Annotated in this window: 202 protein-coding genes, 1 tRNA gene, 3 rRNA genes, 1 pseudogene and 1 riboswitch (2 of these 208 only partly in view); of the genes and pseudogenes, 127 read left to right on the top strand and 80 right to left on the bottom strand. The window is 67.8% G+C overall.

The annotated features are described in order from the left end of the window. From ACQPYM_RS40950 to ACQPYM_RS40940, 3 genes are all read left to right on the top strand, one after another. Positions 1-448: the final stretch of a phosphotriesterase family protein gene (locus ACQPYM_RS40950; protein ID WP_433012424.1), read on the top strand. It extends 470 nt beyond the left edge of the window; the window shows 448 of its 918 coding nt (coding positions 471-918); its start codon lies beyond the left edge, outside the window; its stop codon occupies positions 446-448. Further along, positions 445-813 carry a DUF1304 domain-containing protein gene (locus ACQPYM_RS40945; RefSeq protein ID WP_433012421.1) on the top strand — a complete coding sequence of 123 codons (369 nt, stop codon included), beginning with the start codon at positions 445-447 and terminating at the stop codon, positions 811-813. The genes ACQPYM_RS40950 and ACQPYM_RS40945 overlap by 4 nt, the downstream gene beginning before the upstream one ends. A gap of 68 nt (positions 814-881) precedes the next feature. Next, entirely contained in the window at positions 882-2,285 is a 1,404-nt protein-coding gene (locus ACQPYM_RS40940; protein ID WP_433012419.1) for an MFS transporter, read from the top strand. Between the two features lie 69 nt (positions 2,286-2,354). Here the strand turns inward: ACQPYM_RS40940 and ACQPYM_RS40935 are convergent, their stop codons facing one another. Continuing rightward, entirely contained in the window at positions 2,355-2,993 is a 639-nt protein-coding gene (locus ACQPYM_RS40935) for a LysE family translocator (RefSeq protein ID WP_433012417.1), read from the bottom strand. A gap of 75 nt (positions 2,994-3,068) precedes the next feature. Next, a riboswitch (cobalamin riboswitch) is annotated at positions 3,069-3,198 on the top strand. 33 nt (positions 3,199-3,231) lie between these two features. Here ACQPYM_RS40935 and ACQPYM_RS40930 point away from each other — a divergent pair. From ACQPYM_RS40930 to ACQPYM_RS40920, 3 genes are read left to right on the top strand one after another with little or no spacing between them, the layout of a single operon-like run. Beyond that, a complete protein-coding gene (locus tag ACQPYM_RS40930) occupies positions 3,232-3,435 on the top strand; it encodes a CbtB domain-containing protein (protein WP_433012414.1) in 204 nt (67 codons plus the stop codon). Positions 3,436-3,440: 5 nt separating this feature from the next. Next, positions 3,441-4,208, top strand: a complete 768-nt coding sequence (locus tag ACQPYM_RS40925; RefSeq protein ID WP_433012412.1) for a CbtA family protein — start codon at positions 3,441-3,443, stop codon at positions 4,206-4,208. Beyond that, entirely contained in the window at positions 4,205-4,858 is a 654-nt protein-coding gene (locus tag ACQPYM_RS40920) for a histidine phosphatase family protein (RefSeq protein WP_433012409.1), read from the top strand. Before ACQPYM_RS40925 ends, ACQPYM_RS40920 begins: the two co-directional genes overlap by 4 nt. A 33-nt stretch (positions 4,859-4,891) precedes the next feature. On the opposite strand, the gene ACQPYM_RS40915 is transcribed toward ACQPYM_RS40920, so the two are convergent. Then, positions 4,892-5,269 carry a VOC family protein gene (locus ACQPYM_RS40915; RefSeq protein ID WP_433012407.1) on the bottom strand — a complete coding sequence of 126 codons (378 nt, stop codon included), beginning with the start codon at positions 5,267-5,269 and terminating at the stop codon, positions 4,892-4,894. A gap of 99 nt (positions 5,270-5,368) precedes the next feature. On the opposite strand from ACQPYM_RS40915, the gene ACQPYM_RS40910 reads away from it, so the two are divergent. Both ACQPYM_RS40910 and ACQPYM_RS40905 read left to right on the top strand, forming a co-directional pair. Then, entirely contained in the window at positions 5,369-6,055 is a 687-nt protein-coding gene (locus ACQPYM_RS40910; protein WP_433012404.1) for a HEAT repeat domain-containing protein, read from the top strand. Then, positions 6,049-7,065: a HEAT repeat domain-containing protein gene (locus tag ACQPYM_RS40905; protein WP_433012401.1), complete on the top strand. Its 1,017-nt coding sequence runs from the start codon at positions 6,049-6,051 to the stop codon at positions 7,063-7,065. The genes ACQPYM_RS40910 and ACQPYM_RS40905 overlap by 7 nt, the downstream gene beginning before the upstream one ends. Positions 7,066-7,126: 61 nt before the next feature. On the opposite strand, the gene ACQPYM_RS40900 is transcribed toward ACQPYM_RS40905, so the two are convergent. Both ACQPYM_RS40900 and ACQPYM_RS40895 read right to left on the bottom strand, forming a co-directional pair. Next, positions 7,127-7,978: a fumarylacetoacetate hydrolase family protein gene (locus ACQPYM_RS40900; protein WP_433012399.1), complete on the bottom strand. Its 852-nt coding sequence runs from the start codon at positions 7,976-7,978 to the stop codon at positions 7,127-7,129. A gap of 17 nt (positions 7,979-7,995) precedes the next feature. Further along, positions 7,996-8,691, bottom strand: a complete 696-nt coding sequence (locus tag ACQPYM_RS40895) for a GntR family transcriptional regulator (RefSeq protein ID WP_433012396.1) — start codon at positions 8,689-8,691, stop codon at positions 7,996-7,998. A gap of 139 nt (positions 8,692-8,830) precedes the next feature. On the opposite strand from ACQPYM_RS40895, the gene ACQPYM_RS40890 reads away from it, so the two are divergent. From ACQPYM_RS40890 to ACQPYM_RS40865, 6 genes are read left to right on the top strand one after another with little or no spacing between them, the layout of a single operon-like run. Further along, positions 8,831-9,922, top strand: coding sequence for a sugar ABC transporter substrate-binding protein (locus ACQPYM_RS40890; RefSeq protein ID WP_433012393.1), 1,092 nt, complete (start codon positions 8,831-8,833; stop codon positions 9,920-9,922). A gap of 20 nt (positions 9,923-9,942) precedes the next feature. Then, a complete protein-coding gene (locus ACQPYM_RS40885; protein ID WP_433012391.1) occupies positions 9,943-11,031 on the top strand; it encodes a mandelate racemase/muconate lactonizing enzyme family protein in 1,089 nt (362 codons plus the stop codon). Next, positions 11,028-12,113, top strand: coding sequence for an ABC transporter permease (locus ACQPYM_RS40880; protein WP_433012388.1), 1,086 nt, complete (start codon positions 11,028-11,030; stop codon positions 12,111-12,113). The genes ACQPYM_RS40885 and ACQPYM_RS40880 overlap by 4 nt, the downstream gene beginning before the upstream one ends. Next, a complete protein-coding gene (locus ACQPYM_RS40875) occupies positions 12,110-13,117 on the top strand; it encodes an ABC transporter permease (protein ID WP_433012385.1) in 1,008 nt (335 codons plus the stop codon). Before ACQPYM_RS40880 ends, ACQPYM_RS40875 begins: the two co-directional genes overlap by 4 nt. Beyond that, on the top strand, positions 13,114-14,646 hold the full coding sequence (locus ACQPYM_RS40870; protein ID WP_433012382.1) for a sugar ABC transporter ATP-binding protein: 1,533 nt from the start codon (positions 13,114-13,116) through the stop codon (positions 14,644-14,646). Before ACQPYM_RS40875 ends, ACQPYM_RS40870 begins: the two co-directional genes overlap by 4 nt. Positions 14,647-14,676: 30 nt before the next feature. Beyond that, complete coding sequence (locus ACQPYM_RS40865) at positions 14,677-15,522, top strand: amidohydrolase family protein (RefSeq protein WP_433012379.1); 846 nt, start codon at positions 14,677-14,679, stop codon at positions 15,520-15,522. Between the two features lie 4 nt (positions 15,523-15,526). Here the strand turns inward: ACQPYM_RS40865 and ACQPYM_RS40860 are convergent, their stop codons facing one another. Genes ACQPYM_RS40860 through ACQPYM_RS40850 form a run of 3 tightly spaced genes read right to left on the bottom strand, consistent with a single transcriptional unit; the run spans position 15,527 to position 17,817 of the window. Further along, complete coding sequence (locus ACQPYM_RS40860) at positions 15,527-16,204, bottom strand: hypothetical protein (protein WP_433012376.1); 678 nt, start codon at positions 16,202-16,204, stop codon at positions 15,527-15,529. A 49-nt stretch (positions 16,205-16,253) separates the two neighbouring features. Next, positions 16,254-17,318: a DNA polymerase IV gene (locus ACQPYM_RS40855; protein WP_433012373.1), complete on the bottom strand. Its 1,065-nt coding sequence runs from the start codon at positions 17,316-17,318 to the stop codon at positions 16,254-16,256. A gap of 22 nt (positions 17,319-17,340) precedes the next feature. Next, entirely contained in the window at positions 17,341-17,817 is a 477-nt protein-coding gene (locus ACQPYM_RS40850) for a GNAT family N-acetyltransferase (RefSeq protein ID WP_433012370.1), read from the bottom strand. 182 nt (positions 17,818-17,999) lie between these two features. Here ACQPYM_RS40850 and ACQPYM_RS40845 point away from each other — a divergent pair, with 182 nt between their 5' ends. The 3 genes from ACQPYM_RS40845 (at position 18,000) to ACQPYM_RS40835 (ending at position 21,310) form a co-directional block, all read left to right on the top strand. Further along, complete coding sequence (locus tag ACQPYM_RS40845; protein WP_433012368.1) at positions 18,000-20,393, top strand: immune inhibitor A domain-containing protein; 2,394 nt, start codon at positions 18,000-18,002, stop codon at positions 20,391-20,393. Positions 20,394-20,544: 151 nt separating this feature from the next. Continuing rightward, positions 20,545-20,856 (top strand): WhiB family transcriptional regulator, encoded by a 312-nt coding sequence (locus ACQPYM_RS40840; RefSeq protein ID WP_433012365.1) that lies wholly within the window; start codon positions 20,545-20,547, stop codon positions 20,854-20,856. 40 nt (positions 20,857-20,896) lie between these two features. Beyond that, positions 20,897-21,310, top strand: coding sequence for a PaaI family thioesterase (locus ACQPYM_RS40835; RefSeq protein ID WP_433012362.1), 414 nt, complete (start codon positions 20,897-20,899; stop codon positions 21,308-21,310). Between the two features lie 15 nt (positions 21,311-21,325). On the opposite strand, the gene ACQPYM_RS40830 is transcribed toward ACQPYM_RS40835, so the two are convergent. Further along, positions 21,326-21,655, bottom strand: a complete 330-nt coding sequence (locus ACQPYM_RS40830; RefSeq protein WP_433012359.1) for a zf-TFIIB domain-containing protein — start codon at positions 21,653-21,655, stop codon at positions 21,326-21,328. A 53-nt stretch (positions 21,656-21,708) separates the two neighbouring features. Next, positions 21,709-22,128 carry a nuclear transport factor 2 family protein gene (locus ACQPYM_RS40825; protein ID WP_433012356.1) on the bottom strand — a complete coding sequence of 140 codons (420 nt, stop codon included), beginning with the start codon at positions 22,126-22,128 and terminating at the stop codon, positions 21,709-21,711. A gap of 88 nt (positions 22,129-22,216) precedes the next feature. Between ACQPYM_RS40825 and ACQPYM_RS40820 the strand changes: the two genes are divergently transcribed. Next, the gene (locus ACQPYM_RS40820; RefSeq protein WP_433012353.1) at positions 22,217-23,935 is read left to right on the top strand and encodes an AAA family ATPase; all 1,719 of its coding nucleotides are present in this window, start codon (positions 22,217-22,219) and stop codon (positions 23,933-23,935) included. Here ACQPYM_RS40820 and ACQPYM_RS40815 read toward each other — a convergent pair. The 3 genes from ACQPYM_RS40815 to ACQPYM_RS40805 all read right to left on the bottom strand — a co-directional run bounded on the left by ACQPYM_RS40815 (position 23,925) and on the right by ACQPYM_RS40805 (position 27,778). Beyond that, positions 23,925-24,830, bottom strand: a complete 906-nt coding sequence (locus ACQPYM_RS40815; RefSeq protein WP_433012351.1) for an aminoglycoside phosphotransferase family protein — start codon at positions 24,828-24,830, stop codon at positions 23,925-23,927. The two genes, ACQPYM_RS40820 and ACQPYM_RS40815, sit on opposite strands and share 11 nt — an antisense overlap. A gap of 19 nt (positions 24,831-24,849) precedes the next feature. Then, a complete protein-coding gene (locus ACQPYM_RS40810; RefSeq protein ID WP_433012348.1) occupies positions 24,850-26,757 on the bottom strand; it encodes a penicillin-binding transpeptidase domain-containing protein in 1,908 nt (635 codons plus the stop codon). A gap of 253 nt (positions 26,758-27,010) precedes the next feature. Further along, positions 27,011-27,778 carry a VOC family protein gene (locus ACQPYM_RS40805; protein ID WP_433012345.1) on the bottom strand — a complete coding sequence of 256 codons (768 nt, stop codon included), beginning with the start codon at positions 27,776-27,778 and terminating at the stop codon, positions 27,011-27,013. A 136-nt stretch (positions 27,779-27,914) separates the two neighbouring features. On the opposite strand from ACQPYM_RS40805, the gene ACQPYM_RS40800 reads away from it, so the two are divergent. The 6 genes from ACQPYM_RS40800 to ACQPYM_RS40775 all read left to right on the top strand — a co-directional run bounded on the left by ACQPYM_RS40800 (position 27,915) and on the right by ACQPYM_RS40775 (position 31,818). After that, a complete protein-coding gene (locus tag ACQPYM_RS40800) occupies positions 27,915-28,244 on the top strand; it encodes an L-rhamnose mutarotase (protein ID WP_433012342.1) in 330 nt (109 codons plus the stop codon). 370 nt (positions 28,245-28,614) lie between these two features. Further along, entirely contained in the window at positions 28,615-29,151 is a 537-nt protein-coding gene (locus ACQPYM_RS40795; protein WP_433012339.1) for an RNA polymerase sigma factor, read from the top strand. Beyond that, positions 29,144-29,428, top strand: a complete 285-nt coding sequence (locus ACQPYM_RS40790; RefSeq protein WP_433012336.1) for a hypothetical protein — start codon at positions 29,144-29,146, stop codon at positions 29,426-29,428. The genes ACQPYM_RS40795 and ACQPYM_RS40790 overlap by 8 nt, the downstream gene beginning before the upstream one ends. A gap of 84 nt (positions 29,429-29,512) precedes the next feature. Continuing rightward, the gene (locus ACQPYM_RS40785; protein ID WP_433012333.1) at positions 29,513-30,124 is read left to right on the top strand and encodes a dihydrofolate reductase family protein; all 612 of its coding nucleotides are present in this window, start codon (positions 29,513-29,515) and stop codon (positions 30,122-30,124) included. A gap of 306 nt (positions 30,125-30,430) precedes the next feature. Beyond that, positions 30,431-31,081, top strand: a complete 651-nt coding sequence (locus ACQPYM_RS40780) for a DUF2797 domain-containing protein (protein ID WP_433012330.1) — start codon at positions 30,431-30,433, stop codon at positions 31,079-31,081. A gap of 23 nt (positions 31,082-31,104) precedes the next feature. Further along, positions 31,105-31,818, top strand: a complete 714-nt coding sequence (locus ACQPYM_RS40775; RefSeq protein ID WP_433012327.1) for a pirin family protein — start codon at positions 31,105-31,107, stop codon at positions 31,816-31,818. A gap of 51 nt (positions 31,819-31,869) precedes the next feature. Here the strand turns inward: ACQPYM_RS40775 and ACQPYM_RS40770 are convergent, their stop codons facing one another. The 3 genes from ACQPYM_RS40770 to ACQPYM_RS40760 are packed head-to-tail and all read right to left on the bottom strand — an operon-like array spanning position 31,870 to position 34,812. Further along, positions 31,870-32,673, bottom strand: coding sequence for an ATP-binding cassette domain-containing protein (locus ACQPYM_RS40770; RefSeq protein ID WP_433012324.1), 804 nt, complete (start codon positions 32,671-32,673; stop codon positions 31,870-31,872). Then, positions 32,670-33,701, bottom strand: a complete 1,032-nt coding sequence (locus ACQPYM_RS40765; protein WP_433012321.1) for an ABC transporter permease — start codon at positions 33,699-33,701, stop codon at positions 32,670-32,672. Before ACQPYM_RS40765 ends, ACQPYM_RS40770 begins: the two co-directional genes overlap by 4 nt. 31 nt (positions 33,702-33,732) lie before the next feature. After that, positions 33,733-34,812: a substrate-binding domain-containing protein gene (locus ACQPYM_RS40760; protein ID WP_433012318.1), complete on the bottom strand. Its 1,080-nt coding sequence runs from the start codon at positions 34,810-34,812 to the stop codon at positions 33,733-33,735. 109 nt (positions 34,813-34,921) lie between these two features. Here ACQPYM_RS40760 and ACQPYM_RS40755 point away from each other — a divergent pair, with 109 nt between their 5' ends. The 3 genes from ACQPYM_RS40755 (at position 34,922) to ACQPYM_RS40745 (ending at position 38,022) form a co-directional block, all read left to right on the top strand. Beyond that, positions 34,922-35,977, top strand: a complete 1,056-nt coding sequence (locus ACQPYM_RS40755; RefSeq protein ID WP_433012314.1) for a LacI family DNA-binding transcriptional regulator — start codon at positions 34,922-34,924, stop codon at positions 35,975-35,977. A gap of 88 nt (positions 35,978-36,065) precedes the next feature. Then, complete coding sequence (locus ACQPYM_RS40750) at positions 36,066-37,415, top strand: glycosyl hydrolase family 18 protein (RefSeq protein ID WP_433012311.1); 1,350 nt, start codon at positions 36,066-36,068, stop codon at positions 37,413-37,415. A gap of 220 nt (positions 37,416-37,635) precedes the next feature. Continuing rightward, entirely contained in the window at positions 37,636-38,022 is a 387-nt protein-coding gene (locus ACQPYM_RS40745) for a DoxX family protein (protein ID WP_433012308.1), read from the top strand. Here ACQPYM_RS40745 and ACQPYM_RS40740 read toward each other — a convergent pair. Further along, the gene (locus ACQPYM_RS40740) at positions 37,938-38,684 is read right to left on the bottom strand and encodes an alpha/beta fold hydrolase (RefSeq protein WP_433012305.1); all 747 of its coding nucleotides are present in this window, start codon (positions 38,682-38,684) and stop codon (positions 37,938-37,940) included. The two genes, ACQPYM_RS40745 and ACQPYM_RS40740, sit on opposite strands and share 85 nt — an antisense overlap. A 196-nt stretch (positions 38,685-38,880) precedes the next feature. Beyond that, positions 38,881-39,318 (bottom strand): hypothetical protein, encoded by a 438-nt coding sequence (locus tag ACQPYM_RS40735; protein WP_433012302.1) that lies wholly within the window; start codon positions 39,316-39,318, stop codon positions 38,881-38,883. A gap of 475 nt (positions 39,319-39,793) precedes the next feature. Between ACQPYM_RS40735 and ACQPYM_RS40730 the strand changes: the two genes are divergently transcribed. Further along, complete coding sequence (locus ACQPYM_RS40730) at positions 39,794-40,981, top strand: IS30 family transposase (RefSeq protein WP_433012299.1); 1,188 nt, start codon at positions 39,794-39,796, stop codon at positions 40,979-40,981. Positions 40,982-41,365: 384 nt separating this feature from the next. Here the strand turns inward: ACQPYM_RS40730 and ACQPYM_RS40725 are convergent, their stop codons facing one another. Then, the gene (locus ACQPYM_RS40725) at positions 41,366-42,919 is read right to left on the bottom strand and encodes a trypsin-like peptidase domain-containing protein (RefSeq protein WP_433012296.1); all 1,554 of its coding nucleotides are present in this window, start codon (positions 42,917-42,919) and stop codon (positions 41,366-41,368) included. A 191-nt stretch (positions 42,920-43,110) separates the two neighbouring features. Here ACQPYM_RS40725 and ACQPYM_RS40720 point away from each other — a divergent pair, with 191 nt between their 5' ends. Together ACQPYM_RS40720 and ACQPYM_RS40715 are read left to right on the top strand one after the other, a co-directional pair. After that, positions 43,111-44,316, top strand: coding sequence for an MFS transporter (locus tag ACQPYM_RS40720; protein WP_433012293.1), 1,206 nt, complete (start codon positions 43,111-43,113; stop codon positions 44,314-44,316). Between the two features lie 488 nt (positions 44,317-44,804). Beyond that, complete coding sequence (locus tag ACQPYM_RS40715) at positions 44,805-45,149, top strand: MerR family transcriptional regulator (RefSeq protein ID WP_433012290.1); 345 nt, start codon at positions 44,805-44,807, stop codon at positions 45,147-45,149. Positions 45,150-45,298: 149 nt separating this feature from the next. Here the strand turns inward: ACQPYM_RS40715 and ACQPYM_RS40710 are convergent, their stop codons facing one another. Both ACQPYM_RS40710 and ACQPYM_RS40705 read right to left on the bottom strand, forming a co-directional pair. Continuing rightward, a complete protein-coding gene (locus ACQPYM_RS40710; RefSeq protein WP_433012287.1) occupies positions 45,299-46,735 on the bottom strand; it encodes a sensor histidine kinase in 1,437 nt (478 codons plus the stop codon). A 446-nt stretch (positions 46,736-47,181) separates the two neighbouring features. Next, positions 47,182-47,874, bottom strand: coding sequence for a response regulator transcription factor (locus tag ACQPYM_RS40705; RefSeq protein WP_360287652.1), 693 nt, complete (start codon positions 47,872-47,874; stop codon positions 47,182-47,184). 152 nt (positions 47,875-48,026) lie between these two features. On the opposite strand from ACQPYM_RS40705, the gene ACQPYM_RS40700 reads away from it, so the two are divergent. Further along, a complete protein-coding gene (locus ACQPYM_RS40700) occupies positions 48,027-49,028 on the top strand; it encodes an acetamidase/formamidase family protein (protein WP_433012284.1) in 1,002 nt (333 codons plus the stop codon). On the opposite strand, the gene ACQPYM_RS40695 is transcribed toward ACQPYM_RS40700, so the two are convergent. Together ACQPYM_RS40695 and ACQPYM_RS40690 are read right to left on the bottom strand one after the other, a co-directional pair. Beyond that, positions 49,021-49,992: a TIGR03560 family F420-dependent LLM class oxidoreductase gene (locus tag ACQPYM_RS40695; RefSeq protein WP_433012281.1), complete on the bottom strand. Its 972-nt coding sequence runs from the start codon at positions 49,990-49,992 to the stop codon at positions 49,021-49,023. The two genes, ACQPYM_RS40700 and ACQPYM_RS40695, sit on opposite strands and share 8 nt — an antisense overlap. A 5-nt stretch (positions 49,993-49,997) precedes the next feature. Beyond that, a complete protein-coding gene (locus ACQPYM_RS40690; protein ID WP_433012278.1) occupies positions 49,998-50,897 on the bottom strand; it encodes a DMT family transporter in 900 nt (299 codons plus the stop codon). 62 nt (positions 50,898-50,959) lie between these two features. On the opposite strand from ACQPYM_RS40690, the gene ACQPYM_RS40685 reads away from it, so the two are divergent. Then, positions 50,960-51,457, top strand: coding sequence for an Lrp/AsnC family transcriptional regulator (locus ACQPYM_RS40685; protein ID WP_433012275.1), 498 nt, complete (start codon positions 50,960-50,962; stop codon positions 51,455-51,457). Between the two features lie 14 nt (positions 51,458-51,471). Here the strand turns inward: ACQPYM_RS40685 and ACQPYM_RS40680 are convergent, their stop codons facing one another. Further along, positions 51,472-52,431, bottom strand: coding sequence for a hypothetical protein (locus tag ACQPYM_RS40680; RefSeq protein ID WP_433012272.1), 960 nt, complete (start codon positions 52,429-52,431; stop codon positions 51,472-51,474). Between the two features lie 134 nt (positions 52,432-52,565). On the opposite strand from ACQPYM_RS40680, the gene ACQPYM_RS40675 reads away from it, so the two are divergent. Then, positions 52,566-53,780, top strand: a complete 1,215-nt coding sequence (locus tag ACQPYM_RS40675) for a pyrophosphate--fructose-6-phosphate 1-phosphotransferase (protein WP_433012269.1) — start codon at positions 52,566-52,568, stop codon at positions 53,778-53,780. Positions 53,781-53,795: 15 nt separating this feature from the next. Here ACQPYM_RS40675 and ACQPYM_RS40670 read toward each other — a convergent pair whose 3' ends face one another. Both ACQPYM_RS40670 and ACQPYM_RS40665 read right to left on the bottom strand, forming a co-directional pair. Next, positions 53,796-54,254, bottom strand: a complete 459-nt coding sequence (locus ACQPYM_RS40670; RefSeq protein WP_433012266.1) for a low molecular weight protein-tyrosine-phosphatase — start codon at positions 54,252-54,254, stop codon at positions 53,796-53,798. A gap of 8 nt (positions 54,255-54,262) precedes the next feature. Next, entirely contained in the window at positions 54,263-54,649 is a 387-nt protein-coding gene (locus ACQPYM_RS40665) for a phage holin family protein (RefSeq protein WP_433012263.1), read from the bottom strand. A gap of 123 nt (positions 54,650-54,772) precedes the next feature. Here ACQPYM_RS40665 and ACQPYM_RS40660 point away from each other — a divergent pair, with 123 nt between their 5' ends. Genes ACQPYM_RS40660 through ACQPYM_RS40625 form a run of 8 tightly spaced genes read left to right on the top strand, consistent with a single transcriptional unit; the run spans position 54,773 to position 64,058 of the window. Further along, the gene (locus tag ACQPYM_RS40660; RefSeq protein ID WP_433012260.1) at positions 54,773-56,038 is read left to right on the top strand and encodes a DUF4185 domain-containing protein; all 1,266 of its coding nucleotides are present in this window, start codon (positions 54,773-54,775) and stop codon (positions 56,036-56,038) included. After that, entirely contained in the window at positions 56,035-56,742 is a 708-nt protein-coding gene (locus ACQPYM_RS40655) for a FadR/GntR family transcriptional regulator (protein ID WP_433012257.1), read from the top strand. Before ACQPYM_RS40660 ends, ACQPYM_RS40655 begins: the two co-directional genes overlap by 4 nt. A gap of 46 nt (positions 56,743-56,788) precedes the next feature. Beyond that, entirely contained in the window at positions 56,789-58,090 is a 1,302-nt protein-coding gene (locus ACQPYM_RS40650) for an ABC transporter substrate-binding protein (RefSeq protein WP_433012254.1), read from the top strand. Then, positions 58,087-59,037, top strand: coding sequence for a carbohydrate ABC transporter permease (locus ACQPYM_RS40645; RefSeq protein ID WP_433012251.1), 951 nt, complete (start codon positions 58,087-58,089; stop codon positions 59,035-59,037). Before ACQPYM_RS40650 ends, ACQPYM_RS40645 begins: the two co-directional genes overlap by 4 nt. Continuing rightward, on the top strand, positions 59,034-59,858 hold the full coding sequence (locus tag ACQPYM_RS40640; protein ID WP_433012248.1) for a carbohydrate ABC transporter permease: 825 nt from the start codon (positions 59,034-59,036) through the stop codon (positions 59,856-59,858). Before ACQPYM_RS40645 ends, ACQPYM_RS40640 begins: the two co-directional genes overlap by 4 nt. An 11-nt stretch (positions 59,859-59,869) precedes the next feature. Next, the gene (locus ACQPYM_RS40635; RefSeq protein ID WP_433012245.1) at positions 59,870-60,712 is read left to right on the top strand and encodes an SDR family NAD(P)-dependent oxidoreductase; all 843 of its coding nucleotides are present in this window, start codon (positions 59,870-59,872) and stop codon (positions 60,710-60,712) included. Further along, a complete protein-coding gene (locus ACQPYM_RS40630; RefSeq protein WP_433012242.1) occupies positions 60,709-61,935 on the top strand; it encodes an enolase C-terminal domain-like protein in 1,227 nt (408 codons plus the stop codon). Before ACQPYM_RS40635 ends, ACQPYM_RS40630 begins: the two co-directional genes overlap by 4 nt. A 53-nt stretch (positions 61,936-61,988) precedes the next feature. Continuing rightward, positions 61,989-64,058, top strand: a complete 2,070-nt coding sequence (locus tag ACQPYM_RS40625) for a hypothetical protein (protein WP_433012239.1) — start codon at positions 61,989-61,991, stop codon at positions 64,056-64,058. 45 nt (positions 64,059-64,103) lie between these two features. Here ACQPYM_RS40625 and ACQPYM_RS40620 read toward each other — a convergent pair whose 3' ends face one another. Then, positions 64,104-64,772 (bottom strand): GntR family transcriptional regulator, encoded by a 669-nt coding sequence (locus ACQPYM_RS40620; RefSeq protein ID WP_433012236.1) that lies wholly within the window; start codon positions 64,770-64,772, stop codon positions 64,104-64,106. A 155-nt stretch (positions 64,773-64,927) separates the two neighbouring features. Between ACQPYM_RS40620 and ACQPYM_RS40615 the strand changes: the two genes are divergently transcribed. From ACQPYM_RS40615 to ACQPYM_RS40595, 5 genes are all read left to right on the top strand, one after another. Then, the gene (locus ACQPYM_RS40615; RefSeq protein ID WP_433012233.1) at positions 64,928-66,514 is read left to right on the top strand and encodes a phage tail tip lysozyme; all 1,587 of its coding nucleotides are present in this window, start codon (positions 64,928-64,930) and stop codon (positions 66,512-66,514) included. 9 nt (positions 66,515-66,523) lie between these two features. Further along, complete coding sequence (locus ACQPYM_RS40610; protein WP_433012230.1) at positions 66,524-67,138, top strand: PEGA domain-containing protein; 615 nt, start codon at positions 66,524-66,526, stop codon at positions 67,136-67,138. 155 nt (positions 67,139-67,293) lie between these two features. Continuing rightward, positions 67,294-68,166 (top strand): dimethylarginine dimethylaminohydrolase family protein, encoded by an 873-nt coding sequence (locus tag ACQPYM_RS40605; RefSeq protein WP_433012228.1) that lies wholly within the window; start codon positions 67,294-67,296, stop codon positions 68,164-68,166. 191 nt (positions 68,167-68,357) lie between these two features. Then, complete coding sequence (gene hisC, locus ACQPYM_RS40600; protein WP_433012225.1) at positions 68,358-69,437, top strand: histidinol-phosphate transaminase; 1,080 nt, start codon at positions 68,358-68,360, stop codon at positions 69,435-69,437. Next, positions 69,434-70,177, top strand: a complete 744-nt coding sequence (locus tag ACQPYM_RS40595) for an SDR family NAD(P)-dependent oxidoreductase (RefSeq protein ID WP_433012222.1) — start codon at positions 69,434-69,436, stop codon at positions 70,175-70,177. Before hisC ends, ACQPYM_RS40595 begins: the two co-directional genes overlap by 4 nt. A 146-nt stretch (positions 70,178-70,323) precedes the next feature. Here ACQPYM_RS40595 and ACQPYM_RS40590 read toward each other — a convergent pair whose 3' ends face one another. Both ACQPYM_RS40590 and ACQPYM_RS40585 read right to left on the bottom strand, forming a co-directional pair. Further along, positions 70,324-70,914, bottom strand: coding sequence for a hypothetical protein (locus ACQPYM_RS40590; RefSeq protein WP_433012219.1), 591 nt, complete (start codon positions 70,912-70,914; stop codon positions 70,324-70,326). A gap of 558 nt (positions 70,915-71,472) precedes the next feature. Continuing rightward, a complete protein-coding gene (locus tag ACQPYM_RS40585) occupies positions 71,473-72,417 on the bottom strand; it encodes an EamA family transporter (RefSeq protein WP_433012216.1) in 945 nt (314 codons plus the stop codon). 617 nt (positions 72,418-73,034) lie between these two features. On the opposite strand from ACQPYM_RS40585, the gene pdhA reads away from it, so the two are divergent. Genes pdhA through ACQPYM_RS40570 form a run of 3 tightly spaced genes read left to right on the top strand, consistent with a single transcriptional unit; the run spans position 73,035 to position 76,562 of the window. Then, positions 73,035-74,195 (top strand): pyruvate dehydrogenase (acetyl-transferring) E1 component subunit alpha, encoded by a 1,161-nt coding sequence (pdhA, locus tag ACQPYM_RS40580; RefSeq protein ID WP_433012213.1) that lies wholly within the window; start codon positions 73,035-73,037, stop codon positions 74,193-74,195. 1 nt (position 74,196) lies between these two features. After that, positions 74,197-75,174 (top strand): alpha-ketoacid dehydrogenase subunit beta, encoded by a 978-nt coding sequence (locus ACQPYM_RS40575; RefSeq protein ID WP_433012210.1) that lies wholly within the window; start codon positions 74,197-74,199, stop codon positions 75,172-75,174. Continuing rightward, entirely contained in the window at positions 75,174-76,562 is a 1,389-nt protein-coding gene (locus tag ACQPYM_RS40570) for a dihydrolipoamide acetyltransferase family protein (RefSeq protein WP_433012207.1), read from the top strand. The genes ACQPYM_RS40575 and ACQPYM_RS40570 overlap by 1 nt, the downstream gene beginning before the upstream one ends. 115 nt (positions 76,563-76,677) lie before the next feature. On the opposite strand, the gene ACQPYM_RS40565 is transcribed toward ACQPYM_RS40570, so the two are convergent. Further along, the gene (locus ACQPYM_RS40565) at positions 76,678-78,150 is read right to left on the bottom strand and encodes a S8 family peptidase (protein ID WP_433012204.1); all 1,473 of its coding nucleotides are present in this window, start codon (positions 78,148-78,150) and stop codon (positions 76,678-76,680) included. Positions 78,151-78,371: 221 nt separating this feature from the next. Between ACQPYM_RS40565 and ACQPYM_RS40560 the strand changes: the two genes are divergently transcribed. The 5 genes from ACQPYM_RS40560 (at position 78,372) to ACQPYM_RS40540 (ending at position 83,089) form a co-directional block, all read left to right on the top strand. Beyond that, complete coding sequence (locus tag ACQPYM_RS40560; RefSeq protein WP_433012202.1) at positions 78,372-79,106, top strand: GntR family transcriptional regulator; 735 nt, start codon at positions 78,372-78,374, stop codon at positions 79,104-79,106. Beyond that, on the top strand, positions 79,103-80,446 hold the full coding sequence (locus tag ACQPYM_RS40555) for an MFS transporter (protein ID WP_433012199.1): 1,344 nt from the start codon (positions 79,103-79,105) through the stop codon (positions 80,444-80,446). The genes ACQPYM_RS40560 and ACQPYM_RS40555 overlap by 4 nt, the downstream gene beginning before the upstream one ends. A gap of 140 nt (positions 80,447-80,586) precedes the next feature. After that, positions 80,587-81,573: an ATP-binding cassette domain-containing protein gene (locus ACQPYM_RS40550; RefSeq protein WP_433012196.1), complete on the top strand. Its 987-nt coding sequence runs from the start codon at positions 80,587-80,589 to the stop codon at positions 81,571-81,573. Beyond that, entirely contained in the window at positions 81,570-82,388 is an 819-nt protein-coding gene (locus ACQPYM_RS40545; protein ID WP_433012193.1) for an ABC transporter permease, read from the top strand. The genes ACQPYM_RS40550 and ACQPYM_RS40545 overlap by 4 nt, the downstream gene beginning before the upstream one ends. Positions 82,389-82,462: 74 nt before the next feature. Continuing rightward, complete coding sequence (locus tag ACQPYM_RS40540) at positions 82,463-83,089, top strand: TetR/AcrR family transcriptional regulator (protein ID WP_433012191.1); 627 nt, start codon at positions 82,463-82,465, stop codon at positions 83,087-83,089. 4 nt (positions 83,090-83,093) lie between these two features. Here ACQPYM_RS40540 and ACQPYM_RS40535 read toward each other — a convergent pair whose 3' ends face one another. Beyond that, positions 83,094-86,429, bottom strand: coding sequence for a BTAD domain-containing putative transcriptional regulator (locus ACQPYM_RS40535; RefSeq protein ID WP_433012188.1), 3,336 nt, complete (start codon positions 86,427-86,429; stop codon positions 83,094-83,096). A gap of 36 nt (positions 86,430-86,465) precedes the next feature. On the opposite strand from ACQPYM_RS40535, the gene ACQPYM_RS40530 reads away from it, so the two are divergent. Further along, on the top strand, positions 86,466-87,815 hold the full coding sequence (locus ACQPYM_RS40530; RefSeq protein ID WP_433012185.1) for a serine hydrolase domain-containing protein: 1,350 nt from the start codon (positions 86,466-86,468) through the stop codon (positions 87,813-87,815). Between the two features lie 30 nt (positions 87,816-87,845). Here ACQPYM_RS40530 and ACQPYM_RS40525 read toward each other — a convergent pair whose 3' ends face one another. The 7 genes from ACQPYM_RS40525 to ACQPYM_RS40495 form a co-directional block, all read right to left on the bottom strand. Then, positions 87,846-88,277 (bottom strand): MarR family winged helix-turn-helix transcriptional regulator, encoded by a 432-nt coding sequence (locus tag ACQPYM_RS40525; protein ID WP_433012182.1) that lies wholly within the window; start codon positions 88,275-88,277, stop codon positions 87,846-87,848. Positions 88,278-88,591: 314 nt separating this feature from the next. Beyond that, a complete protein-coding gene (locus tag ACQPYM_RS40520; RefSeq protein ID WP_433012179.1) occupies positions 88,592-89,107 on the bottom strand; it encodes a DinB family protein in 516 nt (171 codons plus the stop codon). After that, the gene (locus ACQPYM_RS40515; RefSeq protein WP_433012176.1) at positions 89,104-89,628 is read right to left on the bottom strand and encodes a DinB family protein; all 525 of its coding nucleotides are present in this window, start codon (positions 89,626-89,628) and stop codon (positions 89,104-89,106) included. The genes ACQPYM_RS40520 and ACQPYM_RS40515 overlap by 4 nt, the downstream gene beginning before the upstream one ends. A gap of 156 nt (positions 89,629-89,784) precedes the next feature. Next, complete coding sequence (locus ACQPYM_RS40510; RefSeq protein WP_433012173.1) at positions 89,785-90,012, bottom strand: RidA family protein; 228 nt, start codon at positions 90,010-90,012, stop codon at positions 89,785-89,787. A gap of 59 nt (positions 90,013-90,071) precedes the next feature. Continuing rightward, a complete protein-coding gene (locus tag ACQPYM_RS40505; protein WP_433012170.1) occupies positions 90,072-91,604 on the bottom strand; it encodes an AMP-binding protein in 1,533 nt (510 codons plus the stop codon). A 72-nt stretch (positions 91,605-91,676) separates the two neighbouring features. Next, a complete protein-coding gene (locus ACQPYM_RS40500) occupies positions 91,677-92,792 on the bottom strand; it encodes a DUF5938 domain-containing protein (RefSeq protein WP_433012168.1) in 1,116 nt (371 codons plus the stop codon). 1 nt (position 92,793) lies between these two features. Further along, positions 92,794-93,597, bottom strand: coding sequence for an SDR family NAD(P)-dependent oxidoreductase (locus tag ACQPYM_RS40495; protein ID WP_433012165.1), 804 nt, complete (start codon positions 93,595-93,597; stop codon positions 92,794-92,796). Positions 93,598-93,799: 202 nt separating this feature from the next. On the opposite strand from ACQPYM_RS40495, the gene ACQPYM_RS40490 reads away from it, so the two are divergent. Continuing rightward, positions 93,800-94,420, top strand: a complete 621-nt coding sequence (locus ACQPYM_RS40490; RefSeq protein ID WP_433012162.1) for a TetR/AcrR family transcriptional regulator — start codon at positions 93,800-93,802, stop codon at positions 94,418-94,420. A 7-nt stretch (positions 94,421-94,427) separates the two neighbouring features. Here ACQPYM_RS40490 and paaK read toward each other — a convergent pair whose 3' ends face one another. Beyond that, the gene (gene paaK, locus ACQPYM_RS40485; RefSeq protein WP_433012159.1) at positions 94,428-95,747 is read right to left on the bottom strand and encodes a phenylacetate--CoA ligase PaaK; all 1,320 of its coding nucleotides are present in this window, start codon (positions 95,745-95,747) and stop codon (positions 94,428-94,430) included. A 10-nt stretch (positions 95,748-95,757) separates the two neighbouring features. Next, positions 95,758-96,963 carry a 3-oxoadipyl-CoA thiolase gene (gene pcaF, locus ACQPYM_RS40480; RefSeq protein WP_433012156.1) on the bottom strand — a complete coding sequence of 402 codons (1,206 nt, stop codon included), beginning with the start codon at positions 96,961-96,963 and terminating at the stop codon, positions 95,758-95,760. 311 nt (positions 96,964-97,274) lie between these two features. Here pcaF and paaN point away from each other — a divergent pair, with 311 nt between their 5' ends. From paaN to ACQPYM_RS40465, 3 genes are read left to right on the top strand one after another with little or no spacing between them, the layout of a single operon-like run. After that, entirely contained in the window at positions 97,275-98,945 is a 1,671-nt protein-coding gene (paaN, locus tag ACQPYM_RS40475) for a phenylacetic acid degradation protein PaaN (RefSeq protein WP_433012153.1), read from the top strand. After that, positions 98,938-100,365, top strand: coding sequence for a serine hydrolase domain-containing protein (locus ACQPYM_RS40470; protein ID WP_433012150.1), 1,428 nt, complete (start codon positions 98,938-98,940; stop codon positions 100,363-100,365). Before paaN ends, ACQPYM_RS40470 begins: the two co-directional genes overlap by 8 nt. Further along, positions 100,362-100,880 (top strand): flavin reductase family protein, encoded by a 519-nt coding sequence (locus ACQPYM_RS40465; protein WP_433012147.1) that lies wholly within the window; start codon positions 100,362-100,364, stop codon positions 100,878-100,880. Before ACQPYM_RS40470 ends, ACQPYM_RS40465 begins: the two co-directional genes overlap by 4 nt. 9 nt (positions 100,881-100,889) lie before the next feature. Here ACQPYM_RS40465 and ACQPYM_RS40460 read toward each other — a convergent pair whose 3' ends face one another. After that, a complete protein-coding gene (locus ACQPYM_RS40460; RefSeq protein ID WP_433012144.1) occupies positions 100,890-101,366 on the bottom strand; it encodes a MarR family winged helix-turn-helix transcriptional regulator in 477 nt (158 codons plus the stop codon). A 61-nt stretch (positions 101,367-101,427) separates the two neighbouring features. On the opposite strand from ACQPYM_RS40460, the gene ACQPYM_RS40455 reads away from it, so the two are divergent. From ACQPYM_RS40455 to ACQPYM_RS40425, 7 genes are all read left to right on the top strand, one after another. Beyond that, a complete protein-coding gene (locus ACQPYM_RS40455) occupies positions 101,428-101,865 on the top strand; it encodes a nitroreductase/quinone reductase family protein (RefSeq protein ID WP_433012141.1) in 438 nt (145 codons plus the stop codon). A 318-nt stretch (positions 101,866-102,183) separates the two neighbouring features. Next, positions 102,184-103,461 carry an ABC transporter substrate-binding protein gene (locus ACQPYM_RS40450; protein WP_433012138.1) on the top strand — a complete coding sequence of 426 codons (1,278 nt, stop codon included), beginning with the start codon at positions 102,184-102,186 and terminating at the stop codon, positions 103,459-103,461. Between the two features lie 58 nt (positions 103,462-103,519). Then, positions 103,520-104,419, top strand: a complete 900-nt coding sequence (locus tag ACQPYM_RS40445) for a carbohydrate ABC transporter permease (RefSeq protein WP_433012134.1) — start codon at positions 103,520-103,522, stop codon at positions 104,417-104,419. Next, positions 104,416-105,324, top strand: coding sequence for a carbohydrate ABC transporter permease (locus tag ACQPYM_RS40440; RefSeq protein ID WP_433012132.1), 909 nt, complete (start codon positions 104,416-104,418; stop codon positions 105,322-105,324). The genes ACQPYM_RS40445 and ACQPYM_RS40440 overlap by 4 nt, the downstream gene beginning before the upstream one ends. 164 nt (positions 105,325-105,488) lie before the next feature. Beyond that, the gene (locus ACQPYM_RS40435; protein ID WP_433012129.1) at positions 105,489-107,132 is read left to right on the top strand and encodes a hypothetical protein; all 1,644 of its coding nucleotides are present in this window, start codon (positions 105,489-105,491) and stop codon (positions 107,130-107,132) included. 187 nt (positions 107,133-107,319) lie between these two features. Beyond that, the gene (locus ACQPYM_RS40430) at positions 107,320-108,882 is read left to right on the top strand and encodes a recombinase family protein (RefSeq protein ID WP_433012126.1); all 1,563 of its coding nucleotides are present in this window, start codon (positions 107,320-107,322) and stop codon (positions 108,880-108,882) included. A 33-nt stretch (positions 108,883-108,915) separates the two neighbouring features. Continuing rightward, positions 108,916-110,736, top strand: coding sequence for an NHL domain-containing thioredoxin family protein (locus ACQPYM_RS40425; RefSeq protein WP_433012123.1), 1,821 nt, complete (start codon positions 108,916-108,918; stop codon positions 110,734-110,736). A gap of 18 nt (positions 110,737-110,754) precedes the next feature. Here the strand turns inward: ACQPYM_RS40425 and ACQPYM_RS40420 are convergent, their stop codons facing one another. From ACQPYM_RS40420 to ACQPYM_RS40380, 9 genes are all read right to left on the bottom strand, one after another. After that, positions 110,755-111,003 carry a DUF6458 family protein gene (locus ACQPYM_RS40420; protein WP_360287538.1) on the bottom strand — a complete coding sequence of 83 codons (249 nt, stop codon included), beginning with the start codon at positions 111,001-111,003 and terminating at the stop codon, positions 110,755-110,757. A 150-nt stretch (positions 111,004-111,153) separates the two neighbouring features. After that, positions 111,154-111,924, bottom strand: coding sequence for a DUF4097 family beta strand repeat-containing protein (locus ACQPYM_RS40415; RefSeq protein ID WP_433012119.1), 771 nt, complete (start codon positions 111,922-111,924; stop codon positions 111,154-111,156). 142 nt (positions 111,925-112,066) lie between these two features. Then, on the bottom strand, positions 112,067-113,287 hold the full coding sequence (locus ACQPYM_RS40410; protein ID WP_433012116.1) for a hypothetical protein: 1,221 nt from the start codon (positions 113,285-113,287) through the stop codon (positions 112,067-112,069). After that, positions 113,284-113,949, bottom strand: a complete 666-nt coding sequence (locus tag ACQPYM_RS40405; RefSeq protein WP_433012113.1) for a hypothetical protein — start codon at positions 113,947-113,949, stop codon at positions 113,284-113,286. Before ACQPYM_RS40405 ends, ACQPYM_RS40410 begins: the two co-directional genes overlap by 4 nt. Continuing rightward, positions 113,946-115,241, bottom strand: coding sequence for a hypothetical protein (locus tag ACQPYM_RS40400; RefSeq protein WP_433012111.1), 1,296 nt, complete (start codon positions 115,239-115,241; stop codon positions 113,946-113,948). Before ACQPYM_RS40400 ends, ACQPYM_RS40405 begins: the two co-directional genes overlap by 4 nt. A gap of 185 nt (positions 115,242-115,426) precedes the next feature. Then, complete coding sequence (locus ACQPYM_RS40395; protein ID WP_433012108.1) at positions 115,427-117,286, bottom strand: acyl-CoA dehydrogenase; 1,860 nt, start codon at positions 117,284-117,286, stop codon at positions 115,427-115,429. A gap of 115 nt (positions 117,287-117,401) precedes the next feature. After that, positions 117,402-118,148, bottom strand: a complete 747-nt coding sequence (locus ACQPYM_RS40390; protein WP_433023488.1) for an endo-beta-N-acetylglucosaminidase H — start codon at positions 118,146-118,148, stop codon at positions 117,402-117,404. Between the two features lie 349 nt (positions 118,149-118,497). Further along, entirely contained in the window at positions 118,498-119,847 is a 1,350-nt protein-coding gene (locus tag ACQPYM_RS40385; protein WP_433012105.1) for a hypothetical protein, read from the bottom strand. Beyond that, the gene (locus ACQPYM_RS40380; protein ID WP_433012102.1) at positions 119,844-120,344 is read right to left on the bottom strand and encodes a SigE family RNA polymerase sigma factor; all 501 of its coding nucleotides are present in this window, start codon (positions 120,342-120,344) and stop codon (positions 119,844-119,846) included. Before ACQPYM_RS40380 ends, ACQPYM_RS40385 begins: the two co-directional genes overlap by 4 nt. 152 nt (positions 120,345-120,496) lie before the next feature. Here ACQPYM_RS40380 and ACQPYM_RS40375 point away from each other — a divergent pair, with 152 nt between their 5' ends. Both ACQPYM_RS40375 and ACQPYM_RS40370 read left to right on the top strand, forming a co-directional pair. Continuing rightward, the gene (locus ACQPYM_RS40375; RefSeq protein ID WP_433012099.1) at positions 120,497-121,795 is read left to right on the top strand and encodes an MFS transporter; all 1,299 of its coding nucleotides are present in this window, start codon (positions 120,497-120,499) and stop codon (positions 121,793-121,795) included. A gap of 165 nt (positions 121,796-121,960) precedes the next feature. After that, complete coding sequence (locus ACQPYM_RS40370; protein ID WP_433012096.1) at positions 121,961-123,127, top strand: anhydro-N-acetylmuramic acid kinase; 1,167 nt, start codon at positions 121,961-121,963, stop codon at positions 123,125-123,127. Positions 123,128-123,161: 34 nt separating this feature from the next. On the opposite strand, the gene ACQPYM_RS40365 is transcribed toward ACQPYM_RS40370, so the two are convergent. Continuing rightward, complete coding sequence (locus ACQPYM_RS40365) at positions 123,162-123,635, bottom strand: AAA family ATPase (RefSeq protein WP_433012093.1); 474 nt, start codon at positions 123,633-123,635, stop codon at positions 123,162-123,164. An 87-nt stretch (positions 123,636-123,722) separates the two neighbouring features. On the opposite strand from ACQPYM_RS40365, the gene ACQPYM_RS40360 reads away from it, so the two are divergent. The 4 genes from ACQPYM_RS40360 to ACQPYM_RS40345 all read left to right on the top strand — a co-directional run bounded on the left by ACQPYM_RS40360 (position 123,723) and on the right by ACQPYM_RS40345 (position 128,164). Then, positions 123,723-124,769 (top strand): MerR family transcriptional regulator, encoded by a 1,047-nt coding sequence (locus ACQPYM_RS40360; protein ID WP_433012090.1) that lies wholly within the window; start codon positions 123,723-123,725, stop codon positions 124,767-124,769. Then, complete coding sequence (locus tag ACQPYM_RS40355) at positions 124,766-125,953, top strand: MFS transporter (protein ID WP_433012087.1); 1,188 nt, start codon at positions 124,766-124,768, stop codon at positions 125,951-125,953. Before ACQPYM_RS40360 ends, ACQPYM_RS40355 begins: the two co-directional genes overlap by 4 nt. 72 nt (positions 125,954-126,025) lie before the next feature. Continuing rightward, positions 126,026-126,322, top strand: a complete 297-nt coding sequence (locus ACQPYM_RS40350) for a hypothetical protein (RefSeq protein WP_360287511.1) — start codon at positions 126,026-126,028, stop codon at positions 126,320-126,322. A 171-nt stretch (positions 126,323-126,493) separates the two neighbouring features. Then, entirely contained in the window at positions 126,494-128,164 is a 1,671-nt protein-coding gene (locus ACQPYM_RS40345) for a hypothetical protein (RefSeq protein WP_433012084.1), read from the top strand. On the opposite strand, the gene ACQPYM_RS40340 is transcribed toward ACQPYM_RS40345, so the two are convergent. After that, positions 128,161-130,680: a polysaccharide lyase family 8 super-sandwich domain-containing protein gene (locus ACQPYM_RS40340; RefSeq protein WP_433012081.1), complete on the bottom strand. Its 2,520-nt coding sequence runs from the start codon at positions 130,678-130,680 to the stop codon at positions 128,161-128,163. The two genes, ACQPYM_RS40345 and ACQPYM_RS40340, sit on opposite strands and share 4 nt — an antisense overlap. A 218-nt stretch (positions 130,681-130,898) precedes the next feature. On the opposite strand from ACQPYM_RS40340, the gene ACQPYM_RS40335 reads away from it, so the two are divergent. The 4 genes from ACQPYM_RS40335 (at position 130,899) to ACQPYM_RS40320 (ending at position 135,635) form a co-directional block, all read left to right on the top strand. After that, positions 130,899-133,052 carry a (Fe-S)-binding protein gene (locus ACQPYM_RS40335; RefSeq protein ID WP_433012078.1) on the top strand — a complete coding sequence of 718 codons (2,154 nt, stop codon included), beginning with the start codon at positions 130,899-130,901 and terminating at the stop codon, positions 133,050-133,052. A 65-nt stretch (positions 133,053-133,117) separates the two neighbouring features. Next, the gene (locus ACQPYM_RS40330; protein ID WP_433012075.1) at positions 133,118-133,942 is read left to right on the top strand and encodes a hypothetical protein; all 825 of its coding nucleotides are present in this window, start codon (positions 133,118-133,120) and stop codon (positions 133,940-133,942) included. 89 nt (positions 133,943-134,031) lie between these two features. Then, positions 134,032-134,844 carry a hypothetical protein gene (locus tag ACQPYM_RS40325; RefSeq protein ID WP_433012073.1) on the top strand — a complete coding sequence of 271 codons (813 nt, stop codon included), beginning with the start codon at positions 134,032-134,034 and terminating at the stop codon, positions 134,842-134,844. A gap of 23 nt (positions 134,845-134,867) precedes the next feature. Then, positions 134,868-135,635, top strand: a complete 768-nt coding sequence (locus tag ACQPYM_RS40320) for a hypothetical protein (RefSeq protein WP_433012070.1) — start codon at positions 134,868-134,870, stop codon at positions 135,633-135,635. A 5-nt stretch (positions 135,636-135,640) separates the two neighbouring features. Here the strand turns inward: ACQPYM_RS40320 and ACQPYM_RS40315 are convergent, their stop codons facing one another. After that, the gene (locus tag ACQPYM_RS40315; RefSeq protein WP_433012067.1) at positions 135,641-136,435 is read right to left on the bottom strand and encodes an SDR family NAD(P)-dependent oxidoreductase; all 795 of its coding nucleotides are present in this window, start codon (positions 136,433-136,435) and stop codon (positions 135,641-135,643) included. 109 nt (positions 136,436-136,544) lie between these two features. On the opposite strand from ACQPYM_RS40315, the gene ACQPYM_RS40310 reads away from it, so the two are divergent. The 4 genes from ACQPYM_RS40310 (at position 136,545) to ACQPYM_RS40295 (ending at position 140,086) form a co-directional block, all read left to right on the top strand. Beyond that, complete coding sequence (locus tag ACQPYM_RS40310; protein WP_433012064.1) at positions 136,545-137,288, top strand: hypothetical protein; 744 nt, start codon at positions 136,545-136,547, stop codon at positions 137,286-137,288. After that, positions 137,285-138,112 (top strand): DUF4097 family beta strand repeat-containing protein, encoded by an 828-nt coding sequence (locus tag ACQPYM_RS40305; RefSeq protein WP_433012061.1) that lies wholly within the window; start codon positions 137,285-137,287, stop codon positions 138,110-138,112. The genes ACQPYM_RS40310 and ACQPYM_RS40305 overlap by 4 nt, the downstream gene beginning before the upstream one ends. Before the next feature lie 74 nt (positions 138,113-138,186). After that, complete coding sequence (locus ACQPYM_RS40300) at positions 138,187-138,405, top strand: hypothetical protein (RefSeq protein WP_433012058.1); 219 nt, start codon at positions 138,187-138,189, stop codon at positions 138,403-138,405. A gap of 124 nt (positions 138,406-138,529) precedes the next feature. Next, positions 138,530-140,086, top strand: a complete 1,557-nt coding sequence (locus ACQPYM_RS40295) for a hypothetical protein (protein WP_433012055.1) — start codon at positions 138,530-138,532, stop codon at positions 140,084-140,086. Positions 140,087-140,153: 67 nt separating this feature from the next. Here ACQPYM_RS40295 and dcd read toward each other — a convergent pair whose 3' ends face one another. Together dcd and ACQPYM_RS40285 are read right to left on the bottom strand one after the other, a co-directional pair. Continuing rightward, positions 140,154-140,729 carry a dCTP deaminase gene (gene dcd, locus ACQPYM_RS40290; protein WP_433012052.1) on the bottom strand — a complete coding sequence of 192 codons (576 nt, stop codon included), beginning with the start codon at positions 140,727-140,729 and terminating at the stop codon, positions 140,154-140,156. A 159-nt stretch (positions 140,730-140,888) separates the two neighbouring features. Continuing rightward, on the bottom strand, positions 140,889-141,329 hold the full coding sequence (locus tag ACQPYM_RS40285; protein ID WP_433012049.1) for a MarR family winged helix-turn-helix transcriptional regulator: 441 nt from the start codon (positions 141,327-141,329) through the stop codon (positions 140,889-140,891). 236 nt (positions 141,330-141,565) lie between these two features. Between ACQPYM_RS40285 and ACQPYM_RS40280 the strand changes: the two genes are divergently transcribed. Beyond that, a tRNA-Gly gene (locus ACQPYM_RS40280) sits at positions 141,566-141,639 on the top strand. Between the two features lie 247 nt (positions 141,640-141,886). Here the strand turns inward: ACQPYM_RS40280 and ACQPYM_RS40275 are convergent. Next, a complete protein-coding gene (locus tag ACQPYM_RS40275; RefSeq protein WP_433012046.1) occupies positions 141,887-144,802 on the bottom strand; it encodes a M36 family metallopeptidase in 2,916 nt (971 codons plus the stop codon). 34 nt (positions 144,803-144,836) lie between these two features. Continuing rightward, positions 144,837-145,880 carry a hypothetical protein gene (locus tag ACQPYM_RS40270; RefSeq protein WP_433012043.1) on the bottom strand — a complete coding sequence of 348 codons (1,044 nt, stop codon included), beginning with the start codon at positions 145,878-145,880 and terminating at the stop codon, positions 144,837-144,839. A 138-nt stretch (positions 145,881-146,018) separates the two neighbouring features. Here ACQPYM_RS40270 and ACQPYM_RS40265 point away from each other — a divergent pair, with 138 nt between their 5' ends. Next, positions 146,019-147,023 (top strand): phosphotransferase enzyme family protein, encoded by a 1,005-nt coding sequence (locus ACQPYM_RS40265; RefSeq protein ID WP_433012040.1) that lies wholly within the window; start codon positions 146,019-146,021, stop codon positions 147,021-147,023. A 52-nt stretch (positions 147,024-147,075) separates the two neighbouring features. On the opposite strand, the gene ACQPYM_RS40260 is transcribed toward ACQPYM_RS40265, so the two are convergent. Together ACQPYM_RS40260 and adh are read right to left on the bottom strand one after the other, a co-directional pair. Continuing rightward, a complete protein-coding gene (locus tag ACQPYM_RS40260) occupies positions 147,076-147,453 on the bottom strand; it encodes a DUF779 domain-containing protein (protein WP_433012037.1) in 378 nt (125 codons plus the stop codon). 3 nt (positions 147,454-147,456) lie between these two features. Next, a complete protein-coding gene (adh, locus tag ACQPYM_RS40255; RefSeq protein ID WP_433012034.1) occupies positions 147,457-148,980 on the bottom strand; it encodes an aldehyde dehydrogenase in 1,524 nt (507 codons plus the stop codon). 121 nt (positions 148,981-149,101) lie between these two features. On the opposite strand from adh, the gene ACQPYM_RS40250 reads away from it, so the two are divergent. Beyond that, a complete protein-coding gene (locus tag ACQPYM_RS40250; protein WP_433012031.1) occupies positions 149,102-150,547 on the top strand; it encodes a GAF domain-containing protein in 1,446 nt (481 codons plus the stop codon). Here the strand turns inward: ACQPYM_RS40250 and ACQPYM_RS40245 are convergent, their stop codons facing one another. Then, complete coding sequence (locus ACQPYM_RS40245) at positions 150,548-150,943, bottom strand: winged helix-turn-helix transcriptional regulator (protein ID WP_433012028.1); 396 nt, start codon at positions 150,941-150,943, stop codon at positions 150,548-150,550. A 106-nt stretch (positions 150,944-151,049) separates the two neighbouring features. On the opposite strand from ACQPYM_RS40245, the gene ACQPYM_RS40240 reads away from it, so the two are divergent. Further along, positions 151,050-151,895: an NAD(P)H-binding protein gene (locus ACQPYM_RS40240; RefSeq protein ID WP_433012025.1), complete on the top strand. Its 846-nt coding sequence runs from the start codon at positions 151,050-151,052 to the stop codon at positions 151,893-151,895. Between the two features lie 141 nt (positions 151,896-152,036). Here the strand turns inward: ACQPYM_RS40240 and ACQPYM_RS40235 are convergent, their stop codons facing one another. Continuing rightward, positions 152,037-153,050, bottom strand: coding sequence for a LacI family DNA-binding transcriptional regulator (locus ACQPYM_RS40235; protein ID WP_433012022.1), 1,014 nt, complete (start codon positions 153,048-153,050; stop codon positions 152,037-152,039). Between the two features lie 148 nt (positions 153,051-153,198). On the opposite strand from ACQPYM_RS40235, the gene ACQPYM_RS40230 reads away from it, so the two are divergent. Then, entirely contained in the window at positions 153,199-154,104 is a 906-nt protein-coding gene (locus ACQPYM_RS40230) for an amidohydrolase family protein (RefSeq protein WP_433012019.1), read from the top strand. Then, positions 154,101-154,664: a cysteine dioxygenase gene (locus ACQPYM_RS40225; protein ID WP_360287462.1), complete on the top strand. Its 564-nt coding sequence runs from the start codon at positions 154,101-154,103 to the stop codon at positions 154,662-154,664. The genes ACQPYM_RS40230 and ACQPYM_RS40225 overlap by 4 nt, the downstream gene beginning before the upstream one ends. Positions 154,665-155,207: 543 nt before the next feature. Here the strand turns inward: ACQPYM_RS40225 and ACQPYM_RS40220 are convergent. Further along, complete coding sequence (locus ACQPYM_RS40220) at positions 155,208-156,725, bottom strand: DUF222 domain-containing protein (protein WP_433012015.1); 1,518 nt, start codon at positions 156,723-156,725, stop codon at positions 155,208-155,210. Between the two features lie 483 nt (positions 156,726-157,208). On the opposite strand from ACQPYM_RS40220, the gene ACQPYM_RS40215 reads away from it, so the two are divergent. The 5 genes from ACQPYM_RS40215 to ACQPYM_RS40195 all read left to right on the top strand — a co-directional run bounded on the left by ACQPYM_RS40215 (position 157,209) and on the right by ACQPYM_RS40195 (position 160,793). Then, positions 157,209-157,922 (top strand): class I SAM-dependent methyltransferase, encoded by a 714-nt coding sequence (locus ACQPYM_RS40215; protein WP_433012012.1) that lies wholly within the window; start codon positions 157,209-157,211, stop codon positions 157,920-157,922. Then, a complete protein-coding gene (locus ACQPYM_RS40210) occupies positions 157,915-158,535 on the top strand; it encodes a hypothetical protein (protein WP_433012009.1) in 621 nt (206 codons plus the stop codon). Before ACQPYM_RS40215 ends, ACQPYM_RS40210 begins: the two co-directional genes overlap by 8 nt. Next, on the top strand, positions 158,471-159,349 hold the full coding sequence (locus tag ACQPYM_RS40205; protein ID WP_433012006.1) for a GNAT family N-acetyltransferase: 879 nt from the start codon (positions 158,471-158,473) through the stop codon (positions 159,347-159,349). The genes ACQPYM_RS40210 and ACQPYM_RS40205 overlap by 65 nt, the downstream gene beginning before the upstream one ends. 91 nt (positions 159,350-159,440) lie before the next feature. Continuing rightward, the gene (locus ACQPYM_RS40200) at positions 159,441-159,836 is read left to right on the top strand and encodes a RidA family protein (protein ID WP_433012003.1); all 396 of its coding nucleotides are present in this window, start codon (positions 159,441-159,443) and stop codon (positions 159,834-159,836) included. A gap of 84 nt (positions 159,837-159,920) precedes the next feature. Beyond that, positions 159,921-160,793 (top strand): PhzF family phenazine biosynthesis protein, encoded by an 873-nt coding sequence (locus tag ACQPYM_RS40195; RefSeq protein ID WP_433012000.1) that lies wholly within the window; start codon positions 159,921-159,923, stop codon positions 160,791-160,793. A 4-nt stretch (positions 160,794-160,797) separates the two neighbouring features. On the opposite strand, the gene ACQPYM_RS40190 is transcribed toward ACQPYM_RS40195, so the two are convergent. Further along, on the bottom strand, positions 160,798-161,433 hold the full coding sequence (locus tag ACQPYM_RS40190) for a hypothetical protein (RefSeq protein WP_433011997.1): 636 nt from the start codon (positions 161,431-161,433) through the stop codon (positions 160,798-160,800). 178 nt (positions 161,434-161,611) lie between these two features. Between ACQPYM_RS40190 and ACQPYM_RS40185 the strand changes: the two genes are divergently transcribed. The 3 genes from ACQPYM_RS40185 to ACQPYM_RS40175 all read left to right on the top strand — a co-directional run bounded on the left by ACQPYM_RS40185 (position 161,612) and on the right by ACQPYM_RS40175 (position 165,888). Further along, positions 161,612-164,188, top strand: a complete 2,577-nt coding sequence (locus ACQPYM_RS40185; protein ID WP_433011994.1) for a DUF4118 domain-containing protein — start codon at positions 161,612-161,614, stop codon at positions 164,186-164,188. 115 nt (positions 164,189-164,303) lie between these two features. Beyond that, positions 164,304-164,981: a response regulator gene (locus tag ACQPYM_RS40180; protein ID WP_433011991.1), complete on the top strand. Its 678-nt coding sequence runs from the start codon at positions 164,304-164,306 to the stop codon at positions 164,979-164,981. A 55-nt stretch (positions 164,982-165,036) separates the two neighbouring features. Beyond that, complete coding sequence (locus tag ACQPYM_RS40175) at positions 165,037-165,888, top strand: hypothetical protein (RefSeq protein ID WP_433011988.1); 852 nt, start codon at positions 165,037-165,039, stop codon at positions 165,886-165,888. 16 nt (positions 165,889-165,904) lie between these two features. Here the strand turns inward: ACQPYM_RS40175 and ACQPYM_RS40170 are convergent, their stop codons facing one another. The 3 genes from ACQPYM_RS40170 to ACQPYM_RS40160 form a co-directional block, all read right to left on the bottom strand. After that, entirely contained in the window at positions 165,905-167,326 is a 1,422-nt protein-coding gene (locus ACQPYM_RS40170; RefSeq protein WP_433011985.1) for an aromatic amino acid ammonia-lyase, read from the bottom strand. Between the two features lie 198 nt (positions 167,327-167,524). After that, entirely contained in the window at positions 167,525-167,770 is a 246-nt protein-coding gene (locus tag ACQPYM_RS40165; RefSeq protein ID WP_360287430.1) for a type B 50S ribosomal protein L31, read from the bottom strand. Then, a complete protein-coding gene (locus tag ACQPYM_RS40160) occupies positions 167,767-168,900 on the bottom strand; it encodes a CobW family GTP-binding protein (protein ID WP_433011981.1) in 1,134 nt (377 codons plus the stop codon). Before ACQPYM_RS40160 ends, ACQPYM_RS40165 begins: the two co-directional genes overlap by 4 nt. A gap of 132 nt (positions 168,901-169,032) precedes the next feature. On the opposite strand from ACQPYM_RS40160, the gene rpmG reads away from it, so the two are divergent. The 5 genes from rpmG (at position 169,033) to rrf (ending at position 175,465) form a co-directional block, all read left to right on the top strand. After that, on the top strand, positions 169,033-169,200 hold the full coding sequence (gene rpmG, locus ACQPYM_RS40155) for a 50S ribosomal protein L33 (protein WP_433011978.1): 168 nt from the start codon (positions 169,033-169,035) through the stop codon (positions 169,198-169,200). 4 nt (positions 169,201-169,204) lie between these two features. Beyond that, on the top strand, positions 169,205-169,510 hold the full coding sequence (rpsN, locus tag ACQPYM_RS40150; RefSeq protein ID WP_433011975.1) for a 30S ribosomal protein S14: 306 nt from the start codon (positions 169,205-169,207) through the stop codon (positions 169,508-169,510). Between the two features lie 561 nt (positions 169,511-170,071). Continuing rightward, positions 170,072-171,589: ribosomal RNA gene (locus tag ACQPYM_RS40145) — 16S ribosomal RNA — on the top strand. Between the two features lie 486 nt (positions 171,590-172,075). Then, positions 172,076-175,199, top strand: a 23S ribosomal RNA gene (locus ACQPYM_RS40140). A gap of 148 nt (positions 175,200-175,347) precedes the next feature. Continuing rightward, positions 175,348-175,465 (top strand): 5S ribosomal RNA (rrf, locus tag ACQPYM_RS40135). Together the 16S, 23S and 5S rRNA genes form the textbook arrangement of a ribosomal RNA operon. 54 nt (positions 175,466-175,519) lie before the next feature. Here the strand turns inward: rrf and ACQPYM_RS40130 are convergent. The 4 genes from ACQPYM_RS40130 to ACQPYM_RS40115 form a co-directional block, all read right to left on the bottom strand. After that, the gene (locus ACQPYM_RS40130; RefSeq protein WP_433011972.1) at positions 175,520-177,085 is read right to left on the bottom strand and encodes a carboxylesterase/lipase family protein; all 1,566 of its coding nucleotides are present in this window, start codon (positions 177,083-177,085) and stop codon (positions 175,520-175,522) included. Positions 177,086-177,188: 103 nt separating this feature from the next. Next, complete coding sequence (locus ACQPYM_RS40125; RefSeq protein ID WP_433011968.1) at positions 177,189-177,947, bottom strand: IclR family transcriptional regulator; 759 nt, start codon at positions 177,945-177,947, stop codon at positions 177,189-177,191. Between the two features lie 24 nt (positions 177,948-177,971). Next, positions 177,972-178,163 (bottom strand): hypothetical protein, encoded by a 192-nt coding sequence (locus tag ACQPYM_RS40120; RefSeq protein WP_433011965.1) that lies wholly within the window; start codon positions 178,161-178,163, stop codon positions 177,972-177,974. Between the two features lie 3 nt (positions 178,164-178,166). Then, complete coding sequence (locus tag ACQPYM_RS40115; protein WP_433011962.1) at positions 178,167-179,063, bottom strand: GNAT family N-acetyltransferase; 897 nt, start codon at positions 179,061-179,063, stop codon at positions 178,167-178,169. 235 nt (positions 179,064-179,298) lie between these two features. On the opposite strand from ACQPYM_RS40115, the gene hutH reads away from it, so the two are divergent. The 9 genes from hutH (at position 179,299) to hutI (ending at position 189,763) form a co-directional block, all read left to right on the top strand. Then, the gene (gene hutH, locus ACQPYM_RS40110) at positions 179,299-180,852 is read left to right on the top strand and encodes a histidine ammonia-lyase (RefSeq protein WP_433011959.1); all 1,554 of its coding nucleotides are present in this window, start codon (positions 179,299-179,301) and stop codon (positions 180,850-180,852) included. Between the two features lie 15 nt (positions 180,853-180,867). Beyond that, positions 180,868-182,523, top strand: coding sequence for a urocanate hydratase (gene hutU, locus ACQPYM_RS40105; protein ID WP_433011956.1), 1,656 nt, complete (start codon positions 180,868-180,870; stop codon positions 182,521-182,523). Positions 182,524-182,664: 141 nt separating this feature from the next. Beyond that, a complete protein-coding gene (locus ACQPYM_RS40100) occupies positions 182,665-183,669 on the top strand; it encodes an ABC transporter ATP-binding protein (protein ID WP_433011953.1) in 1,005 nt (334 codons plus the stop codon). Between the two features lie 115 nt (positions 183,670-183,784). Further along, positions 183,785-184,438: an ABC transporter permease gene (locus tag ACQPYM_RS40095; protein ID WP_433011950.1), complete on the top strand. Its 654-nt coding sequence runs from the start codon at positions 183,785-183,787 to the stop codon at positions 184,436-184,438. Then, a complete protein-coding gene (locus tag ACQPYM_RS40090; RefSeq protein WP_433011947.1) occupies positions 184,438-185,145 on the top strand; it encodes an ABC transporter permease in 708 nt (235 codons plus the stop codon). Before ACQPYM_RS40095 ends, ACQPYM_RS40090 begins: the two co-directional genes overlap by 1 nt. Before the next feature lie 20 nt (positions 185,146-185,165). After that, positions 185,166-186,089, top strand: coding sequence for an ABC transporter substrate-binding protein (locus ACQPYM_RS40085; protein ID WP_433011943.1), 924 nt, complete (start codon positions 185,166-185,168; stop codon positions 186,087-186,089). Next, positions 186,082-187,287: an allantoate amidohydrolase gene (locus ACQPYM_RS40080; protein WP_433011940.1), complete on the top strand. Its 1,206-nt coding sequence runs from the start codon at positions 186,082-186,084 to the stop codon at positions 187,285-187,287. The genes ACQPYM_RS40085 and ACQPYM_RS40080 overlap by 8 nt, the downstream gene beginning before the upstream one ends. Next, positions 187,284-188,591, top strand: coding sequence for a formimidoylglutamate deiminase (locus ACQPYM_RS40075; protein WP_433011937.1), 1,308 nt, complete (start codon positions 187,284-187,286; stop codon positions 188,589-188,591). Before ACQPYM_RS40080 ends, ACQPYM_RS40075 begins: the two co-directional genes overlap by 4 nt. After that, positions 188,588-189,763, top strand: coding sequence for an imidazolonepropionase (hutI, locus tag ACQPYM_RS40070; RefSeq protein ID WP_433011934.1), 1,176 nt, complete (start codon positions 188,588-188,590; stop codon positions 189,761-189,763). Before ACQPYM_RS40075 ends, hutI begins: the two co-directional genes overlap by 4 nt. A gap of 32 nt (positions 189,764-189,795) precedes the next feature. Here the strand turns inward: hutI and ACQPYM_RS40065 are convergent, their stop codons facing one another. Further along, entirely contained in the window at positions 189,796-190,725 is a 930-nt protein-coding gene (locus tag ACQPYM_RS40065; RefSeq protein WP_433011931.1) for a type IV toxin-antitoxin system AbiEi family antitoxin domain-containing protein, read from the bottom strand. Between the two features lie 399 nt (positions 190,726-191,124). Here ACQPYM_RS40065 and ACQPYM_RS40060 point away from each other — a divergent pair. Then, positions 191,125-192,128, top strand: a pseudogene (locus ACQPYM_RS40060) (IS481 family transposase). A gap of 14 nt (positions 192,129-192,142) precedes the next feature. On the opposite strand, the gene ACQPYM_RS40055 reads toward ACQPYM_RS40060, so the two are convergent. After that, the gene (locus ACQPYM_RS40055) at positions 192,143-192,628 is read right to left on the bottom strand and encodes a GNAT family N-acetyltransferase (RefSeq protein WP_433011928.1); all 486 of its coding nucleotides are present in this window, start codon (positions 192,626-192,628) and stop codon (positions 192,143-192,145) included. A gap of 228 nt (positions 192,629-192,856) precedes the next feature. On the opposite strand from ACQPYM_RS40055, the gene dnaK reads away from it, so the two are divergent. The 4 genes from dnaK to ACQPYM_RS40035 are packed head-to-tail and all read left to right on the top strand — an operon-like array spanning position 192,857 to position 197,095. Next, entirely contained in the window at positions 192,857-194,722 is a 1,866-nt protein-coding gene (dnaK, locus tag ACQPYM_RS40050) for a molecular chaperone DnaK (protein WP_433023486.1), read from the top strand. Next, positions 194,719-195,435: a nucleotide exchange factor GrpE gene (gene grpE / locus ACQPYM_RS40045; protein ID WP_433011925.1), complete on the top strand. Its 717-nt coding sequence runs from the start codon at positions 194,719-194,721 to the stop codon at positions 195,433-195,435. The genes dnaK and grpE overlap by 4 nt, the downstream gene beginning before the upstream one ends. A 29-nt stretch (positions 195,436-195,464) precedes the next feature. Next, positions 195,465-196,637 carry a molecular chaperone DnaJ gene (dnaJ, locus tag ACQPYM_RS40040; RefSeq protein WP_433011922.1) on the top strand — a complete coding sequence of 391 codons (1,173 nt, stop codon included), beginning with the start codon at positions 195,465-195,467 and terminating at the stop codon, positions 196,635-196,637. Beyond that, entirely contained in the window at positions 196,637-197,095 is a 459-nt protein-coding gene (locus ACQPYM_RS40035; protein ID WP_433011918.1) for a heat shock protein transcriptional repressor HspR, read from the top strand. Before dnaJ ends, ACQPYM_RS40035 begins: the two co-directional genes overlap by 1 nt. A 51-nt stretch (positions 197,096-197,146) precedes the next feature. On the opposite strand, the gene ACQPYM_RS40030 is transcribed toward ACQPYM_RS40035, so the two are convergent. Next, a complete protein-coding gene (locus tag ACQPYM_RS40030; RefSeq protein WP_433011915.1) occupies positions 197,147-198,346 on the bottom strand; it encodes a glycosyltransferase 87 family protein in 1,200 nt (399 codons plus the stop codon). After that, positions 198,343-199,575, bottom strand: coding sequence for a glycosyltransferase 87 family protein (locus ACQPYM_RS40025; RefSeq protein WP_433011912.1), 1,233 nt, complete (start codon positions 199,573-199,575; stop codon positions 198,343-198,345). Before ACQPYM_RS40025 ends, ACQPYM_RS40030 begins: the two co-directional genes overlap by 4 nt. A gap of 143 nt (positions 199,576-199,718) precedes the next feature. On the opposite strand from ACQPYM_RS40025, the gene ACQPYM_RS40020 reads away from it, so the two are divergent. The 4 genes from ACQPYM_RS40020 to ACQPYM_RS40005 all read left to right on the top strand — a co-directional run bounded on the left by ACQPYM_RS40020 (position 199,719) and on the right by ACQPYM_RS40005 (position 205,502). Next, positions 199,719-201,572: an ATP-binding protein gene (locus ACQPYM_RS40020; protein WP_433011909.1), complete on the top strand. Its 1,854-nt coding sequence runs from the start codon at positions 199,719-199,721 to the stop codon at positions 201,570-201,572. Next, complete coding sequence (locus ACQPYM_RS40015; protein WP_433011906.1) at positions 201,569-203,440, top strand: sensor histidine kinase; 1,872 nt, start codon at positions 201,569-201,571, stop codon at positions 203,438-203,440. Before ACQPYM_RS40020 ends, ACQPYM_RS40015 begins: the two co-directional genes overlap by 4 nt. Continuing rightward, positions 203,437-204,144 carry a response regulator transcription factor gene (locus ACQPYM_RS40010; protein ID WP_433011904.1) on the top strand — a complete coding sequence of 236 codons (708 nt, stop codon included), beginning with the start codon at positions 203,437-203,439 and terminating at the stop codon, positions 204,142-204,144. The genes ACQPYM_RS40015 and ACQPYM_RS40010 overlap by 4 nt, the downstream gene beginning before the upstream one ends. A gap of 86 nt (positions 204,145-204,230) precedes the next feature. Then, the gene (locus tag ACQPYM_RS40005; RefSeq protein WP_433011901.1) at positions 204,231-205,502 is read left to right on the top strand and encodes a hypothetical protein; all 1,272 of its coding nucleotides are present in this window, start codon (positions 204,231-204,233) and stop codon (positions 205,500-205,502) included. A gap of 42 nt (positions 205,503-205,544) precedes the next feature. On the opposite strand, the gene ACQPYM_RS40000 is transcribed toward ACQPYM_RS40005, so the two are convergent. Beyond that, complete coding sequence (locus tag ACQPYM_RS40000; protein WP_433011897.1) at positions 205,545-209,264, bottom strand: S8 family peptidase; 3,720 nt, start codon at positions 209,262-209,264, stop codon at positions 205,545-205,547. Positions 209,265-209,520: 256 nt separating this feature from the next. On the opposite strand from ACQPYM_RS40000, the gene clpB reads away from it, so the two are divergent. The 3 genes from clpB to ACQPYM_RS39985 all read left to right on the top strand — a co-directional run bounded on the left by clpB (position 209,521) and on the right by ACQPYM_RS39985 (position 213,155). Continuing rightward, on the top strand, positions 209,521-212,103 hold the full coding sequence (gene clpB / locus ACQPYM_RS39995; RefSeq protein ID WP_433011894.1) for an ATP-dependent chaperone ClpB: 2,583 nt from the start codon (positions 209,521-209,523) through the stop codon (positions 212,101-212,103). Positions 212,104-212,256: 153 nt separating this feature from the next. Further along, the gene (locus ACQPYM_RS39990; protein ID WP_433011892.1) at positions 212,257-212,802 is read left to right on the top strand and encodes a hypothetical protein; all 546 of its coding nucleotides are present in this window, start codon (positions 212,257-212,259) and stop codon (positions 212,800-212,802) included. Continuing rightward, positions 212,802-213,155 (top strand): ArsC/Spx/MgsR family protein, encoded by a 354-nt coding sequence (locus tag ACQPYM_RS39985; protein ID WP_433011889.1) that lies wholly within the window; start codon positions 212,802-212,804, stop codon positions 213,153-213,155. The genes ACQPYM_RS39990 and ACQPYM_RS39985 overlap by 1 nt, the downstream gene beginning before the upstream one ends. Positions 213,156-213,195: 40 nt before the next feature. Here ACQPYM_RS39985 and ACQPYM_RS39980 read toward each other — a convergent pair whose 3' ends face one another. Both ACQPYM_RS39980 and ACQPYM_RS39975 read right to left on the bottom strand, forming a co-directional pair. Beyond that, positions 213,196-214,305, bottom strand: coding sequence for an ankyrin repeat domain-containing protein (locus ACQPYM_RS39980; protein WP_433011887.1), 1,110 nt, complete (start codon positions 214,303-214,305; stop codon positions 213,196-213,198). Between the two features lie 206 nt (positions 214,306-214,511). Further along, entirely contained in the window at positions 214,512-215,480 is a 969-nt protein-coding gene (locus tag ACQPYM_RS39975) for an SMP-30/gluconolactonase/LRE family protein (protein WP_433011884.1), read from the bottom strand. 146 nt (positions 215,481-215,626) lie between these two features. Between ACQPYM_RS39975 and ACQPYM_RS39970 the strand changes: the two genes are divergently transcribed. From ACQPYM_RS39970 to ACQPYM_RS39960, 3 genes are all read left to right on the top strand, one after another. Further along, a complete protein-coding gene (locus tag ACQPYM_RS39970) occupies positions 215,627-216,826 on the top strand; it encodes a sensor histidine kinase (RefSeq protein WP_433011881.1) in 1,200 nt (399 codons plus the stop codon). 44 nt (positions 216,827-216,870) lie between these two features. Further along, positions 216,871-217,455 (top strand): LuxR C-terminal-related transcriptional regulator, encoded by a 585-nt coding sequence (locus ACQPYM_RS39965; protein ID WP_433023484.1) that lies wholly within the window; start codon positions 216,871-216,873, stop codon positions 217,453-217,455. A gap of 1,146 nt (positions 217,456-218,601) precedes the next feature. After that, complete coding sequence (locus ACQPYM_RS39960) at positions 218,602-218,940, top strand: hypothetical protein (RefSeq protein ID WP_433011878.1); 339 nt, start codon at positions 218,602-218,604, stop codon at positions 218,938-218,940. A 129-nt stretch (positions 218,941-219,069) separates the two neighbouring features. Here the strand turns inward: ACQPYM_RS39960 and ACQPYM_RS39955 are convergent, their stop codons facing one another. Then, positions 219,070-220,221: a pyridoxal phosphate-dependent aminotransferase gene (locus tag ACQPYM_RS39955; RefSeq protein WP_433011876.1), complete on the bottom strand. Its 1,152-nt coding sequence runs from the start codon at positions 220,219-220,221 to the stop codon at positions 219,070-219,072. 84 nt (positions 220,222-220,305) lie between these two features. Here ACQPYM_RS39955 and ACQPYM_RS39950 point away from each other — a divergent pair, with 84 nt between their 5' ends. Continuing rightward, the gene (locus tag ACQPYM_RS39950) at positions 220,306-221,166 is read left to right on the top strand and encodes an EamA family transporter (protein ID WP_433011874.1); all 861 of its coding nucleotides are present in this window, start codon (positions 220,306-220,308) and stop codon (positions 221,164-221,166) included. 36 nt (positions 221,167-221,202) lie between these two features. Here the strand turns inward: ACQPYM_RS39950 and ACQPYM_RS39945 are convergent, their stop codons facing one another. Further along, positions 221,203-223,212, bottom strand: a complete 2,010-nt coding sequence (locus ACQPYM_RS39945) for a glycosyl hydrolase family 28-related protein (RefSeq protein WP_433011872.1) — start codon at positions 223,210-223,212, stop codon at positions 221,203-221,205. A gap of 140 nt (positions 223,213-223,352) precedes the next feature. Continuing rightward, positions 223,353-224,051, bottom strand: a complete 699-nt coding sequence (locus tag ACQPYM_RS39940) for a FadR/GntR family transcriptional regulator (protein ID WP_433011870.1) — start codon at positions 224,049-224,051, stop codon at positions 223,353-223,355. 212 nt (positions 224,052-224,263) lie between these two features. Here ACQPYM_RS39940 and ACQPYM_RS39935 point away from each other — a divergent pair, with 212 nt between their 5' ends. Genes ACQPYM_RS39935 through ACQPYM_RS39925 form a run of 3 tightly spaced genes read left to right on the top strand, consistent with a single transcriptional unit; the run spans position 224,264 to position 227,374 of the window. Continuing rightward, positions 224,264-225,580 (top strand): ABC transporter substrate-binding protein, encoded by a 1,317-nt coding sequence (locus tag ACQPYM_RS39935; protein ID WP_433011868.1) that lies wholly within the window; start codon positions 224,264-224,266, stop codon positions 225,578-225,580. 4 nt (positions 225,581-225,584) lie between these two features. Further along, a complete protein-coding gene (locus ACQPYM_RS39930) occupies positions 225,585-226,541 on the top strand; it encodes a carbohydrate ABC transporter permease (RefSeq protein WP_433011866.1) in 957 nt (318 codons plus the stop codon). Next, positions 226,538-227,374: a carbohydrate ABC transporter permease gene (locus ACQPYM_RS39925; protein ID WP_433011862.1), complete on the top strand. Its 837-nt coding sequence runs from the start codon at positions 226,538-226,540 to the stop codon at positions 227,372-227,374. The genes ACQPYM_RS39930 and ACQPYM_RS39925 overlap by 4 nt, the downstream gene beginning before the upstream one ends. Here ACQPYM_RS39925 and ACQPYM_RS39920 read toward each other — a convergent pair. Next, positions 227,332-227,967: the 3' portion of a pyrimidine 5'-nucleotidase gene (locus ACQPYM_RS39920; RefSeq protein ID WP_433011859.1), read on the bottom strand. It continues 78 nt past the right edge of the window; only the last 636 of its 714 coding nucleotides appear in the window; its start codon lies beyond the right edge, outside the window; the stop codon is at positions 227,332-227,334. The two genes, ACQPYM_RS39925 and ACQPYM_RS39920, sit on opposite strands and share 43 nt — an antisense overlap.

Raw genomic sequence — 227,967 nt, 5'->3', positions numbered from 1 at the left:
GGCGCCGATCGCGATCCACCACGAGCTCGGGACGGCCGCGGACGCAGTACTGGATCTGCTGGTCGACGAGTCCGGGGTTCCGCCGGAGAGCGTGATCCTCGGGCATCTGAACCGTTTCCCTGATCACCGGTTCCACCTCGACCTCGCCGCGCGGGGATCGTTCCTGGCCTTCGACGGGCCGTCGCGGGCGAACAACGCCACCGACCCGCGGTTGTTCGACTGCCTGGCCGCGCTCATCGACGCCGGGTACGCCGACCGCCTGCTGCTCGGTGGGGACACGACCACTGCGCGCGCCCGGGCGGCGACCGGCGAAGGGCCCGGCATCCCCTATCTCCTGACCGGACTGCGGCCGCGGCTGGTCCGGTACTTCGGCGACGAGATAGCGACACAGCTGTTTGTGGCCAATCCTGCTCGCGCATTCGTCCTGCACGGTACGGTGCGCGAGTGAACACGATCGCTCAGATCTTCGTCGTCCTGGCCGGTGTCTTCCACCTGGGCGTCTTCGCCATGGAGAGCCTGCTCTTCCTGAAGCCGAGCACCTACAAGCGCTTCGGGGTCCCGAACGAGGCCGAGGCGATGATCGCGAAGCCCTGGGCCTACAACCAGGGCTTCTACAACCTCTTCCTTGCCCTCGGCGCGCTCGGCGGACTAGTTGCCGGAGGCGACAAAGGGCACGCGATCTCGCTGTTCGCGTGTGCCTGCATGGCCGGCGCCGGAATTGTCCTGGTCGCGTCGAACCGCCGGATGGTGCAGGCGGCCGCGATGCAGGCGGGTCCGCCGATCCTCGCGATCGTGCTCGCCGCTGTCCTCTGACGGAATTCAACCGCGCTTGAACTCGGAAGGTTGACTTCAAGTGCGGTTCAACTCGCAAGCTACCGGGCATGACCACCACCGCTGAAGTCCCGACCGGCCCGGTACTCGCACCGAAACGAGTCGGCGTGCTCTCGCCGAAGTACCGGGCGTTGACGATCGGCATGGTCGCGCTGATCACTCTGATCGCGTTCGAGTCCCTGGCCGTCACGACCGCGATGCCGACCGCCGCGCAGGCGCTCGACGGGCTGGCGCTGTATGCGCTGGCCTTCGGCGGTCCGCTCGCGTCGAGTGTCGTCGCGATGGTTGTTTCCGGCACCTGGAGCGACCTGAAGGGGCCGGCCCGGCCGCTCTGGTACGGCACCGCGTGGTTCCTGGTCGGCCTGATCCTTGCCGGATCCGCACCGACGATGGAGTTGCTGGTCGCCGGTCGGTTCATCCAGGGGTTCGGCGGCGGTCTGGTCACCGTCGCGCTGTACGTCGTCGTCGGTCACCTCTACCCGCCGGAGTTGCGGCCGAGGATCTTCGCTGCCTTCGCGACCGGCTGGGTCGTTCCGTCGCTGGTCGGACCCGCGGTCGCCGGGCTGATCGTCGAGCACGCCCACTGGCGGATCGTGTTCCTCGCAGTACCGGTGCTCGCTGTCCCGGCCGTTCTGGTCATGCGGCCGGGGCTGGCACGGATGAACGCCGGCACCGTCGTGCAGGCCGACCGGTCGATGTGGGATCGGCGAGCGTTGTGGGCGGTCGCGGCGGCGGTCGGGGTCGGTCTGCTCAGCTACGGCGGTCAGCAGAGCGGGGTGCTCCAGCCGATTCTGGTGGTGCTCGGGTTGATCGGTCTGGTTGGCTTCGTGCCGAAGCTGTTGCCGGTGGGAACGTTCCGGCTGGGCTCGGGACTGCCTTCGGTTGTTGCCCTGCGTGGGTTCGTCGCGGCGTCGGGATTCGGGGCTGAAGTGTTCCTGCCGTTGATGCTGACTCGCGAGCGGGGACTGTCGCCGTCGTACGCCGGGCTGGTGCTGACGGTCAGCGCGCTGTCCTGGACTGCGGCCACCTGGTACCGGGGCCGCCCGAAGCAGCCGTTCTCGCATGCGGTGTTCCTGCAGGCCGGGATGATCTCGATCGTGCTCGGCATCGTGACCGCGGCGCTCACGCTCAACCCGCACGTGCCGGTCGTTGTCGGCATCCTCGGCTGGAGCCTTGCCGGGCTCGGAATGGGAACCGTGTTCCCGACGCTGTCGGTGCTGGTGCTGGAGTACTCCAGCCGCGAAGAGCAAGGCACAAACAGCTCCGCACTACAGCTCAGCGACGCCCTGGCCACTGCCACTGTGCTGGCGGTCGGCGGTTCACTCTTCGCCGTCATCGAGCCGCATGCGCCCACAACGGCCTACCTGATCGCCTTCGGCCTGCCGGCTCTGCTGGCCTTGATCGGAGTTGTCGCGGGTCGCCGGACCGCTGCCACTCACAAAGGCTCCGAATAGCCGGGTGCTCCGGCCAGGCTGAGCGTGGCCGGAGCTTGAGTTGCCGGCTTTGTGAGTGGGGGCGGTCCGCTACTCCTTGGCGCCGGTGACTGCGATGCTGGCGCCGAGGCCGATGATCATCAGGCCGCCGGTGCCGCCGACCAGTTCCAGGCGGCGGGGTGAGCGGGCGAACCACTGGCGAGCCGTGCCGGCGGCCAGTGCCCACAGGCTGTCCGAGCACAGGGCGATCAGCATGAAGACCAGGCCGAGCAGCAGGATCTGCAGCGTCGCCGGGCCGGCGTTCTTGTCCACGAACTGTGGCAGCACGGCCGCGAAGAACACCGCCGTCTTCGCGTTGGTCAGACCGACCAGGAAGCCCTGCCGCAGGGCCCGACGAGCGCTGCCCGGCTTCACCCCGCTCGTCATCGCCTCCGCCAGCGACTTGCGGCTGCGGAAGGCGTGCACCCCGAGATAGACCAGGTACGCCGCGCCGACGAGTTTCACGATCGTCAGCGCCATCGTGCTGGCCGCGATCAGGGCGCCGAGCCCGAACGCGACGGCGAGCAGCATCACCGCGGCACCGGCGGTGTTGCCCAGCATGGTCAGTACTGCCTCACGCCGGCCGACCGCGAGGGCCCGGCCGACGATGAACAGCACGCTCGGACCGGGGACGACGATGATGACGAGGGCGGTGATCGCGAACGCGACCAGGTGATGGGTGGACGGCATCCAGCCAGCGTAGGCCAGCGGACCGGAGTACGGGTGACTTATCTCATCGGGCGCTCGTCGTCCGTTGACCCCGGTGGAACGGGGCCGCTACCTTGCCAGAGACAACCTGCGGTGCCATGAGGGAAACCGGTGAGAGACCGGTACGGCCGCGCCACTGTGAGCGAGCTTGCTCGTGAGTCAGGACGCTCGGGTACCAGCAGCCTTTCGAAAGGGACGCGCACTTCCCTAGGAGGTCTTCATGTCTGTACCCACGCCTGCCCGCTCGGTCGCCGTACCGGCTGTCTCGCCGCGGCTGCTCGCCACCGCTCTGCTCACCACCGGCCTGGCGCTCACGCTGGCCTACCTGGTGGCTTTCGACCAGGGTGCGATCTCGCAGTCCGGGATGTACCTGCACGAGCTGATGCACGACGGCCGTCACCTCCTCGGCGTGCCCTGCCACTGACCTTCATGCGCACCTTCGGATCCCTCCTGGTGCGCGGCCTGATCGTCGGTCTCTTCGCCGGCCTGCTGGCCGGAACCTTCGCGTATGTGACGGGCGAACCGCACATCGACTCCGCGATCGCGATCGAAGAGGCGGCCGGTGCCGCGCACACCCATGACGCCAACGGCAAGGCCATCCCGGCCGACCCGGGCGAAGAACCTCTCGTGAGTCGCGACGGCCAGCGGTTCGGGCTGTTCCTCGCGACGTCTTTGTACGGCGTGGCGCTCGGCGGCATCTTCGCTGTCGGCTACACCCTGCTGCGCCGACGCCTGCGCACACCCGGCGACTCGTACGCCGCTCTGGGGCTGGCCGCGGCCGGGTACGTCGGGATCGTGCTGGTGCCGTTCCTCAAGTACCCGCCGAACCCGCCGGCCGTCGGGGACCCCGAGACGATCACGCAGCGGACTGTCACCTATCTGCTGACGCTCGTGCTCGGCCTGCTCGCGGTCTGGGCCGGCGTCGCCGCGTCGCGCTGGTCGGCCCGCTTCGGGTCGGCTCCCTGGATCCGGATCGGCGCCGGTGCCGCCGCGTTCCTCGTGACAGTCGTCGCCGCGTACTTGATTCTGCCCGCGATCAACGAGGTTCCGGGGTCGTTCCCCGCTACGCTGCTCTGGAAGTTCCGGCTGGCCTCGCTGGGCACCCAGACCACACTCTGGCTGCTCCTCGGGCTCGGCTACGCGGCGGCGACCGACCGTCGTACGGGGAAGGTCGAACCTGAGGTGGTAGCCGCTTGACGTCGCTGACGCTGGTCGCGCACGCGCTGACCCCCGCCCTGCGGGGACTCGTCCTCGGCGGCGACGCCGAACCCGACCCCGCCGGCGTCGACGCCGCCCGCGAACTCAAGATCGACGCCGACGAGGTCTACGCCGGCCCAGAAACGGCCGCATTGCGCACTGCCGCGGCGCTCGGGCTGACACCTGTCGTGGTGCCGGCGCTGAGAGACCGCCAGTACGGCGAATGGTCCGGCCGAGAACTGGAGGAGTTGCTAGCAGCTTCGCCAGAGGCTGTCGCCGCCTGGCTGGACCGCCCACACACCGCCCCACCCGGCGGCGAAACCGAGAACGACGTCATCACCCGAGTAGCCGACTGGCTACGCGACCTGACCCAGGCGGACTCGTCGGAGTCCGCAGGCTCCTTTGGCGAAGCGGGCCGAGCCGACTCGCGCGGCCAGGATGGCGAAGCGGATGCCGCGGGGCCGATCGGCTCCCGGGGCCAGACGGAGCGTCGTACGGTCGCCGCGGTGGTGCATCCGGCAGTTGTGCGAGCGGCCGTGCTTTATGTCCTCGACGCACCCGCCGAGTCCCTCCGCCACGTCGACGTCCGCCCACTGTCCATCGTCCGACTCTCAGCCCACACCGGAACCTGGTCCCTGACCTTCGGCTGAGTCAGAGGCGGCGCGCGGGAGGTTGTCCCGGGGTCAGCTGGTGGCGGCGCGTTCGGCTGTGCTGCGGAGTACGCAGAATTCGTTGCCTTCGGGGTCGTGCATGACGACCCAGCCGGCGCCGTCGGGTTCGCGGCGGTCTTGGTAGATGGTGGCGCCGAGGGTCAGGAGCCACTCGACCTCCTCGTCGCGCGGGCCGTCCGGCACGAGGTCGAGGTGGAGGCGGTTCTTGACGGCCTTCTCGTCGTTGTTCTGTTCGAAGAGCAACTTCACCTCGGGCGTGTTCACCGCGGCGTACGGGTCACCCGGCTCGTCGTCCTCCGGTCGCTCGGCGCGCAGTACCTTCAGCCAGAAGCCGGCCAGCTCGTACGGGTCCTTGGCATCGAACGTCACAGTCCGCACAACAGAGGTCATGGCCCGACCTTGCCGCAGATGCCCGCGGCGCCGCCACCCGGTTTCACGTCAGCGCGTTGGCCGGGGTTGACCTTGACACTGTGACAAGGTCTTGAGTGGGTGTTGGAGGTGGTTGTCATCTACTCGCCACAGGGGAATGCGCGGTTGATCGAGGCGTTGGAGACCGGCGACTCGTCGGCGCGGCTTCGGGCCGTGATGGCGGTTGGGACGGAGCCCGACCCGGCGCTGGTCGACGCGTTGGTGGAGCGGTGTGCGGTCGAGTCCGACTTCTTTGTGCGGGACATGCTGACGTGGGCGTTGACCCGTCTGCCGTCGGAGATCACGGTGCCGAGGCTGGTCGCGGAGCTTCGGTCGGAGCGGGCTCAGGCGCGGAGTCAGGCGTTGCACACGTTGTCCAAGATCGGCGATCGGGATGTCTGGCCGTCGATCACGTCGTCGTTGCTGCGGGATGCCGATGATGAGGTCGCTCGGAGTGCGTGGCGTGCTGCGGTCATCCTCGTACCGGCTGGTGAGCGGCAAGCGTTGGCCGCGGAGCTGGCCACGCAACTCGGTCGTGGTGACCGGAATGTGCAACTCAGCCTCAGCCGAGCGCTCGTCGTACTGGGAGATCTGATCGAGCCGGTACTGCGGAAGGCGCTGGCGAGCGAGGATCCGAAAGCGCGGGCGCATGCTCGTGCAACCGAGATCCTTCTCCGCGATCCGGAAGCCGGTTTCGACCCTGCCGTTCACGAGGCGAAGCGGATTGCCGCGCTCGGGCCGGAGCCGGTCGAGGTAGCTGAGTGCTGATCGGTGAGGTGGCGCGCCGCTCGGGGGTGAGTAGCCGGATGCTCCGGCACTACGACTCCCTCGGGCTGGTGCGCCCGACCGGCCGGACTGTGGGCGGTTATCGCGAGTACTCCGAGGAGGACATCCGCCGGATCTTCCACGTGGAAAGCCTGCGAACGCTTGGACTGTCGCTCCGCCAGATCGGCCGTGCTCTGGAGGATCCCGCCTTCACCCCGTCCGCGTTGGTTGCCGACCTCATCCGCCGGAGCGAGGACCGGCTGAAGCGGGAGCAGGAGTTGCTCGAGCGCCTCCGCGCAGTCGATGCCTCGACGCCTTCCGCCTGGCAAGACGTACTGCGCATCGTCGAGCTGCTCCATAGCCTCAACTCGCCCAGCGCCGCCCGCCGGCAACAGGCCGTCCTGGCGCCGGCGGACGACGTACCGGTCCCGACTGATCTGCTGGCGGCGGCGGTCCTCGCGGAATCCGATCCGAACGTGGCAGGCGCGCTCCGGTGGGCCTTGGCTCGGGCGGGTGGTGATGGGGTTGCGAGTGTGGTGGCGGGCGTCTATTCAGACGACGTCGCCGTACGACGTCGCGCAGTGCTGGCCGTCGCCGCAATGGCCGATGCGCCGGGCGCGACAGCGGCGCTCGCAGACGCCCTCGGCGACCCGGACCCGACGGTCCGCAGACATGCTGCCCTGGCGATGGGAAAGCTCGGCTCGCCCGCAGCCGTACCGACCCTCGTGGCCATGATCGTCGAGGGCACAAACGACATCGAGGCAGCCGAAATCCTCGGCAGTCTCTCGCTGGACCCAGGCCCGGCAAACCAGATCATGAACGCCTTGACCGCCGAGCTGACCACACACGCCGCCGACTCCGCCGTAAGAATCCGCCTGATCCAGGCCCTCGCCGAGCTACCGCCGCCCGTCGCGAAGGACACCCTTCAACAACTAACCCACGACGAGGACCGATCCGTCGCCCTCGTCGCCACCGCGCTTCTCGGCGTGCTTCAAGACCGCGCCAACGACTGACCCCGCTTGGGCGGAGGCTGCGTGGGGATCTGTATGACCCCACGCAGCGAGCCGAAGAAAATCAGGCCTTGCTGAGGGTTTGCTTTTGCTTTCCCAGACCCTGGATTTCGCATTCCATCGTGTCGCCGACCGCCAAATACGGGAAGCGGCCCGACAGTGCCACGCCTTCCGGGGTGCCTGTGTTCACCACGTCTCCCGGGTCCAGCGTCATGTACTGCGACAAATCGCGGATCAGCGCCGCCACGGAGAAGATCATGTCGCGGGTGTTCGACGCCTGGCGCACCTCGCCGTTGACCCAGGACTTCAGGTCGAGCGACTGCGGGTCGTCCACCTCATCGGCCGGTACCAGCGCCGGCCCGAGCGGGTTGAACGTCTCGCAGCACTTGCCCTTCGACCACTGGCCGCCCGACACCTCGAGCTGGAAAGCCCGCTCCGACACGTCGTTGGAGACCGTGTACCCCGCGACGCACGCCAGCGCCTCTTCATCAGTGGAGACATAGCGAGCCGTCTTGCCGATCACGACCGCGAGTTCCACCTCCCAGTCGGTCTTGGTCGACCCGCGGGGGATCAGCACCTCGTCGTACGGGCCGACGATGGTGTTGGGGTGCTTGAAGAAGACGATCGGGTTGGCGGGCGGTTCGGCGCCGGACTCGGCGGCGTGGGCCGCGTAGTTCTGGCCGATGCAGACGACGGCGGCCGGCTTGGCGATCGGGGCGCCGATGCGCAGGCCGTCGGTGGGGGCGACCGGCAGGGTGCCGGCTTCGAGTGCGGCCCGGGCGCGGGCGATGCCGTCGGAGGCGAGGAAGGCGCCGTCGATGTCGGCGGTGACGGAGGTCAGGTCATAGACGGTGCCGTCGGCCGAGCGCGCGTACGGGCGCTCTTCACCGACCGCGCCGAGGCGCAGCAGTTCCACAGAACTCTCCTAAGAATTCACAGTTGGTCGAACACGGGCCGCAGCCGGGCCCGGGACGCTTCGATGTGTGCGTGCATCGCGGCAGCCGCCTCCTGGGGATCGCCCTTGCGGACCGCGGCCACGATCGTCTTGTGTTCGCGCAGCGCCTTGGTCGCGATCCCGCCGCCGTAGTACAGGCGGAACAGGTGCAGGTGGCAGTGCGTGCGCGCGAAGGACTGCCGGGCGGTCTCGTTGCCGGACAGTTCCAAGACAAGATCATGGAACCGCTGGTCGTGCGCGGCCATCGCCTTGTAACTGTCGTAGTCGGGACGATCCGGTACGTCGGTGTAGCTGAGCATCTCGTTCTTGAGCCGGGTCATGTCGTCCGGGGCGGTCCGCTCGGCGGCGCGGCCGGCCGCCCAGGGCTCGATCAGCAACCGGTACTCGAAGAGGTCCTCGAACTCCTCGCGGGTCAGCCGGGAGGAGACCCGGTACCCGCGCAGCGGCTCCTTGATGACCAGGCCGTCGGACTCCAGTCGGGCGAGCGACTCACGGATCGGCGTCTGCGAGATGCCGAGTTCGCGGGTCAGCGCGTCGATGTTCAGCCGGGTGCCCGGCTCGACGACACTGTCCATGATCAGGCCTTTGACGGTCTCGTAGACGTCGTCGCTCAGTACCTGCCGCTGCGGCAGGCGAGCGAGCTGCCCCGCCAGCCCTATGTGCGCATCTGTCACTGTCGCTCCTCCCGAGCCCCATCATGCCCGACTTCCGCGAGGGTGCTCAGTCGTTACCCCGGCAAGTCTTGACGCCACCAGTGTGAGGCGGCAGCATCAGCTAAGCAATATCCTATAGGATCTTTGAGGAGTCAGCCCCATGAACGTGCAATCGCTTTCCCGGAAGACCGTCGTGGGGCTGGCACTCGTTGCGCTCGTCGCGACCGGCTGCAGCACCAAGGACTCCAACGACACCGCCGGAACCGCCAAGGACGACGCTTCCACCGGTACGTCGACCGGCCCGGTGGAACTCAAGGACGGTTCCAAGGTGAAGCTGGCCCTCATCCCGGGCGGTGCGCACCCGTACTTCCAGCCATGGAAGACGACTGCCGAGCTGGACAAGACCGATTTCAAGCTCGGTGACGCCACCTTCAACGAGACCGGCGAGTGGGATCAGGGCAAGCAGAACAACGTCATCAACTCCCTGGCGGCGCAGGGTTACAACGCGTTCGGCATCTTCGGGGTGTCACCGACCGACATCAACTCCACCTTCGAGGACCTGAAGGCCAAGGGTTTCGCGGTCGGTTCGCTCGCGTCCTGCCCGGCCGGTGACACGAACTCGGCTGACTTCTGCCTGTCGACCGACGTGGAAGCGGCGGCGTACAAGGCGGCGAAGGCAACGATCGAGGCGATCGGCGGGACCGGCACGATCGTCCACCTGACCGGCAACAACGTCGACTCGAACACCCAGCGCCGGATCGCGGGCGTGAAGAAGGCGGTCGCCGAGACGAACGGCAAGGTCACCCAGCTGCCGGAGATCACCGATATCGACAAGGACCTGCAGACCGCGCAGAAGGCGGTCGCCGACCTGCTTGCCTCGAAGGGCAAGGAGATCAAGGGCATCGTCACCACCGCCTACAACCCGGCCGTGGCCGCGGCCGACGGTGTTGCCAGCAGCAAGCTTCCGATCAAGGTGGTGGCGATCGACGACGACGCCAAGATCCTGGCCGGCATCAAGTCCGGCGGCGTCGCCGCGACGGTGACCCAGAACCCGGTCGGCCAGGCCTACGTCGGCGGCTGGCTGCTCGCCCTGCTCGGCTCCAAGCAGTGCACGATGAAGACGCCCGGCGTGATCGTCGACTCCGGCTCCTTCGTGGTCACCAAGACGAACGTGGACAGCTACGACACCGAGCGCAAGGCCAAGACCACCGAGCTGCAGAAGGAATTCGCCACTCAGCTGAGCTGCTCGTGACCGGAGCAAAGACCTTGCCCATGACAACCATCACCCGTGCCGAGGCGTTCCTCGTCGATCTCGAGGTGGAGACCGAGCGGAACGACGCGGTCCAGTCGTTCCTCAAGCAGGAAACGGTTTTCGTCGAGCTCGAGACCGCCGACGGGTACGCCGGACTCGGCTACTCCTACACGATCGGGACGGGCGGCACCGCAGTACTGGCGATGTTGCGGGATCACCTGTTGCCGAAGCTGATCGGCGCGGACGCCCGGAACGTGGAAGCGATCTGGTTCGACCTGTTCGCGTCCACCCGGGCGACCACGGTCGGCGCGATCACCTCGCTCGCGCTCGCCTCCGTCGACACCGCCCTGTGGGACCTGCGCTGCCGGCGGGTCGGTGAGCCGCTCTGGCGGCTCGCGGGTGGCTTCCGCCGGCGCGTACCGCTCTACGACACCGAGGGTGGTTGGTTGCACCTGACAACGGACCAGCTCGTCGCCGGAGCGCTCGCCTCGCAGAAGGCCGGCTGGCCGGGAGTCAAACTCAAGGTGGGCAAGCCGCGCGTCCACGAGGACCTCGAACGGCTCACCGCAGTACGGGATGCCGTCGGTCCGGCGCTGGACATCATGGTCGATGCCAACCAGTCGATGACGTACGCCGAGGCCAAGCGTCGGGCCCGGGCCTTCGAGCCGCTCGATCTGAGCTGGTTCGAGGAGCCGCTGCCGGCCGACGACCTGACCGGGCATGTCCGGTTGGCCGAGTCGACCTCGATCCCGATCGCGGTCGGTGAGTCGATGTACTCCATCTCGCAGTTCCGCGAGTACGTCGCCGCCGGGGCGGCCGGCATCATCCAGGTGGACGTCGCCCGGATCGGCGGCATCACCCCATGGCTGAAGGTGGCGCATCTCGCCGAGACCTTCAACCTCGAGGTCTGCCCGCACTTCCTGATGGAACTCCACGTGAGCCTGACTGCCGCAGTACCGAACGGCCGGTACGTCGAGCACATTCCGCAGTTGCGCGCGATCACTAAATCCGAGATGGAGATCGCCGATGGGCACGCCGTCGCGCCGGACGAGCCGGGGCTGGGCATCGACTGGGATCGCGACGCGATCGACGACCGGCGGGTGTCATGAGCGCGCCTGTCTCTGAGACCGCCACCGCCGCGCTGCAGGAGCCGGACGCGCCGGTCGAGCAGCCTCGCGGCGGCCGGACTCCGTGGTGGGCGAACCAGCGGATCGGCCTGCTGATCCTGGTGATTGCCCTCGGCACGCTCTTCGGCATCCTGCGGCCCGCGTTCTTCAACCAGGATCTCGTCGTCTTCCCGCTGCTGCGCGACATCGCGATGTTCACGGTCGTCGGGCTCGCGCAGATGTGCGTGCTGTCGATCGGCCACATGAACCTCGCCGTCGGCCGGATGGCGGCGTTCTCGATGATGATCACCGGCATCTCCTACGACCTGTGGGGCTTCAGCCTGTACGCCGGTCTGCTGGTCGGCCTCATCGCCGGTACTGCGATCGGCGCGCTCGCCGGGTGGGTGATAGCCCGGACCGGCGTGAACTCGTTCGTGGTCACACTCGCACTCGACTTCTTGCTACTCGGCCTGATTCCGCTCGTCTACACCGGGTTGACCGACAACGCGGCCTTCGTCACCAAGCCGCCGGGGATGCGTGAACTGCGCAACTACTCGCTCGGTGACGTCTGTATCGGCAACCTGTGCGGATCGCCCGCAGTACCGCAGCTGGCTCTCTTCGCGGTTGTCGCGATGGTCGTGGTCGGCTGGATCTACAGCCGCACGAAGCTTGGCCGCGAGCTGTTGATGACCGGGACGTCGGTGAAGGCGGCTGAACTGTCAGGGATCCCGACCGCTCGCCGGGTGATCACCGCGCATGCGATGTCGGGGTGCCTGGCGGCGCTGGCCGGCTTCATGCTCGCGGTCAGCACCGGTTCGATCAAGGCGACGATCGGTGAGGAGTTCATGCTGCCGTCGTTCCTCGGGCCGATCCTCGGCGGAACGCTGCTGGCCGGCGGGTTCATCTCGGTCTGGGGCACGATGCTCGGTACCGCGCTGACGACGGTGATCCGGAAGGGCCTTGATCTGCTGGGGGTCGGGCTGGAGAGCCTGAACATCTATCTCGGATTGATCCTGCTCGTCGCGCTGTCCACCGACCGGGTCCGAACAGTGCTGTCCGACCGGCAGGGGGTGCGAAAACGATGAAGTCCGCGCTGCGTTTTGCCCGCACGACGGAGATGACCCTGCTGGTCATCGGCGTGGTGTTCTTCATCGGTCTGGTGATCGCTTCGCGCGGTGACCTGCTCGAGGCGAATTCACTGCGAGTGCTGCTTCAGTTCCTTGCGGTGCCGGTGCTGATCGGATTGGCTCAGATGGTGGTCTTAGCCGTGGGTCAACTCAACCTCGCCGTCGGAGCCGTCGGCGGATTCGCCGCGTGCGCGATGGGCGTGCTGATGGCCGACCACGGCGTCCCGGTGCCGCTCGCGTTGCTGATCGGCTTCCTGCTCGCCTCGCTCGCCGGCCTGGCGAACGGCCTGCTGGTCGTCCTCACCCGGATCAACGGCTTCATCGTCACGCTGGCCACGATGACCGTGCTGCTCGGCGTCCAGTACCGGCTGGTCGGCACGCGCACCGTCGACGCGTATCCCCAGGGCCTGAAGAGCTTCGGCTCGTACGCCGTGTTCGGGGTGCTCCCGTTGATCTTCCTCGTCGCGTTGGTGGTGGCCGGGCTGCTGGCGGTGATGCTGCGCCGGACGGTGCCTGGCCGGCAACTGCTCGCCTCGGGCGGGAATCCCATCGCCGCAAGGCTTTCCGGGATCTCCAACGACCGCTCGGTGATCATCGCGCACACGCTGTCCGGCGCGATCCTCGGCGTCGCCGCGATCCTGACCGTCGCGTCGTCGCCGGGGGTGAACAAGAGCATCGGTGGCGACTGGCTGCTGCCGAGTTTCGCCGCACCGATCATCGGTGGTGCCTTGCTGACCGGCGGATCGGCGGTCGTGCTCGGGACGGTGCTGGCCGCGTTCATCGTGCGCTTCGTCGACACGGCCCGCGCGGAGTTCTCGCTCGAACCGAGCTGGGTCAACTTCGTCGTCGGCACGGTCGTGCTCGGCTCGGTGGTGCTCGGACAGGTCCGGACTCGCCGGCAGGAGCGTCGTACGGCCGTCAAAGCGCCTGATACGGCCGTGGTTCCAGGGGGTGTGTCATGACGTTGTTCGAGGCGGTCGAGGTCGACAAGCTGTTCCCTGGGGTGCGCGCGCTCGACGGGGTGACGCTGAAGCTTGAAGCGGGTTCCGTGCACGCGTTGCTGGGTGAGAACGGCGCGGGCAAGTCCACGTTGATCAAGGTCATCACGGGGCTCTACAAACCCGACGGCGGAGTCTTGCGGCTGGACGGTCAGGCGGTGCAGTTCGGTTCACCGCACGAGTCGGCGTCGGCGGGGATCGGCGTGGTGCACCAGGAGCGCAACCTGATCCCGGGCTTCACCGTCGGGGAGAACATCCTGCTCCAGAAGCTGCCGACCTCTCGTGGGCTGGTCGATCGCGGCCGGATCCGTTCGGAGGCGACTCGGTGGCTGGCCGAGCTGGATCTGGATCTCGACCCGGACCTGCCGGTGACGGAGCTGTCCGTCGCGCAGGCGCAGTTGGTCGAGATCGCGAAGGCGCTGTCGGTGGAGAGCCGCGTGCTGCTGCTCGACGAGCCGACCGCCTCGATCACGCCGAACGAGGCCGAGCGACTCTTCCGGGTGGTCGAGAAGCTGAAGAACGACGGCCGGTCGGTGCTGTTCGTGAGTCATAAGCTCGAAGAGGTCTTCCAGATCTGCGACACCGTGACCGTGCTGCGGGACGGCTCTTCGGTACTCGAGGCCGGCGCGCTGGCTGACCTCACGCGTGATCAGGTGGTCGACCTGATGGTCGGGCGGGTGCACGAGGCGCTGACCTTGCCACCGCGGACCGTCGCGGATGCCGCCCCACTGCTGCAGCTGTCCGGCGTTGCTACTGCTTCCGGGCACGCGGAGGTCGATCTCGCGGTCCGGCCGGGGGAGATCGTCGGGTTGTACGGGCTCGTCGGCGCTGGGCGGAGTGAGCTGGCGAAGGCGTTGCTCGGGCTCGACCGGATCACCGCGGGCGAAGTACGGGTGCGGGGTGAGCTGGTGCGGATCCGGAACGTGCGGGACGCGCTGAAGAACCACAAGATCGGCTACGTCACCGAGAACCGGAAGGAAGAAGGCGTCTTCCTGGAGCAGTCGGTGCGGCGCAACATCGCCGTGACGGTCTGGGACCGGTTGCTGAAGCGGCTCGGGCGGATTCCGGGGTTGGCCTATGTCCCGAAGAAGACCGAGTCTGCGCTGGTCGCGGAGTACGTTGAGCAACTCGGGATCCGGATCGCCTCTCCGGACCAGCTGGCCGGCACGTTGTCGGGCGGCAACCAGCAGAAGGTGTCGCTGGCGAAATGGCTGGCGGCGAAAACCGAGATCCTGATCATCGACGAGCCGACGGTCGGCATCGACGTCCGGACCAAGGACGCCTTCCACACACTGATCTGGGACCTGGCGGCCCACGGACTGGCGATCCTGCTGATCACGTCGGATCTGCCGGAGATGATCACGCTGGCCGACCGGGTCGTGGTGATGCGCGACCACCGCGTCCGCGGCGAGGTAGAAAACACCCACGACTACGACACGATGAGCCAACAGGTCATCCGCCTCATCCACGCGGAAACACCGGCGGGCGTATGAAGGCGGCTGGGTTGATGGAGAGGAGTGGGTGTGAGCGGGTGGGTTGATGCGCATCATCATGTGTGGGATCTGAGTGTTCGGGAGCAGTCGTGGATGGTCGGGGAGGAGTTGGCGCCGATTCGGCGGGACTTCTCGATCGATGATCTTGCGCCGCTGGCTGCTGCGGCGGGTGTGACGTCGACGGTGCTGGTGCAGACCGTCGGGGTGCTGGCGGAGACTGGGGAGTTCCTGGAAGTTGCTGCTGGCAATGAATTGGTGGCTGGGGTGGTCGGGTGGGTGGATCTGACAGCGCCAGACGTCGGCGACCTGCTGGCCGAGTTGAAGGCGCGGCCGGATGGGGAGTGGTTGAAGGGGATCAGGCATCAGGTGCACGACGAGGCTGATCCGCGATGGTTGTGTCGGGACGACGTACGAGCAGGACTGGCAGCAGTTGCCGAGGCTGGGCTGGTTTATGACTTGTTGACGAAGACGCCGCATCTGCCCGCTGCGTTGGAGACGGCGCAGGCGCTATCTCAGTTGTCGTTTGTCGTGGACCACATCTCGAAGCCGGTGATCGGCGGGGACTTGGAGCCGTGGGCATCCGACCTACGTGCGCTGGCAGCCCTGCCGAACGTGTCCTGCAAACTCTCCGGCATGGTGACCGAAGCATCCTGGACCGACTGGAAAGTCTCCGACCTCCAGCCGTACGCCGACGTAGTACTGGATGCCTTCGGGCCGGATCGAGTCATGTTCGGCTCCGACTGGCCGGTCTGTCTCCTTGCTGCTTCCTACGTCGAGGTGGTTGAGGCAGCCGAAGCTCTCACCGCAAGCCTCACCCCGGCCGAGCGTCAGCAAGTCTTCGGCGAGACGGCCCGCCGGGTGTACAACCTCGTCTGACGGCTCAGGGGAGGCGGATGAAGTCTTCGGTTGCTTTGGTGGTGATCGCGGCTAGGCCGGCGGCATCCTGCGGGCGGCCGCCGGTGCTGAGTTCGAACAGCATGTGAGGGCTGTTGTCGGCCGAGACGAAACGGTCGATCACCAGGCGACGGCCGCGCTTCGGGTCGTTGTAGGTGTAGGTCAGCGTCCGGTGGTGGAAGATGACTCCGGCGAAGGCCGGGTTGGTGGCGCGGGTCGTACCGGATTCGCGGGAGACGAGTTCGAAGCCTTCCGCTGACGACGAGATCAGCGCGTACTTGGCGTCCGCGGCGGTCTTGGTCTGCTGGGCCTTGGGTACGCCGTTCACGCGGAGGTTCCACAGTCCGTTCGAGCTGGTGAACTTCGCCTCGAAGGTGGACAGCTTCACCTTCGTCCAGCCCGTCGGTGCCTGGATGACGATGCCGAGCTCGGTCTTCGGGTCACCCCAGTTTTGCTGCTGATAGCTCACTTGCGCCGGCTCGAGCGCGGGAACGTTGTCGATCGCCTTCGGTCGGATGCTTGTGCTCGGCCCATTCGCGCCCGGCTGGCCGGCGACCGGGCTCCTCTCATCACTGGATTGTGAGCGGGCGACGGCAGCTGTGGCCAGGCCGCCGGCGGCGAGCACAGCGACGGCCAGGCCGATACCGGTTGCGCGGGTGAACATGCAGCGTTGGACGCCGCAGCGCCCACGGAAGTTCGGCGCCCACGGAAGTTCAGGGCCGGGGGAATTCCACCCGTACGCCGATCAGGCGTACCGGTCGCCGCAGCTCGAACTTCTCCAGCAGTACCAGCGCAGCCGCGGCGACCACCTCCGGGTCCTGCGTGATCTCCGGGAGTTTGCGGCTCTTGATCGGCGTGTAGAAGGAGGTGAACCGCAGCTTCACCGCGATCCGCTGGATGCTGCGTCCATCGGCGACGACTTCCCGCGTGACCGCGAGCGCGATCCGGCGGAGTTCCCGTTCGATGTCGGCACGTTCGGCCAGATCCGCCGGGAACGTCTCCTCGTGGCTGCGCGACACCGGCTCGCGGGGTACGTCGGTGACCTCGGTATCGCCGAGCCCGCGACCGAGCGCGAGGTACCAGGTGCCCATCTTCGGTCCGAAGCGTTTCTTCAGCACCTCGAGGTCGGCCGCCGCCAGGTCCGCCACGGTGAACAGGCCCAGTTCGTTGAGGTTCTGCGACATCCGGCTGCCGATACCCCACAGCTCACGGACCGGACGGTGGTGCATCACCTCGACCCAGTTGGCCGCGGTCAGCCGGTACACACCCTCGCCGCTGCCAAGATCGCGTTTGCCGAAGCTGGTGGCGAGCTTGGCCCGCACCTTGTTGTCACCGATCCCGATCGAACACGACAGCCCGGTCCGCTCCAGTACGGCGGCCCGCAGCTCCCTGGCCAGCGCCTCTGGATCATCCGTCGTCGCCCCGACGAAGCACTCGTCCCAGCCCCACACCTCGACGACCACGGGGAACTCGCGCAGCGTGTCCATCACCTCGGCCGACGCAGCGTCGTACGTCGCCGGGTCGGTCGGCAGGAAAACCGCCTCGGGACACTTCTTGAAAGCAGCCCGCAGCGGCATCCCCGAGTGGACCCCGAACTCGCGAGCCTCGTACGACGCGGTGGCGACCACCTGCCGTGCCTGGGTCGGATCGCCCGAGCCGCCGACCACCACCGGCAGCCCGCGCAGTTCGGGGCGCCGCCGGATCTCCACGGCGGCGAGGAACTGGTCCATGTCGACGTGCAGCAGCCACCAGCCCGCTGAGGTCGGCGACTCGCTCATCCCTCAGAGGTACCACACAGCGTCAGAGTGGCTTGCGCATTTGCTGGGCGGTGACCTTGAAGCCGAGCGAGTCGTAGAGCGAGATCGCGGTCGTGTTGTTGCCGAAGACGTTCAGGTCGAGGTACGCGTACCCACGGTGGCGGCACTCCTCCTCGCCCGCCAGCATGATCGACCGGCCGTACCCCTTGCCGCGATGCTCCTCGAGCACCTCGATCATGAAGATGAACGGGTTCGCCTTCTCGGTGCTGATCCACAGGCTGCCCACCGGCACGCCGTCGTGGATGGCCAGCCAGAGGAGGTGTTTCTCGGTGTCCCGGCCCTCGGGAAGCAGCTTGGCCACCTCCCGGTGAGCGGTCTCCAGAGCGGTGTCGGGATCGAGTCCGCGGGCCGGCCCCATCCCGGCCGCGAACGCTTCGGCGGCCCGGGCGATCCAAGGACCGAACTCGGCCTGGGTCAGGGGGCGCAGGGACACCGGCGGCGACATCTTCGAACTGCTCATGCCTGGAAGATACCGCCCGCGAGAAACCGTCATCCCACCTCGTCGGAGAGCCGAACGAAAGCTTAACGTCACCATATGGTGACCCTGCGTGCGATAGCCTCACGCCAGATAGTTGCCACCGGCTCCTGTCCGGCGCGGGGCCGCCGCTGCGCCGTCAGCCCGGGTGAATCCCAGGAGGAACTGTGCGCTTCGACCCCGCACGTACGACGGCCATCGGAGTCCTGAGTCTCGCGGTCCTGACCGGGCTCGGCCAGCTACCGCAGTCGGTGGCCGGCACGTCCCCGGCCGACGGGGACGCCCCCAGCGGTCCGGCCGCGGTCAAGGCCGGACGGGACGAACTACCCAACGCTCTCGAGGAGAAGCGCCGCGACCTGCGCGAACAGGCTCTGGCAAACGTGCTGAACGGCTCGGCGAAGGTCGAGCAGCGCGGGACGAGCAAGGTGGTCAAGGTCGGCCAGGAAGTCGCCGTACCGGCGGCCCGGGACCACCGCGGCCGGCTGAAGATCGCCGCCAAACGCAGGGACCAGTACGTCGAGCTGGCGCGCGAGAAGACCGACAAGATCTTCGTGATCCTCGCCGAGTTCGGCAACCAGCGGCACCCGGACTACCCGGACAAGGACACCGACCCGAAGACACCCGGGCCGGCCACCTTCGACGGTCCGTTGCACAACGCGATCCCCCAGCCGGACCGGAGTACGGACAACTCCACCATCTGGCAGGCCGACTACTCACCGGAGCACTACCGCCAGCTGTACTTCGGCAAGGGCGACTCGGTGAAGACGTACTACGAGAAGCAGTCGTCGGGCCGGTACAGCGTCGACGGGATGGTCTCGGACTGGGTGAAGGTGCCCTACAACGAGGCCCGGTACGGCCGGAGCAACGGGTTCCCGTGTGCCGACACCACCTGCAGCAACACCTGGAACCTGATCAGCGACGCCGTCGCGCAGTGGGTCAAGGGCCAGGAGGAGGCGGGGAAGACGGCTGCTCAGATCAAGTCCGCGCTGGCGTCGTACGACCAGTGGGACCGCTACGACTTCGATGCCGATGGCAACTTCAACGAGCCGGACGGGTACCTCGACCACTTCCAGATCGTGCACTCCGGCGGCGACCAGGCCGATGGCGACCCGCACCAGGGTGAGGACGCGATCTGGTCGCACCGCTGGTACGCGTTCGGCAACAACAGCAGCGGCCCGGCGGCGAACAAGCTCGGCGGCACCCAGATCGGCAGCACCGGGCTGTGGATCGGCGACTACACGGTCCAGCCGGAGAACGGTGGCCTGGGCGTCTTCGTGCACGAGTACGGTCACGACCTCGGCCTGCCGGACCACTACGACACCTCCGGGCAGCCCAGCCAGAACCCGGTGAACTGGTGGAGTGTGATGGCACAGTCCCGCGCCGGCGCGAAGGGTGACATCGGCATCGGGCAGAAGCCGCAGGACCTCGGTACCTGGGACAAGCTGCAACTCGGCTGGCTCGACTACGAGACGGTGAAGGCCGGCCAGACCAGGGCGATCGACCTCGGGCCGCACGAGTACAACTCGAAGCGGGCGCAGGGCGTGGTCGTCGTACTGCCGAAGAAGAAGGTGACGACGCAACTGGTCAAGCCGGTCACCGGTGCCAAGTCGTGGTGGAGCGGCACCGGCGACAAGCTGACGAACACGCTGAGTCGCAAAGTCACCCTTCCGGCCGGCAAGGCGTCACTGGACTTCCAGGCGAACTGGAAGATCGAGGACTGCGGCCCGGATGCCTGCGACTACGCGTACGTCGAGGTGAATGACGGGTCGGGCTGGAAGGCGATCGCGGGCACCATCACCAAGTCCGCCGAGGCGAACGGTATCGACGGGGACAGCAAGGGCTGGCAGCCGGCGAAGTTCGACCTGTCGGCGTACGCCGGGAAGTCGATCGACCTGCGGTTCCGGTACGCGACGGACGCGGCGGCGCACGAGCTCGGGTTCTTCGCCGACGACATCAAGCTCACCGCGGGCGGCAAGACGCTGCTCGACGACGGTGCCGAGAGCGGCGGGAACGGCTGGACCGCGACCGGGTTCGAGGCGGTCGGCGACTCGGTGACGAAGGAGTACGACCACTACTACCTGGCGTCGAACTACACCTACAGCTTCTTCAACAGGTACCTGGAGCACGGCCCGTACAACTTCGTCGGCGCACCACGGCCGGACTGGGTCGAGCACTTCCCGTACCAGGACGGGCTGCTGGTCTCGTACTGGGACACCTCGCAGAAGAACAACGAGACCGCCGTCCACCCCGGCGAAGGGCAGTGGCTGCCGATCGACGCGAACCCGCAGCCGCGGGTCCGGCTCGACGGCGCCTACTGGCGCAGCACGATCCAGAGCTACGACTCGACCTTCGGTCTGCGGAAGTCCGACTCGTTCAGCCTGACGGTGGCCGGCAAGAAGAACTACGTGCGCGGCGGGGACGGCGTCTCGACCTTCGACGACCGGCAGGAGTTCTGGACGTCGAAGATCCCGTCGTACGGCGTGAAGCTGCCGCACGTGGGCGTGAAGATCCGGGTGCTGACCCAGCAGGGCACCTCGATGCGGATCATCGTCTCGAAGTAGCTGGTCCGCTGGGTTGGAGTTCCTCGGCGTTTGAGGACGGGGTACCAGGTCGGGTGCCGGCGGCTATGCAGACAGCTGCCGCGGACCCGACCAGGTACGAGGTGTCTGTGATGGTGGAGAGACTCCGACAGTTGCGGTTCGAGGTGAGTCGATGAGGCGCAAACCGCCCGCCGGGGCGGTCACGAAGGCGCCGGAAGGCCTGCCCTCCCCGCTGATCGAGAACTGGGAATGGCAGGACCACGCCGCCTGCCGCGATGTGAATCCCGACCTGTTCTTCGCCGCCGAGTCCGAACGCGGCCTGCGCAAACACGCCCGCGAGCTGCTCGCGAAGTCGCTGTGCGGCACCTGCCCGGTCCGGCGTGAGTGCGCCGAGCATGCCCTGGGAGTCGGCGAGATGTACGGCGTGTGGGGCGGCATCACCGAAGAAGAACGCGAACCCGCTCTGCACGGTCGGCGACACTAGTACCTGCGAGGTTGGCTCTGACGCTGGCTAGTCTGGCCGGGTGGAGCTGACTCAGGAACTGGCCGAGAAGGTCCTCGCGTCGCAGCCGTTCAGCGTGCTGCTGGGCGCCCGGGTGACGGCCTTCGGCGACGGGGGAGCGACGCTCGAGCTCGACGTCCGGGACGACTTGCTGCAGCAGAACGGCTACCTGCACGGCGGAGTGCTCGGCTATGCGGCGGACAACGCGATCACCTTCGCCGGCGGTACCGCGCTCGGGCCGGTGGTGCTGACCGGCGGGTTCACGATCAACTACCTGCGGCCGGCCGCGGGCTCCGTACTGCGTGCCGAGGCGAAGGTCGTGCACGCGGGTGGCCGGCAGGCGACCTGCACCTGCGAACTGTTCGTCGTCAGCGAGGACGGCGAGGCCACGCTCTGTGCCATCGCCCAGGGCACGGTAATCGCCGTCCGCGGCTGATCTGGTTTTGTCAGCTCAGTCGAAGAGCTCGTCCAGGAAGGACTTCTTCTTCTTGCGCTGCGGGTACTGCTGGTAGCGGTTGCGGTCGTCGTAGTGGCGCTTGTCCTTGTCCTCGTAGCGCCGGTCGTCGTACCGCTTCTCCTCGTAGCGCGGCTGCTGCGGCGCCGGTGCCTGCGGGTGAACCGGTTGCGGTCCGTTGAAGGCGATCTCGGCGTCGATCAGCTTCTCCAGCTCACCGCGGTCGAGGAAGACGCCACGGCACTCGGTGCACTGGTCGACAGTGACGCCGCTGCGCTCGTAGGTGCGCATCGAGCCGCGGCATTTGGGGCAGGTCAGGGTCTCCATTTGATCAACTCTAGGTGACGAAAAGCCCATCGTGCCGGGGATTCAGCGACTTCTTAGGATCCGTCCGGCCGGCTGAGCCGATCCAGTCCGGAAACTCCTCGTTCGGTCAGGTGCTCGCGCCCCGCGGGAGGCTCGTACGGCTCCGGCCAGAAGTCGGTCACCCGGCTGATCAGCCCGCCCGCGAGCTCGAAGTACACGAGTCCCACCAGGTCTTCGTCACCCACGGTGAAGTTCATCGTCCCCGTGGCGGTCTCGCCGTCAGCGATCAGACGAGTGACGCTGATCCGCCAGTCGCCGGGGTACTCCCGGTTGAACTGGACGAGCTGCTCCCGGCCGGTGATGCGCTCGGCCGTCTGTGGCATCTCGTAGACGACGTCCTCGGCCAGTACCTCGCCGAAGGCGTCCCAGTCGCGCGCGGCCATCGTGTCGAAGTACTGGCGGACGGTCACTCTGGTCTGTTCCGTGCTGGCCATGTCGTGACCGTAACCACCGGCGCCGACAATTCTGGGTGACGCCTCTCGATGAGAGGATGCGAGCGTCATTCCCGGCTGGAGGAGAGCGATGGCTGAGCAGTCCGTGGGTTTGCTGGCCCGGCGACGGGCTCGCGGTCTGTGGGTGCGGGGGGCCACACAGCTCGGATTCGCCCGGAAAGGTGAAGAAGCCGGTACGCCGGACAAACCCGCCGCGCTGGACACCTTCACCCGGGCGCTGGAGCTGGATCCGGGCATGACGGACGCCTGGCTCGGCTTCCACGCGGCCGGCGGCGACGCGGACACCGCGCTGGACCGGATCGTGGCCGGCATGGACCGATTCGGCGAGGAACGCGACGCGGACAAGCGGCGGCTGAGCTCGACCTTCCAGGCCGGCTGGTGGTTCACCAACCCGCTCGAGACCACCGACCACGTCTGGCACGCCGAGGCCTTCCGGCTGATCACCGCGAGCGACTTGGACGGTGCCGAGACCGCGACCGGCCACATCATCGAGGACGGTCCGCGACACTTCCTGCTGTCCGCCGTCGCGATGCGCCGCACGCAGTACGACGAGGCGATCGCCGAGCTCCGCCAGGTCCCGGAGGACGGCCATCTCGGCGCCGAGGCGACGCTGCGGCTGGGGATAGGGCTCGCCCTGGTCGAGCGGTGGAGCGAGGCCGAGAACACGCTGCGCCGGGCGGCCGGCCAACAGGTCAACCACCTCGTCCAGGTGGACGCGGAGTACTACCTGGGCTTCGTCTACCGCGGTACCGGCCGCGAGGAGAACGCGATCCGGCAGTTCGAGTGGGTCTACGAGCGCAACAACGCGCACCGCCAGGTCGCCGAAGCGCTCATCGAGCCCAACCTCGTACTCGAAACCCGTCCGGCGCCGGCCATCAAGAAGCCGGCGGCCGCGCCAGTACGTCGTACTGACGCCGCCAAGCCGTCCTTGCACCGCCAGCCCGACTGGACAGCCGTGCAAGGCATCCTCGACGAGCTCGACCGCAACGTCGGCATGGCGGAGGTCAAGCGTCAGGTCTCCGCCGTCGCCGCCCAGGTCCGGGCCGGCCTGATCCGCGCCGAACGCGGCCTGCCGGCACCGCGACTCGGCGGCCACCTGATCTTCGCGGGCCCACCTGGCACCGGCAAGACAACCGTCGCCCGAGTTGTGGCCCGCCTGTACTGCGCGCTGGGGCTGCTGTCCGGCGACCGGATGATCGAGACCGATCGGTCCGGGCTGGTCGGCGAGTTCATCGGGCACACCGCGGTGAAGACGAACGAGGTCGTCGACTCGGCGCTGGACGGCGTGCTGTTCATCGACGAGGCGTACGCGCTGCGCAAGAAGCAGACCGGCAACGACTTCGGCACCGAGGCGATCGACACGCTGCTGAAGCGGATGGAGGACGACCGCGACCGCCTGGTGGTGATCGTCGCAGGCTACTCCGAGCCGATGGCGGAATTCCTGGAGTCGAACCCAGGCCTGCGCAGCCGCTTCTCCACCCGCATCGACTTCCCCCGCTACACCGCCGACCAACTCCGCGAGATCGCCTTGCGCCTGGTCGCCAGCCACGGCGACCAACTCACCGCCGAAGCGATGACAGCCCTCACCGGCGTACTCGACCAGGTCACCGCCAACGGCCGCATCGACGAACTGGGCAACGCCCGCTTCATCCGCACCATCATCGAAACCGCAGCCAAACACCGAGACCTCAGAATCTTCAACTCCCCAGGCATCCCCACCGACGAGGCCTTGACCACTCTCGACGCTTCCGATGTGAAAGCTGCCGTCGCAGAGGTCCTCAGCTTCTAGTTGCCGGCTTCATTGACTGCAGGATGTGGGTGAGGGTTTGGCGGCCCAGGGTGCTCATTGTGGGGTTGGTGTTGAGGTAGTACCAGACGAGGCCCATTGCTTGTTGGAATGCCCAGGCTTTGCCGCGTTCCCATTCCAGGTCGTCGCAGGCCAGGGCTCGTCGGAGTACTTCCCGGGGGCCCGGTTGTAAGAGGTGCCAGGCGCTGACCAGGTCGAGGGCGGGGTCGGCGGGGCCGAAGCCGCCGGTGTCCAGGACGCCGCTGAGGCGGTCGCCGGTGACCAGGACATTGCCGGGGATCAAGTCGCCATGGCTCATCACGTCGGCACTCGTGCGGGGCAGCTCCCGGAAGTGGCTCCACAGTTCGCGCAGCCGCGGTACGTCGAGCAGCCCTTCGCTCTCGTCGAAGCACTCCGCCATCCAGGCGTCGTGGTCAGTGAGGACGCCGCCACGACCTTCGCCGCTGAAGAGCCGACCCCGCGTATCGGCCGCCCGCAGGTCTGCGATGAAGGCCGCGAGGTCCTCGGCAAACGAGTTCGACCCACTCGCGTCGGCGTCGAAGGCGATCGTTCCGGGCAGCCACGTCTGGACCGACCACGGCATGGGGTAGCCCGCTCCAGGCTTTCCCAAGGCGACGGGTTCCGGGACGGGGAACCGAGACACCTGTGCCAGCTCCGCGCTCGCCGAAGCTTCCTGCTCCAGAATCGCCAGCGCCTCGGCAGCATCGATCAGACGCAGGGGAAAGCGCGCGGAGAGATCGTTCCCGATCCGGAAGATGGCGTTGACCGTCCCGGTCGACGACACCAGCCGGATCGCCTGGCCACTCCACTGCGGGAACTGTTCCTCGATCAAGGTCGCGACGACGTCGGCCGTCACGTCCACTTGGTCGTCGTGCAAGGTGATTCCTCCGACAGTATTACTGGAACTTGCTGAGGAAGTTGGCCACGATCGGGCCGGCTGCCTTACCGCCGGACACGCCGCCTTCGACGATGACGGCGAAGGCTACATCACCCCGGTAGCCGACCATCCAGCCGTTGGTGATGACCTTGCCGTTGGCAACTACCTCGGCGGTACCGGTCTTCGCGGCGACCGCTCCGTTGGCGGCCAGGCCCTTGGCTGTTCCGTTGGTGACCGTGGTGCGCATCATCGCCTGCAGGGCGGACGCGGTTGCCGGGGGCAACGGAGTGGCGGCACGGCCCGCCGGGTCCTTGCCGGGGACGAGGACCGGCTTGAGCGCAGTACCGTGCTTGACCGTCGCAGCAACCATCGCCATCGCGAGCGGGCTGGCCGTCACGGTGCCCTGGCCGATCATCGAGGCCGCCTCTTCGACGTCGTCCTTCGGCGCCGGCACCTGACCGCCGTACGCCGAGATCGCCATCTTCAGGTCCTGCCCGATACCGAACATCGCCGCCGCCTTCGTCATCCCGTCCGCCTTCAGCCGGGCGTGCTGGGAGATGAAGGCCGTGTTGCAGGACTGGTTGAGCGCCTGCTCCATCGTGCCGTTGCCGTACGGCGCCAGACCGTCGTAGTTCTTGAAGGTCTTGCCGAACACGTTGATCGTGTTCGTGCACGGCAGCTGGGTGCTCGCGGTCAGCCCGCTACCGAGCAACGCGGCCGAGGTGACGATCTTGAACGTCGAGCCCGGCGCGTACCGGCCCTGGAAAGCGCGGTTGTAGTTCGTCGGGGTCGGTCCGTTCGCGGCCGCCAGCACCTGCCCGGTCGAGGCCTGTACTGCGACCAACGAGGCCGGCAACTTGCTCGTGGCCAGCGCCGTCTCGGCAAAGCGTTGCAGGTTGGGGTCGAGGCTGGTCTTCACCGGCGTACCGGCTTGGCCCTTCTGGGAGAAGACTGTCTTGATCGTCAGCTTGGTCTTGCCGTCGCGCAACGTGACCGTGCCGCCCGGCGTACCGGCGAGCTGCTGCTGGAAGGCGTACTGCAACCCGGTGGTGCCGACCTGGTCGGTCGCGGACGCGTTCGGGCCGGCGTTCTTCAGGGTGTCGGCGGTCGCCGTCTTCATCGTGCCGATGATCGAGCGGGCGAACGTCGGGCTCTCCGCGAGCGACTGGGTGCCACCCATCGTCAGTACGCCGGGCAGCGCGCTCATGGTCGGCCGCAGCACCTCCCACTCCTCCGCGCGGATCGTGATCGCATCGACGAACTGACCGGCCGGTGCGGCGACTGCTCGCGCCTTCAGCTTCGCGCCGTCCACCTGGAGCTTGCTGGTGAAGGCCGCGTACGTCGCCGCGGTCGCGACCTTGCCGGAGGCAACCCCGACGATGACGACCGGGCGGTTCGCGGTCAGCGCCTTGCCGTTGCGGTCCAGGATCGAGGCGCGGGCCGGCAACGCGCGAACGCGCTTGAGGTAGTTCGCCTCGCCCAGACCCGGGTAGATGGTGTCGCCGGACGCCTTGACCTTCCAGGCGTCACCGGTCTTCACGGCGGTCGCCGTACTCGTCCACTTCATCGTGCCGATACCGCGCAGTACGGCCTCGACGGCGAGCTCCTGGGTGCAGTTGTTGTCGTCGGAGCACTTCGGGTCGCCCTGTGGCGTGACGGTGACGCTCTGCGCCACCAGCGCGGAGTCGACCTCGTCGAGCCGCTTGCCGAAGGTCGCGGGGGTGTCGGTCAGCGCGGCCGCCTCGTCCGGCTTGCCGTTCGGCGCCCAGGCTTTCACCCAGGCGGCGGCGAAGTTCTTCACCACCTCGGCGGAGGCCTGCTTCTCGTTGTCGGGGTCTGGCTTGCCCCCGCTGCCCGACTTGCTGTCGGTACAACCAGCGGTGATCAGGACGGCACTCAAACAGACGATGGCAGCAGTTCGCTTCACGTTCTCAACTCTCGCACGGCGACGGGTACACACCAGGAACAGTCTTCGGCGTGTGGCCAGCCTGCCACGAGGGGGAAAATCCTCACCTGGCAGGCCATGGACATCTCTACGACGCGGGAGCGGCCCACGAAGTTGGCGTGCGAGGCCTAAGTCACCGACGATTGCGTCCGCGAATCGCCTTGATTTACAGCGCGGATCGGCCTTCCGGGCGGCCCTCGTCGTACGCCGGCTCCTGCTGCGGCCGTCGGCCGGCTCAGCCGAGCTGGATCACGGCGAACCGGGCGCCCTCGGGGTCGGCCAGGACGGCGAGCCGGCCGAAGTCGGTGTCCAGCGGTTCGCCGAGGAGTTTCCCGCCGGTCCGGGTGACCTGGTCGATGGTCCGGTCGGTGCTGTCAGCCGCGAAGTACGGGAGCCAGTGCGGCGGCGTACCGGCCGGGAAGTCGGGGTGCAGGCGACCGGTGCCCGCGACGGGCTTGTCGGCGGCGTACAGGGCGGCGTACTGCGTCTCGAAGCCGCCGATCTCCTCTGCGCGATAGCCGAAGACGGAGATGTAGAACTGGCGCGCCGTCTCGTAGTCCTCGCTCAGTGCCTCGCTCCAGACGAGTGTGCCGGGGTCGGTGGTGCGTTCGGTACCGATGTGGTCGGCGGCCTGCCAGAGCCCGAAGACGGCGCCGGTCGGGTCGGCGGCGATCGCCATCCGGCCGTGGAACTCGATCTCGCGCGGTTCCATCAGTTGCGTGCCGTCGTGAGCTGTGACGGCTTGGAGGGTCTGGTCCAGGTGGTCGGTTGCCAGGTAGGTGGTCCAGCGGCTCGGGAGGTGCTCGGTGCCGGGCTGCTTGTGGCCGATGCCGCCGACATCGCTGCCGTTCAGCTTGCAGATCCAGTAGTCGCGCTCGCTCTGGAACTCGCAGTCCCAGCCGAACAGGCCGGTGTAGAACTCGGCGGCGGCACCGGTGTCGTCGGCCGCCAGGTCAACCCAGTTCGGCGTACCGGTCGGCCAGGGCACGCTCTGCTCGACCATCTGGTCCTCCCGTGTCCCTTTGGAATGCGGTCTCCAGAACCGCCCCTTAACCTGCCAGGGACTACCGGCCACGTCGAGACGATCACCCGGAGTTCCGATAACGGTTCGGTCACTGCGCGGCGTATCCTGCACGATTGTGACCCGTCTAGCACTGCACAGCCGGCTGATCCCCGGCACCGAAGAGGCCTACGAGCTCGAGCACGCCCGGGTCTGGCCCGAACTGATCACCGTCATGACCCGGGCCGGCATCCACGACTGGAGCATCTGGCGCAGCGGCCGCGACCTGTTCCACCTGGTCGAGTGCGACGACTACGAGGCCGCGGTCGCGAAACTCACCAACGACCCGGTCGACCGCCGCTGGCAAGAACACATGAGCCAGTACGTCGAAGGCTTCGCCCAAAACCCCGACGGCCTGGCCGGCCAGTCCCTCCGCCACGTCTGGACCATGAGCGAACAAACCAAGTAGGCCCTCCCACGCCGCCTACACCGGCTGCTCCGCCGTCGTACCCGGCTGGTGATGGGCCGCCGGTGGTTTGGGTGTGCCGAGGGACAGGAGGTGGGTCGTCGTCGGGCGGCCGGCCACGCTCACCGGGTTGGCCGAGGAGCCGGAAATGCGGAATACCTCCTGTTCTTCGGCACGGAGCTCGGCGTCTGGCGAGCGGGTTGGTGGGTGGGGTGAATCCTTTGGTGGGGTCGGGCTCTCTTATTCAGGTGTCGGCTACTGGGCCGGGCCTGGAATTGGAGGTTGGGTATGACTATTGCTGCCATCGCCGTCGGTGCGGCTCTGCTGATCTGCATGTGTACTGTCACGGTGCTGCGGAAGCGGAGGAGCTCGCGTGGGTGAGGGGCGTTGGCCGGACGAGGCGCTGGTCGTCGCGGCTCAGGGTGGGGACGCGGAATCGATCAGCGCGCTGGTGGCCGGGTCGCACCCTCATGTCCGGCGGTTCGCGCGTTCGTTGTGCGCCACGCCGGAAGATGCTGAGGATGCCGCCCAGGAGGCGGTGATCATTCTCTATCGCAAGATCGGCACCCTGCGGGCGTCCCGGGCGCTGGCTTCATGGATGTTCCGGATCGTCCGCAACGAGTGCGTACGCCGATCCCGCCTGCTCCTGCGCCAGCCGGTACCGACCGTCGAACCGCCCACTCGCTCCGTCGAGGACGACGTCCTCCACCGCCTGGAGGTCGAGCGGGTCGCAGCGGCCATCGCAGCCCTCCCACCGGACCAGCGCCATGTCCTCGTACTGCGAGATGTCCAAGGCCGACCAGGTCGCGAGGTAGCCGACACCCTCGGTCTCAGCACCGCCGCGATGAAGTCCCGACTCCACCGCGCCCGGACCGCAGTACACGCCTACCTCGAGGAGCCACATGACTGACTTCGCCAGTACGTCGCTGCCCCGCCACCTCATCCGCGGCGCCATCGGCTTCGGCGCACTCGCCGGATCGATAGCCCTGATCCCGCTCGTAGGCTTCCTCTCGCTACTCCTGGCCCCGATCGGCCTGCTAGCCCTCCGCGGCTGCCCAACCTGCTGGACAATCGGCCTGATCCAAACCATCTCAAGAGGCCGCCTAGAACGCACCTGCGTCGACGGCCAGTGCACCTTGACCCACAGAACCGCCGCAGAGGCGGCACGGACCGATCCTTCTAGCTAATTCGAAACCAGGGCAGCAGCCCTGATCGGTGACCTCTGGACGTCATCTACTTTCACCAGCATTCCGTTCGGATGGAGGAGATTGATGACTGAAACCACCACCCCCGGTCGTCGGGTTGGCGCCGAGGTGACCGTGTCGATGGACGGTTACAGCGGCACCGGGCCGCAGGACGACATGAGTTGGGCGATGGCACACATCGCGAGTGAGCAGAGCGAGATCTACTACGAGGGAATCTGGCGAGGGGTGGGTACTGCGCTCCTCGGCCGGACGAACTGGGAGGGTTTCACCTCGGTCTGGCCGGGGATCACCAGCGACCCAGCCAGTTCGGCCCGCACCCGGGACCTGGGGAACTGGCTGGCGTCGGTCGAGAAGGTCGTCTTCTCCACCACTCTGGAGCAGGCCGACCTGGACAAGGCCGAGTGGACCAACGCCCGGGTCGCTCGCGATGCCGTTGCCGAGGTGAAGAACCTCAAGGCGCAGCCGGGCCGGGGCATTCTCGTGCTGAACAGCGCCAGCATCATCCGGACGCTGCTGGCGGCTGATCTGATCGACGACCTCTACCTGACGATGTTGCCCGCGACTCTCGGCACTGGAACCCGGGTGCTCCCGGACGGCCACGCCTCGAACTGGCGGCTCACCTCGGCCACCACCTTCCCGGTCTCCGGCGCGGTGTCGCTGCACTACCAACGCCCCTGACCTGTACCGGTCCCAGTGCCCCGGACCGCCATCTACCCTTGATCGGTGGAGCGGCGTGGGGGTGAGGTGGTGGGTTGGCGGGTTACCGGGCTCAGTTGGGGTGACGGGGTCGCTGGGTTGGAGTGGCTGGGGGCTTCGGGCGAAGTACGGCGGAGTTTGTTGCGGGTTGGGGATGAGCTGGCGTTCGGGTTCGGGGCGGACCGGCGGTGTGTGGGGTTCTGGCGGGCGGGGCGGCGGATCGGGTGCTCGGTTGAGACTGTTCTTGCGCCGGGTGGGCGGACTTCTCAGTGTCCTGACTGTCACGCGATGGAGCGGTCCAACTCGATCGCGACGGACACCCGGCTCGACGATCCGCGGCCGTTCTCTGTCTATCTAGCTCACCACGGCAGCGTCGTCAAAGTCGGGATCACGGCCGCCGAGCGGGGCGACGCTCGACTGTTGGAGCAGGGTGCGCTGGCCTCCACCTTCATCTCCACCGGCAGCCTGCTCGGTGCTCGCCGGGTCGAGAACCTGTTGATCACCACCCTCGGTCTGCCCGATCGCGTGAGCACGTCCCGCAAGCGCCGCGCCAGAGACCAACCCGGCTCCCTGGCCGACCGCGAAGTCAGCCTGCTGAACGTCGCCAACCAGATCTCCGCCTTGCCATGGCCTGACGGGCAGAGTCGCGGCGAGATCAAAGTCCGTGATCACACCGCCGCCTACGGTCTACCTGCCGATGGGCTGCGACCCGCCGCAGTGCTCCAAACGCCAGTACCGGAGGGCGTGATCACCGGCCGGATCGCGTGCACGATCGGGACCGACCTGTACGTCGAAACGTCGGCCGGGCTCGTCTTGCTGGACACCCACGTGCTGGCCGGCTGGAGTCTCGGGCGCGCGGCGGCGGGCGCAGTACTGACTGTTCCGCTCGAGAGGGTCGAGTCGCCTCCGCGTGAGCTTGGACAGGACGCTCTCTTCTGAGCCGGTTGCGGGACACTGGGGGCATGAGCGTGGAGATCTGGCGGGCCGACGACCGGTTCCGGACGCGGACCGACTGGCTTGACTCGCGGCACTCGTTCTCGTTCGGGCCGTACTACGATCCGGCGAACGTCCGGTTCGGCCTGCTGATGGTCCACAACGACGAAGTGGTTGCCCCAGGCACCGGATTCGACACGCATCCCCATCAGGACGTGGAGATCGTCACCTGGGTACTACGGGGAGCTCTGCTGCACCAGGATTCCCAAGGGCACAGTGGGATCATCTATCCGGGTCTGGTGCAGCGGATGAGTGCGGGCAGCGGGATCCAGCACTCCGAACGCAACGACACCGAGGAGCCGGTCCACTACGTGCAGATGTGGGTCCGCCCTGGTGAGTTCGACCTGCCCCCGTCGTACGCGCAAGCAGAAGTCGACGACCGGCTGGCCAGTGGCGAGCTTGTCCCGATCGCCTCGGGCTTGCCGGAACATGCCGGGACCACAGCTGTCCGCATCAACCAGAACCGCGCGGGCCTCTCGGCAGCTCGCCTCACCCCCGGCCAGTCAATCCAGCTGCCGCCAGCACCCTACGCGCATCTCTTCATTGCTCTAGGCAACATAACCCTGGAAGGTGTGGGTGACCTGGCAGCCGGCGATGCGGCGCGGGTTCTCGGCGCTGATGGGCAGTGCGCGACGGCCGGCCCAGCTGGCGCCGAAGTACTGCTCTGGACCATGACCGCCTAAAACTGCCACGGACGGACCGACCCCAGAGGCCGGTCCGTCCGCGTGGTGGAGCTATTCGTCCTGGAGGCTGGTGGCGCCGGTCATGATGGCGACGCCTTCGGTCATGGTGTGCGACTGCGGGGTGATGACGCCGGCGCAGCGGCCGAGGCGCTGGATGTGGATGCGGTCGGCGACCTCCCAGACGTGCGGCATGTTGTGGCTGATCAGGATGACGGGCAGCCCGCGCTCGCGCAGTCCTTTGATCATTTCGAGGACCTGGTTGGACTCCTTCACGCCGAGGGCCGCGGTCGGCTCGTCGAGGACGACGACCTTGCTGCCGAAGGCCGCCGCCCGGGCGACCGCGACCGCTTGGCGCTGGCCGCCGGACAGGGTTTCCACGGTCTGCTGGATGTTCTGGATCGTCTGGATCCCCAGGTCCCGGACCGCTGCCGCCGCCCGGTCGCGCATTCCGCGGTGGTCGAGCATCCGGAAGACGCTGCCGAGCGGGCCCTTCCGGCGTTCCTCCCGGCCGAGATAGAGGTTGCTCGCGATGTCCAGCGCGGGCGCCACGGCCAGCGTCTGGTAGACCGTCTCGATCCCCGCCGCGCGGGCATCCTGCGGACCACGGAAGGAGACCAGTTTGTCTTCGAGCCTCAGTTGCCCGGCATCGGGGATGAGGGCTCCGGTGAGGCACTTGATCAGCGTGGACTTGCCGGCGCCGTTGTCGCCGATGACGGCGAGCACCTCACCGGCGTACAGGTCGAGGTCGACGCCGTCCAGGCCGATCACCCGTCCGAAGGTCTTGACCAGTCCGCGGGCGGACAGGATCGGTACGCCCAGGTTGGTGGCCTCCGGCGGATTGATCGTGGCGGTCACGAGCGCACCTTCCTGATCCACTGGTCGACCGAGACGGCAACGATGACCAGGATCCCGACGGCGAGCAGCCGGTACTGCGCATCGACGCCGGCCAGCGACAACCCGATGGTGAAGGCCTGCACGATCAGGGCGCCGAGCAACGTGCCCAGCAGACCCCCACGGCCACCGAACAGGCTGGTGCCGCCGATGACGACGGCGGTGATGCTGTCCAGGTTGGCGTCGACGATCGCGTTCGGACTGGCGGCGCCCGCGCGACCGATCAGGGCCCAGCCCGCGATGCCGTAGATCAGACCCGCGACACCGTAGACGCTGAACAGAACCCGGCGCGACCGGACACCACTGAGCCGGGCGGCCTCCGGGTCGTCGCCGACCGCGTAGACATGCCGGCCCCAGGCCGTCTGGCTGAGCGCGAACCCGACGACGAGGTAGAGGGCGACGACGATCAGTACGCCGGTGGTGACCGTGAACCGGCCGATCGAGAATCCTTCGCCGGTCCAGTTGAGCAGGTCGGGAAGCCGGTTGTTCTGGATGCTCTGGCCACCGGAGTAAAGCAGAGCGATGGCTGTGAAGATACTCAAGGTGCCGAGTGTGACGATGAACGGTGGTAAGCCGATGCGGGTCACCAGGAGCCCGTTCAGCGCGCCGGCCGCGAGCCCCAGGATGACCCCGGCGGCCAGGGCAGGGAGGGCCGGCCACCCGTTCTCCGCGGCCAGGGTGGCCATCACCATGGTCGACAGGATCGTGATCGCGCCGACCGACAGGTCGATCCCGGCGGTCAGGATGATCAACGTCTGACCCACGGCGAGCGCCGCGACGACAGCGGTCTGCTGAACCAGCAGGGACAGTGCCGCGGGGTTGGAGAATCGAGGGTTCACGGCGGTGAAGCAGATCACCGTGAGCAGCAGGATGAGTGCCGGGCTGAGCGCGGGATGCTTGTGGAGCAGATGCTGGATCCGCTGGCTGGTCGTGTGCTCCCGGCGGGCGAGCTCCTTGGCCGCGGCCCCGGGAGTGGTGCTTTGCACTGTCATCTAGTCACCTCCGCGGACGAGAACCGGACCGTCATCCCCAGCACAGCCTGGATGCCTTCGCGGTGTCGATGCTGGTGACACCGGTGGCGGCCTTGTCGGTCACCAGGGCGACGCCGGTGTTGTAGAAGTCGAGGCCTTCGGAGTTCTTGGGCTTCTCACCGCCGCGGGCGATCTTCGCGATCGACTCGACGCCGAGGGCGGCCATCTTCAACGGGTACTGCTGGGACGTCGCGCCGATCACGCCGTCCTTCACCGACTTCACGCCGGCGCAGCCGCCGTCGACCGAGACCACCAGGACGCCCTCGGCCTTACCGGCTGCCTTGAGGGCGTTGTAGGCACCGACAGCGGCCGGCTCGTTGATCGTGTAGACGACGTTGATGTTCGAGTTCTTGGTCAGGCAGTTCTCCATCGCCGAGCGGCCACCGTCCTCGGCGCCCTGGGTCGGCTCGTTGCAGACGATCGAGTAGCTGCTGGAACCGGCCGTGCCCGACTTGGCCTCGTCGCCGTTCTTCTTGGGGTCCTTGACGTCGATCCCGAGGCCGGTCAGGAATCCCTGGTCCCGGTTGTAGTCGACCGACACGACCTTGTCGTTGAACAGGTCGAGCAGGGCGATCGTGGCCGGCTTGCCGGCGAGCTGCTTGGCCGTCCACTGGCCGATCAGCTTGCCCGCCTCGAAGTTGTCGGTGGCGAAGGTGATGTCGACGGTGTCGGCCGGGTCCGGTGGCGTGTCCAGGGCGATCACGTACAGGCCCGCGTCCCGGGCCTTCTTGATCGCGCTGTTCACCCCGGGACCGTTCGGGGTGATCAGGATGCCCTTCTGGCCCTGCGCGATCGCGTTCTCGATCGCCTGGACCTGGCCCTGCTCGTCGCCGTCGGCCTTGCCGGAGGCGACGGTCAGCTCGACGTTGTTCTTGGTGGCCTCCTCCTTGGCGCCCTTCTGCATGGCCACGAAGAACGGGTTGGTGGAGTCCTTGGTGATCAGCGAGACGCCGATCTTCTCGTTCGCCGCAGCGGCCGGGTCGTCGGAGCCGCCGCACGCCGTCAGGGCGAGTAGTCCGAGCACTGCGGACGCGGCGACGGCAAGCCGCGCCTTACGAGTGGTGAGGTGCATATCAGGTCCCATCCAAGGAGAGCGAATGTTCTTACGTCAACGTTGACGTAAGAAGGAGAGCACCCTCCGAACCTTGTGGTCAAGGTCTCGATCGGAAATACTGCGGCGCATGACGACAACGTTGACGCACTCCGGATCGGACGGCGAACGGCCCGCCCGGTCGACCATGAAGGACGTCGCTCAACTGGCCGGCGTCAGCGTCAAGACGGTGTCGCGGGTGGTGAACGGCGAGCCCGGTGCGTCGGCCGTAGTACGGGAGCGGGTACTGCGGGCCGCCGAGCGGCTCGACTACCGCCACAACCTCGGCGCCAGCACCCTGCGCCGCAAGGACGCTCGGTCCGGCATCGTCGGTGCCCTGCTGCAGGACGTCGGCAACAGCTTCTCGGCGGGCCTGTTGCGCGCGCTCGAGGACACCCTGCGGCCGTCCGGTCTGTCGGTCCTCGCTGCGAGCCTCGATGAGGAACCCGAGCGGGAGCGCGACATCGTGTCCGATCTGGTGGCCCGTCGCGCGGACGGCCTCGTCTTGATGCCGGCCTCCCATCGGCACGAGTACCTGCTGAGCGAACGCCGCGCGGGGCTCCCGTTGGTCTTCGTGGACCGAAGGCCGCACGGCGTGGACTGCGACTCGGTCACCATCGACAACCAGCTCGGCGCGGACCTGGCGACCGCGCATCTGATCGCGGGCGGGCACCAGCGCATCGCGATGCTCAGCGACCTGCACGAGATCGAGACCGCGCAGGAACGGATCGCCGGCTACCGCGCCGCGCTCGACAAAGCCCACCTCGGCTTCGACCCAGAGCTGCTCGTGCACAGCGTGCGCAGCGAGGACGAAGCGGCTCGTGTCATCGCCGGACTGCTCGGTACCGCGGACCCTCCGACCGCGTTCGTCACCGGGCGGAACATCATCACCATCGGCGCGGTCCGCGCTCTGCGGGCAGCGGACGTTGCCCGGAAAGTCGCTCTGGTCGGCTTCGACGACTTCCCGCTGGCCGATCTGATCGAGCCTGCGCTGACCGTGATCCGGCAGGACGTCCGGCGGATCGGTACCGAGGTCGGCCGCATCCTCCTCGACCGGCTCGCCGGTGACAGCGGCCCGCCACAGCACGTAGTACTCGAACCGACCCTGGTACGCCGGGGTAGCGGCGAAATCCCTCCACCTGCCTGACGGGTTTCCGACATGTCGTGGCGGGGTGCGGGTCCGACCCCTACCGTGAACAAACGAAAGGTCATTGCATATTTGGTGAGGAGTGGCCATGAACCGTCGGGTCGGCAGTGTGCTCGCGGGTGCCATCGCAACGGGGCTGCTCCTCGCGTCGGCCGGACTGGTGGCGGCCCAGGCCGGGCATTCGTCGGTACAGGTGGCTTGTACTGGACCTGCGTGGGCTGAAGGGGTCAGCTACTCCGTTGGGGCCAAGGTGACGTACCAGAGCCGGTCGTACGAGGCGCGGGCCGCGCATACCGCGCACCCGGGTGCCGGCTGGAACCCGGTCGCGGCCCCCTCGCTCTGGCTCGACCTCGGCGCTTGTGACGGCACCCCGCCCACGACGCCGCCCACAACACCACCGACTACTCCGCCCACCACGCCACCGACGACTCCACCGACCACCCCGCCGACGACGCCTCCGACCACGCCGCCGCCGGGGACGGCGACCTGTCCGGTGAAGTCGCGGCCGGCCGGCAAGGTGCTGCACGGGTACTGGGAGAACTGGGACGGTGCCTCGAACGGCGTCCATCCGCCGTTCGGCTGGACGCCGATCACCGACTCGCGGATCGGGCAGCACGGCTACAACGTGATCAACGCGGCGTTCCCGGTGATCCTCTCCGACGGCACGGTGAAGTGGGAGGACGGGATGGACGCGACCGTGAAGGTCGCCACCCCGGCCGAGATGTGCGCCGCGAAGGCGGCCGGTCTGACCATCCTGATGTCGATCGGCGGCGCGACCGCTGGGATCGACCTCAGTTCGTCCGTCGTCGCCGACCGGTTCGTCGCGACCGTCGTACCGCTGCTGAAGAAGTACAACTTCGACGGGATCGACATCGACATCGAGACCGGCCTCACCGGCAGCGGCAACATCAACCAGCTGTCCACCTCACAGGCCAACCTGATCCGGATCATCGACGGCGTGCTGGCCCAGATGCCGTCGAACTTCGGGCTGACGATGGCCCCCGAAACGGCGTACGTGACCGGCGGCAGCGTCACCTACGGCTCGATCTGGGGCTCCTACCTGCCCATCATCAAGAAGTACGCCGACAACGGCCGGCTGTGGTGGCTCAACATGCAGTACTACAACGGCAGCATGTACGGCTGCTCCGGCGACTCGTACTCCGCGGGCACGGTGCAGGGCTTCGTCGCCCAGACCACCTGTCTCAACAACGGCCTGGTCATCCAGGGCGTCACGATCCGCGTCCCGTACGACAAGCAGGTCCCCGGTCTCCCGGCCCAGCCCGGCGCCGGTGGCGGCTACATGGCTCCATCCCTGGTCGCCCAGTCGTGGAACAGCTTCAACGGAGCCCTGAAAGGCCTGATGACCTGGTCGATCAACTGGGACGGCTCCAAGAACTGGACCTTCGGCGACAACGTCAAGTCCCTCCAGAGCCGCTGACCGGCCGCAAACAATGGGTTCGCGCTGCACGGCGGCATCACCGCCGAAATGCGACGACTGACCATCGGCACGCAGTACGGGGAAACCCGTGATGTCCACCGCGCTGATGGACACGCTGGCCCGAGCACGCTGGACCCCTCAGCGATGTCACACCTCGATCTGCTGCCTCGTCTCGGGCGCAGGTGCCACCGAGAGGGTGGTCTGGCAGAGGGAGAGTCTTATGAACGTCGCACTGTGGATCGTGGCTTGCCTGCTGGCGGTCGGCTTCGCGGCCGGCGGTATTGCCATGCTGGTGATGCCCAAGGAACGGTTTCGCGCGATCAGCGCGGGCCAGCACTACGTCGATCACTTCGACGCCGGGTTCATCAAGGCACTCGGCGCGGTCAAGGTGCTGGCTTCGATAGGGCTGATCCTGCCCGCCGTCGTCGACGTCGCACCGGTACTGGTGGCGTGGGCTGCGCTCGGTCTCATGCTGATCATGACCGGGGCAGCCACTGTCCGCATCGTGCGCCGCGAGTGGAGCTACATGGTGGGCGATCTCGGTTTCTTCGCCTTGGCCGCATTCGTCGCGTGGGGCCGTTTCGGGCCAGAGCCGTTTGTGGGTTGAGAGGCGTGCAGCCAGCTGTAGATCTCGTCGTACACCTCAGGGCCGGGCAGATGGCCGCCTGTGTAGATGTGACCTTCGGCCGTGGGGATGTGCTCGAGGAGGTAGTCGGCGTGCTCTGAGGAGACGTTGGCGTCAGCGGTTCCCGACCACAGGCCTACCGGTGCAGTGATCGTCGCCAGGTCGAAACCCCACGGCTGAGCGAGGGCGAAGGTGTCATCAACCCACCCGTCCGTGCTGTCGACGAAGGTCGCCCGCAGTCGCGCCATAGCCTCTGGATCATCGCGCGCCGCCGGCCCCGGCCCGGCAGGCAGCTCTGGACCCCCGTCGTCGATACGCCCCATGATCTCCGCCGAAGCCTCAGCGATCCGGGCCCGCAACTCACCTTCCTCAAGCACCGGCGAACCCGGATCCGCCGGCTTCACACCCGAGAGCACAGCGCAGGAGTTGACCCGATCGGCCAACAACGCCGCACAGGCAAGCGCATGCGGCCCACCCCCCGACCCACCAAAAACCGCGAACCGCTCCCACCCCTGCGCATCAGCAAGCGCCCGCACGTCCCCCACCGCATCAGCCACCGCCCGCCCGACCCGCCGCGTCGACCCCCCATACCCAGGCCGGTCATAAACCAAAAACCGAAGCCCACTCCGCTCCATCGCCTCCACCAACGCCGGCCACTTCCACCGACTACTAGGCGACCCGTTATGCGAAACCACCGGATCCCCATCCCCAGACCCGTACAAGCAGTACCGCAACACGGCCCCGTCCGCCCGCGTCAATTCCAACGTCTCAGCCTGCTTCACACCCCCATCCAACCCCACCAGCAATCTGGGTGTTGGGTTTCGAGTCAGTCTGGGCGGCTCATAGTCGGCCCGCGTGCCTCAGCAGTTCTGCCCATTGATCCTCGGGTCCGGTAGCGGAGAGTCGGACGTACTCCGGTCCGGCCACCCACTGCAGGAAGAAGGTGGTGAAGTCGTCCGCAGCCTTCTCGAACGCGGACGACATCCACCAGTCAACCCCGGTATCAGGGAAGTACCAGACCGCCCCCGTCGACCGGTTGACGAAGAAGGGCTCATCAGAGATGACACCGACGCAGCACCATTCCCCACGGCCAAGCGTGATCGCGGCGCCGGCGACAGGGTCGGCGTAGAACTGCATCTGATCGACCGTCGCGCCGTCGAAGACCGTGACGTCCCCGCAGGTAGCACCGTCGGCCACCATGAGGAACTCCCGAAAGGACCTGGGCAACCCGTCCCCAATCGCAGCGGCCTGTGCCCCAGCGGGCAGCGCGTTCAGCATCCGCCACTCCTCCCGCCCAGCCACCAGCCCACGCAACTCCGCCAGCACCCGCTGAAGTTCGACTTTCAGTTCATCGCCCCGTCGCAGTAGCCGGCCCGGCCAACCAGCACGGCCTGGAGTAATGCCCCTGAGGGGAAACAGCGTCGAGGATCATCCAACCTCCGTCTACCTCGGAACCGCCGTCACCCTACCCGCCCCCGATCCAGCCACAGCCAAACCTCAACAACCGGAACGGTGTCCGCCCGATGGATCGCCGAACCGGCATTCGGCGGGTCCACCTCAGCTCGCTACGCCTGATCAACTGGATGAGGCGCCCCGCCGACGGGCCTGCGCGGGGTGGATGAGACCCCCTTTGAGGCCCTTTCCTTGCGGCCTTCGTGGGTTTGGGGAGATTGTTCGCCAGGTCTCGGGAGGATCCTGCGACCGATCCGGGGCCTAGCTGTCAGGGGATTGTCGCAACGCCTGAGTTTGGAGGGTGTTTGTGGCGGGACCGAAGTTGTCTGAGCAGCGACGTCGTGTGGTGCTGGATCTGTTGGCACAGGGGATCAATCCGATGGAGGTAGCGCGGCGTAGCGGCGTGTCGAAGTCCTACATCTACCGGCTGCATCACAGCCTGGGTGGGGTGTATCGACCAGTCGGCACCACCTACAGCGATCGCTATCTGGATCGTGACGAGCGCTACGAGCTGGCCCGGCTCCAGGAGGCCGGTGTGTCGCTGCGTGAGATCGGCCGCAGGATGGGCCGTAGTGCCTCGACGATCAGCCGGGAGCTGAAACGCAACCGCGACCCGCGCGCCGGGGCGTACCAGCCCGAGCGGGCCAACGCGATGGCCTGGCAGCGGCAACGACGCCCCAAGTCCTCCAAGCTGGCCAGGTGCCCGGTGCTGCGCGCCACGGTGCAAAAGATGCTGGACAAGCGGTACTCACCCGACGAGGTCGCCGGCCGGCTCCGGCTGCTGCACCCCGACAATGAGGCGATGCAGATCAGCCACGAGTCGATCTACCAGAGCCTGTACGTCTACCCGCGCGGTGAACTGACCCGTGAACTCAAAGCCAGTCTGCGGCGCGGCCGGACCACCCGCCGCCGCCGCGGCCAGACCGAGACCCGGGGCAAGATCCCCGGCCTGGTCTCCATCCACGACCGGCCCGAAGAAGTCGAAGACCGCCTCGTCCCGGGCCACCACGAAGGCGACCTGATCAAGGGCTCGGCCGCGTCGAACTCCGCCGTCGGCACCATCGTCGAACGCACCACCGGCTACCTCACCCTGCTCCACCTACCCCACGGCTACACCGCCGACCGGGTCGCCGGCGCCGTGGTCGACCAGATGACCGCCCTGCCCGACTGGTTCACCAAAACCCTCACCTGGGACCGCGGCACCGAAATGTCCAAACACACCCGCATCACCGCCCAGACCGGCATCACCGTCTACTTCGCCGACCCCTACCACCCCTGGCAACGCGGCACCAACGAAAACACCAACGGCCTCATCCGCGAATACCTACCCAAAGGCACCGACCTATCGGTCCACACCGCCACCGACCTCGCCACCATCGCAGCCGAACTCAACGACCGCCCCCGCAAACGCCTCGGCTACCACACCCCCAGCGAAATGCTGGCTAGCCTCATCCTCGACGACCTAAACCGCGTTGCGACGACCACCTGATTTCGCCGGCGAATATCCTCCACGGTCCGTAGCCGCATCGCGTTGCCGTCTGGCCGAGTGTTGACAGCGCAAGTCGCCGAGCCAGTCAGTCGGCCAGAAGAGCTGGTTGCGGCCGCGAGTGCCCGGTTTGCGGTACTCCGGTTTCGGGCGGCTCGGCGGTGGCGAGTACCTCGTACTCGCTGAGCGGGCGACGGAGGGGCCCGCGTCTCGGGGTGGGTGGGAGCGGGCGGAGAAGGGAGCGACGTAGGAGCGGACGTCGGAGCTCGCGTGGGCGCAGTACCGGACATAAAGCGGGACTGCGGCCGCTCGGTGGGCGGTCGCAGTCCCTATCTGGTGGGGCTCCGTCGTCCCCGGGGGGTGGGGGACGACGGAGTTTGGGGGGAGTCAGCCGGTGGGGTTGCCGTTGTCGGAGCCTAGTTTGGCTTTGATTTGCTGGGATTTGCCGTCGCGGGTGAAGGTGATGGTCACTTCGTCGTCCGGGCGGTGCGAACGGACCGCGGCGACCAACGCGTCCCCTGACGCGATCGCCTTGCCGTCGATCGCGGTGACCACGTCACCGCTCTTCAGGCCGGCCTTGTCCGCCGCACCGCCCGGCGTCACCTCGCCGATCGTCGCTCCCTGCTGGAACGCGTCGGAGGACTGCGCGTTGCCGACCTGTACGCCGAGCCTTGCGTGGGTGGCCTTGCCCTTGGCCACCAGCTCGTCGATGATCGGCTTGGCCTGGTCGATCGGGATTGCGAAGCCCAGGCCGATGTTGCCGCCTTCGGATTGTCCCGATCCTCCGGCGGTCTTGATCGCGCTGTTGATTCCGACCACTTGGCCGGCGAGGTCGATCAGTGCGCCGCCGGAGTTCCCCGGGTTGATGGCGGCGTCTGTCTGGATGGCTGGGAAAACCGTCGTACTGTCGCGCTGCTCGTCGCCCGACGTCACCGGGCGGTTCAGCGCCGAGACGATGCCGCTCGTCACGGTCGCCTCCAGCCCGAACGGTGAACCGATCGCGACGACTCCCTGCCCGACACCGAGGTTGCCGCTCTTGCCCAGTACGGCGGGGGTCAGGTCCTTGGCGTCGGCGCGGATCACCGCGAGGTCAGTCAACGGGTCGGTACCGACGATCGTCGCGTTGAGCGTCCGCCCGTCGTTGAGCATCACCTGGATCTTGCCGCCGTTGCCGGCACCCGCCACCACGTGGTTGTTGGTGACGATCAGGCCGTCCTTGCTGATGATGATGCCCGACCCGGTCCCCGAGCCCTGCGAGGTAGCGACGCCGATCTTCACCACACTCGGCAGCACCTTCGATGCTGCGTTCTGTACCGAGCCGTCCGGCGCGGAGACAGGTGCTGCCTGGCCGCCGTTGAGTGGGGCTGTCACCGAGGAGCTCGACGTGGGGTCGTTGGTGGCGGAGTACACGGCTGCACTGCCTATGCCGCCCGCTGCACCGACCAGCAGCGCGGTGGCTGCCACCAGTGCGAGGCCGCGGCGTTTCGGCGGCTTCGGGGGCTGGGGCTCGGCCGGCTGCGGGCCGAACGGCCAGCTCGGGCCCGGTGGCGTCCCCTGATGCGCCCCGGACATCCCGAACTGCCCGCCCTGCCCGCCTTGCTGGTAAGCGCCCCCACCTGAGGGGTGCTGCCCTGCCCGCGGCTGCCCGCCCAACGGCTGACCGCTCTGCGGTTGGCCACCCTGTGGCTGCCCGCTCTGTGGCTGCCCGCTCTGTGGCTGCCCGCTCTGCGGCTGACCGCCCTGTGGCGCGTACTGCTGCTGGTGATGCTGGCCGTAGCCACCCATCGGCAGCTGTTGCGTGCGCTCAGGCGAACCCGAGCCGAACGCCGGCGCTCCGGCCTGCGGCGGCTGGTTCGCAGACTGGTTCCCGTACGTCGAACCCTGCGCCGGCGACTCGTCACCGGGCTGGTTCTGCGGCTGGTGCGGCTGGTTCTCGGTCATGGGTCAACCTTGGCGGCCGGACCTGAGAACCCGCTGAAGATCCCGTCAGAGCAGCCGAAGAACTCCATGAAGATCCGCTGAAGACGACCACAGCTAGCAGGTTGACCAAATGTGCTCACCAAAGGGCGCGGCTGGGCAGTTCTGGTCAAATTTCTGTTGCCCTGGCGACCGGCTCGGGGTGAGATTGGCCGATGACGCAGACGCGACCCGCCGCGGCGGCCCAGGAGCGGAGCTTCTCGTACCGTCCGTTCATCTGGCTGGCGGTCGCGACCTTCTCGATGGGGATCGACGGTTACGTGCTGGCCGGCCTGCTGCCGCAGATCGCCGGGGACCTGGAGGTCAGCGCGGCCGCCGCGGGTCAACTGATGTCGGTCTTCGCGTTCACCGCCGCGCTGGCCGGTCCGGTGCTCGGCACGGTCACGTCACGCTGGGAACGCCGTACGACGATCGTGCTCGCGCTCGGCGTGTTCGTGCTCGGCAACCTGGTCGTCGGGATCGCGACGAACTACCCGGTCGCGCTCGGCGGCCGGGTGGTGGCGGCGGTCGGCGGCAGCCTGCTCAACGCGGCCGTCACCGGCTACGTGATCGCGCTGACTCCGGTCGAGCACCGCGGCAAGGCGTTGTCATTCGTGCTCGGCGGCTGGATGACCGCGACCGCGCTCGGCGTACCGGTCGGTCTGGTGCTCGGGCAGTCCAACTGGCGGCTCCCGATGATCATGGTTGCTGTGGTCGGCACGATCGCGTTGGCCGGCATCCTGCTCGGGCTTCCGCGACTGCATCTACCGGGCGGGACGCTCGCCGAACGCCTGCGCCCACTCGGCCGGCCCCGGCTGGTCGCCGGCCTGCTCGTCACCACCGGAATCCTGTGCAGCAGCTATGCCTGCTTCACCTACGCGGCGCTGATCCTCGGCCCGTACTTCGGTGCCGAGTGGGCGATGATCGCGATCTTGTTCGGGTACGGCGTCGCGAGCATGGCCGGCAATGCGGTCACCGGACGGCTGGTCGACCGGTTCAGCGCGATCCGGGTGCTCACGGTGGTTCTGGTCGGACTGTTCCTGAATGCGCTGCTCGGCATGGTCGCGTTGATGCTCGCCCCGGTGGTGGTGGCGGCGGTCTGGAGTCTGGTCTGGTTCTTCGCGGCAGGGGTCGGCAACGGCGGGGCCGCTGTACCGCAGCAGGCCCGGTTGGCATCGCTGGCGCCGGATTCGGCGGCGATCGTGATGGCGTTGAACGGGAGTGCGATCTCGCTCGGAGCGGCGCTCGGAAGCGGGCTGGGCGGCGTCGCGCTGACCGCAGGTTCGTCCGCGAACGGGCTCCTCGGGATCTCGGCGGCGATCCTCGCGGTCGTGGTCGTGCTGCAGCTAACTGCCTCGCGTAGCCAGCAGACTGTTGAGTGAGGGAAGCTCGGTCGAGTCTGAACGAAAATCTAACGTGGCGGGATTAGACTTCTGCCACCGAGGTGGCTAGTATTTTTGATGACGCAAGAGAGAACAGCAGAAGCTGATGCGGGTAGCCAACGACTGCCCACGCAGTACCGAACGCAGTAGGTAGTACGCACGAACGCAGTACCAGCAGTTGGCAGTAACAGCAGTCGCAGTACCTGTAGTTCACGCAGTAGAAGCAGTACCGCAGTACAAGCAGTTCGCAGTATCAGTTGGTACACCGAAGAGAAGGAGAGGATTACATCATCCGGATCGCCCGCCCTGGCTGATGTGCGCTGGGTGGGTACCGCAGTCCCATCGTCGTACGGAGGTGGTTCTCGGTTACGCAGTTTGCGATCCCCGCTGAGACAGCGGTAGCAGAGGCCGGCTTGAGAGCCGGTAGATGGTGAATCCAAACCCAGGGCCCCGGTGCTTAGCGCCGGGGCCCTCGACACGGAGGTGGCATGACCCCAAGCCTGGAGCAGACGTTGGCTGAACCGAAGAATCCGCCGGCCATCGACGACGAGGACTATCCCGCGTACACGATGGGCCGCGCCGCCGAGATGCTCGGCACCACCCCGGGCTTCCTGCGAAGCCTGGACGAAGCGAAGTTGATCACTCCCCAGCGGTCCGAGGGCGGCCATCGCCGCTACTCCCGCTACCAGCTCCGCCTGGCCGCACGCGCCCGGGAACTGGTCGACAACGGCACGGCCCTCGAAGCGGCCTGCCGGATCATCATCCTCGAAGACCAACTGGCCGAAGCCCTCCGCCTCAACGCCAAGCTCCAGCCCCCCACCGAACAAAGCTGACCCGCTCTCCCGCTGGGCCGGGTTGGCGGGTGAAGCGCTGCGGCGCCGCCTCGTCACGCGCCTCGCCGCGCTGGCTCGGTGGGCAACCAGCATTCCTCGCCGTGCGAGGCGAGCCGTAGGCGAGCGAGCCCTGTCGGGGGTGCTTGGGGTTAGCGGGATTGGGTGGCGGCGTGGGGGAGCCAGAGGGTGAATTGGGCTCCGGCGCCGGGGGCGTTGCGGGCGTAGATCATGCCGCCGTGTTGCTCGGCCGCGTGTTTGACGATGGCCAGGCCGAGGCCTGAACCCGGGCGGCTGCGAGCCTCGCTGGAGCGGTAGAAGCGCTCGAAGACGTGCGGAAGGTCCGCCTCGGCGATGCCGGGGCCGCTGTCGGTGACAGTCAGTACGCCGTCCAGCAGGCGCACGGTGACCCGCCCGAGTGGCTCGCCGTCGGCTCGGTGGCCGGCGGTGTCGTCCGGGACGCTGTACTTCGCCGCGTTGTCGAGCAGGTTCGTCACGGCGCGACCCAGCAGTCGCTCGTCACCCCAGACGGGGAACGGCGACAGTTGAACGTCCCACTCGATCCCCGAAGCGCGTCGGCGGACCTTGAGCAGGGCGTCCTCGACGACGTTCGACAGTTCGATCAGCTCGGCGTCGCGGACCTGCGGCGTATCGCGGGCCAACTCGGTCAGGTCGCCGATCAGCGTGGTCAGTTCGTCCATCTGCGCGCGGACGTCATCGAGCAGTTGCTGCCGATCCTCCGGCCGCAACCCACCTCGCTTGTCGGCCTGGGCGAGCAGATCGAGATTGGTGCGGACGCTGGTCAGCGGTGTCCGTAGCTCGTGCCCCGCGTCGCCGACCAACCGTCGCTGGCGATCCTGTGATCGCGCCAGCGCGGCCAGCATCGCGTTGAACGCCAGCGCGAGCCGGGTGATCTCGTCCGAACCGGTGACCGGGATCGGGGTCAGGTCCTCGGTCCTGGCGATGTGTTCCGCGGCACCGGTGAGCCGGGCGAGCGGTCTGAGCCCGGACTGCGCGATCGCGTTCCCGGCCAGGGCCGCGCCGATCACGCCGAGCAGGCCGACCGCCCACAGCACGATCCCCAGGTTGTGGAGTGTCTGGTCGATCGGTTTGAGCGACTGCGCGACGACCAGCGCGGCCGGAACGGTCTGGTCGTCCTCGCAGCGTTGCTCGTCCCGCCGCGGGCAGAACTCGGCCGGTACTGCGATGACCCGGGCGTGGTTGTGGTTCGGTACGCCGACTGTCTGAATGCTGTAGCCGTCCGGCGCGGTACCTCGGGCGACAGCCAGTTCGGTGGCGCCCATCGGTGGGAGGGCGCTGTCCACCGGGCCGACGATCTGCCCGTCTGCCAGGTAGATGCCGACCCGGATGTCGCTGAGTCCGAGAGCGTCGGCCGAGGCGACCTGCAGGTTGCGGTACCTGGTCAGGACGCCGTTCTTGGATGCCTGGATGACGCGGTCCTGCAGGCTGTCGTCGAGGTTGCGGTACATCTGCTGGCGGACCGTGACGTAGGCGCCGATGCTGACGAACGCGACGGCCAGGCCGACGGCGACCGCGGCAAGCAGTGTCACCCGGGCATGCAGGCTCAACTGATGCAGCTTCTCCTGCCACCAGTCCTGCGTCCGCCCCGCAGTCGCTGCAACCCGTCCCGCATTTCCCCCGGGGGCAGACTGCGGGCGACCGGGCTCGGTGGGAGCGGCACCCATGGCGGGCTGGCTCTGCAGGTGGGTCGAACCTGGTTGCATCGGGCCTGGCCGGCCCGGACCCTGGTGTCCCGCACCCGGTTGCGCCGGACCGGACTTGACCGGCCCAGTGTGAGCTGAGCCAGGCTGACCAGCGCCGGGCTGGGCCGGTCCGGGTTGGGCTGTACCGATCCGCTCCGGCCCCGGCTGAGCCCGCCCTGGTTGGGTCGGCCCGGCTTGAGTCCGCCCGGGGTGGGGGCGGCCGGGGCGGTTGTGGGTGGGGCCCAGTTCGAGGGCTTCCTCGTCCGGTGGACGGGTGTAGCGGGGGAAGTCGTCGGGTGGGGGTTGGGTGGTCACGGTGGGGTGTCTCTCAGGACGTAGCCGATGCCGCGGACCGTGTGGATCAGGCGGGGCAGGCCGTCGATCTCGGTCTTGCGGCGCAGGTAGCCGATGTAGACCTCGAGCGAGTTCGCCGTGGTCGGGAAGTCGTAGCCCCAGACGGCGTCCAGGATCACCGCGCGTTCGAGCACCCGGCGCGGGTTGCGGATCAGCAGTTCGAGCAGTGAGAACTCGGTCCGGGTCAGCGGGATCGGGGTGTTGCCGCGGTGCACCTCGTGGGCGTCCACGTCCACCACCAGATCGGCGTACTGGAGGATCTCGCCGCGTGCTCCGCCCTCGCCCGGCGTCGTACTGCGGCGGAGCAGTGCCCGCAGCCGGGCCAGCAACTCCTCGAGCGCGAACGGCTTCGTCAGGTAGTCGTCGCCACCGGCATCGAGCCCGTCGACCCGGTCGGCGACGGCGTCCCGCGCGGTCAGCACCAGGATCGGCACGTTGTTGCCCGCAGCCCGTAACGCCTTGGTCGTCTCCAGCCCGTCCAGCCGGGGCATCATCACGTCCATCACGACCACGTCGGGGTCGACGTTGCCGATCACCGCGAGCGCCTCGGCGCCGTCGGAGGCGGTCACCACCTCGAAGTCGTTGAACTCCAGCGAACGGCGCAACGAATCCCGGACCGCCCGGTCGTCGTCCACCACCAGTACCCGCATCTCGCGCTCCCGCTCGCCCACAGTTCGATCGGAGCTCGGCCGAGCCCCGCCATCAGAGGTTGTGCAGTCGAGGTTATGCCGTCTGTTTGAGAATCGGCTGAGAACCCGCTGATCAGTCGCGAAGGACACCGGTCCCGCCGTAGGTTCTCCGCGTGGACATCGTCGAATTCACGCCGGACAACGACCAGCTGACCTGGACCTTCGGCGGGGTCGCGCCGCTGCGCCGGGTCAGACCCGGTACGGCGATGCGGCTGTGGACCGAGGACGCGTTCTGCGGGCGCCTGCGCAGTACGGCGGATCTGGCCAGCGCCAGCCTCCAGATGCCGTTCGTGAACCCGCAGACCGGGCCGTTCTACGTCGAGGGCGCCGAGCCGGGTGACACGCTCGTGCTGCATTTCGCCGAACTCACCCCGGCGCGCGGCTGGGGCGCGTCCGCGACCATCCCGTTCTTCGGCGGTCTGACCAGCACGGACCGTACTGCGACCCTGCAGGACCCGTTGCCGGAGCGGACCTGGATCTACGAGGTGGACACCGAGCGGCAGACCGTCGGGTTCCAGGCGCAGGGCAGCGACCTGGAGATCGCGCTGCCGATCGAGACCATGCTGGGCACGGTCGGGGTGGCGCCGGCGGCCGGCGAGGTCCGCTCGTCACTGGTCCCGGACGTCTTCGGCGGCAACATGGACACGCCGGAGATGAAGGCCGGGGCGACCTGCTTCCTGCGGGTGAACGTCGAGGGCGCGCTGTTCTCGGTCGGCGACGGGCACTACCGGCAGGGCGAGGGTGAGTCCTGCGGTACGGCAGTCGAGGGCGCGATGAACGTCGTCCTCATCGTCGAACTCCTCAAGACGCCGGGTCCGGTCTGGCCACGGATCGAGAACGACGCGTACCTGGCCGTCGTCGGCTCAAGCCGTCCGTTGGAGGACGCCTGGCGAGCCGGTCAGGTCGACATGGTCGGCTGGCTGGGCGAGCTCTACGGCCTCGACAAACTGGACGCCTACCAGCTCCTCAGCCAGATCAGCGAGGTGCCGCTGGCCAATGTGGTCGACGCCAACTACAGCGTTGTCACCAAGGTCCCCAAACGCCACCTTCCCAAAGCCGATGCCTACAGCAACATTCACACCCACCTGCGCGACCTGGCCGCGACCCTCAGCTGAAAGCCGGTACTACGTCCGTCGCCAGCAGGTGCAGGGGATCGTGGTCGTAGGCGACACCGGGGATGTAGAAGATGACGTACTGGACGCCGATCTCCTCCAAGCGCTCGAGGCGGCTTCGGATCTCCCCAGGAGTAAGAATGTCGGCCAACCCGACGCCGCCGCCCGCGCCGATCTCGCGGAACTCTTCCACGCCGAAACGCCCGCGCGCCTTGGCCGTCGCGCTCACCGGGTCAGCGCCGCGCGAGATCGGGAACAGGTTGAGGCTGGTCGACTTCACGATCTCGCCGTAGTCGCGACCGACGGAGTCGCAGTGCTTACGCAGTACCGACAGCTTGTGCTCGATGATGTCGACCTGGCCGGTGCCGAAGTTGCAGGCATCGGCGTACTGGGCGACCAGCTTGAGGGTGACCTGCTCGCCACCTCCGCCGATCCACAGCGGCGGTTTGCGGCGCGGTTCGACGTACGGCTTGTCCACAGAGTGGTACTTCCCGTGGAAAACCACATCCTCTTCGGTCCACAGCCGATGGATCAGTTCCACCGATTCGCGGAACGAGCCCATCCGGTCCTTCAGGCTGCTCCACGGATAGCCGTACGCCGTCCACTCGTCTTCGGCCCAGCCCGCGCCCAGTCCGGCGTACAGACGGCCGTGGCTGGCGACATCGACAGTGCCGGCCATCTTGGCGTAGAGCGCCGGGTTGCGATAGCCGTTGCAGCCGACCATCTGGCCGAGCTTGACGCGCTGCGTGTCGCGGGCCAGTGCGGCTGTCGCCGTCCAGGCTTCGAAGACGGTCTCGCGGGCCGGCTCCGGCACGGCGTGGAAGTGGTCGAACAGCCACATCGAGTCCCAGGGTCCGGTGTCGGCAGCTCGGGCTACAGCCGTCATCGCCTCCCACTGGTCGACAGGATCGGCCAGCTCGACCAGGTCCATTCGCCAGCCCTGGGGTAAGAACACTCCGAACTGCATCAGCGTCAGGCCTTTCCGGTACGGCGGGAGATTGCGACTCCGGCTAGGCAGAGGGTGCCGCCGATGAGTGCGAGCAGCGCGGGGGTCTCGCCCAGGAAGAGCCAGGCGAGGAGGATCGCGACCACCGGTACGGCGTACACGGTCACGCCCATGCGGCCGGCTGTTGTGCGGCGGAGGGCGAAGGCCCAGGTGGTGAAGCCGAGTGCGGTGGGGAAGGCGCCGAGGTAGACGACCCACCAGATGGTGCTGGCGCTCGCAGTACGGAGTTCGCTGGTCAGTGCGGGTGCGTAGGGGAGGCAGGCGAGCGTGCCGATCATGCAGGCGAGCCAGGTGACCTGTGCGGCCGGGAGGCGGGTCAGTAGTGGCTTCTGGGTCACCACACCGACGGCGTACCCGATGGCGGCGATGATGCAGAGGATGACGCCCCAGGTCTCGGCGCGGCCGGTGGAGGTCGACAGGCCGATCAGTACTACGCCGCCGAACGCCACCAGGCTCCCGATGACCAACTGTCGCGGGAAGCCTTCGCCTAGCGTCAGGCCCGCCAGCAGTGCGATCAGCAGTGGGGCGATGTGGACCAGCATGGCCGCAGTACCGGCGTCCAGGCGGCGCTCGGCTGCGTTGAGGGCCACGTTGTAAACACCGAACCAGAGCAGTCCGCAGGCGAGTAGTGGCGGCCAGTCGCGCTTGGCCGGCCAGGTGAGGCTGCTGGGCGACTGCCTGAGGAAGAGGAAGGCGCCGAGCAGCACACTGCCGACCAGGAGGCGGGCGAGGGACATCGACCCGGCCGAGAACTCGGTGCCGGCGTGGCGGATGGCCACGAACGAAGAGGCCCAGAGCAGCACGGACACCGAGGCCGCGCCGGTCACCAGCAGGGTCTTGGGGGAGGTTTCCACAGCGGTTGTCACGTGACTACCCTAGGAACAGATTCGCCCTGTTCCCATGGCGATTCGGACCTGAGAGGCCGCTGATGGTTACCGAAACGAAGATCGAATTGGCCGCTGGCTTTCAAACCGAGAAGCCGGTGCTGGACGACCTGAACATCCGCCTGCTGACCGAGCTGTCCGCCGACCCGCGACTCCGTACGACGGAGCTGGCGCGCCGCCTCGGGGTCTCAGCTCCGACCGTCCGGGAACGCGTGACGCGGTTGGAGGAGTCCGGCGTGATCCGCGGCTACCGCCTCGAGATCGACCCCGGCGCGCTCGGGCTGCCGGTCGGCGCCTGGGTGCGGCTACGCCCGGGACCCGGTCAGATCCCGCGCATCATCGAGCTGGCCGAGCGCATCGCCGAGGTGGTCGAGTGTCACCGGATCTCCGGCGACGACTGCTTCCTGATGCGCGTCCAGGTCGCTGAGATCGCCGGCCTGGAAGACATCCTGGACAAGTTCCAGACCCACGGCCAGACCACCACCTCGTTCATCGTCTCCACCCCCATCAAGCCCCGAAGCGTCCCCCTGCCCGGCAACTAGCGCGAGTCTGGCAACTAGCGCGAGTACAGCCGCGCCACACTGGCGAACGCGGCCTTGGGCTCCCAGCGTTCCACATCGTCGGCCGGAATCTTGACCACACCGAACCCAGCCATATCGAGGTCGTGCGACGGCTCCGGGCTGTGCGGGAACTCCGTCATCGAGAAGGTGTAGACGAAGCAGCCGTGCACGCCGCGGTCGGAGTACAGGGTGATCAGGTCCTCCAGGTACGCCGCCTGGGTCCCCTCGTCGCGGACGTAACCCTCCTTGATCCGTGGCGGCGACGCGAACCAGTTCACGATCAGGAACGAGCCCGGCCCACGCTTGTCGGCCCCGACGAAGGAGCCGCAGCCGAACTCCGTGATGACCACTGGCCGGCCCGACGCGACCAGCTCATCCAGCCGCTCCGCGTACCCGGCAGGATCGTTCCCGAACCGGTAGAGGTTCACCCCGACCAGGTCGAAGCCCGACCAGTCGACCTGTTCCCAGTAGCCCGCGGCGTACGTGATCGGGCCGTGGAACTCCCGGCGCGCGGTCGCCAGCGCCGCCGGAATCAGCGCCTTCAGCTTGCGGGTGATCCGTCGGTCGAAGAAGCGGCGCCACCTCACCAGCACCTGCACTCGCAGGAAGATCCAGCGACCCGGGAGCATGCCCCGCGAGGTGAGCGAGAACTCGCTGCCGATCAGCAGAGTGACCCTGTCCGGGTACCGCTGTCGCAACCCCTCAGCCGCACGAGCGGTTGCCTCGAGGTGAGCGAGCAACTCGGTCCGCGGCCGGCTCTCGACGTACGGCCGGATATACACATCCAGTCCGATCTCCAACGCGTACTCCGCCGCAGCCATCTGCGCGGCGGTGTCGGTGCCGATCAGCATCACTGTCGTACAGCGCAGGTCTTCGGCGATGGCCCGCAGATCGCGCTGTACGGCGTCGGCGCCGTCGGCCGGGAGATAGGAGATCCCGCGGATCTGCAGAGTCATGTCTCCAGTCTCAGTCCTCCCACCAGCAACTTTGGTATCTGAGCTGTCCGCGGGCTGAACCCCAACCAGCGTGCGGAGTGGTCTGCATCACTACGCTGAGGGCGACTTCAGCGACCTCTGGAAGGACCCTGACCATGGCTGCCGACAAGTCTGTCCGCAGAGTTGCCCTTCTCACCGCGGGCGGGCTCGCGCCCTGCCTGTCGTCCGCCGTCGGCGGGCTGATCGAGCGCTACACCGAGGTGGCGCCCGACGTGGAGATCATCGCCTACCTGAACGGGTACCACGGTCTGCTCAGTGGCCGGCACCTCGAGGTCACCCCCGAGATCCGCGCCCAGGCCGGTCTGCTGCACAAGTTCGGCGGCAGCCCGATCGGCAACAGCCGGGTGAAGCTGACCAACACCGCCGATCTGATCAAGCGCGGCCTGATCTCCGACGGCCAGAACGCGTTGCAGGTCGCGGCCGAGCGGCTGGTCGCCGACGGCGTCGACGTGCTGCACACGATCGGCGGTGACGACACCAACACGACCGCGGCCGACCTGGCGGCGTACCTGCAGGAGCACGACTACGACCTGACCGTGGTCGGCCTGCCGAAGACGATCGACAACGACGTGATCCCGATCCGGCAGAGCCTGGGCGCCTGGACCGCGGCCGAGCAGGGCGCGCTGTTCGCCCGCAACGTGATCGCCGAGCACAGCTCGAACCCGCGGATGCTCGTCGTCCACGAGGTGATGGGCCGCAACTGCGGTTGGCTGACGGCCGCCACCGCAGCGGAGTACCGGAAGTGGGTCACCGCGCAGGAGTGGAACCCGGGCATCGGCCTGACCGCCGGCGGCTGGGACGTGCACGCGGTTTACGTGCCTGAGGCAACGATCGACCTGGACGCCGAGGCCGAGCGGCTGAAGGCGGTGATGGACGAGAACGACTGCGTCAACATCTTCCTGTCCGAAGGTGCCGGTGTGCCGTCGATCGTGGCCGAGATGGAGGCCCGCGGCGAGGAGGTCGGCCGGGATCCGTTCGGGCACGTCAAGCTGGACACGATCAACCCGGGCGCCTGGTTCGCGAAGCAGTTCGCCGAGCGGATCGGCGCGGAGAAGACGATGGTCCAGAAGAGCGGCTACTTCAGCCGCTCGGCCGCCGCCAACCCGGCCGACCTCGAGCTGATCAAGCAGTGCACCGACTTCGCGGTCGACGCGGCGTTGCGCGGCGAGAGCGGTGTGATCGGCCATGACGAGGAGCGCGGTGACGAACTCCGCGCCATCGAGTTCCCGCGCATTGCCGGCGGCAAGGAGTTCGACCCGAGCGTGGAGTGGTTCACCACGCTGCTCAGCGACATCGGCCAGACCAAGTAGTACGGGCCGGGCTCCTCACCGGCCAGTCGGTGGGGAGCCCGCGAGCCGCTCGACCCACAGGTCCGCGGCCTTCTCGATCTGAACGAGGACATCGTCGAAGCCGGTGTCGTCACCGTAGTACGGATCCGGTACGTCGATGTCGGCGAACAGTTCGACCGGTACTGCGAGGTCCGTGCCGCCGCGGCGGAGCAATGCGGACAGGTGCCCGGAATCCATCGCGAGCACCAGGTCGCGCTCGGGGAACCAGCTGCTGCGGAACTCCTGCGCCCGGTGCGCGCTTCCGTCATACCCGCGCCGGGCCAGTGCAGCTGTCGCGCGGTGGTCCATCGGATCGCCGATGTGCCAGCCGCTCGTGCCGGAGCTCGTCACCACGACGTCGTCGATGCCCGCGTCGGCGAGCTTCGCGCGCAGCACCACCTCACCGATCGGCGAACGGCAGATGTTGCCGGTACAGACCACCTCGACGCGCCTCACCACCGGAGTCACCGCATCTCGGCCTTGTCCGGCAGCACCACGTTGAGCAGCATGCCGACCAGCGTGATCACCAGGGATCCGAGCAGCGCGGCCACGAACCCGTCGACGTGGAACTGGACGTCGAGCTTGCCGGTGATCCACGACGTGAGCAGCAGCATCAGGGCGTTGATCACGAAGATCAGCAGGCCGAGCGTCAGGATGATGAACGGCAGCGAGACCAGCTTCGCGATCGGCTTCACCACCGCGTTCACCACGCCGAAGATGGCGGCCACGATCAGCAGCGTCAGCACCCTTCGCCCGGTCGTCGAACCCTCGAGGGTGATGCCGCTGACGACCCAGCTGGCAACCGCCAGGGCCACCGCGTTGGCCAGCAACTTGATGATCAAGTTCTTCATGCCTCGATCCTGCCACCCCCGGGTTCATCCACCCCGCGATCACCGCGCCGGAGGTTCGCCACACCCTTGACACGATAATGACCAAGTGATCTGATCATTTTCATTCCCCGCGAGGAGGCGAAGATGAGAAACCGGATGAGCTGGGCGCTCGGCGCCGCAGTACTCAGTACTGCGCTGGCAGTCCCGGCGTTCGCGGCGCCTGAGCCGGCCCCCGAGGCCTCCCGCCCCTCGAGCGGCCATCCGCGAGCCGGCCATCCCCAGGTTGGCTCGATCCCGCGGCCGTTCACCGTGGCAACCCCGTCGAAGGAGGGCCCGGTCGTGACGTCTGGTCGGCGGGACTGTGCAGTGGCGCGGACCAACTGGTCCGTCGCGGCGAAACCGCAGGCGGCTCCCGAACCGTTGCTGAACGCCTACAGCGACACCGGCCAGGGCTGGACCGGAGGCGACAGCACCTACTCGGTGAAGCTCCGCGGCGGCCGGACCGCGTGGATCTTCTCCGACACCTTCCTCGGACCGGTCAACGCCGACGGCGGCCGGCCGATCACGACCCCGTTCATCAACAACTCCTTCGTCATCCAGCGCGGCAAGTCGCTGAAGACCGTCACCGGTGGCACCGCGTCCGAGCCGACCGCCCTGGTCCCGCCGCCGTCGAACGGCTGGTACTGGTTCGGCGCCGCCGGCACCAGCAAGGCCGGCCGCAACCTTGACGTCACGACGCTGCAGTTCGAAAAAACGGGCACCGGGCAATGGGACTGGCGCTGGTCGTCGACCCACCTGGCCCGGTTCGACAGTTCGACGCTGAAACTGAAGAAGCTGATCCCACTCCCGTCCAGCGCCAACATCCAGTGGTCCGCGTGGTTGCTCCGCGACCGCGGCTACACCTACGTCTACGGGGTGGAGGACCTCGGCGCCTCGAAGTACGAGCATGTCGCCCGGGTCCGTGGCGACGATCTGAGTACCAAGCGCTGGCAGTACTGGACCGGTACCGGCTGGTCGGCCGACGAATCGGCCTCGGTGCGAGTGCTCGAGGGTGTTGCCAACGAGCACAGCGTGACCCGGTTCGGGGACGGCTACCTGCTCGTCACGCACGACACCACCGAGCTGTTCAGCAAACGGGTGCTCGGCTACTTCGCCTGCTCCCCGACCGGTCCGTTCGTGAACCCGGTCGAGCTCTACCAAACCCCCGAGACCGGTGCCACCGGCAGCTATGGAGACGCGGACATCATCACGTACAACTCGCACGAGCATCCCGACCGGCGCCGCGGCAACTCGCTGCTCGTCAGCTACAACGTCAACAGCCTCGACGCCAATGTCGACCTGTACGCCGATGTCAGCATCTACCGTCCCAGGTTCGTCCGGGTCGCGCTGACCCCGGACGGTCAGCGATGAGTACTTCGGGCGGCGTCGTCCGGCGCAGCCTGCTCGACGACCTGGCCACCTCGATGCTGGACCTGATCGCGGAACGGAAGCTGGCTTCGGGTGACCAGTTCGAGTCGGTCCGGTCGCTGGCCGAGAGGTTCCAGGTCGCAGTACCGACGGTCCGGGAAGCCTTGCGCCGGCTGGAGGCCACCGGCGCGGTCGAGTTGCGGCACGGATCCGGTGTGTACGTCGGCCGGCACATCGGACGGCTGGTGCTCGCCAACCCGCTGGCCCCGACGCCGTCGGCGGACCGGTTGGTGGAGCTCCTCCAGGCTCGCGCGCTGATCGAGCCGCCGGTCGCGGCCCTGGCTGCGCAGAACCGTACGGCCGAGGCGCTGGAGCGGTTGGACGAGCGCCTTGCCGAAGCTGCCGATCTGATTGCCTCTGGCAACCATGCGCGGCTGGCCGAGGTGAACATGGACTTCCACAGGTGCCTGGCCCAGGCGTCCGGGAACGCCACCCTGGCCGAGGTGGTCGAGTCCGTCACGGTCGTCAACGTCCGCGAACAGCTGGAGATCCTGCACATCCACGGTGACCGGCAGGCCGACCTGGACGAGCACCGCGCCATCCTCGAAGCGGTCCGGGCCGCCGACACCGAGCTGGCCGAACGACTCACCCGCGAGCACCTGGACGGCGTTCTCACCGTCGTCAGCGACAGCGCCCAGCACCCGTGACCGGTGCGGTGGGGCAGAAGTTTCACAGAGCCGAAGGGACCGCACCATGTCACGCAGTACGCCGTACAAGCAGCACAAACCGAAGGCGCTGACCGCACTCGTCGTGGCCGGCGCGCTGGCCCTGTCCGCCTGCGGTGGTGGAGCTGGTGACTCCAGCACCGCGAAGGGTGAGGACAAGCCGGTCGACTCGCTGAAGTTCTACAACGACAAGGGTGGCTGGAAGGAAGCCTTCACCCAGGTCGGCGCGGCCAGCAAGAAGGACATCGGCGTCGGGATGGAACCGGTCGGCTACTCCGACTCCAACGCCTACACCGCGTTCATCCGGTCCTCGTTCCGGACCAAGGAGAAGGCGGACCTGTTCACCTGGCACACCGGCAAGGAGCTGGAGGAGCTGGTCGACCAGAAGCTGGTCGCCGAGACCACCGACCAGTGGACCAAGGCGGTTGCTGACGGCAACATCCCGGAGCAGCTGAAGCAGTACTTCACCTACGACGGCAAGCAGTACTGCATGCCGCTGAACGCCGGCTACTGGGTGATGTACTACAACAAGGCAGTCTTCAAGAAGGCCGGGATCACCCAGAACCCGAAGACCTGGGCCGAGCTGCTCGCCGTCGCCGACAAGGTGAAGGCGGCCGGGGTGAAGCCGTTCTACCAGACCAACATCCTGTTCAGCTTCGTCTGGTTCGAGACGCTGCTGGCCGGCAAGGACCCGGACCTGTACGACGCGCTGGCCACCGGCAAGGCGAAGTACACCGACCAGGGCGTGGTCGACGTGATGAACGAGTGGAAGAAGATGATCGACGCCGGACTCTTCAGCGACCCGGGCTCGAAGACCGAGCCGCAGGCGCAGCTGAAGAGCGGTGCGGTCGGGATGGTCAACTTCGGCACCTGGTTCAGCGGCAACCTGAACACGCTGAAGATGAAGGCGGGCACCGACTACGACTTCTTCGTCATCCCGAACGTCAACCCGTCGCTGCCGAAGACCTCGATGATCTTCGAGACCGGGCCGGTCTGTTCCGCCGCGCAGAGCGATCACGCGTCGACGGTGAAGAAGTGGACCGACTGGTGGGTCACCCCGCAGGCGCAGACCGCCTGGGCGAACTCTCGCGGCGACCTGTCGTTCAACCCGAAGGCCGAGGTGAAGGATCCGGCGCTGGCCGCGCTGAACAAGGACGTCGGCGGCGACGGCTACCGGCTGATCAACCGCTGGTTCGAGGCCACGCCGGTGCCGGTGATGAACAAGGCGCTCGAGGTCTTCGGGGCATTCGTCACCAAGCCGGGTGATCCGATGCCGGGTCTGCAGAAGGTCCAGGCCGAGGCGGACGCCTACTGGGCCAAGCAGAAGTGAGCCGGAGCACCCAGCGCCTGGCCGAGCGCCCGGTACAGCGCTCGGCCCAGCGCCCGGTACGGGGCTCTGCTCAGCGCTCGGCCCGGACTGGTGGGCGGGTGGCGCCGCTGTTCGGGCTGCCCGCCGCCGCCATCGTGGCGCTGCTGCTGTACCTGCCGTTCGTGTGGACGACGTACGTCAGCTTCACCGACTTCAACGGCCTCGGTAGGCCGGTGTGGTCGGGGCTGACCAACTACAAGGCGATGTTCAGCGACCCCGATCTGGTGGGCGCACTGACCAACACGCTGTTGTGGGTGGTCGGCATGGTCACCCTGCCGGTCGTGCTCGGCCTGCTGATCGCAGTACTGACGTATGGCCATCGGTGGGGCACCTGGTTGCGGCTGCCGTTCCTGCTGCCGTACGCGATCTCGGGTGTCGCTGTGGGTGTCATCTGGGGCTTCGTGCTCCAGCCGGACGGCGCGCTCGGCCAGGTGCTCGGCTTCCTCGGTCTGCCCGGTGCCCACACGGGCTGGTTGCAGGCCGGGCCGGGCAACACGCTGATGATGATCGTGGCGACCTCCTGGCAGGCCGCCGGGGTGAACGCGCTGCTGTTCGTGATCGGGCTGCAGTCCATCCCGGCCGAGCCGCTGGAGGCTGCCCGGCTGGACGGGGCGGAGGGCTTCAAGCTGTTCCTCCACCAGCTCTGGCCGCAGCTTCGGCCGATCACGACGGTCGTGGTCGGGCTGTCGATCGTCGGCAGCCTCAAGACGTTCGATGTGGTCTGGGTGATGACGCAGGGCGGTCCCGGTACGTCGTCGGAGACGCTGGCCCTGTCCATGTACAAGGAGACCTTCGTGCTGAACGACTACGGCCAGGGCGCGGCGATCGCGTTGTTCCTCAGCCTGGTCACGTTCGCCGCGTCGGTGCTGTATTTGCGCTACCAGCTGGCGGACGGTGACTCCCGATGAACAAGACCTCATCCGGTCCGGTCCGTACTGCGGTCCTCGTCGTGCTCGGGGTGATCTGGCTTGCGCCGGTCTACCTGCTGGTTGTGAACGCGTCCAAGGCGGTCGACGCCTACGATCCTGCTGCGGTGTGGAAGCCGTCGGGGTTCTCGCTGTTCGCGAACTTCCAGGACGCGTGGGACAAGGCGTCGCTGGGTGGCACGCTGCTGGCGACAACCCTCTACAGCGTGGTGGCGCCGGTTCTCGCCGTACTGATCGGGGCGGCCGTCGGGTACGCGATCGTCGCGCTGCGGCTCAAGTACGGGTTCGTCTGGTTCGTCTTCATCTTCGGCGGCACCATCTTCCCGTTGCAGATGGTGCTGATGCCGCTGTTCTCCGGGTACGCGAGCTCGGGGCTGTACGACACCCGGGTCGGGATGATCCTCGTCTACACCGCGATCAGCGTTCCGTTCTCGGCTTTCGTGATGCGGAACTTCTTCACCGGGATCGCGCGGAGCGTCTTCGAGGCGGCGGTCGTTGACGGTGGCGGGCTGTTCCGGATCTTCCGGAGCATCTACGTGCCGATGGCCGGTAGTGCTCTGGCGGCCATCTTCATCCTTCAGGCGACCTTTGTCTGGAACGATCTGCTGCTCGGTCTGACATTGAGCCAGTCCGAGTCGGTCCGGCCGATCATGCCGGCGCTCACCGGACTACAGAGCACGTACGGCGGTGCTGCCCTGCCGACCGTCCTGGCCGGCGGACTGCTGGTGTCGCTGCCGACCGTCGTCCTGTTCCTCGCCGCCCAGCGGTTCTTCTCCCGGGGCCTCGCCCTCGGCCAGTTCTGAAGGGATCTCATATGCCAGCAGGACCTCGTGCGGTCGTCGTCACCGGTGGCGCGGCCGGTATCGGCCGTGGCGCCGTCGAGCGGTTCGCCGCCGCGGGCGACCGGGTCTTCGCGCTCGACCGCGATGCGGATGCCCTTGCCGCGCTGGAGGCAGAGCTGGGTGGTCGGGTCACCGGCATCGTCGTCGACGTCGCCGATCGCACCGCGCTGGCAGCAGCGGCCGAGCGGGTGAGCGAGGCTCTCAGCGACGGCGGTGGCGGCAGCGATGGGGGCGGCGGTGGCGGCAGAGGCAGCGGTAGTGGCGGGCTTGGCGCTCTGGTTTGTGCGGCGGGGGTTCAGCGGTACGGAACGGTCGTGGACACGCCTGCCTCGACGTACGACGAGGTGATGACCGTCAACGTCGGCGGGGTGTTCTTCGCCTGCCAGTCGTTCCTGCCGTTGATCCCGCGCGGCGGGAGTGTGGTGGTCGTCGCGTCGGTGCAGGCGTACGCCTCGCAGCACAACGTCGCGGCGTACTCGATGGGGAAAGGCGCTCTGCTCTCCCTCGTCCGGGCCATGGCGGTGGATCACGCGGCCGACGGCATCCGGGTCAACGCGGTCTGTCCGGGATCGGTGGACACTCCGATGTTGCGGACCTCGGCCGCGCAGTTCAGTGGCGACCGGTCGACCGACGAGGTCGTCGCGGAATGGGGACGGTCCCATCCGCTCGGCCGGGTGGCGGCGACGAGTGAGGTGGCCCAGGTGATCCACTTCCTGGCGTCGCCGGCCGCCGCGTTCGTGACCGGGGCCGACGTGAAGGTCGACGGTGGGTTGACCGCCCAGCTGGCCGTAGTACTGCCGGAGGACGCTCGATGAAGATCGTGGACATCCGCGCGACCACCGTGACGATGCCGTTGGAGGCGCCGCTGCGGCACAGCAACGGCGCGCACTGGGGACGGTTCGTGCGGACCGTGGTCGAGATCGAGGCCGACAACGGTCTGGTCGGGCTGGGCGAGATGGGTGGTGGTGGTCAGAGTGCCGAGGATGCCGTCGCCGCGCTGAAGCCGTACCTGGTCGGTCATGACCCGGCCCGCAGCGAGGCGCTGCGCTGGATGCTGGCGAATCCGACGGCGAGTCTGTACAACAACCGGACCCAGTTGCTCGCGGCGGTGGAGTTCGCGTGCTTGGACCTGCAGGGGCGCCGGCTCGGCGTACCGGTGCACGAGTTGCTCGGTGGCAAGGTGCGGGACAAGGTGCCGTTCGCGAGCTATCTGTTCTTCCGCCATGCCGCCGACGACGGCACGGGGGAGATTCGGACCGCGGAGCAGTTGGTCGAGCACGCGCGGTCGCTGGTGGCCGAGTACGGGTTCACCGTGCACAAGCTGAAGGGCGGGGTGTTTCCGCCTGACTACGAGCGGGAGTGTTTCCGGGCGCTTGCCAAGGCGTTCCCTGGGCACCGAGTGCGGTTCGATCCCAACGGCGCCTTCGGGGTCGAGGAGGCGATCCGGTTCGCCCGGGGCATCGAGGACCTGGACAACGACTATCTCGAGGACCCCACCTGGGGGATGAACGGGATGCGCCGGGTGCGGGAGAACACCTCGATCCCGCTCGCCACCAACACGGTGGTGGTCAACTTCGAGCAACTGGCCGCGAACGTGCGGGATCCGGCCGTCGATGTGATCCTGCTGGACACCACCTTCTGGGGTGGGATCCGGGCCTGCGTCAAGGCGGCCGGGGTCTGCGAGACCTTCCAGCTCGGGGTGGCCGTGCACTCCTCGGGCGAGCTGGGGATCCAGCTGGCCACCATGCTCCAGCTCGGCGCCGTCGTACCGAATCTGTCGTTCGCTGCCGATGCGCACTATCACCATCTGCGCGACGACATCATTGCCGGGGGCAAGCTTCCGTACCGTGGTGGCGCGATCGCCGTACCGGACGGGCCCGGTCTGGGGATCGAGCTGGATCGCGACAAGCTCGCGGAGTACGCCGAACTGTTCCGCGAGCTGGGTCCATATCCCTATGACCGCGATCCGGCCAGGCCCGGGTGGTACCCGCTGCTGCCGAACACCGACTGGGCCGATCCCACCGAAGGGCTGCGATGATCCCCCGTAGTACGGACCTTGCCAGCGATGTGCTCACGCATACGTATGACGACATGTTCAATCCGCCGGGGTTGACCAACTTCCTTGGCACCGCACAGGTCGACCTGGACGTGTTCGCCATTCGCAGTATCAACTTCCCGCCGTACTCGCATGGCGATGTGATCACCGGTCAGCTCTATGTCGATGGTCGGCTGGCGCGGTCGTACGGCGGTGAGGTGGAGGTGGTGTGGCGGCCGGATCGGGTTGTCCGGACGACGCGGATCGACGGGTTGACGCTGCGCAGTACGACGGCTTGCGCGCCGGGGCGGCCTGCGGTTGTGGTGCAGCTTGAGGTCGAGGGTGCGGCGGGGCGCTCTGTGCGGATCGGGCTGGCGTTGGCCAGTACTGCGACCCGCGCGGCCGGCGGGTGGTCGCGGCCCGAGCCGCCGTCGGAGCCGAACACTTTGCGGGAAGCCGAGATCCGGGGTGCGGTGGTCGGGACCGGTGAGTCGGGGTCGGCTGTCAGCTTGCAGGGGTTCGATGCGGTGACGTCAAGGGCTGCTGCGGTGACCACAACCTCGATCGGCTCCTCTTCTGCTGGGTCATCGGAATTTGCTGCGGCGGCGGCGCTTCGGCCGCAGTCGATGCTGGAGGCAACGGTCACGTTGGATGCCTCTGGCAACGGGCAGCTCGGGTTCGTACATGTTCTGGACGGCGATGTCGGGTCGGCGGCCGAGCACTACAACGCTTGTGTGGCCGACGTACCGGCGGTGATCGCGGCGGCCGAGGTGCACTGGGACAAGGCGCTGGCGGATGCGTTCGATCCGGACAGCGACGGGTTCAGTGGCTCGCTGCCGATCTTGGAGACCTCTAACGAGGCGCTCCGGAAGCTCTACTGGTGGGGTGTGCTCGGCGTGGTGTGGTTCCGCCGCGACAACCCGGCGAGTGTGATCGGGCGTACCTACGACACGCTGATGCCGCGGTACTGGCAGACCACCACGTTCATCTGGGACTACAGCCTGTCGTCGCTGACCCATGCACTGCTCGACCCGGTGCCGATGCGCCGGCATATCGAGCACTGGATCGACCTGGACACCCACGCGCACTTCGGTACCGAATGGCTCACCGGCGGGCCGGTCGGGCAGTGGTACTCGGTCAACGACTTCGCGATGACGCGGCTGGTACGGGACTACATTCGGTTCAGCGGAGACGAGGACTTCCTGGCGACGCCGGCCGGCCGGGACGACGCCCGCAAGCCGGTGGCGTCACACCTGCACGACTGGGCGACGGCCTGGCGCGGGTTGCGCAAAGACCACCCGCTCGCCGACTACGGCGGCATCGACAACCTGCTCGAATGCGTGAGCAGCTACGTCCACGAGGTAGCCAGCTTCAACGCCGCGAACGTCTGGTGCCTACGAGTAGCCGCCGAGGTAGCCGAGCGCGCGGGCGAGCCCGACCGCTCGCGCCTGCTGCGCAAGGAGGCTGACGAACAGGCCGGTCACGTCAACGACCTGTACGTCGAGGGCGCCGGCTTCTGGCACGCCCGCCAGCCCGACGGCACTCTGGTCCCGGTCCGGCACTGCTACGACTTCAACCTCATCGGCACCACGATGGCCGACGACCTGTCGGACACGCAGCGGGCAGAGATGGTGGAGTTCTTCCAGCGCGAACTCCAGACCCCGACCTGGATGCGCGCACTGTCGCCGTACGACGCGGATGCCGCCTTCAGCCTGCGACCCGACCACCAGTGGAACGGCGCCTACCCCGCCTGGCCAGCCGACGCCGCCCGAGCGCTGTTCGCACTGGGCCGCGGCGATGTCGCGCTGGACTGGCTGCCGGGCCTGGCGAAGACCGCGAACCAAGGGCCGTGCGGTCAGGCGCACTTCGTGGAAGAGGCGGTCCCGGCGATGGCCGGAGGGGCGCGCAAGTCGCCGCCGCAGTACCCGTACCTGATCGACTGGTCCTGCTCGTCATCCGGCGCCTGGGTGAGCCTGGTGCTGGAAGGCGTGTTCGGTCTGGAGGTTGGCTTGGACGGCACAGTCCAAGCCAACCCCCGCGTCGCGCCCCTGGATCCCAACGCCCGCCTGCACAACCTCCGCGTCGGCAACCGCACCTACACCATCACCGCCGAGGGCGTTTCGTAGTACTTGGAGCCAGGCTGCCCCGGGGTGCGTCTTAGCCGGCGTGGATCAGGAGGGTGGGGTCGCGATGGCTTCGAGGAGGGACTCTTCGGCGCCCGCCAAGTGGCGGCGTAATTCCTCCACGCAGTCGTCTAGTTGGCCCTTCTCCAGGAGGCGGACCAGTTTGCGGTGGGAGGCTACTTGTTGTCTGGCGTCTTGGCGGAGGGCGTCGACGCGGGCCAGGGCCAGTCTTGCCTCGCCGGTGATCGAGTCGGCGGTGGCGGTCAGGCGTTCGCTGCCGGTGAGGGCGACCAGGCTGCGGTGGATGGCCAGGTGGGTCTCGGTCATCGCCTCCGGGTCGGCGCCTTCCTTGGCGGTCGCGGCGAACGTGCGCATCGCGGCGCGGACCCGCTCGCGGGCGGACTCGTCGGCGTCGAACCAGGCCCGGATCCCGGCCGACTCGAGCACGAACCGGGCCCGGCAGATGTCGGCGACCGCGGCCGGGTGCAGGATCGCGACGCTGACGCCCTTGTTCGGTTCGCGGACCGCGAGCCCTTCGGTGACCAGCATCGTCATCGCTTCGCGGACCGTACTGCGGGCGACGCCGAGCGCCTCGGCCAGCGGTTGCTCGCGCAACGGCGTACCGGGTTCGAGGTCGCCGGAGAAGAGGGCGGCGCGGAGCGCGTCGACAACCCGGTCCACCGTGGTCGAGCGGTCCACCCGCAGCCGTTCGTACATGCAGCGATTCTCGTCCAGTCAGGCTCAGTTGTCGCGTTCGGCGCGGGCCCGCGAGGCGGCCGCCGCTCAGCCTGTGGATAACTCTCGACATGATGACCTGGTTTTCGGGCAGTCTTTGACGCAGTGGCCGCCCCTGCCAGAGCGAGGAGAATGCCGTGAGTGACAGCAAGGCACTGCCGTTGGTCGGTGGCGTCATGCTCGTGTTCTTCCTCCCGCTGCTGATCGTGATAGCGCTGCTGGTCGGAGTGATGAGCGGGATGGGCAGCGCCTCCGCCTGTACGCCGAGCACGACGACCGAGGCGTCGGGGATGGCCTGGCCGACCGACAAGAAGGGGGCCGCCCAGGGCTGGGACGACGAGGGGCCCGAGCAGCACAAGGGCATGGACTTCGACGTCCCGAAGGGCAGCAAGGTGTACGCCGTCGAGTCCGGCGAGGTGAAGTCGGTCTCCGCCGACCTGATCAAGATCAGCCACGGCGACGCGATGGAGACCTGGTACCAGTTCCTCGACTCCACGGCGGTCAAGAAGGGCGACAAGGTCGACCGCGGCCAGGTGATCGCGACGTCCGGCGAGGGCAACGAGACCGCGCCGGGCAAGAGCGGCGCTCACCTGCACTTCGAGGTCTGGGCCCAGGGCGACAGCGGCGGGGCGCTCAAGCAGGCCGACCCGGCCAAGCTCTTCGCGGCCGCCTCGTCCGGGTCGGGTGGCACCGGCTGTGGCTGCAACACGGACGGTCCGCTGGTCGGCAGCACCAACCAGGAGAAGGCCTTCAACTACCTGGTCGCGAACGGCTACACCAAGGAGCAGGCCGCCGGGATCGTCGGCAACATGATCCACGAGTCGCAGGTGACGCCCACGCTGCTCAACGGCACCAACCCGCCGACGGTGACGAAGGCGAACGTGGCCGAAGGCCTGGACAAGGCGTGGGGCATCGTCCAGTGGTACCCGGCCAAGAAGATGATCACCGCGTCCCGCAGCAAGGGGGTCAGCTACGAGACGATCGAGACCCTCGAGTACCAGCTCAAGTTCCTGAAGGAGCAGCTGGACGGGACGGGACCGGTCGCGCTCAAGGCCGTCGGCGACAAGATGAAGGCGACCAAGACGGTCGAGGAAGCCGCCTACGTCTTCGCGCACGACTACGAGATCTTCACGACGGACGACAACCACCCGGAGTACGAGGAGCGGAAGAAGACCGCCCGGGAGGTTTTCGACACCTACTCGGGCGGAGCAGCGCCACCGGGGAAGCCGGGGGTGGGGCCGTCGACCGCGTGCGCGGCCGGCAGTGGCAACATCGCCGAGGTGGCGAAGTCGCTGGCCTGGCCCGACGGTGGGCACGGCAAGAACAAGGGTGATGCGACCCCGGCGTTCCAGGAGGCGCTGCCGAAGTGGAACAGCGACCAGGGGTACGAGGTGTGGAGCGACTGCGGGCGGTTCGTGGCGACCGTGATGCGGATGAGCGGCGCCGACCCGGAGTACCCGATGGTGTCGACCGGGGTGCAGGACAACTATCTGCGCACCTCGGGCAAGTACGACGTCTTCAACAACATCGACATGGGCGATCTGCAGCCCGGTGACATCTTCATCGGCGCAGGTCACACGTACCTGTACGTCGGCCCGTGGGGTAAGTACAACTCCGCCTCCGGCTCCCTCGGCGGCCACGTGCCCGAGGCCGGCTATGCCTACGACGTCGGCGGCTGGACCCCCACCAACGGGCGGTTCGCCGTCGCCCGGCTGAAGAAGTAGGAGCAGACCATGGAGGAGGACAACCGGCGGCCGTTCGTGACCGGCGTCGTCGTGCTCGCGGTTTTGGTGGTGCTGATCGGAGGATTCGTGATCTGGCGGCACGATCCGAAGGCGGAGCTGACCGTCACGTCGATCCCGAACGACCTGACCCTCACCCTGGACGGCCAGCCGATCGCCGCCAACGGCAAGGTCGAGGTCCGGCCGGGGACGCACACCCTGACGGGTAGCCGGGACGGCTTCCAGAGTTACACCCGGACGATCACGGTGCGCGATGACGATCCCGTCTCGGTGAAGATGTACCTCTACGCCAACGGCCCGATCGGTTACGAGTGGGGCAAGAACAATCCGGAGCAGGAGCGCGAGACCGAGGCCGAGGCCGGCCGCCGGTACGACGAGATCCAGCAGCGGCTCGCGCAGAAGTACCCGATCCTGGCGCAGTTGCCGTACGTCGGACCCGGTTTCAAGGCGACCTACGAAGGATCGAAGTCGGACCCGGACAACCCCGAGGCGATCTCGGTGCGGATCGTCACCTGGACGGCGACCGGCAAGGACAAGGCGCTGCTGTGGATCACCGGCAACGGCTGGGATCCGGCCACGCTGGACATCATCTACGCGACCAAGTAGTCAACCCCGCCGGTACTGCGCCCCGCACGCGCCCGTCCGCCTGAGGGTCGGCAAGCTCATGTTGACGCGACCTCGGTCGACCTGCACACTGACTGATTGTCGGACAATCAGGGGATCGGTCAATGCGACGATCGTGAGCTCAATGGAGTGCGCAGATGGGTCAGCCGCTGGGGTGGGGTCGCCGGTATCTGATGGTCCGGCCGGACCATTTCCGGATCGACTACGTGATCAATCCGTACATGTCGACCCAGGACCAGCCCGACCAGCAGCTGGCGCTCAAGCAGTGGGACTCGTTGCGGCAGGCCATCATCGACGCCGGCGGCGAGGTCGAGGTGCTCGAGCAGCGCGACGACTCCCCGGACATGGTCTACGCGATGAACCTGGGCTTCGGTACGGCGCAGGGCAAGGCGATGCTCTCGCACATGCGGTTCGAGCCGCGCCGCAAGGAGTCGCTGACCGCGGCCGAGTGGTTCATGGAGCGCGACTTCGAGCTGAAGCGGACCGGCAGCGACGGCGTCGGTCCGCACTTCGAGTCCGGTGACGCCTTCGTCTTCGGCGACAGCCTGGTGATCGGCTACGGCCCGCGCACCGAGGCCGGCGCGCTCGAGCACATCGCGTCGGAGTGGAACGTCCGGGTCCGCGGGCTGCGGATCACGCACGAGGGCATGTACCACCTCGACCTGCCGTTCTGCCCGATCGACAGCACCCACGCGCTGGTCTACCCGCCCGCACTGGACGCCGCCAGCCAGACCGAGCTGTTCGGTATCGTGCCCGACCCGATCGTGCTCACCGACGACGAGGCGTTCGCCTTCAGCGGCAACTCGCTGGTGGTGGACGAGACGATCATCATGCCGGCCTGCTCGCCGCGGTTGCGCGAGCTGCTGACCGGGCTCGGCCTGCGCGTTGTAGTACTGGACCTGTCCGAGTTCCACAAGGGTGGTGGGTCAGCGCGCTGTATGACCAACCCGCTCGATTTCGACCTCGCCGCCGCCAGTGTCGCCGGTGGCGAGGTCGTCCTGCCCGCCTGACAAGCCGGGCCGGTACGCCGTACCGATGGCCGGGCGCCTGCCCACGGTTCAGCTGGATTGCTGGACGAATGGACGGGCGGCCCGGCCATTTTGATGACTGACTGACGATGTCGCCCGGCGCACGCTGAGCAATTTGTCCAGTGCGATTCCATGGGGTTCTAAGCCGGCCGGGTTGGAGCTAGCCTGCGGGCATGACCCCTGACCACGAGGTCCGCTTCCGTTCCGTCCTGGACGACATCGCGGCTTACAAGCCGGGCAAGCCACCGGCACGCTCCGACGGCCGCCCGACGTACAAGCTGTCCAGCAACGAGAACCCGTACCCGCCGCTGCCAGGCGTGCTCGCCGCCGCCACCGAGGCCGCCGCGAACATGAACCGGTACCCCGACATGGGCGCGTTGCCGCTGCTCGAGGCGCTGTCCGAGCGGTTCGACGTACCGGTCACGGATCTGGCCGTCGGGACCGGTTCGGTCGCGGTGCTCTACCACCTGCTGCAGGCCGCCTGCGGTGAAGGTGACGAGGTGGTCTACGCCTGGAGGTCCTTCGAGGCCTACCCGATCGCGGTCCAGCTGACCGGCGCGACGTCGGTCCGGGTGCCGCTGACCGAGGACGCGCGGCACGACCTGAAGGCGATGGAAGCCGCCATCACCGACCGGACCCGGGTCGTCCTGGTCTGTACGCCGAACAACCCGACCGGGCCGGTCGTCCGTCGCGACGAGCTGGTCGCGTTCCTCGACGCCGTACCGCGCAACGTGCTGGTCGTCCTCGACGAGGCCTACCGCGAGTTCGTCCGCGAGCCGGAGGCACCGGACTGCGCCGAGCTGTACCGCGACCGGCCGAATGTCGTCGTCCTGCGCACATTCTCGAAGGCCTACGGGCTGGCCGGCTTCCGGATCGGCTACGCGATCGGTCACCCGCCGGTGGTCGCCGCGATCCGCAAGTGCGCGCTGCCGTTCGGCGTCAGCGAGGTTGCCCAGGCCGCCGCGATCGCCTCGTTGCGCGCGGAGAAGGAACTGCTGGAGCGCGTCGACGGGCTGGTCGCCGAGCGGACCCGGGTGGTCGACGCGCTGCGGGAGGCCGGCTGGGACGTCCCCGAGACGCACGCCAACTTCGTCTGGATGCCGCTCGGTGACGAGACCGTGGCGTTCGCCGAGGCGCTCCAGGCCGAAGGGGTCTCGGTCCGGCCGTTCCCCGGCGAGGGTGCCCGGGTGACGATCGGTGAGAAGGAGGCCAACGACCTGTTCCTGACCACCGCGTGCGCCTGGCGCCGGTGAGGAACCTGATCTGGATCTCGGGCGCCTCGTCCGGGATCGGGGCGGCCCTGGCCGTCAGTACGCCGTACGCGGACTCGCGGGTGGTCGACCTGTCCCGGAGGGGTGGAGTGGTCGAGCACTTCGCGGCGGATCTCGCGGATCCGGCGGACTGGAGGCGGGTGGAGGAACACTTCGTCGCGGAGCTGGCCGGCTTCGACGGGGATCGGGTGATCTTCGTGCACAACGCCGGCACGGTCGTTCCGATCGGGCCGGCCGCGACCGTCGATGCGGACGCGTACGCGAAGGCGGTGCTGCTGAACTCGGCAGCACCGCAGGTCCTCGGGCGGGCGTTCCTGCGGGCGACCGCGGGCCTCGACTGCGAGCGGCACCTGGTGATGTTGTCGTCAGGTGCCGCGACCAAGGCGTATCCAGGCTGGTCCGCCTACAACGCGGGCAAGGCGGCTGTGGATCATTGGGTTCGCACGGTGGGACTCGAAGAGGCTGCCGCGGAGCAGGACAGTGGTGGTGCGGTGAAGGCGTGCCGAGTGGTCGCGGTGGCACCGGGGGTGGTGGACACGGCGATGCAGAGCGAGATCCGGTCGGTGGACGAGCAGGCCTTCCCGGCGGTGGAGAGATTCCGCGAGCTGAAGAGTTCCGGCGGACTGATCACACCGGAAGAGGCCGCGGCCGGGCTGTGGGCCGTCATCGCCGCGCAGTACCCACCCGGCACCGTGCTGGACCTCCGCAACCTGCCGAGCTGAACTACCCATCCGTGGCCCACGAAGAAGCGGCACCGGGAAGGAGTGAGGCTTGCTTCCCGATGCCGCTTCGAGGTGTTGCTACCGGGTGATCACCCCACCGAGGTGATCGTTCCGGGGTCCTGCATCACTGACCCAGGGAGTGGGGGTCAGTTGTTCTGCTCGGACTCCTGCTCGCAGGTCTTCAGGACCTCCGACACGTTGCCGTCGTTGCCGAGGCCGAGGACCGCGAAGATGTTGCTGACCGCAGCGGCGCCACCGACGGCGTTGATCGGCACGTCGTTGTGGCAGGCCTGGAACGGGCCGACGTTGTTCCGGCTGACCGACACGAGGCCGTCGTCGCCGATGCGGTACCACTTGTTGCCGTGGTTGTTCTGCTCCGAGTCCTGCTCGCAGGTCTTGACCGTGGTGGCGGTGTTGCGGTCGTTGTCGATGCCGATGACGCCGACGATGTCCTCGACCACAGCGGAGCCGCCGACCGCGTTGATCGGGACGTTGTTGTGGCAGGCCTGGAACGGGCCGACGTTGTTGTTGTCAACGCTGACCAGTCCGCCGTTGTCCTTGACGAAGTACCAGTGCTTGCCGCCCTTGGCGTAGCCCTTCACCGCGCTGGCGTCGGTCAGGCCGCCGGTCGCCTTGGTGCTGTCGTCGATCATGTTCGCGCTGACGACGGTGGCCAGGCCCAGCGTGGCAACGGTCGCCACTGCCGCTGCAGCGGCGATCTTGCGTGTTACCTGCATTATGCGAGGTTTCCTTTCGGGTATGACGGATTCGTCTTAGTGGGTAACGACGGGTGCTGGGGCGGGTTACAGAATTCTTCGGCCGATTTTTGGTTCAGGCGGAAATCCCTGGGTAGGCCATAGCCGGCAGGTGATGAGTTCGCTGCCGTGGCAACTATCTGTCTCTGACCAGGCAACTTGTCGCCCAGGAGGATGGTCCGGCGGGGCAGCGGACGTGAAAACAATTCGCTTCCGGCAACCCGTAACCGATCAGCCGTTTGGTCGTTGTCTGATCGCGGGCAGCACGGCTGCCCGTCTTTCATGGGGTATTTTCGCCTGTCTCGGTGGTCGGCGAAATGGCAACACCATGAGGAAACGGATTGTCACGCACCATTGCCGAAGTTTCGCGCCGTGTTTTTTCGGGGCATGGCGCTGGGCCGGCAACTCGGACCCGCTGCCGCGCGCATCGGCAGCGGTGGGAGACCCGGGCACCCCATGGGAGCCCGGGTCTTTCCCTTTGGGGGCGCCGGCCGGCTGCGGGCGCAGGTCAGGTGTGGCGCAGGTCAGACGGTCCGCAGGTCAGACGGTGCGGCGGCGCTCGGCGCTGACCACCAGCGCGACACCCAGCACGACGACCGCTCCGCCGATCAGGATCTTGCCGGTGATCGGCTCGCTCAGGATCAGCCAGCCCAGGAACACCGCCACCACCGGGTTCACATAGGCATAGGTGCCGATCAGCGAGATCGGCGCGTTCGCGAGCAGGTAGGAATAGGCCGAGTAGGCAAGCAGCGAGCCGAAGACGACCAGGTAGGCCAGCGCGATCCAGCCCTTCGGTTCGACCTCCCCGAGGTGCAGCTGCGCGGGTTCGCCGGCCAGTACGCCGATCAGCACCATGGCGGAGCCGCCGATCGCCATCTCGTACACAGTCGCCACCAGCGGGTCCTTGGGCAGGCCGAGTCGCGGCGAGAAGCGCGAGCCCGCCGCCCAGCTGATCGTGCCGAGGATCAGGATCACGACCGAGATCGGCTTGGCGCTGGTGTCGCCGCCGGACAGCGCGAGCAGGGCCGCCCCGCCGAAGCCGATCAGTACGCCGAGCCAGGTCAGCGGTCGCGGCCGTTCTCCGCCGCCGACCCGCAGGAGCATCAGCCACAGCGGTACGGCGGCGATCAGCAGCGCGGCCAGGCCGGACGGCACGGTCTTCTCCGCGACCGCGACCGCGCCGTTGCCAAAGGCAAGCAGGAGGAGGCCGACCACGCCGGCGCCGAGCAGCTCGCGGGTGGTGACGCGGAGCCTGCTGACGCCGGAGCGCAGAGCCAGGAATGCGGCCAGCAGCGTGGCGGCGAGCAGGAAGCGCGCGGCCATCCCGAGCATCGGCGGGATCTTGGCCTCGATCACGATCCGGATGAAGAGGTAGGTCGAGCCCCAGACGAGGTAGACCACCGCGAGCGCCGACCAGATCATCGCGCTGGAAGCCGCCGGGCGTGGGCCGGCCTCGGGCAGTACTTGCGCGGGGGCGGCGGCCATCGCGGGATCCTCCAACTGTCATGGGTGAAATGCATGAACAGTGCTGACGCTAACTGCGGTGCCGAGGCAACCACAAGGGACTTTCCGCCCTCCGGACACCGAGATCCCGCCAGCCGACCTTCACCCCTAGAACGGATCGACCTGGTCTCGTGTGAGGACCCGAGCGATCGGATCGCTGTCCATGACGGTGTGACCACGTGGCGTGACGGCGATCCGAAGAGGACCAGCTTCGAACTGGTACGGCTTGTCGGTTAGCCCTGATCGGTACCGGGTTGTGACACAGATCGCACGGATCCCCCGACGGTGTTACATCGACGGGATTCAGGCGTGCGGCCGGGGTCCGAGGTGACCAGTGGGCGGACTGGTGTCTCAGCACGAGACGCCTTTCGGTACCGGCGTACAAGTCGGCGTCCAGACAGTTAGCGGATCAGCAACCTGCTGGGTACGGTGTCCGGCAAGATGGGCAGTGGTGCCAGTGAGGAGGTTCACTGCCGAGCGGTGTGCATCAACCTGGATCCACGCGGTCCCGCCTGCGAAGCCTCACCCGGCTGGCTGGGCCGGGGCCCCGTGCAATGTTGCGGTCGCGGCGATCCCGCGCTCGAACCCGAGGAGTGCATGTGAGTGAGTCGGAGCCGGGCCCTGCCCCGGAAGTGTTCGCGCCCGTGGAGGCGCCGGTCAGTCCCACCCAGGCCTCCGAGGAGGTCGAGTTCGTCCAGCTGCTGACGCCGGAAGGTGAACGCGTCGAGCACCCGGACTACTCGTTCGACCTCGACGACGAGGCGATCAAGGGTTTCTACCGGGACATGGTCATGGTTCGCCGGATCGACACCGAGGCGACCGCCCTGCAACGCCAGGGAGAGCTCGGCCTGTGGGCCTCCCTGCTCGGCCAGGAGGCCGCGCAGATCGGCTCCGGCCGCGCCCTGAACGAGAACGACATGGTCTTCCCGACCTACCGCGAGCACGGCGTCGCCTGGTGCAAGGGCGTCAACCCGCTCAACCTGCTCGGCCTGTTCCGCGGCGTCGACCAGGGCGCCTGGGACCCGCGCGACAACAACTTCCACCTCTACACGATCGTGATCGGCGCTCAGACGCTGCACGCGACCGGGTACGCGATGGGTCAGCAGCGCGACCACGCGGTCGGCGACGAGAACGGCGAGGCGACGATCGCGTACTTCGGCGACGGCGCCAGCAGCCAGGGTGACGTGAACGAGGCGTTCATCTACGCCTCGGTCTTCAACGCACCGGTCGTCTTCTTCTGCCAGAACAACCAGTGGGCCATCTCGGAGCCGATCGACCGGCAGACCCGGATCCCGCTGTACCAGCGCGCGGCCGGCTTCGGGTTCCCCGGCGTCCGCGTCGACGGCAACGACGTACTGGCCACGTACGCCGTCACCCAGCAGGCGCTGAAGCGCGCCCGCGAGGGCAGCGGCCCGACCCTGGTCGAGGCCTACACCTACCGGATGGGCGCCCACACCACCTCCGACGACCCGACGAAGTACCGGCTGTCGGAAGACCTGGAGTACTGGAAGCTGAAGGACCCGATCGAGCGGGTGAAGGCCTACCTGGCCCGGGCGATCGGGGTCGAGCACGAGTTCTTCGAGCAGATCGAGGCCGAGGCCGACCAGGTCGCCGCCACCCTGCGGGCGGGCTGCCTGGCGATGCCCGACCCGAAGATGACGGACTTCTTCGAGCACGCGTACGTCGAGAAGACCCCGCAACTGGTCGAGCAGCAGGCGCAGTACAACGCCTATGCCGCCTCCTTCGAAGGGGAGCAGTGAGATGGCGAAGATCAGCCTGGGCAAGGGCATCAACGCGGGCCTGCGGGCCGCGATGGAGAAGGACTCCAAGGTCCTCATCATGGGTGAGGACATCGGCAAGCTCGGTGGCGTCTTCCGGGTGACCGAGGGGCTGCAGAAGGACTTCGGCGAGGACCGGGTGATCGACACCCCGCTGGCCGAGTCCGGCATCATCGGTACCGCGGTCGGCCTGGCGCTGCGCGGGTACCGGCCGGTCTGCGAGATCCAGTTCGACGGGTTCGTCTTCCCGGCGTACGACCAGATCATCAACCAGGTCGCCAAGATGCACTACCGGTCGATGGGCAAGCTGCGGATGCCGATCGTGATCCGGATCCCGTTCGGCGGCGGCATCGGCGCGGTCGAGCACCACTCGGAGTCGCCGGAGACGCTGTTCGCGCACGTCGCCGGCCTCAAGGTGGTCGCCTGCAGCGAGCCGGTCGACGCGTACTGGATGATCCAGCAGGCGATCGCGACCGACGACCCGGTGGTGTTCTTCGAGCCCAAGCGCCGGTACCACGAGAAGGCCGAGCTGGACGAGGACGCCGGACCGCAGTACCCGTTGTTCAAGGCGAAGGTGGTCCGCGAGGGCACCGACGCCACGCTGTTCTGTTACGGCCCGATGGTGAAGACCTGTCTGCAAGCGGCCGAGGCGGCGCTCGAGGACGGCCGCAACCTGGAGGTCGTCGACCTGCGTTCGATCTCGCCGCTGGACCTGGAGACGGTCTTCGCGTCGGTCAAGAAGACCCGGCGCGCGGTCGTCGTGCACGAGGCGCCGCTGTCGCTCGGCCCGGGCTCGGAGCTCGCCGCGCGGGTGACCGAGGAGTGCTTCTACCACCTCGAGGCGCCCGTACTGCGGGTCACCGGTTTCGATACTCCCTATCCGCCGTCGCGGATGGAGGAGGAGTACCTGCCCGACCTGGACCGGGTGCTCGACGCTGTCGACCGGGTGATGGGGTACTGATGGGCATCCAGCAGTTCCGCCTCCCCGACGTGGGAGAAGGCCTGGTCGAGGCAGAGATCGTCAGCTGGAAGGTCAAGCCCGGCGACACGGTCAAGCTGAACGACACGGTCGTCGAGATCGAGACGGCGAAGTCGCTGGTCGAGCTGCCGGTCCCGTACGCCGGGGTCGTCACCGAGCTACTCGTCCCCGAGGGCGAGACCGTTCCCGTCGGTACGCCGATCATCGCGGTCCAAACCGGCGAAGCCACCCCCGGCGACCTCACCCCACCGGTCACCGAGGGCACCCCGAAGGAAGACCTGGTCCCGTCGATCCCCGGCGAGGAGGCCCGCACCCCCAACCTGGTCGGCTACGGCCCCCGAGCCACAGAAGCCAAACGCCGCCCCCGCAAGACAGTTGGTTCTGAGGTTGCTGCTCAGGCTGGACCCGCAGTAGCTGAACCGGCCGCGCCTGCTCCCGTTCCTGTTCCTGCTCCCGTCGAGGTTGCCGGTGGCAACGAGGCGGGGAGTGTGCATGTGTTGGCCAAGCCGCCGGTGCGGAAGTTGGCCAAGGATCTGGGGATTGATCTGGCGCAGGTGACTGCGACCGGGCCGGGTGGAATCATCACTCGGGCTGATGTGGAGAACCACACGGCCGCGCAGGCTGCACCCGCGCAGGCTGTACCCTCGCAGGTTGCTCCTGTGGTTGGTGCGCAGGGGGACACCCGGATTCCGATCAAGGGTGTGGTGAAGGTGATGGCGCAGGCGATGGTGAGCAGTGCGTTCACCGCGCCGCATGTGACCGAGTGGATCACCGTCGACGTCACCGCCACGATGGACCTGGTCGAGCGGTTGAAGAAGGACAAGGCGTTCCGGGACCTGCGGGTCTCGCCGTTGCTGATCGTGGCGAAGGCGGTCACGCTGGCAGCCCGGCGTACGCCGATCATCAACGCGACCTGGGACGAGGCGAACCAGGAGATCGTGATCAAGGGGTCGGTCAACCTCGGGATCGCCGCGGCCACCCCGCGCGGGCTGATCGTGCCGAACATCAAGTCGGCCGACTCGCTCACCCTGCCCGAGCTGTGTGGCGCCCTGAACGACCTGGTCGCCACCGCCCGCGAGGGCAAGACGTCCCCGGCCGACCAGGCCGGCGGCTCGTTCACGATCACCAACGTCGGCGTCTTCGGCGTCGACGCCGGTACGCCGATCATCAACCCCGGCGAATCCGCGATCCTCGCCTTCGGTGTGGTGCGCAAGCAGCCGTGGGTGGTCGACGACGAGATCGTGCCGCGCTGGATCACCACTCTGGCGCTGTCCTTCGACCACCGCCTGATCGACGGCGAGAAGGGTTCCACCTTCCTCGCCGACGTGGCCGGCATCCTCGAGGACCCGGCCCGCGCGCTGATGTTCTAGGCAACAAAAAGGAGAGAGGGGATCCCGGGCGGGGGATCCCCTCTCTCTGTCGGTGCGGCCGGTCGGTGCGACCGGCCCGTGCGACCGGGCCCTCAGCCGAGGGCCCGGTCCGTCGTCACCAGCGCTTGATGGCGTCCAGCGCGTCGACCAGACCCTCACCGAAGAAGGCGTTGTTCTCGGTGGTGCCGGTGCAGCGCGGGTCCGGCGTCGCGGGGCAGGCCTGGTCGTCGGCCTCGCCGCGCAGGACCTTCTCCATCTCGGCCGGCTTCAGCCACGGACGGGACGACTTGAGCAGCGCCGCCACACCGGCGACGTGCGGGGAGGCCATCGACGTACCGCTCGAGAGTCCGTAGCGGTTGTTGGGCAGCGTGGAGAGGATGCTGCTGCCCGGAGCCGCCACGTCGATCTTGTTCAGGCCGAAGTTTGAGAAGCCACTCCGTGCCTGGGTGCGGGTGGTGCTGGCGACCGTGATGACGCCCGGCAGCTCGGTCGGCATGTCCAGGCAGTCGTTGTTGATCGTCCGCGTCACCGGAGTGGAGTCGTTCGGGCTGGCGGTGTCGGTGGTCTTGTTGGCCAGGTCGTAGTTCGAGTTGCCGGCCGCCGCGACGGAGAGCACGCCCTTCTTGGTGGCGAAGGCGACGGCCCGGCGGACCGATTCCTGGACCGCACCCTGGTCAGCGTTGTCGTTGCACCAGAATTCCCACGGGTCGATGAAGTAGCTGTGGTTCGTCACGTCCATCTTGTGCTCGGCGGCCCAGACGAAGCCGCAGATCGCGTACTCCGGGAAGATGTAGCCGTCGTCGTTGACGACCTTCACCGAGGCGATCCGGACGCCCGGGGCGACCCCGACGATGCCGACGCCGTTACGGGCGGCGGCGACGGTACCGGCCACGTGCGTGCCGTGGGAGCTGGTGGTCGGCCGCCAGGCGCCGGCGGCCGTGTCCGGTACGCCGTTGCTGGCGCAGTTCACCGAGTCGGCAGCGGAGAAGTTCGGCGCGAGGTCCGGGTGCAGGTCGTCGACGCCGGAGTCGTTGATTCCGACCAGCACCTTCTTCGACCCGTCGGTCACCTTGTGGGCCTGGTCCGCCTTGATCTGGACCATGTCCCACTGCTCGTTCTCGCGGGGATCGAGCACCGGCTCGGCCTCGACGGCCGACAGCCCCTTGGCCGCATCGGCCTGCAGCCCGGTGGAGGCCGTCTTGGCCGAGCCGACCGGGCCTTCCTTGACGGCGGCGGTGCGGGTCGCGCCGACCGACTGGACGCTCTTGCCGTTCTTGCCCAGCTTGACGTCGGTGCGGAACGTCGTGCTGGTCGACTGCGCGATGACGACGCCGAGGTCGTCGTACGACTGGACCACGGTGCCGCCGGCGGCCTTGATCGCCGCTTCGGCGCGGTCGACGTGGATCGGCACGGGCTTGGTGTTGACGACGTAGTTCATCAGGATCCCCGGCTCGGCCGCGGAGCCGGCGGAAGCGGACGGGGACAGGGGGACGGCGTGGGCGGCGGTGACGCTGCCGGCACCGGCGAAGGCCAGGGCCGCGACGGCCAGGCCGGCGCTCAGTCGACGGGTACGCGAGCTGGGTGACAAGACGATCTCCTCGGAAGGGCGGCTGGACGGAAACCCTGAGCAGACTCTAGAACGCATCCTGCCGTCAGAGGACTGACTGTGGGTAAGACGCGGGAAACCCTGCGTTCAGGGCCTGGTCATCCACAACTCCCCACATCTGTGCACAAGCCTGTGGATAACTCGGTCTCACCAGCTTGTGTGTAAGATAGATACAACAGAGATACGTGATCGTGAGGGGTGCAGTGGTTAGCGGGGCAGCCGGAGAAGAGCCGGCGAGTGGGTTGGTACTGGGTGAAGAGACGACGGAGATCGCGCGAATCGTCGCGGACGCCGGTCCCGGGGTGGAGAAGATCCCGGCGGCGGAGCGCGTCTACGCGTACGTGAAAGCAGCGATCCTCGACCGGGTCTACCCCGGCAACGAGCTGCTGACCGAGGGGGAGCTGGCCACCGCGGTCGGAGTCTCCCGTACTCCGGTCCGAGAGGCCCTGCTGCGGCTGGAAGAGTCCGGCCTGGTCAAGCTCTACCCGAAGAAGGGCGCACTCGTCCTCCCGGTCCTCGCGCAGGAAGTCAACGACGTCCTGGAAGCGCGCGAGCTGATCGAGACGCACGCCGCCGCGAAGGTCTGGCCGCGCCGCAAACAGCTGGCCGAGAAGCTGGTCCCGCTGGTCCGGGAGATGCGCAAGCACCGCAGGGCCGGTGACGCGAAGAGCTTCCTGGAGGCCGACCGCGCCTTCCACGAGGCGATTGTCGGTGCCGCAGGCAACCAAATCCTGGCCAAGCTCTACAACAGCCTGCGCGACCGGCAGGTCCGGATGGGCGTGCCCGGGATCGAGATGCAGCCGGCCAGGATGGACAAGTCCATCACCGCGCACCAGGGAATGATCGATGCCCTGGGCGCCAACAGCGTCAAGCGGTTCCGCGAGCTCGTCATCGACCACATCCACGTCGCCGCGACGGATCTGCGGGGCGGGCAGTGACCGAACTCCTGTTCCCCCTGGGCGGTCGGCGAGCCTGGGCGGTGTGGGCGACTGCTGTCTTCACCTACCTCGTGACCGTGCTGCACCGCGGCTCGATGAGCGTTGCCGGTCTGCAGGCGGCCGAGCGGTTCGACATCTCCGCCTCCGCGCTGGCCAGCTTCACCGTCGTCCAGCTCACCGTGTACGCCGCGATGCAGGTGCCCGTCGGCGTCCTGCTGGACCGCTACGGCTCGAAACGACTGCTGATCGCCGCATCGCTGCTTCTGTTCGTTGCCCAGTCAGCCTTCAGCCTGGTCGACTCCTATCCGGCGGCCCTGGCCGCCCGGGCGATTCTCGGTGTCGGCGACGCGCTCGTCTTCATCAGCGTGCTGCGCGTCGTCATGTCCTGGTTCCCCGCGCTCAAGCAGCCGGTGATGTCCCAGGTGACCGGAATGCTCGGCGGCCTCGGCGCGATCGTGTCGACCGTACCGATGGCGGCAGCGTTCCACGCGTTCGGCTGGACGCCCACCTTCGCCGCCGCGAGCGTGCTCAGCCTGGCAGCCGGCGCGGCCATCCTCTTCCTGCTGAAGGACAGCCCGTACGACGAACCGCCCCGTCGCGCCAAGCAGCCGTTGTCGGTGGTCCGTCAGAATCTCCGCCGGGCCTGGAAGGAGCCGGGCACCCGGCTCGGCCTGTGGACCCACTTCACCACCAGCTTCTCGGGTGGCACCTTCGGTCTCCTCTGGGGCTACCCGTTCCTGGTCCAAGGCCAGGGCGTCGCGCCGACCACGGCCGCGGCGATGCTCGTCCTGCCGGTGCTGGCCGGCTTCTGTTACGGCCCACTCGTCGGCCGGTACGCCGCGAAGTTCCCCTTCTACCGCTCCTGGATCGTGCTGGCCGTGATCGCCGGTTCGGTGCTGATGTGGACGGTCGTGCTCGCCTGGCCGGGCCGTGCTCCGATGCCGGTGCTGCTCCTGCTGATCGTCGTACAGGCCGCTGGTGGTCCTGGCTCGATGTTGGGGCTGGACTACGCGCGGACCTTCAATCCGACCACCCGGTTCGGGGCGGCGAACGGGATGGTGAACACGGGTGGCTTCATCGCGATGCTGATCTGTATCGGGATGATCGGGATCCTGCTGGACGCCTCCTCCGGCGGAGCGGCGCAGACTCTTGGTGACTTCAAGACGGCTCTGGCCTTCCAGTACGTGCTGTGGACGATCGGGACCATCCAGATCCTGCGCTTCCGCCGCCGGGCCCGCGCCACGCTGGCCCGGTACAACCCGGAGATCTACGAAGCGCTCCGGGCCAACCAGATCGTCCCGCTCAAGGCCGACACCGGCGAGTTCGCCCGCCAGCGCTGAGCCCGCCAACTCTGAGCCTGCCCACGCTGACCCGCCAGCGCTGAGCCAGGCGCTGGCACGGGCTGCCAGCCCGGTGCCAGGGCGGTGCCAGCGCCGGCGCGCAGGTTGTTCCCAGTAACACAGTCAGCTGGGAGGAACCAATGTCCACAACGACCCAGGTCGCCATCGCGGCCGAGGGACTGGTCAAGAAATACGGCAGCACCACCGCGCTGGACGGCGTCGACCTGACCGTGCCGGCCGGCACCGTGCTCGGCGTCCTCGGCCCGAACGGCGCCGGCAAGACCACCGCCGTCCGCATCCTCGGCACGCTGCTGCGGCCCGATGCCGGGCGCGCGACAGTCGGCGGGTACGACGTCGTCCGGGAGGCGCCGCGGGTTCGGGAGATCATCGGCCTGACCGGGCAGTACGCCTCGGTCGACGAGGACATGTCCGGGCGGCGCAACCTGGCCATGATCGGCCGGCTGCTCGGCATGTCGCGAGCGCAGGCGAAGTCCCGCGCCGACGAACTGCTGGAGCGCTTCGAGCTGTCCGGCGCCGGGGACCGGATCGCCAAGACGTACTCCGGCGGCATGCGCCGGCGGCTCGACCTGGCCGCGAGCCTGGTCGGCTACCCGAGCATCCTCTATCTGGACGAGCCGACCACCGGGCTCGATCCGCACGCCCGCAACGGCGTCTGGGACACCGTCCGCAACCTGGTGCTCGACGGTACGACGGTGCTGCTGACCACGCAGTACCTGGAAGAGGCCGATGCGCTGGCCGACTCGATCATGGTGTTCGACAAGGGCAAGGTGGTCGCCGAGGGGCGGCCGGCCGAGCTCAAGGCGCAGGCGGGTAAGCAGTCGCTCGACGTCCGCCCGGCCGAGCCGGGACACCTCGAGCGGGTGGCCGCGATCGTCGCCGAAGCGGTCGGTACCCGGCCGACGGTCGACGTCGTGAACGCCCTGGTCAGCGTGCCGGTCTTCGACGGTACGTCGATGCCGGTAGTGGTCCGCCGCCTCGACGAGGCCGGGATCGCCGTCACCGAGCTGGCCCTGCGGCTGCCCAGCCTGGACGAGGTCTTCCTCGCCCTGACCGGGCACGCCGCCGAAGAACAGGACACCGCAGTACTGGAAGGAGCGAGCCGATGAGCACCGCGACCCTGGAGTCCCCGGCGGCGCCCGCTGCCCGCCGCAACCGTCCGTTCGCCTGGGTGGAGCAGAGCCTGACGCTTGCCTGGCGCAACATCGTCCGGATCCGGCAGAACCCCGAAGCACTGGCGGATGTCACACTGCAGCCGATCATCTTCCTGGTGCTGTTCCTCTTCGTCTTCGGCGGCGCGGTCGCGCAGGGCGGAACCTGGCAGGACTACCTGCCGTTCCTGCTGCCCGGCCTGCTCGTGCAGACGGTGGTCTTCTCGACGATGGGCACCGGCGTCGGGCTGAACGACGATTTCGCGAAGGGCGTCTTCGACCGCTTCCGGAGTCTGCCGATCGCCCGGATCGCACCACTGATCGGCGCGGTGCTGGGCGACGCGGTCCGGTACACGCTGTCGATCGTGATCCTGATGGTGACCGGGTTCGCGCTCGGATTCCGGTTCGGCAACGGCGTCGGCAACGGGTTGCTGGCCTGTCTGATCGTGCTGGCGTTCGCCCTGTCGCTGTGCTGGATCTGGGTCTGGCTCGGACTCAAGCTGAAGACCGCGCAGGGGGTGCAGGGCATCGCCATCCTGGTGATGTTCCCGCTGACCTTCGGCAGCAACGTGTTCGTGCAGACCGACACGCTGCCCGGCTTCCTGCAGACCTTCGTGAATCTCAACCCGGTGAAGTACCTGGTCGACACCATGCGCGGCCTGATGCTCGGCGGCGAGGTCCAGAAGCCGCTGCTGATCACGCTGGCCTGGATGGTCGGCCTGGTCGCGGTCTTCGCCCCGCTGGCCATCCGCGCCTACCGGCAGCGGACCTGATATTCGCGGTACGGCGGCCCGGGATCTGACTAAGATGGCAAGGGTTCACGCACGGGGTATCGACAAGAGGTGCAATGAGCGAACCCTCCGTACGCCGTTACTCCGGACGATCGGTCGAGGAGTGGAAGGCGGCGCGACGGGAGCGGCTGCTGGAAGCCGCGCTGGAATTGTTCGGGACCGATGGTTACCCCGCGACCTCGGTGGAACGCCTGTGTGCGCTGGCGAAAGTGTCGACCCGGCACTTCTACCACGAGTTCCAGAACAAGGAAGCCGTGCTGCTGGCGGTGCACGCGCAGGTGATCGAGCTGGCGCTGCGCAGTACCGGTGAGGCGCTCGCGGCGACCGCCGAGGCGCCGGTGCGGGAGCGGATCGTGGCGGCGGTCGACGGCTATCTGCGGACCATCATGACCGACCTGCGCCGGGCCCGGATCTCGTTCGTCGAGGTGGTCGGCGCGAGTCCCGCGGTGGAGGAGCAGCGGATCGCCTTCCGCGAGCTGCTGATCTCCAGCGTCGTCGGGGTCGGCGAGGCGGCGGTCGCGCGGGGCGAGCTGGCCCGCAAGGACTTCCGCTTCGTCGGCCTGTGTTTCATCGGTGCGGTCAACACCGTCGTCTACGACTGGATGCTGACCGAGCCGCGGCCGCCGGAGCAGCAGGTGCAGAGCGCCCTCCGCGACCTCGCCGTCTCCCTCATGCTGAAGTGATGGACTACGCGCCCGGATCGCCGAACAGGTTGATCGGTTCGGCGTCGGCGAGGTCGAAGCGTTTGCGGAGTTCGTCCAGCGCGTCCTCCCGCGGCAAAGCGGCACCCGCGTCGTACATGGCGTCGTAGCGGTCGTCACCGAGCTCCGCGCGCAACCGCTCGACGGTACGGCGTACGTCCGAATCCGGTACCGCCCTGATTCCGCGCAGGGCGGCGCCGATGCCGAGGGTCCGGGCGGCCAGGGCGGGATCGCCGGCCAGCAGCTCCACGTCGGCCGCGGCGTCGATGACGCCGGAGACCACCGGCATGTCGTCGGTGCGGAGCGCGAGACCGACCGCCAGCTTGGCGTGTCCGCGCGCTTCCTCCAGCTCGCCGCGCGCGACGGCCACCCGGGCCAGTTGACCGAGGACGACCGCCTGCCCGTGGGGCGAGAGCCGTTCGGACGGAAGATCGAGCATCGAGTAGCCCCGCTCGGCCAGTTCCTTGGCCTCGTCCAGCCGGCCCTCCCGCCGGGCGAGAATGCTGAACCCGACCAGCGCGACCGCTTGCCCGCCAGGGCTTCCGTGTTCCTCGGACAGCTGCAGCGACCGGCGCAGATCGGACCGGGCGCCCTCGTAGTCGGCCAGCTCGGACCGGCTGAGCGCGCACTGGGCCAGGAGTTGCGAGACTCCTTCGGTGGTCCCGAGCTCGTCGATCAGCCGCAACGCCTCGGTGAGTGAGGCCAGCGCACCCTGATGATCACCCTGGCCCATCTGGTAGCTGGCCAGTCCACGCAGCGCCAAGGAAGTGCCCCAGCGATCGCCGAGGGTGCGGAACCCGTCGAGCGCGATGGCCAGATCGGCGGCCATCTGCTCGACCTCGCCGTCGTTCTCGCGGAACATGGCCGACATCATCACGGCCATGTTCCGAGTCCAGGCGTCGTCGTGGTCGCGCGCCGCCTCGAGCTCGCGGAAGCCGGTCGCCTTGTCCCGGCGGATCATCGCCCAGACGGCGTTCGTGAACCGGCCGACTCCGGACTCCGCCACCACGGCGTACCGGCGGCTCAGCAGGCGCACCTCGGCCAGGCCGCGGATCGCGCCGTAGAACGAGCCGGACGGATCCTCGCCGTTCGACAGCGTGCCGAGCGCGTACATCATCAGCGTCGACGCCCGGGCTATTGGATCGGTCGGCCCTGGCAGGGCGAGGGCCGCCTCGAACCAGGTGACCGCCTCGGCGGGCCGGCCGCGCATGTTCCAGTACTCGCCGAGCACCGAGACCAGATCGAGTGCCACCTGGGCGTCGCCGGCGTCGACCGCAGTACGGACGGTGTCCAGCAGGTTCTCGTTGTCCGTGTCGAACCGGGCGATCCACTGCAGTTGCTCGCCGGTGTGCAGCTTCGGGCGCGCCTGCCGCAGCAATCCACTGAAGTACGCCGTGTGGGCCTTGCGGACCTGGGCCGTCTCGCCGGACGCCGCGAGCTGCTCGGCGGCGTATGCCTTCACGGTCTCCAGCATCCGGTAGCGAACCGACCGGTCGTCGGCACCTGCTTCGACCAGCGACTTGTCGACCAGAGAAGCCAGTACTCCGAGGACCGCCTCCTGCGGCAGACCTGGTCCGCTACAGACCTGCTCGGCTGCTTCCAGAGTCGCGCCGCCGGAGAACAGGGACAGCCGCCGGGCGACTGCCTGCTCCTCGGCGGTGAGCAGCTCCCAACTCCACTCCACGACCGCGCGCAACGTCTGGTGCCGGGGGAGTGCAGTCCGCGATCCGCTGGTCAGCAAGCGGAAACGGTCGCTGAGGCGCTCGGCGATCTGCGGCGGGTTGAGCGCCCGGAGCCGGGCCGCGGCGAGTTCGATCGCCAGTGGCATCCCGTCCAGCCGGCGGCAGATCTCGGCGATCGACTCCCGGTTCTGGTCGGTGACGGCGAAGTCGGGCCGGACCGCGCGACCCCGATCGACGAACAGCTGGACCGACGGATAGGCGTCGTCGAGGCTGCCGACCGGCGGCAGGCCGAGCGGGCCGACCGGATGTAGGTGCTCGCCTGGAATGCTCAGCGGTTCGCGGCTGGTGGTCAGCACCCGGAGGCGAGGGCAGGCCGCCAACAGCGAGTCGACCAGGTTGGCGACCTCTTGGACCAAGTGCTCGCAGTTGTCGAGCACGAGCAGCACCCGGCGATCGGCAATCACCTCGACGAGTCGCTGAGTCGCCGCTCGGCTGGTCGGGAAGTTCTTCGGCGCGAGACCGGACTGCAGGCTGTCGACGTACTCGCTGGCGCCGAGTGTGGTCAGGATCGTCGGCGCCACCTCGGCCGCGTCGGCCAGTGGGGCCAGCTCGACGAACCAAACTCCGTCACCGGACTGCTCGGCCAGCGATCGGCCGGTCTCGGTGGCCAGCCGGGTCTTGCCCGCACCGCCGGGGCCGACCATCGTCACGAGTCGCGTGCCGTCACCGATCAGGCAGGCCAGCTCGGCGACATCGTCCGCCCGGCCGACGAAGCTGGTCATCGCGGCGCGCAGGTTGTTCCGCGGCGGAGCCACCGGAGCAGCCGGTACTACGGCGGTGGTGGCGACCGGGTCGATCGCGTCTCCGCGCAGTACGGCCATTTGGAGCTCGCGGAGTCTCGCGCCCGGGTCTGCGCCGAGCTCGTCGGCGAGGGTCGCCCGGACCCGCTCGTACGCCGCTAGTGCCTCCGCTTGGCGACCGTCGGCGTACAGGGCTCTGATCAGGAGTTCGTGGACGCGTTCGCGGAGTGGGTGAGTGGCGCTGAGGCGCTCGAGTTCGGGAGTCACCTCGCGGGCGTGGCCGCTGGTCACCGCCGCTTCGGCCAGGTCCTCCGAGGCGCCGAGTCGCAGCTCCTCGAGCCGGTCGGCCTCGAGCGAGGTGAACGGCAGATCGCGCAGGTCGGCCAGTGCGTCACCGCGCCAGAGACGGTCGGCCTGGGTGAGCAGGGCTTTGGCTTGGCCCGGGTCGGTGCTCAGCAGTTCGCGGCCGCGGCGTACCAGCGCCTCGAACTGCAGGGCGTCGACGAACTCCGGCGAGATGGTCAGTGTGTAACCGGCCGGACCCGACTGGACGGAGATGCTCGACTCGGTCGCGGGCAGGCCGGCGCGTAGCCGCGAGACCAGCGACTGCAGGGCGTTCGCACTGGGCGCCTCGGTACCCCAGAGGCCGTCGACCAAGGTGTCGACGCTGACCGGGCGGCCCGCGCTCAGCGCCAGCCTGGCCAGCAGACCGCGCAACCGGACCCCGCGGACGTCCAGCGGAGATCCGTCGGCCGCCCACATCGCGAGAGGACCGAGCACCGCTATGCGCACCTCACCAGCCTCCCATACGAGCACTGCCGAACCCCTGACGTCTGTCATCTCCACTCGCTCCTACCGATGGCTTACTGTCGTGCGGTGACCGAGATCTCCGCTCAGACCCAGTCCGCCCTCAGCCGGATCGTCGTCGAACGCCAGGCCAACGGCCGCGTCCCCGGACTCGTCGGAGCCGTCGCCCGCGACGGCGCGCTGGCCTGGTCCGAAGGCGTCGGCTCCGCCGATCTGGACCAGCCAGGCGTCGCGCCGACCGCCGATACGCAGTACCTGATCGCCTCGCACAGCAAGACCTTCACCGCCGTCGCAGTGATGGCGTTGCGCGACGAAGGCAAGCTCAGCCTCGACGACCACCTGGACACGCTGCTGCCCGAGACCAAGCACGGCGGCATCACCGTCCGGCAGATGCTCAGCCACATCAGCGGCATGCAGCGCGAACCGGTCGGTGACGTCTGGGACAAGATGACCTTCCCGAGCCGCGACGAGCTGTTGTCGGGCTGGAACGACGCCGAACGGGTCGGCAAGCCGCACCACAAGTTCCACTACTCGAACCTGGTCTACTCCCTGCTCGGCGAGGTGATCGAGCGGATCGAGGGGCGCAGCTGGTACGACTCGATCAACGCGCGCATCCTGCAGCCGCTGGAGATGAACCGGACGACGGTCGGGATGGACGGCGGGCCGTCGGCACAGGGGTACTACGTGCCACCGTTCTCCGACGTACCGGTCAAGGAGCCGCTGCTCGACATCGGCGCGATGAACGCGTGCGGCGGGCTGGCCAGTACCGCGGCCGACCTGGCGAAGTGGGCCATGTTCATCGCGAACCCGGTCGACGAGGTGCTCGCCCAGGACACAGTCGAGGAGATGTGCCAGCCGCAGGTGATGGGCGACGAGCGCTGGCAGTTCGGCTTCGGCCTGGGCTTCATGCTGCTCCGGCTCGGCGACCGCGTCGTGGTCGGCCACACCGGCGGCATGCCCGGCCACATCACCGGCACCTTCGTGCACCGCGCATCCGGTACGGCGGGGATCGCGCTGATGAACACCACCTCGGCCCCTGACCCGGCCGCCCTCGCGACCGACCTGCTGCTCAAGGTCATCACCGACGACCCGATGCCGCCGACCGCGTGGACGCCCGGCACCACGGTCCCGGCGGAGCTGACCGGCGTACTGGGGACGTGGTTCTCCGAGGGCTCGCCCTACGTCTTCTCCGTCCGCGAAGGCGCCCTGCACGCAACCGCCCCCGGCGCCCCCGACTGGAAGCCACCGTCGGTCTTCGAGAAGGTCACCGACGACGTCTACCGCACCATCTCCGGCCGCGAAACCGGCGAACTCCTCCGCATCACCCGAGACACCACCGGCACCCCCGTAACCCTCCACTGGGCCACCTACCTCTGCACCCGCCAACCCCTCGCCTTCGGCGAGTGGCTCCAGCCCTGACAGACCCTTCGGCAACCCCTGGCCAGTCGGCTAGGGGTTGGCGAGGTGGGTGAGGGTTTTTTGGAGGTGGGGGATGGAGACGGGGGCGAAGAAGGCTTCGTCTGCGGCTTGTACTGCGGTGAGGGCCTGGCGGGTGAGGCGGGTGCCGGCTCTGGTGGGTTTGATGGTTTTGGCTCGGGCGTCGGTGGGGGACGGGTCGCGGGTCAGTAGGCCCTTTGACTCCAGGGTTTTGAGGACCTGCGACGTCATCTTGATGTCGGTGCCGGCCTCGTGGGCCAGGTCCTGCTGGTTGGGGGTGAGGCCCTGGTCGGTGAGCCAGCCCGCGCAGGCGAGCAGGACGAACTGGACGTGCGTGAGGTCGAGCGGGGCCAGCGCGGCCGTGACGGCGCGTTGCCAGTCGTGGGTGACTCGCCAGAGCAGGAAGCCGGGGCTGTCGGCCGGGCTGCCGGGACGGCGGGTCATCGGGCCATCTCCGCGACGGTGATTTCAGGCGCCATGGTCGCTCCCCGGGTGCTGCGGGCATGTCTGGCAATTCCCTGCGTGCTGCGCGGCACTCGGCACGGCACCTCGGCGCACTGGAGCAAAAGCAACGATGGAAAAACATCGAGGCTCCCGCTCCAGCACGCCGAGCTACCGCACCGAGCACCTGCTCGCGACTGCAGGGAATCGCCAGACATGCCCTAGTCCACGCAAAGATTGTCTCTGCGCAGACTAAGCGCCGCAAGTCCGGGCCGCGTCCAGCGGACGGGGCCGGCGGATGGGGTTAGCGGACGGGACTAGCGAGGTGGCTGGCTGCGGGTGCCGTCGAGGAGTTCTCGGATGATGTCGAGATGGCCCAGGTGGCGGGCCGTCTCCTCGATCATGTGACACAGGATGTACCGGGTCGAGGCGGCGCCCTCCTTGCGGAAGACCGCCTTCTCCACGGTGTCCAGCGAGACGCCGGCGACGATCTCGTTCGAGCGGGCGCACTCGGCGTCGTACTCGTCGAGCAGGTCGGCCAGCAGCCGGTCGTCGACAAACATCTCGGCGTCGACATGACCGTCCTCGGTCCACGGCGTCTGGCCCTCGTCCGGAACACCGAGCAGGTTCTGGTGGAACCACGAGTACTCCACCCAGCGCAGGTGAGACACCAGCCCCGCCACCGTCATCAGCGGCGAGCCCGGCAGGACCTTGCGATGGGCGTCGGCCTCACTCAGGCTTTCGCATTTGCCACGGACCAGCGACCGCTGCAGATCGAGCCAGCCGACCAGGCTGGTCCGTTCGTCGGCCCGGAGCAGCGCCCTGGGCCTCACGAGGTCTGCCGCCAGTCGTAGCTGGTCGCGCCGTCGATCAGTTCGCGGATGATGTCGAGGTGACCGACGTGCCGCGCGGTCTCCTCGAGCATGTGGCAGAGGATGTAGCGCAGCGAGGCAGGGTCACCCTCGGTGCCCTTCTCGAGCGTGTCGAGCGGGAGATCGGCGATGGTCGCGTTCGACCGCGCGCACTCGGCGTCGTACTCGTCCAGCAGTTGGGCCAGCGGCACGTCGTCGACGAACATCTCGGCGTCCGGATGACCGTCCTCGGTCCAGGGCGTCTGCCCGGTGTCCGGTACGCCGGCCAGGCTGAGCTGGAACCAGGAGTACTCGTTCCAGCGCAGATGCGCCACCAGCCCGGCCATCGACATCAAGGGAGAGGTGGGCAGCACCTTGCGATGCGCGTCGGCCTCGTCGAGACCTTCGCACTTCATCCGGACGAACGACCTCTGCAGGTCGAGCCAGCCGATGAGTTGGGTCCGCTCGTCAGAGGTCAGCGGCGGACGGGATACAACGGTCATTGCAGCTCCTGAGGTGAAACCAGGCCACCTGGCTCAGCCACGGGCGCGACAGGCAGGCAGCACGAGGGACGAAAACATCGCGCTCACCTCCTCTCGACTCACCCAGACCCTAGCTCGCACCGCCGCCCGCCCACCAACCATTAACCGGCGAGTCGCTCAGCCGACCGCGATCACCTCGAGTTCGACCAGCCAGTCCTCGGCCAGGGTCTGCGCGACGATCGCCGTGGTCGGCACCGCACGGCCACCGAGCGCCTTGACCCGGGCGGTCGCGTTCGCATCGGCGTACGCCGGATCGCGCAGGTAGCTGGTGATCCGGACGATGTTGTCCACGGTCATCTCGGCGGAGGCGAGGATGCGGGCCAGGTTCGACCAGATCTCCGTCACGGGGATTGCGGGGGATGGCTTCCATAACCACCGATCATGCGGTCCGGGAGGGTCGCGGCCTATTGATTGATCAGGCGGGCCTTGATCTCGTTCTTCAGGACCTTGCCGACCTTGGAGCGGGGCAAATCCGGCCAGACGATCACCTGTTTGGGGGCCTTGACGCTGCCGAGTTTGCTTTTCACGTAGTTGCGGACCTCCGACTCGGTCACGGCCAGCCCAGGGTGCAGTTGCAGAACCGCGGTCACCCGCTCGCCCCATTTCTCGTCCGGAAGGCCGATGACCGCGCAGTCGCGGATCGCCGGATACGTCATCAGCGCCTGCTCGACCTCCGCCGAGTACACGTTGAATCCACCCGTGATGATCATGTCTTTCGCCCGATCCACTATGTAGAGGTAGTTGTCGTCGTCCAGGAACCCGATGTCACCGGTGTGGTGCCACCCGTACTGCGAAGCTGCCGCGGTCGCCTCCGCGTCGCGGTAGTACCCGGCCATCACCAGCGACCCCCGGACGACGATCTCGCCGCGTTCCCCGGTCCCCAGCAGTCGCCCGTCGTCGGCCATGATCGCCACCTGGGTCAGCGGCGACGGCCGTCCCGCGGAAGCGAACCGCTCGACCGCAGGCGTTCCGTCGGCGTGGAAGTGGTCGGCCGGCGCCATCGTGGAGATCATCATCGGCGCCTCGCTCTGACCGAACAGTTGCGCCATCACCGGCCCGATCCGTGTCAGTGCCTCCTCCAGGCGAGCCGCGGACATCGGCGCGGCGCCGTACCAGAAGCACTGCAGTGAGCCGAGCTCCGTACTGGCCAGCTCAGGATGCGCCAGCAGCATGTAGATCAGCGTCGGCGGCAGGAACGTGTGGGTGACCCGATGCCGCTCGACCAGCCGCAGGAACTCGTCCAGGTCGGGCGCCGGCATGATCACGATCTCGCCGCCGAGCGTCAGGACAGGAAAGCACAGCACGCCGGCCGCGTGCGTCAGCGGTGCCAATGCGAGGTACACCGGCCGCCCGGCGAACGGGTAGCTCATCAGGGTGATCGCCGACATCGTCTCGAGGTTCCGCTCGGTCAGCACCACCCCTTTCGGCCGCCCGGTGGTGCCGCCGGTGCCGACCAGCATCGCGGTGTCGTCCAGCGGCTCCAGCGACCACGGCTCAGCCGGTACGCCGTCCAGCCACTCCGTCAGACTCTTTGCGCCAGGCAACGACTCGTCGAGGCAGACGAGGGTGCTCAGCTTCGGCAGGTCGTGCAGGATCTTCTCCACCAACGGCAGGAACGCGCGCTGGAAGATCAACGCGGTGCAGTCGAAGGCGTCGAGCAGCTCACGGTTCTCGGCCGCCTCGTTGCGCGGATTGATCGGGCACCAGATCGCGCCGGCCCGGGCGATCCCGAAGACACAGGCGAACGCGATTGGGTTGTTGGCCGACAGGATCGCCACCTTGTCGCCGGGCAGCACCGCCGATCGGTGCAGGGCGCGACCGACCTGCCACGACAGTTGCTGCACCTCGCCGTAGCTGAGCGACGTACCGGTCATCGTCAGGCAGGGCGCGCCCGCGCCGAGCGAGACGCCCTTGTCGAGATAGTCGTACAACCTCACGAGAACTCCAGGTGGTACAGGTGCGGGGGTGTCATTTGGGGGGTGACTGGGGAGGCACCCCCGCACCTGGTCTCAGTGGTGAACGGTCACCACGGGCTCGAGGACCAGCCCGAAGCTCCGCAGTACGCCGAGCAGCTCGCGGTGGCCGAAGGCCTGGCAGGCCGAGGCGAGCCCCGCGCGCTTCGGCGGCTGCTGCAGGAGCGAGTACGCGGCGTACGCCTGCAGCGCGCCGGTTTGCTTGTAGTTGCTGTTGCCATGGATCACGCAGTGCGCGCGGCCGAGCGGTCCGGAGGCGTGCACCGAGTCGAGCGACGTGTTGATCCGCGGGTTCTCGCGCGGCGGCATGCTGGCCTGGACCGATGCGGCGACCTCGGCGAGGGCGGCGTCCTGCTGCTCGATCGGCAGGGTCTTGATCTGGGACTCGACCATCTTCACGGCCTCGACCACGCCCTGCATGACGGTCCGGTCGAAGACGCCACCGGCGACCTTGACGTTGGCCACGCGCGGATCGTTCTTGAACCAGACCGGGTGGCTGGTACCGCCCCAGGGCAGCGCGAGAGCAGAAGCGTGCTGACCCGGCACATTCACCTCGAAGGTGGTGAGCGGGTCCCACTTCACCAGCTCGTTCTGCTCCAGGTAGTGCCAGTCGGCCTTGAGGATGGTGAAGATGGTCTGGGTCGACGCGTAGGTCGGGAATCCCTTCCACAGCACGAGAATGTCGAGGGTGTCGAGGCCAGGGGTCTCCAGGCAGATGTTCGCGGCGATCTCGCCGGTCGTGTACATCTGTGCGACCCCTGGCGCGAGGAGAAGTCCTTCGGCGGTGAACTTGTCACCCCACCCGTTCTGCGCGTCCAGCAGCCAGTCCTGTTCACCAGTGGTGTCCAGGTAATGGCAGCCGGCCGCCAGACTCGCCTCGACGACCTCGGGCCCGTACTTCACGAACGGGCCGACCATGTTGCTGACCACCTTCGCGCCGCGGAAGAGGTCGGTCAGCGCACTCACCTCGTGCTCGACCTCGACCACCTCGTGGTCGACGGTGTCGATCCCGGGGACCCGGTCGAGCACTTCCTGGATCCGCTTGCCGTCCCGGCCGGCCGCGATGAACGGGACGTTGAACTCACGCAGGTACTCGCAGACGAGCCGGCCGGTGTACCCGGAGGCGCCGTACACGACGACGGGTTTGGTCATCTCACATCCCCATTCCGCCGTCGACCGGCAGGCCCGCACCGGTGATGAACTTGGCCGCGTCCGACGCCAGGAAGACCACCGCGTCGGCCATGTCCCCGACCTCGCCGAGACGTCCCAGCGGAGTCATCCCGATGACGTCGCCGACGGCCGCTTCCGCCGAGGGCCAAAGCCCCAGCGTGACCATGTCGGCCGCGAGCCTCATGCCCATCTCGGTCGGCACCAGCCCCGGATAGACACAGTTCACCCGTACGCCGTACCCGAGCTTGCCGGACTCCATCGCCGCCACCCGGGTGAGCCGGTCGACCGCGGACTTCGTCGCGGAGTACCCGCCGATGCCGGGGAACGGGATGGTCGCCGCGACGCTGGAGATGTTGACCACCGAGCCACCAGTCCCGGCGGGTCCCTCCGGCCGCATCGCCCGGAACGCGTGCTTCAGGCCCAGCGCGGTGCCGAGCACGTTGACGTCAAGCATCGTGCGGACATCGTTCGGATCCAGGTCGACCACCAGGCCGGACAGTTCGACGCCGGCGTTGTTCACCAGGATGTCCAGGCCGCCGAGCTCGCCGATGGTGGCGGTGATCGCCGCCTCCCAGCTCGCGTCCTCGGTCACGTCCAGCGGAACGAAGGCGGCAATGGCGCCGGTCTGCTTCAGCGCGTCGGCGGTCTCCCGGCCGAGGTCCTCGTTGATGTCGGCGATCGCCACCGCGGCACCGGCCTTCGCCAGCGCCTCGGCCATTCCGGCCCCGAGGCCGCGAGCGGCTCCGGTCACCAGAGCTTTCCTTCCGGTCAGGTCGTACCCGCTCATGAACTCTCCCCTTCGGCCGCGCTGCTGGACCTTCGCTGCTGCTGTGTCCTCTTGGCGCCCGGTCTCCGGTGAGGTGCGGTGACCGGGCGGTGATGCACAGCGTCGCCAAGTTCTGGACAGTCGTCAAGAGTTTCTTGGACAACTGTCAAGAAAAATCTGTTTCCGGGGTAAACTCGGAGCAGCAGACCCCAGGAGGCAGAGCGTGACCGAGGTGACGGACCGGATCTCACGCCGCCAGGTGGACAAGTTCGCCGAGCGCCGCGCCCAGCTGGCCACCTCGGCCCTGCGGACCCTGTCGGAGCTCGGCTACGCCCGGACGAGCCTGCGCGAGATCGCGCAGAACTCCGACTTCTCGCACGGCGTCCTGCACTACTACTTCCGCGACAAGGTCGAGCTGATCACGTACTGCGTGAAGCTCTACAAGGCCGAGTGCGTGACCCGCTACGACCAGATCGTCGCGACGGCCCGGTCGGCCGACCAACTGCGCACGGACTTCGCCGAAGCGCTGGCCGTCACCTGCCACGAAGACGGCACGATGCACCGGCTCTGGTACGACCTGCGCAACCAGGCGCTGTTCGAGGAGTCGTTCCGCGCGGACGTCCTGGAGATCGACCAAACGCTCGAACTCATGATCTGGCGCATCGTCAGCACGTACGCCGAGCTCAGCGGCCGTCCGATCACGGTCTCCGCCTCAACCGCCTACGCCCTGTTCGACGGCCTCTTCCAGCAAGCCCTCCTCCGCCACCTGTCCGGTCAACCCAACGCCCTGCAGGATCTCCGCGAAGGCGTCGACCGCATCCTCCCCAAACTCCTCGTCCCCTAATCGCGGCCTATCGCTCGCGGTCGTCGCGGATGCGTTTGGCTTTGCCCAGTGAGCGTTCGAGGGCGTGCGGCGGGAGGACCTCCACGGCCGCTGTCACGCCGATCCGCTCTTTGATCCGGCCGGAGAGCGTTGCACCGGCCGACGCGTAGGACGACGCGGGGAGGTCCGGTGCGGCTTCGACCTGGACTGTCAGTTCGTCGAGGCGGTTCGGGCGGGTGAGGATGCAGAGGTAGTGCGGGGTGAGGCCCTCGACCAGCAGGAGTTGTTCCTCGATCTGGGTCGGGAAGACGTTCACGCCGCGGACGATCATCATGTCGTCGGTGCGACCGGTGATCTTCTCCATCCGGCGCATCGCCGGCCGCGCCGTCCCGGGGAGCAGGCGGGTCAGGTCGCGGGTGCGATAGCGCAGTACGGGGAAGGCTTGTTTGGTGAGGGTGGTGAAGACCAGCTCACCCTCCTCGCCGTCGGGGAGCACCTCGCCGGTGACCGGATCGATGATTTCCGGGTAGAAGTGGTCCTCCCAGATGTGCAGGCCGTCCTTGGTCTCGACGCACTCCTGCGCGACGCCCGGCCCCATCACCTCGGACAGGCCGTAGATGTCGACCGCGTGCACACCGGTCTTGCTCTCCACCTCGGTGCGCATCTGCTCGGTCCACGGCTCCGCGCCGAAGAGCCCGATCTCCAGCGAGGTCTCCCGGGGGTCGATGCCTCTAGCAATCATCTCGTCGACGATGGCGAGGAAGTACGACGGTGTCACCATGATGATCCGGGCTCCGAAGTCGCGGATCAGGTCGACCTGCCGCCCGGTCATCCCGCCGGAGACCGGTACGACGGTACAGCCGAGTCGCTCGGCTCCGTAGTGCGCACCCAGCCCGCCGGTGAAAAGCCCATAGCCATAAGCGATATGGCAGACATCGCCCGCCCGGCCGCCGGCGGCACGGATCGACCGGGCCATCAGGTCCGCCCAGTTGTCGAGATCGCGGCGGGTGTACCCGACGACGGTCGGGCGGCCCGTCGTACCGGAGGAGGCGTGCACGCGGACGACTTCCTCCCGCGGTACCGCGAACATCCCGAACGGGTAGTTGTCCCGCAGATCCTGCTTGTCCGTGAACGGCAGCCGGCCGAGATCGGACAGCTCCCGCAGCTCGCCGGGCTTGAACCCGACCCCGTCCAGCGCCGCCCGATAGTGCGGAACATTCTCGTACGCCGCTCGCACGCTCGCCTGCAGCCCGGCCAGCTGCCGCGCCTTGAGCTCGTCGACGGACAGCCGCTCGCCGTCGTCCAGCAGGTCGGGCGGACAGGCTTCCCCGAGAAATCGCTCAGTCATGAGACGAGCTTCAGGGGCGGGCCAGCAACGTGGCAATCCCCTGACCGACTCCGATGCACATGGTGGCGAGCGCGTACTCGGCGTCGCGATGGCGAAGCTCGAAGGCGGCGGTGAGGGCGAGTCGCGCGCCGGACATGCCCAGGGGATGCCCCAGGGCGATCGCGCCACCGCTCGGATTCACGTGCTCGGCGTCGTCGGGGAGATCGAGCTGCCGCAGTACGGCGAGGGACTGGGCCGCGAAGGCCTCGTTGAGTTCGATCACGTCGACGTCGGACAACGCGACACCTGCCCGGAGGAGCACCTTGCGCGTCGCCGGGACCGGACCGACGCCCATGATGCGCGGTGGGACACCAGCGGCCGCGGTCCCGACGATCCGGGCCAGCGGCGTGACGCCGAGTCGCTCGACCGCCTCGCCGCTCATCACCAGCAACGCCGCCGCGCCGTCGTTGACGCCCGAAGCGTTGCCCGCGGTGACCGTGCCCGGATCGCGGAACGGAGTCTTCAAACCGGCCAGCGCCTCCAGTGTCGTCTCACGCGGGTGCTCGTCGGTGTCGACGACGGTCACCGCGCCGCGCTTGCCGGGCACCTCGACCGGGGTGATCTCCTCGGCGAGCCGGCCGTTCGCGATCGCCTTGGCCGCGCGCTGCTGGCTGCGCAGCGCGAACAGGTCCTGGTCCTCCCGCGAGATGGAGAACTCGGCGGCGACGTTCTCCGCGGTCTCCGGCATCGAGTCGATCCCGTACTGCTTCTTCAGCACCGGATTGACCAACCGCCAGCCGATCGTGGTGTCGAAGATCTCCGCCTGGCGGGCGAAAGCCGTTGTTGCCTTGGGCATCACGAAAGGTGCCCTCGACATCGACTCGACCCCACCGGCCAGCACGATGTCGTTGTCGCTGGCAAGGATCGACCGGGCCGCCGCGGCGACCGCGTCCAGCCCGGACCCGCAGAGCCGGTTGATCGTCGAGCCCGGCACGGTGTCCGGCAGCCCGGCCAGCAGCAGCGCCATCCGGGCCACGTTGCGGTTGTCCTCGCCGGCCTGGTTCGCGCAGCCGAGGTACACGTCGTCGACCGTGCCCGGATCGAGCGAGGGGTGCCGGGCGAGCAGCGCGGACAGAGCGTGCGCCGCGAGGTCGTCGGGCCGGACCGCGGCGAGCGCGCCGCCGTACCGGCCGATCGGCGTGCGGATACCGTCCACCAAATACGCTACTCGGCTCATGAGATCTCCCGCTCAAGACTGACAAACGTAGTCATGGTGCCTCCCGGTCAAGACTGACAAACGTGGTCATGGCGCCTCCCGCTCAAGACTGACAAACGTGGTCATGGGGCCTCCCGGTCTGGACTGAGGAACGGAGGGAGCGAAGCGACCGGAGAGACGAGGGAAGACCGGGAGGTTAGCCCCATGACCCGCCGAGCCGGAGGCGAGGCCAAAAGCACAGTCACGTGTCCTCCTCGAAGCGGGCATCCGGAACGGAGAGAGTGTTGTGACACTCTATCCCCGATCTGATCTTGGACTGTAATATCACGGGTATGACTACTGACTGGCTTGCCGCCCATCGTGACCGGCTGGACGGCGCGCTGGCCGCCATCCGCAGCCGTGGCTACTTCTCCGCCTTCCCGGAGTCGCCGAGCCCCCGGGTGTACGGCGAAACGGCGGCCGAGGACGGTAAGGCGGCCTTCGAGGCGCATCGCGGGACGGCGTACCCGCTCGAGACGCCGGGTGCGACCGGCACGGTCAGCTCCGAGGAGTCGCCGTACGGCGTCCAGCTGGACGTGCAGTACCCGCACCTGACGGAGAGCGGCCTGGACGAACTGCTGGCGGCTTCGCGGAAGGGTCTTTCCGGATGGCGGAAGGCCGGGGTCGACACCCGGACCGGCGTCACCCTGGAGATCCTCGACCGGCTGCACAAGCGGGTCTTCGAGTTGGCCAACGCGGTGCAGCACACCAGCGGTCAGGCGTTCGTGATGGCGTTCCAGGCCGGCGGCGCGCACGCCCTGGACCGGGCGCTGGAGGCGATCGCCTACTCCTACGAGGAAATGGGCCGCTACCCGGCGACCGCCGTGTGGGAGAAGCCGGCCAAGGGCGACCCGATCCGGATGGAGAAGAACTTCACCGTCACCGGCCGGGGCGTCGCGCTGGTGATCGGCTGCAACACCTTCCCGACCTGGAACTCCTGGCCCGGCCTGTTCGCGTCGCTGGTCACCGGCAACGCGGTCGTCGTCAAGCCGCACCCGCTGGCCGTGCTGCCGCTCGCGATCACCGTCGAGGTCTGCCGCGAGGTGCTCGCCGAGGCCGGCTACGACCCGAACCTGGTCACCCTGGCCGCCGAGCACCCCGGTGACGGCCTGGCCAAGCCGCTCGCGCTGCGTCCCGAGGTGAAGCTCATCGACTTCACCGGCGGCAGCGAGTTCGGCCAGTGGCTGGAGCAGAACGCGACCCAGGCCGAGGTCTTCACCGAGAAGGCCGGCGTGAACGCGGTCATCATCGACTCGACCGACTCCTTCAAGGCGCTGTGCAACAACCTCGCCTTCACACTGTCGCTGTACTCCGGGCAGATGTGCACCACGACCCAGAACCTCTTCGTCCCCGCCGACGGCATCGAGACCGACGAGGGGCACAAGTCCTTCGACGAGGTCGGCGCCGGTCTGGCCAACTCGATCGGCAAGCTGCTCGGCGACGACGCCCGCGCGGTCGAACTGCTCGGCGGCATCGTCAACCAGGCTGTGGTCAACCGGCTCGAGCTGGCCCCGGAGTACGGGCAGGTTGTTTTGGAGTCCCGGGCGATCAAGCACCCGGCGTACCCGGATGCGGTGGTTCGAACGCCGGCGCTGGTGGCCATCGACGCGAAGAACGAAGACGTCTACGGGCGCGAGTGCTTCGGCCCGGTCTCTTTCCTGGTTCGGACCAGCGGGACGGCCGAGTCGATCGACCTGTTCCGGCGGACGGTCGCCGAGGGCGGCGCGATGACGGCCGGTGTGTACTCGACCGACTCGCAGGTGCTGGAGGAAATGCGCGAGGCGGCGCTCGACGTCGGCGTGGCGTTGTCGGAGAACCTGACCGGTCAGGTCTTCGTCAATCAATCGGCTGCTTTCAGCGATTTCCACGGCACCGGAGCGAACCCGGCCGCTAACGCGACGTACACGGACGGCGCTTACGTTGCGAGCCGCTTCCGCGTCATTCAGTCTAGGCGTCATGCCTGACGCCCTGGATTCGGAGAACCTGAAGGAAGTACTCGCGTACTACGACAGCTGGCTGGCGTTCAATCAGCGCTACCGGCGGATCCCTGGAGTCCAGGCCGCGGTGCTGTTCCGGCCGTCGCCCGACGACCCGGGCCAGGCGTTCGCCGGTGACGCCGTCGCGTTCTCGGCGGCGTACGGGCAGGCCGACGTCGAAGAGGGCGTAGCGCTGACCGAGCAGCACCTGTTCCGGATCGCGTCGCACTCGAAGACGTTCACCGCCACGGCCCTGCTGCAACTGGCCGAGCAGGGCAAGCTGCGGCTGGACGACAAGGTCGCGATGCACGTCACCGAGATCGTCGGTACGCCGCTGGGCGAGCGGACGATCCGGGATCTGCTCAGCCACGCCGGTGGGGTCAGCCGCGACAGCGACGAAGGCGACTTCTGGCAGCTCGGCAAGGCGTTCCCGGATCGCGACGAGCTGCTCCGGGTGATCAAGCAGCCCGGCACGGACGTGCTCGCGGACAACGACCGGTTCAAGTACTCCAACATCGGTTTCGGCCTGCTCGGCCTGGTGATCGAAGCGGTCACCGGTACGTCGTACAACGACTTCGTGCAGACCGCGATCGTCGACAAACTCGGCCTGACCGGGCTCGGCCCGGAGCTCGACCCGAACCGGGCCGGCGAGTATGCGGCCGGCTACAGCTCCCTCGCGTACGCCGACCAGCGCGTGCCGATCGACCACATCGACACCGGCGCGCTCGCGTCGGCGACGGGGTTCTTCGGGACCGCGCGCGATGTGGTCAGCTACTGGTCGGCGCATTTGCCCGGCGACGACCGGCTGCTGACCGATGCGTCCAAGCGGCAGATGCAGCACGCGTGGTGGAAGACGGCGGAGGACGACGGGTCGAAGTACGGGCTGGGTCTGATGGTGTCGAAGCTCGGCGAGCGGGAGCTGTTCGGGCACAGCGGTGGCTATCCGGGGCACATCACGATGTCGCTGGTGGATGCCAAGTGGCGGCTGGCGGTGACGGTGCTGACCAACGCGATCGACGGGCCGGCCCGGCAGTTGGCCGAGGCTGCTTTCAAGCTGGCCGACCTGGCCGAGTCCAAGCCACGGCAGGAAGCGACCGGGCTGGGCCGCTTCACCGGCCGCTACGCGAACCTGTGGGGTGTCATGGATGTGGTCCTGCTCGGCGGGCGCCTCTACGTGCTCGACCCGACCGCGGTCGACCCGGCCGCCGACCCGACGATCGTCGAGGTGGACGGCGACGACCTCCGCATCACCGGCGGCTCGGGCTACGGAGCTTTGGGTGAGGCCTACCGCTTCGCCTTCGGCCCGGACGGAGAGGTCGAGTCGGTCCGCGGCTCCAGCGGCCTCTCCCACCCGATCGAGGGCTTCACGCTACCCGGTCGAGTGCGGGTTAGTACCGTTCAGGCATGACCATCCACGGCGACCATCCGTTCCTGCCGCCTGAGTCGGAGCGCAGCCCGGTACGCCGGTTGCGGGGGCGGTTGCCGTCGCCCGTCGGGTTGTGGACTACGCAGTACGAGGGGAAGCGCGCCGGGCTGACCGTCTCGTCGATGCTGGTGGCGGATGGTGAGCCCGGGTACGTGATCGGCCTGATCGACCCGGACTCCGACCTGTGGGAAACGTTGCGCAAGGCAAAGGTCGCCGTGGTCAGCCTGCTCGGCGCCCCCCACCAGCAACTAGCCGACGCCTTCGGCTACGTAGCCCCGGCCCCCGGCGGCCCGTTCCGCATGCTCGACTGGACCGACACCGAATGGGGCCCGGCCCCGATCGGAGTAACCACCTGGGCCGGCTGCCGCCTGGTAACCCCCGACCCACCCGAAGTCGGCTGGGCCCTCCAGGTCCAACTAGAACTAGCCCACGTAGAACTCCTCCCCGACGACCTCCCACCTCTGGTCCACCGCCGCGGCCGCTACACGGCGCTGTAACTTGCGGGCCTACTCGTCGGCGTCGAGGGCTCGGATTCGGTCGGCTTGCTGGTTCTGGAGTTTTTCGCCCTGGTCGAGGAAGTCCAGGATCAGTTCGAGCTCGGCCCGGTTGTAGCGGTTGAGGCGGGCTGTGCCCGCGGGACGGAGTGGGTCGTAGAGCTCGCTGGTCCGCTTTTCGACTGATGCGGTCGGGCGGACCAGGACCCGTCGCCGGTCGACCTCGTCGCGGGTGCGGCCTGCATAGCCCGCGGCCTCGAGTCTTTCGATCGCGGCCGTTGTCGCCGCGGGGCTGAGGCCTGCGGCGGTCGCCAACTCACCGGCGGTCATCCCGCCGCCGCGCAGTAGCAGGCCGATACACAGCAGATCCGTGCGGTTGACCCCCAGCGCCTGTGCAGCCGCTGCGTCGACGCGGTCGGTGGCGTCCTGGAACCGGATCACCGCCGCCGCGATCGCCGCCGTCAGCTCGTCCCGCGATTGTTTCGACACTCGAAATACTTTAGCATCCAGAGAAATTGTTTCGATCGTCGAAATAATCCGGAGGCTGACCATGACCGATCGAACCCTGCCGCGTTGGCTGAAGCCCGCCAATCGCTTGATCGGGCTGCTTCATCGGGTCGGCCTACGCCCTGGCAAGGTCCACCTGCTGTCGATCCCGGGCCGCTCGACCGGCGAACTGCGCACTACACCCGTCGCGCCGCTGACCGTCAACGGCCACCTGTACGTCGTCAGTCCGGTACCGAAATCCGATTGGGTTCGCAACGCGTTGGCGGCCGGGTGGGGCCAGTTGCGGTCCGGACGGACGGTTCGTCGCGTAGTACTGGAAGCGGTCGAGGATGCCGGTGAGCGCGAGGCCGTGCTCAGAGCCTTTCCTACCGAGGTTCCCCAAGGCGTCTCGCTCTTCGTCCGGGTAGGCGCGGTGTCCGGCCCTTCGGTGGACGACTTCGCCGCGGCTGCTCCTCGTTGCGCCGTCTTCCGGGTCACATGACCCCCGCGTGACTTCGTTGTCAATTGGTCATCGGGGGTGACCGAAGTTGAGCGGAAAGTGTTGGGCGGATGTGCCGGGGGCGGGCTGGGAGGGCTGCTATGTTGCCTGGGCCGGTCCCGTCCGGGGAGGTCGCGAGCTTCCTCAGCAGGCCGTCGGGCGCAGCATGTGTGCGCTCTCATACCCGGTGTGCGCAAGGTGATCACGTCTGCGCAACGCGGCTGCGCGGAGCGTTGACACCCGACCGGCGCCGTGCCCAGAGTTGGGCCGTCAAGGGGGCATTCGTTGTCACAGCTCACGAGCTGATCGGAGAGTGAAAAGATGCGTGGTGGATGGAGCAAGACCCTCGCGGCAGTGGGTGCCGTGGGTCTTCTCGCGGTCAGTGCCTGCGGGAACAGCGATGACTCCGGTGGCGGGGGCAACACCGCGACCAAGGACGTGACCGTCTTCACCTGGTGGGCAGACGGTGGCGAGAAAGCCGGGCTCGACGGCCTGGTCTCGGTGTTCAAGAACGAGTGCAAGGACTTCAACTTCGTCAACTCGGCCGTCGCCGGTGGCGCGGGCTCGAACGCCAAGCAGGTGCTGGCCAACGACCTGCAGGCCAAGAAGCCGCCGTCGACGTTCCAGGCGCACGCCGGTGCCGAACTGGGCGACTACATCAAGAACGCCCAGGTCGACGACGTCAGCGACCTCTACAAGGAGTTCGGCCTGGACAAGGCTTTCCCGCAGAGCCTGCTGGACAACCTGACCGTCGACGGCAAGATCTACTCGGTGCCGGTCAACGTGCACCGCGCCAACGTCGTCTGGGCCAACCCGACGGTGCTGAAGAAGGCCAACCTCGACGCCACCAAGGCGCCGGCCTCGGTCGACGCCTGGATCGCCGACATGGAGAAGCTGAAGGCGGCCGGAGTGAAGGCCCCGCTGGCCACCTCCAAGGGCTTCGCCCAGGAGATGGTGATGGAGGCCATCCTGCTGGCCGAGCTCGGCCCGGAGAAGTTCAGCGGGCTGTGGAACGGCAAGACCGACATGGCCGGTGCCGACGTCACCGCCGCGCTGGAGAAGTACAAGAAGGTGCTGTCGTTCAGCAACGCCGACCGCGAGGCGGTCGACTGGCCGGACGCACTGCAGTACGTGAACAAGGGCCAGTCGGCGTACACGCTGATGGGTGACTGGGTCGCCGCACAGCAGCTGTCCGACAAGGTGCCGGACACCGCCTACACCTACTGGCCGGCTCCGGGCACCGCCGGGACCTTCCAGTTCCTGGCGGACTCGTTCACGCTGCCGACCGGCGCCCAGAACCCCGAGGGGTCGAAGTGCTGGCTGAAGGTCTCCGGCAGCGCCGAGGGCCAGAAGGCGTTCAACACCAAGAAGGGCTCGATCCCGGCCCGTTCGGACGCGGTCGCGACGGACTACCCGAAGTACCAGCAGGCCGCGATGGCCGACTGGAAGTCCAACAAGATCGTGCCGTCCTGTGCTCACGGCGCCGCCTGCACGCTCGGCCAGAACGACAGCATCCTGTCGGCGATCGGTCAGTTCAGCAGCGGTCAGGACGTGGCCACGCTGCAGAAGGCACTGGTCGCCGCGGCGAAGCCGAGCTGATCGGCCGGTGCCGTCCGAACCGAACCTGACGACTGATCTCGACCGGGAGTCCTGACGTATGCACGGAAGAATCCGCACCTGGGGGCCAGGGGCGCTGGTGCTCCTGCCCACGGTGCTGTTGCTCGGGTACTTCGTCTACGGGCTGATCGCGTGGACCTTCAACACCTCGTTGACGGACAAGCACACCGCCCGCCCGGTCCCGGCGAACCATGTCGGGTTCGAGAACTACGTCAACCTGTTCGGTGAGGACCGGTTCCTCAACTCGCTGAAGAACCTCGGCGTGCTCACGGTGGCATTCATCGTGGGCACGCTGATCTTCGGCCTGCTCTGGGCCCTGCTGCTGGAGAAGGGGGTCACCGGCGAAGGCATCTTCCGATCGGTGTTCCTGTTCCCGATGGCGATCTCGATGATCGCCTCCGGGGTCGTCTGGGGCTGGTTGCTGAATCCTTCGCAGGGCGACGACGCGCGCGGCCTGAACCGGCTGTTCGACATCGTCGGCCTGAACTTCCTGGAAAATGCCTGGTGGACCGCGGGAAACCGGTGGACGACGATGGCGTCCATCGCGCTGCCCGCGGTCTGGCAGCTGTCCGGCTACATCATGGCGCTGTTCCTGGCCGGCTTCCGGGGCATCCCGGGTGAGCTGCGCGAGGCGGCCCGGGTGGACGGCGCGAGTGAGTTCAAGCTCTACCGGCACGTGCTGTTCCCGCAACTGTCGCCGATCGCGCTGTCGGCGCTGATCATCCTCGGCCACATGTCGCTGAAGCTGTTCGACCTGATCTACGCGATCACCGGGCCGAACCAGTTCCGGACCGAAGTGCCGTCGGTCTACATGTGGAACACCTTGCTGCGCAGTGACATGGCCAAGGCGGCAGCGATCGCGATCGTGCTGCTCGCCGTCGTCGCGGTACTCGTCATTCCGTACGTCGCCTACACCGTCCGGCAGGAGAACGAAGAATGACCGTCGTCGACGAGGCGGCCGCCGCCACCGGCAAGGCGGCCGCGGCGATCAGCCAGAAGCCGCGCCGCAGTACCATCGCCGACGGCTCGACCCGGAAGAGCCGGACCGTCCGCTACATCCTGCTGCTGTTGTTCCTGCTGTTCATCCTGACGCCGGTGTACGTCGTGATCATCACCAGCTTCAAGACCTCCGCCGACACCACGGCCGCCGAGCAGTGGTCACTGCCCGAAACCTGGACGCTGGAGCCGTGGCGCAAGGCGTGGGAGGTCCTGCAGCCGTACATGGTCCGCTCGCTGTCCCTGGCGGTACCGGCCGCGATCATCGCGTCGCTGATCGGCTCGGCCAACGGCTTCGTGCTGGCCCGCTGGCGCTTCCCCGGCGCGAACCTGGTGTTCGCGTTCATCCTGTTCGGCATGTTCATCCCGTACCAGGCCGTGATGCTGCCGCTGCGGCAGACCTACCAGGAGCTGGACGTCACCCGGGGCATCCCGACACTGCTGATCACCCACGTCATCTACGGCATCCCGATCTGCACGCTGATCTTCCGCAACTACTACGCCACGGTGATCCCGACCGAGATCATCGAGTCGGCCCGGGTCGACGGCGCGGGCCTGATCCAGACCTACCTGCGGATCATCCTGCCGGTGTCGATCTCCGGGTTCGTGGTCACGCTGATCTGGCAGTTCACCTCGGTCTGGAACGACTTCCTGTTCGCGCTGTTCCTGACCCAGCAGAACAACGGGCCGGTCACGCTCGGCCTGGCGGCGTTGGCCGGTGGCCAGAAGGTCGACTACGCGGCGAGCATGGCCGGCGCGCTGATCACGTCGTTCCCGACCCTGCTCGTCTACATCCTGCTCGGCCGCTGGTTCATCGGCGGCCTGATGGCCGGCGCACTCAAGGGCTGACCCTGTACTGCGGCCCGGGTGATGGCCTGCGATTCGGGGTGGCCGGTACGGCGTACTGGATCGACGGCCCGTAGGCGTCCGGTGACGGCGTGTCGAGGGTGGTTGTCCACAGGACGCGCGCACCGCCCTGCGGCGCAGGGCCGGTCGGCGGTAATCTCGCCAGAGTGACCAAGTCACGAGGCCGGGACGGACGCGGCAGCCACTTACGGCTGGTCGGCTCCAGTCCGGGTCCGACCCCAGGGCAGCAGCCGGCGGGTGTCGTGGGGACGGACCTCGACACCACGCCGAGCGTCGCCGTGCTGGACACCTTGCAGGAGACGTTGCTGCTCGACCTGGCGGCGGCTCCACCGGCGCTGCATCCGGTCATCGCCGAGGCCTCCGTCGCGCGCTCGGCCGCGCTGCTCGCCGACCAGCTCTGGCCGGCCGGGCAGCCCGACGAGATCGGCGAGGTCGAGCGGTTCTTCTGGGCCGACGCGGCCCGGGTGCTGGGGGAGCGGCGTGACCCGGATTCCTTTGTCCTGTTGACGAGTCTGGCCCGCACGGTCGGCCCGGCCGGCCGGTTGCCGCTGCAACGCGCGCACCTGTCGCGTGGCCGGACGCAGTACGACGTACCGGACTGGGTGGCGCGGATCGCGAGTTTCCGGCTGACCAGCGCGATCGTGTCGGAGGACGTCACCGGCGACGGGTTGAGCGTGGTGCTCGACTACGACGACGAGCAACATCCGCACACGGTGGTCGTGTTCGTGGACAACAACCTGGGCGCGATCGCGAAGGACGTGTTCGTCGGGCCGCCGGTGGACCGGGTGGTCGAGGCGTACCAGCGCGGTGGGCGGGTGACTGTCCGGACGGTGCGGCCCGCGACTGCGGCGGGGATCATCCTGCAGGCGCTGGGGCAGACACATGACCACGACGACCCTCCGGTGACCGAGGACTTCGAGTTCTTCTCCGGGTTGTTGGTGAACCGGCTGACCCAACTCCCGGAGCGGCCCGTGCGACCGCCGGTGCGAGCTCAGCTGTCCGGGCGTCAGCGTGACCAGTTGGTCGACGAGTTCCTCGACTCGCCGTACGCCGTCGGGCTGCCCGACGACGCGTCGGACATCGCCCGGTTATGGATCGACCACGCGGTGGACCGGACGGTTGGCGGCCCGCTGAGGGTGAGCGCAGTACTGGTGGAGCTCTTCCTGTCGCACTGGCTGCCGCGCAAGGTGCTTGCCGATAGCACCTATTTCACCGCGGTGCCGTTGGTGATCAAGGCGTGGCTGGCGTTCGCGGGCGAGCGGACTGCGCTCGAGTTGGACGCGATCGAGGAAGCGGTCGACGCCGTCGACGTGTGGAAGCCCGCACTGGAAGCGGCAGCACTGTCCGAACCGATCGGCGCGAAGGCGGGCGAACGCGTCTTCCTCGACGACACCAGCGACGACCTGGAAGAGGCGTATCGCACGCTGGCCGGCCTGGGTTCACCCCCACGCCCCGACCTCCGCGGCCTGGACAAATCCCAAGCAGCCACCTTGTCCGTCCTAGCCCCCCACGCCTGGCTCCTGGCCGGCGAAACCCTAGGCACCGGCTACGCCGCCGAAGCCTTCGACATAGCCGACCGCTTGGTCCGCGAGGCTCCCGACCTCCTCACCAAAGCCCGCCTCTCCACCTGGCCAAGAGCCATCGTCTGGCTCCTAGCCCACCGCCACCGCCTAGTAGGCCCCGGCGAACCCCTAACCCCCCAATCCCTGGCCGCCGAACTCTCCTCCTCCCCACCCACCCTCAGAAAAACCACCAAACTCCTGACAGACACCCTGATCCTGCCCCGGTAGGAGCCAACGCAGGGCCGGACGAGCGAGATAGGTCAGTAAGACAAGAAAGAGAAGACAAAGAAGCAAAGAAACTAAGAGAAGACAGAGTTGGATGCTGCCTGGTGCGGGGATCTGTGCGCTCTACGTTCGCTGTGGAGCGATTCTGCGCGCAGGCGAAAGTGTCGGCGCCTTGGGATAGACCGTTGGTATGCCGTGGCAAGAGGGGGTTTCGATGGCAGCCAGCGGTCAGTACGCAGACCTTTATCTGAGGGTTTCCATCGACAAAGCGGGAAAGACAACCATCGAGCGGCAGGAGGCTGACTGCCGGGCGTGGGTGAGGAACAGCGGTTTGAAGCTGCGGCAGAGCCACGTCGATCGAGGCCGATCCGCCTATCGGCCCGGAGTAGAACGGCAGGGCTTCACGAACGCACTCGCAGCTGTCTCCTCGGGTGTTGTTGGAACGCTCGTGATCTGGAAGCTTGACCGTCTGTCTCGCCACGGAATGGGAGAGGTCGGACAGGTACTGGAGACGATCAGCGCGATGGGCGGCCGCCTTGTGTCAGTTCAGGACAACCTCGATACGTCGCTGGCCGCGGACCGTCAGGTGGTGGGCCTGCTCGCCGAACTGGCTCGCTCGGAATCCGAGAACCTCGGCTTGCGGATTCGGTCGGCGAAGGCTTTTCTTCGGGCCAGGGGACAGTGGATCGGCGGCGCGCCGCCGTACGGTCTGGTCAATCGGGACGGCCAGTTGTTTGTCGAACCGAAGACAGGTGCTGTTGTGCGTGAGATCGCGGACCGCCTGCTGGCGGGTGACTCGCTCGCGGTGGTCGCCCGCCGGCTGAACTCGACCGGCGTACCTGCACCGCGCGGTGGCCGATGGGGCATCGGAACGATCGCTCAGTTGATGCGTAGCCCGACCGTAGCGGGACTAATGCCCGAGACGATCAAGAAGGTGGACGGGCGGTACTCCGGCAAGGTGCGGCCGTGGCAGGACCCAAGCACCGGCGACGTCGTTTCGATCCTGGCACCTGGCGAGGAGCCACTGATCTCGCCGGCGGACCAGTTGCGCATCCTGGCGGCGTTCGAGCAACGGGCCACCGGCTCCAAGTTCGGACGGAGTCCGGGAACGGGGGAATCCGGGAGCCGATATCTGCTGACCGGATTTCTCCGCTGCGTCGGGTGCGGCGAACGGATGAGCAGACAGGGCAACTCCTATCGTTGTCAGACGGTCCGCCTTGGGCGTGAGTGTGCCGCTCCCGGCGGCGCCTACCTGCGGGCCCTGGACAACGCTGTTCAGCAGGCGTGGTTCGATCGGCTGACATCTGCCGACGATGGCGATCCGCTCCGAGAAGTGATCGCCGAGCGCCTGGCGTCCCGGCAAGATCCCGAAGGTTCGGCCAAACGCCGGTCGATCCTGTCCGCCCTGGAGTCCGTGCAGTCCGCCCTGTCTGTCCTGGACGCGGACTACTACGTTCGGCGGATCATTGACCGTGACCGCTATCTGCCCCTGAGTCACGCGTTGACTCGCCGACTGGATGACTTGCGCGAGAGTCTCGAGAGAGTCCCTGGAACGGAAATCGACCTGAGATCATTCCTGGATCCCACGTTGCTCCAGGAGCGGTGGTCGTCGGCGAGCATCGGCGAGCGGCGGGGCTTGCTGGATCTGGCTGTTCGGGAGGTCCGGGTCTGCCAGGGTAGTCGGGGACAGAGGTTCGACCCCAGCAGGCGTCTGGTCATCGTCTGGATGAGCGACCGGCCACTGGACACCTGATCGCTTCTTTGCGGCCATGAGGACAATGGTTGGGTGACTCCTGCAAGCTCTGCATCTGGTTCTCGTCGTCCTCTCGTCCGCGCGCCTGAGCTCCGCGGTCGGGGCTGGCTCAACACCGGTGGTCGGTCCTACTCGATCTCCGACTTCCGTGGCCGGGCCGTTTTGCTCGATTTTTGGACGTTTTGTTGTGTTAACTGTTTGCATGTTTTGGATGAGTTGCGGCCGTTGGAGGAGAAGTACGGGGATGCGTTGGTGATTGTGGGGGTGCATTCACCGAAGTTCGCGCATGAGGGGGAGGAGGCTGCGGTCAAGGCTGCGGTGGAGCGGTATGAGGTGGGGCATCCGGTGCTGGATGATCCTGAGTTGGTGACCTGGGAGAACTACACGGCGCGGGCCTGGCCGACGTTGGTGCTGGTGGATCCCAATGGGTACATCGTGGCGCAGTACTCCGGGGAAGGGCATGAGCATGCGCTGGATGCTCAGTTGGCGGAGTTGATCGCCGAGCACGAGAAGGCGGGGACGTTGACGCGGGGGAAGTCGCCGTACGTCGCGCCGGTGGCTGAGCCGACCGAGTTGCGGTTCCCGGCGAAGGTTGTTGCCTTGGGCGACGGGTTTCTGGTGGCCGATGCGGGGAACCACAGCGTCGTCCAACTGGCGGCTGACGCGACCACGGTGGTCAGGAGGTTCGGCACCAAGAAGCGCGGATTCAGCGATGGCGTCGGCGAGAGCGCAGAGTTCTCTGAGCCGAATGGATTGACCGTGCTGCCGCGCGAGGTTGCGGAGCAGGTCGGGTACGACGTGGTTGTCGCCGACACCGTCAACCACGCGCTTCGCGGGATCAACCTCGGGACCGGTGAGGTCAGCACGCTGGTCGGGACGGGTAAGCAGTGGATGGATGGCGCCGGGACCGGCGTACTGAGTTCGCCGTGGGATGTTGCCTGGTGGCAGGACAAGGTGTGGATCGCGATGGCCGGGGTTCACCAGTTGTGGACGTACGACCCGGTCAGCAAGGTCACCGAGGTTGCTGCGGGCACCACGAACGAAGGGCTGCGCGACGGCGCGCCTGAGCAGGCTTGGTTCGCCCAGACGTCGGGGCTCGCGGTCGACGGTGACCGGCTCTGGCTGGCCGACTCGGAGATCTCCGCGTTGCGCTGGCTCGACACCGAGGTGCACACCGCGATCGGGACTGGCCTGTTCGACTTCGGGCTGCGCGACGGCAAGGCGGAGGAGGCGCTGCTGCAGCACCCGCTCGGCGTGACGGTTCTGCCCGACGGTTCGATCGCGATCTCCGACACCTACAACGGCGCCGTACGCCGGTACGACCCGGCGAGCGGACTGGTCGAGACGATGGCGACCGGTCTCGCCGAGCCCAGTGGTGCTGTTGTCGTGGGCAACGATCTCCTGGTGGTCGAGTCCGCGGCGCACCGGCTCACCCGGGTACCACTCGGAGCTTCGGCCAAAGCGGACGAGTTCAGTACTCGTACTCAGCGGCCTCCGACGGAGATCGCGGCCGGCGAGGTCACCCTGGAGGTGGTGTTCCAGCCGCCGCCGGGGCAGAAGCTGGACGACCGGTACGGGCCGTCCACCCGGTTGCTGGTCTCGTCGACGCCTGACGGGCTGCTCAAGGAGGGTGCGGGTGACTCCACCGAGCTGACCAGGCGGCTGGTGATCGACGAGCGGGTGGGCGACGGGGTGCTGCACGTCGCAGTACAGGCGGCTTCTTGTGACGACTCGGCGGAGGTCGAGTTCCCGGCTTGTCACATGCACCGGCAGGACTGGGGCGTGCCGGTCCGGGTCGGCGTGGGAGGGTCCGACCGGCTCGAGCTGGTGCTGTCCGGGGCTTCTGTCGGCTGAGCCTCGATCAGGCGATACCTACTCCTTGATGTCGCGGTGGTGCTCCTCCACGACCCGGTACTCCTCCTCGACGGCGGGATCGATCGCGTCGGTCGGGACGCGACGGCGCCGGTTCGTGATGTAGAAGGAGAGCACGATCCCGGCGAGTCCGGCGAGCATGAAGATGTACCCGACCGCCGTCAGGTCGACGGCGTCCCAGGAGTCGCGGACGGCGAACGCGAGGATCGCGCCCACCACCATCAGGAAGATCCCCACACCGATGCTCATGCCGAGCCCTCCTCGCAGTCAACGGACACCTTCGACGCTACGCCCGCCCGCCCGGCGGAACAATGAACGACGCATGTCGAACAGAACCCGATAGCCGGACGGCCGGCGTACAACCCCCGTGGTACCCGTTGGTAAACGTGTCAGACCCCGTCAGCGGGTGGCCAGCGTCACGTCGCCGCTGACCGTGCTGGCATCGATGCTGTGTCCACCGTCCGGATCGTTGCCCAGCCGGTTGTCCACCTCGCCGCTGCGGGTGTCGGTGTGGACCTTGTAGTCACCCGACGGCGCGGTCACCTTGATATCGCTGCTGGTCCCCTTCGCCCGGACGTCGACCGCCTCGTCGAGCTCGAGCCGCAGGTCCCCCGACGTGATGTCCACCTGCACCGGGCCGCCCTTGAGCCCCTTGGCCTCGATGTCGCCGGAGCTCGCCTCGAGCTCCAGCTTGCCGGTCAGCCGGTCGATCTCGACGTCGCCCGAGGTCAGCTCGAGTTTCACGTCACCGGTGATGTCGGTCAGCGTGACCTCGCCGGAACGCGATTTGGCGTTGACGCCACTCGCACCGCTGATGGCCAGGTCGCCGCTGCCGTTCTGCCCGGTGACCTTGGTCCCGCGCGGCACGGTGACGACGAAGTCGGCCCGGCACTGCCAGCCGCAGTCGCCGTCGAGCGTCAGCGTCTCCCCGTCGACGTCGAACGCGTCACCGCGCTTGACCAGCCAGTACGATCGCTTCTCCTCGACGGTCGTCTTGTCGACGTCGGCCACCTTGATGGTCACGTCGGCGTTCGGCGAGTCCAGCCGGACGGTCGAGACCTTGTCGCTCACCTCGTGCTTGTCGCTGGAGTCCTTCTCGCCGAAGGTCCAGAACGCCATTCCGGCCCCCGCCACCAGCAGCAGCGCCCCTGCCTGCCCGATCGTCGCCATCGCCATCCACCTCTGCTCGTCCCCACCTGCTCGTCGCTCGACACTAGGCCGGTACGCCGGTACGCCGGATCAGGCAGAACCCCCGAAACCGCCCTGACGCCCACCTCAGGGACAGGTCACGTCAAGCTCAGGGAAAGGCCGGTCAGGACCGGTACTCACCCCGGCTGACGGCAGCGGGCAGGTCGTCGCCCAGAGCCCCGAAGAAGGTCCGGGCCCAGAGGTCGTCACCGTGCCAGTACGGGCCGTCGTCGCCAGGCAGCGACGCGGGCGCGCTCTTGTGCTTCAGCGCCTTCCTGCACTGGGCACACAGCGGCAGGGTCACCGTGTTGCCGTCGGACTCGACTCGTGTCGGCTGTCCGGAAGCCCTTCCGTGCAAGGGGTTGAAGGCACACAGCGGCTGTAGTACCTCGGGCTTGCGACCAGCCGCGAGAGCCCGCGCGATGTTGTACTCCCGTCGCCCCTTGTCCAACAGCACCATCGCACCGACCACGTCCACCAGATCGCGGGAAGCGTCCAGTACCCGGCCGGCCGCGTCGTGCGCGTCCAGTGCTAGCTGCTGATGACGCAAACCCTCGCCGGCCACCGTCGGCAGCGCGGCAAGGTCGGAGCCGAGCTGGGTCAGCTCAGCGGTCGTCTCCTTGGTCAGTCGCCGCCTCCGCTCGGCCGCAACCGTCGCCGCGACGTGCGGCGGGATGGTGAAGGCCTTCCGGTTGCCGGACCCATTGCCCCGCCGCCGCAGCCCGATGATCAGTCCGAGCAGCACCAGGATCGCCAGCGCGGCAACCACGACAGTGACGACGGAGAACCCATCGCTCTTGACGACGTCGCCGGGCCGGCGTGCTGGGTTCTGCGGCCTCTCCACCGGAGGCAGCGCCGGGCCGGCGAGCAGTTCGTACATCCGGGCGATCGTTTCGGTCGGCCCGGCGTCGTACCCGGTGTCCTTGAGGGCGTGGTCGCGCGCGTTGCGCACCAGCTCGTAGGACAGCTGGGGTACGTCCTTCGCCTCGGTCCAGGGGAACCGCTGGCCGCCGTCGACCACGACGTACAGGCCGGGCTTGCGGAGGGCGTCCATCACCAGCGTGAGGACGTTGCTCTCCTTGCCCTCGAACACGTCGCTGGGGGTCAGCGGCAGGACGATCGTGTAGACCGGGTACGGAAGCGCCTTGGCCTTCGTCCGGACGTCGGCCCGCAGCTTCTCCGGCAGGCCACTCGCGTACGCCGGGTCGACGTACAGCGGGTCCTTCGCCAGTGCGGTCGCGATTTCGCGGGCCCGCTCGGCCGGCGTCTGGGCGGCACTCGCGGGTACCGCCGCGATCGACAGCACCAGCGCAAGTACGAGGGTCAGCGCATATCTGGCCTTCACAGTCGTCCTCCACCACGTCGGGCGACCACGGCCGCCAGTAAAAGCACGCATCCGGCGACCAGAGGGCCGCCGAGCAACCCGAGCATGAATCCGCCGAACCCGTTGGCGAGCGCCTTGCCGACGGTGAAGGGCTCGCGCGTGTACGTCCGCTCGGGCCTGGGCGGGTGCGGTGTGGTCCGGGCCGCTGCGGGTTCGTAGCGGTCGTTCACCCGGACCGTGTTGAGGTAGCCCGACAGTTGCTGGTCCATCGATTCCTCCCGGCGGGCATAGGTGTAGGTGGGCCCGTCCGCCCGGACCAGATGTGTGGCTCCGGAGGTGGTGTCGCCGTCCATCACCAGGTAGATCCCGGGCTTGCCGTTGGCGTGCGCGAGCCAGCCGGCCAGCAGTTGGGCGTCGCCCTTCTCCTGGAACCAGTTACCGGAGGGAACCACCGCGACGAACACGGGCAGTTCGGTCGAGCGGATCCGGTCGCTCATCGCGTCCACCTGGTCCACGCCGGCCACCGAGGTGTACTGCGGGTCGACGTACACCGGCCGGTTCTTCCACGCGGCCACCGCCGCGGCGATCCGGGGATCGGTCGGGACGGCAGCGGCGGACGCGGCCGAAGGCACGGAGACCACCAGCGCGACAGCGGCCAGCAACAGCATCGTGAGGCGTCTCACCGGACACCCCTGTAGACCCGGGTGACCCGCTCGGCCAGGTCGTCCGAGAGCGCGCCGAAGCCGGTGGCGACCATCGGGCTCTCCTCGGGATCAAGAGTCCAGTACGGCACGAGGCCACCGCCGAACAGGCCGGTCTTCGCCTTGACCTGCAGCCCGTGCGGCGTCTTGCCACGCTGCACGGTCTCCGCACAGGTCTTGCAGGCCGGTACTTCGGTGTCGTCCGACCAGGCGGCGAGCTGCGTGCCGGACGGATGCGTCGGGTCGAAGAAGCAGGGTGGCTGCAGGTCGTTGCCGCTGGCCAGCTGAAAGGCCTGCCGGGCCAGCACGAAGGCTCCGGTGAGCGCCAGGAGGTCCGGCGCACGAGCGGTCCGGTCGCCGGCTGTGCCACCGGCCCGATCGTCGACGCCTTCACCGGTGCGCAAGGTCCGGGCGGCGGCCAGCCGGGCCGTTGCGTCGTCGCGGAGGTCGAGCTGTTCCGTGGTCAGGTTCCGCCGCTTCTCGAGCGACCGCAGGGCACGCCCGGCCTTGGGGATCCAGCGGTCCGCCTGGGTCCGGACCGGGGCGAGCCGGGGCTCGACGGAGGCCCGCGCTTTCGGGCTACCGGCCGCGCGACCGGGCCGCCGACGACGGAGTACCAGGGTGAGGACGACGACGAAACTGATCAGGCCGCCGGTCCCCATCCCGACGTACGCGGACAGGTCCTCCTTGTCCTGGGTCGAGGGCCCGGACCGGGTCCGCTCCGGGGTCAGGTCGCCGACCGGGATCTCGGGGAGCGGCCGGCCGTCGTACGCCGTACCGGCCTGCTGGATCGTGCGGACGATCTTCGGGGCGGGCCGGTCGTTGACGATCTTGTTGTCCAGCTTGTCGTCGAGCTGCACACGGGTCAGGTTGCGGCCCGCCAGCCCAGCGGGCCGGACCAACTTCGCCGTACCGGACCAGTAGCTGTCCGAGGCAGTCCAGACCAGGTACAGGCCGGGCTCTCCGACGCGTGCCTGGAGCAGCGTGGGCAGGTCCAGCCGCTCCTGCCGCGTGTACGGCGTCCGCGGGATCAGCGCGACGTACACCGGGAAGCCCGCCGAGCTCGCCGCCGATCGGATCCGGGTCAGCTCGGCCTGGGGGAAGCCCGGCCGCATCGCGGCATCGACGTACAGGCGATCGCTACGCCAGGCGGCGGCGATCTGGTCGGGCAACTCCGGCGGCGCGGCCTGGGCGGGCGTCAACGGCAGGAACGCCAGTACTGCGAGCAGGAAAGCCAAGCGGCGGCTGCGCGAGCTCTTGAGGAGGGCGGACATCGCGCTCAGCTTAAGTCCTACGGGCCATTCCACGTTCACACTGACGCGATCGTGGACCGCCTGGTTCCGCGGCGCCGCGGCCCTGGCTCGGACAGGGGAGACCAAGCCAGGGTCGCGGACCGCTCGAACGGAACTCTTCCGTGAACCGACCTGCCCCGGCAGGGCAGATCGGCGGGCAGATGGGGTCAGAAAGCGGACTCTGGCAGGTCCATCACGTCGAGGTCGGTCAGCTCGGCCTTGATCCGCTCGGCGCGGACGGTCGGCATCGTCGAGCGGACGAACCACTGCGCGGCGGCCAGCTTGCCGGTGTAGAAGTCCTGGTCGGCCGGGGACAGCTCGCCGCCCAGCTTCTCCAGTGCGACCTCGGCCTGCCGCAGCATCAGCCAGGAGCAGACCACGTCACCGAGCACGAACAGCAGCCGCGACGTGTTCAGGCCGACCTTGTAGATGTTGCGCGGGTCGCCGTTCTCCGCCTGCGGGTTGCTCGCCATCAGCGCCTGACCCATCACGCCGAGGATCTTCTGGGTGTCCTCCAGGCCCTTGGCGAGCAGTCCGCGCTCCTCCTTCAGCCGGCCGTTGCCGGCCTCGGAGGCGACGAACGCCTGGATCTGCTCGGACAGGTGACCGAGCGCCAGACCCTGGTCCTTGATGATCTTGCGGAAGAACAGGTCCTGGCCCTGGATCGCGGTGGTGCCTTCGTACAGGGTGTCGATCTTGGCGTCGCGGACATACTGCTCGATCGGGTAGTCCTGCAGGAAGCCGGAACCGCCGAAGGTCTGCAGCGACTCGGTGCCGAGCAGGGTCCAGGACTTCTCCGAGCCGTAGCCCTTCACCAGCGGCAGCAGCAGGTCGTTGACCCGCTCGGCCTCGGCGTCCTCGGTCCCGGCGTACCGGGCCTGCTCGGCGCGGTCCTGGTACGTCGCGGTGAACAGCACCAGCGCGCGCAGCGCCTCGGAGTACGCCTTCTGCGTGAGCAGCGAGCGGCGTACGTCCGGGTGGTGGGTGATCGTGACGCGGGGGGCGTCCTTGGCCGGGTTGGTCAGGTCGGGGCCCTGGACCCGCTCCTTGGCGTACTCCAGCGCGTTCAGGTAGCCGCTCGACAGGGTCGCGATCGCCTTGGTGCCGACCATCATCCGGGCGTACTCGATCACCTGGAACATCTGCGCGATGCCGTCGTGCACCTCGCCGAGCAGGTAACCCTTCGCCGGGGTGTTCTCACCGAAGGTGATCTCGCAGGTGGTGGAGACCTTGATGCCCATCTTCTTCTCGACACCGGTGACGAAGGCGCCGTTGCGCTCACCGGTCAGCTCGCCGGTCTCCACGTCGAAGTCGTACTTCGGCACGATGAAAAGGCTGAGCCCCTTGGTGCCCGGGCCGCCGACGCCCTCGATGCCCTGCGGGCGGGCCAGCACCAGGTGCACGATGTTCTCGGTCATGTCGTGCTCGCCCGAGGTGATGAAGCGCTTGACGCCCTCGATGTGCCAGCTGCCGTCGTCCTGCAGCGTGGCCTTGGTGCGCCCGGCGCCGACGTCGGAGCCGGCGTCCGGCTCGGTCAGCACCATGGTGGCGCCCCAGCCGCGCTCGATCATGTGCTGGGCGATCTTCTTGTCCCGGTCGGTGCCGTTCCGCCACAGCACGTGCGCGAAGTTCGGCCCGGCGGCGTAGATGTGCACGGCGGGGTTGGAGCCGAGCACCATCTCGGCCGCGGCCCAGCGCAGCGAGGGCGGGGTCGGCTGGCCACCGAGCTCCGGCGGCAGCTCGAGCTTGTACCACTCGGCGTCCATGTAGGCGTGATAGCTCTTCTTGAACGACTCCGGCATCCGCACCTCGTGGGTGGCCGGGTCGAACACCGGCGGGTTGCGGTCGGCGTCCTCGAAGGACTCGGCCAGCTCGTTCTTGGCCAGCCGGTCGATCTCCGCGAGCACCTCGCGGGCGGTGTCGACGTCCATCTCGGCGTACGGGCCCTGGCCCAGCACCTCGCCGCGGCCGAGCACCTCGAGCAGGTTGAACTCGATGTCGCGCAGATTCGACTTGTAGTGGCTCACAGGGGTTCCCCTACCTCTTGGTGCGGCCTCTGAACGCCGCTGTACTGACGAGTAACTTAAGTATATACCCGTCAGTAACGAACGCAAAGCGGATTCCCCTGTGAGCCAGGCCCTCCTACGGTTTGTAGATGGCGGTGCTGCCGTAGAGCTTGGTGGTGAAGGCGGAGATGTAGCTCGCGGTGTTGGTTTCGCCGAGGTTGTAGGTGAGGAAGACGCCGTAGCCCTCGTTGACCGTGCGCTGCGCGAAGCTCGCGGCCGTGGACGAACTGGTGGCGGTGTACGACACCGCGGCCGGGGAGAGCCTCGACTTGTCGCTCGGGCCGCGCGGGACGCTCCAGGTTCCGTAGTACGGGTTCCAGGCGTAGTTGAAGGTGTTGGCGATGCTCTGGCCGTTGTAGGTCAGGCGCTCCGCCGACGGGCCGATGTCGTAGAGCGTGATGAGCTTGGTCGGCAGCTTGCGGCGGAGCGCGGAGACCAGGTAGACGAACGAGCTGTCGTTCGGCTGACCCGTGCCGTTGACGCCGTACTCCGCGTACTCGTCGTCGAAGTCGATGCCGTCCAGCCCGTACTGCGTGACGGCGTCGGCGAGCTCCTGGGCAAAGGCCTCGGCCGCGGCCTGCGACGGGAAGTTGGCGAACCCCGCGCCCTGGTGGTTGCCGAGAATCGACAGGACGACCTTGATGCCCTTCTGCTGCAGCGGCCGGATCTGCGTCGCCGCGTTGTCCAGCACGCGCTGCACGTTCTCGTTGAAGTGCAGGTAGGCCTTCGTGCCGTCGTAGTTGATGTTGGCGGCGAAGATCACCGCGATGTCGAACACCTGCGCGCCGCCCTTGCTCAGGGTGTACTTGCCGGCGCTGAGCATGCTGTGGTCGTTCACCTCGATGTAGACCACCGAGAGCGGGCCGGACTTCGCCGCCGGGCGGCGCCGGCCGACGGCCGCTTCGGCGGGGAGCGCCGCGCCGGTCGCGACGGCGGCGGTCGTCGCCGCGAGGCCGGACAGTAGCGTTCTTCTGCTGACGAATGCTGGGCTCATCGATCAACTCCTGGTCGGGGGGCGGATGATCGCTATACCGGTTAAGCGGCTCTGCCCGCCTGCTGAAGCAGTTGCGAGCTGAACTAGATAAACCGGTATAGCGACCGATCTTCGACCGGGTGGAACGTTGTGTCAAGACGTCGGAGCGGACCGTGACGAGCCTCGGTCACGCAGAGCGTCAGCGCAGCGAGACGGTCTCCGTCTTGGCGTTCAGCGTGACCCGGACCTCGGCGTCCTGGCCGGCCGGCACGAGAACGGCGTTCTTCCGCGACGCGCTCCAGGCGCCGTCGCCGTACCGGTAGGACAGGTCGGCCTTCATCTGCGCGACCGCCCAGCCCTGTCCGTCCGGCAGTTTGATCGAGACGGGCAGCGGAGCCTTCGCATCAGGGACACCACCCTGTACGACGGTCTGCTTGCCGTCCGGCGAGCGCAGTACGGCGTAGACGCGGGTGGGGTCCTCGTCGAGGGCCTGCTCGCCGAGCAGGAGCCGCGAGCCGTTCGCCGTGACGCCGTAGCCGATCCACAAAGACATCGACGTGCCGTTCACGTGCGGATCGGTGACGGAGTCCAGCGCCTCCATGAGGTCGTCGTTGGCGGTCTTCGCCAGATCGTCGGCGCCGGCTGTCATCGGCCAGGTCGCGTAAACGGGTTCCGGCTGCTTCCAGAGCCGGTAGTCCGGGATCGCGGTCGGGACCGGCCGGTTGTCGCGAATCTCGAAGGCACGTCTCTCTGGCGTCGTGGCAGGCAGAGCGCTGACCCGCAGGCTGTCGAGGTTCACGTCCGCGGGAAGCCCGACGACGCTGACGCCGTCCTTGAACTTCAGTGGCTCGTACTTCCTGGTCGAGCCGCCGGCGGTGTAGATGCGTTCGGGGGAGAAGCCGAACTCGCCGCCGGTCGGGTCCATCACGACCAGCGCCTTCGTCTTCCCGCCGGTCACGAACGCCAGGTCGAGCCCGCTGCCGGGGGCGGGATAGCTGTCGGCGATCAGGGTCTGCTTCCCGGCCGCATCCTGGCCCACGTAGCCCACCAGGGTCTGGATCCCTTCGCCGTCGAGCTGGATGTTGTCGTGAGGGTGCAGGTAGGCCTGCTGGACGACGATCGCGGCCTTGCCGCCGGGGGTGTTGCCGGCCCACGCGACCTTCGCCTGGCCGCGCAGGTCGTTGAAGATCCCCCGGTCGGCGTTCTCGGAGGTCGCGTGGCTCTTGTTCCAGATCTGGACGACTTCGCGCAGGTAGGCGGAGTCCTTGGCCAGGTCGCCGCGGGTGGAGCCCTTCAGCAGGAAGCCGTAGGGGTCGGTGACGACGGACTTGGCCGGCTGGACCTGGTCGGAACGGCCGAGCAGCTCGGGCCCGACGATTCCGGCTCCGCCCAGGACGGCCAGGCTGAGGGTGGTCGCGGCCAGCGACACGAAGCGGCGCCGCCGGAGCCGTCGGGCCCCTCCGGTGCGGACCCGGTGGACCAGGTCGGCAGGGGCTTCGATCCCGTCGACGGTGGCGCCGAGGCGGTCCTTCAGTTCGGTGTCGGTCATCGCAGTCCCTCCAGGATCGCGGGTTCGGTGATCAGGCGGAGCTTGCCGAGCGCCCGCGAGGTCTGGCTCTTCACCGTGCCCAGTGAGCAGCCGAGGGCTTCGGCGGTCTGCGCCTCGGTGAGGTCCTCGTAGTACCGGAGGACGATCACGGCCCGCTGGCGGGGCGGCAGCTCCTGGAGCGCGGTCAGCAGCTGGTCGCGGGTGGCGACGCCCTCGGTGCCGTCGGGCTGCGCCTCCTCGTGGTGACCGGTGAGGGTGACCTCGGGTTTGCGGCTCCGGCGCCGCCAGCGGTTGGCGACCAGGTTGGTCAGGGTCTTGCGGGCATAGGGCTCGGGACTGCCGCGGATCCACCGCCAGCGGACGTAGACCCGCTCGAACACCTCCTGCACCAGGTCCTCGGCGGCTTGCCGGTCGCCGGTGAGCAGTACTGCGGTGCGTAACAGCCTCGTCGAGGCTCCCCGCACGAAATCGTCGAAATCATCACCCCGGGTGACCATTCGACCCCCTTTGCGCCTAGTTACCCGCTATGACACCGGCCTGGCGGGGAAGGTTGCTTTGAGACGGGCGCTCGCGCTGGAGGGAACTCATAGACCAAGATGGAGCTGTTCGCGGGAGGAAAGTTACGGGGGCACGGCGGAGAAGAGGAACGATGAGCACTGCACCCGGTACGGCGCCGGCCGACGTCCGGCGGACCCGCAGGTCGCTGGTGGCCGGCACGGTCGGCAACTTCGTCGAATGGTACGAGTTCGGCGCCTACGGCTTCTTCGCGACCGTGATCGCGGCGAACTTCTTCAGCAGCACCTCGACCAGTGACGCCGAGAGCCTGATCAAGACCTACGCCTCGTTCGCGCTGGCGTTCTTCTTCCGCCCGATCGGCGCCGCCGTGTTCGGCCGGCTGGGCGACCGGATCGGCCGGCGTCCGACGCTGATCCTGGTCCTGCTGCTGATGACCGTGTCCACCACGCTGATCGGCATCCTGCCGACGTACGCGACCGTCGGTGCGGCGGCGCCCTGGCTGCTGACCCTGGTCCGCGCGTTGCAGGGACTGTCGGCCGGTGGCGAGTTCGGTGGCGCGGTGTCGATCATGACCGAGTTCGCGCCCAGGTCGAAGCGCGGCCTGTACGGCGCCTGGCAGTCCTTCACCGTAGCGCTCGGCCTGCTCGCCGGCGCGGGGCTCGCGGCGACCCTCGCGACCGTACTGAGCAAGGAGGCGCTGACCGACTGGGGCTGGCGGATACCGTTCCTGCTCGCGCTGCCGCTCGGCCTGGTCGCGTTGTGGTTGCGGCTGAGACTGGACGAGACGCCGAACTTCGCCAAGGTCCAGCAGGAAGCGGCGCCACCGGCGGACAAGGCGGAGGTGGCCAAGGCGATCGCGCTCGGCATCGGCCGGTTGATGGGCTGGTCGGCCGCCGGATACACGTTCCTCGTCGTGATGCCGTCGTACCTGCAGGCGACGTTGAACGCGACCTTCCAGCAGGCGTTGGTGGCGACCGTCCTGGCCAACCTGGGCTTCGCCGTCTCGATCCTGCCGGCCGGCTGGCTGAGCGACCGGGTCGGGCGGCGCCCGGTGATGGTGGCCGGCGCGGCGCTGGTCGTCGTACTGGCTTTCCCCCTGATGAATCTCCTGCAGGACAAGGAAGGTTCGAACGCCGGCAAGGGGCTCGCGGTCTTCGCGGCCGGACTCGTCGTCGGGTTGATGGCCGGGCCAGGACCGGCCATGCTGGCGGAGATGTTCCCCACCAGAGCGCGCTACACCGGTCTCGGCCTGGCCTACTCGCTCTCGAACGCGGTCTTCTCCGGCTCGGCCGGCCTGATCATCACCGAACTGATCAAGCGGACCAAGAACGTCGACATCCCGGCGTACTACGTCGTCGTCACCTGCGCGGTCTCGGTCGTCGCCCTGCTGACCCTGAGAGGCGACGACCACAAGCGCGAGCTGCGGGACTAGAGTGCTCCGCCTCGGAGGTTCTTCGGTGCTTGCGGCGCCCAGGCACGCATCTCGCGGCACTGGCCAAGCATCCACGATGCTCCGCATCGAGGACCCTCGTCCAGCACCGCGATGCACGCACCTGACCACCGCAATCACTCGAACAACCTCCGAGGCGGAGCACTGATGCGCGTCATCGGCCTGATGTCCGGCACCTCGTACGACGCGATCGATGCGGCGGCGGCCGATCTCCGGATCGAGGACGACCAACTCGTGCTGACCCCCCTCGGCATGCTGAGCCATGCCTACCCGGATGTCCTCCGGGCGGAGCTGGCCCGTTCTTTGCCTCCGGCAACTACAACGCTGGAACAGGTCTGCCGGCTCGACACCGGGATCGGGCAGGCCTTCGCGGCAGTCGCGGAGCAGGCGGTCGAACAGCTCTGCGGCGGCCACGCCGACCTGATCGTGTCGCACGGGCAGACCGTCTACCACTGGGTCGACGAGGGCCGGGTGCATGGGACGCTGCAACTCGGGCAACCCGCGTGGATCGCCGAGGCGACCGGTACTGCGATCGTGTCCGACCTGCGATCCCGCGACGTGGCTGCTGGCGGCCAGGGTGCGCCGCTGGTCAGCATCGTGGACGTCCTCTGGCTCCGCGGCCGCCCTGGTACGCCGGTCGCGCTCAACCTCGGCGGGATCGCGAACATCACCGTCGTACCTCGGGAAGGCGACCCGATTGCCTTCGACACCGGCCCGGCCAACGCGTTGGCGGATGCGGTGGTTCGCGACCTCACGGCTGGCCGGTCCACCTTCGATGCCGAGGGGGTGATGGCCGGTCGCGGGAAGGTCCACCCGGAGCTGTTCGAGCGCTTGCTGGCGGAGCCGTACTACGCGCGGCCGGCGCCCAAGAGCACCGGCAAGGAGCTGTTCCACCTCGGCTACCTTGCGGAGGCGATGTCCGGGCTTCCGCTGATCGGGTCGGACGACCTGGTTGCCACGGTGACAGCACTGACGGCACGGACTGTGGCGGACGCAGTACACGCTCATGGCGGGACAGAGGTGATTGCGGCCGGTGGTGGCATCCGCAACCCGGTGCTGATGCACATGCTGGCCGAGGAGCTTCGTGGCGTGCCGTTACGGAGTACTGACGAGCTGGGATTGCCGTCGGCGGCCAAGGAGGCGTACGCGTTCGCAGTACTGGGCTATCTGACCGTGAACGGACTTGCTGGCACTGTGCCGAGCTGCACGGGAGCGCGGCACAGCAGTGTGCTCGGCTCGATCACTCCAGGGCTCGGTCCCTTGCCTGCGTCGACAGGGTTCGACAGGGCGCCGGTCGCACTGCGGATCACTTGACCAAGGTGCTGCGCGACGGCCGACGATGGCTGGTTTACTCGTTGACCCAGGCAAGGATCTGCTGGGCCGACTCCTCCGGCGTCCCGTCGCCGGCTACCGAACGGGGGACCAGCTTGCGCAGCTCGGCGGCGTCCTCGAGTGCCTCCGCGATCTTGCCCTCTGGCCAGCCCCGCTCGCGCAGCCGTCGACGGCGGACGGCGTCCGGGCAGTCGAGGTGCAGCCAGCGGCCCTCGGGCAGCTGGGCCGGGACGCCTGGCGTGAGCAGCAGGACCGGCGCACCGGAACGGCGGATGAGCTCGGTGATGCGTAGCCACAACGCGTTGTACGCGGGCCAGTTCGCGGCCGCGGACGGGTCGGCGATCTCGATCCCGAGCACCCGGCCTCGGTCGTCGAGCAGCTCGTCCATGTCCATCACCACGAGTGCGCCGTGCCGCAGCCGCAGCAACTCGGGAACTACGGTCGACTTGCCCGAGCCCGGCGCACCGGCCACCACGAACAACCTCGTCACGCCCCCATTTTCACCGAACCGGCCGGTGCGCGACACTCAGTCCGGCAGGTTGACCTTCGAGTTGGTCGAAGACCCAGGATCGGCGGCATGACAGACGAGCTGCTGACGATCAGCGCCTTCGCCCGCCAGGTCGGGCTGACCCCGAGCGCGCTGCGCTTCTACGACGACTGCGGCCTGCTCCGCCCGGCCTCGGTCGACGAGCAGAACGGCTACCGGTACTACTCCCCGTCGCAGCAGGCCCGCGCTGCGTTGCTCCGCGATCTGCGCGAGATCGACCTGCCGCTGGCCGAAGTACGGGTGGTCCTGGACGAAGGCGCGTCGCTCGGGGTGGCCGTCATCCGGTCGCACCTGAAGACTGTCGAGGGCAAGGCGGAAGCGGCGCGGCGGGCCACGGCGAGAATCCTGGCCTCGCTCCAGGCCGTGCCCTACGAGTGCGCTGTCACCTTGGGCGGCGCGGAGCTCGCCAGTGCAATCCGGCAGGTCGCCGCTGCGGCTGCCGCGACCGATGAGATCCCCGCGCTCGCTTGCGTCTTGCTGGAGCTCGGCGAGGACGAGGTGACGCTGGTAGCGACCGATCGTTACCGGCTGTCGGTGCGCAAGCTCCAGCCGCTCGGATTCGCTGGGTATCCGCGCAACCTGTTGGTCCGTGCGTCCGAGCTGACCGCTTTGGCCCGCTGGGTCGGGCCCGCGGCCGAGGTCAGGCTTGAGACAGGACCAGCCGGTACTGCGCTGGTCGTCGACGGCGAGTCCCGGCCGCTGGCGGTGGTGGACGACGAGTTCCCGGCGTACCAGTCCATCCTGGCGGGGTTGACTCCGCCGACCTGCCGGGTGGTCGCCGACCGGCAGCAGTTGCTCGCGCTGCTCACCGGCGAGACCGTTGCCCTCGACATCGACTCGGGGAAGCTCGTGGTGACGGCAGTGGACTCGGGGGAGGCGCTCGGTGAGCTGGCGGGGATCGGCACGGGGGCTGTGCGGCTCGGCTTCTCGGCGTCGCTGCTGGCGGCCGCGTTGAGTGTGAGTGTCGGCCCGGACGTCCTGCTGGAGCTCTGTGCCGTCGACCGGCCGGTAGTAGTGAGGTCAGCCGACCAGGGGACCTTCACCACGCTGGTGATGCCGACCCGCCTCGACGGGTGACCCGCGCCTACTACGGCTGGTTGGCAGGCGCGACCCTCTCGACGTTCGGGGACGCCACCCTGTTCTTCGCGCTCGGGTGGGCGGCGGCGGATCTCGGTCCGCAGGTCGCCGGCCTGGTCCTGACCGCCTACACCCTGCCCAGAGCAGTTCTCCTCCTCGCAGGCGGCGTCCTCGGCGACCGCTGGGGTCCGCGCCGTGTACTGCTCACCTGCGACTTCCTACTGGCCTTCCTGACCCTCCTGCTCGCCGGTGCCTTCCACCTGGTCGGTACTACGGCCGCGCTACTCCTCCTGACCGCGGCAGCCATCGGTACCGTCGATGCCTTTGTACTGCCCGCTGCAGGAGCCTTCCCTCGCCTCTTCGCCGACGACAAGACCCTGCCCAAGGCGATGGCGCTACGCACGTCCACCCAACAGGTGGTGACCCTGGCGGCCGGTCCTCTCGGCGGGCTACTGGTAGCGGTCGCAGGGCTGGTCGGAGCGCTGGTGGTGGACGGTCTGACCTTCCTGGTGTCGTTCGTCATCCTGCTCGCCATCAAGCCGCCACTGGCTACTGCGGCCGTCCCATCCGGACAGTCGGTGGTGAATGAGGCACTGGACGGCATTCGCCTCGCTTGGTCCGAGCCGGTACTGCGGGCTCTGCTGCTGACCGTCGGCCTGACAGCGGCGTTCGTACTACCGGTCACCTCTCTGTGTGTCCCGCTCCTCGCACGCTCCAATGGCTGGACTGCGTCGCTGGCCGGGTTGGTCGTCGGCGCCACTGTGGTCGGCAGCCTGCTCGTCACAGTCGCCGTCGCTCGGCTGGGTACCTTCCCCCTTCCTGGAACGGCAGCGGCTGGTGGCTGTCTGGTGGCAGCCGCAGGCATAGCCGCTCTCGCGCTGTCGTCGAACGCCTACGCAGCGCTGCTCTGTGGTCTGGTGCAAGGCGTAGGAGTCGGCCTGTTCACCTCCCACCTGGCTCCGCTGTTCGTCGCCAGTACGCCGCGGTCCCACCTGACCAGGCTGCAGTCCTTGCTGTCGCTGGCTCAGACACTCCCGCTGATCGCGTCGATGAACTTACTGGGAGGCCTCGCCGAGACGGGCGCGCCGATCGCAGTACTGACTTGCGCAGTCGGCACCGCGCTCGCCGGAGCGACGCTGCTCGGTGCACGAAGCGTCCGGAAAGCAAACGTAGGAGTATCTTGAGACCTATCGGAGTCGGCGGCGCCTCAAAGTCGAGCGTGCCTTTGGAGTCTCCGATGTGACGAGGCGATCGCGATGTCGTTCCCGCTCTTTCTGCCGTCAGTCCAGGCGCCGACCGAACCATTGCGGCTGAGACCTTCCGACATCACGCTGGGCGTCATCTTCGCCGAGCTGAATGCCGCCCGGTCGGCGAACCAGGTCGAGCGTGGCGCGCCCAGGATCGGCGCGGTCGGCGGACCCCGCGCCGACCGGCTGCTGCAGAGCCTGGAGGCCTGCGCCGCCGCCCTGACCGAGCGCAACCTGCCGATCCCCCCGCCCATCCGCGACGAACTCCGCCTCCGCCGTAGCCTCTACACCCCCCGCCGCGGCTAGGGCATGTCTGACAATCCCTAGGCGAGCCCCCACTCCGTAACGGATTGCTGCGGGCTCAGTTATTCCCTGGTGACGGGTGGACGGCGGGGCCGCGGTGTGCTCCCGCTAGGGTCTGTGCCGGTCGGTCCTCCGCCCTGGGCCGAACTTGTCACTCCAACGGGGAGTTTTGTCATGCGTTTCGCCCGCATCGCCTGTGGCTTGCTGCTGGCCCTGATCGGATTGCTGGTCACCATCGCGGGCGCCGTCGCCGCGTTCTGGCTGGTCGGTCCCGACAACACCATCGACACCGGTGAGCAGTCACTGGCGAGCAAGGGCCTGGCGGTGATGACCGCCCCCGACCTGATCGACCGCCACGGCCCGAAGTTGCACCTCACCGCCTCGAGCGGCAAGCCGGTCTTCGTCGGAGTCGGTCAGGACATCGACGTGTCCAGCTACCTCGGCGCCGCGCAGTACACGCGGGTGGTCCGGTTCGACCTGCCCGCGCGGTTCGACAGCCAGGAGATGACCGGCCGGGCCGTGCCGCTGACCGCGCCGGGCCAGCTGGACTGGTGGACGGTCAAGGCGACCGGTACCGGCAAGCAGTCGATCACGTGGCCGATCGTCGACGGCCGGTACGACGTCGTGGTGATGAACGCCGACGGGTCACCCGGCGTCGACGCCAAGGTGACCTTCGGGATCGAGCTCAAGGGGGCCTTCGGCACCTGTCTGCTGGTTCTCGGCGGCGGGCTCGTGCTGCTGTTCGCCGGCCTGCTGCTGATGTTCGCGCGCCGCCGCAACCGCCCGCTCCCGCCCGTCCCGGTGATGTCGCCGGTCCAGACGACCGCCCCGCTGATGCCCTACAGCCCGCCCGCGCCGAAACAGTCCACCCAGGTACGCCGGTCCGCCGGGCTCGCCACCGCTTTGTTGCTTGTGACAACGGGTTGCGTGGCGGTGCCGACCAGGAACGTCAACCACCAGGTGACCACGAAACCCGCCGTCACGCTGGCCGACGGTCAGGCGGTGGTCAAGAAGTACAACGAGGTCAACAACCAGGCGAACCTGACCCGCGACGCGAAGCTGTCCGAGACGATCGAGGGCAACCCGACCCTGGCGCAGACCCGGGCCGGGTACCAGATCGACCGCAAGATCGATGCCGCCGGCAAGGACAAGACCAAGCCGTTCACCTACACCGACCCGGAGATCGGCGCGCCCCAGTTCTCGGCGTACCCGATGCGGTTCGTGGTCGCGTCCGGCATCTCCACCGACCCGCAGAGCCGCCAGCTCGGCGTCTGGGAACGGCAGGACGCCGGCTCACCGTGGTTGCTGACCCACTCCGTCTACCCCACGTCCGCGATGAAGCTGCCGCCGATGGCCGGCCTGCGGATGCCGGTCAAGGCGGACATGGCCAAGCTGCCGGTCCTGCCGCAGACGGCCGGCACCAACCTGGCGGCGTACCTGTCAGGTGGCGCGAAGGCCAAACAGGCGGCGCTTTTTGTGCCGTCGCCCGGCACCGTCAATCTGCTCACCAAGCGGGCGAAAGCGAAGGTCGACGACGCCAAGGAGACCTACATCTCCACCGTCGTGGACACCTTCCAGCTGTCCGGCCAGCCGCTCACCTTCATCGCGGCGAACGGCGAGGCGCTGGTTTTCCTCACCCTCACCGAGCAGTACCGGCAGAACATCGAGCCCGGCTCCAACGCGTACTGGACCAATGGCGCGGTGACCGCCTTCAGCAGCATGGTCAAGTACACCCAGAGCCTGCACCAGGACTACCTCCACCAAGTAGCCCTGACAATCCCACCCACCGGCAAGCCCCGGATCCTCTCCATCGACGGCCAGCTGGTCGGCGCCGGCGGCAACTAACCGCGGAAGGTTGCGCTGATCGTCCGGCCGTGGGTTTGGCGGGTCGGGTAGGTCAGGCGGGTGCCGGTGAGCGTGTGGCTCACCGTGATGCCCGGGTCGCCGGTGAGTTTGGTGAGCCAGCGGGCCTGGACTGTCACGGTGATGGTGGAGCGGGTCGTGGTCGGGTCTGCCAGCGCGATGGTGGTGGTGCGGTCGGCGTGGTGCTGGGTGAGGAAGGACGCCGGGCCGTCGATCGTGTAGTTGAGCAGGTGGTGGCGGCCAGGGGTGAAGGTATTGGCCGCAGTCAGCTTGAGGGCGGGGTGCTGGATCGCCTGCAGGCGTGGGGTGTTCGAGAGGAGTAGCAGGCGGCCGTAGCGGTACGAGCGCAGGCTGGCTTCCGTGGCGTTGGGGACGAGGGCGTAGGCGAGCGAGCTGCGCCGACGGGTCTCATGGGTGAGGCTGAAGACCTGCTTGGTGACTGCGGTGTCCGGGTTGGACGCGCGGACCACGCGCCGGCTGCGGGTGACCTGCTCCAGCCCGACGGTCACTGGGCTCGGCTGCAGGAAGTAGTAGCCGACGGAGGTGCCTGCAGTCGTGTTGGCGTAGCGAAGCCAGCTGAGGTCGGCCGAACCGGGACCGGACCACGCGCCGCCGTTCCGCAGTACGCCGGAGAGCTGGATCGTGTCGGTAGGCGCCGCGATTCGCGCGTCGATCGAGGTGGTCACCGGGCGCTCCTCCTGATCACCGACCCCGGCGGCCAGTACGACGATCTCGTCGTCCAGCAGGAACCACGACTTGGTCGACTCGGCGTTGCGGTAGACCACGAAGTCGTCCGGCAACTGGTCGCGGTCGGCGTAGGCCTGATCGCTCGACTGGACCCAGCCCGCTGCTCCATAGGTGCCGAGCGTGGCGCCCCCGGAGTACTGGTTCGTGCCGACCGGGAAGTAGACGTACTTGTTCTGCAGCTCCGACGATGGTGTGAACTCGGGCGGCCTGTTGTAGTACGCCGTTCCGTAGAGCTCGGGGATCGACTTGCGCTGCTCCAAAGGTGTAGTGACTCCAGCGAGCCGGTACGGCGACACGGTGGTCAGGTAGTCGACCCCGTACGCCTGTGTCTGGTCCTGGCCGCTGAGGTAGAGGTAGTAGGCGCCGTCGCCCTGGAACCACGGCATCAGGTTCTCGCCGCTCATGTACTCGTACTTGCTGATCCGGTTCGAGCTGCGGGCCAGCGCGAACGCGTAACCGGGCCGGCGGTGCACGGTCCGGTCCATCGCGTTGAAGGCGACCGAGCTCGACGCCGGGTTGAGGTCGGCGGGCTTGATATTGCTGTCAGCAACAATATCGGCGAAGCGGGCGATGCTGACCGGCGAGACGAAGGCGTTCGGGTTCAGCGTCGGCCGGGCGGTGAACTTCACGTAGCCGCGCAGCCTGGCCGCGTCTTCCGCCGTCGCGTAGTCGGCCAGGTCGACGATCGCCTCGATCACGATCGCGACGTCGTCGTACCCGGTGGCGGGCCGGGAGATCGCCCGGCCCTTGACGGCTTCCATCATCCAGCCCTCGAAGATGAGCGGCGCGAAGCCGTGCTCGACCCAGCCCTGGACGACCTTCACCAGGTCGTCGCTGCGCGCGTAGCCGGTGCCGTCGAGGATCTTCACGGTCTGCACGACGCGGGTGAGCATCGCTTTGCCGTACGACCCCGTGTAGGCGACCGAGCTGTGCTGGATGAACGAGCCGTCCGCGTAGTACCCGTCCGTCACGCCGTGCTGGAGGTTGTACGGATCGATCGTGGCGAACACCGTGAACTGGTCCTGCAGCGCCTTGCGGATCCGGGCGTCGTCGTCGAGCAACGCGCCCTGGATGACGCGGTTGGCGGTGATGTCGGCCAGGTTCGCGCCGGTGTGGAAACGCGAGTCGAGGTCGACGTCGCCGTCCTGGCCGTTACGCAGGTAGGCGTCCATCGAGGCGACGTACGTCGCGATCAGGTCGGCCGGCGCGTCGAGCAAGGCGAGCGTCTTCCCGACGTGACCCGAGATGCCGATCTCCCAGGTGAACCAGTTGCCGTAGTACCCCTTCGACTGGTCGCCGTAGTAGTTCGCGTGCAACCAGGCCAGCTTGTCGAGCACCTTCGCCCGCACCGCGGCGTTGCCCTGAAACTCGGACGCCGGGCCGGGACGCTTGAACGCCAGCGCGATCTCGTAGAGATGCAGGTACGACGCATTGAGGTTGGGGTCGCTCGTGCCGAGGGGGAGCCCGGCGAAGAGCTCTCCGGGCTGAGCCCGGTCCATCGCGGCCAGCCAGGTCCGGGCGGTCCGGTCCATCGTGGTGAGCTTGGCCTTGACCTCCGGACGCGCATTGGACTCCGGCGTACCGGCGAAGACGGCGACCGCGTTGGCCAGCAACAGCCCCGCCTCAGAAGCTTCGGAGGCGTCGGACCTGGCTTCGGGCCTCGGCACGGCGCGGGCCGGCGCAGGGTTGACCGCGGTCAACAGGGCGGCGGCGGGAACAAAAGACAGCAGGCGACGGCGGGTGATGTCCACTGGTACTCCCGGGCGAAGGGGAAAAACCTCACCCCCGGAGTCAACCAGTCGAAACTATATTACGGCAACCGTTTACCGCTGCGGACCTGAAGATCGACCGCCCGGACGACGCTGTGTGCCCCGCTGGGTGGCCCGCTGGAAGTGAGACGCAACACGCGGGGCGTGATGAGGCCTACACCGACATGACTGACCGGTAACCAACCAATAACATCGCTGGTATGCAGATCCTCGCCATCGTCGTCTCGCTCGCGATCGCCGCTGTCGGCATCGCGTTGTTCGGCAAGACGATCGGGCACATCGTGTCCGTCATCAAGCTCGGTCAGCCGGCCGCCGGCCGGACCGACAACCCGGGGCAGCGCACCGTCACGCTGGCCAAGGAGACGCTCGGCCACACCCGGATGCTGCAGTGGAGCCACATCGGCATCCTGCACTGGTTCGTCGCGTTCGGTTTCCTCGGGCTGGTGCTCAGTCTGGTGACCGCGTTCGGGCAGCTGTTCGACGCCCACTACGCGCTGCCGATCATCGGCCACTGGTTCGTCTTCGAGTGGGTCATCGAGGCCCTCACCTGGACCGGTCTGGTCTCGATCCTCGGCCTGATGGCGATCCGGCTGCTCAACCTGCCGAAGGGACACCTGGCCCGGTACAGCCGGTTCTTCGGGTCACGGGCCTGGCAGGCGTACTACGTCGAGTACACGATTCTCGGCGTGCTGATCTGCATCCTGCTGCTGCGCGGGCTGGAGTACGAGCTCGGCGCCGGCAGCAAGTTCCACTTCCCGGGCACGTTCTTCATCGGCGAGGCACTGTTCGGCGGCCTGAGCGAGCAAGGGCTGGAGAACGCGGTCTACCTGATCGCGATGATCAAGATCCTGATCTCGTTCGCCTGGATGATCACCCTCTCGCTGAACGCCACGATGGGCGTCGCCTGGCACCGGTTCACCGCCTGGCCGAACATCTGGTTCAAGCGCAAGGCCGACGGCGGTACGGCGCTGGGCGCGCTGCAGCCGATCATGGTCAAGGGCGAGCCGATCGACTTCGAGAACATCGAGGAGCTCGACGAGGACGCCGCACTCGGCGTCGGCAAGGTCGAGGACTTCACCTGGAAGGGCCTGCTCGACTTCACCACCTGTACCGAGTGCGGCCGCTGCCAGTCGCAGTGCCCGGCCTGGAACACCGAGAAGCCGCTCTCGCCGAAGCTCGTGGTGATGAACCTGCGCGAGCACGCCTACGCGAAGGCGCCGTACCTGCTGGCCTCGTCCGACGACGACCGCAAGTCGCTGCCCGAGCTGGTGCTGGCCGAGCAGGAGCGGCCGCTGGTCGGCTCACCCGACGTCGCCGTCATCGACGAAGAGGCTCTCTGGGCCTGTACTTCGTGTGGCGCGTGCGTGCAGCAGTGCCCGGTCGACATCGAGCACGTCGACGCGATCATGGACATGCGGCGCTACCAGGTGCTGATCGAGTCGTCGTTCCCGTCCGAGCTCAACGGGCTGTTCAAAGGCCTGGAGAACAAGGGCAACCCGTGGAACATGAACCCGTCCGGGCGGATGGACTGGGCCAAGGACCTGCCCTTCGAGGTCAAGCAGGTCGGCACCGACGTGGAGACGCTGGCCGAGGTCGAGTACCTGTTCTGGGTCGGCTGCGCCGGTGCGTTCGAGGACCGCGCGAAGAAGACCACGCAGGCCGTCGCCGAGTTGCTGAACATCGCGGGGGTGAGCTTCGCAGTACTGGGTGACGGTGAGACCTGTACCGGTGATCCGGCGCGGCGGGCCGGGAACGAGTTCGTGTTCCAGCAGTTGGCGATGCAGAACGCCGAGGTGTTCAAGGAGACCGGCGTGAAGAAGGTCGTCTCCACCTGCGCGCACTGCTTCAACACGCTGAAGAACGAGTACTCCCAGCTCGGCGTCGAACTGGACGTCATCCACCACACCCAGCTGCTGAACCGGCTGGTCCGCGAGGGCAAGCTGACCCCGGTCGCACCGACCGACAGCGCGCTCAACGGGCAGAAGATCACCTATCACGACCCGTGCTACCTGGGCCGGCACAACCAGGTGTACGACGCCCCGCGCGAGTTGCTGGAGATCATCCCGGGCGCGGAGTACGCCGAGATGCCGCGCAACAAGACCAAGTCGTTCTGCTGCGGCGCGGGCGGCGCGCGGATGTGGATGGAAGAGAAGACCGGCAGCCGGATCAACGTGAACCGGACCACCGAAGCGGTCGAGACCGGCGCCGACAAGATCGCCACCGGCTGCCCGTTCTGCCGGGTCATGCTCTCCGACGGCCTCACCGCCAAGCAGGCCGACGGCTCGGCCCGCGAAGAGGTAGAGGTCTCCGACGTAGCCCAACTCCTCCTCGCCTCGGTCAAGCGCGGCGAGTAACCCCTTTCCAGTGGAGGGCCGGGGCCCGTAGGCTCCTGCGTCTTGATCCACTGGAGGGAAACATCGTGAGGTTTCGTTCTCGGGTGGCGGCGACCGCCGCCACCCTTCCGCTGATCCTCGGCCTCGCCGCCTGCGGCGCCGAGAAGACAACCTTCACGGCCACGGGCGACGCCGGGAGCACGCCTGCGCCGGTCAGCACGCCCACGCCGGTCGCACCGCCGACGACGGCCCCGCTGAAGGTCGCTCCGGCGGCAGGTCGCCTGACCACGGCCACCTTCCTGCCGGCCATGAAGAAGGCGTTCGCCACCAACACCACGCTGCGATCGTCCATGCGGATGGTCGCCGGCGGCCAGGTGATGACCGTGAAGGCTGTGCAGTCGGCCACGCCGCTCCAGATGAAACTGGAGATGAACGGAGCATCGTTCGGCGGCAAGGCGACGATGATCGTCACCGGCGGCAAGATCTACGTGTCGATGAAGAACGTCAGCCCGGCCGGGAAGTTCGTCGCGGTCGACCCGGACGACAGCTCCGACCCGCTGGCCGCCACGTTCGCCTCGATGCTCGACGAGATGGATCCGCGGAAGACCTTCGACGCCTTCGACGGTGGGCTGATCAGCGTCGAGTTCGTCCGCTCGGAGACCGTCGGCGGCGTCGAGCTGGACCGCTACGCGGTGACTATGGACACGGTCAAGGCACTGAAGGCCCAGGGCAAGGGTGTGGTCGCCGGGATGCCGAAGACCCTCGTCTACTCGATCTGGATGGACTCCGACAACCTGATGCGCAAGGTCGTCTTCGCGATGCAGGGCGTCAAGATGACGATGACCGCCGACGACTGGGGCCAGCCGGTCTCCATCAAGGCTCCGCCGGCCAGGTTGATCGTCAAGCGCTGATCCCGCGGTGCAACTTCCTGCAAACTGTCTTCCCTCTCAGTGGACCAGACCATAAGCTTCGCTGGTTGTTCCACTGGGAGGGGAAACTTGTGAGGCTGCGTTCCCGGGTGGCGGCTGTTGCCGTCGCCCTACCGATGATTCTCGGCGTCGCCGCGTGCGGCACCGACGAGAAGGCCGGCGCTCCGACCGGCGGCGTCTCGACGCCGGCCCCGGCGACCGCGCCCGCCACGCCGACCGCTGCGCCGCTGAAGGCCGCGCCGCCGCTGCGGCTGACCAACGCGAGCTTCATGCCCGCGATGAACAAGGCGAACAAGAAGGTCACCTCGGTCGAGGTGACTTCCCGGATGACTATGCAGGGCCAGGTGATCTCGATGAAGATCGCCACCACGAACAAGCCGTCGTTCGGGATGAAGATGGACATGACCACCCCGGACGGCCCGATGAAGATGATCGCGGTCAAGACCGGCCTGTACGTGTCGACCCCGGATCTCCCGGCCGGCAAGTACGTGAAGGTGAGCGGCGGCAAGGACGCGGACGCCCAACTGGCGGCGCTGGCGAAGATGGCCGAGAGCGCCGACCCGGCGAAGACGTTCGAGGGCTGGAACAAGGCCGGCCTCAAGGTCAAGTTCGTCAAGAGCGAGACGCTCGGCGTGCGCAAGGTCGACCGCTACCTGGTGACCATGGACACCAAGACCGCGCTCGGCGCGCAGGGCCAGGAAATCCCGGCCGGGGTCAAGCTGCCCAAGACGGTCTCGTACACGGTCTGGATGGGCACCGACAACCTGCCGTACAAGCTGTCCTTCAACCTGATGGGCATGGACATGCAGATGACCATGACCGGCTACAACACCGTCCCGCCGATCACCGCCCCACCGGCCGGCAAGATCGTCAAGAAGCGCTGACCGCGATCAAGCGACGTTCCAGGGTGGCGGCGCTGACCGCCACCCTGCCGCTGCTCCTCGGCGCCGCCGGCTGCACAGACGACACCGCCCTCGAACCGAACCCCGGTACTACGAAACCGGCCGCCGCGACCCAGAAGGCGGCCGCCCCGCCGGCCCGGCTGACGACAGCCACCTTCGTACCCGCGACGCTCGCCGCCTACGCCAAGGTGAAGTCCTGGACCGGGGTGATGCGGATCAGCACTGGCGGCCAGGTCATCACCGCGACGATCACCCAGACCTACCAGCCGGCCGCCGTACGGATCGACCTGAGCGGCCCACAGTTCGACGGAGCCAGCCACGGCATCCTGACCAAGGGCGCCATGTACCTGTACATCCCGGATCCCAAGCTGCGCGGCAAGTACCTCAGGTTCGACCCGAAGCGGACCAAGCACCCGGTGGCGGCGGTCCTTGCCCCGCTGCTGGAGAGTCTGGACCCTGCCAAGTCGACCAAGGCGATGCGGAAGGCCGTGGTGCGGGTGAAGTTCGTCAGCAGCGGCACCATCGGCTTCCGCAAGGTCGACCGGTACGACGTCACCTTGACCAACGCCGTCATGCTGCGGGCGCTGGGGATGAAGGTTCCGGCCGGTCTGCCCAAGACTTCGGTCATGTCGACCTGGATCGGCGCCGACCGGCTCAGCTACAAGCAGACGTCCAGCAGTGGCAGCTCACAGACTCAGGTCACCACCACCGGGTACAACACCGGCGTCACGATCGCCTTGCCGCCCGCGAGCAAGGTCCTCGAGAAGCCCTGACGGGTTCACCGAAGGTACGAGGCGCCGTTGAAGTCGAGGACGGCGCCGGTGGACCAGGTGGCTTCGGGGGACGCCAGCCAGTGGACCGCTGCTGCGACTTCGGCGGCGGTCGTCACGCGGTTGAACGGGCTCTGGGCGCGGATCGCGTCGCCGCCGGGCCCGCTCAAGCCCTCGGCGGTCATCTCCGTGGCGATGAAGCCGGGCGCGATTGACGTCACCGTGATGTCATGTGGTGCCAACGCGATCGCCATCGACTGCCCAAAGGCGTGCAAGCCCGCCTTACTGGCCCCGTACGCCGGTACGTCCGGCTCGCCGCGATAGGCGCCACGCGACCCCACATTGACGATCGCGCCTCGCCGAGCCCCGTCGGCTGGAGCCACGTCGAGCATCTGCCGGGCCACGCACCAGGTCAGGTGGGCCGCGCCTTCGAGGTTCACCGCGAGGGTCCGTCGCCAGGCCGACACCCAGGCGTCGTACGACGTCTCCGCCAGCGGGTGCGCGATCCGGCGTGAGCCCGCCGCCGGGTCGTCGACGAAGAGCGCGGCGTTGTTCACCAGGACGTCGATCCGGCCGAGCTTGGCGGCCGATTCCTCAACCAGGGCAGGGATTCCGGCCGGATCGCCCAGGTCGCCGGAGACCACCGCGTGGCCTTCGCCGGGCAGCTCGGCCAGGACCTTCTCGGCCTTGTCGACCGCGCCGCGGCAATGCACAACGACCCGGTCGCCGCTCGCGGCGAACACCTTGGCGACCTCGGCTCCGACGCCCCGCGATGCGCCGGTGACAAGTACTCCTCGGGACATGACGCTTCCTCTCCTCGACTGCCGCACATTCTGCCCTGACATCATCATGGCGGCGCGATGACATCAAGAGAGGTTGACAGTGACGTCACTATGACGTCATGATTGCGTCATGGAACTTGACCACTACCTCGAGTCGGTCCGCCGTAGCGTGGAGAACGCCACCGCGCTGGCCGACGACCAAACTCGCTCCGTGGCCCAGCGCCTCGGAGCAACGCTGGATGACGCGGGCCGGCTGGCCCTCATCTCAGCCCTGTCCGACGCCGCCGGGGAGATCAGCCGCGAGCTGTCCCCGGGCTCGGTCGAACTGCGGATGGCCGGTGGCCGTCCCGAGTTCGTCGTCACGCCGGCCCCGAGCCAGCTGACCGGCCCGGACGACGACGACCTCGACGACCAGGTGGACGACGGACCGGCCGCCGAGGCGCTCGCGCCGGATGCCGACGAGCCGACCGCGCGGATCACGTTGCGGCTGCCGATGTCGGTGAAGAACAAGGTGGACGAGGCCGCCACCGCCGAGGGCATCTCCTCGAACGCGTGGCTGATGCGCACCGTGATGACGGCGCTCACCGGCGGCTACGGGCCGGGTCGTCCGCCGCGGCCGCCGCGCGCGCCCCGGGGTGGCCTCTTCGGTCCCGACGGACCGCTCGGCCCGGACGGACCGCTCGGTCCCGACGGCGTCTTCGGCAAGGACGGGGTCTTCGGTCCCGACGGACCCTTCGGACCGGACGGTGTGTTCGGCGACGGCCGCCGCGGTGACCGGGACCGGGCCGATCGTGACCGGGGCCGCGACCGCGGTCACGGAAAACGCCAGGGTGGACGTGGCCCGGGTCAGCGGATGACGGGGTGGGCGCAGTGAGCTACAGCAGCCAACTGATCGGCGAGGCCGGCGAGCTCGACCGGGTCAGGATCGAGATCGGCTCCGGCTGGGTGGAGATCCGTCCCACCGACGGCGAGAAGACCGTGGTGACACTGGATGTCGACAGCGGCGACGAGGGTGACGTGGTGTTCGAGCTGGTCAACGGCGAACTGATCGTCGAGGGCCCGAAGAAGCTGCGCCGCGGCCCGGAGATCCGGGTCCGGATCGAGACCCCGGTCGTCCTGGACGCCCGGATCCAGACCGGTTCCGGAGACATCAAGGCCCGGATGCCGCTGGGTGAGGCCCGGCTGTCGACCGGCTCGGGCGACATCCGCGCCGAGCGGATCGAGGGCGAGCTCGCGGCCAGCACCGGCAGCGGCGAGGTCCGCATCGGGTCCGCCGCGAACGCGGTCCGGGCCAGGACCGGCTCGGGCTCGATCGACATCGGCGAAGCGATCGGGCTGGTCGGGTTGTCCACCGGCTCCGGCGACGTCCGGATCGGTGACGCCGGCGGTCCCACCACGGTCAAGGTCGGCTCGGGGGACATCACCATCGAGCGGCTCCGGGACCACTCCGTCGCGACCTCGGGTTCGGGCGATGTCCGGGTCCAGTCCGCCGAGGGGCCCAGTGTCCGCGCGGAGACTTCCCGCGGCGACGTGCAGCTCGGCGTACCGGATGGTGTGCCGACCTATCTCGACCTGAAGACGGTCACCGGACAAATCCGGTGTGCGCTCGAGCCCGGTGAGAAGCCGGCCGAGGGGGAGCGCTCGCTGATGCTGCGGGCCCGCACCGTCTCCGGCGACATCACTGTCGTCCGGGTCTGAACGCACTGAAGCAACGGGAAGCCAGTCGTCAACGGGGAGCAGTCGTCAACGGATACCAGTGAGGGAGCAAGCAGATGATCAGCGAACAGCAGGAGGTCGCCCGCTACCGGGTGGCCGAGCAGATCCGGGCCGCCGAACTACGGGCCCAACGCAAGGAACTCCGCGAGTCGCTGCCAGGTGAGGCTCGCAACGGCCGCGCCAGGCACGAGCTCGCCGGCGTACTGCGGCGGCTGGCCGACCGGCTCGAGCCGCAGCCGCGCCACCGTCGTACCGGCTTGTCGGTCGTGCGGTGAAATCGCTGCCCTGTCAGGCAATTTGCAGCTTGTTGCAACGCCTGGCTCTGGTCACCGCCACGAACCGCTGACGCTGCTAGCGTTCTCGCCGTCAGTCGAGGCCGAACTTGGGGAGAACGAAACGATGTTGCGTCCGTTGGTCGCCGTGACCGCTGCCGCCGTGCTGCTGGCCGGGTGCAGCGGGGGAGACGACAAGAAGTCCGACTCCCCACCCGGAGGCGACGGCACCAACGCGTCCTCGTCCTCGACCCCCACTCCGACTGTTGCGGAGCCGCAGAGCTTCGATCCGCCGAAGGCCTTCAGTGTTGTCGCGGCGGTGGCCGAGGCCAGGCCGGACGGCCCCACCGAGCTGGACGGCGGGAAGGCGGGCATGGTCGGCAAGACCACGCTCTACGCGAACCGCAACGGACTCGCCGGCATCGGGATCGAGGGTGGCCCGAGCTGGCAGGTACCGGCCAAGGAGATTGCGTCGACCAAGGTCGAGGCCTACAGCCGCCCGATGTCGGTCCAGCTGGACGGCAAAGAAGTGATCGCGATGGCGTACACCCAGAACGTCGAGGCGGGCGGTACTCAGAAGGCCCACGGGCAGGTGGTTTTTCAGTGGATCGAACCGGTCGAGGGCAAGGTGCTGTCCACTGTCTCGGTCGACCTCGGCCCGGTGACCAGCCCGGGCAACACCGCCGCGGGGCTCGCCAGTACCACCTATGACGCCACGACCGGTCAACTCGCGGTCGGTGTCGGTATCTCGGCGAACGGCGACGCCAAGAAGCACGACGTCGTCACGGTCTTCGCGGATCCCACCACCAAGAAGGGGATGGCGATCCCGGGCATCGAGGCCGCGGGCGTGCTCGACGGCACCGTGGTCGGCGCCAAGGGAGAATCCGGCGAAGGCTCCAAGGCGATGTCGATCGTGGTGGCCGACGGCACCACCGGGGCGATCAGGAAGAACACGCCGGTACCGACGATGAACTACCTCCACGTGGAGGGTACCGGCGGCAAACATGCCTACCTCTCCGGCAGCGGCTCGGTGAAGGACGGCAAGTACGACACCGACTACCTGCACTCGATGTACGCCGTCGACCTCGCCTCCGGGGCCCTGACCGAGACCAAGTTGCAGAGGACGGAGGACGGGTCCTTCGGCTTCACCTGCTTCTCCGACCATGTCACCAGCCTGGTCTGCAACGGCAGCGGCGACCGCACGGCGGACGGCAAGGACATCACCGAGATCCTGGCCTTCGACGACGCGACCGGGAAGAAGAGCTGGGGCTACACCTCGGTGAGCGGCAGCAGAGTGGTCCCCTCCGTCACCGCCGTCTACAACGGCTACATCTATGGCAAGGCCGAGACGTTGCCAGCGGTACTGGACGCGAAAACCGGTCAGGACGTCCCCGTGCCGACGCCGACCCCGGCACCGAGCACCGGCCAGACGCCGACCGATGGCACCTCGCCCACTGATGGCACCTCGCCGACCGACGGCGCTACTCCGACCGATGGCACCTCGCCGACCGATGGCAGCACCCCGGCCCCGGGGAGCGGCACGTGGGGCGACCTGTCGCTGGTCTACGGCGATCCGGTCTCGCCGGAGGCCGTCTCGAAGTACGGCAGCGTCTACACGCTGGGCGCGGCGGGCAAGTCGCCGGGGAGCGAGAAGATTCTGGTCGTCCAGAAGGCGATCGCCTGACCACGGCAGTACCGATGACGAAGGCCCCCGGCAGACCTGGCGGGGGCCTTCGTCGTACCGGAAGCTTTCAGATCCCGCCGCGGTGGAAGTTGAGGTAGGAGCGCGACGGGGTCGGGCCGCGCTGGCCCTGGTAGCGGGAGCCGTACTTCGCGGCGCCGTACGGGTGCTCGGCCGGGGAGGACAGCCGGAAGAAGCACAGCTGGCCGATCTTCATGCCCGGCCACAGCTTGATCGGCAGGGTGGCGACGTTGGACAGCTCCAGCGTCACGTGGCCGGAGAAGCCGGGATCGATGAACCCGGCGGTGGAGTGGGTGAGCAGACCGAGCCGGCCCAGCGAGGACTTGCCCTCCAGCCGCGCCGCCACGTCGTCGGGCAGCGTCACCAGCTCGTACGTCGACCCGAGCACGAACTCGCCCGGGTGCAGGATGAACGGCTCGTCGCCCTCGGGCTCGACCTGACGGGTCAGGTCCGGCTGTTCCTCGGCCGGATCGATGTGCGGGTAGCGATGGTTCTCGAACACCCGGAAGAAACGGTCCAGCCGTACGTCGACGCTCGACGGCTGCACCATCGCAGCATCGAACGGATCCAGCTGGACCCGCTTCGCGTCGAGCTCGGCCAAGATGTCACGGTCGGAGAGCAGCACGGACGCAACTTACCGCAGCGTGCTGCACCTCCGCCTCACCTGGCGCCGATACTCCCCGGGCCCCGCATCCCGGGGGTCGATCGGGACCTGGCCGCGTCACTGTTCCGGAGCCCTCAGCTCCCCGGACCGACGGCGCGGCTACGGGCCCTCGGCAACAGCTCAGTTGGCGAGCTTGTTGAACTTCGAGACCTGACCGGCGAACGTCTTCACCTGGGCCGGCGACCAGTCCTTGAGCAGGTCCTCGATCACCTTGTGCCGCTTCTTCCGGGCCGCGGCGAGCTTGCGCTTGCCACTCGCGGTCAGCGTCAGCAGGGTGGCCCGTGCATCCGACTTGTCGGCGGCCCGCTTCAGCAGGCCCTCTTCTTCGAGTCGCGCGCAGGCCCGGCTGACCGGACCCTTGTCCACCTCGAGCGCCGAGACCAGGTCGGCCATCCGCACCGGTGCGAGCTCCTCGACATGGTTCAGCAACGCGTACTGCGCCGGCTCCAGGTCCGGATGTGCCTCGTCCGACAGCGTCCGCTGCAGACCGCGCAGCCGGCGAGCGAGCGTGACGAGTTCCTTCTCCAGGTTCTCCAGCGCGTCGTTAGTGTCAGTTGCCACCGTTCACCCCTTCTTTTTCAGTTGCCCCGCAACCATCTTGTCCGGCCCCAGTCAGGACCGCATCCTCACGTTGCGTCGAATGTTGCCCCCGGCAACGCGTTCTAATCTGCCAGAAGATGACCGGCCTGCCCAGTCCTGGGCGCGCCCTTTGTGGAAAACTCCCCCATAACCCCCCGTGCAAACCGCCCCGGGGACCAGGTATGATCCTCACTGTCCGCCGGTTCACCGGTGGCCCCGCGGGTGTAGTTCAATGGCAGAACATCAGCTTCCCAAGCTGACAGTGCGAGTTCGATTCTCGTCACCCGCTCCAGTAGCCCCAGGCCGATGGTCTGGGGTTTTTGCCGTTCCGGGGGTTTGCGCGTGGCGGGGTACGGGTAGTCCGGCGCGATTGGTTGCCCGGTCAGTGGCGGCATTTCCATTTCGAATAGCCTGCCGGTTTTGTCCTTGCAAACCAGGGGTGACAACCATTCCACACCGGCCTGGAAACGCCGAAGGGCCGGCCGGGTGGATACCCGGCCGGCCCTCGAGGGTGGAGCTTGGCTGTTACTGAGAGGGTGCTACTTGGTGCCGAAGACCTGGATCTCGGTCAGGTCGGTGTATTGGCAGCCGCCGTAGCCGCCGTCGGGGCAGTTCGTGGCGAAGTCCGGGACCTGCGGGCTGAGCATCACGAACCGGACGAACTTCACGCCGGTGGTGTTGGCCGTCGGCGTCACCTCGTTGAACTGGTTGCGGTTCGCGGCGGTGAACTCGCCCTCGGCCGCGGTCGCCCAGGTGGTGCCGTCGGTCGACGTCTCGATCCGGTACTTGCCGGTCGAGGAGCTGCCCGGGTCGCCACAGGTGTTGGACGGGTCGATCGAGAACTTGGTCAGGTTCACGGCGGCGGGCAACGCGATGTCCAGGTTCTTCGGGGTCATCACGTTGGTCGGGGTGCCGATGTCGTCACCGGTGGTGCTGCCCCAGCCGGTGCCCTGGCTGGAATCGATCGCGTAACCGGGACCGCACTGCGGCGAGAAGTCCGGACCGGTGAAGGCGTTGATCGTGCCGCCGCCGGAGGCCGCGGCCCAGTTGCGCCGGGAGGCGATGTTCTCGACGGTGCCGCCGGCCTTGACGGTCAGGGGCTTGCCCAGCACCTCGTAGCCGGCGCCGGAGACGACGAACTTGCCGTAGGTGCCCGGCAGGACGTTGGTGATCGTGTACTTGCCGTCGGCGCCGGTCACGGCGGAGTAGTCACCCGCGTAGCCGGAGGCGTGCCCGCCGATGAAGACCAGCGCGCCCGGTACCGGAGCGCCGGTGTCCTTGTCCGTCACGGTGCCGGTGATGTTCGAGGTGGCACCGGTCGGCGGGATGTGGAAGTCCTCGACCGGACGCGAGTCGCCGCCGTCGAGCGCACCGGCGAACCAGCCCATGCCCCGGTTGGCGAAGACCTGCCAGAGGATGCCGGCGTTCTTGCCGCCGGTGGCGATCAGGTCGACCTGGACGATCGCGTTCCGCATGTCCAGCATCGTCGGGTCCGCGGCGGACAGCTCCATCGCGCGGGTGATCAGGCTCAGCGCGTAGCTCCGGCCGAAGCGCTCGCGCAGGTCCCACATCGTCTGGGCCCACACCTCACCGGAGGCGTGTACCTGGGGCGCGCCACCGATGGCCGGGAAGTCGCCGTAGGTGTAGCCGCCCTTCGAGCCGTCGAGACCGACGCAGGTGTCGCTGACGGCCTTCACCCGGCAGTCGATCGCCTGGGTGCGGAACAACCCGGCGTGGCTGACGTACTTGGCCATCAGGACCTCGCCCGGAGCCTTGGTGTCCTTCTCGAGGCCGTGGGCCACCAGGTAGTCCAGCGCGTAGAAGTCGCTCCACGCCTCACCCATCGCGCCGGCCTGGATGCTGTTCAGCGTCGAGTTGCCGGTCGCGTCGACGACCAGACGGTTCGACAGGCCGTGGACGTACTCGTGGTACAGGATGCTCGCGTCGTTGCTCGAGCTGCTCGGCAGGTAGGTGTCCTGCTCGTCGTCAGCGCCCGGTGCGTGGAACAGGTACATCTGCATGACCGGCGAGGTGCCGTCCGGCGGGGTGTTCATGTTCGCGTTGTTGACGTGGTTGATGTCCGGGCCGCCGCCCTCGCCGGTGGCCGCGCCGTCCAGTGAGTTCAGCAGGACCGGGTCGCCACCGGCCGCGTCGAAGCTGCCGGCCGCCGGGGTGAAGCTGATCGGCGGCTTGGCCAGCCAGTCGTGGAAGTTGCTGGCCAGGTAGAAGCCGTTGGTGACGTCCTGGTTCAGGTTCGTCTTCCAGGAGTCCGGCTTGGCCGGGTCCCAGGTGCAGACGAAGGTGACCGCGCAGTACGACGAGCTGGACTGGAACGGGACCAGCTTGTACTCCGCGGTGGTCCTGGTGCCGGGCACCTTGACCGTCTCACCCGGGTTCGGCTCGTTGTCGTCGTTGACGTCCGCGAACGCCGACACCGAGGTGCCCTCGAGCAGCGTCTTCGCGTTCTTCGGCAGCCACTTGTTGTAGATCAGGTTCTCGATGCGCTGCGTGCCACCCTTGGCAGCACCCGGGTAGTTGTCCTGCACCAGCGCGTCGCCGTTGCCGTGCGCGACCAGGTCGCGGCGGTACAGCAGGCCGCCGGTCTGGGCGTCGATGACGTGGCTGTAGCTCTTCGAGCCGCCGGCGGTGACGTAGGTCAGCCAGCCCTTGCGCAGCCCGTCGGCGGTGTGGAACCAGACCTGCTTGGCGGTGCCGCCGTCGCTCCACTTGGTGACCGCGCCGGACTTGGTCGCCTTGGCGGTGCGGAGCTTGGCGTCGATGTCCCTGGCGGCCGCGGTGCGCGCCGCGTCGGCGGTGATGGCGGCACCGCGGGTGCGCTGAGCCTGCGAGACGAGGCCGGCGATCGGCGCGCCCTGCAGCGAGACCAGCTGGCCGGCCTTGGTGACGTTGGCCTTCAGGCCGTTGCCGAACACCTCGATGCCGTCGACCACCTGGACCCAGGAGATGTGGTGGGTGCCGAGGTCGTCGACGTAGTCCTTGCGCAGCTTGAGGGTGCCGAGGTCGGACTCGGACAGCTTGAAGACCTCGGGGTGCGCCTTGACGTAGGCCAGCGCGATCTCGGTCGCCTTCTTCGAGCTCTTGCCGGTGAGGAAGCCGTTGAGCTTGGTCACCTGCTCCGGGGTACCGGTGTTCGGGTCGACCGCCACCACGCCCTGGCTGCCCAGCGACGCGCGGAACTTCTCCGACGCCGCGGTCTCCTTGCCGACCGCCTTGGCGGCCCGGGCGTAGGTGGCCCGGTTGCTCGGCGTCCGGGCGTCGAAGTTGCCCTTGCGCTCCTTCGACGAAATCGGGCTGGTCGCTTCGGCCGGTCCCTTGGGGCCGGGGTCGGCGCTGGTGGCGGCGACCGCCCCACCGCCCGCCGTCACAGCCATGACGGTGGTGACGCCGACGGCTGTGACCGCCAGGAGCCCCCGTCCCTTGCCAGAAATTCTCACAACTTCGCTCCAGAAAAAGTCGCGCGGGCCGCCCTCAACGACCCGTCCGAGCCGACCCTAAGGGTGCCGACGGGCCCGGGGAAGTCGTATTTGCCGATGCGAGGGTTGTCCTTCGTGCCCGGAGCAGTACTGCGAGCGACGTCACGATCGTCGCGGCCAGCAACGACCCGGCCGCGACCAGCGTGCTCTTTCCCGGGTGGACGAGCGACTCGCCACGATCGGCCTGCCAGGTGACCAGCCAGATCAGTCCGCCGTACGACGCGGCGGCGATCCCCACCAGCGCGGTCCGCGGGCCCTCGGGGCGCAGTACCGGGAACCGGCGGGCGAGCAGAACGAGGCCGAGGGCAACCAACGGGATCAGCTGCAGCGCGTGGACGCCGAGGAAGTGCCCGATCCGCAGGTCGCCGCCCTGGGTGCTCCAGCCGGTGATCGGCATTCCCGGGCCGCCGTCCTCGCCGCCGACCGTGTGCCCGCCGAAGAAGTCCTCCCGGCCGGTCGCCGCGATCGCCGCCTCCTGGGCGGGAGTGGAACGGAACATCAGGTTGCCGAGCAGCATCCCGCCGAGTGTCGTCCCGAGGGCGAGCCGGATGCTCCAGCGCAGCGCCCGGTCACCCGGCTTGTCGAACAGCAACTGGATCGCGATCACCAGCACCGCGGCCCAGATGACGTAGATCGTCAACGCCATGATGTTGTGCACCAGCTCGTCCGCCGGGGTGGACTGGTTGAAGTGCAGCTGACGCCCGCGCACGACGACCTGGCCGATGATCAGCACCATCTCGGCCGCGATACCGACCGCCACCACGGTCCCCATCCACCAGCCGAGCCGGCGGGCCTTGGTCTGCAACGAGAGCAACCAGGCAAGCGTCGCGCAGTACACGGTGAAGCTCATCAGAAACTTGAGCGGCTTCATCCAGATCGCATGCCCGAGCAACTGACGGTCGTCGATCAACGCACCGCCGATCCCAACCAAGGTCAGCACGGCGAGCGCAACCGTGACGATCATCAACGGCTTGTGCAATCGCCGCGGCCTGGCCGGCAGAGCCGGTACTACGGACGGAATCCCGGTCAACGTGGTCATGCGTCGATCGTCGAGATTTCCCCCTCCCGGCACAGGAGCAGCAGACCCCCGCTCGATGGTGGAGCTGGACCTACCCCGACTCGACCCTGATCCGAAAACTGTTGGTCGGTGGGCGGATACCCGGCTAGCTTGCCGCACATGGCGCAAACGCTCGATGGCGATCTCGCACCGGCCGCGGTTCTCTCGCGCTTCGGGCTGTTGGCCGAAGACGGCTGGCAGGCACAGCACCTGAGGACCATGAACAACTCGGTCTTCAGCATCGGCAGGTCTGTCGAGGAACCTGCGTGGGCTTTGCGGAGGCATCGCGCCGACTGGCGAGACGCGGACGCGATCGGCGCCGAGCTCGCTCTGCTGGAATACCTGGACGAGCAGTTGCCCGATCCCTTCAGTGTTCCGCGGCCCGGTCGTTCACGGGACGGCGACTATCTGGTCACCCTGGATGGGGCGCGCTACTCCTTGCTGGGCTGGATTCCGGGGATGCCCCAGCGCCCACATCCTGTCGGTGGTTTGGACGCCGAGTCGGCCTGGTTGCTCGGCCGTGGTCTGGGCTCGATCCACTCCGTGACCGACCGTTGGACCCGCCGGACCGCACCCATGCAATGGAACGCCCGCACCTTGTTCACCGAGGCTCATCCGGGTCTGCTGGGGGCCGACCCGGCCGCGTTGCGGGCGATTCTTCCGGCAGCGGATCTGGAGTTGTTCGACGAGGTCGCCGATCGCACCAGCGAGGTGTTCGACCGCGTGCAGGATTGGGGGCTGATCCACGCCGACTACATCCTGGGCAACTGCCACTGGACAACGGTCGAAGGCCGGCTCAGCCTGGGGATCTTGGACTTCGATGACTTCGGCCATGGGCCGCGGCTCTTCGACCTCGGCGCCGTGCTGGGCAACCTGGCCGACTTCCCCCGCACTTGGGCAACGCTTGCCCCGGCGTTCCTGGCCGGCTACCGGACAGCACACGACCTGCCGGAGAACGCTGAGCAGGAGTTGCCGTTGATGATGGCAGCCCGGCATACATCCCACTGCCTGTGGGCCCTCGGACACCAAGACCTCGGCCAGGAGTGGATCATCACCCACCTGCACGACCGGATGGAGTTGGCGCGCCTGTGCCTGGCCGTCAGTTTTGACTTTCGATCGGTGTGAGAAAGAGGAGTGCCGGCCGTCCGGCAACGCCACCGGGCGGCCGGCACTCGCTTCAGAGGAGTCCTAGGTCGGCGGACTCCTGGTCGGTGAAGAGGCGGGAGCGGATCAGGAAGCGGACGCCCTCGGGGGCCTCCACCGAGAATCCGCTGCCCCGGCCTTTGACGACGTCGACGGTCAGGTGGGTGTGCTTCCAGTACTCGTACTGGTTCCTCGACATCCAGAACGGCACCGGCCGGTCCAGCCCGTCGACCGCGAGGTCGCCCAGCTGGATGTCGGCCGCGCCGGTCCGGAACTCGCCGTCCGGGTAGCACATCGGGGAGCTGCCGTCGCAGCAACCGCCGGACTGGTGGAACATCAGCGGGCCGTGCAGCTCGGTGAGCCGGCGGAGCAACTCCGCCGCCTCCTCCGTGTACGAAACCCTGTCCGTCATGGCCTAGAAGAAGCCGAGCTTGTTCGGGCTGTAGCTGACCAGCAGGTTCTTGGTCTGCTGGTAGTGGTCGAGCATCATCTTGTGGTTCTCGCGCCCGATCCCGGAGTTCTTGTACCCGCCGAACGCCGCGTGCGCGGGGTAGGCGTGGTAGCAGTTGGTCCAGACCCGCCCGGCCTGGATCTCCCGGCCGGCCCGGTACGCCGTGTTCATGTCGCGTGACCAGACACCCGCGCCCAGCCCGTACAGGGTGTCGTTGGCGATCTTGATCGCGTCGGCGTAGTCGTCGAACCGGGTCACCGAGACGACCGGGCCGAAGATCTCCTCCTGGAAGATCCGCATCTTGTTGTCGCCCTCGAAGACGGTCGGCCGGATGTAGTAGCCGCCGCTCAGTTCGCCACCGAGGTCGGCCCGCTCGCCGCCGGTCAGCACCTTGGCGCCCTCGGCCTTGCCGATGTCGATGTAGGACAGGATCTTCTCGTACTGGTCGTTGCTGGCCTGCGCGCCCATCATCGTGTCGGTGTCCAGCGGGTTGCCCTGCTGGACCGCCTCGGTGCGCTGCAGCGCGTCACCCAGGAACGAGTCGTAGATGCTCGACTGGATCAGCGCGCGGGACGGGCAGGTACAGACCTCGCCCTGGTTCAGCGCGAACATCGTGAAGCCCTCGAGCGCCTTGTCGTAGAAGTCGTCGCGCTCGGCGGCCACGTCACCGAAGAACAGGTTCGGGCTCTTGCCGCCGAGCTCCAGCGTCACCGGGATGATGTTCTCCGAGGCGTACTGCATGATGAGGCGGCCGGTCGTGGTCTCACCAGTGAACGCGACCTTGGCCACTCTGTTGCTGGAGGCAAGCGGTTTGCCGGCCTCGACGCCGAACCCGTTCACGATGTTCAGCACGCCCGGCGGGATCAGGTCCGCGATCAGCTCCATCAGCACGTGGATCGACGCCGGCGTCTGCTCGGCCGGCTTCAGGACGACGGCGTTGCCCGCCGCCAGCGCCGGTGCCAGCTTCCAGGTCGCCATCAGGATCGGGAAGTTCCACGGGATGATCTGCGCGACGACGCCGAGCGGCTCGTGGAAGTGGTACGCGACGGTCTCGTCGTCGAGCTGCGAGATCGAGCCCTCCTGGGCGCGCAGCGCGCCGGCGAAGTACCGGAAGTGGTCGACCGCCAGCGGCAGGTCCGCGGCCAGCGTCTCGCGGACCGCCTTGCCGTTGTCCCAGCTCTCGGCCACGGCGAGCAGTTCGAGGTTGTCCTCGATCCGGTCGGCGATCTTGTTCAGGATGTTCGCCCGCTCGGCCGGTGACGTGCGGCCCCAGGCCGGCGCGGCTCCGTGCGCGGCGTCGAGGGCGGCCTCGACGTCGTCGGCGGTGCCGCGGGCGATCTCGGTGAAGTTCTGACCGGTCACCGGCGTCGGGTTCTCGAAGTACCCGCCCTTGGCCGGCGGCACCCACTCACCGCCGATGAAGTGGTCGTAGCGCGTCTTGAACGCGACCGGACTGCCAGGCTGCCCGGGCGCCGCATAGATCGTCATTGGTCCTCCTGCTGACTCCTGCTGAAAGCGCGTGCCTCAGAAGCTAGGTGGCAGGACGTTGCATCGACGTTGCATCGCGTCACGGCCTTGTCTGCGGCTGCGTTCCGGGTGAGGCTGGGGCGTGGACGCACGGCAGGAGGCGCGCCGGCTCAGTGAGCTGTACGACGAGGTGCTCGGTGGAGGCCGGGTGCCCGGCGTACCGCGCCCTTTGGTGGCAGCCTCCTGGGAGCGGTCACTGGCCGCCCGGGTCGACCCCGAGCTGGACGCTCCGCCGCTCGTCGTCGCGGCCGACGTCCTCGAGTCGTTGCGTGAGGACCACCCGCTGCGCGCGGTACTGCCGATCCTGCGAGAGACGCTGACGACGATCGCGGACGAGGCGTCGCACATCATGATCGTCACCGACGCGCAGGGACTGATCCTGTGGCGCGAGGGCGCGGCCGACGTTCGCCGGCAGGCCGACCGGATCGCGTTGACCGAAGGAGCCGTCTGGTCCGAGGACGCGATCGGCACCAACGGCATGGGCACCGCGCTGGCGGCCGACCAGCCCGTCCAGATCCACTCGGCCGAACACCTGGTCCGCCGGATCCACGCCTGGACCTGCGCCGCCGCGCCGGTGCACGACCCGGACACCGGCAAGCTGATCGGCGCCGTCGACGTGAGTGGTCCGCTCCGCACGGTCCACCCGGCGATGATGGCGCTGGTGACCGCCGCGGCTCAGCTGGCCGAGGGGCAACTCCGGGTCCGGATGGCCGCGGCCGACGAACAGCTCCGCGCGCGCAACATGCGCCACCTGATCGCGCTCGGCGACGCGCCCGGTGCTCTGCTCACCCCGAGCGGCCGGGTCCTGGCGGTCCAGCCACTGGCCTGGTTGCCCGACCGTCTCGATGTTCCGTCCGGCGCCGACCGGATCGAGCTCGGGGACGGCCGCGAGGCTGTCGTCGAGCAGTTGGATGAGGGCTACCTGCTGCGCATCCCAGGCCCGGTACTCCGACGCCGGCCCCTGCTGCGACTGAAACTCCTGGGCTCCGGGCAACCGGCCGCTGTGGTCGGCGGCCGCGAGATCGCGCTGACGTTGCGCCGGGCTGAAGTCCTCGCACTGTTACTACTGCATCCCGCCGGGCTCACCGCCGAGCAGTTGATGCTGCAGCTGTACGGCGACGAGGGGAACCCGACGACGGTCCGCGCGGAGATGCACCGGCTGCGGACCCTCCTCGGCCAAGGAGTGCTCGACACCAAGCCGTACCGGATCGTCGCCGACGTGTCCGGTGACGTGACCGACGTCCAGAGCGCCCTGCGAACCGGTGACCTGGCCAAGGCGCTGGATCTGTACTCCGGTCCGCTGCTCGGGCGGTCGGACGCACCGGCGTTGCGAGTCGAACGCGACGAGCTCGACGCGACGCTTCGGCGCGCAGTACTGGACTCTGCTGATGCCGAACTGTTGTGGCGGTTCGCGCAGACTCCTACCGGTGCTGAGGATCTCGAGGTCTTCGAGGTTCTCGATCGGCGACTGCCTGCCGCTGACCACCGGCGTTCCGGAGTCAGTGCTCGCTTGGAGCGCCTGACCTAGCTAGAGGTACTTACCTGCGTCGTCATAGCTGCGGCGGGCCTGCTCGACGTGATCGAGGTTCGTGCCGGCCCACTCGGCGAGGTGGGCGAAGAGCGGGGCGAGGCTGCGGCCGAGCTCGCTGATCTCGTACTCGACTCGCGGCGGCACCTCGGGATAGTAGGTGCGCACGACCATGCCGTCGCGCTCCAGCTGGCGCAGGCGCTGGGTCAGCACCTTCGGGGTGATGCCGGGGATGCGGCGCTCCAGCTCGACGAACCGCAGCCGGCCGAAGGTGTGCAGCGACCAGAGGATCGGCGTGGTCCACCGGCTGAACACGATGTCGACGACCGGCGAGATCGGGCAGGCCAGTTCCGGATCGGTCGCGGTTGCCGACCAGCTCGTTCCTTGTGTTGCCACTGAGTGCACCCGTTTCAGCTGGTTACTTTCCTGTAGGTACCTACTATACCGGCGCTGCTAGCGTCCTCGGTGTTGACAGAAAGCACAGCAAATAAAGGGGTTTCGCGTGATTGTGGTGACGGGTGCGACCGGAAATGTCGGACGGCCGCTGGTGCAGTTCCTGGCGGCGGCCGGGGGCGAGGTGACGGCGGTGTCGAGAGGACTGGCTCCGGTGGATCTGCCCGGCGGAGCCAGGCACGTCAAGGCTGACCTTGCCGCGCCGGAGAGTCTGCGGTTCGCCCTGGAGGGAGCCGAGGCTCTGTTCCTTCATGACGGCGGCGCGGGTGGGCAGGGGCTGGACCCGCGAGCGATTCCGGAGCTGGCCAGGGCGGCCGGGGTCCAGCGCGTGGTGCTGCTCTCTTCGCAGGGCGTGGCGACCAGGCCTGAGTCGGCCTCGCACGGAAGTGTCGGGCTGGCGATCGATGAAGCGGTGCGTGAGTCGGGTCTGGCCTGGACGATCCTGCGGCCTGGCGGCTTCGCGTCCAACGCGTACGCCTGGGTGGAATCGGTACGCGCGGAGAGGACCGTCGCCGCGCCCTTTGGTGACGTCGGGTTGCCGGTCGTGGATCCGATGGACATCGCCGAGGTCGCGGCCATGGCCCTGCGCAAGGACGAGCACTCAGGTCAGGTCTACGAGTTGACCGGGCCGGCCGTCGTCACGCCCCGGCAACAGGCCGAGGCGATCGGCGCGGCCCTCGGCGAACCGATTCGGTTCGTGGAACTGACCCGGGCCGAGGCGCACGCGCGGATGGTCACGTTCATGCCGGAGCCGGTCGTGCAGACCACGCTGGACGTGCTCGGTGAACCCAACGCGGCCGAGCTGCGGCTCAGCCCGGACGTCGAGCGGGTGCTCGGTCGTCGGCCGCACTCCTTCGCCGACTGGGCTGCGCGCAACGCGGAGGCCTTCCGCTGACAGCACCGCCTCGCTCGGCCGGTCACCGAGGGACGGTCAGCGGGTTCGCATGGTGGACAGTGGAATGTAAGTGCAGTGAATTAGTCTAGTTTCGCCGGGTGGCCGTCGTGGGTGGCCGTCGTGGGTGGCTCAGCGTCGTCGTCACGCCTTCGCGGGCGGGGCGGCGACCGAGCCGCGTTCGATCAGGGTCGGCTCGACCGTGGTCCGGCGGACCCGCCGGTTGGTGTCGACGGCCGAGGTGACGCGGCTGACCACATCGGCGACCAGGTCGTCGAGCGGCCAGTGGAACGTGGACAGCGGCGGACTGAGCAGCTGGGACATCGGCTGGTCGTCGTACCCGAGCAGGGAGAGGTCCTCCGGGACGCGGATGCCGAGCTCCTTGCAGGCGGCGTACACCCCGAACGCCATCGAGTCGGCGAGCGCGAGGATGCCGGTCGGCCGGTTGCTTGTCGTCAGCAGCTCGCGGGCGACTTCGGTCGCGCCGGTCAGGTCGTGGGGACACGGCACGATCCGCACCTTCAGCTTCAGCCCGACCGCGACCCGCTGAGCGATCTCCTCGGCCGGCCGCTCCACCTCGAACCGGCGCGACGGGCTCAGTACGGCGACGGTGCGGTGACCGGCGTCGGCCAGCCGGCGCAGCGCAGTACTGACTCCGGTCTCGTTGTCGAACAGCACCTCGGACTTCGCCTTTGCGGCCGGGAGCGCGTCGCCGATCGCGATCACCGGCGCCTGCTGGGCGATCGCGGCCCAGCCCTTGGCGCCCGGGTCGATCGGGATCACCACGATCGCGTCGGCGCGGTGGTCGACCAGGTGCTGCGCGAGCTGGAGTTGCCGGTCGGCGTCACCGGCCGAGTCGATGATCCAGGCGTTGCGATCCGGAGCGAGCAGCTCACGACCGAGCGCGGCGGCGAGGCGTTGCTGCCAGAGGTCTTCGAGCGAAGCGCACAGTACGCCGACCGAGCCGCTCCGGCCGGAGGCGAGCGCGCGCGCCACGGGGTCGGCCTGGTACCCGAGACGCTCGGCAGCTTCCTGCACCCGCTGCTGCGTCTCCGGGGTGCCTTGCAGACCTCGCAGAGCGTAGGAGACCGCCGCCATCGAGAGGCCGGTCTCCGCTGCGATGTCCTTGAGAGTCGGCCTGCGGCCTGTTCCGGACATGGGATCGACCCTAGGGCACGGCGGGGACAGAACCTGCCGGTGAGCGGACGGGACCGGGAGGGAACTTGACAGATCAGGCTTTGAAGCGCTTCACTACGAGTGTCTTGAAGCGCTTCAAAGAGTGCAGTCCGGCCAAGGAGGTGTCCGCGTGATCGATGTTCATCAGCACCTCTGGCCGGCCGAGTTCGTGGACCGGCTCCGGGCGCGCGCCGAACCGCCGTACCTGGCCGGCTGGACCTTGCACACGACTGGCGAAGCGCCGTACGACGTGGATCCGGCGACGCATGAGGTCGGCAAACGCGTGGCGCAGGAACTGGACGACGGCACCTCGCTGGTCGGGCTGTCCCTGTCGAGCCCGCTCGGGATCGAGCACCTCGGCGACACGGCGCTGCTGGATGCCTGGCACACCGGTACTGCCTCGCTGCCTGCGCCTTTCAAAGCCTGGGCCGCCGTCAACCTGGTGGAGCCGGATCTCGCCGGGCTGGAACGCCTGCTGTCGCGGGGGTTCCTGGGAGTGCAGTTGCCCGCCCAGGTGATCGGTACTCCGGCCGGCTGGGCTGCGCTGTCTGACTTGCTGGCGCTTGCGGAGCGGTTGAACAAGCCGATCCTGGTTCACCCGGGGACGCCCTTGCCGCCTGGTGAGGAGCTGCCCGGCTGGTGGGCGCCAGTGGTCGACTACACGCTTCAGCTGCAGGCCGCGTGGTGGGCCTGGCACGCGTTCGGCGGGCGTACGGCGTACCCGCGACTAAGGCTCTGCTTCGTCGCGGCGGCCGGCCTGGCGCCCGTGCACCACGAACGGCTGACCGCCCGCGGCGGCCGGCTCGGCACCATCGACCCCAACCTGTACGTCGACACCTCGAGCTACGGCCCGCAGGGCATCGACGCGGTCGCCCGGGTCCTCGGCATCGACCAGGTCGTGCACGGCACCGACCGGCCGTACGCCGGGACCGTCGACCTCCGGCAGGGCGACGCCGCGACCGCGGTGATTCGCCACGACAACCCGCACCGGCTCCTGTTCGGACCGGTGCCACCTCCTGAGAGGGGAGTGCAGTGACTGCTCAGCCCGTTTCCGACGCACCCGTCGTACCCGCGCGCCAGGCCAGCCGGCTCGTGGAGCTCAACGACTGTCTGTCGCTCGACAACCTCCCGGGACGTGATCTCACCCCGGCCGAACTCGCCGAACTGGCCGGCGGCCTCGCAGCCCAGCCGCACCTGTGGGAAGACAAGGTCGCCTACAACGACGAGGAACGCGTCTTCGCCTCCCTGCACCGCGACGCCAACGTCGACGTCTGGCTGATCTGCTGGACCCCGGTCAACGACACCGGCTGGCACGACCACGACGTCTCCTCGGGCGCGGTGGCGGTGGCCCGCGGCAAACTCGTCGAACACAACCTGGCCATCGGCACCGAGTCCATCGAAACCGAAATCGAAGCCGGCGACGTCTACGGCTTCGGCCCCGAACACATCCACCGCGTAGTAGGCCTGGACAAAGGCAGCGTCACCATCCACGCCTACAGCCCCCCGCTCTGGCGCATGGGCCAGTACTCCGTCAAGGAGGGCGTCCTCCGCCGAGTCTCAGTCTCCTACGCCGACGAACTCCGCCCCCTCGACTGACGAGTTCAAATCCAGAACAAGTTCACCAAGTACAAGAACAGAGAAGTACAAGAACGGATACTCCTCCGGCTGAGGCCGCCTCCAACCTCCTGCCGTCAGCGCTCCCTCGCCAACACCCGGCGAGGGAGCGCTTTTCGATCTTGCGCACCGGCTCGTACTGCGCTCAGGTCTGCTGGCGCTGCCGTCGTACAGCGGGGGAGGTGCATGGCGGAGTGCGAAACCTAGGTCCAGAAGCGCGACGGCTTCGGATGTCAGCCAGGTCAGCCCGCCAGCGGCTGCTCACATCCTCGGTGGGGCCGGTTGTCCGCCGCCGCGGAGTCGGGTGTCGAGAGCTCGGCCGTGGACGCTGACTGTTGTCCCTGAATTGGTGCCTGTGTACTGCGGGTTGCTGGCGTGCGGGCTGCGCGCGGGCGGTGCGAGGGCGTGGGTTTGTGCCCATCGGCTCGTGGCCGCTGGGCGTTTCGGGCGGCTGTTCGAGAACCGCCGCCGTGGGTGCGGTGGTACCGCGCCCGTCGGCCAGGACCGCCGCCGGGCGCGGTCGTATCACGGGCCGGCGGAGGGGGTGGCGTTGTCGCCCCACGGATCCAGAAGCGCGACGGCTTCAGGAGTGAGCCAGGGCAAGTTACCGGTGCTTGGCTGCACCTTGGACTCCGAGCTGTACCGCGGGTTCGTCTGCGGGCCTGCCGGGGTGCTGGGTTGTCCGGTGAGGTTGGTGGTGATGACGCGGTCGGGGTGTTCGTGGTGCGGGTTGACGCTGACCTGTCCGTCGGAGGACCGGGTGGAATAGCGGGCCAGGCCGGTCAGGTTGGCGAGGTCTGCGGCGGTGGTGGTGCCGGGGGTGGTCCAGGTGGGGCGGGTGACGTGGACGACGCCGCCGGTGATGGTGATGGCCCACTGGCCGGAGTGCACGGCGCGGTGGTGACCGGCGCACAGCAGCACCAGGTTCGTGATCGAGGTCGGGCCGCCGTCGATCCAGTGGATCAGGTGGTGGGCGTGGCACTGCCACGGCGGCGCCTTGCAGACCACGCAGCCCTTGTCCCGCCTCATCAGCGCCCGCCGGATCGGCCGGGTCACGAAACGCTGCTCGGTACCGACATCCAGCGGTTGGGAGTCCGAGCCGAGCACGATGGGCAGGATCGCGGCGTCGCAGGCGAGGCGCCGGATCGCGGAGGCGGACAGGTTGTCGCCGTAGACGAGCTCCCCGACGGCGTGGGCGGTGGCGGCGCGGAGGTCGTCGAGGTCGATGGTGATGGTGATGTGCGGAACACCCGGTCCACTCGACGTGCCGGGGTCGCTGTCGGTGCGGGGTGTGTTGGCCGCGGCCAGGTCCAGGATCAAGCTCAACGCGTCGGCCTGGCGCTTGTCGTGCGGGCGCGGGTCCAGCTCGCCGTCGACGGTGCGGTGGGGCTTGGACAACCGGTTGATCTGGGTGCGGAACTGTTCAGCGTTCTCGCCGGCCAGGTAGCCGGTGAACTTCACGCCGCCGTCGGCCCGGTGCAGAGTAAGAGTTTCCTTGGCGGCGGCGTCGTGTTCGGCGGGTTCGGGGCCGTCGGTGTCCAACCGGGCCAGCACCTCGCGGCCGAACCCCAGCAGCCCGTCGGGGGTGAGCAGCTGAGCGGCTTCGATCATCTGCTCCTCGGCCACCCGCAGCAAATCGTCTGGGACCGAGGCTGGGGCTTTCTTCAAGGTGGTGATGATGGCTGCGGCCTGGCCCGGGTTCAACACCAGGGCCGGGGCCGGTGCGTCGGCGGTGGTGGGTGTCGGGTCGGCGGGTGCTGCTGGGTCGGGCAGGGCGGCGGTGACGGCGGTGTAGGTGGGGAGCGCCTCGGCGGTTTTGAGGTCTTGCTTGATCTCGCGGCGGTTGCGGTGGTGGCGCAAGGAGAGGAACTCGATGGTGTCGCGGGCGCCGTGTTCGCTCGCGAGGCCGCGCTGGTCGAAGTCGGCGACCAGCTGCAGGCGGTAGGTGGTCAGGGTGGAGAGGGCAGCGTCGACGGCGTCGAGGGTGGACAGCAGGTCGCTGTCACCGAGCCTCGACGGTGGGAGTAGCTGCGTGGTCTCCATGCAGCAAACTCTAGACACCGCCACCGACAGTTTCCGTGCCCAGACCGCCTTGTAGATAAGGGAAATCGCGTTTGGCAGGAAGTGGCCAAGTTGTACACAAGGAGGTCAGTCCTGTGGACGACGGCATGATGTTGCGTACGGCAACAGTTGGTCGGCGCCACGGTGGATGGTGGTTGGCGGGGTCGTTGGTTGAGGTGCCGGTTCGCCTGGACGGTGCCTGCTTGCGAGGCGCGTTGTCTCAGCAAGCTCGGCGTCTCGCCTGCTCCTGACCGGAAGTGCCTTGTTCATAAGGTAGTGCGGTAGTCGGAGCTGCCCCGAGCTGCCCTGGATCTGCCCTGGTGATGGCCTGCTGTGGGGAAGATCGGGTCGGCAGGGTTGGGTTTTATGACGGCTCAGGTTGATGTCGATGTTCACTACACCTCTCTTCATGACGAAAAGGCTCGGCTCAGTTCGACTTTGCGGGGAAGGTTCGAGTTGGCTCGGATGCAGGATCTGCTGGGCAGGTATCTGCCGGAGCCGCCGGCGGATATTGCGGATATCGGTGGCGGGCCGGGGGTGCATGCGCGGTGGCTGCAGGATCGTGGGTACTCGGTCGAGTTGCTGGATCCTGTCGAACGGCATATCCAGCAGGCGACGGCGGCTGGGATTACCGCAGTACAAGGGGATGCGCGGCGGTTGCCGTGGGAGAACGATCATTTCGACGCGGCGCTGCTGGCCGGGCCGATCTATCACCTCACCGAGGCGGCGGATCGGCGGTTGGCGTTGCGGGAGGCCATCCGGGTGGTGCGGCCGGGTGGGTTTCTCGCGGTGGTGGCGATCAATCGGGCCGCCAATCTGATCGGCGCGACGCTGGCGAACACGTTGCTGGATCGGCAGCGGGTGGTGGCGGAGATTCTCGAGACCGGGTTCAGTCCGGACAACGAGCGGATGGCGCAGACGACGTACCACACCACCAGTCAGTTGCGGACCGAGCTGACCAACGTCGGCCTGCGGTCCATCACGTTGCACGGGCTGACCGGGCCTGGTGGCTGGCTGACGGTCGCGATCGACCGGCACTTCCCCGAGATCGAGTTGCCGGACACGCTGACCCGGCAGGATCCGATGCTCACCGCGCTGGAGTGCTCGCGGTTGGCCGACCGGCATCCGGAGCTGACCCCGGCGAGCTCGCTGCTGTTCGCCGTGGGGCAGTGTGTTTGATCGGCATCGCCGGCGGAAGGTCTTCGAGGACGCGGTCCGGTACGCCGCCAACGGCTGGCCGGTCGCGCCGCTCGCAGTACCGGATCGCGGGATCTGCCTGTGTGGCAAGGGCTGCGTGGACCCGCATCTCGTCGGCGACGTGATCCGCGACGGCTACCAGGCAGCCGAAGTCTGGAGCCGCCCCCGCACCTCGGCACCCGGCGCACTGGGCATCGCGTTGGTGGCTGAGTGGTTCGACGTGATGGAGTTGCCGCCGGAGTACGGGGCGTTGCTGAACCATCGGTTGAAGGCGAGTTGTCCGACGGCGATGGCTCCGGCCCGGCGGCAGTGGTGGTTCTTTGTGAGCCAAGGGTCGGTTCCGCGCGCGCAGGTGGAGGCGGCGGGCGGCGTACTGCGCTCTGGGGTAAGTGACTGGGTTCCGGCGCCGGGCACCTGGTTGGAGGACACCGGCCGGATCCGCTGGCTCGTGCATCCGTACCTGACCGAGTGGCAGCCCTACCGGCCGTTGGACCCGATCAGCCAGATTTTGCCTGACTATAGTCAGAGGAATGGGGATCGCCGAGGTCCGGAGATTCAACCGGACAGTGACCCAGCGGATCGGGGCGCTCAGTGACACCTACATGGCGCGCGACCGGCCGCTCGGGCAGGCCCGGGTGTTGTGGGAGATCGGCCCGGACGGCTGCGACGTGCGGTCGTTGCGGTCGCGGCTCGATCTCGACTCCGGGTATCTGAGCCGCCTCCTTCGCACGCTCGAGAGCGACGGGCTGGTGGAGGTGGAGCAGAGCGGTGACGACGGCCGGGTGCGCACGGCTCGTCTCACCGCTCGCGGGCTGGCGGAGCGGACCGTCCTGGACCGCCGCTCCGACGACCTCGCGGCGTCGATCCTCGAACCACTCAGCAAGTCACAGCGGTCCCGGCTGATCACCGCGATGGGCGAAGTCGAGCGCCTGCTGACAGCCTCGACGGTCACCGTCGGCATCGTCGATCCGCGGCACCCAGACGCGCAGTACTGCCTGCAGTCGTACTTCGAGGAGCTGGCTGACCGCTTCGACGGCGGATTCGACCATGCGCGCAGCATCTCCGCCGGTGTGGACGAACTCACCCCGCCGGACGGCCTGCTGCTCGTCGCGACTCTGCACTCGGCGCCGGTCGGGTGTGGCGCCCTCAAGTTCCATGACGGCAGTCCGGCCGAGGTCAAACGGATGTGGGTTTCACCAGACGTCCGCGGTCTCGGGCTCGGCCGCCGGCTCCTCACCGAACTCGAGAAGCAGGCCGTCGCGCACGGCTCCGCAGTACTGCGGCTGGAAACGAACCGCAATCTCACCGAGGCCATCGCCCTCTACCGCGCCGCGGGCTACACCGAAGTACCGGCCTTCAACACCGAGCCCTACGCCCACCACTGGTTCGAAAAGCACCTCATCGGCTGAACCGCCAGGGCTCACACGGGCAAATGGACTGGCTGGTTCAGGGCGGGCGCGATAGACATGGGCAAAACCGCCGACCGTGGGGGAGAACCCGATGGCAGAGCTCTCGATCCAGCCGCTGAACCCGCCGGTGCTGCCGGCCGCGACGGGCAACTACACGCATGGCGTCCAGGTGGACGGTGCACAGCGGCTGGTGTTCGTCAGCGGCCAGGTGCCGTGGGGTGACGACCAGGGCAAGATCCCCGACTCGTTCGAGGAGCAGTGCCGGATGGTGTGGCGCAACGTGCTCGCCGTGCTGGCCGAGTCCGGCCTCGGCGTACAGAACCTGGTCAAGGTGACGACCTATCTGTCCGACCGGCAGTACCGGGCGCTCAACTCGAAGATCCGTGAGGAGATCCTCGGCGAGCATGCGCCGGCGCTGACGATCATCATCTGCGACATCTACGCCGAGGAGTGGCTGCTCGAGATCGAGGCGATCGCCGCGGCCTGATCCCCCGTACTACGCCCCGCGGGCGGGCCACTCACCCCGGATTGGTTATGGATCGGCCACCGTCCGCGCATCTACCGTCGGGGCATGCGGATCCGAATCGTCGACGCGTTCACCGACCAGCCGTTCGCCGGGAACCCGGCCGGAGTGTGCCTGCTGCCGGCCGGTCCCTGGCCGGACGAGAGCCGGCTGCAGCAGATCGCGGCGGAGGTGAATTTGTCGGAGACGGCGTTCGCGCGTCCGGCATCCGGCGATCCGGACGCGGACTGGGATCTGCGCTGGTTCACCCCGACGATCGAGGCGAAGATGTGCGGGCACGCCACGCTCGCCACGACGCACGTGCTGGCGGCCGACGGGTTGCTGGACGGGCCGGTGCGGTTCAACAGCCTGAGTGGGGTGCTGCTCGCGTCGGTCGAGGGCGAGACCATCACGCTCGACTTCCCGGTGTCCACGCCGACGGAGATCGCAGTACCGGCCGGACTGGCTGAGGCGCTGCGGGTGAAGCCGGAAGCCACCTATCGCACCGACCCACTCGGCGACCTGCTGGTGATCCTGCAAGACGAAGCAGCAGTCCGCACCGCCACCCCAGACCCCAAAGCACTCGCAGCACTCACCGAGCAGCACGCCTTCCGAGGCGCAATCCTCACCGCCCCGGCGGAGGGGGAGAGGGGGCCCGCCGCCCCCGGCCTGCCTCCGGCGGCCACCGAAACCGGCGCCGCCACGGAGTACGACTTCGTCTCTCGGTTTTTTGCGCCGGCTCATGGGATTGACGAGGATCCGGTGACGGGGAGTGCGCACACCGGGCTGACGCCGTACTGGGCGGAGCGCCTCGGGCGGGAGCGGCTGGTGGGGTTCCAGCCTTCTGCCCGAGGCGGTGTCGTCCAGGTGCGGCTGGCCGGTGATCGCGTGCACCTCACCGGCCACGCCGTCACCGTGCTCGACGGCGAACTGCTGGTCTGAAGAACTACGCCCAGGTCTCCGCGTGCGTGATCGCGCCGTTGGGAGCGCTCAGCTCGGACAGCACGTCCTCGGCGTCCGCTTCCAGCGGCTCGAACGGCCACTCCGGTACGACGTACGCGCGAGCGCCCGCCACCAGGTCGACCCCGGGTAGCTCGAACCACGCCTCGCCGACCTCGCGGCTGATCTCGTAGATGGCCTGCTCGGCCGACTCGACCGGCACCCGCTCGCCGGACTCGTCCAGCTCGGCCGGGTGCCGCTCCTGGGCGGACCGGCCGGCCTCCAGCAGCGACTCGAGGTCGACCACGCGCAGGTCGAACCGCGACACCACGCTGATCACCTGGTCGCGCTCCTCCTCTTCTTCCTCGTCGTCTTCGTCGACCTCGTCGTCCAGCAGCAGCGGCGCGGTCCCGGTGTGCTCGAAGACGGCGTCGTTCCAGCCCTCGACGAGCTCCTCCAGCGCGGCGTTCTGCTCGTAGAGCGTGCTCTGCTCCTCGTCGCCGGTCATCGCCAGCAGGGCCTCGGTGTGCGCCTGCAGGCGCTCCGCCAGCAGGCGGCTCGCCTCGGCCAGCGCCTTGCGGCTCTCCTCGGAGAAGAACTGCTCCCCGGTGGCGGAGAACTCCTGGTTGTCCACTTCAGTCACTGCGTCGTCCCTAACTCTGGTGGGGGCTGCTCCTTGCCAGCCGTAAGTATGCGCACTCCGACCGACAGCGCGAAGTCGAGTCCCACACCGTCTCGCCGCCGCGGCCTGTGAGCGGACCGACATCGCCGATCACCCGCACCGCCGATCCCGTCGCTACACCACCTGAGACGATGGACAGATGAGCACCAGCGGTCGCGGGCACCTGCGGATCTACCTGGGTGCCGCGCCCGGCGTGGGTAAGACCTACAAGATGCTGGACGAGGCGCAGCGGCGCCGGGCGCGCGGTACGGACGTGGTGGTCGGGTACGTCGAAACCCACGGTCGTGAGCACACCGCCGCCATGCTCGACGGTCTCGAGGTGGTGCCGCGCCGGATCATCGACTACCGCGGCGCGAGCTTCACCGAGCTGGACGTGGACGCCGTGCTGGCGCGCAGGCCGGAGGTCGTGCTGGTCGACGAGCTTGCCCACAGCAACATCCCGGGCAGCCGGAACACCAAGCGCTGGCAGGACGTCGACGCTTTGCTTGCCGCGGGCATCGACGTCATCTCGGCGGTCAACATCCAGCACCTGGAGTCGATCAACGACGTCGTCGAGAAGATCACCGGCGTACCGCAGCAGGAGACCGTGCCGGACCGGGTGGTCCGGGCCGCGGACCAGGTCGAGCTCGTGGACATGACGCCGGAGGCGCTGCGCCGCCGGATGGCCCATGGCAACGTTTACGCGGCCGACAAGATCGACGCTGCCCTGGGCAACTACTTCCGGGTCGGCAACCTCTCCGCCCTGCGCGAACTCGCGTTGCTCTGGCTCGCCGACCGGGTCGACGCGGGCCTGCAGCAGTACCGCGCCGAGCACGATATCGACTCGACCTGGGAGGCGCGGGAACGGGTCATCGTCGCGCTCACCGGCGGGCCCGAAGGCGAGACCCTGATCCGCCGGGCCGCCCGGATCGCGGCTCGGTCGTCCGGCGGGGACTTGCTCGCCGTCCACATCACCCGGTCCGACGGCCTGACCGGCGCCGATCCGGGTGCGCTGGCCCAGCAACGCCGGCTGGTCGAGAGCCTCGGCGGTTCCTACCACCAGGTTGTCGGCGAGAACGTCCCCGAAGCGCTGCTGTCCTTTGCCCGCGCCGAGAACGCCACCCAACTGGTGCTCGGTGGTAGCCGCCGTTCGCGGCTGGCCGCGCTGCTGACGGGTCCCGGCATCGGCGCGCGTTCGATCCGCGATTCCGGTGACATCGACGTCCACTTGGTCACGCACTCGGAGATGGGTCGCGGCCGGTTGCCGCGCGGGCAGGGCAGCCTGTCCCGGCGCCGCCTCGCCTATGGGTTCGCCCTGGCGGTCGCGCTGCCGCCGCTCCTGGCGGTTTTGCTCGGGATCGGCGGCGACACGCTGAACCTGACCAGCAACGTGCTCGCGTTCCTCTTCGGTGTGGTCGTGGTCGCCTTGGTCGGTGGTCTGTGGCCGGCCTTGCTGATGGCGATCGCGGGCACCGTGGTGCTGAACTACTTCTTCACTCCACCGACCAAGACCTTCGCGATCGCCGGGCCGAACAACGCGCTTGCCCTCGGCATCTTCGTCGGCGTCGCGGCCCTGGTCTCGTCAGTGGTCGACCGCGCGGCCCGGCGTACCAGGCAGGCGGCGCGGTCGGCGGCCGAGTCCGAGACGCTGGCAACCTTGGCAGGCTCCGTACTGCGCGGCGAAACCGCCCTCCCCGCCTTGCTCGAGCGCGTCCGCGAGGCATTCGGGATGACGAGCGCGTGCCTGATGGAACGCATCGACACCGACGAGCTGACCGAAACCTGGCGACCCCTCGCCTCAGCCGGTACGCCGACCTGCCGGCGGCCGGAGGATGGCGATGCCAAGATCCCCGGTCGCGACGGCCTCGTGCTCGTCCTGCAAGGCCGGTCGTTGGCCGCGGACGAACGCCGCCTGGTCGGTGCCTTCGCGGCCCACGCGGCCGCCTTGGTCGACAGGGCCCGCCTGACCGAAGCAGCCGCCGAGGCCAAACCACTCGCCGAAGCCGACAAGCTCCGTACTGCGCTGCTCCGAGCCGTCGGACACGACTTGCGTTCACCCCTGGCATCGGCCAAGGCGTCGGTGACGAGCCTGCGCGGGTCGGATGTCGAGTGGACCGACGAGGAGCGCGACGAGCTGCTCGAAACGGCCGACGAGTCGCTGGACCGGCTCACGCGACTGGTGGACAACCTGCTCGACCTGAGTCGCCTGCAGGCCGGCGTACTGCCCGTGTTTCCCCGGCCGATGGCGCTCGACGAGATCATCCCGGGTGCGCTGGCCGAGCTGCACGGTGATGTGACTGTGGACATCCCGCACACGTTGCCGCTGGTCGAGGCGGATCCGGCGCTGCTGGAGCGGGTGCTCGCCAACCTGCTCGCCAACGCGGTCCGCTACTCGCCTGCCGAGCGGCCGCCGCTGGTGACCGGCAGTTCGCTCGGCGACATCGTCGAAGTGCGGGTGATCGATCGTGGACCGGGGATCCCGAAGGAGGACCTGAGTCGCGTGTTCGCGCCGTTCCAGCGGCTGGGCGACACCGACAACACCACCGGCGTCGGGCTCGGACTCGCGCTGGCCCGCGGCCTGGCCGAGGCGATGCACGGCTCGCTGCACCCCGAGGACACCCCGGGCGGCGGCCTGACCATGGTCATCTCGTTGCCCGTGGCAACCTTGAGCGCGGACGACAAGCCGGTGCCCGGTAGCCGGGAGCGGTCGGCGGCCGAACCGGAGGTACAAGCATGACTCTACCTTTGACCTCGCCTCCGGCTCGGCGGGTCATGGGGCTTAACTCCCGGCCTTCCCTCGTCACTCCGGTCGCTTCGCTCCCTCCATTCCTCAGTCCAGGCCGGGAGGCCCCATGACCAGAATCCTCGTGGTCGATGACGAGCCGCAGATCGTGCGCGCGTTGCAGATCAATCTGAAGGCGCGGCGGTACGAGGTGCACGTCGCGGCGAGCGGGACGGTGGCGCTCAAGGTCGCGGCGCAGTACCCGCCTGACCTGGTCATTCTCGACCTCGGACTGCCCGACCTCGACGGGGTCGACGTGATCCGCGGGCTGCGCGGCTGGACCGAGGCGCCGATCCTGGTGCTGTCCGGCCGGACCGACAGTACGGACAAGGTCGAGGCGCTGGATGCCGGCGCCGACGACTACGTGACCAAGCCGTTCGGCATCGACGAGCTGCTCGCCCGGATGCGCGCCGTACTGCGCCGCAGCAACCTCGCGCCGGACCAGCCGGTCGTGACGATCGGCGGCACGATGGTCGATCTGGCGGCGAAGCGGGTGACGCTGGACTCGGGTGAGGACGTTCGCCTGACACCGACCGAGTGGCACCTGCTCGAGGTGCTGATCCGGCATCCCGGCAAGCTGATGTCGCAGCGGCAGTTGCTGGGCGAGGTGTGGGGACCGGGGTACGAAACGGCCGGCGGCAACCTGCGCTTCTACATGGGCCAGCTCCGCCGCAAACTCGAAGCCGACCCGGCCCGCCCGGTCCACCTGCTCACCGAGCCAGGCATGGGCTACCGCTTCGAACCGTGACGGGATGTCCGATTCCTTCAAGACGGCGGTGGGCGGGATCGGGCAGGGTAGGCGTATGGAGATTTTCGAGGCTGCACGGGAGTTCGTCCGGGCCGAGGCGCGGGTGGTGGAGCGCCGGCTGTTCGCGACGGTGTTCGAAGGGGCCGATCCGGCCGGGGTGGTGGACGCGTTGCGCGGCTACCAGAACTCCGACGGTGGGTTCGGGCACGGGCTGGAGCCCGACAAGCGGTGCCCGGACAGTACGGCGCTGGATGTGGAGACAGCGTTCGACATCCTGCTGGCCGCCGGTGCCCGCGACGACGAGCTGGTACGCCGGGCCTGCGACTGGCTGCAGTCGGTCGCCACGCCCGAGGGAGCCGTTTCGCTCGCCTCACCGGTGGTCGAGGGCTATCCGCGTGCCGAGCACATCGCCGAGTGGACCTACGTGCCCGGTCTCAACCCGACCGCCGGGCTGGTCGGCCGCCTCTACGCGCTGGGGGTCGAGCACCCGTGGCGCGACCAGGCCGAGGCGTGGTGCCTGGACGCGCTTGCCAAGGGCTTCCCCGACGACGCGCACGCGATGCACGAGTCGATGATCTTCCTCGAGCACAGCGGCGAGCGGGACCTGACGAAGGTGCGGGAGTGGTTGCCGAAGCTGTCGCACTACCGCGCCGACGCGAGCGATCCGTCGTACGGCGTGACGCCGCTGCAGTTCGCATCAACCCCGGACAGCCCGTGGCGCGAGCTGTTCACCGATGAGCAGCTCCAAGGCCACCTCGACCGCCTGGTCGCCGACCAGCAGCCCGACGGCGGCTGGGCAATCACCTGGGAACCCCCGAGCAAGGCCGCAACCCTCGAATACCGCGGCATCCTCACAGTCCACGCCCTACTCACCCTCAAGTCCTACGCCCGCCTACCGATCAACTGACCGCGGGGGTGGAGGTCTAACCCGATTCCGCTGGGTGCTCGACCTGGCGGTCGCCCCATTGGGTTAGGAGGCCGCGGGCGATTTCCAGGTCGTCGCGGAGGGAACGGTCTGTCAGTACGTCGGGGAGTGCGGCCAGCGCGTCGGCCAGCCACGGGCCGACTGCGGCGGGCGCCAGTTTCTCTGGTTCCAGGCCGGCCAGCCGGACGGCCCGTACGGCGGTTACCAGTTCGCAGGCCAGCACGTCCCGCAACGCATCCAGCAACTGCCCGGTCAGTACTGCGGCCTGCGGCGCGAAACTCGCGTGGTGCTCGGCTCCGCGCGACAGGGTCGCCGTACCGAGAGTGGCCGGTTGGGCCGTCGAGCGGACCGAGGCGAGGGCGTCGTGGGCGACGTACTCGATCATCATCACGCCGGAACTCGCCTCCGAACCGCTGGCCAGGAAGCGGCTCAGGCCGGTGAAGTCGGGGTCGACCAGGTTCGCCACCCGGGAGGTGGACAGCGTGGCGACCGAGTGCAGGCTGAGCCGGAGCGAGTCGAGTCCGAGGGCGATCGGCATCGCGTGCCAGTTGCCGTTGTGCAGCACGGTGTCACCGGCCACCAATGGGTTCTCCGCCGAGGCGTTGATGTCGATCGCCAGTGCGTTGCCCAGGGCATCGACATGGTCGACGGCCGGGCCGAGCACCTGGGCGAAGGCGCGCAGGCCGAACGGATCCTGGATCCGGGCCGGCGGGATCGGCAGTTCGTCGAGCAGTCCGCGCATGCGCCGGGCCACCCGGACCTGGCCGGGCTGCGGACGAGCAGCCTGGACGCGTTCGTCGTACACCTCGGCGTTGCCGCGCAGCGCGACATGGGACAGCGCGCCGACGAGCGGGACGACGTTGATCAAGGTCGCGGCCTCGACGTAGGCCAGGCAGCACTCGGCCAGCGTGATCGCGTTGCTCGACAGGAGCGGGAGCGCGCTGGTTCCGTCGATGACATCGCCGAGGGCCAGGCCGAGCTCGGCCAGCGCGCCGAGGTCACCGGTACCGATCGCGCCACCGCGATGCAGTTCGGGCAGCTCGTCATCGTTGAGCAGGGCAACGATCGCGTCGGCCACCTCGGGGGCCAGCCCGGACCCTCCGGCCGCGAGCTGGTTGACCCGGATCAGCAGCCCGAGCCGGACCACGTCCTTCGGGTACGACGTCGTACCGGTCGTCGAGTGCGAGGCGAGCAACCGGGCACCGTGCTCCGGGTCCGAGGTGAGCACATCGCGGTTGGCGCCGACTCCGGTGGTCCGGCCGTAAACCGGGCGGTGCAACGCGATCTCGGCCACCGCCGCTGAGGATCGCGCCATCCGCTCACGCGCGTCGTCGCCCAGTCGCACGGCTGTCCGCCGCTGCCCCAGCGCGACCGCATCCAGAGGCGACAACCCCGCCCCGACCAACTCCACGGGCTCCACTCGCCCAGTGTGAGTCCTGCGACCCTGCCCACGAAGTACCGCCGGCTGGTGACCGTCTGAAACCCGAGACAGTCGCACTTTGTGCACGACCTGAGCGCCCAGAGCCGCGCGGGATGCTCAGCTGGTGCACAAGGTCGGCCTGGGCACGAAACAGCCCGCCGATCCGGGGATCGGCGGGCTGGGAGGATCGGCTGGGGGTCAGGACTTGCCGTAGCGCTTCTTGAACTTCTCGACGCGGCCCTGGGTGTCCATCACGCGCTGCTGGCCCGTGTAGAACGGGTGGCTGGCGGACGAGATCTCGACGTCGACGACCGGGTAGGTGTTCCCGTCGTGCCACTCGATGGTCTCGGTGCTGGTGCGCGTCGAGCCGGTCAGGAAGCTGAAGTTGCCGGACTTGTCCCGGAAGACGACCCGGCGGTAGTCGGGGTGGATGTCTTGCTTCATGCAGCGGTACTTCCTTCCAGGTAAGGGGCGAACGGATCGGTCAGCTTGGCGGCCGGCTCATCCGTACGAAGGACACAACCGTCCAGGAGCCGTTCTAATTCCCAGACGTCCAGCTCGACTCCGGTGATGGACAGGTACGAGGCGCGGTCGCCGTGCTCGGGGTGCCACTCGAGGGCGGACCTGGCCTGATGGGTCTGGCCGACCTCGGACCAGCGCTCGACCGGGAGGTCGGCGAGCCACGGACCGAGTACGCCGATGGAGATGTTGGTGCCGAAGCTGTCCCAGCCCAGGCGCGAGTGAGGTTGCGACGCGAGCCAGACCGTCCCTTTGCCCCGCGCGGATTTCACGACCAGCTCCTCCAGGGCGTCGTACAGGCGCTCGGGATGGAACGGCCGGTCCGACTGCCAGACGAGAGTCCGTACCGGCCCGTCGGTCTGCAGGGGAGCACTGATCGACCCCGGCTCCACCCACGTCTCGGCGGTATCCGGATCATGCATCCGTACGCCGAACAGCTCCCGCGCCGTTGCGGGCGTCTTGACCAGCGCGTGGGGGTTCAGCGCCTGCGCCAGCGCGCGAGTGGTGGACTCGTCGTCGGGGGCGGCGGTCGCGGGGTTACTGAGGATGACGGCGTTCGTGTACTCGACCTGCCGGATCAACACTTCCGCGATCGCCCGGCCGTCTTCCGCGGCGGTGGGGATGCCACGGTCGTGGATCAGGTCGTCGCCACTCACGTCGTCGGCGAAGGTAGCAGTGTCGAGCACGGTCAGTACTGCGTCCACGCGGAGGTCGTCACCGGCATCGCGGGCGATCTCCTCGGCGAGCGCCTGGGTATCGCCGGCACCGGGGACCGACACGATCACCGCGCCGTACTTCTCCGTGGCCGCGATGCTGACCAGCAGGGGGACGAGTGAGCCTCGCATCGCGCAGGACACGCACGGATGACCCATCCGGATCACCTCGCGATCGATCACTCCGCCCGCGGTCCGGGCGATCCGCAGTACGGAGCCGCCGACCAGCCCAGTGAGGTCGTACTCGACCAGGACGGTGGAGCCGGCGACAGCCAGCAGGTCGCCGGCCACCGCGGCCCGGGACTGCTCGTCGACACCCGTCAGCAAGGTCACCGGTAGCATCAGGTCTCCCGCCTTATTGAAAATGATTACCAGTACAACGTACACTCCCGGCTACGGGAATGTCAGCCCGGGTGGCCGATGTTCACCCGTCACCAGCAACGGCGCCGAGAGGCGCCCGGAAGGAAGGGTTCGATGGCCAAGCGCAACGACGTCCGCCCGATCGTGAAGCTGCGGAGTACCGCGGGGACCGGGTTCACCTACGTGACCCGCAAGAACCGCCGCAACGACCCCGATCGGCTGGTCATGCGCAAGTACGACCCGAAGATCCGCCAGCACGTCGACTTCCGCGAAGAGCGGTAGGCCGATGGCGAAGACGAGCAAGATCGCGAAGAACGAGCAGCGCAAGCGCATCGTCGCCCTGTACGCCGAGCGCCGCGCGGAGCTGAAGCGGATCATCGCCGCGCCGGCCTCGAGTGACGCCGACCGCGAGACCGCGCAGCTCAAGCTCCAGAAGCTGCCCCGGGACGCCAGTCCGATCCGGGTCCGCAACCGCGACGTGGCCGACGGCCGCCCGCGCGGCTTCCTCCGCAAGGCCGGCATCTCCCGAGTCCGGTTCCGCACGATGGCCCACCGTGGGGAACTACCCGGAATCACCAAATCGTCTTGGTGATCCACCCCGTACGACGGCCCGGCCGGGGTCAGGTGGTCCCGGCCGGGCAGTCGTTGGGTACCCCTGGTCAGAAGCACTCTCCGGGGCGTGTATTGTTCTCTTTGTCGGAGCGGGTGCGGGACGCGAAAGCGGCCGGTCGCTTCGAACTCCCTGAAGGTTCCAGGAGCTGAAGCACGCCTTGTGCGGGTTTCGGTCACTGAGTCTTGCCGGGAGACTGGGATGGAAGAGGCCGATTTGACTGGCTTCGGCCGGAACAGTAATGTTTGGCGGGTTGCCCCGGAGTCCTGACCGAAAGGTTGCGGACGCGGTGTGCGTCCGATTCTTGAGAACTCAACAGCGTGCCGAAAGTCAATGCCGAAATTTAGCATTAACCCGATTCACGGCATTGGATGATCTTGTCCACCCCTGGTCCTCATCGGATTTTGGGTGCTGGGTTGTCTGTTGTTCGTGTATCGATTCCTTTGAGAAATAATGATTCAAGTCAGTTTGATTGTTTCTGAGATATCAAAGGATCACTCGAAGTAGTCTGTTATCCGTCTTCGGACGGTTGACATATTGAATTCAACGGAGAGTTTGATCCTGGCTCAGGACGAACGCTGGCGGCGTGCTTAACACATGCAAGTCGAGCGGTAAGGCCCCTTCGGGGGTACACGAGCGGCGAACGGGTGAGTAACACGTGAGCAACCTACCCTCAACTTCGGGATAAGCCTCGGAAACGGGGTCTAATACCGGATATCACCTCGGGCTTCATGGTTTGGGGTTGAAAGTTCTGGCGGTTGGGGATGGGCTCGCGGCCTATCAGCTTGTTGGTGGGGTAATGGCCTACCAAGGCGTCGACGGGTAGCCGGCCTGAGAGGGCGACCGGCCACACTGGGACTGAGACACGGCCCAGACTCCTACGGGAGGCAGCAGTGGGGAATATTGCGCAATGGACGAAAGTCTGACGCAGCAACGCCGCGTGAGGGATGACGGCCTTCGGGTTGTAAACCTCTTTCAGCAGGGACGAAGCGAGAGTGACGGTACCTGCAGAAGAAGGACCGGCCAACTACGTGCCAGCAGCCGCGGTAATACGTAGGGTCCGAGCGTTGTCCGGAATTATTGGGCGTAAAGGGCTCGTAGGCGGTTCGTCACGTCGGGAGTGAAAACTCGGAGCTCAACTCCGAGCCTGCTTCCGATACGGGCAGACTAGAGGTAGGCAGGGGAGAGCGGAACTCCTGGTGTAGCGGTGGAATGCGCAGATATCAGGAAGAACACCGGTGGCGAAGGCGGCTCTCTGGGCCTTACCTGACGCTGAGGAGCGAAAGCGTGGGTAGCGAACAGGATTAGATACCCTGGTAGTCCACGCCGTAAACGTTGGGCGCTAGGTGTGGGGGACATTCCACGTCCTCCGTGCCGCAGCTAACGCATTAAGCGCCCCGCCTGGGGAGTACGGCCGCAAGGCTAAAACTCAAAGGAATTGACGGGGGCCCGCACAAGCGGCGGAGCATGCGGATTAATTCGATGCAACGCGAAGAACCTTACCTGGGTTTGACATATAGGGAAATCCTCCAGAGATGGGGGGTCCGTAAGGGTCCTATACAGGTGGTGCATGGCTGTCGTCAGCTCGTGTCGTGAGATGTTGGGTTAAGTCCCGCAACGAGCGCAACCCTCGTCCTATGTTGCCAGCACGTTATGGTGGGGACTCATAGGAGACTGCCGGGGTCAACTCGGAGGAAGGTGGGGATGACGTCAAGTCATCATGCCCCTTATGTCCAGGGCTTCACGCATGCTACAATGGCCGGTACAAAGGGCTGCGAAACCGCAAGGTGGAGCGAATCCCAAAAAGCCGGTCTCAGTTCGGATTGGGGTCTGCAACTCGACCCCATGAAGTCGGAGTCGCTAGTAATCGCAGATCAGCAACGCTGCGGTGAATACGTTCCCGGGCCTTGTACACACCGCCCGTCACGTCATGAAAGTCGGCAACACCCGAAGCCGGTGGCCTAACCCTTGTGGAGGGAGCCGTCGAAGGTGGGGCTGGCGATTAGGACGAAGTCGTAACAAGGTAGCCGTACCGGAAGGTGCGGCTGGATCACCTCCTTTCTAAGGAGCATTCGGCGATCAACCCGCAAGGGTGGTCGCCTATTCGCTGTTTCTGGGACATCCGTTCTCAGGCAGCGGTGCTTCGGAATGTGGAACATTGACCATTAGGCCAAGAACTCGTCTGATCGAGCAAGTACTGCAGCAACCCTCGGGTTGATGCGTGGAACGTGAGTGAGGATGGAGGGATGGGCCGAGGCGCGCTGTTGGGTCCTGAGGAATCGGGCCGGATCTTCCTTCGGGAAGGGATGGACTGGTTTTTCTGGGTCACTACTACATCAACTGCTGGATCTTTGCGGATCACAGGGTTGGTGTGGCTGTGTGGCTGGGGCCGGCTCTCACCAAACTCCTGGTGATGGGTTTTTCGAGGGTGTGTTTTCCCTTCGTTGGATCTGTCCGAGGGTAGTGGTGGACAAGGGTTGGTGTTCCTGCCCGTATTTTGAGAACTGTATAGTGGACGCGAGCATCTTCAGTATTTTGTTGTTTTTGTGACAAGCTACTAAGGGCAATCGGTGGATGTCTAGGCACCAAGAGCCGATGAAGGACGTAGGAGCCTGCGATAAGCCCCGGGGAGTTGGCAACCAAGCTGTGATCCGGGGGTGTCCGAATGGGGAAACCCAGCTGGCATTCTAAAGCCAGTTACCAGTGCCTGAACACATAGGGTTCTGGAGGGAACGCGGGGAAGTGAAACATCTCAGTACCCGCAGGAAGAGAAAACAATAGTGATTCCGTGAGTAGTGGCGAGCGAAAGCGGATGAGGCTAAACCATGTGCGTGTGATAGCCGGCGTGCGTTGCGTATATGGGGTTGTGGGAGCATTCAGATCCTAATGCCGTGGGGTCAGGGAGTTATAAATCACTGTTGAAGTCGAATTTTCTGGAAAGTTGAGCCGTAGTGGGTAAGAGCCCCGTAGGCGTAAGACAGTGACTTCCGAGTGTTTTCCCAAGTAGCACGGGACTCTTGAAATCCCGTGTGAATCTGGCGGGACCACCCGCTAAGCCTAAATACTTCTTGGTGACCGATAGCGGACTAGTACCGTGAGGGAAAGATGAAAAGTACCCCGGGAGGGGAGTGAAATAGTACCTGAAACCGGTTGCCTACAATCCGTCGGAGCGCTCACCTTGTGTGGGTGTGACGGCGTGCCTTTTGAAGAATGAGCCTGCGAGTTAGTGGTATGTGGCGAGGTTAACCCGTGTGGGGTAGCCGTAGCGAAAGCGAGTCTGAATAGGGCGACCAGAGTCGCATGCTCTAGACCCGAAGCGGAGTGATCTATCCATGGGCAGGTTGAAGCGCGGGTAAGACCGCGTGGAGGACCGAACCCACCAGGGTTGAAAACCTGGGGGATGACCTGTGGATAGGGGTGAAAGGCCAATCAAACTCCGTGATAGCTGGTTCTCCCCGAAATGCATATAGGTGCAGCGTCGCGTGTTTCTTACCGGAGGTAGAGCACTGGATGGTCTAGGGGGCTTACCGGCTTACCGAAATCAGCCAAACTCCGAATGCCGGTAAGTGAGAGCGCGGCAGTGAGACTGCGGGGGATAAGCTCCGTAGTCGAGAGGGAAACAGCCCAGATCACCAGCTAAGGCCCCTAAGCGATTGCTAAGTGGAAAAGGATGTGGAGTTGCCCAGACAACCAGGAGGTTGGCTTAGAAGCAGCCACCCTTGAAAGAGTGCGTAATAGCTCACTGGTCAAGTGATTCCGCGCCGACAATGTAGCGGGGCTCAAGCAATCCGCCGAAGCTGTGGCATTCACACTCGTACCCGGCCCACTTTGTGGGTCCAGGTGTGTGGATGGGTAGGGGAGCGTCGTGCAGCGTGTGAAGCAGCAGAGTGATCTAGTTGTGGATGCTGCACGAGTGAGAATGCAGGCATGAGTAGCGAATGACGGGTGAGAAACCCGTCCGCCGAATGATCAAGGGTTCCAGGGTCAAGCTAATCTGCCCTGGGTAAGTCGGGACCTAAGGCGAGGCCGACAGGCGTAGTCGATGGACAACGGGTTGATATTCCCGTACCGGCATTAACACGACCCGACCGAACCCGGTGATGCTAAGAACGTGAAGCTTTGAGGCCTTCGGGCTGATGAGTGGATCTTTCGACCCGAACTGGTATTAGGTGCACTAAGGAGTGACGCAGGAGGGCAGTCCATCCGCGGCGATGGTAGGCGCAAGCTGATCCGCGGGCAAGGTGGTAGGGCGAGGCATAGGCAAATCCGTGTCTCACAGAGCCTGAGAACCGAGGCGGACCCGTTCAGGGGAAGTGGATGATCCCATGCTGCCGAGAAAAACTTCGTAGTGAGTGTTAGAGCCGCCCGTACCCCAAACCGACACAGGTGATCAGGTAGAGAATACCAAGGCGATCGAGTGAACCATGGTTAAGGAACTCGGCAAAATGCCCCCGTAACTTCGGGAGAAGGGGGGCCTGATTCGTGACGAGACTTGCTCTCGGAAGCGTTGATGGCCGCAGAGACCAGGCCCAAGCGACTGTTTACTAAAAACACAGGTCCGTGCGAAGAAGTAATTCGATGTATACGGACTGACGCCTGCCCGGTGCTGGAACGTTAAGGGGACAGGTTAGCTGGCTTTGGCCGGCGAAGCTTTGAACTTAAGCGCCAGTAAACGGCGGTGGTAACTATAACCATCCTAAGGTAGCGAAATTCCTTGTCGGGTAAGTTCCGACCTGCACGAATGGCGTAACGACTTGGGCGCTGTCTCAACCATGGACTCGGCGAAATTGCATTACGAGTAAAGATGCTCGTTACGCGCAGCAGGACGGAAAGACCCCGGGACCTTTACTACAACTTGGTATTGGTGGTCGGTACAACTTGTGTAGGATAGGTGGGAGACTGTGAAACCTGGACGCCAGTTCGGGTGGAGTCATCGTTGAAATACCACTCTGGTTGTTCTGGCTGTCTAACTTCGGTCCATTATCTGGATCAGGGACAGTGCCTGGTGGGTAGTTTGACTGGGGCGGTCGCCTCCTAAAAGGTAACGGAGGCGCTCAAAGGTTCCCTCAGCCTGGTTGGCAATCAGGTGTCGAGTGTAAGTGCACAAGGGAGCTTGACTGTGAGACAGACATGTCGAGCAGGGACGAAAGTCGGAACTAGTGATCCGGCGGTGGCATGTGGGAGCACCGTCGCTCAACGGATAAAAGGTACCCCGGGGATAACAGGCTGATCTTCCCCAAGAGTCCATATCGACGGGATGGTTTGGCACCTCGATGTCGGCTCGTCGCATCCTGGGGCTGGAGTAGGTCCCAAGGGTTGGGCTGTTCGCCCATTAAAGCGGCACGCGAGCTGGGTTTAGAACGTCGTGAGACAGTTCGGTCCCTATCCGCTGCGCGCGCAGGAGACTTGAGAAGGGCTGCCCCTAGTACGAGAGGACCGGGGTGGACGAACCTCTGGTGTGCCAGTTGTTCCGCCAGGAGCACGGCTGGTTGGCTACGTTCGGGAGTGATAACCGCTGAAAGCATCTAAGCGGGAAGCACGCTTCAAGATGAGGTCTCCCACCGAGTTAATCGGGTAAGGCCCCCAGTAGACCACTGGGTTGATAGGCCAGAAGTGGAAGCGCCGCAAGGTGTGGAGCTGACTGGTACTAATAGGCCGAGGGCTTGTCTCAACACCAACACAGTTGGGGCAACAAACTGCTGCAAGAATATACGCGTCCACTATACGGTTCCTGAAATACGGTCAACCCCAGCCCGAACCCACACGAGACGTGTGGGGGCGGTGACTTGCAGGGTGGTTGGTTGATATTTCTATAGAGTTACGGTGACCATAGCGTCGGGGAAACACCCAGTCTCCATTCCGAACCTGGAAGTTAAGCCCTTCAGCGCCGATGGTACTGCGACCGGGAGGTCGTGGGAGAGTAGGACGTCGCCGGACATTCACACTGTTAAGGGCCACCCCCAATCGGGGTGGCCCTTAGCATTTCCCCCGTTACTGCCAGACGGCGAGACGGTGACCGCTGAAGAAGTCCGTCCGGACGGTGCCGGCGGGGTTCAGCGACTGGACCTCACGATCGGACGGCTTCGCCCGCGGCCAGGCGACGGCTCCGGCGACATTCGGGTCACCAGTGCGAGCAAATGCGCTCCACCGAGCGATCAGCTCGGTCGAGAACGCTGCCTGCGCGGGACTGAGCCGGGCGAAGACGCTCAAGTCGAAGAAGTAGGCGACCTCGCTCAGGTGGTGAGAGCCCACAGGCCAGGCCGGCTCGGGCAGGCCGGCGTACCAAGGGGCTTTGCCGGCGAACTCGAAGGTGTAGGTCGGCATTCTCGAGGAGAGCAGGCGGTTCGTCTTTGCCGCCGCGACGGCCCAGCTGGAGTCGGTGAGGACTGTCGAGAGCGCGAGTCCGGCCGGCTTGATGTCGGAGTAGGCGGCACGGATCTTCTCTGCGTCAGCACCGAAGGTCTTCTCGAGCTGCTCTCGGTAGTCGGCATCCGTGGTCGGAGTGCCAGTCGCTACTTCCTGCGCGCCGATACGGCCGTGCTCTTCGTCGTGATTGATGCCGTGGAGCACCGGTACACGGTTGACGCGCCCGGTTGCCAATGCCTCCGAAGGGTGCAGCGGCAGGACCGGCCCACCCAGTACAGGGCCGAAGTGGTCGTCAGCGGTTGCGGCCAGGAGATCCTCGGTCGAGACGTCGCGCAGGCAGGCGGCCGTAGTACAGCCGAATGAGTTGGCGAGCCTTTGGCTGTAGTCGACTGCGACCGCGCGCGGGCGGGGAGCCGCGTAGTTGGATGAGGAGTACTCCTGCGTGCAAGGCCCGCTCTGGATGATCGCGCGGTGGAACAGCCCGGCCGCGGTCGGCGAGGCCAGTTGGTCGCAGACGCTGTAGGCGCCGGCCGATTCGCCCATGATCGTGACGTTGCGAGGATTCCCACCGAAGGACACGGCATTGCGCTGCACCCATCGCAGCGCGGCCTGCTGATCCTCCAACCCGAAGTTCCCGGAACCCTTGCCGAGCAGCGGGCTCGCCAGGAAGCCGAAGGCGCCGAGCCGGTACTGAACCTGTACGACGACCGCGTTGCCCTGCTTGGCCAGTCGACTGGGTCCGTAGTTGCGAGTGGCCCCGTTCGTGAAGCTGCCACCGTGAATCCACACCACCACTGGGAGTCCCCGTGCGCTGGTGGGCGTTGTCACGTCCAGATACAGACAGTCCTCGCTGGTGCTCGCCACCCCGACGGGATGCTCCCCCTGCGCACAGCTGCCGGCGTACTGCGTGGCGTCGCGCACCCCGGACCAGCGATCGGCGGGACGCGGTGATCGCCATCGCCAGTCCCCGGTGGGTGGCGCCGCGTACGGGACGCCACGGAAGGTTCGCGTGTCCTGCTCCGCCAGGCCGCGGACAGCGCCCCGATCGGTGCGGACCACGAGATGAGGATCGTTGGAAGCCGCAGGGGCGGCGACCGCGGTAGCGGCCAAGGCAAGAGCGGCGGTGGCGGAAAGAGCGGTGAAGGCGGCCAGGCCGGCAACGGCAGTGCGGGTCTTCGCGGAGAGCGACATCCATGAGCCTTCCAGATGAGCGGATCGTTGAAGCTCAATCCTGGAAGGCTGGGCCCGTCACGGCACTGGGGTCAGGACCCCGTCGAAAGGGGAGAAAACACCACTAACCGCGAAGGCGGCGGGTGAGCGCGTCGGCGGCTTGGCGGGTCCGGCGAGCCAGCAGGAAGCGTTCGCTGGCGGGGACGGCGTCGGTGCGGAAGGTGATGCTGATGGCGGCGACCGGATGGCCGGCGTGGTCGACGGCCGCGCTGGCGACGGAGGCAACGCCCGCGGTCACATGGGAGTCCTCGACCGCATAGCCCTGCCGCTTCTCGTCGGAGAGGATGCGACGCAGCTGGCTGAGCGTCTGGGGCCCCTGGTCGGTACGGCGTACGAAGGTTTCCGGGGAGGGGAACAGTGCGCGGACCTGAGCCGGTGGCAGCTCGGCCAGCAGCGCCCGGCCGGAGGCGGTCAGCGTCGCGGGCAGCCGGACACCGACATCGGTGACGAGGGTGACCGGCCGCGGTGGCTGTTCCTTCAGCAGATAGACGAGTTCGCGTCCGTGCAGTACGCCGAGATGCGCCGTCTGGCCGACCTCGGCGACCAGCTGGGCGAGCAACGGCCGGGCCAGCCGCTCGAGCGGATCGTGCCGCAGGTACGCCGAACCGATCTCGAAGGCGGCCACCCCGAGCCCGTAGCGCTTCTCCTCCGGCAGGTGCACCACGAAGCCCTCGCTGATCATTGCCTTCAGCAAGTGGTACGTCGACGAGCGTGGCAGTCCCACCGCGGAGGCGATGCGCTCCATCGGTACCGGTCCGGGCTGGGTGGCCAGGAACGTCAGCACCCGCAGCGTGCGGGTCGAGGCGGGAACGTTGCCGCTCACAACAGTGAGACTAGCGGGCCTGTCTCAGATTTCGGACGATTGACGGGCTTTGGTCCGCCCGCGCCGGATCCACAGCCGCAACCCCTCGCCGGCCAGTGCCAGCGCGAAGAGACCGGCGGCGATCTGCCAGTCGAAGTACTCGGTGCCCGACGTCAGGAAGCCGACGCCGACGGCCAGGGCCGCGAAGAGCGCGACCGAGAGGAAGAACCGGTTCACAGGTCAGAGCACCTTCTCCGCGGTCCAGGCCGCGGCTGTCAGTCGATAGCCGAGCCACTCGTTCACCGCGAGCATCGGCGCGTTGCCCGCGTCGTTCCCGGTGAACGCCCGCTCGAACCCGGCCTCCCGGCTGCGCGTCAGCGCCGCCGACTTCACCACCTTGGCCAGCCCCCGCCCCCGGTACGCCGGCACGGTCCCGGTCAGATTCGACCAGATCACCCGCCGGTCCGGGTCGGCCGTCGTCGTCACGAACGACACGACCTCCTCGCCGGCCAGCAACGCGATGCTCAGGTCGAGGCGAACGTCCGGGTGGTCCCAGTCGTGCTTCAGCCAGTCGTCGTACGGCGAGATGTGCGACAGCCCGCTCGGGTCGTCACCGGCGACGGCCACGTTGGCCTCCCACAAGCGACGGGGATCGAGCTCGGTGAAGTCGACCAGCCGCAGGTCAGCCGGCACGGGAGCCGGCTCAGGCACCGCGCTGAGTTCGGCGCAGGAGTGGCTCATCTGCCGGCCGATCTCGTAACCGCGATGAGTGGCGAACTCCTTGGAGGCGTCGTCATCCTCGACGACGACCAGGAGGCTGTGAGCGCCCGCATCGGCGGCCACCGCGGTGACCTGGTCGGTGAGCGCGCTGCCGATGCCGCGTCGCCGGTGTGACGGGGGCACTTGCACAGTGATGCGCACGCGCGGAGCCACCTCGTCCGGCGCGGGCCGGTAGATGTTCCCGTAGCCGACCACCGCGTCGTCCTCGACCGCGATCAGCACCACCCGCGTGGTGGTCTTGCGGAGCTCCGCCTCGATGCCGCGAGCGGTTTTCACCAGCTGAGGCATCGCCGCTGCCCACACCCCGGCGATTCCCACCGCGTCAGCGGGCGTCGCCGCCCGAATCCCGAACCCCATCCCAGAACCCTAATTCCCCCGCGGGGTCGCCAACCCCAACCCGCCCGTGCCACGCGCCACGCACTTTGTGCACGGCCCAGCCACTCGGGAGCGCTCCCACCTGCTTGGACGGTGCACAAAGTCGGCGTTTCAGGGGGCGGGCGCGGGGTGGAGGCGGTGGGAGATGTCTCGGATTTGAGACGGTGGAGGGGTGGCGGTGCTGTGATCGGTGGGGTGGGCGCGGTGCAATGGGCAGGTGAACAGCCAAACATCCCAGGCAGTGACAGTCGGCGTCGGGCCGCTCAGCCCGGCTGACGTCGTCGCGGTGGCGCGCTACCGGGCGCCGGTGCGGATCGACGACCAGGCCCTCGAGGAGATCGCGAAGTCGCGGACGGCCATCGAGGCGCTGGCCCATGCGGAGACCCCGCACTACGGCGTCTCCACCGGATTCGGCGCGCTCGCGACCCGGCACATCGCTCCCGAGCTGCGGGCCCAGCTGCAACGCAGTCTGGTCCGGTCGCACGCGGCCGGCTCCGGCCCCGAGGTCGAGGCCGAGGTGGTCCGGGCGCTGGCGCTGCTTCGCCTGTCGACCCTCGCGACCGGCCGGACCGGAGTGAAGGTCGCGACAGCTCAGGCGTACGCCGGGCTGCTCAATGCCCAGCTGACCCCGGTCGTGCACGAGTACGGCAGCCTCGGCTGCTCCGGTGACCTCGCGCCGCTGGCCCATGTCGCGCTCGCCGTGATGGGCGAAGGCCACGTCCGTGACGCCGACGGCAACCTGCTCGCCGCGGGCGACGCGCTCGCCCAGCACGGGCTCGAACCGGTCGTCCTCGCCGAGAAGGAAGGCCTGGCGCTGATCAACGGCACCGACGGCATGCTCGGCATGCTGGTGCTCGCCCTCGCCGACCTGGACCGGCTGCTCAAGACCGCCGACATCGCCGCCGCGATGAGCGTCGAGGGTCAGCTCGGCACCGACCGGGTCTTCGCCGAGGACCTCCAGGCACTCCGCCCGCACCCCGGGCAGGGCGCGGCCGCCGCCAACCTGCGCGCAGTACTGAATGACAGCGGGATTGTCGCGAGTCATCGCGGACCTGACTGCAACCGCGTACAGGATGCGTACTCCCTACGCTGCTCGCCGCAGGTTCACGGGGCTGCCCGCGACACCGCGAGTCATGCCGCAACTGTTGCCGGGCGTGAGCTGGCCGCCGCGATCGACAACCCGGTGGTACTCCCCGACGGACGCGTCGAGTCCAACGGCAACTTCCACGGCGCCCCCGTCGGCTACGTGCTGGACTTCCTGGCGATCGCTGTCGCGGACGTGGCCAGCATCAGCGAGCGACGGACCGACCGGTTCCTCGATGTCGCCCGCAACCATGGGCTGAACGCCTTCCTGGCCGACGATCCCGGTGTCGACTCCGGCCACATGATCGCGCAGTACACGCAGGCCGCGATCGTGTCCGAGCTGAAGCGGCTCGCCGTACCGGCCAGTGTCGACTCGATCCCGAGCAGCGCGATGCAGGAGGACCACGTCTCGATGGGCTGGTCGGCCGCACGCAAGCTGCGCAAGGCGATCGACGGCCTGGAGCAGGTGCTGGCCGTCGAGATTCTCACCGCGGCCCGGGCGCTCGACCTACGGGCACCGCTCGAGCCCTCGCCCGCCACCGCCGCAGTACTGCGAGAACTGCGGGCGCACGTCGAGGGTCCGGGCACCGACCGGCACCTCGCTCCCGAAATCGCGCACTCTGTCAGGCTTGTTGCTGACGGCACCTACTTGTCCGCTGTCCAGGCCGTCACAGGCCCACTGAACTGAGAGGCTGGATCACACATGTCCGGACCCCGACCCGTCCGCGCACCCCGCGGCACCACCCTCACCGCCCAGGGCTGGCAGCAGGAAGCCGCGCTGCGGATGCTGCAGAACAACCTCGACCCGGAGGTCGCCGAGCACCCCGACGAGCTGGTGGTCTACGGCGGTTCGGGCAAGGCGGCGCGGGACTGGAACTCGTTCGACGCGATGGTCAGAACCCTGACCACGTTGAAGAACGACGAGACCATGCTGGTGCAGTCCGGTAAGCCGGTCGGCGTGATGCAGACGCACGAGTGGGCGCCGCGGGTGCTGATCGCGAACTCCAACCTGGTCGGCGACTGGGCCACCTGGGAGGAGTTCCGCAAGCTCGAGGCGATGGGCCTGACCATGTACGGCCAGATGACGGCCGGCTCGTGGATCTACATCGGCACCCAGGGCATCCTGCAGGGCACCTACGAGACGTTCGCCGCGGTCGCCACCAAGAAGTTCGGCGGCTCGCTGGCCGGAACGATCACGCTGACCGCGGGACTCGGCGGTATGGGTGGCGCGCAGCCGCTGGCCGTGACGATGAACGACGGCGTGGCGATCTGCATCGACGTCGACTCCAGCCGGATCGACCGCCGGATCGAGCACCGGTACCTCGACGTCCGGGCGAACTCGCTCGACGAGGCGGTCCGGCTGGCCGAGGAGGCCAAGCAGGCTCGCCGGCCGCTGTCGATCGGCGTACTGGGCAATGCCGCGGTGATGGTGCCGGAGCTGCTCGCCAAGGGCGCGCCGATCGACATCGTGACCGACCAGACGTCGGCCCACGACCCGCTGATGTACCTGCCGGTCGGTGTCGACTTCGACGACTGGACCACCGCCCGGCAGAAGGACCCGGCCGGCTTCACCGAGCGCGCGCAGGAGTCGATGGCTCGCCACGTCGAGGCGATGGTGGGCTTCCAGGACGCGGGTGCCGAGGTGTTCGACTACGGCAACTCGATCCGCGACGAGGCACGCAAGGCCGGGTACCACCGGGCCTTCGACTTCCCCGGCTTCGTACCGGCGTACATCCGGCCGTTGTTCTGTGAGGGGAAGGGCCCGTTCCGGTGGGCCGCGCTGTCGGGCAACCCGGCCGACATCGCGAAGACCGACCAGGCGATCCTCGACCTGTTCCCGGACAACGAGCACCTGACCCGGTGGATCAAGATGGCCGGCGAACGCGTTGCCTTCCAGGGGTTGCCGGCCCGGATCTGCTGGCTCGGCCAGGGTGAGCGGGACAAGGCCGGCCTGCGGTTCAACGACATGGTCGCCTCGGGTGAGCTGGAGGCGCCGATCGTGATCGGGCGCGACCACCTCGACACCGGCAGCGTCGCCTCGCCGTACCGGGAGACCGAGGGAATGCTCGACGGTTCGGACGCGATCGCGGACTGGCCGTTGCTGAACGCGATGGTCAACGTCTCCAGCGGTGCTTCCTGGGTGTCGATCCACCACGGTGGCGGCGTCGGAATGGGGCGGTCGATCCACGCCGGTCAGGTATCGGTTGCCGATGGCACCGATCTCGCCCGGCAGAAACTGGAACGGGTGCTGAGCAACGATCCGGCGATGGGTGTCATCCGGCACGTGGACGCCGGCTACGAAAGAGCAGACGAAACAGCCGCCGAGCGAGGTATCAGGATCCCGATGCGGGAGAGCTGACCGCTGCACAGTGCGACCGAGGCAATCCACAGCGCTAAGGTGCACTTTCTTACGGACCGAGATCCCCGCTAATCCCGTGTTCTTGGGGGTCCGGTCCCCTAGGATCGTTCGGGCGATCTCCGACGAGCGCGAAGGGGCGCCATGATCGAGTTCGAAGACGTCACCAAGCAGTATCCCGACGGCACGGTCGCCGTCGACACGCTGAGCCTGCGGATTCCCAGCAACGAGATCACCGTGTTCGTCGGACCTTCCGGCTGCGGCAAGACGACCTCGCTGCGGATGATCAACCGGACGATCGAGCGCAGCAGCGGCCGGATCTCGATCGACGGCGAGGACATCAACGCCGGCGACCCGGTCACCCTGCGGCGCGGGATCGGCTACGTGATCCAGCACGCCGGGCTGTTCCCGCACAAGACCGTGGTCGACAACGTCGCCACCGTGCCGAAGCTGCTCGGCTGGGACAAGAAGAAGACCCGCGCCACCGCGATGGAGCTGCTCGAGCGGGTCGGCCTGGATCTCAAGCTGGCCGAGCGGTACCCGGCCCAGCTGTCCGGTGGCCAGCAGCAACGAGTCGGCGTCGCCCGGGCGCTGGCGGCCGACCCGAAGATCATGTTGATGGACGAGCCGTTCAGTGCCGTCGACCCGATCGTGCGCAACCAGCTGCAGGAGGAACTGCTCCGCCTGCAACGCGATATCGGCAAGACCATCGTGTTCGTCACGCACGACATCGACGAGGCGATCAAACTCGGTGACAACGTCGCCGTACTGCGCGTCGGCGGCAAGCTCGCCCAGTTCGCGCCACCGGCCGAGTTGCTGGCTCACCCGGCCGACGAGTTCGTCGAAAGCTTCGTGGGCAAGGACCGCGGCTATCGCGCCCTGACCTTCCTGCGGATCGACGACCTCAAGCTCGCGCCGCTGCCCAGTGAACTCGTGCTGGACGACGCGGGGAAGCCGGCCGGCTGGCGCAAGGGCTCGGGCGAGCTGCTGCCGATCGGTTCCACCTTCGACCGCACCGACTCGGTGCGGGCGGCACTGGACGCAGTACTGACGTCACCCACCGGTCAAGGAGTCTGCGTCGACGAGTCAGGCAAAGCCATCGGCGTCGTCGACCAAACCCTGCTCGCCGAAACGCTGCGTCTCCCATGACTCTACTGTTTGCCTCGCCTCCGGCTCGGCGGGTCATGGGGCTGAACTCCCGGCCTTCCCTCGTCACTCCGGTCGCTTCGCTCCCTCCATTCCTCAGTCCAGGCCGGGAGGCCCCATGACCTGGATCGGCGACAACCTGGACGTGATCTGGGCAGCGCTGCGGGAGCACCTCTATCTGTCGGTGCTACCGGTGCTGATCGGGCTGCTGATCGCGGTCCCGCTCGGCTACGTCGCCACCCGGTACGGCTGGCTGGCGAACCCGCTGATCGCGCTCGGTGGCGTGCTCTACTCCCTGCCCTCGCTCGCTCTGTTCATCGTGTTGCCGGCCGTGCTGGGCACGAAGGTGCTGTCGCCCGTCAACATCATCATCGCGCTGACGGTCTACACGGTCTCGCTGCTGATCCGGAACGTGATCGACGGGCTGCGGTCGGTGCCGCCGGAAGTCCGGCAGGCGGCGATCTCGGTCGGTTACAGCACCTACCGGCGGGTGATCGCGGTCGACCTGCCGATCGCCGTACCGGTGATCTTCGCCGGTTTGCGGGTGGTGACGGTGGCCAACATCTCGATGGTCAGCGTGGGCGCCATCATCGGCATCGGCGGCCTCGGGGAGCTGTTCACCGACGGCTTCCAGAAGAACTTCCTCACCCCGATCGTGGTCGGCATCGTGCTGTCCCTGGCGCTCGCGCTGGTGGCCGACCTGGCTATCGTCGGACTACAGCGCATTCTTACTCCGTGGGCCCGCGTGTCAACCGGGAGAGAGGCGGCCTGATGCTCCAGGGAATGCTGGACTTCCTCACCGACCCGGTCAACTGGTCCGGGACCGAAGGCATCGACAACCGGATCCTGCAGCACGTCTGGTACACCTTCCTGTCCCTCGGGCTGGCCGCGCTCGTGGCCTTCCCGGTCGGGGTGCTGATCGGCCACACCCGGCGCGGCGCCTTCCTCGCGATCAACCTGGGCAACGCCGCCCGGGCCCTGCCGACCCTCGGTCTGCTCACGCTGGTCGTGCTGCTGATGGGCCGGATCGGCCTGCTTCCGGTCCTGATCGCGCTGGTCGTACTGGGCATCCCGCCGATCCTCACCGCGACCTACGCGGGCATCGCGAACGTCGACCCGGCCACTGTCGACGCGGCCCGGGGGATGGGGATGACCGGCGGCGAGATCCTGCGCAAGGTCGAACTGCCGATCGCGCTGCCGTTGATCATCTCCGGCCTGCGCAGCGCGACCCTGCAGATCGTCTCCACCGCCACCATCGCGGCGCTCGTCGCGTTGGGCGGCCTGGGCCGGTACGTCGTCGACGGATTGTCGCTGCGGGACTTCCCGCAGATGCTGAGTGGCGCCGTCCTGGTCGCGCTGCTCGCGGTCGGCCTCGACCTCCTGTTCGCCCTGCTCGCCAGGTTGACCGTCTCCGACGGTCTGACCGGACGGGTCAGCAAAGCCCTCTCCCAGCCCACCCCGGCTCCGGCCGGTACCTGACGGACCCCTTGGAGGATCCCGTGTTTCACCGTGTAGCCACCCGCACCGCCGTCGCCGGCCTGGGGCTTCTGCTGCTCGCCGCATGCGGCGGCGGTGGCGATCCGCTCGACAGCGGCGCCGGCGGGGAGACGAAGGCCCCGGACAAGGTCACCAGCATCACCGTCGGCTCGGCCAAGTTCGGTGAGAGCGAACTGCTCGCCGAGATGTACGCCCAGGCCCTGCAGGCCAAGGGGCTGACCGTGAAGAAGCAACTCAACATCGGCCAGCGCGAGGCCTACATCGCGGCCATCAAGGACGGCTCCGTCGATGTCCTGCCCGAATACACCGGCGCCGCGCTGGAGTACTTCAAGAAGGGTGCCGAGACCGGCGACGAGAACGCGACGTACGAGTCCCTGAAGCAGGCGCTGCCGGAAGGCCTGGAGGTGCTGGAGAAGTCGCCGGCCGCCGACGAGGACACCATCGTGGTGACCAAGGCGACCGCGGACAAGCTCGGTATCAAGTCGATCGCCGACCTGAAGGGCAAGAACCTGATCGCAGGTGGCGGTGCCGAGTTCAAGATCCGCCGGTCCGGCCTGGCCGGCATGAAGGAGGAGTACGACGTCGACTTCAAGGAGTTCAAGACGCTCGACTCCGGCGGCCCGCTGAGCCTGCAGGCGCTGAAGAGCGACCAGATCCAGGTGAGCAACTTCTTCACCACCCAGTCGGTGATCAAGGAGAACAACCTGGTCATGCTGGAGGACCCGAAGAACATCCTGCCGCCGAACAACGTCGTACCGCTGGTCCGGAGCGACCACAAGGACGCGACGGTCACCGACGCTCTGAACGCGGTCTCCGCCAAGCTCACCACCGAGGAGCTGACCGACCTGGTCAAGCGCGTCGAGGTGGGTAAGGAGCGGTCCGAGGCGGTCGCCAAGGAGTGGCTGACGAAGAACAGCCTTGTCTGAGTCGTTCGAGCAGCTCTGGGCGGAGCTGGCCGCCCTCGGCAAGGATCCCTCGACCGGGGGATACCGCCGCGGTGGCTGGACGCCGTCGGAACGCGAGGCCACGCACTGGTTCACCGACCAGTGCGCGGCCCGCGGGCTGACCGTCGAGTCGGACGGGATCGGCAACCTGGTCGCCTGGTGGGAGCCGACGGCGCAGTCCGAGGGCACGCCGGGCATCGTGACCGGGAGCCATCTCGACTCGGTGATCGACGGCGGCGCCTTCGACGGCCCGCTCGGCGTGGTCTCCGCGTTGTCGGCGGTGGACCGGCTGCGGGCCGAGGGCTTCGTGCCGTCGGTACCGATCGGGATCGGCGCGTTCGTCGAGGAGGAGGGCTCACGCTTCGGGATGCCCTGTCTCGGTTCGCGGATCGCCACCGGTGTGCTCCCGCCGGAGAAGGCCCTGGCCCTGCAGGATCGCGAAGGCGTTTCCCTGTACGACGCGCTGGCGCGGGCCGGCACCGATCCGGACCGGGTCGGGCCCTCCTCGCTGCTCTCGCGGATGGCCACCTTCGTCGAGTTGCACGTCGAGCAGGGGCGCGCGCTGACCGCGCCGGTGGGAGTCGCGAGTTCGATCTGGCCACACGGGCGGTTCCGGTTCACCTTCCGCGGTGAGGCGAACCACGCCGGCACCACGCTGATGGAAGACCGGCACGACCCGATGCTGACGTACGCGATGACGGCTCTCGCCGCGAACAAGCAGGCCCGGCTGGCCGGCGCACGAGCCACCTTCGGCAGGCTCTCGGTCGAGCCGAACGGGACCAACGCCGTACCGTCTCAGGTGACCGCTTGGCTCGATGCGCGGGCCGCGTCGGCCGACGTTCTGGAGTCGTTGCTTGCGGCAATCACTCGGCAGGCGACCGAGCGGGCCGAGCGGGACGGTACGACGGTCGAGATGGTGCCGGAGTCCGTGTCGCCGATAGTGGACTTCCAACCGGGGTTGCGGGACCGGCTGAGCGCAGTACTGGATGATGCGCCGGTGTTGCCGACCGGGGCCGGGCATGATGCCGGGGTGTTCTCCGATGCGGGGATTCCGACGGCGATGCTGTTCGTGCGGAATCCGACCGGGGTTTCGCACTCGCCGGCCGAACACGCCGAGATGGACGACTGTCTGGCGGGGGTCGAGGCGCTGGCCGCAGTACTGAAGGATCTGACGCGGTGACGGCCTACTGGTGTGAGCAGGCGTTGCTGCCGTCCGGGTTGGCCTCGGGCGTGCTGGTAACCGTTGTGGACGGGCGATTCGCCTCGGTCGAGGTGGATGCAGCGCCTGGCGACGCGGTGCGGCTCAGCGGGATTGTGCTGCCTGGCTTGGCGAACTGCCACAGTCACGCGTTTCATCGCGCGTTGCGAGGGCGTACCCAGACCGAGCGTGGGACCTTCTGGACCTGGCGCGAGCAGATGTACGCCGTCGCCTCCGTGCTCACGCCGGACAGTTACTACCAGCTCGCGCGGGCCGTGTACGGCGAGATGCTGCTGGCCGGGATCACCGCGGTCGGCGAGTTCCACTACCTGCATCACGCACCGGGCGGTCGGCGCTATGACAACCGGAACGCGATGGGTGAGGCGTTGATCGCGGCGGCGCGGGATGCCGGCCTCCGGATCGCGCTACTCGACACCTGTTACGTGGCAGGCGGGATCGACCAGCCGCTGAATGAGGTGCAGCAGCGGTTCAGCGATGGCGACGCGGCCGCCTGGGCGGCGCGGGTGCTCGACCTGCGCGCTGCGGACGACGTGGTGATCGGCGCGGCCGCCCACTCGGTCCGGGGTGTGCCGCAGGATCAGCTGAGCGCAGTGGCTGCCGCACTGCCTAACGCGCCGCTGCACATCCACCTGTCCGAGCAGGTCGCGGAGAACGAGGCCTGTTTGCAGGCGTATGGCCGCACGCCTTCTCAGGTGCTCGACGAGGCAGGATTCCTCAGCGGGCGGACGAGTGCGGTGCATGCCACCCATTTGACGCCGGTGGATGTCGGGCTGTTGGGGAGCTCGGGGACGTATTCGTGTTTCTGTCCGACCACCGAACGCGATCTGGCCGACGGGATCGGCCCGTCGGTCGCTCTGCGGGAGGCTGGTTCGCCGCTGACGCTGGGGTCCGACAGCCATGCCGTGATCGACCTGTTCGAGGAAATGCGCGCGGTGGAACTGAACGAGCGCCTCGCCTCGCAGGAGCGCGGGCACTGGTCGGCGCCGGAGTTGCTTGCTGCCGGCACCGTTGTCGGGCACCGCTCGCTCGGCTTCGACGATGCGGGCCGGATCGAGGTCGGCGCGTGGGCGGACCTGGTCGCCGTACGGTCGGACAGCGTTCGTACCGCGGGCACCGGCGCGTCGGTCGAGACGGTCGTTTTCGCTGCCAGTGCGGCGGATGTGCGGGATGTAGTGGCCTCGGGCAACCATCTGGTGAGCTCGGGGGAGCACGGGAAACTTGATGTGGCGGCCGAGCTGGCCGCCTCGATCGGAGCGGTGACGTGACCTCGTTGGTGCTGACCGGGATCAGCTCGCTGGTCACGAACGATCCGAGTCACGGCTCGGTCGACGGGGCCGCGTTGGGAGAGATTCAGGACGCGGCCGTCGTGATCGAGGGGTCGCGGTTCGCCTGGGTCGGGTCGCGCCGGGACGCGCCGGCGGCGGACAGTGCGCTGGACGTCGGCGGCCGCGCGGTGATCCCCGGCTTCGTGGACTCACATTCACACCTGGTCTTCGCGGGCGACCGGGCCCAGGAGTTCGCGGCCCGGATGACTGGTACGCCGTACAGCGCGGGCGGCATCCGTACGACGGTGGCCGCGACCCGGACGGCCTCCGACGATCAGCTGACCGCCAACGTGGCCCGGTTGGTGACCGAGATGCGTCGGCAGGGCACCACCACGGTCGAGATCAAGTCGGGGTACGGGCTCACCACGTTGGACGAGTCGCGGGCACTGGCGATCGCGTCGGCCTTCACCGACGACACGACGTACCTGGGGGCCCACGTCGTACCGGCCGAGTTCGCTGAGGACCCTGCTGGGTATGTCGAGCTGGTGACCGGGCCGATGCTGGCGGCGGCTGCTCAGCACGCCAAGTGGGTGGATGTTTTTGTCGAGCGAGGTGCGTTCGACGCGGATCAGGCCCGGGCGATCCTGCTGGCCGGCGCCGCGAAAGGGCTCGGGCTGCGGGTCCACGCGAACCAGCTCGGCGAAGGGCCCGGCGTACAGCTGGCTTGTGAGCTGGGAGCCGCGGCGGCTGACCATTGCACGCATCTGTCCGATGCTGATGTGGATGCGCTGGCGGCCTCCGGGGTGGTTGCGGGGTTGCTGCCGGCTGTCGAGTTCTCCACACGGTCGCCGTACCCGGATGCGCGGCGGCTGATCGATGCCGGGGTGACGGTGGCGTTGGCGACCGACTGCAATCCGGGCTCGGGCTACTCGTCGTCGATGCCGCTGTGCATCGCGCTGGCCGTGCGGGAGATGCGGATGACTCCGGCCGAGGCGCTCTGGTCGGCGACCGCCGGCGGGGCTCGCTCGCTCCGGCGTGATGACGTCGGCCGGATCGAGCCCGGTGCGCGGGCCGACTTGGCGGTCCTGGACGCGCCGTCGTACCTGCACCTGGCCTACCGCCCCGGCGTGCCACTGGTGACACATACCTTCATCGCGGGACGGCAGGCCTAGTGCCTGAACGCCGCGAATTCCCAGCCCATCAATCAAACGCCTGCAGGCTGCCTTTCTCGCCCGCTCAGGCGGCGTCCGGCTGACACACCAGCGGGGACGGAGGTGGTTTGATGGGCTGGGGGTTCGCTTGCTCTTCTGACGGCGTCCACCACCCACCCCGGATCGAGCATCACGTCCTCCCAGGAGAAGCGGAGCAGGCGCCAGCCCCGGACGGTGAGTTGGGTGTGCCGGCGGCAGTCGCGGGCCAGGGCTGCCCGGGTCCCGTGATGCGCGAAGCTGTCGGCTTCCAGCGCGAGCTCGAGGACCGGGTCCGCGAGATCGACCCTGGCCGAGAAGGTTTCGTCCTGGATCACCCACTGGGGGACGAAGCCGTCGATTCCTGCCTCGAGCAGCACGGCGCGCAGTACGGACTCCAGCGGTGACTCCGCCCGGCCGTCGGCTGCTGCGGCCACCCGTCTTGCCCGGCCACTCCCTGGGCCAAGGAGGCCGGCCGCCGCGGCGAGCAGTTGGTCACGTTGGATTCCACCCTTGCGGAGCGCGGAGTCCGCCACGCAGAGACCGGCTGCGAACGGCAGGGTGCGGGCGCAGTCGAGGACGGTCCGCAGCTTCGTGGTCCGGCCGTCCAGAGCCGGTACGTCGTCGGCCCAGTGCAGCTTGCAGTCGATGGTGCTCGCCCGCTGGTGTTGCCCGCGTGGGACCGTCACCTGGGCGACGGCCGGCAGGTCGAGCACCTCGAACCCGTGCAGGACGGCCGCGCTGAGATGCGACACGACACCACCCTGAGCGCGGGCGGCGGCGAGCGGGTCTGCGGCCGGCGGCAGCGCGTACACGCCGCGGGCGATGCGCTGGATCGAGCCGCTCGCCAGTGCCTTCCGGATCGCCCGACCGGACGCCCCGGTCCGGAGTTGGGCGAAAGTGGTGGATCCCGCTCTTCGCCGCAGCAACTCGACGACGTCCGTCACTCCACGATGGTCGCCGATCTCGCGGTGACCCGTCGGGCGTTGTCCACAGGCACGAGCCCCCATCCCATCAATGGGCTCCCGAGCGTCGATGCCGCAGCGCGGAACGTGCGGGCTGGGTGCGCCATTGATGGGGCGGGGCCCCGGCGCTCCGGCGTACGGACCCCCATCCCATCAATGGGTCGGCGAGCGTCGGCGTCCCAGCGCGGAGTGTGGGGTTGAGCGGGCCATTGATGGGGTGGGGCTCCGCCGCCCATGACGTTGCCCGCCGTATGGACGCTCTAGCTGTGATGTCCAGGGAGGTTGGCCCGCCTTGTGGCGGTGAGTCGGTGTGACAGGTGAAGGCCTCCGGTTGTGAAGTGGAGCTGTCTAAGGAACCGCTTCACCAAACCGGAGGCCTTCGTGTCCCACGTTAACGCGACTCTGACCCCACGCACCCGGCTACGGCTGGCGCGTCTGATCGTCGATCAGGGCTGGACCTACGCCGCGGCGGCGAAAATGTTCATGGTTGCCGCCAAGACGGCGCGCAAGTGGGCCGAGCGGTACCGGGCCGAAGGGGCCGCTGGGATGGCTGACCGCAGCTCCCGCCCACACCACAGCCCCGCCAAGACACCGCCGCATCTGGTACGCCGGATCGTGCGACTGCGCTGGCGCCACCGGCTCGGCCCGGTCCAGATCGCCGGCCGGCTCGGCGTCGCGGCCTCGACCGTGCACGCCGTACTGGTCCGCTGCCGGGTCAACCGCCTGTCCCGCGTCGACCGGGTCACCGGCGAACCGCTGCGCCGCTACGAACACGACCACCCCGGCTCGCTGATACACGTCGATGTCACCAAGTTCGCCAACATCCCCGACGGCGGAGGCCACCGCTTCGTCGGCCGCCAGCAGGGCTACCAAAATCAGCTCGCCACACCCGGCCTGCCCAAGGGCAAGGACTACAAACCCCGCACCGGCAAAGCCTTCCTGCACACCGTCATCGACGACCACTCCCGCGTCGCCTACGCCGAGATCCACACCGACGAGAAAGCCGACACCGCCGCCGGAGTACTCCAGCGGGCCGTCGCCTGGTACGCCGACCACGGCGTCACCGTCGAACGCGTCCTGTCCGACAACGGGTCCTGCTACCGCTCATTCGCCTGGCGCGACACCTGCGCAGCACTCGGCATCACCCCGAAACGGACCCGGCCCTACCGGCCACAAACCAACGGCAAGATCGAACGCTTCCACCGCACCCTGGCCGACGGCTGGGCCTACGCCCGGTTCTACACCTCAACCGACCAACGCAACACAGCCCTGCCCGGCTGGCTCCACTTCTACAATACTTCTACAATCATCACCGAGCCCACTCCGCAATCGGCGGCAGGCCACCAGTCAGCCGACTGACCAACGTCCCTGGACATCACATCTAGCCCGTCAGCCGGCTTCAGTCCGCCAGTTCCTTGGAGAGCATGGCGCTGGTGGTGCCGTTGGGGCGGCGGAGTTTGCCTACCTCGACGAAGCCGCGGGCGGCGTGGAAGGCGAGGGACGGGTGGTCCGGTGGGTCGGACTGGACCCGGCAGACCAGGCGGTCGAACGGTTTGGCGGCGCGTTCGATGGCGCGGTAGACCGCCGTGGCGACGCCCTGGCGGCGGTACGCCTCGGCGACCACGATCCGGTCCAGGTGCAGGAAGCGGTCGGCGTAGGTGTTGACGAACCACTCGTAGTCGAGCGAGTCATGGGCGGAGCCGGGCGCGAAGGTGAGGACGAAGGCGGCGAGCTCGCCCTCGATCTCCACCACGGCGGCGTGGGCGGCGATCAGCCGGAGCCAGTCCAGCCGGTCCGGGCCCAGCGGGTCCGTCTGCTCGACGGCGGCGGCGTTCAGGGCGAGCACGGCCGGTTCGTCGGCTGACGTCAGGGGGCGGAGTTTCACAGGCACACCTTCCCACGGGGGACACCTTCCGCGGCAGGGGTCTGGTCAGGGCTTGACCCGCCTGAACCCGGAAAACCGGGGCTCAGGGTTGGGAATGACCCAGGGGTAGGGCAATGTTGAGCCAGGTGAACTCAAGTCTGCGGATCCTGACCGCGGTCCGATTTGAATCCGGGCCCCAGGATCGGCAAACTTGAGTCTGCATCACTCAACTTCGTGGAGGTAACGCACATGGCCCGCGCGGTCGGTATCGATCTCGGTACGACGAACTCCGTCATCGCCGTACTGGAAGGTGGCGAGCCCACCGTCATCCCCAACGCCGAGGGAGCCCGTACGACGCCCTCGGTGGTGGCCTTCGCCAAGAACGGCGAGGTCCTGGTCGGCGAGGTGGCCAAGCGCCAGGCCACCACGAACGTCGACCGCACGATCCGTTCGGTCAAGCGCCACATGGGCGAGGACTGGAACGTCTCGATCGACGGCAAGAAGTTCACCCCGCAGCAGATCAGCGCGTTCGTGCTGCAGAAGCTGAAGCGGGACGCCGAGGCGTACCTCGGGGAGCAGGTCACCGACGCGGTCATCACCGTGCCGGCCTACTTCTCCGACGCGCAGCGCCAGGCGACCAAGGAAGCCGGCGAGATCGCCGGGCTGAACGTGCACCGGATCGTCAACGAGCCCACCGCGGCCGCGCTGGCGTACGGCCTGGACAAGGGCACCGAGCAGACCATCCTGGTCTTCGACCTCGGCGGCGGCACCTTCGACGTGTCGCTGCTGGAGATCGGTGACGGTGTCTTCGAGGTGAAGGCCACCTCCGGAGACAACCACCTCGGTGGTGACGACTGGGACCAGCGGATCGTGCAGTGGCTGGTGACCCAGTTCAAGAACAAGAACGGCACCGACCTGTCCGGCGACAAGATGGCCATGCAGCGGCTGCAGGAAGCCGCCGAGAAGGCCAAGATCGAGCTGTCCAGCGCTGCCGAGACCTCGATCCACCTGCCGTACCTGAGCCTGACCGACTCCGGCCCGCTGCACCTGGAGGAGAAGCTCTCCCGGGCCGAGTTCCAGAAGCTCACCAACGACCTGCTGGAGCGCGCCCGCGCCCCGTTCAAGGCCGTCATCAAGGACGCCGGCGTCGACGTGTCGAAGATCGACCACGTCATCCTGGTCGGCGGTTCGACCCGGATGCCCGCGGTCGCCGAGCTGGTCAAGGAGCTGACCGGTGGCAAGGACCCGAACAAGGGTGTGAACCCGGACGAGGTCGTCGCCGTCGGCGCCTCGCTGCAGGCCGGTGTGCTGAAGGGTGAGGTCAAGGACGTCCTGCTGCTCGACGTGACCCCGCTGAGCCTGGGCATCGAGACCAAGGGTGGCGTGTTCACCAAGATCATCGAGCGCAACACCACGATCCCGACCAAGGGTTCGGAGATCTTCACCACCGCCGAGGACAACCAGCCGTCGGTGATGATCCAGGTCTACCAGGGCGAGCGCGAGATGGCCCGCGACAACAAGTCGCTCGGCAACTTCGAGCTGACCGGCCTGCCGCCGGCGCCGCGCAACGTGCCCCAGATCGAGGTCACCTTCGACATCGACGCCAACGGCATCGTGCACGTCAACGCCAAGGACCTTGCCACCGGCAAGGAGCAGCGGATGACCGTGACCGGTGGCTCGGCGCTGCCGAAGACCGACATCGACAAGATGGTCCGCGACGCCGAGCAGTACGCCGAGGAGGACCGCAAGCGCCGCGAGGCCGTCGAGTCCCGGAACCAGGCCGAGGGCCTGGTCTACCAGACCGAGAAGTTCCTGCAGGAGAACGAGGACAAGGTCCCCGACGACGTCAAGACCGAGGTCAAGGACGGCGTCGCGGAGCTGAAGAAGGCGCTCGAGGGTGAGGACGCCGACGCGATCAAGGCGGCGTCGGAGAAGCTCGCCCAGTCCAGCCAGAAGATGGGTGCCGCGATGTACGCGAACGCCCAGGCGGCCGGTACGTCGGACGAGAGCCCCTCCTCCGACGACAACGCGAACAGCGACGACGACGGTGTTGTCGACGCCGAGATCGTCGACGAGGAGCGCCCGCAGGACAAGAAGCCCGAGGATGACAAGTGACCGATCGCGACCCAGGCAGCGAGTTCGGCGACGGCGAGCCCGTCGTGCGGGACAAGCGCCGGATCGACCCGGAAACCGGCGCCCTTCGGGAGCCCGCTGAACACTCGGCGGACCCCGCAGGGGGCGTGGCGGCAGGCATGCCCGGTACGCCGGGCGCCCAGCCGCCGCGCGAGCCGTCCGACCTGACCGGGCCGTCAGCCCAGGAGGCCCTGTTGACCGAGGCGCTGGCCGAGCGTACGGCCGACCTGCAGCGACTGCAGGCGGAATACGTGAACTACAAGCGGCGGGTCGACCGGGACCGGGAGGCGAACCGCGAGGTCGTCATCGGGACGGTGCTGACCGAACTGCTGCAGACGTTGGACGACATCGGCCGGGCCCGCGAGGCCGGTGAGCTCGAAGGCGCCTTCAAGGCCGTCGCCGAGTCGGTGGAACGCGTCACGGAGAAGCTGGGCCTGGTGAAGTACGGCGAGGTCGGGGACCCCTTCGACCCGCGGATCCACGAGGCACTGCTGCACAACTATTCCGACGAGGTCGACGGTCCGACCGCGACGCTGGTCATGCAGCCGGGGTACCGCCTCGGCGAGCGGGTCCTGCGCGCGGCCCGGGTCGCCGTCTCGGAACCGACCGAGCAGCTCCCCGCCGATCAGGCGCCGGCCGATCAGGCTCCCGCCGACCAGGCCGGGTCCGGCGAGGCCGAGAAGCCAGCGGAGTAGGGCATTCTTCCCGAGGAGGTGAGGCGTCGATGAGTACGAAAGACTGGTTGGAGAAGGACTTCTACAAGGTTCTCGGCGTCTCCAAGACGGCTGAGCCGGACGAGATCAAGAAGGCCTACCGCAAGCTGGCACGCAAGTACCACCCGGACTCCAACTCCGGGGACGCGTCGGCCGAGGCCAGGTTCAAGGAGGTCTCCGAGGCGTACGACGTGGTCGGGGACGCCAAGAAGCGCAAGGAGTACGACGAGGCCCGCCGGCTGTTCGGCAGCGGCGGCTTCCGGATGCCCGGTGGGGCCGGTCAGGCAGGTGGACAGGGATTCGGCTTCGACGTCGGCGACCTGTTCAACCGGTCCGGCTCGACCGGCGGCGGAGGTCTCGGCGACATCCTGGGCGGGATGTTCGGCGGCGGCGGTGGTCGCACGACCACCACGTCGACGGCCCGTCCGCGCCGGGGTGCCGACATCGAGACCGAGGCGACGATCGAGTTCGCCGAGGCCGTCAACGGCGTCACCGTCGCACTCCGGATGACCAGCGACGAGCCCTGTAAGACGTGCCGCGGCACCGGGGCGAAGTACGGGACCGTGCCGAAGGTCTGCCTGAAGTGCGAAGGCACGGGCATGCAGACCTCCGTCCAGGGTGGCGTCTTCGCGATGACCGAGCCGTGCACCGAGTGCCGGGGGCGCGGTCTGGTCGTCGACGAGCCGTGCGAGACCTGCCACGGCTCCGGCCGCGGTCAGTCGAGCAAGACCATGCAGGTCCGCATCCCCGCGGGCGTGCAGGACGGTCAGCGGATCCGGCTGAAGGGCAAGGGTGCGGCCGGCGAACGAGGTGGCCCCGCGGGTGACCTCTACGTCAGCGTGCACGTCAAGCCGCACCGGATCTTCGGCCGGCAGGGTGAGCACCTGACCCTGGCGGTGCCGGTGAGCTTCACCGAGGCCGCGCTGGGTGCCGAGATCAAGGTCCCGACGCTCGACGGCCTGCCCGTCACGGTCCGGATCCCGGCCGGTACCGCGAACGGCAGCAAGTTGCGCGTTCGCGGCAAGGGCTCGGTCCGGCGGGACGGGTCGAAGGGCGATCTGCTGCTCACCATCGAGGTCCAGGTGCCGCACGAGCTGACCGACGAGCAGCGTACGAAGCTGCAGGAGTTCAGTACCGCGTCGGCTCAGCCCGATCTGCGTGCCGGGTTGTTCGGGAGTTCCTGATGGGCATCCCGTTCAGCCAGGTGCCGACCTGGGACGACCGGACCCCGATCTACGTGATCTCGGTGGCGGCCCAGCTGGCCGGCATGCACCCGCAGACTCTGCGGCAGTACGACCGGCTCGGGCTGGTGACGCCGAGCCGGGCGAGCGGGCGCGGGCGGCGCTACTCGGCGTACGACGTGGCCAAACTGCGGTACGTGCAGCACTTGTCGCAGGAGGAGGGGGTGAACCTGGCGGGGATCCGGCACATTCTCGAGCTCCAGTCGGAGGTCGAGGATCTGCGCCGCCGGGTGAACCAGTTGCTCGCCGAGGTCCAGCGCGGCGTCGGCGTCTCCCGGCAGCACACCCAGCGCAGCCGGGTCTTCTCGGCGGGGCCGGCCGGCGACGTGATCGCGATGGGCCGGCAGCAGGCCGCTGCCCGCTGGATCCGGACCCAGCCGCTGGAGCTGGGACCGCGTTGAGTTCTTGCCGGAGGCCGTTCCCCAGCGGCTTCCGGCTTTCCCCGGAGACTCTCACCCCCTCGGAGTCTCCGGCCCGGAGGCAGCTACCCCCGAGGCGCCTCCGGCACCGAGCCCCCGGCCGGTCCCTGCATATTCAGGCCCGGTCCGGGGGCCTCTTCGCGTAGCGGCGAACACCAGGAAGGCCAGTCCCAGCAGCACGTAGCTCGAACCGATCAGATGCTCGGGCAACGACCAGTGCCGGCCTTCGGGATCGAGCAACGTGTGCGGCCCGATCACGAACGGAATGGTTGCCAACAGCATCCAACTGCTCCGCTGCCACAGGTAGAGCGTCGCGGGAAGAATCCACACCCAGTGGTGCGACCAGCTGACCGGTGACGCGAGCAGACCCCAGACCGCGATCGCCAGTAGCGCGCGAACATCATCCCCCTCGGTCCTCGCGCGGCGAGCCGCAACTGTGGCCAGCACGCCGGTCGCCGCGACCAACGCGAGCCACAGCAGAGACCGGCCCGGCCCGTCCGCCATCACTCGGTGCAGGATCGCCTGGTAGCACTGGTTGAACGCATAGGTCGCCCCACCGATCCGAGCCGGGTCGAACAACACCCCGAACCAGTACTTCGCCGAGTCGGCCGGCGCGAGTGCCCCCGCGGTCAGGCTGAACCCGGCGAAGGAGGCGGACGCGACCAGGGCCGGGCGGAACTGGCGGCGTACCAGGAAGAACAGGATGAAGACGGCCGGGGTCAGCTTGATCGCGATCGCCAGGCCCAGCAGGAGTCCGCGGGGCCAACGGGTCTTCGGCAGCAGGCAGTCCAGGGCGACCAGACCCATCAGGATCAGGTTCACCTGGCCGAAGCCGATCGTGGAGCGCACCGGCTCGAGCACCATCGCCCCGGCCGACACCACCAGCCCGGCAAGCAGTGCGCGCTGGTTCCAGCCTGCGAGCCGCCATGAGACAACCAGAGCTGTTGCCGTCAGTCCTGCCACGCTGGCCAGGTTCATGAGGATTTCGGCGACCGTGAGCGGCAGCACCTCGAGACCGACGAACAGGATCGCGGCCAGCGGGGGATAGGTGAACGGCAACCGGATGCCAGGGACCAAGTCGGCGAAGTGCTCGGAGTACAGGCTGATCCCGTGCAGCCACGCGTAGCCGCCGGTCCGGTAGACCTTGAGGTCCAGCGAGCCCGCGTAGACGACGTACAGGAACGGCGTCAGCGCCAGCAGGGCAGCAACCGGTACTACGAACCGCCGGGTCATCGGCGTACCCGTCGACGGAACGCATAGGCCGCCAGCAGCAGGGAGACGACCGCGCAGACGGCGTACGAGTTGCCAAGGAACAGGTCGAACCCGCGGTGCGTGTACTCCCTGTCCCCCAGGTAGGGCGAGTGCCAGGGCAATCCGAAGGCGGTGGTAACCATCCAGAGTGTCGCCAACCCGGCCAGCACCCGTCGCCGGTGACCGGCGGCCTCGACGACGCGGAACCAGAGCAGGATGCAGATCGGAACTGCCCAGACCCAGTGGCCGGTCCAGGAGATCGGTGAGACGAGTACGCCGGTCAGAGCCGCCAGGATGATCGACTCGAGCCGGTAGCCGCTCTCGTACGCCCGCCGGGCTGCCAGGAAGCCGATGGTGCAGGTCAGGGCGACCGTGAGCAACCACATGGGTGCGATCCCGTCGATGCCGCCGGCCAGCCGCGCGAACACCCCACGCCAAGCCTGGTTGCTGATGAAGTGGGTGGCGCCGGGCCGGCTCGGATCGAAGATGTAGTGACCCCAGAATTGCCTGGAGCCGTCCGGCATCGCGACAGCACCGGCCACCATCGTCCCGACCGTCGCGGCCGAGGCGACAGCCGCTTCCCGGAACCGGCGCGTCACCAGCAGGTAGATGATGAAGATGCCCGGGGTCAGCTTGATCCCGGTGGCCACGCCGACCAGTACTCCGCGGAACCGGTACGGCAGGTGACCCAGCAGATCGACCAGCAGCAGAGCCAGCAGGATGAGGTTGATCTGGCCGAGGTCGAAGGACGACCGCACCGGCTCCAGAGCGATTCCCGCCATACCGACGGCCAGCCCGACGGCCGCCGTCCGTTGCCAAGGCCAACTGGGCCGGATGGCACGCACGGTCACCAACCCGATGATCAGCAGGCAGCTCGCCGACACCAGGGACATCACCACCCGGCCGGCCCCGGTACCGAGCAGCGCGATCGGAGCGAACACGAGCGCCGCGAACGGCGGGTAGGTGAACCCGAGTGCCATGTCGTCCGGGAACGCGTGGTGCGCGGTGTAGATGTCCTCACCGTGCAGGAAGGCCCGCGCGGCCACGACGTACACGCGCAGGTCGTACTGCAAGGCGTTCGGCGGCCAGTTCCACACACAGAAGGCCAGGAAGAGGGCGGCCGCGGCGGCGAGAAGCAGCACCGGGCGACGGGTGATCCTGGTGGTTGAGAGCCGGCCTTCTGAGGCGGCTCGGACAGGGCTGATGGTCATGCTCTCGACCCTCGCCGCCCGGCCCGGCCCGGCACATCGCCAGGACGAGCCAGCCTCGGTCAGCGGAACGGATGAGCCGCCACGCCCAGGTGTCACTCCAAAGAGTGACGGCCGGGACCCCTCCGGAGTCGCAGAATGAACGGGTGAGTGGACTGAGCACTGCCCCGAGCGCCAGCCTGCGTCGCCTCGGCGACAAGCCACGGCTGGTGGACGGGGTCCTCGGCCTGCTCGCCACACTCCTCTGTGCCATCGACCTGCTCGTGGTCGGCGGCAACGATCAGTGGTGGAGCGCCGACCGCTGGGCCGTGCTCCTCGTCGGCCTCGCCCCGGCCACACTGGCTGTCCACCGCCGCTGGCCGCTCCTGCCGGCCCCCGCGATCGCGCTGGCGTGCGTCCTCGCCTACCCGGTCGTCGAGCGTGCCTGGATCCTGATCGCCTGCCTGGCGATCGCCCTGTTCCTGCTGGCCATCGACCGCCCACCCCTGTACGCCGGTGCGGTGGCCGCGCTGGCTCTCCTCATCCCACCAACCGTTGCCTTGGTCAACTGGTCGCGGATCTCCGACCTGGTCGGCCTGCTGCCGGGGATCGAAGGGCCGGGCTGGTGGTTCCTCGGGTACTCCCAGAACCGTGAGCCGCTGTACGAGGATCCATTCGCGTGGTCCTCCGCGGAGTGGCTCTACCCGCTGCTGATCGGGGCCTGGCTGCTCGGCCTGGCCTGGAAGCGCCTGCCTGGCCTCCCGGCGATGCTGCGGCCGGTCAAGGACTTCGTCACCAACCCTGCCAACCAGCTGTGGCTGGACGGCGTTCTGGCTGCTGCCTTCGTCGCCGCGATGGTCTATGACCTCTCTAACCAGCGGGCAGGCGACTGGGAGGGAGTCAAGGGCTGGGTGGTGCTGCTCGCCTGCGCCGTACCGGCGTCGCTCACCGTACGCCGGGCAATCCCAGAGATCCCAGCGGTGGCGTTGGGTCTCGCCGGGCTCCTGGCGTACCCGCTGACGCAGACCCACTGGGTCCTGACGCCCGCTCTCGCCGTAGCGCTCTACTCGCTCGCTGTGTGGCGTCCGTGGCTGCAGTCGGTTCTAGTGGCGGCGGGAGGTCTGGTGGCACTCCCGGTGCTCAGCTGGGCCATCCAAGGCAAACCGGTCGTACGGCTGCTGATGACCAACGGTTGGACCGAGCTGAGCGACCTGCAGCGAGATGCGCTGGTCGGGCGGTCCTGGCCGGTCTGGTTGTCGGCCCTCATGCTGGCAGCCTGGTCGGTGGGCCTGCTGGTCCGGCTGGCGCGGGAGAACCGGCTGGCGGCGGCCCGCGAGGCTGACCTGGTCAAACAGAACCAGGAACGCGAGCAGGTCCAGGTACTTCTCGAAGGCCGGTCACAGATTGCGCGCGACCTCCACGACGTGGTCGCCCACCACGTGAACCTCATTGTGATCCAGGCCGAGACCGGGCCCGACCTGGTTCAGCGGGACGAACAGGACGTCCTGCAAGGGTTCCAGCGGATCGGCGATGCCGGACGTAAGGCCCTGGGTGAGCTGGACCGGATGCTGTCGGCTCTCCGCGACGCGCACGGCGTACCCGATCCGTCGCTGACCCCGCAACCGGGGCTGGCAGACCTGCGGCCTTTGACGGAAGGCCTGTCCGATCAGGGCCTGCCGGTCTCGCTGGAGGTGACCGGCGACCTCGAGCAGATCCCCGACGGGGTGCAGCTCACGGCGTACCGGTTGGTGCAGGAGGCGTTGACCAATGTGGTCAAGCACGCGCGAGCGGACGCAGTACAGGTGATGGTCGATGGTGGCGGCGACGGCCTCGAAGTGTGCATCACCGACAACGGGCGAGGCTTCGACCCCGACAGCCCACCCGACGGCAGACACGGCCTGACCGGCATGCGCGAACGCGTCCGGGTCCACGACGGCACCCTCACCATCACCTCCCACCCAGGAACCGGCACAACGATCACCGCCCTCCTCCCGCACTCCGAAGCGAAGGCCAAGGCATGAGCGCCCTGCTGCGCAAGCTCCTCGCGAGCCGGACGACGGACGTGGTGCTGGCCGTCATCGGTCTGGTCGTCACCCAGGTCTGGATCTACTTCCAGCCGGCCGCGTGGCCGAACGCTCCGGTCGTCATGGTCGCCGCGGTTGCACTCGCACCGGCCCTGATCGCCTTCCGCCGGGTCACTCCGGTGCTGGCCGCACTCGGGCTGGTTGCCGGTGCCTACTTGTCGCTCCTGCTCGGACCGACCAACTGGGTCCTGCTAGCCGGTGCCGCACTTGCGGTGTGGGCGTTGCCGAGACGCTGCCACCCGGTCACTGTGCTGGCGACTCTCGCCGCCGTCGCGGGTCTGCCGCTGCTGACGAACACGGCATGGGCTGCCTTTCTGCAACAGCTCTACGTCGATCAGGACATCCGCCGGGACATCTTCGACGTAGTGCTTCGTGGGATCACTGCGAACCGGTTCGAGCGGTTGCTGCTCGGGGGCTGGCCATGGTGGCAGTCGCTGGCGCTGCTACTGGTCGGCCTGGTTGCCATCGCCGTCTCGCTGCAGCATCGGCGGCCGAGAGCACGCCGGGACAGGTGGTGGCGACTGGACGAGCTGCCCCGCTTCCTGGTTGCCAGCGAGCACTCCCGGGCGCTCAACGTGCTGCTGGCCTTTACCGCCACCCAGGCGATCTTCCTGGAGCTCTGGCGCGACCGGTACTGGGGCAACTGGTGGTCCGCGCCGGACTGGATGCCGTACGCGATCGCCTGCACGGGTTTCGTCCTCGTACTGCGCCGGCGCCTGCCGTCCCTCGTGGTGGGTGTGCTCGCCCTCACTTCGCTGGTGACGTACTGGCAGACCTCGACCAGCTGGAGTGTGCTCGCGGCGTTCTCGATCGCGCTCTACAGCCTCGCGGTGCACCGCCCGCTGAAGATCTCGTTGCCGGTGGCATCCATTCCGCTGGTCGTCCTGCCGGTGCTGGCCGAGCTGGCCCGGTACCAGCAGATGATCTGGCTCTTCCCCGAGCTGGCCCGCCAGCCGGTGACCGATGGCTTCCACAACGTTGCCTACGAACACGTCGTGGACCGGCAGTGGCCGGCGACGTTGTCGCTGATCCTGGCGTTGCCGGTGTGTGTCGGCGTTCTCGTCCGGGTCTACTCGCGCTATCGCAAGGCTGCTGCCCGGGAAGCTGCGCTGGAGCAGCTCGCCGCGGAGCAGGACGCCGCGAAGGCGGTGCTGACCGAGCGGTCACACGTCGCGCGGGATCTGCACGACATCGTCGCGCACGCGGTGAACCTGATGGTGATCCAGGCCGAGACCGGGCCGGACCTCTTGCTCCGCGACGATCGCGAGGTGCTCGACGGGTTCCAGCGGATCGGTGATGCCGGCCGGCGCGCGCTCGGCGAGTTGGACCGGTTGTTGTCGGCACTGCGCGATGCTGACGGGGTTCCGGATCCCCAGTTGACGCCCCAGCCAGGGCTCGCGGAGTTGCGGCAACTGGTGGAGGTCGTGTCGCACGATCGCCTGACGGTCGAGCTGGAGCTGCTCGGTGATCCCGATCGGCCGCCGGCCGGGCACCAGCTGACGGCGTACCGGGTGGTGCAGGAGGCGTTGACGAATGTGGCGCGGCATGCCAAGGCGACGAGAGTGACGGTGCTGGTGAAGGTCGACGGAGCGGGGATCGTGGTGCGGGTGACGGACGACGGCGAGGGGTTCGATCTGGACGCGGCGGGCAGTGCCGGCCGGCACGGGCTGGCCGGGATGCGCGAGCGGGTGCGGATCCACTCCGGTGAGTTCGAGATCAGGACGGCGCCGGGTGAGGGCACGACGGTCGCCGCGCGCATCCCCGTCGGTACTCCGGCAGGCGTTACCGGCAAGGGTGTCCAGTGAGCGCCGGTAGCGAGGCGATTGTGCCTGCCGGGGCCTCGGGCGGGCCGATCAAGGTGATGGTGGTGGACGACCAGGATCTGGTTCGGGACGGGATTGCGATGATTCTGGACGGGCAGCCGGATATCGAGGTGGTGGCGCAGGCCGTCGACGGTGCGGCCGCGATCCGGCAGGCGGCCGCGGTACTGGATCTCGCGGTGGTGCTGATGGACGTGCGGATGCCGGTGATGGACGGGATCGAGGCGACCCGGCGACTGGCCGCCGGGCCGAACGCGCCGCGGGTGCTGATCCTGACCACTTTCGATCTCGACGAGTACGTGTACGACGCGTTGCGGGCCGGTGCGAGTGGCTTCCTGCTGAAGCGGTCGTCGCGGGACGAGCTGATCAACGCGGTCCGGGTGATCGCGGCCGGCGACGCGTTGCTCGCACCACCGGTGACGCGGCGGCTGATCGACCGGTTCGCCGACAGCCGCCTCGACCCGGCGGTGGCTGCCCAGCTCGATGTGCTGACCGCGCGCGAACGGGAGGTGCTCGTCCTGGTCGCCAAGGGCAACTCCAACGCGGAGATCGCGGCCGAGCTGCACCTGACCGACCACACGGTGAAGACGCATGTCAGCCGGATGCTCGCCAAGACCGGACTGCGCGACCGGGTCCAGGCGGTGATCCTGGCGTACGACGCGGGGCTGGTGACCGCGGGCCAGCGCTGATCGTCAACCATTGACGGCCGACGGGAAGCACCGGAAGGATACCTGCGACGCCGCTGCAGCCAGCGCCCCGTGAGAACGAGGAACGCATGACGAAGCTAGCCGCAGTACCTGTACTCGTCCTGTCCGCCGCCCTCCTGACAGCACCGGCCGCCGCGCACGCCACGACGGCCGCCGCCACCTATTACCTCGACTCTTCCGCCGGCAACGACTCCGCGGCCGGTACCAGTAGCGCGACCGCCTGGCGCAGTCTCGCCAAGGTAAACGGATTCGCCTTCCAGCCCGGAGACCGGATCAGCTTCAAACGAGGTGGTTCCTGGACCGGCACGCTCACGCTGTCGCGCTCCGGTACTGCGAGCAACCCGATCGTGGTCCAGGCCTACGGCACCGGCAACCTGCCGGTCGTCGGCGGGCCCGTCACCAACTGCGTCCAGGTCACCGGCTCGTACTGGTTCATCGGCGATCTGCGCGCCAGCGGGTGCAACTGGGCCGGGTTCGAACTGTTCGGCGACAACATCGTGATGGACACCATCCAGGCCGATGCCAACGTCACCGGAGTCTCGATCGTCGACGGTTCGGACCGCAACACGATTCGCTGGAGCACGATCAAGAACAACACCAAGATGAGCGTGCTGACACCGAAGGACGTGCATCCCGACGACGACTCCGGCGCCTTCGGGTTCCTGGTGCACGGCAACGACAACGTGATCAGCCGTAACGTGATCAGCGGCCATTACGCGTTCAGCTACGACTACGGTTTCGACGGCGCCGCGGTCGAGATCTTCAACGGCAACCGGAACCGGATCGAGTACAACACGACGTCGGACAACGAGACCTTCACCGAGCTCGGCCGCAACGGCACGGGCAAGACGGCCGACGGCAACGTGTTCGGCTACAACAGCGTCACCTCGACCAAGGCGCAGGCCGGCTTCCTGGTCACCCGCGGCGCCGGCAGCAACGTCGGGCCGGTGCGCGGCACGGTCGCGGTGAACAACTCCGTCTACCTGCCGAACGGCGATGGCTTCAGTTGTGATGCCGGCTGCGGCGCGGACATCCTCAAACTCCGCAGCAACATCATCAAGGTCGGCAAGAAGGTCGGCTACGAGGATGCCTTCGACAGTGGCGATCCGGCCGACAGCGCCGACGAGAATCGTGGCGTGTACTCGGGTAGTCAGTACCAGTTCACCCTTGGTCCGAACTCGGTGAAGGCCGACCCGCTCTTCACCAGCGGGACAGACCTGCGCCCGAAGGCCGGCAGCCCGGCCATCGGGCGCGGTGAGAACGCCGGGTTCGCCTACGACCTGGCCGGCAAGTCTCTTGCCGGCGTGGACCGTTGGGACGCCGGCGCGTATCAGTCCTGAGCCTTGCGGGGGTGGAGCTTGCTGGGCTCCACCCCCTTTCGTTCACTTCAGCCCGTAGGCCTTGGTCACCTGCTGTTCGAGCTTGCCACCGTCCTCATCGGTGGCGGTCAGCCGGAGTGACGGTGCGTTGCCGACCTGGCTCGCCGGGTACGTGACGGTGGTGATGTATTTGCCGTCAGCAACTTTTCTGAGCGGCAACGCTGTCCACTGCGTACCGTCGTACGACAGCTCCAGCTTGGCTGAGGTGAACTTGGCCTTGCTGCTCGAGCCTGCCTGATGGCGCAGGCCGAAGGTGATGACCGTCGGCTTGCCGGTCTTCACCTGGTTGAGGTCGTCGGCCTGCGGCACGTCGAGATCGGCCAGCACCAGCGGCATCACCTCTGTCGTGGCACCGCTGGACTTGAACGACCAGACCGACTTCACCTCGGTCGAGTACTTCCAGAAGGCGTTCTCCCGCCGCGCGTCCAGGATCACCCGGTACTGCGCGGCGTCGGCGGGCGTGTCCACGAACACCGCGGGCTCGCTCGCCGAGGCGATCTCCTCTCCGTTGCGCTCAACCGAAAGAGCGAACTCGCCCACTCCCGAGAAGGGATCGGCGAACTCGGCCGGACCGCGCCGGAACGGGCTGAGCATGACCACCAGACCGCTCTCTTCCCGACTGACGAAGGCGGACTGGGTCGGAGTGGCCGGCAGACCGCTGTTCTCCACCGGTGCGATCCAGCGCTCGGTGGTCCGGGTGCCCGCTCGATAGGTCTTGTCGGGCGTGAGCGTGTTGGCGTTGAAGCCGCCGTTGTCCAGCACGAGCGAGCTGGTCCACCGGATGCCGTTGGCCAGCACGTACGAAGTACGGCGTAGTGGGGTGGGCAGAACCGGAGGGAGCCAGGTGCCGAAATAGCTTCCCATCGGGGTGGTTGCCGCTCGTGCCTCGGAGACCAGGGTGCCCTTGGTATGGGCGCCGATGATTTCGTCCACGCGGGCCAGCTGGGCCGGTTTGAGGACGAGGTGTACGCCGGCCGGAATGTGGTTCGCCCAGGGCTGTGCGTAGTCGTAGACGACCGGAGTCGAGGCAGTGCCGGTCAGCTTGACCGAGACCGGCCCGGTCTTCAGTTGCTCGATCATGGCCAGCGCGTGTTTGCGCGAAGTACGGAAGGCCGGGATCTTGGCCTCCGGCGGTTCGCCGTACGCCCAGAACGAGAAGACGCCGCTGTTGCCGGGGATGTCCGGGTTGTAGAGCAGTGCGGCGGCCGCGCCGGCGTCCTCGGCGAGCTTCACCATTTGCCCGTTGTAGCGGGGATCCGCGTCGCTGTGCCGGATCAGGGCGAGCTTGCCCCGGGCTCCGTCGAGCTCACCCGGGTTCGCCGCGCCGGCGTCGTACAGCTGCAGGGTTTTGGTGCCGGTGAACCTCGGCCCGAAGACGAAGTCCGTCGCGTCGATCGGCTGGCCGCCGACCACCGTCGCCTGGTACGGCGGAACTTCCAGCCGGCCGCCGGTGGAGAACTCGCTGGTGCCGATCGTCGCCTTCGCGGTCGGGCTGGCCGCGAGTGTGCGGGGTGCGCCGCTGAGCGAGATCCCGTTGCCTCCGGCAAGCAAACCGTCGGAGCCGGTGCGCAGGTAGGAGATGCCGACCGACCGAGGTCGCAGGTCGGGGCGGCCCTGGGCCGTCGTCGTGACCGGAACGGTCTTGCGGCCGTCGAGCGTGATCGTGGTGTCCTTGGCCACCGTCGTCTCCGGGCTGCTGACCAGGTCGAACCGTTGGGGCGTGGAGTCGGTCGCCGCGCCGAACATGATCATGTTCGCCTCGTACTTGCCCGGTGGCACCCGAACGGTCGCCTTCCCGTTCCGCATCGGCAGGCCGAACGGGCCGAGGTCGAGCGGCTCGCCGTCGAGACGGCTGATGATCACGTCGCCGCCGGCGGGACTGCCGTCGTGCTCGATGCCGTCGATGGTCAGGTCGTACAGCTCGGCCTCGGCGTACCAGCCGATGGTGGTCACGATCGGGTCGGAGCCGGCCGCGGTCGCGGTGATCCGGCCGGAGAAGGTGCCCGGGCCGGCGGCGGCACGATCAGCCGTGACCGTCACCTTCGCTTCACTGTTGGCCGGTACTACGAGTTGGGTCGCGCTGAGCCTCGGAGCCGGCTCCATCGTTGTGGCGAGGCTGAGCGCGACCGGCGTACTGGTGGGGTTGTGGTAGGTCAGTTCGCGGCTCACCAGGTCTGTTGCCGGGTAGGGCCAACGGAGGATGCCGAGCTCCAGCTCGCCGGTGTCGACCGTGACTGTCGCGTCGCTGGCTTGGTCGGCGTCGACGCGTCCGGCGCCTTGTTCGTCGACCCGGCTGCCTTGTTGCGGGTCAGCTGTCGAGATGAGGCGGGCCTTGAGTTGTGCGGCCTTCCAGGCTGGGTTGGCCTGGGCGACCAAGGCTGCGGCACCGGCGACGTGAGGGCTTGCCATCGAGGTGCCGCTGAGGGTTGTGTAGTTGTCGCCGACCGGTTCGCCGCCGTTGGTTCCGGCGGCGCGGGCGGCGACGATGTCGGTGCCTGGCGCGGAGATCTCCGGCTTGAGTGCGCCGTCGCCCTTGCGGGGTCCACGGCAGGACGACCGGTTGAGCGAACCGTCCCGCTCGAGGTTGCCGACGGCCAGCGCGTCGTCTGCCGCGGCCGGTGTGCTGACCTGGAACTGGGCCGAGCTGAAACAGTTGCCTGCGGCAATGACGAACAGGGCGCCGGAGGAGCGGCTGAGGCGGTTGACGGCCTGTGAGAGGTCGTCGGTGCCGTCGCTGGGGCCGCCGCCGAGGCTCATGTTGATGACCGAGGCGCCCTGGGCCGCGGCCCACTCCATCCCGGCGATGATGCCGGAGAACTCGCCGTTGCCGTCGTCGTCGAGGACCTTGGCGTTCAGCAGGGTCGCTTCGGGGGCGACACCTTTGTACCTGCCGCCCGACGCGGCGCCGGTGCCTGCCGTGATGCTCGCGACGTGGGTGCCGTGACCGTTGTGGTCGACCGCGTCTTCGGTGGGGGTGAAGTTCTCGGCCGCGCCGATCCGGCCCGCGACGTCGGGGTGCGTCGGGTCGATGCCGGTGTCGAGGACGGCGACCTTCACGCCCTTGCCGGTCAGGCCGCGCTGCCAGGCGGCCGGCGCGCCGATCTGGGGGACGCTCCGGTCGAGTTGCACCTTGACCTTACGGTCCAGGGAGATGCGCTGGATGGTGGTTTTGTTGCGGGGGGTCAGGGAGCGCCAGAAGTCGGTGGTCTTGGTGAGGGCGGCGGACTTGGCTCCGAGGCTGGTGAGCACGCGGGTCTTGGTCGCGCCCGGGACCGGGGTCTGCTTGGCCTGGGCGAGTGCGCCGGCGGCGGTTCCGGAGTACCGGATGATGACCGGGAGTGTCTTGCTGCTCGCGTCGTCGCGGCCCTCGGCGATCAGGGTGGTGACGTCGAAGAGGGTGCGGTCGAGCCGGCCGGCCAGGACATCGGCCGAGGCGGCGGACGGTACGACGTACGTGTGGCCGCCGGAGTAGCTGGTGACGGCCGAGTCGGAGCGGCTGCCGGGGACCGGCTCGAAGCTGACCTGGTCGGGGCGGCCCGGGGTTGTGGTGATCCGGACTCGGTCGCCGGTGATCAGGGTGAGCCGGCTTGTCGTTGCTTTGGATGTTTTGGGTGCGCTGGTGGGGTTCGCCGGGTGGGTCGGAGAGGCGGCTTGGGCCGGTGGGGTCAGGGCGAGGGCCAGGGCGGTGGCCAGCAAGGGCGGGATCCAGCGATGGCTGGGCAAGGCGGTCCTCCAAGGGGCACAAGGGCGTGTGTGCGGGAGACGCGATTCGGGGTGCGGAAGGTTCGGATTTTCGTCGTTCCGGAAAATGTCGGCGCTGTCTGGCACAGTCCGTAGTCGTTGGTTGCTCGCTGTCATCGCCGGCTCGGGGAATCCCTGAGTTATCCCCAGGTTTCGACAGAGTTGAGTGGAATGGACTCAAGTCTGGATAAGTTGTTAGTAGTAGGACTTGTCATTGAGCTTGAGAGGCTGGAACCAGATGGATGTTCAGCGGTTGACGACGCTGGCCCGGGAAACCCTGTCGGTCGCGATCCGTCAGACCTCCGCGGCGGGCAACCCGACCGTGGAACCGATTCACCTGTTGTCGGCACTGCTCGCGCAGCCCGAGGGGACCACCGTCGGTCTCCTGGAGGCGGCCGGCGGTGACCTCGACGCGGTACGCCGCCGGACGGCGGAGCAACTGGCCCGGTTGCCCAAGGCGAGCGGCGGCAGCGTGCAGGCGCCCAGCCTGTCGCAGCGGACGAGTGACGTGCTGAACCAAGCCGAGCAGCGCGCGCTGGGGCTGGGGGACGAGTTCGTCTCCACCGAGCACCTGCTGATCTCGCTGGCCACCGTCGAGGGTGTCGCGCAGACCGCGCTGGGAGTGACCGCGGACGCTCTGCTGCAGGCGTTCGACTCGATGCGGGGGAACCGGCGGATCACCTCTCCCGAGGCCGAGGGAACGACCAAGACGCTGGAGAAGTACGGCGTCGACCTGACCGAGCGGGCCCGCGACGGCAAGCTCGACCCGGTGATCGGCCGGGACTCCGAGATCCGTCGCGTCGTCCAGGTGCTGTCCCGGCGGACCAAGAACAACCCCGTCCTGATCGGTGAGCCCGGCGTCGGCAAGACCGCCGTCGTCGAAGGGCTGGCCCAGCGGATCGTGGCCGGCGACGTGCCGGAGTCCCTGCGCGGCCGCCGGCTGATCAGCCTCGACCTCGGCGCGATGGTCGCCGGCGCGAAGTACCGGGGTGAGTTCGAGGAGCGGCTGAAGGCGGTGCTGACCGAGATCAAGGAGTCCGACGGCCAGATCATCACCTTCATCGACGAGCTGCACACGGTCGTCGGCGCGGGTGCGTCCGGTGAGGGCGCGATGGACGCCGGCAACATGCTCAAGCCGATGCTGGCCCGCGGTGAGCTGCGGATGATCGGCGCGACGACCCTGGACGAGTACCGGACGCGCATCGAGAAGGACCCGGCGCTGGAGCGACGGTTCCAGCAGGTGTTCGTCGGCGAGCCGTCGGTCGAGGACTCGATCGCGATCCTGCGCGGGCTGAAGGAGCGTTATGAGGCGCACCACAAGGTCGCCATCTCCGACAGCGCGCTGGTCGCGGCCGCGACACTGTCCAACCGCTACATCAGCGGCCGGCAGCTGCCCGACAAGGCGATCGACCTGGTCGACGAGGCCGCCTCCCGGCTGCGGATGGAGATCGACTCCTCGCCGGTCGAGATCGACTCGCTGCGCCGGACGGTCGACCGGCTGAAGATGGAGGAGCTTGCGCTGTCCCGCGAGGAGGACGCCTCGTCGCAGGACCGGCTGGCCCGGTTGCGGGCCGATCTGGCCGACCGCGAGGAGGAGCTGCGCGCGCTCGAAGCCCGCTGGGAGAAGGAGAAGTCCGGCCTGAACCGGGTCGGTGAGGTCAAGGAGCGGATCGACGAGCTGCGCGGCCAGGCCGAGCGCGCCCAGCGCGACGGCGACCTGGAAACCGCGGCCAGGATCCTGTACGGCGAGATTCCCGAGCTGACCAAGGAGCTCGAGGCCGCGGCCGCCGAGCCCGAGGTCACCGACGGACCGGACGCGATGGTGAACGAGGAGGTCGGGCCGACCGAGATCGCCGAGGTGATCGCGATGTGGACCGGCATCCCGACCGGCCGGCTGCTCGAGGGCGAGACCGGCAAGCTGCTCCGGATGGAGGACGAGCTGGGTCGCCGGCTGATCGGGCAGCGCGAGGCGGTCAAGGCCGTCAGCGACGCGGTCCGGCGGGCCCGCGCGGGCATCTCCGACCCGGACCGGCCGACCGGTTCGTTCCTGTTCCTGGGCCCGACGGGTGTGGGTAAGACCGAGCTGGCCAAGGCGCTCGCGGACTTCCTGTTCGACGACGAACGCGCGATGGTGCGGATCGACATGTCGGAGTACGGGGAGAAGCACAGCGTCTCGCGGCTGGTCGGTGCGCCACCCGGCTACGTCGGTTACGAGGAGGGCGGTCAGCTGACCGAGGCGGTCCGCCGCCGGCCCTACTCGGTGATCCTGCTGGACGAGGTGGAGAAGGCGCATCCCGAGGTCTTCGACATCCTGCTGCAGGTGCTCGACGACGGGCGGCTGACGGACGGTCAGGGCCGGACGGTCGACTTCCGCAACGTCATCCTGGTGCTGACCAGCAACCTGGGCTCGGCGTACCTGGCGGACATGTCGATCGACGACATCGCCAAACGCGACCAGGTGATGAGCGTGGTGCGGCAGGCGTTCAAGCCGGAGTTCATCAACCGGCTGGACGAGATCGTCCTGTTCGACGCGCTCGGCAGCGAGGAGCTGACCAAGATCGTCGGCCTCCAGATCACCGCCCTGCAGAAGCGCCTAACCGACCGCCGAATCACCCTGGACGTAGGCGAAGACGCGATGGAATGGCTAGCCCTCACCGGCTACGACCCGGTCTACGGCGCCCGCCCCCTCCGCCGCCTGGTCCAGTCAGCCATCGGCGACGAACTAGCCCGAGGCCTCCTGGCCGGCACCATCCGAGACGGCGACACAGTCCAAGTCCACCTCAACGAAGCCAAAGACGCCCTAGACGTAACCACCCCCTAACAGGCACCGCCCCGGCGCCGGATCATCTGAGCTGGCGCCGGGCCCGGCCCTCTCCGGGGTCGGGGCCTGCCATCGCCACCGCGCAGTGCGTGGTTGTTTTGTTGTGGTCTGGGAGGATCGGGGTAGCGACTGGTGGAAGGAACTGTGTAGGAGATGAGCGACCAGTACGGTGGCGGGTCTGCCGACGAGCGGCCGGGGCCCTATCAGGGCTCCTACGGTTCGTCCGGTCAGCAACCGCCACCACAGCAGACGCCGTACGGCGGACAGCCCGGGCCGTACGGCGGTGCCTTCGGGGAGAACCCGTACTCCTCGCTGCCCGGCCCCGCCGCGGCACCTCAGCAGGTGAAGATCGCCTCGACGATCTCGCTGGCTCTCGGTGCCCTCTGCGTACTGCTCGGCCTGTTCACCCTCACCTCGGCCGGCTCAGAGATCGCCAACGTGCTCACCGGCGATCCGTCCGCCAAGGGAATGGTTGTCGCGGTCATCCTCATCACCAGCGTTGCGTACATCCTCCCGGCGATCTTCCTCCGCAAACGCCGCCGCTGGGCCCGCACGATGCTGATCGTCGTCGCCGCGCTGGGCATCGCCGGCGGCATCACCGCCCTGCCCGCCTCGATCCTCGGCCTGGCGCTCCACGGAACGCTGCTCTACCTGATGCTGCAGGAGCCCACCAAACGCTGGTTCCAGGGGCCGCGCTGATGGAGATCTGGATCAACCCGGCCTGCTCCAAGTGCCGAGCCGCCACCGCAGCGCTCGACGAAGCAGGCGTCACCTACACGGTCCGCCGCTACCTGGACGACCCACCCACGGCCGAGGAACTCGAAGCAGTCCTGACCCGCCTCAACCTCGACCCCTGGCACATCGTCCGCATGAACGAATCCGCAGCCGCCCCACTGAAGTCCCTCCCCAAGGACCCGGCCCACCGCGCCGACTGGATCGAGGCGATGGTCACCAACCCGATCCTCATCCAACGCCCCATCCTCACCACCGACGACGGCACAACAGCCATCGCCCGAGACCCCGAAACCCTCACCCGCCTCCTCACCAACTGACTCAACAGTTGGCGGACATCCAGGCGGGCTGGACGTGTCGTCAGCGGGCGCCGGCTGTGCGGAGGATGGTGGCTATCTGGTCGTGGCCGTGGTTGGTTGCGTGGCGGAGTGGGGTGATGCCGTCTCGGTCGGGTAGGGAGGGGTTGGCGCCGGCGGCTAGCAGGATGCGGACGATTTGCTGCCAGGGTTCGGTGCCCTTGCCGAGGATTACTGCCTCCAGGAGCGCGGTCCAGCCGAGGTTGTTGACGTGGTTCACGTCGATGCCTGTCTTCACCACGCGACGGACGTAGTCGACGTGTCCGCGTTCGCTTGCCGGGATCACCGAGATGCCGCCGTAGCGGTTGCGGAGCTTGAGGTCGGGGTTCGCGGGTAGCAGCGTCTCGAGCATTGCGACGCTGCCGGTCACTCCGGTCACCAGCCAGGCTGAGTCTTGCCGCTTGTCCTGCGCGTCGGGGTCCGCGCCCAGCCCGACCAGCAGCCGCGCCGCGTCGACCCGGTCGTGCAGCGACGCCAGCAGCAGTGCGGTTCGGCCTTGGCTGTCTTTGTGTTCCAACGGCGCGCCTGCTGCGATAGCCGCCGCGACTCGGTCGGCGTTGCCTGCCTCGGCTGCTGACAGCAGAGCCGATGGGGCGTCTGCACGGCTCGGGAGCTCGGTGGTCAAGGTGGCGACCACGGCCGCTTGTTTGTGAGTTCGGGCGCCCTGCAACGGCGTGGTGCCGTCACGCTCGGCGGGGCGGTTGCGGTCTGCTCCGGCGGCGATCAGGAGGCGCACGGTGTCGACGTACCGCGGGCTGCCGTCGCCGAGCAGGACGGCCTCATGCAGCGCGGTCCAGCCGAGGCGGTTGACGTGGTCGACCGCAGTACCGGCGCGCAGCAACCGGCCGACCACACTGGCGTGGCCGCGCTCGGCGGCGCGAATCAGCGCGGTCCCGCGATAGCTGTCGAGACTGCGGACGTCGGCGCCGTGCTGCAGGGTCAGCTCGAGCAGGTCGAGGTAGCCCTCGCTCGAGGCAATCAGGAAGGCGCTCTGCACCGTGTCGTCGACCGCGTTGACGTCGGCCCCAGCCGCGATCAGCCGCCGAGCCGCCGGTACGTCGTTCTTCCAAGCAGCGGCAATCAGTTGCCGGTCGAGCGCGTCGGCAGTCGGCACGGACGTAATCCTCGCAGTTGGTGGCGTCGGTTTGGCTGGGCTGGTGCTCGGCACGACCGTCGGTCCAGCCGGGCTGGTCGGGGTGGCCGGCGTTGGCGTGGATGAGGCTGTAGCCGTTACGGCGGGCTGTGCTGCTTGCTGGGGTGCGCAGGCGGCGCCCGCCGCCATCACCAGGATGGCAGCGGCCACGGCAGTCGTAGTACTGGTCATCGGCCCGGCGGGGTCAGGGCGACGACCTGGTACGGCGGAAGTCCGACCGGCTCGTCGAATTTGCTGTCGACAAGCAGCAGACGCCCCTGCGCCAGTTTCGCGGTGGTGAATACGCGGCTGGGGTCGGTGGGCGTCGCCGCCACCAAAGTCGCCGTGCTGCCGTCAGCCGAAAGCCGCAGCGTGGTCAGGACGCGTGAGAAGTTGCGTACCACCCACAGCAGGTCGCCGCTTCGCACCAGGCCGTCGGCGTTCACCAGGTCGGCGCCACCGGTCGCGACCTGCGAAACGGCGCCGCTCCGCAGGTCGAATCGCCAGAGCTTGCCGACGTTGCCCTGGGCAACGACCAGCGCGCGGTGGTCCGCGGAGAGCACGATGCCGCCGAGGTTGAAGCCGGTCTGCGTCGGGATCGTCCCGGTCGCGTCGGCCCAGGTGCGGACCGTCCAGCGGCCGTCGTGCTCGGCGACCCGGAACACCTGTGGCGCGTTCGAGTTGGTGAAGTACGCCGCGCCGTCCGGGCCGATGGCGATGTCGTTCAAGAACGCGTTCGGTACGCCGGTCCGCAGCGCCGCCAACAACTGGCCAGACCGGTCGTAGACCCACAGGTCGGGCGCGCCCGGGTGGTCGATGCCGTTCGGCCCGCCGGCGACGTACACCCGCCCGTGCGCGTCGACGGTGACGCCACGCGCGGTCCACCGGCCGTCCGTGCCGTCACCGGCCAGCCACTCGGTGGCGGCGCTGGAACGCAACGACCCGCGGTGGATCTCGCCCCCGGTCGTCTCCGAGACGTAGAACCGCTGAGTGCGCCCGTCGTACCCGATTCCCTCGTACTTCGATCCGCCGGCACCGTTCACCACCGGGTCGCCGGGCAGTTCGTAGTCGGCGGACCGGGCGGACGCGGCCGGCATCCCGGCGCCGAGCAGGACGGCGGACAGCGCCAGGGTCGCGGACAGGGAGCGAACAGACATGAATACCTCGCATCAAGTGTGCTGGAACGGTCGACAAGGTCAAGCGTGCTCGGCGGACGGCCCGCACACGACCGGCGTTCGGGGACGATGAAGTAGCCGATCGGATGATTCGGTTCGCGTGCCGGCAGGCTTACCATCGGCTCGAGATGACCACCGCACAGTCGCGTCCGATCACCCCCGCTTGGGCCGCCGGGATCCTCGGCCGTGCCGACGGGCTGGCGACCGCCTCGCACGCGACGTTCGTCGTACTCGTGGCGGCGTCTGCCGTTCGGTACCTGTCCGGGCACGGCTTCGGCGACCAGGCCCCTTGGGTGCTCGCCGGGGCGATGGCACTGTTGGTCACGTACGCCGCCCGCCGGGTGCTGCCCGGCCGGGTATGGCTCGCCCTGCTCGTCGCTGGCTGGTTCGGGCTGGTGCTGCTGGCTCCCTCGTTCGCCTGGTGCGCCGTACCGCTGTCCTTCGTGGCGCTCCGGGTGCTGCCGTTCCGGCCGGCCTGTGTGGTGGTCGCTGCGATGGTGGTGACCACTGTGGTCACGTGGACCCGGATGTCGGACCGGCTGGACCCGACGATCGTGCTCGGGCCGGTGTGCGTTGCTGTGCTGGCGGTTGGCGCGTACCGGGTGCTGGAGCGGGATGCGCTCGCCCGGCAGTCGCTGCTGGACGAGCTGCGCGCGGCGCAGGGTGACCTGGCCGACGCCCAGCACCGGGCCGGCGTACTGGCTGAGCGGGCGCGGTTGTCGCGGGAGATCCACGACAGCGTCGCCCAGGGGCTGTCGAGCATCAATCTGTTGCTGCAGGCATCCGATAGCGAGTGGGAGAGCCGGCCTGCCGCGGCTCGCGAGCACGTGGCCCAGGCGGCGGCAACCGCCCGTGACGGGTTGGATGAGGTACGCCGGGTGGTGCGCGACCTGGCGCCAGCGGAACTCGCCACGGAACCAGGTGGTTCGGCGTTGCCGGCCGCGCTCCGGCAGACTTGCGAGAGGCTCGCCACGCACAGCGAAGTGGAGGTCCGCGTGCAGGTCCACGGTACGCCGGTACGCCTCGGGCCGGAGATCGAGACGGCTCTACTGCGCACTGCGCGGGGAGCTCTGGCGAACGTGCTCGAGCATGCCGCCGCGAGCACGGCGGTGGTCACGCTCACCTATCAACCGGACGCTGTCACGCTCGACGTCCGAGACGACGGGCGCGGTCTGCCTGAGCACCCGCGATCGACTGCGCCGGATCGCGGCAGGGGACTGGCCGGGATCCGCAGTCGGTTGCAGGAGCTCGGCGGCACGCTGGTGCTGGAGAGCGAGCCGGGCGAAGGTACTGCGCTGGCTGCTTCCGTTCCGTTGGAGCGACCGTGATCCGGGTGGCGCTGGTGGACGACCATCCGGTGGTCCGCGCCGGGATGCGGGCGCTGGTTGACGGGCAGGACGACCTGACGGTGGTGGGCGAAGCATCCGACGCACACAGCGCCGAGCAACTCGTCGCGGCGGTGCGACCGGACGTCGTACTGATGGATCTGAACCTCGGTCGTGGTCCCGGCGGCGTCGAGGTCACCGCGCGCCTGCGCGCGCTACCCGAGCCACCGCAGGTACTCGTGCTCACCACCTACGACACCGAAGCAGACATCCTGAGCGCAATCGACGCCGGCGCCTCGGGGTATTTGCTGAAAGACGCACCCCCGGAAGACCTGTTCCGCGCCATCCGTGGCACCGCCCGCGGCGAGGTGGTCCTGGCCCCAGCAGTCACCGCCCGCCTAGTGAAACGAGCCGGCTCCCCAGGCCCGGTCCTCACCGAACGCGAGGTAGAAATCCTCAACCTCCTGGCCACCGGCCAATCCAACCGAGAACTAGCCAAACGCCTCTTCGTCAGCGAGGCAACGGTGAAGTCCCACCTCTCCCACATCTACACCAAACTCAAAGTAGAAACCCGAGCCGCCGCCGTAGCCCGCGCCATAGAACAACACATAATCCGCCCCCCAGCCAGCTAACTCCAGACCGGCGGAAGCGCGAGGACTGGGCCCCTCCATCCGGAGGGAATCCCAGCCTCACTTCTCCACAAGGAGCCCCTGGGAGCTACTAAAAGCCTTGCACACAAGGCATCCTGGGGCATACGCCTGAAAACATTCTGCCCCAAGCTGCCCCACCCACACTCCGAGTGGCTCCCGCAGTACGGCCGAGACCCCTGGAACGTCTTCTGTATGAGTTGGAAGACTTTGTGTCACCCCAGGGTTCGAGTCGCGTGTGGCGCCGCTGGGCGGGCGCGATCGGAGCTTGGTCGACAGCGTTTGACGCACTGCGTGCGCTAGTGCCTCGTCTAGCAAGGTTGGGGAGGTAGTCAGGTCGGCTGGTGTGTGCTGGAGGTCAGGTCCTGCGGCTGGGTGGAGGGCAGCAGTTGGCCCTGAACTGGTTCGGGGAGGATTTTCGGCGGACTTGGGGAGGGTTGTGCTACCGGTGTGGGGAGAAGATCCTCCCCGCGGTGGGAGCGGGCAGTCGACGGTTCGGGGAGGGGTCGGCCTGGCCGGGTCCGGCCTCTGCCGGCTTTGTGCACGGGCTGAGCGTCCGGAGCACGGTGGAACGCTCAGGTCACGCACAAGGTCACGCACAAGGTCGCCGGCAGGCCCGCCCCGGGGGGCGTGGGTAGAACGGAGCTTCAGTCCATCAATCTGGATCGCTCGCGAGACTCGCCACGTTCAGCGGTGGGTCGTCCAGGGCGGGATTGATGCGGTGGGGATCCGTGGGTTTCGGGGGCCGCGGCCGGTTCACGACGGCGTCGTCGCCGGTTGACCGGCTCGCTGCTCGCGGGCCCGGCAGCGCGCCTGGCACGGTCGGCGGCCCTGGCTGCGGATCCAGCTGCTGTCGTACCCACCCGCAAGACCTGTCGTCCAGCCGCCCTCAGCACACGACCACCTTCCCAACGTTGCTAGACCCAGCACTAGAAGCGCGAAGGCTGGGGCCCACCGTCCGGAGGGAATCCCAGCTTCACTTCTCCACAAGGAGCCCCTTGGAGCTAGTGAAAAGCCTTGCACACAAGGCACTCCGGGGCATATGCCTCCAGACAATCTGCCCCAAGCTGCCCCGGCCCACACCCCGAGTGGCTCCCCGCCGTGCCGCCGAAACACTTGCATGATCCTCGGATGCCTGCTGCGCGCCCTCCCGCTTTTGCCCTCTCCGCCTGGATCGACGAATCCATCATTGTCGGAGGCAATCAACATCCGGGTGCTTACACCCTCGCCTCGGTGGTCGCCGATCCGGCGCTGCTGGATGGGCGCGATCGGAGCTTGGTCGACAGCGCTCGACGCACAGGACTGCTCTCAGGGCGGCTGGCGGTTGACTTTGCCCTGCCGGTCCAGGAACCCATGCTTTGGTTGCCGGATGCGGTGGCTGGTGCGGTGACGGCCGCGCAGTTGGGAGAGCCGAGGTGGCTGCTCACGCTGTCCGAGTGTGTCCACATCCATCACGTCAGCGTGCGATAGAAAGCGCGAAAGCTGGGTCCCACCGTCCGGAGGGAGTCCCAGCTTCACTTCTCACCAAGGAGCCCGTGGCGAGCTGTTCTGAGTCTTGCACACGACTGGATCGATTGTCTCGGGGCAGTTCGGGGCAGATCAGAGTTTGGTTAGGCGGGTTAGGGCTTCTTGGAGGACTTCTGGTTTTTTGCAGAAGGCCCAGCGGACCAGGGGGCGGCCGGATTCGGTGTTGTCGTAGAAGACTTGGTGGGGGATGGCTACGACGCCGGTGCGTTCGGGGAGCATGCGGCAGAACTCGATGCCGTCGGTGTGGCCAAGGGGGCGGATGTCGGTGGTGACGAAGTAGGTGCCTTGGGGGCGGTGGACGCCGAAGCCCAGGGCCTCCAGACCGTCGCAGAGGAGGTCTCGTTTGGCTTGCATGGTGGTGGTCAACGAGTCGAAGTAGTCATTGCCTAGGGCAAGGGCTCCGGCCACGGCCGGCTGGAAGGGGGCGCCGGAGACGTAGGTGAGGAACTGCTTGGCGGTGTTCACCGCGGTGACTACCTCAGGGGTGCCCGTGACCCAGCCGATCTTCCAGCCGGTGACCGAGAAGGTCTTGCCCGCGCTGCCGATCGAGACCGTCCGCTCGGCCATTCCCTCGTACGACGTCAACGGCAGGTGCCGCAGGCCGTCGAAGATCAGGTGCTCGTAGACCTCGTCGGTGATGACCACCAAGTCGTGTTCGACGGCGATCGCCGCGATCCCGCGCAATTCGGCGTCGTCGAGTACGGTGCCGGTCGGGTTGTGCGGGGAGTTGATCAGCAGCACCTTGGTGCGGGGCGTCACGGCGGCGCGGAGTTCGTCCAGGTCGAGCCGGAAGTCGGGAGCGCGCAACGTGACCGGCACGCGGTGTCCGCCGGCCATCGCGATGCAGGCGGCGTACGAGTCGTAGTACGGCTCGAGGGCGATCACCTCGTCGCCTGGTTCGACGTACGCGAGCAGGGCGGCGGCGATCGCCTCGGTGGCGCCTGTGGTGACGAGCACCTGCGTGTCGGGGTCGTACGTCAACCCGTAGAAGCGCTGCTGGTGGTCGACGATGGCCTGCCGCAAGGCGGGGATGCCGCGGCCGGGCGGGTACTGGTTCGCGCCGGCGCGGATGGCGGCGACGGCGTCCTCGAGCAGCGAGTCCGGTCCATCGGTGTCGGGGAACCCCTGACCGAGGTTCACCGACCCGGTCCGTACCGCCAGCGCGGACATCTCCGCGAAGATCGTCGTACCGAGCCCCTGCAACCGCCGAGCATGTTCACGCATGCCTCCGACCCTAACCCGCGCCGCCGTCGGGCGGGTTAGGGTTCGTGGACAAGCCGCCAGGTCGTCGGTCAGTGAGGGTCTTCAGTGGACGTCACCGCACTTTCCCTCGTGCTGGTGGCCGCCGTTCTGCATGCCGGCTGGAACTTCGCGGCGAAGCGGGTGCGGCAGGGCGGGCCGCTGTTCGTGTGGTCGTACTACACGGCGGCCGGTGTGCTCATGCTGCCGGCGCTCGTCATCGCACTGGCCACCACCGAGGCACAACCGCAGTGGAGCTGGCTGGCCGCGATCTGCGTGACTGCTGTGCTGCACATCGGGTACGGCGTGGTGCTGCAGCGCGGGTACGACGTAGGCGACCTCTCGCTCGTGTACCCGCTGGCGCGCGGCACCGGCCCTTTGCTGGCGGTCGTACTGGCGGTCCTACTGCTCGATGAGCGTCCGGGACCCATCGGGCTTGCCGGTGCCGCGCTGATCATCATCGGGGTGCTGACCATCAGTACGGGCCGAGTCGCGCGCAGGCGGAGCATCCGCGCCGGGATCGGGTACGGCGTGGCAACCGGCGCGCTGATCGCGGCGTACACCCTGGGGGACGCGTACTCCGTGGCGAGGCTCGGCATCCCTCCGCTGATCTACTTCGGCGCAGCCTCCTTGTTGCAGAGCCTGCTCCTCACCCCACACGCGCTCCGCCACCGCGAACAGGTGCGGCTGCTCTGGGCGGAGAGCCGCCGGGAGATCTGGATCGTCGCCCTGTTGTCCCCGGCGGCGTACCTGCTGGTGCTGTTCGCCATGCGCCTCGCGCCGGTAAGCCTGGTCGCGCCAGCCCGCGAGTTCAGCATCGTCCTCAGCGGCCTGGCGGCGTGGCTCCTACTAGGCGAGGCCGGCGCGCCACGCCGCCTGGTGGGCAGTGCGATCGTCCTGGCCGGCATCGTCGCCATCGCCTTGGCCTGAAAAGTTGGAGGTCCAGTGGCGGACCCCCAACAATAATCAGGACCAGGGCGTAGGCGGTGGTGGCGGCACCACAGCAGGGCGGTCTTCGCAGTGGCCGGGAGGGGTGTTGTCTGCGGTCCAGTTGCCGTCGTTGCTGGTGCCCAGGAGGCGTACGTCGAACTCTGGGGTGCCGGTGAAATGGAAGGTGCCGCAGTTGTTGACGAAGGGGGCGCCGACGTTGCGGGCGTCGACGTTCTCGAAGGTGGCCCAGCCGCCGACCCGGGCGTTGACCACGTTCGTGCCGGTGCCGTCGACCTTGATGTTGCGGAAGGCGACGTTCTCGATCCGGTAGTCGTCCTTCACCGGCCAGTCGACGACGAACAGGAACGCGTTGTACGTCGAGTCCAGGAACGCACTGTCGGTCACCTCGATCCGGCCTGACATCGTCGACTGCAGCGCGTACAGCCAGATCGCGCCCAGCCCGAGATTCCAGTTCAGGTCCCGCGGCCCACCGCGGACGGTGGTGTTGCGGGCGAACGACAGCGTCCCCTCGAACGGTGTCGAGTTGAACCGCGACCCGGCGTGCAACGTGCTGCCCTCGCGGATCGGGTCGGCCACCAGGTTGTCGGTGACCGCATTGTCGCGTCCGCCGTAGATCGCGATGTTGTTGGCCAGCGTCGGCGTCTGGACGGTGTTGTGGTCGTAGACGTTGTTGTGGTTGACCAGCCCGTCCGGGTTGGCCTCCGACCACATCGCCAGGCCGTCGTCACCGGTGTTGCGGACGAAGTTGTTGGTCGCCCGCACGTGCGAGACGCCGAGGTGCAGGTTCATCCCGTCCGCGATCGCGTCGGTGATGACGTTGTTCTCGATCAGCAGGCCGCTCATCGGCCCGTCCAGCCAGATCCCGACCTTGGTGCGGTGCAGGTACAGGTTCCGGATTGTCGAGCCGCCGCCGATCGCGCCGCCGATGCCGTTCACCTGGTCGGTGTCGATCCGCTCCCGAACATCACTCTCGATCGCGAAGTCGGACAGGTGCACCTTCGTGCTGCCCCCGTCGGCGGCGTACCGGCCGTAGAACCCAGGGGCGCTGTGCACAGATTTGTCCGGCGCAGGCTGCGCGAGCGGCAGCACCTTGCCCTTGATGATGGTCCACCAGTTGCCGGCGCCGCGGACAGTGACCTGGTCGACGACGATGTGCCGGTTGACCTGATAAGTGCCCGGCGGGATGAACACCGACCACCCGATCCGCTTGGCCATCGCGATCGTGCGCTCGATCGCGGGCGCCGCATCGCGTCGGCCGGTCGGGTCGGCACCGAAAAGCCTTACCGACAAGGACTTCGCGGGCTGCCGCAGCGGTTGCGCAACGAGCTCGAAGTCGGCGACGTCTAGCACCGTCCACGCCACCGTCGTACCGGCCGGGAGCTGGAAGCGCACCTTGTCGCCGGCGCGGTAGGTCTTGCCGAGCATCAGTCGCTGCTCGTCGTAGAAGTGGTTCGGCCGGAACGGTTTCGCCACCGGGTCCGGCTCCGGCTTCCACCAGCCCGGCTTCGGGTCGACGTTCGGGTCGTTGGAGAACGGATACATGCCGTAGAGCCACGCGTACTCCGACGTCAGCGTCATCGTCTTCGCACGCTTACCGTTCACCAGTACGTCGAGCGGCGACCGCAACCCGCCGCCGGTCGCGGAGTCGGGAATGCTGTAGCGCAGGGTCAACGCGTTGGCGGGCTTGGACAGCGTGAACTCGACGTACTGACCTGCCTGAGTCAGCCGTACTGCGCTGCGCCCCGAAGCCTCGGCGGGCAAGGTGTAGGCCTCGCGACTGGGACCGATCTTCTCGCCGGTGGTGGCCGCGTTCTCCGCCTCCTGCTCGATGAACGGCACAGTCGCCCCGCGCCCCTGCACCAAGGCGGGATCAAGGCCTGCCCGAGTCACTACCGGCTCTGCTGCGGTCGCCATCTGAGGTGAGGCGACGGCCGACAGGCCTGGTACTGCGAGTAGAGCGCCGACAACGGCGCCGATCACCACTGTGCGGCGACGAAAGACAGACTGGGACACGGATTGGGACACGGGCAGACATCCCCTCGGACTCAACAGCCGCCCCGCAGGCGTGCCGTAGTGAGCCGGAGACTACGCAGGCCGACCTTTCTCTGCAAGATCTCGACAGAGGAAAGAAATTTCCACGCAATACGCGTCGGGCCGGGGAAAGGTCAGTCCAGGACCACCTGGGGTTGTGGCCGGAGAGCGCGGAGCCAGAGCTCGGTCTGCGCAATGTGAGCGGACGCCGCGGTAGCAGCCGCTGCCGGGTCGCGCTGGGTGATGGCGGCGAGGATCGCGCGATGACCGCGATCGCTCGTCTGCTTGATCGCGTCGAAGTCGTCGCCCGGCTCGAAGATCCGGTAGTGCCCGCCGCGCCCCCGGATCACCCCGGTCAGTGCCGTGACGGTCGGGTTCCCGCCCGCAGTACAGATCGCGCCGTGGAACTCGGCGTCCAGGAGCTGGATCTCGGTGGCGTCGGTGGTCGCCTCGAGGCGGTCGAGGATGTCGCCCAACTGCTCGGCCAGCGCGGGATCCTGCCGGGCCGCGGCCGCCGCGGTCGCGTGCGCTTCGAGCACCCGGCGTACTTCGAGCAGTTGCAGGAGCCCTTCGAGCGGGATCAGCTCGACCGAGAGGGAGAACCTGCTGATGATCTCGGCCGGGTCCAGGGCCGAGACGTAGGTGCCCGAGCCGTGCCGTGACTCGATCACGCCCAGCGCGGCCAGTGAGCGGGCCGCCTCGCGCAGGGAGCTGCGGGACACCCCGAGGTGGTCGCACAGCTCCGGCTCCGGTGGGAACTTCTCGCCCGGTCCGAGTTCGCCGGACGCGATCATCTTCCGCAGGCCGGCCAGCGCCTTGTCCGTCGCCGCCATCAGCACCTCCCCTTCGGGCTCCCCGGGGTTCGGGAAGCTCCGGTTGACCAAACCTCTCAGAGCGTAAGTCCTCAGACCACTTGTGGTCACGTCCTCGGTAAGTCCTTGTCGATTCAGCGTAAGACTGGCTAGTGTGCTCAGATCGCTCCAAGAGTCATCTGATGTCAGAGCAAAATTGTCCCTGGCTCACATCCCCTGAGGAGAAGTGCCGAATGCGCTACCGACAGATGTTCGCACCTCTGACCGCGTTCGCCCTCGTCGTCGCCGCGGCCGCCTGCGGTCCGGGCCCGGCCGAGAAGGCCCAGGGTGAGGGCAAGGGCGGCGAGGTGAAGCTGCAGATGGTCGAGAGCCTGACCAACCCGACCCGGACCACTCTGCTGAAGAAGCTGATCGCCGACTTCGAGGCGAAGAACTCCAACATCAAGGTCCAGCTCATCTCCCCGCCGACCAACTCGGCGGACCAGAAGATCCAGCAGATGCTGCAGTCCGGCAAGGGCGTCGACGTGCTGGAGGTCCGCGACACCACCGTCGGCCCGTTCTCCACCAACAAGTGGATCTACGACATGGCCCCCGACCTCAAGGGCTGGGACGGCCTGAACGCGCTGACCGAGAACGCCCTGAAGGTCACCCAGCAGGGCGGCAAGTCGTACATGGTGCCGTACGGCTTCTACGGCCTCTCGCTGTTCTACCGCAAGGACCTGGTCCAGCAGGCCGGCTTCAGCGGGCCGCCGAAGAGCTGGGCCGAGCTGGTCGAGCAGGCCAAGAAGATCAACGACCCGAGCAAGAACCGGTACGGCTACTCGTTCCGCGGCGGACTCGGGGCCGGGGGCAACGCGGTCGCGATCATCTCGGGGTACGTGATCGACGAGATCAACAAGGACAACGCGTTCAAGCTGACCAGCGGCAAGACGATCTTCTCCTCGCCGAAGGCGGTGGAGGCGCTCAACCTGTACGTCGACCTGTTCAAGAACGCCTCGCCGCCCTCGTCGGTGAGCTGGGGCTATCCCGAGATGGTGCAGGGCTTCACCTCCGGTACGACGGGCTTCCTGCTCCAGGACCCCGAGGTGATCGCGACGGTCAAGGAGTCGAAGACCATCAAGGAAGACCAGTGGGGTACGGCGCCGCTCCCGGTCGGCCCGACCGGCAAGGCGGCCCAGCCGCTGGCCAACGCCGGCTGGGGTGTCGCCGAGGGCAGCACCCACAAAAAGGAGGCGGTGGAACTGGTGAAGTTCCTGACGTCTGGTGAGTCCGCGATGACGTTCTCCAAGGAGAACAGCCTGGTGCCGATCCTGAAGAGCGCCGCCGAGGACCCGTACTTCAAGGACGGCCCGTGGGCGTCGTACGTCGCGATGAACTCCTCGCCGGACACCTACGTCGTGGTGACCCAGCCGCGTGGTGTGCCGTGGTCGACCGAGTGGGGCAACAAGTCCGACGCCGACGTCCAGAAGCTGATCACCGGCAAGGCGCAACCGGCGGAGATCCTGAAGAGCTGGGACGAGTACTGGACCAAGAAGTGGGCGGGGAACTGAGCCGATGGCTCTGACCGACACCGAACGCCGCGGCACCAAGCTGGAGCCGGTGCCGCGGCGGCCGGTCACCCGGCGACGCCAGTTCACCGGGCGGACGGCGCTCACCTTGTTCCTGTTCATGCTGCCGGCGATCGCGTTCGTCGGCATGTTCACCTACTACCCGCTGGCCAACGGCATCTCGATGGCCTTCCGCAACTACAACCTGAACGACCTGTCGGACACCTCCTGGGTCGGGCTGAAGAACTTCAGCACGCTGCTGCACGACGAGATGTTCCGCGGCACGGTGAAGAACTCGGTCGTCTGGGTGGTCGGGTCGCTGGTCCCGCAGTTCCTGATCGGCTTCACGATGGCGTTGTGGCTGCGGCGGAAGTTCCGTTTCCGTGGTACCTACCAGGCGCTGGTGTTCTTCCCCTGGGCGGTGTCGGGCTTCCTGATCGGCATCCTGTTCCGCTGGATGTTCAACGGCGAGTTCGGGGTGGTCAACGACCTGCTGATGAAGACGCACCTGATCGACACCCCGGTGCCGTGGCTGGCCGACGCGAAGTACGCGATGTTCGCCGTCATCGTCGCGAACGTCTGGTACGGCGTGACGTTCTTCGCGATCATGATCCTGGCCGCGCTGCAGTCGGTGCCCGAGGAACTCTACGAGGCCTCGGCGATCGACGGCGCGGGCAAGGTCCGGACGCTGTTCAGCATCACCATCCCGTCGATCCGGACGACACTCGCGCTGACCGTGCTGCTGCGGGTGATCTGGATCTTCAACTCACCCGAGCTGATCTTCGGGATGACCGGTGGTGGACCGGCCAACGAGACGCACATCGTGACGTCGTACATGATCCAGGTGACCCAGGAGGGTGACTACGGACGCGCGTCGGCGATGGGCGTGATGGTGGTCTTCGTCCTGATGTTGTTCGCGATCTTCTACTTGTTGTCGATCCGGCCGAAGAAGGCGATGAGATGATTCGCGACTACAGCACCGGCGGCAAGATCGCGCGCTTCGTCGGGCTCGGCCTGTGCCTGCTGATCACGATCTTCCCGCTCTACTGGATCCTGGTCACGTCGTTCAAGGAGCCGGGCACGATCTTCGCCTATCCCTTGAAATACTGGCCTTCCGACTGGTCGCTGGCCAATTACCAGGGGCTGTTCGAGCAGTCGAACTTCGCGGTCTTCCTGGTCAACAGCCTGATCGTCTCGACGGTCGCGGCCGCCTTCGCGACGGTGATCGCGCTGCTCGCGGCGTACGTGCTCGCGCGGTTCGAGTTCGTCTCCAAGGGCGCGGTGATGGGTGCCTTCCTGGTCACCCAGATGATTCCCGGTTTCATCGCGCTCGGCTCGCTCTACATCCTGATGACGAGGCTCTACCTGGTCGACAACCGGTGGGGCCTGGTGCTGGTGTACGTCGCGGTCTCGATCCCGCTCTGCACGGTGATGCTGCGCGGCTTCTTCGAGAACGTGCCGGCCTCGCTCGAGGAGGCGGCGATGGTGGACGGCTGCTCGCGGTTCACGGCGCTGTTCCGGGTGCTGGTTCCGGTGATGACTCCGGGCATCGCGGCGTCGTACATCTTCAACTTCGTGAACTGCTGGAACGAGCTGTTCCTGTCGGTCACGTTGATGAACAGCGACAGCAACCGGACCATCCCGGCCGCGCTGAACGGTTTCATCAGCAGCTACAACATCGACTGGGGTTCGATGTCAGCCGCGGCTGTGCTCTCGATCATCCCCACGATGGTGCTGTTCGCCTTCGCCAGCCGCTACATCGTCGAAGGTCTCACGGCCGGCGCCGTCAAGGAGTGAAGGAAAGCTGGTAGATCCCACACCCGCCACCGTCGCGGTGCCAGCACCTGGTACTGCGCGGTGCCGGGCTCGGCTTCGCCACCGACGAGAACCGTCGCCATCCCCAACTCCTCCGGCACGGTCAGGTTGACCGCCCGGTCATCGAAGAACGCGGTCGTGGCCGGCTCGATCGCGAACCGCTCGACGAACCGGTCGTAGCTCTCCCGGTACGGCTTCGGCGTCAACCCACCGGTCACGATGTCGAAGTGCCCGTCGAACAGCCCGGCCAGCCCGAGCCGGGGGAGTGCCTGCTCCACGTGGTACGCCGATCCGTTGGTGAACACGAACTTGCGGCCCGGGAGCGCCTTGATCGCCTCGGCCAGGACCGTGTCAGGGCGTAGTACGGAGTAGTCGAGGCGCCTCTCGAAGCGGAGGTAGTCGTCCGCCTGGACGCCCTCGGTGGTCATCAACCCGCGCAGGGTGGTGCCATGGGAGGCGACCAGCTCGGCCTGGATCCGGCGGGCGCCCGCCTCGTCGGTTCCGAAGTACTCGATGAGGTAGCCGCGGATTCCCGCTGTCAGTTGCGCGGCGAGGCCGTTGCTGGGCGGATACAA

The organism is Kribbella sp. CA-294648, from assembly GCF_050943845.1.
Classification (GTDB): Bacteria; Actinomycetota; Actinomycetes; order Propionibacteriales; family Kribbellaceae; genus Kribbella.
This window is presented reverse-complemented; position numbering and strand designations above follow the sequence as displayed.

What these genes read in the sequence shown, in the direction of transcription:
- ACQPYM_RS40830 (WP_433012359.1), bottom strand. Translation starts at nt 21,655, where the DNA reads ATGGAGACCCTGACCTGCCCCAAATGCCGCGGCTCGATGCGCACCTAC.
- clpB (WP_433011894.1), top strand. Translation starts at nt 209,521, where the DNA reads ATGGATGTTCAGCGGTTGACGACGCTGGCCCGGGAAACCCTGTCGGTC.
- ACQPYM_RS40160 (WP_433011981.1), bottom strand. Translation starts at nt 168,900, where the DNA reads ATGCTACCGGTGACCTTGCTGACGGGTGTCGACGAGCAGTCCCGGGCC.
- hutU (WP_433011956.1), top strand. Translation starts at nt 180,868, where the DNA reads ATGTCCGGACCCCGACCCGTCCGCGCACCCCGCGGCACCACCCTCACC.
- ACQPYM_RS40785 (WP_433012333.1), top strand. Translation starts at nt 29,513, where the DNA reads ATGACTGAAACCACCACCCCCGGTCGTCGGGTTGGCGCCGAGGTGACC.
- ACQPYM_RS40680 (WP_433012272.1), bottom strand. Translation starts at nt 52,431, where the DNA reads ATGACTCTGCAGATCCGCGGGATCTCCTATCTCCCGGCCGACGGCGCC.
- ACQPYM_RS40300 (WP_433012058.1), top strand. Translation starts at nt 138,187, where the DNA reads ATGATCAGCGAACAGCAGGAGGTCGCCCGCTACCGGGTGGCCGAGCAG.
- ACQPYM_RS40755 (WP_433012314.1), top strand. Translation starts at nt 34,922, where the DNA reads ATGACGACAACGTTGACGCACTCCGGATCGGACGGCGAACGGCCCGCC.
- ACQPYM_RS40270 (WP_433012043.1), bottom strand. Translation starts at nt 145,880, where the DNA reads ATGACCACGTTGACCGGGATTCCGTCCGTAGTACCGGCTCTGCCGGCC.
- ACQPYM_RS40400 (WP_433012111.1), bottom strand. Translation starts at nt 115,241, where the DNA reads ATGTCCGCCCTCCTCAAGAGCTCGCGCAGCCGCCGCTTGGCTTTCCTG.
- ACQPYM_RS40015 (WP_433011906.1), top strand. Translation starts at nt 201,569, where the DNA reads ATGAGCGCCCTGCTGCGCAAGCTCCTCGCGAGCCGGACGACGGACGTG.
- ACQPYM_RS40385 (WP_433012105.1), bottom strand. Translation starts at nt 119,847, where the DNA reads ATGACCGACACCGAACTGAAGGACCGCCTCGGCGCCACCGTCGACGGG.
- ACQPYM_RS40915 (WP_433012407.1), bottom strand. Translation starts at nt 5,269, where the DNA reads ATGACCTCTGTTGTGCGGACTGTGACGTTCGATGCCAAGGACCCGTAC.
- ACQPYM_RS40455 (WP_433012141.1), top strand. Translation starts at nt 101,428, where the DNA reads ATGACCGATCGAACCCTGCCGCGTTGGCTGAAGCCCGCCAATCGCTTG.
- ACQPYM_RS40635 (WP_433012245.1), top strand. Translation starts at nt 59,870, where the DNA reads ATGCCAGCAGGACCTCGTGCGGTCGTCGTCACCGGTGGCGCGGCCGGT.
- ACQPYM_RS40575 (WP_433012210.1), top strand. Translation starts at nt 74,197, where the DNA reads ATGGCGAAGATCAGCCTGGGCAAGGGCATCAACGCGGGCCTGCGGGCC.
- dnaK (WP_433023486.1), top strand. Translation starts at nt 192,857, where the DNA reads ATGGCCCGCGCGGTCGGTATCGATCTCGGTACGACGAACTCCGTCATC.
- ACQPYM_RS40095 (WP_433011950.1), top strand. Translation starts at nt 183,785, where the DNA reads ATGACCTGGATCGGCGACAACCTGGACGTGATCTGGGCAGCGCTGCGG.
- ACQPYM_RS40350 (WP_360287511.1), top strand. Translation starts at nt 126,026, where the DNA reads ATGTCGTTCCCGCTCTTTCTGCCGTCAGTCCAGGCGCCGACCGAACCA.
- ACQPYM_RS40605 (WP_433012228.1), top strand. Translation starts at nt 67,294, where the DNA reads ATGGGTCAGCCGCTGGGGTGGGGTCGCCGGTATCTGATGGTCCGGCCG.
- ACQPYM_RS40115 (WP_433011962.1), bottom strand. Translation starts at nt 179,063, where the DNA reads ATGGGGTTCGGGATTCGGGCGGCGACGCCCGCTGACGCGGTGGGAATC.
- ACQPYM_RS40380 (WP_433012102.1), bottom strand. Translation starts at nt 120,344, where the DNA reads ATGGTCACCCGGGGTGATGATTTCGACGATTTCGTGCGGGGAGCCTCG.
- ACQPYM_RS40650 (WP_433012254.1), top strand. Translation starts at nt 56,789, where the DNA reads ATGTCACGCAGTACGCCGTACAAGCAGCACAAACCGAAGGCGCTGACC.
- ACQPYM_RS40765 (WP_433012321.1), bottom strand. Translation starts at nt 33,701, where the DNA reads ATGACAGTGCAAAGCACCACTCCCGGGGCCGCGGCCAAGGAGCTCGCC.
- ACQPYM_RS40370 (WP_433012096.1), top strand. Translation starts at nt 121,961, where the DNA reads ATGCGCGTCATCGGCCTGATGTCCGGCACCTCGTACGACGCGATCGAT.
- ACQPYM_RS40100 (WP_433011953.1), top strand. Translation starts at nt 182,665, where the DNA reads ATGATCGAGTTCGAAGACGTCACCAAGCAGTATCCCGACGGCACGGTC.
- ACQPYM_RS40430 (WP_433012126.1), top strand. Translation starts at nt 107,320, where the DNA reads ATGCCGTGGCAAGAGGGGGTTTCGATGGCAGCCAGCGGTCAGTACGCA.
- ACQPYM_RS40780 (WP_433012330.1), top strand. Translation starts at nt 30,431, where the DNA reads ATGGAGCGGTCCAACTCGATCGCGACGGACACCCGGCTCGACGATCCG.
- ACQPYM_RS40535 (WP_433012188.1), bottom strand. Translation starts at nt 86,429, where the DNA reads ATGACAGACGTCAGGGGTTCGGCAGTGCTCGTATGGGAGGCTGGTGAG.
- ACQPYM_RS40775 (WP_433012327.1), top strand. Translation starts at nt 31,105, where the DNA reads ATGAGCGTGGAGATCTGGCGGGCCGACGACCGGTTCCGGACGCGGACC.
- ACQPYM_RS39975 (WP_433011884.1), bottom strand. Translation starts at nt 215,480, where the DNA reads ATGTCTGTTCGCTCCCTGTCCGCGACCCTGGCGCTGTCCGCCGTCCTG.
- ACQPYM_RS40235 (WP_433012022.1), bottom strand. Translation starts at nt 153,050, where the DNA reads ATGTCCGGAACAGGCCGCAGGCCGACTCTCAAGGACATCGCAGCGGAG.
- ACQPYM_RS40890 (WP_433012393.1), top strand. Translation starts at nt 8,831, where the DNA reads ATGAACGTGCAATCGCTTTCCCGGAAGACCGTCGTGGGGCTGGCACTC.
- ACQPYM_RS40035 (WP_433011918.1), top strand. Translation starts at nt 196,637, where the DNA reads ATGGGCATCCCGTTCAGCCAGGTGCCGACCTGGGACGACCGGACCCCG.
- ACQPYM_RS40195 (WP_433012000.1), top strand. Translation starts at nt 159,921, where the DNA reads ATGCGGATCCGAATCGTCGACGCGTTCACCGACCAGCCGTTCGCCGGG.
- ACQPYM_RS40310 (WP_433012064.1), top strand. Translation starts at nt 136,545, where the DNA reads ATGGAACTTGACCACTACCTCGAGTCGGTCCGCCGTAGCGTGGAGAAC.
- ACQPYM_RS40090 (WP_433011947.1), top strand. Translation starts at nt 184,438, where the DNA reads ATGCTCCAGGGAATGCTGGACTTCCTCACCGACCCGGTCAACTGGTCC.
- ACQPYM_RS40315 (WP_433012067.1), bottom strand. Translation starts at nt 136,435, where the DNA reads ATGTCCCGAGGAGTACTTGTCACCGGCGCATCGCGGGGCGTCGGAGCC.
- ACQPYM_RS39990 (WP_433011892.1), top strand. Translation starts at nt 212,257, where the DNA reads ATGAGCGACCAGTACGGTGGCGGGTCTGCCGACGAGCGGCCGGGGCCC.
- ACQPYM_RS39940 (WP_433011870.1), bottom strand. Translation starts at nt 224,051, where the DNA reads ATGGCGGCGACGGACAAGGCGCTGGCCGGCCTGCGGAAGATGATCGCG.
- ACQPYM_RS40880 (WP_433012388.1), top strand. Translation starts at nt 11,028, where the DNA reads ATGAGCGCGCCTGTCTCTGAGACCGCCACCGCCGCGCTGCAGGAGCCG.
- ACQPYM_RS40415 (WP_433012119.1), bottom strand. Translation starts at nt 111,924, where the DNA reads ATGGCGACGATCGGGCAGGCAGGGGCGCTGCTGCTGGTGGCGGGGGCC.
- ACQPYM_RS40715 (WP_433012290.1), top strand. Translation starts at nt 44,805, where the DNA reads ATGACCCCAAGCCTGGAGCAGACGTTGGCTGAACCGAAGAATCCGCCG.
- ACQPYM_RS40805 (WP_433012345.1), bottom strand. Translation starts at nt 27,778, where the DNA reads ATGGTCGAGCAGAGCGTGCCCTGGCCGACCGGTACGCCGAACTGGGTT.
- ACQPYM_RS40215 (WP_433012012.1), top strand. Translation starts at nt 157,209, where the DNA reads ATGCAGGATCTGCTGGGCAGGTATCTGCCGGAGCCGCCGGCGGATATT.
- ACQPYM_RS40870 (WP_433012382.1), top strand. Translation starts at nt 13,114, where the DNA reads ATGACGTTGTTCGAGGCGGTCGAGGTCGACAAGCTGTTCCCTGGGGTG.
- ACQPYM_RS40875 (WP_433012385.1), top strand. Translation starts at nt 12,110, where the DNA reads ATGAAGTCCGCGCTGCGTTTTGCCCGCACGACGGAGATGACCCTGCTG.
- ACQPYM_RS40655 (WP_433012257.1), top strand. Translation starts at nt 56,035, where the DNA reads ATGAGTACTTCGGGCGGCGTCGTCCGGCGCAGCCTGCTCGACGACCTG.
- ACQPYM_RS40630 (WP_433012242.1), top strand. Translation starts at nt 60,709, where the DNA reads ATGAAGATCGTGGACATCCGCGCGACCACCGTGACGATGCCGTTGGAG.
- ACQPYM_RS40550 (WP_433012196.1), top strand. Translation starts at nt 80,587, where the DNA reads ATGTCCACAACGACCCAGGTCGCCATCGCGGCCGAGGGACTGGTCAAG.
- ACQPYM_RS40465 (WP_433012147.1), top strand. Translation starts at nt 100,362, where the DNA reads ATGACCATCCACGGCGACCATCCGTTCCTGCCGCCTGAGTCGGAGCGC.
- ACQPYM_RS40265 (WP_433012040.1), top strand. Translation starts at nt 146,019, where the DNA reads ATGGCGCAAACGCTCGATGGCGATCTCGCACCGGCCGCGGTTCTCTCG.
- ACQPYM_RS39985 (WP_433011889.1), top strand. Translation starts at nt 212,802, where the DNA reads ATGGAGATCTGGATCAACCCGGCCTGCTCCAAGTGCCGAGCCGCCACC.
- ACQPYM_RS39960 (WP_433011878.1), top strand. Translation starts at nt 218,602, where the DNA reads ATGCCTGCTGCGCGCCCTCCCGCTTTTGCCCTCTCCGCCTGGATCGAC.
- ACQPYM_RS40260 (WP_433012037.1), bottom strand. Translation starts at nt 147,453, where the DNA reads ATGACGGACAGGGTTTCGTACACGGAGGAGGCGGCGGAGTTGCTCCGC.
- paaK (WP_433012159.1), bottom strand. Translation starts at nt 95,747, where the DNA reads ATGACTGAGCGATTTCTCGGGGAAGCCTGTCCGCCCGACCTGCTGGAC.
- ACQPYM_RS40925 (WP_433012412.1), top strand. Translation starts at nt 3,441, where the DNA reads ATGCGCACCTTCGGATCCCTCCTGGTGCGCGGCCTGATCGTCGGTCTC.
- ACQPYM_RS40390 (WP_433023488.1), bottom strand. Translation starts at nt 118,148, where the DNA reads ATGCTCAGCGCCGGCAAGTACACCCTGAGCAAGGGCGGCGCGCAGGTG.
- ACQPYM_RS40590 (WP_433012219.1), bottom strand. Translation starts at nt 70,914, where the DNA reads ATGCAGGTAACACGCAAGATCGCCGCTGCAGCGGCAGTGGCGACCGTT.
- ACQPYM_RS39930 (WP_433011866.1), top strand. Translation starts at nt 225,585, where the DNA reads ATGGCTCTGACCGACACCGAACGCCGCGGCACCAAGCTGGAGCCGGTG.
- ACQPYM_RS40625 (WP_433012239.1), top strand. Translation starts at nt 61,989, where the DNA reads ATGTTCAATCCGCCGGGGTTGACCAACTTCCTTGGCACCGCACAGGTC.
- ACQPYM_RS40500 (WP_433012168.1), bottom strand. Translation starts at nt 92,792, where the DNA reads ATGACCAAACCCGTCGTCGTGTACGGCGCCTCCGGGTACACCGGCCGG.
- ACQPYM_RS40185 (WP_433011994.1), top strand. Translation starts at nt 161,612, where the DNA reads ATGAGCACCAGCGGTCGCGGGCACCTGCGGATCTACCTGGGTGCCGCG.
- ACQPYM_RS40640 (WP_433012248.1), top strand. Translation starts at nt 59,034, where the DNA reads ATGAACAAGACCTCATCCGGTCCGGTCCGTACTGCGGTCCTCGTCGTG.
- ACQPYM_RS40660 (WP_433012260.1), top strand. Translation starts at nt 54,773, where the DNA reads ATGAGAAACCGGATGAGCTGGGCGCTCGGCGCCGCAGTACTCAGTACT.
- ACQPYM_RS39955 (WP_433011876.1), bottom strand. Translation starts at nt 220,221, where the DNA reads ATGCGTGAACATGCTCGGCGGTTGCAGGGGCTCGGTACGACGATCTTC.
- ACQPYM_RS40470 (WP_433012150.1), top strand. Translation starts at nt 98,938, where the DNA reads ATGCCTGACGCCCTGGATTCGGAGAACCTGAAGGAAGTACTCGCGTAC.
- ACQPYM_RS40825 (WP_433012356.1), bottom strand. Translation starts at nt 22,128, where the DNA reads ATGGCCAGCACGGAACAGACCAGAGTGACCGTCCGCCAGTACTTCGAC.
- ACQPYM_RS40665 (WP_433012263.1), bottom strand. Translation starts at nt 54,649, where the DNA reads ATGAAGAACTTGATCATCAAGTTGCTGGCCAACGCGGTGGCCCTGGCG.
- ACQPYM_RS40820 (WP_433012353.1), top strand. Translation starts at nt 22,217, where the DNA reads ATGGCTGAGCAGTCCGTGGGTTTGCTGGCCCGGCGACGGGCTCGCGGT.
- ACQPYM_RS40360 (WP_433012090.1), top strand. Translation starts at nt 123,723, where the DNA reads ATGACAGACGAGCTGCTGACGATCAGCGCCTTCGCCCGCCAGGTCGGG.
- ACQPYM_RS40855 (WP_433012373.1), bottom strand. Translation starts at nt 17,318, where the DNA reads ATGAGCGAGTCGCCGACCTCAGCGGGCTGGTGGCTGCTGCACGTCGAC.
- ACQPYM_RS40570 (WP_433012207.1), top strand. Translation starts at nt 75,174, where the DNA reads ATGGGCATCCAGCAGTTCCGCCTCCCCGACGTGGGAGAAGGCCTGGTC.
- ACQPYM_RS40220 (WP_433012015.1), bottom strand. Translation starts at nt 156,725, where the DNA reads ATGGAGACCACGCAGCTACTCCCACCGTCGAGGCTCGGTGACAGCGAC.
- ACQPYM_RS40440 (WP_433012132.1), top strand. Translation starts at nt 104,416, where the DNA reads ATGACCGTCGTCGACGAGGCGGCCGCCGCCACCGGCAAGGCGGCCGCG.
- ACQPYM_RS40295 (WP_433012055.1), top strand. Translation starts at nt 138,530, where the DNA reads ATGTTGCGTCCGTTGGTCGCCGTGACCGCTGCCGCCGTGCTGCTGGCC.
- ACQPYM_RS40445 (WP_433012134.1), top strand. Translation starts at nt 103,520, where the DNA reads ATGCACGGAAGAATCCGCACCTGGGGGCCAGGGGCGCTGGTGCTCCTG.
- ACQPYM_RS40335 (WP_433012078.1), top strand. Translation starts at nt 130,899, where the DNA reads ATGCAGATCCTCGCCATCGTCGTCTCGCTCGCGATCGCCGCTGTCGGC.
- ACQPYM_RS39970 (WP_433011881.1), top strand. Translation starts at nt 215,627, where the DNA reads ATGACCACCGCACAGTCGCGTCCGATCACCCCCGCTTGGGCCGCCGGG.
- ACQPYM_RS40860 (WP_433012376.1), bottom strand. Translation starts at nt 16,204, where the DNA reads ATGTTCACCCGCGCAACCGGTATCGGCCTGGCCGTCGCTGTGCTCGCC.
- ACQPYM_RS40420 (WP_360287538.1), bottom strand. Translation starts at nt 111,003, where the DNA reads ATGAGCATCGGTGTGGGGATCTTCCTGATGGTGGTGGGCGCGATCCTC.
- ACQPYM_RS40585 (WP_433012216.1), bottom strand. Translation starts at nt 72,417, where the DNA reads ATGGCCGCCGCCCCCGCGCAAGTACTGCCCGAGGCCGGCCCACGCCCG.
- ACQPYM_RS40515 (WP_433012176.1), bottom strand. Translation starts at nt 89,628, where the DNA reads ATGACCGTTGTATCCCGTCCGCCGCTGACCTCTGACGAGCGGACCCAA.
- ACQPYM_RS40750 (WP_433012311.1), top strand. Translation starts at nt 36,066, where the DNA reads ATGAACCGTCGGGTCGGCAGTGTGCTCGCGGGTGCCATCGCAACGGGG.
- ACQPYM_RS40375 (WP_433012099.1), top strand. Translation starts at nt 120,497, where the DNA reads ATGAGCACTGCACCCGGTACGGCGCCGGCCGACGTCCGGCGGACCCGC.
- ACQPYM_RS40790 (WP_433012336.1), top strand. Translation starts at nt 29,144, where the DNA reads ATGACTGACTTCGCCAGTACGTCGCTGCCCCGCCACCTCATCCGCGGC.
- ACQPYM_RS40175 (WP_433011988.1), top strand. Translation starts at nt 165,037, where the DNA reads ATGGAGATTTTCGAGGCTGCACGGGAGTTCGTCCGGGCCGAGGCGCGG.
- ACQPYM_RS40540 (WP_433012191.1), top strand. Translation starts at nt 82,463, where the DNA reads ATGAGCGAACCCTCCGTACGCCGTTACTCCGGACGATCGGTCGAGGAG.
- ACQPYM_RS40745 (WP_433012308.1), top strand. Translation starts at nt 37,636, where the DNA reads ATGAACGTCGCACTGTGGATCGTGGCTTGCCTGCTGGCGGTCGGCTTC.
- ACQPYM_RS40935 (WP_433012417.1), bottom strand. Translation starts at nt 2,993, where the DNA reads ATGCCGTCCACCCATCACCTGGTCGCGTTCGCGATCACCGCCCTCGTC.
- dnaJ (WP_433011922.1), top strand. Translation starts at nt 195,465, where the DNA reads ATGAGTACGAAAGACTGGTTGGAGAAGGACTTCTACAAGGTTCTCGGC.
- ACQPYM_RS40025 (WP_433011912.1), bottom strand. Translation starts at nt 199,575, where the DNA reads ATGACCATCAGCCCTGTCCGAGCCGCCTCAGAAGGCCGGCTCTCAACC.
- rpsN (WP_433011975.1), top strand. Translation starts at nt 169,205, where the DNA reads ATGGCGAAGACGAGCAAGATCGCGAAGAACGAGCAGCGCAAGCGCATC.
- ACQPYM_RS40940 (WP_433012419.1), top strand. Translation starts at nt 882, where the DNA reads ATGACCACCACCGCTGAAGTCCCGACCGGCCCGGTACTCGCACCGAAA.
- ACQPYM_RS40685 (WP_433012275.1), top strand. Translation starts at nt 50,960, where the DNA reads ATGGTTACCGAAACGAAGATCGAATTGGCCGCTGGCTTTCAAACCGAG.
- ACQPYM_RS40495 (WP_433012165.1), bottom strand. Translation starts at nt 93,597, where the DNA reads ATGAGCGGGTACGACCTGACCGGAAGGAAAGCTCTGGTGACCGGAGCC.
- ACQPYM_RS40720 (WP_433012293.1), top strand. Translation starts at nt 43,111, where the DNA reads ATGACGCAGACGCGACCCGCCGCGGCGGCCCAGGAGCGGAGCTTCTCG.
- ACQPYM_RS40200 (WP_433012003.1), top strand. Translation starts at nt 159,441, where the DNA reads ATGGCAGAGCTCTCGATCCAGCCGCTGAACCCGCCGGTGCTGCCGGCC.
- ACQPYM_RS39935 (WP_433011868.1), top strand. Translation starts at nt 224,264, where the DNA reads ATGCGCTACCGACAGATGTTCGCACCTCTGACCGCGTTCGCCCTCGTC.
- adh (WP_433012034.1), bottom strand. Translation starts at nt 148,980, where the DNA reads ATGACGATCTATGCGGCGCCCGGGCAGCCTGGCAGTCCGGTCGCGTTC.
- ACQPYM_RS40885 (WP_433012391.1), top strand. Translation starts at nt 9,943, where the DNA reads ATGACAACCATCACCCGTGCCGAGGCGTTCCTCGTCGATCTCGAGGTG.
- ACQPYM_RS40205 (WP_433012006.1), top strand. Translation starts at nt 158,471, where the DNA reads ATGGGGATCGCCGAGGTCCGGAGATTCAACCGGACAGTGACCCAGCGG.
- pcaF (WP_433012156.1), bottom strand. Translation starts at nt 96,963, where the DNA reads ATGAGCCGAGTAGCGTATTTGGTGGACGGTATCCGCACGCCGATCGGC.
- paaN (WP_433012153.1), top strand. Translation starts at nt 97,275, where the DNA reads ATGACTACTGACTGGCTTGCCGCCCATCGTGACCGGCTGGACGGCGCG.
- ACQPYM_RS40735 (WP_433012302.1), bottom strand. Translation starts at nt 39,318, where the DNA reads ATGCTGAACGCGCTGCCCGCTGGGGCACAGGCCGCTGCGATTGGGGAC.
- ACQPYM_RS40930 (WP_433012414.1), top strand. Translation starts at nt 3,232, where the DNA reads ATGTCTGTACCCACGCCTGCCCGCTCGGTCGCCGTACCGGCTGTCTCG.
- ACQPYM_RS40695 (WP_433012281.1), bottom strand. Translation starts at nt 49,992, where the DNA reads ATGCAGTTCGGAGTGTTCTTACCCCAGGGCTGGCGAATGGACCTGGTC.
- rpmG (WP_433011978.1), top strand. Translation starts at nt 169,033, where the DNA reads ATGGCCAAGCGCAACGACGTCCGCCCGATCGTGAAGCTGCGGAGTACC.
- ACQPYM_RS40525 (WP_433012182.1), bottom strand. Translation starts at nt 88,277, where the DNA reads ATGACCCGCCGTCCCGGCAGCCCGGCCGACAGCCCCGGCTTCCTGCTC.
- ACQPYM_RS40345 (WP_433012084.1), top strand. Translation starts at nt 126,494, where the DNA reads ATGCGTTTCGCCCGCATCGCCTGTGGCTTGCTGCTGGCCCTGATCGGA.
- hisC (WP_433012225.1), top strand. Translation starts at nt 68,358, where the DNA reads ATGACCCCTGACCACGAGGTCCGCTTCCGTTCCGTCCTGGACGACATC.
- ACQPYM_RS40005 (WP_433011901.1), top strand. Translation starts at nt 204,231, where the DNA reads ATGACGAAGCTAGCCGCAGTACCTGTACTCGTCCTGTCCGCCGCCCTC.
- ACQPYM_RS40610 (WP_433012230.1), top strand. Translation starts at nt 66,524, where the DNA reads ATGGAGGAGGACAACCGGCGGCCGTTCGTGACCGGCGTCGTCGTGCTC.
- ACQPYM_RS40760 (WP_433012318.1), bottom strand. Translation starts at nt 34,812, where the DNA reads ATGCACCTCACCACTCGTAAGGCGCGGCTTGCCGTCGCCGCGTCCGCA.
- ACQPYM_RS40130 (WP_433011972.1), bottom strand. Translation starts at nt 177,085, where the DNA reads ATGTCGCTCTCCGCGAAGACCCGCACTGCCGTTGCCGGCCTGGCCGCC.
- ACQPYM_RS39965 (WP_433023484.1), top strand. Translation starts at nt 216,871, where the DNA reads ATGCGGGCGCTGGTTGACGGGCAGGACGACCTGACGGTGGTGGGCGAA.
- ACQPYM_RS40840 (WP_433012365.1), top strand. Translation starts at nt 20,545, where the DNA reads ATGAGGCGCAAACCGCCCGCCGGGGCGGTCACGAAGGCGCCGGAAGGC.
- ACQPYM_RS40850 (WP_433012370.1), bottom strand. Translation starts at nt 17,817, where the DNA reads ATGAGCAGTTCGAAGATGTCGCCGCCGGTGTCCCTGCGCCCCCTGACC.
- ACQPYM_RS40545 (WP_433012193.1), top strand. Translation starts at nt 81,570, where the DNA reads ATGAGCACCGCGACCCTGGAGTCCCCGGCGGCGCCCGCTGCCCGCCGC.
- ACQPYM_RS40705 (WP_360287652.1), bottom strand. Translation starts at nt 47,874, where the DNA reads ATGCGGGTACTGGTGGTGGACGACGACCGGGCGGTCCGGGATTCGTTG.
- ACQPYM_RS40675 (WP_433012269.1), top strand. Translation starts at nt 52,566, where the DNA reads ATGGCTGCCGACAAGTCTGTCCGCAGAGTTGCCCTTCTCACCGCGGGC.
- ACQPYM_RS40165 (WP_360287430.1), bottom strand. Translation starts at nt 167,770, where the DNA reads ATGAAGCAAGACATCCACCCCGACTACCGCCGGGTCGTCTTCCGGGAC.
- ACQPYM_RS40180 (WP_433011991.1), top strand. Translation starts at nt 164,304, where the DNA reads ATGACCAGAATCCTCGTGGTCGATGACGAGCCGCAGATCGTGCGCGCG.
- ACQPYM_RS40620 (WP_433012236.1), bottom strand. Translation starts at nt 64,772, where the DNA reads ATGTACGAACGGCTGCGGGTGGACCGCTCGACCACGGTGGACCGGGTT.
- ACQPYM_RS40725 (WP_433012296.1), bottom strand. Translation starts at nt 42,919, where the DNA reads ATGACCGAGAACCAGCCGCACCAGCCGCAGAACCAGCCCGGTGACGAG.
- ACQPYM_RS40030 (WP_433011915.1), bottom strand. Translation starts at nt 198,346, where the DNA reads ATGACCCGGCGGTTCGTAGTACCGGTTGCTGCCCTGCTGGCGCTGACG.
- ACQPYM_RS39925 (WP_433011862.1), top strand. Translation starts at nt 226,538, where the DNA reads ATGATTCGCGACTACAGCACCGGCGGCAAGATCGCGCGCTTCGTCGGG.
- ACQPYM_RS40450 (WP_433012138.1), top strand. Translation starts at nt 102,184, where the DNA reads ATGCGTGGTGGATGGAGCAAGACCCTCGCGGCAGTGGGTGCCGTGGGT.